Here is a 230,686-nt window from a genome sequence, read left to right as displayed (position 1 = left end):
GCAGTTCGATCCAGTTCTCGTGATTGAACCCGTGGGTTGTGGTGCCTTTGCGCTGCGGGCCGCAGCCTACGTGGAGGAAGGTCTGAGTCGTCGTTGGGTCGGTCATGGCAGTAGCGTTGGGTTGAGGCATTCTTGTGTGTTGCAGAAAGGTCAAGGTGGCGGCAAATTCTCCCACGGGAATGTGCGCTTTTCTAGAATTTTCCGAAACGTATTTGAAACCAGGCCAGGCTCTTCGACGATGAATCTTCTTACCATAGGGAAGTGGGTGCACGAAACGACAACGGGCCTGCAGAGGCAGGCCCGTTGTCTGGAACGGCGATGAATGCAGTGTGCGGTTTAGGGCTTGAGTGAGGCCATGTCGATCACGAAGCGGTATTTCACATCGCTTTTTAGCATCCGTTCATACGCTTCGTTGATTTTTTGCATGGGGATCAGTTCGATATCCGACGTAATGCCATGCTTGCTGCAGAAGTCGAGCATGTCCTGAGTTTCAGCGATACCACCGATCAGGGAGCCTGCAAGACGGCGTCGTTTAAAGATCAGATTGAATACCTGGGGGGACGGGTGATCGTGCTCGGGCGCGCCAACCAGTGTCATCGTGCCATCACGCCGCAGCAGGTTAAGAAACGGATTCAGATCGTGTTGTGCCGCGACGGTGTTCAGAATGAAATCAAAACTGTTCGTCTGCGCCTGCATCTCATCGGCGTTTTTTGATATCACCACCTCATGCGCCCCCAGGCGTTTTGCGTCTTCGATTTTCGATGGCGATGTAGTGAACAGTACGACATGGGCCCCCATCGCTCGTGCGAGCTTGACACCCATGTGTCCGAGGCCGCCGAGCCCGACGATCCCCACTTTCTTTCCTGGCCCGGCCCCCCATTGCCGCAGGGGCGAGTAAGTCGTGATGCCCGCGCACAGTAGCGGCGCGACCCCAGCGGGCTCGAGATTTTCCGGTACCCGGAGCACGAACGATTCATCGACGACGAGATCCGTGGAGTAGCCTCCGAACGTGACGTCACCGCTTTCGCGGTCCACGCCGTTATAGGTGGCAACGAAACCGGTTTCGCAATACTGTTCGAGGCCTTCAGCACAGCTCGCACACGTGCGGCACGAATCGACCATGCAGCCCACGCCAACTCGGTCACCTACCTTGTAACGCGTGACAGCCGGGCCCACCGCAGTGACTTTTCCGACGATTTCATGGCCTGGCACGACGGGATAGAGCGAATTGTGCCATTCGTTACGAATCTGATGCAGGTCGGAATGACAGACGCCGCAAAAGAGGACATCCATTTGCACGTCATGGTCGCGTAGCGGGCGGCGCTGAATCTCGAACGGGGCGAGCGGTGACTGGGCATGCTGGGCGGCATACGCATAAGTGGTGTTCATGATGGCTCCGGCTGATAAGTAGGGAGAAACCAGGACGCAAGCCTAGCCTGGCGCGTGATGCGAGATCAACGTGATAACGGCAGGAATAATAGCGGACCGTCATGGTGAAGCTCCGGGGCAATGCGAATGTAGCGGTAAAGCGCCCGATTTCATCCTGAGTGGCTGGCCTGTTTGCAGCTTGTTCGAGGCGCTCGGAGTACTTTGGACGCGAGCGGCCATTGTCCGGCAAGCCCCTTACACCGAGCCTGCAGAGTGATGAAACGCACGGCGTAAAATTGCGCTCCCCGGCAGACGTCGGCGGCAGATGCTGGAAAAGCAGGTTTAGCCTGGTTTCAAACGACGTGACGAAGTGATCTGACTCAGGAAAACGCTATGAAAGCAGCCATTGTTCACGATTTTGACGCACCGCCGCGTTACGGCGATTTTGCCGATCCCATTGCCGCGGCAGACGAAACACTGGTGCAGGTGCGCGCAGCCGCGCTAAGCCAGCTCGTGCGAGCCCAGGCGGCGGGCAAGCATTACAGCAGCAGCAAGACTGTGTCGTGGGTTCCAGGTGTGGATGGCGTAGGACATTTACCGGATGGCCGCCGCGTGTATTTTGCTTTTCCGCGCAGCCCCTATGGGGCGATGGCGCAAACCACGGTGGTGCAGCGGCGTTACTGCGTTGCGCTGCCCGATGGCCTGGACGATGTCAGGGCTGCGGCACTCGGTAATCCAGGGATGTCGTCGTGGGCCGCGCTGACGCACCGCGCGCATTTTCAGCCGGGCGAGAACGTGCTGATTAATGGTGCGACAGGTGTCTCGGGGCGGCTGGCGGTACAGATTGCGCGCTATCTTGGCGCGGGCAAGGTGCTTGCGACTGGGCGGAATGCGCAAAGTGTGGAGGGTCTCAAGGCGCTCGGCGCTGATGTACTGATTCCGCTGGATGTGCCTGCTGGGTATCTGGCTGAAACGTTCCGGCACGCGATCCGCGAACATCGGGTGAATGTGATTCTCGACTATCTTTGGGGGCCGTCGGCGGAAAGCCTGATTCACGCGGTATCGGTGCATGGCGCCGGTGAGGCGGAGCCGCGCATTCGCTTTGTGCAGATTGGTTCGATCAGCGGCCAGAGCATTGCTTTTCCTGCTGCTGCATTACGCAGTTCCGGGCTAGAGATGATGGGGAGCGGCCTTGGCAGCGTGTCGAATCTTGATTTGCTGGGGTCGATTGCGAGCCTGCTGAAGGCCGCAGCAACTGGCGCGCTGTCGATTGAGACGGAAACTGCACCGCTGGCGGAGGTGGCAGCGGTGTGGCAAGGGGCTGCGGTTGGGCGGCTGGTGCTGACGATGTAAATCGGCGAAGTCGGGCTTGGGAGTGACAAAACCCATGGCCGAATGCGGTTGCGAATGCGAATGCGAATGCGAATGCGGTTGCGTACGGTTGCATGCGGTTCGAATGATTTTCGAGGGAGACTTTAGGCCGTACCCGACTGTGTGGAATCGATCATCCGTTGTCACGCTCCTGGCTTGGGTGACTGAAGCCGCCCTGTTATTTACCGAAAGTCATATTCAATCCCGCAAATATCTGCCATTTCGGCACATTGCCAGAATGCGCGACTGAATACTGTGGTTCGATGAACGCGTTATAAATCGTCGAACCAGACTTCCACGCCTTGCCGCCGCCTAGCCCAACCGGAATGTAATAGCTGCCGTGCTGAAGATCGAAAGTCCAGATACCGGTTGAACGGATGTACCAGCCCTCCGGCAAATTGAAGATGCCGAACGGTTCGGCTGTCAGTGACTGGACTGCGGGTCTGCTACTTTGACCCGCGAAGGAGTGTTGCCACTGGACGAGCGCGCCAAGCAAACGTGCCTTGTTTGCGTTGACGGCAACAGCTGCGAAGCCGGCCTGCCATTTGCCCGTTCCCAGGCTCGGATCGGTGGCGGTCGGCATCGTTATCAGTGGGCCAACGCCTATCTGCGTTTCACCTTGCGACAAAAGAAAAATATCGAAGAGGTTGATATCGCCGAGCCCCGTGTTGTACCCGCCATCAGGGGCAGGCCTTGTGCTAATGGGTGCTGTCAGCCGGAAGATTTGTGGAACCGGAATTAAACCGTTCGGACCCACCGGAATGGTGGGTCGCAGAAGGAAATCGTTGGTATGCGCCTGCGCTCCAAACAGGCTCGGTGCAAAGTAATTCTGAACGTTGAACGACGCCGCCAGATTTAACGGGTTATTGCTCTTGTTGGCGTCATCCGCTGAAGTCTGTGCACATGCCTGTTCATTAACAAGCAGCAATAGCATGAGGCAAGCTGCATAACTGCTTCGGTTGAATTTAATCATCTGCATGCTTTTCTGATCACGCTTACAGGCACGCGAGATCCTGGCCTGGCAGGTCACCTACGAAAAGGTCACCTACGAAAGGCGAGGAACCTCGGTGACGTTATTTTCGACTACTTCACTCTCGTGATCGGTGCCGGAAACCATTGACCTTGTTGAACCTCGTCTTTCGGAACATAGGTACGGAAGTTCAATGAGAAGCCCTTTCCGTCAGGCGTAGGCAACCAGTTGCTTTGCGGTACGTTCTGCGGCCGCACTGGCGCAAGCCAGATACTCGTGCTGCCATCCGGATTCGCCTTCAGATGCGATACGTTATTCAGGTTGTACCGATGCAGGGCATTGGGCACCACGCGATAATCCGGCGCGCTATACAGCGTCACAGACCAGAATCCATTGACATGCAGATCCGGCTTCTCGCCTTTGGGAAACCGGATCTCGTAGGTCTTGCTACCGTCGAGGGGCTGGTTGTCGCTATCGTTGAGACCGACAAAATAGATCGCCTCACTGATGACATTGGCCCACAGTCCGCCATAGTTGACGATGTCGCGCGCCACGTAGTCATTGCCGAACTTGCCGGCGACGTAAGTGACCGACGGTAATGCCCCCGCAAATCCAGCGTCGGGAGAAGTAGAATTTTCTCGTTAAGAGGGAGTTCTGCAGATGAAGAAGTCGAGATTCACGGACAGCCAGATACTGGAAGCGCTGAAGCGCGCGGAGGCTGGACTGGCGGTACCGGAGCTGCGCCGGGAACTGTGCATCAGTTCGGCCACGTTTTATAAATGGCGCTCGAAGTACGGCGGCATGGACGCGTCGATGATGTCGCGCATGCAGGAGCTGGAGGTGGAGAATGCCCGGCTTCGCAAGATGTACATCAAGGAGAAGCTCAAGGCGGAGATTGCCTCGGAAGCACTGCAAAAAAGTTCTGAAGACGCCGAACAAGAAGCGCTGCGGTGTGCCAAGACAGCGGTTGCAGCGAAGCGACTGCCCCGGCAAACGCCACGCCGTCCCAGAAAGCCATGAGCGGGGCAATGGGTCATCTTGGATATTGGGGGCGTATGGACTCAGGCGGCGCTTAGGTTTAAAGTAGTCTCAGGTATTACCTTTTGCTACGGAGGCCGTTTCATGGTTACGGCAACATCCATCAAGCTTGATGATGAACTGAAAGGGCGGGTCCAGCACTTGGCTGAGTCTCGCCGACGTACCGCGCATTGGATCATGCGTGAAGCCATTGAGCAGTATGTCGAGCGCGAGGAAAAGCGCGAGGCGTTAAACCGGGACACGCTCAAGGCGTGGGATGAATTTCAGGCGACTGGCTTGCACGCGACCGCAGAGGAAGTAGATAAGTGGCTCACGAGCTGGGGAACTGAAAACGAACTGCCCTCGCCTGAATGCCACAAGTAATCTTTGCACCGGCGGCTATCCGAGACCTACAGCGACTGCGCGACTTCCTGCGACCGAAGAATCCTGACGCCGAGAGGCGGGCTGGCGAAGCAATTAGACAAGGCGTACAGACCCTCGGGGCTCACCCGCGAATGGGACGTCTCGTCGAAGATCTACCCGAGCAGTATCGGGAGTGGCCCATCGATTTCGGGGACAGTGGTTACGTGGCCCGGTATCGCTTCGATGGCGACGCTGTCACGATCCTGGCTGTCCGGCATCAGAAGGAAGCGGGGTATTGATCATGACCGACGACGAGGCGGCGGCCATTTCGCCGTATTGTCGGCTGGCGCGTTAGCACCCCGATGACCACAGACTTCGTTCTGGATGCACTTTGACGGGACATTCTTGGGACAACCAGATGTGGGATTTACTCTAACTCAACATGAACAGTGAGTTAGTAAAGGATCGATAACTCCTTGATCCTTTTGAAGAATTCTGGTCGGGGTGAGAGGATTCGAACCTCCGGCCTCTACGTCCCGAACGTAGCGCTCTACCAGGCTAAGCTACACCCCGATGTATACTGACGGACTATTTTGGAATTATTTCTAGAGTATTCAGACGTTTGAGTCCAGATTAGGACTGCCTTGCCGTCGAATAAGAACACAAGGATAGCAGGCTTTCTTTATAAATGGAATCTGGGAACACCGAAATGGCCGTTGCCGCCGCCTGTGCTTCCTGCTTCGCGCATTCGAGCGTGTGGTCTAGCGCGCCCGAGCGTGTGATCGCCTCAAAAATAGTGTCGAACCGGTCGGTCCCACCCTGTTCTATGGCTTCGCGGGCGAGTGCCGACTGTTCTGGTGTACCGCGTTCAATGAGATAAATCAGGGGCAATGTGGGTTTGCCTTCGCGCAGATCATCGCCTGCATTTTTGCCCATTGATTCAGCCGTGCCGGTGTAGTCGAGCCAGTCATCCATGATCTGGAACGCAGTGCCGATGCGACGGCCAAATTCCGCGGCGGCGGCTTCGACAGCAGCATCGGTGCCCGCCAGAACCGCGCCTAACTGGGCCGCTGCTTCAAACAGCTTGGCTGTTTTATAACGAATAACTTGCATGTAGCGGGTTTCGTCGACGTCGGCGTCGTGCATGTTCAGCAATTGCAGCACCTCACCTTCCGAAATGACATTGGTCGCTTCGGCCAGAATCTCCATCACACGTATCTTGCCCACGCCAACCATCATCTGGAACGAACGCGAGTACAGAAAATCCCCCACCAGCACGCTGGCGGCATTGCCAAATAATGCATTGGCGGTTTGACGGCCGCGTCGCAGGTCAGATTCATCAACGACATCGTCATGCAACAACGTCGCGGTATGAATAAACTCGACGACCGCGGCCAGTTCATGCCGGTGCCCGGTGGTGTCGCCCAATGCTCCCGCGACGAGCAGCAGCAGTGCCGGACGCAGCCGTTTGCCGCCGGCACTGATGATGTACTCGGAAATCTGGTTGATCAGCATCACCTCGGATGTCAGACGGTGCCGGATGACGCGATTTACCCGCTGCATGTCTTCGGCGACGGGGGCGAGCAGGTCAGTGGCGTTGGAGATGGGGATGGCAGTCGACGGCATGATGGTGAGCTGGGAGAATGCCGCGAATTATAAGGGAATCGCGCTCAATCGTGCCCTAATCATTCCCTACATGCGTCTCATGTTCTTTGTGCGCTATAGCCTGAGTGAATTTGTTCACGGGCTGTCTTGGGACGGCTTGCCGAGAGATTTTGACCGGGCCGCTAACTCTATGTATAATCAAGGGTTTCCGCGCGTGGTGCGTGGGAGAAATGAATCCAGAGTGAGGTTTTCAATGTACGCGGTCATAAAAACCGGTGGCAAGCAGTATAAAGTTGCCGTTGGCGAAAAACTTAAAGTAGAACAGATACCGGCAGACATTGACGCTGAAATCACGCTCGACCAGGTTCTCGCAGTGGGCGAAGGCGAATCGATTAAGTTCGGTACGCCACTGGTCAGTGGGGCTTCCGTCAAGGCTACCGTTGTGTCGCACGGTCGGCATGCCAAAGTGACCATCTTCAAGATGCGTCGCCGGAAGCACTACCAGAAGCATGGCGGCCACCGCCAGAACTATACCGAACTGCGCATCGACGCGATTACCGCGTAAGCGCGCCGGTCAAGGAGTAATCACATGGCACACAAAAAGGCAGGCGGCTCCTCACGGAACGGCCGCGACTCCGAGTCAAAACGTCTCGGCGTGAAAGTTTATGGCGGTCAGGCAATCAATGCTGGCGGCATCATCGTGCGTCAACGCGGCACACGTATGCATCCGGGCGACAACGTCGGTATCGGCAAGGATCACACCTTGTTCGCGCTGACAGACGGTCACGTCAAGTTCACGATCAAAGGCGCTGGCAAGAAGCATCTGGTCAATGTAATCCCGGCAGCAGTCTGAATTTAATCAGGCACGGGCTTTAAAGACCGGAACAAGGGCCCCGCGAAGTTTGCGGGGCTTTTTTATTGTCGTGAGCCGTGTCAGCTAGCCGCTTGGCTAGCTGACAAGGTCGCGTAAAGTGCGACAAAATCAGCACGGCAAAATCACAACCCTGACGGGACGGAGTAACGCATGAAGTTCATTGACGAAGCGAGAATTGAAGTCATCGCCGGTGACGGAGGGGATGGCAGTGCGTCGATGCGCCGCGAAAAATTCGTCCCGTTTGGTGGGCCGGATGGCGGCGATGGCGGGCGCGGCGGTAGTGTGTACGCGCTGGCCGATCGCAATATCAACACGCTGATTGATTACCGTTATGCCAGGAAACATTTGGCGCGGAATGGCGAAAATGGCCGCGGTGCAGATTGTTACGGCAAAGGTGGTGATGACATCACGCTGCGCATGCCGGTCGGTACGATTATTACGGATATGGAAACTGGCGAGCTGATCGCTGATCTCACCGAACATAACCAGTCGGTTCAGATTGCCAAAGGTGGCTCGGGCGGGTTGGGCAACCTGCATTTCAAGTCCAGCACGAATCGCGCGCCACGTCAGAAAACCGAAGGTAAGCCGGGTGAACGCCGAATGGTGCGGCTGGAACTAAAGGTGCTGGCTGATGTGGGATTGCTCGGTATGCCCAATGCCGGAAAATCAACGTTTATTGCATCGGTCTCGAACGCCAAGCCTAAAATTGCCGATTATCCATTCACGACGCTGGCGCCCAATCTTGGGGTGGTTCGGGTCGGGCCGAGCCGGAGTTTTGTGATTGCGGATATTCCCGGGCTGATTGAAGGTGCGGCTGAGGGTGCGGGTCTGGGCCACCAGTTTTTGCGACATCTGCAACGTACTGGCTTGCTGTTGCATATCGTTGATCTGGCACCGTTCGATGACGCGGTCGATCCTGTCGCTGAGGCTAAAGCCATTGTTAATGAGCTGCGCAAGTACGACGAACTGCTTTATGAAAAAGCGCGTTGGCTCGTACTCAACAAGCTCGATATGGTCCCCGAAGACGAGCGCATCGCGCGCGTGGCTTCGTTTCTCGAAGGCTTTGGCTGGGACGGCCCTGTCTTCGAAATTTCGGCTTTGACAGGACAAGGGTGCGAGAGCCTGTGCTATGCGGTGTATGACCATATCGCGGCACATTCTGAGGCCCAGCGTGCGGCAGAAGCCGAAGAATTGGCTTCCGATGTCCGCTTCCGTGAAAAATCGTCAGGTGAGTCAGGCGATACGGCTAGCAAGCCTGGCGAGCCACAAGAATAAACATCGCATCGTAATTCGAGTTACCCGCATGCCTCGTGTTCGTGTCCGGTATGCGTACAACATATTGGGAGAGCGCACATCATGCGGTCCGTCATCGCAGATTCCAAACGGCTGGTTGTCAAAGTCGGGTCGAGCCTTGTTACCAATGACGGGCGAGGGCTCGATCATGCAGCCATTGGCCGCTGGGCCTCGCAGATCGCTGCATTGCGCACTCAGGGTAAAGAGGTTGTGCTGGTCAGTTCCGGGGCGATTGCCGAGGGTATGCAACGTCTTGGCTGGAGCAAGCGGCCGCGTGAAATCGCTGAACTACAGGCGGCAGCCGCAGTTGGGCAAATGGGGCTGGTGCAAGTGTATGAAAGCCGCTTTGCCGAGCATTCAATTCGTACCGCGCAAATCTTGCTAACGCATGCTGATCTGGCGGACCGGGAGCGCTATCTGAATGCGCGCTCGACGCTCCTGACACTGCTGCGCCTGGGTGTCGTGCCGATCATCAACGAGAACGACACGGTGATCACCGATGAGATCAAATTCGGCGATAACGATACGCTCGGTGCGCTGGTGGCGAATCTGATCGAGGGTGACGCGCTGGTCATTCTTACCGATCAGGCGGGTCTTTACACAGCTGATCCGCGTAAGGAGCCTTCGGCACAACTGGTTGAACAAGCTGATGCCGGTGCGCCAGAGCTGGAGGCCATGGCCGGTGGCGCGGGTTCAAGTCTGGGCCGGGGTGGCATGCTCACCAAAATTCTGGCGGCTAAACGCGCGGCACATAGTGGGGCCAATACCGTGATCGCAAGCGGTCGGGAAGCCGATGTCCTGGTTCGGCTGGCTTCGGGCGAAGCCATTGGCACGCAACTCATAGCCCGTACCGCACGAATCGCGGCGCGCAAGCAATGGATGGCGGATCATCTGCAAGTTCGTGGCCATGTGCTGATCGACGATGGTGCGGCTGACAAGCTGAGATCAGACGGCAAAAGTTTATTGCCAATTGGCGTAGTTGAGGTGCAGGGGGCATTTGCACGTGGCGAGGTGATTGCGTGCCTGAATGCAGCGGGAACGGAGGTCGCACGAGGGTTGACCAATTACAGCAGCGCGGAAGCCCGGCTGATTCAGCGTCGCCCTAGCGCCGAAATCGAATCAGTGTTGGGCTACATGCTGGAGCCGGAGCTGATTCATCGGGACAATCTGGTGCTGGTCTGACATTGGGTATTACGCAACGTCGTTCATTGTAAAAAAGCCGCTTCACGTTATTGTCGATAACGTGAAGCGGCTTTTTCAACAATGTTCATTAATGAGATTGACGGAACTCCGGTTTAATGAATCCAGCCGCTTTCGGTGGTTCGTTTGTAACGCATATTGTTGACGATCTGCTTGGCTGTTCCGATCGGCATTTTGCTGGTGCAGAAATAATCCTGATACAGGGCGGCATGATAGGCATTCAGCTCGCTATTTTCGATTCGCCTCCAGTCGTTTGCCACGGTTTGATCCCAGCCGTTGTGATCGGCATCGAGGCCCGCATACAGGCGCCAGCTATAGGTGTCGCAGCGGATCCCTTCGTAGTTCACATTGCGCGCGCCGCCAGGGCTTGTAACCACCACGGTGTAGCGAACCACGCCATCCGTGCCGACGCTAAGCGAGCGGGCATCGAGTGAAAACCGCAGAGGGGTATTTTGCGATACTTCAAATGGCAAGAGGTCGCTGTTTTGCGGTAACGGTGGCAAACCTTCAAGCTTGTTTTCGACCCAGTTACTGGGGCGATCCAGCAAGTAGGTGAATGCGCTGTCGTCCTTGTTGGACGGTGTGTTGGAGCAGCCGGCCAACAGCGCGGCGGAAATAGCCGCCGCAACGAATATAAGCGTTTTTGCTTTCAATATGAGTTCCCTGGAATGCCGGTGCGGTGGCATGTTTGCCGCACCGGCAGATGTGCCCGACGCACCGTGCCCGCCTGAACGTGCGCTAGTCACGCAGGCTGGGCAGGCCAGCCGCCGCGTCTTCGACTGGAGCGCTGCAGTCTGATTTGATCAGCACAGACTGCAGCGAGGTCTCGACATCGGCAGAAACGTCAGTAGTGGTGACCGAGGTTTCTTCTATTTGAGACAGGTGCGCCATCTGCGGAGTTTTGCCAGACTTTTCCGCGCGCGGCGAAGCCCGGCGCAAAAAACGGGATAGCTCCGTCAACGCCAGTTGATAAACGTCCCGCTTGAATTCAATCACGCAATCTAGCGGTACCCAGTATTCATTCCAGCGCCATGCATCGAATTCCGGGTGATCTGTCGCGCGCAAGCAAATATCGCAATCGCGCCCGAGCATTCGAAGCAGGAACCAGATTTGTTTCTGGCCACGGTAGTGGCCGCGTACTTCGCGCTTGATGAACTTGTCCGGCACCTCATAACGCAACCAGTCGCGTGTGCGACCGATCACCTTGATGTGTTCAGGACGCAGCCCGGTTTCTTCGTGTAACTCCCGATACATCGCTTGGACGGGGGTCTCGCCATACTTGATGCCCCCTTGCGGAAACTGCCAGGAATGTTCACGGAGCCGTTTGCCCCAAAACACTTCATTGTGTGCGTTCAAGAGGATGATGCCGACGTTCGGGCGAAAGCCTTCACGATCCAGCATACAACCACCTTCGAATCCTTTAAAATTGCTTTGATTATAAACAGATAACGGACCCGGCGCAGCGGTTCGCCGCAGAATGGCACGATTTGCTCCGGCATGCCGCCTGGCGCTGTCACAGCGGGTTCGCATTCCACCTTGTTTTTGAATCTTTGCGCGGCACAGCTTGTGCCGCCGCTTTTGGAAAATTCTGAATGAAAGCCACCCAGTTTTTTATCGGCACGCTAAAAGAAGCCCCTGCTGACGCCGAAATCGTCAGTCACAAACTCATGGTGCGCGCGGGCATGATTCGCCGCGTTGCGGGCGGCATCTACAATTATTTGCCGGTGGGTTTGCGTTCGATTCGTAAAGTCGAAGCGATTGTCCGCGAAGAAATGACGCGGGCGGGGGCCATCGAGCTGCTGATGCCCGCCGTGCAGCCCGCTGAGTTATGGCAGGAGTCCGGCCGCTGGGAACAATATGGCCCGGAGTTGCTGCGCTTCAAGGATCGCCGCCAAAATGATTTTGTGATTGGGCCGACGCACGAGGAAGTCGTCACGGATATCGCGCGTAACCAGATCAAGAGTTACCGCCAGATGCCGGTTAATTTTTATCAGGTTCAGACGAAGTTCCGCGATGAGATTCGTCCGCGTTTTGGCGTGATGCGCGGCCGTGAATTCATCATGAAAGACGCGTATTCATTCGATAAGGATCTGGCTGGTTTGCAGGCGTCATATCAGAAGATGTACGACGCCTATGTGCGTATTTTTACCCGTTTGGGGCTCGATTTTCGTCCGGTGGCGGCGGATAACGGCTCGATTGGCGGTAGCGGCTCGCATGAGTTCCATGTGATTGCCGATACGGGCGAAGATGCGATCGCGTATTGCCCCACGTCAGATTTCGCCGCGAACGTGGAGGCCGCCGAGGCTTTGCCGCTGTATGCGGAACGCGCGGAGCCCACGGCCGCCATGCAAAAAACGGCCACGCCGGGTAAGGCAAAATGCGATGCCGTGGCCGAACTACTGGCTATTCCGCTTGAGCGCACGATCAAATCCATCGTGCTGGCCACTGACAACGAGGGGGCTGAACCCACTCTCTGGCTTTTGATGCTGCGCGGTGACCACGACCTGAACGAAATCAAGGTGAGCAAGCTGCCTGGCCTCGGCACGTTCCGTTTTGCCACTGAAAACGAAATCATCGAATGGTTTGGCACGCCGCCGGGCTATCTCGGGCCGCTAGGGACGAAAAAACCGGTCAATGTGATCGCCGATCGTACGGTGGCTAACATGAGCGATTTCGTTGTTGGCGCCAACGAAGTGGATTTCCACATGACGGGTGTGAACTGGGGGCGTGATTTACCGGAGCCTGTCGTCGCGGATCTGCGTAACGTCAAAAAGGGCGATCCATCGCCGGATGGCAAAGGCGTGCTTGATATTTGCCGCGGCATCGAAGTGGGCCACGTGTTTCAGCTTGGCAGCAAGTATTCCGAGGCGATGAATGCAACCTATCTCGACGAATCTGGCAAACCGCAGGTCATGATGATGGGGTGCTATGGCATTGGCGTGACACGTATTCTTGGCGCTGCGATCGAACAGAATTTCGATGAGCGCGGCATTATCTGGCCCGAGGCCATTGCGCCATTTGAAGTCGTGTTATGTCCGATGGGGTATGACCGCAGCGATGCCGTTCGTGAACAGACCGACAAGTTGTATGCAGCGCTCATGGCGGCAGGGGTGGATGTGATTCTCGATGATCGCGGTGAGCGCCCAGGCGTAATGTTTGCGGATTGGGAGCTGATCGGCGTGCCGCACCGTGTGGTGATTGGCGATCGTGGGCTGAAGGAGGGCCGGGTTGAATATCAGGGCCGGCGCGAGAGCGAGGCCACGCTGTTGCCGGTTGATGGAGCCGCGCAAGAGGTGGTCGAAAAAATTCGTGCAAGGCTGGCGGGCTAGATGCGTCGCCGGGTCGAATAGGTACAGTTCAAGGTGCAGTTAAGCGTTTTAGTAAAAGAAAAGCGGCCAAGGCCGCTTTTCTTTTTGTGTATCCGGGATTCGTTCTGAAACGGTAACGGTTAGGCTTTACCGCTCAGACGCTGGTTAGCGCACGAATGCCGGGCAGGTTGCGCCAATATCCCTTCGCGTCCATGCCGCAGCCGAATACATAGCGGTTGGGCACCTCGAAGCCACAAAAGTCGGGTCGCAGCGGCTTGTCTTGCGGAATATTTTTTTCGCACAGTACCGCGCTCATAAAACGTTTAGCGCCCATTGCGAGAATCCGGTCCCGGATTGCGGCCATTGTTTCGCCTTCGTCAAGAATGTCATCTAGTACGAGTACGACCCGGTCTTTAACGGATTCGGCGGGCGCCACGCGCCATTGCATGTCGGGGCCGCCCTGAGTGGTATTGCGGTAGCGGGTCAGGTGGATATAGTCGAATTCGAGCGGGAAGTCGAGGTGCGGCAGCAACATGCCGGTGAATACCGCAGCGCCGCCCATCACGGAAAGTACCAGTGGGAAGTCGTTGTGCATCTCGGCGCGAATGGCGGCCGCCATGGTTTCGATGGAGGATTTGACGTCGCGGGCCGACACGATTTCTTCGGACTGGCTAAGTATCTGCAGGGCTTCTTCTCGGTTCATGACGTCTGGCGAGTGGTAACGGGTCGGGTGGGTCGGATATGAAGAGGAGCGCCTGTGGGCGCTCGTCATGGGGGCGGATGTACGGATGTACCAACGGCAGCGAGATTAACGCATGCCGGGCAGCATGCCTTTCATGCCGCGCATCATTTTTTGCATATTGCCGCCTTTGAGTTTTTTCATCATGGTGCGCATCTGGTCATACTGGTTCAGCATGCGGTTGACCTCTTGCACCTGCACGCCCGCGCCCCTGGCAATGCGGCGTTTGCGGGTCGCCTTGATCAGTTCGGGTTTGGCGCGTTCAGCGGGGGTCATTGAATTGATGATGCCTTCCATGCGGCGCATCTGTTTTTCTGCCTGCCCCATATCGGCCCCAGAGGCCGCCTGCTGAAACTGTGCGGGGAGTTTGTCCATCAGGGTGGACAGGCCGCCCATGTTTTTCATCTGCGACAGTTGTGCGCGGAAATCATTGAGATCGAAGTCTCCGCCTTTTTTTACCTTGTCGGCAAGCTTTTGCGCCGCCTGGACATCCACGCCGCGTTGAGCTTCTTCGACCAGTGCAAGGATGTCGCCCATCCCGAGAATACGGTTTGCCATCCGCTCGGGATAGAAGATTTCGAGCCCGTCGAGCTTTTCGGCGACCCCGACGAACTTGATCGGCTTGCCTGTCACGTGACGTACCGACAGCGCGGCACCGCCACGTGAATCGCCATCGAGCTTGGTGAGCACCACGCCCGTAAGCGGCAATGCATCATTGAAGGCCCGGGCGGTATTAACCGCATCCTGGCCGGCCATGGCATCGACGACGAACAGGGTTTCGACCGGATTGAGCGCGTGATGCAGCGCGGTAATTTCCTGCATCATCGCTTCGTCAATGCCGTGGCGGCCAGCGGTATCGACCAGCAAGACATCGTGATAGTGACGCTTCGCCCAGTCCAGGGCGGCGCATGCGATATCGACGGGTTTTTGTCCGGGTTCGGATGGGAAGAAGTCCGCGCCGACTTGAGCGGTGACGGTTTGCAACTGGGCGATGGCGGCGGGCCGGTAGACGTCACACGACACCGTGAGGACTTTCTTTTTATATTTTTCGCGGAGCAGTTTGGCGAGCTTGCCAACCGTTGTGGTTTTGCCCGCGCCCTGTAGCCCAGCCATCAGGATAATGGCGGGCGGCGTGACAGACAGATTGAGTTCGGCCGCCTGGCCTTCGTAGTCGCCGCCAATGATCGCAGTCAGTTCGCGCTGTACGACGCCGACTAGCGCCTGGCCTGGCGACAGGCTGCTGAGGACTTCTTCGCCTAGCGCTTTCTCTTTGACCTTGGCGACAAATTCGCGCACCACGGGCAGCGCGACATCGGCGTCGAGAAGGGCGAGCCGCACTTCTCGCAGCATTTCCTGTGTGTTGGCTTCGGTAAGCCGGGCTTCGCCGCGCAGCGTTTTGACGACGCGCGCCATCCGTTGAGTGAGAGTATCGAGCATGGGGAGCAGTCAGGCAATGCGGCCCGTGCTGTATGCGAAGCAGGGGCATCGCGGGGCAGGGCCTAGTGTAAACTTCGGATATGGATATTGTACTGTATGCCCTCACGGCGCTTCTGTATGGCGGTCTTGCACTATCGGGCTGGTACGCGCACCGGCAGGACGGTGCGCAACTGATGCCCGCCCATGTGCCGTCCCTCCCAAGCCGCTCCGGCAGCGTGCCGGACCTCGGCGTCTCCGGGCGCATCATGCTGCTGGCAGCGCTGCTCACGCATGGCGTGCTGCTGCATGTCACCATCTTTCCGCAAAACGCCATGGTGTTTGGTTTCGCGTTCGCGTTGTCGGCGATGTTCTGGCTTGGCGTTGGCATTTACTGGATCGAGAGCTTTTTCTTTCCGCTCGATGGCTTGCAGTTGCTGCTTTTGCCGCTTGCGTGCGTGGCATCGCTGTTGCCGCTGGCATTCGGTGGCGTGCGTGTGCTGCCTTATTCGGCCGCGCCGCTTTTCAAGCTGCATTTTTTGATTGCCAATGTTGCTTACGGGCTTTTTGCCATTGCTGCGCTGCATGCTATTTTGATGCTGCTCGTAGAACGCCGGCTACACGCAATGCACGGTGGTGCACTACAACTACAAGGCCGCGCAGCAGGCAATGGCTGGCTTTCGGGCTGGCTCGATACGCTGCCGCCTTTGCTTACACTCGAAAAACTGCTGTTTCGTCTGATTGGCGCGGGCTTCGTGCTACTCACGCTGACGCTGCTTTCGGGCATCCTGTTTAACGAACAACTGGCTGGACGAGCGCTCGTGCTGGATCACAAGACAGTGTTCGCACTGCTCTCGTGGCTGATGTTCGGAGCACTGCTGACCGCGCGCAAGGTGTCGGGCTGGCGCGGCCGTGCGGCCTTGCGCTGGGTGCTGGCGTCGTTTGTCGCGCTTTTGCTCGCGTATGTCGGCAGCCGTTTCGTTTTCGAGGTGCTCATGCACCATCCTGTGATCTGAACACATCATGCGACAAATTTTTCTGCTGATTGTGCTGTTTATCGCCGGGCACTGGTTATCTCGCGCGCTGCGGCGCTCCCAGGAGCGTACCTCGTCGCGTACCCGGCCCCATCCGGCAGACGGTGCCAGGCCTGCGGCGGCGAGTTCCCCCGCCTTGCCGAGCCCATGATTCGCTGTGTCGAGTGCGGCGTGCATGCGCCAAAGAGCGATTCGATTGTCGTGGCAGGGAACACATTTTGCTGTTCCGATCACGCGCAACGTTACGCTGCGCGGCCCGCCAGCCACGAGGCGCAATGAGCACAGGTTTCGACGTTGCGCCCGATGGCTGGAGCGCGGCGGCGCGCAGACTGCCGTCACCTCATGCCGACGAGCGCCCGGATGGTGTGGCGCCGACACTGATCGTCATTCACAACATCAGTCTGCCGCCGGATACGTTTGGCGGCGATGCGATCGCCGAGCTTTTCCAGAATCGCCTCGATTGCTCCGCCCATCCGTATTACGACGCCCACTTGCGGGGTGTTCGGGTGTCGGCGCATTTTGTGATTCATCGTAGCGGCGCGCTGGAGCAATTCGTTTCGTGCAACCAGCGCGCCTGGCATGCCGGCTTGTCGAGTTTTTTCGGGCGCGAGCGCTGTAACGATTTTTCGCTGGGGATCGAACTCGAAGGCAGCGACACATTGCCTTTCGAGCCAGCGCAGTATCAGGTGCTGGCAAAACTCGTTCAGGCACTCATGGTGCGTTATCCGGTCAGCGCGATCGCGGGCCATGCGGATATCGCGCCCGGCCGCAAAACCGATCCGGGGCCGCATTTCGAATGGGTTCGCCTTCAGCGCGATGCCGCACTCGCAGACCACTACTTCCCCTATCTTTCTGCTCCCGGGCCGTTTGCCGCCCGCTAAGGTAGCGTTTCGACCTGCATCAAAGTGTTGCTCGCCGCGTGTTTTTGCGTTGGCCTTATGGCGTCCCGTGCGAATAAAAGTCAAGCCAGGGTGGGCAAATAAAATAATTTGAGATAGTGCGGAGTTCCACTATACTTGGTGCCGTCAGTTCAGTTTTTCACTATATGTTGTGTTGATCAGGCGGCGCATGAAAGCGCCGCCTATCTTTTCAGCGCAACCCGCACAAGCTCCGCGGGGCAATACCCGCAGCATCAAGGAAACAGCATGGCAACGGGTCGCGCAGGCATGAAGCACTCCTCCGCCGGTTCATGCGTTCTCGTTTCCAGCTATTGGGCCTCACCGTTTTCCTCCTGTACTTGTTTGCCCGCGTCCGCAGCGACGTGGTGCCCGTTTTAATTCGCCGTTTTTCCGCACATTTTAAAAATCAGGAGCTTTGCACATGCAAACAACCGATAACGCGACGACCCGTTACGAGGGTGCCTCCATGGGCCATGCCACTGGCGTGCAGATGCCAGACGAGTCTTCGGCTTCCCAGGTCACGTTCGCTGATTACAAGGTGATCCGTCGCAATGGCGGTGTGGTGCTGTTCGAGCCGTCGAAAATCGCTATCGCGGTGACCAAGGCCTTTCTCGCAGTCAATGGCGGTCAGGGCGCGGCATCGGCACGTGTGCGCGAACAGGTTGAGCAGTTGACGCAAAGCGTCGTGCGTGCCTTGCTGCGCAGCCGCCCGAATGGCGGCACGTTCCATATTGAAGATATTCAGGATCAGGTTGAACTCGCGTTGATGCGCGGCGGCGAGCATAACGTCGCCCGTGCTTACGTGCTGTACCGCGAAAAACGCAGCCAGGCACGTGGTCATGAGCCGGAGGCAACTGCTGGAGCACCGGGGCTCAATGTCGTGGATGGCGGCGTGACGCGGCCGCTCGATCTGGGCGCGCTGCGCGGCATCATCGAATCCGCTTGTGCGAATCTGGGCGATGCAGTTTCGGCTGAGCCGATCGTCGCTGAGACGGTGAAAAATTTATACGATGGCGTGCCGATGAGTCAGGTTTACGATTCGGCTATTCTCGCGGCGCGCACGATGATCGAAAAAGACCCGGCTTACAGCCAGGCCACGGCCCGTATCCTGTTGCACACCATCCGCCGCGAAATTCTCGAAGAAGAAGTGACCCAAGGTGAAATGGGCGAGCGCTACGCGGAATATTTTCCCCAGTTCATCAAGCGCGGCGTGCAGGCCGAGTTGCTCGACGAAAAGCTGATGCAGTTCGATCTGAAGCGTCTGGGCGCGGCGCTTGACGCGAACCGCGACCTCCAGTTCGGCTACCTCGGCTTGCAAACACTGTATGACCGCTATTTCCTGCATCACGATGGCGCCCGGATCGAGTTGCCGCAGGCGTTCTTCATGCGTGTGGCGATGGGCCTCGCCTTGAGTGAGATCGACCGCGAAGCACGCGCAATCGAGTTTTATAACGTCCTGTCCAGCTTCGATTTCATGAGCTCGACGCCGACGCTGTTCAATGCAGGCACGCGCCGCTCGCAACTGTCGTCGTGCTATCTGACCACCGTGGCCGATGACCTCGACGGTATTTACGAAGCCCTGAAAGAAAACGCCTTGCTGTCGAAATTCGCCGGCGGCTTAGGCAACGACTGGACCCAGGTTCGTGCGCTCGGCTCACATATCAAGGGCACCAACGGCAAGTCACAAGGCGTGGTGCCGTTCCTGAAAGTAGTCAACGACACGGCCGTGGCGGTCAACCAGGGCGGCAAACGCAAGGGCGCGGTGTGCGCGTATCTGGAAACCTGGCATCTTGATATCGAAGAGTTTCTGGAGCTGCGCAAGAACACCGGGGATGACCGTCGCCGCACGCACGACATGAACACGTCGAACTGGATTCCCGACCTTTTCATGAAGCGCGTGATGGAAGGCGGTGACTGGACGCTGTTTTCGCCGTCTACCTGCCCAGACCTGCATGACAAGTTCGGCGCGGATTTCGAAGCCGCTTATACCGCTTACGAAGACAAGGCCGCGCGCGGCGAAATCAAGCTGTTCAAGAAAATTCCTGCGCCGCAACTGTGGCGCAAGATGCTAGGCATGCTGTTCGAAACCGGCCATCCATGGATCACATTTAAAGACCCTTGCAATATCCGCAGCCCGCAGCAGCATGTTGGCGTGGTCCATTCGTCCAATCTTTGCACTGAAATTACGCTGAACACCAGCGACACCGAAATCGCCGTGTGCAACCTCGGTTCGGTCAATCTGGTTGCTCACCTGGCCACCCAGGCCGACGGTACGCTGGCGCTCGATCACGACAAGCTCAAGCGCACCATCCGCGTAGCGATGCGAATGCTCGACAACGTGATCGACATCAATTACTACGCCGTGGCCAAGGCACGTAATTCGAACCTGAAGCATCGTCCGGTGGGCATGGGCATCATGGGCTTCCAGGACTGCCTGCATCTGCTGCGCACGCCCTATGCCTCGCAAGAAGCCGTTGAGTTTGCCGACCGTTCGATGGAAGCGGTGTGCTACTACGCGTACTACGCCTCGACCGAGCTGGCCGAAGAGCGCGGCCGCTATTCGAGCTACCGGGGCTCGCTGTGGGATCGGGGCATCTTGCCGCAAGACACGCTGAAGCTGCTGGCCGATGCGCGGGGCGGTTACGTCGAAGTCGATTCGAGCGAATCGATGGACTGGAGCGGGCTGCGCTCGCGGATTGCCATGCACGGCATGCGTAACTCGAACTGTGTGGCGATTGCCCCCACGGCTACTATTTCCAACATCATCGGCGTGTCGGCCTGTATCGAACCGACGTTCCAGAACCTGTACGTGAAGTCGAACCTGTCGGGCGAATTCACCGTGGTGAACGATTACCTGGTGCGCGACCTGAAGGCGCGTGGCCTGTGGGATGAGGTCATGGTTGCCGACCTGAAGTACTTCGATGGCACGCTGTCACGGATCGACCGTATTCCTGCCGATCTGCGGGCCATTTACGCGACGGCTTTCGAAGTCGATCCGCGCTGGCTGGTCGAGGCGGCTTCGCGCCGGCAGAAGTGGATCGATCAGGCGCAGTCGCTCAATATTTATATGGGCGGCGCATCGGGTAAAAAGCTCGATGAGGTGTACAAGCTCGCATGGTTGCGTGGCCTGAAGACAACCTACTATCTCCGCACGATGGCGGCGACCCATGTGGAGAAATCGACGGTTGCACATGGCGCGCTGAATGCCGTGCCGTCGGGTAACGACGAAGGTTCTGGCGGTGCGGCGGGTGGCTTTGGTGCGCACGGCGGCATGGCAGGAAGCGGTGGCATGGGTGGCATACAGGCGGCGGCTGAAGCGGAGGGGCCGGTGTGCATGATGCGTCCGGGCGATCCCGGTTTCGACGAATGCGAGGCTTGTCAGTAAGCGGGTTTGCCGGAGTCATCAGACTCTTCGCCCAGGTCCGGTGGCCGTGCAATGCGGCCCCGGCCTTCACGACATACCTGCTGAGCCGTGCACGTCAGGGAGTCATCGAAGGACGCCGTGGATGATCCGGACAAGCCTGGCAATACAGATTGCTAGCGTATAAAACTCACACAGTCGCTACACACTTTTGGCGTAACAGCATCCTTCAGTCACACGCGCAGTTCGTAGTTCTTGCGAGTGCGCATACACAATGTATTGAACAAAGTGTTGTATGAAGGTCGCAACGCGAATCGAAAACAGGAACTTTCATTAGCGAAGACTTTTAACGCTCGTGAAAAGATGGTACAAACCGTTCTAAATTGATGGTGGAATTTATGCTCAACTGGGATGACGAGATTACTGCGGCAACACCTTCAGCCAAAGTGCCAGCCGATGTGCTGCACAGCGCTGAAGCAATGCGGCCCGCTCATCAGGCTCCCTCGGCTCAGGACGTTTTTTCGAACGATATCGCTGTTGCGCCACATGCGCTGGCTGCGGTTAGTGAAGCACGGGTCAACGTCGCCGACAAACGCATCATCAATGGCCAGACTGACGTCAATCAGCTGGTGCCATTCAAATACAAATGGGCGTGGGAAAAATATCTGGCGGGCTGCGCCAATCACTGGATGCCCCAGGAAATCAATATGTCCCGCGACATCGCGCTCTGGAAAGACCCGAACGGTCTGACCGAAGATGAGCGCCGCGTCGTCAAGCGCAACCTGGGTTTCTTCGTGACGGCTGATTCGCTGGCGGCGAACAACATTGTGCTGGGCACTTACCGCCACATCACCGCGCCCGAGTGCCGCCAGTTCCTGCTGCGTCAGGCATTCGAAGAAGCTATTCACACGCACGCGTATCAATATATTGTCGAATCGCTGGGGCTGGATGAAGGCGAGATTTTCAACGCCTACCATGAAGTTGACTCAATCCGCGCGAAAGACGAATTCCTGATTCCGTTCATCCATACGCTGACCGATCCCTCTTTCAAGACTGGCACGCTTGATGCAGACCAGAAGCTGCTTAAATCGCTGATCGTCTTCGCCTGTGTGATGGAAGGCTTGTTCTTCTACGTCGGTTTTACACAAATCCTGGCGCTGGGCCGCCAGAACAAGATGACCGGTGCGGCTGAGCAGTACCAGTACATCTTGCGTGACGAATCGATGCACTGCAATTTCGGCATCGACCTGATCAACCAGATCAAATTGGAAAATCCGCATCTCTGGACGGCTGAGTTCCGTGCGGAAATTCGTGAAATATTCAAACACGCAGTGGATCTCGAATATCGCTACGCCGAAGATACGATGCCGCGCGGGGTGCTCGGCCTGAACGCGTCGATGTTCAAAAGCTACTTGCGCTTCATTTGCAATCGCCGTTGTCAGCAGATCGGCCTCGATCCCCTGTTTCCCAACGAAGAAAACCCGTTTCCGTGGATGAGCGAAATGATTGACCTGAAGAAGGAGCGCAACTTCTTCGAAACGCGCGTCATTGAATATCAGACCGGTGGTGCCCTGAGCTGGGAATAGCCTGGACGGGGTGCCCGTTGATGTTACCGAAAGGGATGCCGGTGTGTACCGGCATACAGATGAGAAACAGGACCGCCTGATGTAAAGCGTGCCCGGTGCCGTGATGGCCCGCCCACCTGACAGGCATTTGCGAGCCCTTAGCCGAATGGGCCAGCTTCCCCTGGAAAAGCCGCGATAGATATGACGGCTTGATCAAGCGATTGTCGGCGCTGCAATGCAGCGCTGGCTGGATTTGGCGCGCGGTGCCTGGTTGCACGGTGCGCCTTGCCGTATTCATTAGCGTAAGCGCGCTGTATCTGCGTGCGCCGATGAATAGCCCGCTTCGTAGTACGCGCCTTGAGAAGGCGTCTGCGAGAAGCGGGTTTTGACGAAGGGTGTAGTTGAACTGACTCTCATCTGAAACCTGAAGGAGCAAATGATGGCACTTGCCAAGAAAAAACCTGCCGCCAAAAAGGCAGCAGTAAAAAAGGTTGCTGTAAAGAAGGCTGCGCCAGCGAAGAAAGTCGCGGCGAAGAACGTCGCCGTGAAGAAGGTTGCAGCAAAGAAAGTCGCGGTGAAAAAAGTCGCTGCCAAAAAAGCGGTACCTGCGAAGAAAGTAGCGGCGAAGAAAGTCGCCGTGAAGAAGGTCGCAGTTAAAAAAGCGGCTCCGGCGAAGAAAGCCGTGGTGAAAAAGGTTGCTGCAAAGAAAGTCGCCGTGAAGAAGGTCGCCGTGAAGAAAGTCGCAGCCAAAAAAGCGGCTCCGGCGAAGAAGGCTGCGGTGAAAAAAGTTGCAGCGAAAAAAGTCGCGGTGAAAAAGGTCGCTGCCAAAAAAGCTGCGCCAGCCAAGAAAGTCGCTGCTAAAAAAGCGCCTGCCAAGAAAGTCGCTGCCAAAAAAGCCGTTGCCAAAAAAGCTGCGCCAGCGAAGAAGGCTGTAGCGAAGAAGGCTGTCGCTCCAGCGAAGAAAGCAGCGGCTCCGGCAAAGAAGGCTGCTCCGGCAAAGAAAGCCGCACCGGCGAAAAAGGCTGCAGCACCTGCAAAGAAGGCCGTAGCAAAGAAAGCCGCGCCTGCAGTTGCAGCGCCTGCTACCTCGGGCGTGTCTGCATCGACGGTAAAGACGACGTTGAATCCGGCTGCTGCATGGCCGTTTCCGACGGGCAGCAGGCCGTAAGCGTTGACGCATGGCTTGGGCGGCAAGTCCTGGACAGCCGCCCCGACCGGGCCAATCGGCTCAGTCACCCTCCCGCCACGGGCTTGGCCTGCGGCGGGATTTTTTTTACGCAGGTTTGGCGCGGATGAATCCCGCCTGGCTACCCGCATCTAGGGCGATATCTTTTCCAGCTCAAGGCCCTTCGTGCGCGGTCCCATCAAGCCAATCGCCAGCATCACGATCACCATCGCCCCGGCGATGAACACGAAAACACCGGAAGTGCCGAAGTGCTTCAGTACCGAAGCGATCAGAAACGCCGTGAAAATCGCTGAAAACCGGCTCCATGAATAAACGAAGCCCACCGCCCGGGCACGAATACGAGTTGGAAAGAGTTCAGCCTGATACGCGTGGAAGCTGTACGACATGATGTTGCTTGCCAGCGTGAGACATACGCCCAGGCTCACCAGCATCACCGCGCTGGCGACCTGGCTGAACCAGAGCCCGCAGACGATATTCACGGCTGCCATCATCACGATGAGTGTTTTACGCTCGAAGCGGTCGCCGATAAAAAGCCCCAGTATCGGACCGAGCGGTGCGGCAAGCGCGATCACGCTTGAGTACATCAGGCTCGTGGTGATCGTAATGCCTTGTTTGACGAGCAGCGTTGGCACCCAGTTGGCAAAGCCGTAGAAGCCGACTGTCTGGAAGATATTGAAGATTGTCATCATCACCGTGCGGCCCCGGTAGGGCGGTACCCACATATCGCGGAAGCTGCCGCGCGGTGCGACGGGGGTGGGTGGGGCCGGCGGTGGCAGCTCGCGTCCGCATTGGCGTTTGTATTCGCGGCTTACCTTGGCTTCAAGCTGGCTCATGACATGCTCGGCTTCCGCGAGGCGCCCTTGTTGCGCGAGCCAGCGCGGGCTTTCCGGCAAGGCACGCCGGATCCACCAGACAAAGAGCGCACCGTGCGCCCCTAGCAAGACCACCCAGCGCCAGCCGTCGAGGCCAAGGAGCGTGCGTGGCACCAGCAAATAAGACAGAAAGGCCACCACGGGCACGGCCATAAAGCCCACGGCTTGCTCGCAGGCGAAGGCGCGGCCGCGAATTTGCCTGGGCACTAGTTCGGAGATATAAGTGCCGATCGTCACGAGTTCGACGCCAATGCCAATGCCGGCAATGAAACGCCAGAAGTTAAGGCCGTTAGCCGTGTGCTGGAAGGCCATCACGACATTGGCTGCGACATACCAGAGCAGTGACCAGGTAAAGACGGTGCGCCGTCCGAACCTGTCGGCGAGAAAGCCACACGCCATCGTGCCAATGAAGAGCCCCGCAAACAACGCGGCGATAAAGCTGGCGATACCCGTCGTTCCAAAGAGGCCGGACGTGGTGGATGTCAACAGACCGCTCTTTACGATGCCGGGCGCGATGTAGCCGGTATAAAGCAGGTCGTACAGCTCGAAGAAAAACCCCAGGCTCAGCAGAATCACCAGGTTCCAGATGCTCCGCGTCGGAGGTAGCCGGTCGAGCCGTGCTGAGATCATCCCGGCATCGCTGGCGTTGGTCGTTGATCCACTGGGCGCAACATCCGCGTTTGCCGGAGGCTGGGGGTCATCGGTGACGGCGTGGCTGGATGGCTTCATGGCGAATTCCTGGGGGGCGGGCGAAGCATGCCGGCGCTAGCCAGGCTGCGCCATCGCACAAGAAAAAAGCGCATGCATCAGATGATGCATGCGCCTTGTTGCCTGCACGATGCCCGGCTGGCGAGTGAGCGGCTAACGGTAACGGGCGAGAGCGGTTGACTAGTGCGTCACGCGAGTCACGCCACCGCTGGAGAGCAGGCGGACACGCTCGCCGGCGCGGAACACTTCGCCTGTTGCGGTTTGCGTGATGGCGCGAATATCGCCGTTATCCAGACGCACGGTGATTTCCAGCCCATTGCGCGTGGCCATGCTGTTCTCAAGGGCATTGCCTGCGACCGCGCCCGCGAGCCCACCGACGATCCCCGTCACAATTGAGCCCCGCCCACCGCCGATGGCGCTGCCTGCGACTGCGCCCAGTGCGCCGCCGCCCAGCACTCCCAGCCCACTGGACTGGCCATTGTTCGAACTGATTTTCACGCCGCGCACGCTCTCGACGGTGCCCATCCGGACGGTTTCTTCACGCATGGCTTGCGATGCCGTATAGACATCGGCAGAGCTGCTGTTCGTGGCACATCCCGACATGACGAGTGAGCCGCCAATCAGGACGGCTGCGATGAGGCGAGTTGATATTTTCATTTCATGTACTCCAGATAAGCGTTTTCAAGCTGCATCGGATGACGGCAGGTCGTAACCGAAGGCCTGCCTGAACCGTTCGTTGATCCCGGTGCGCGAAGGCGCGTAGTTTTGCGGCCCCTGATGCTCGATTTTCAGTGCGCCCATCAGGCTGGCGAGACGTCCGGTAGTCGCCCAGCCGAGCTTGTTCTCGATTCCGTACAACAGGCCGCCACGAAAAGCATCGCCGCAACCGGTTGGATCAAGCACCTGCTGGGCTGTCACCGGCGGAATGTCTTCGATGCCGCCCGCATGATGAATTTGAGCGCCATGCTCACCGAGTGTGATGATCAGCGCATCGACTTTGCTGGCGATTTCTTCGATCGACCAGCCGGTTTTGTTGCTGACCAGTTTGGCTTCGTAATCGTTGACCGCGACGTAAGTGGCAAGTTCAATCATGCGGCGCAGCGTTGCACCGTCGAAGAGCGGCAGCCCCTGGCCTGGATCGAAGATGAAGGGCACGCCTGCAGCCGCGAATTGCTCGGAGTGCTGGACCATGCCGTCATAACCGTCAGGCGCGACGATACCCAGTGTGATGCCCTCTGCTTCATCGGCCCGGTTCAGATGCGATTGCATCATTGCGCCAGGGTGGAATGCGGTGATCTGGTTATTTTCGAGATCGGTGGTAATCATCGCTTGTGCCGAATATGTTTCAGGCAGCACGCGAACGTACGTTTGCGCGAGACCAAGGTCGTCGAGCCGCTCAAGGTAACGGGCGGCATCCACTGCGCCGAGCGTCGCCATGATGCGGGCATCGCCACCCAGCAGATGGAGTGCGTAACCGATATTGCCTGCGCATCCACCGAATTCGCGGCGCATCGTCGGTACGAGAAAACTCACGTTCAGGATATGGACCTGTTCCGGCAGAATATGCTCCCGAAAACGGCCTTCGAAAGTCATGATGTTGTCGTAGGCGAGCGAGCCGCAAATGAGCGTAGCCAAGGCAAGGGTTCCTGTAAGTATGAAAGGCGGGTACTGACGCCTCCAGACGGGGAGTCTGGCAGGCGGTCGTGCTGGTTTGTCACGTCGGGTGGCTAATGGGCAAGGCAATATAGGCAGTGGACCCGCGGGCCAGCGGACGACGGACCGGGCTTATTTCAGTGCGTTGAGCGCGGCGTCGTAATTCGGCTCGTTTTTGATCTCGCTGACGAGTTCCGCGTGTATCACCTTGTCGTTTTCGTCGATGACCACTACGGCGCGTGCCGTGAGGCCTGCTAGCGGACCGCTGGTGACCTCTACGCCGTAGGCCTGGGCGAAGTCGCGGCCACGGAAGGTTGAGGCTGTGACCACGTTTTTCAGGCCTTCAGTCGTGCAAAACCGTGAAGCGGCAAAAGGCAGATCGCCTGAAATCACGATGACGATGGTATTCGTCAGCTTGCTGGCGGCCTCGTTGAACTTGCGCGTCGAGGTGGCACAAGTCGGGGTGTCCAGGCTTGGAACGATGTTGAGCACCTTGCGCTTGCCCGCGAAATCAGAGAGCGAAAGCGGCTTCAGATCCTGGCCGACCAGCGAAAAGGCAGGCGCGTTCTGGCCGTTTGACGGGAAGCTGCCTGCGATTTCGATTGGGCTACCACCCAGCGTAACTTGACTCATGTTGTGCTCCTGACGGAAAGCGCGCCTGCCTGGGGCCGGCGTGCAAGGGCGCGTTACGGATAAAAAATCTGTACGCGGAAATTGGCGGCGATCGCGTTGCCCGTATCGAGATGCACGATCATCGTTTGAGTGACATGGGGCGACAAGCCTGCTGCGACCGGCGTGCCGGGGCTCACATAGTCTTGTGGCCAGAGTATGCGGCGCAGCGCGACGTTGTTGTGTTCGTCCAGCAAGGTGAGTTCAACGGCGGGATAGGCCAGGGTGAGATCGCTGCGGTTGCGCAGCGGCATGCGCAACTCAAGCCGGTGCGGACCGTCGATCTGGCGCAAATCGGAGGGCTCGATGAGCAGGCCGTCGATATCGCGCGGTGGGCTAACGGTACAGCCGAGTTGCGCACAGGCTTGGGCAAACAGCTTTTGTGCTGGCGGCCAGTAAGACATCACGGCTTCACGCTGCCACCACGTCAGTTGCAGTAGCAGGGTGGCGAGTAGTACCAGCGTGAGCAGTATGCCGATGATTCTCCAGCCCATGTGGTGTGGCGCCCGTTTGCGGGGTTCACGCGTGACGGTAAAGTGTTCTTCGGCATAGGAGAGCGGCGAGAGGGGGGCGACTTCGGCCACGCTTTGGCCAAGGTAGGGCTCTCCGGGTTCTTTGGGTTCTTTAAGCTCTTTAGGCTCTTCGGTCTTTTTAGACTCTGCTGGTTTTTCAGGCTTGGCGCTTGTTGAGGGCTGCCTGCTCTGTGCTTCGTCAGGAACAGGTACCGCAACGCTGACTGGCGGTGGTTCTGCCAGAGGCCCAGTGCTGGTTTCATGCGTTGTTTCGGTCAAATCTGAACCGGGTTCCGGAGCGGAGGGAGCGGCGGCTTCAACCGGATGGGACGGTGGTTCTGCCAGAGGCCCAGTGCTGGTTTCATGCGTTGTTTCGGCCAAACCTGGACCGGGTTCCGGAGCGGAGGGAGCGGCGGCTTCAACCGGAGGGGGCGGCGGCTCTGCTGAGACTACGTGCTGGCTGGTCGTGTAATCGGAATCTGACAGCGTCTGAAGCGATGTATCGCCTGGCAGCATCGCAATGCCCGGGATCAGCGGCTGTGTGAGTGGAATCAGGGATGGATCGCCGCGCAGCGCCGGAGGGATTTCCGCATGGGCTTGTGGCGCCCAGGGGTTCCAGCCGCTCTCGCTGAAATCCGGTACAGAAGGCGCTACGGAAGCAGGATCAGCCAGTCCGGCTGTGAGTTCGACGACGGTTTCAGCTGCAACGGGTGTGGCGGTGCTGAGATCGTTGATGTCGGTGATTTCGAACAGGCTGCCCGAGGCATCGAAGGCTTCCTGACAGTGTCCGCAGCGGACCAGCCCGCGGCGCACCGCGAGTTGGGCGGGCTGAAGGCGGAAGACGGTTTCGCAGAAAGGGCAGCGTGTCGCCAGAATCATGTTGAGCGCGAAAGCCCGCAGGCTGGAGAGGTTTGAATGATATGCCGCATTCTAAAGGCTTTCGCGTCGCGTTCCGGTTAGGCATACCCAACCTTCATGTTCGCGCCAGACGGCCATGTCGAGCCATTGGTTATAGACCTGCGCGACGTCCTGGGCTTGCCGCGCGAGAATGCCTGAGAGCGCGATCCGCCCGCCGGGCCTGACTTTCGATGCCAGCATGGAGGCCATGAGCTTAAGCGGGTTCGACAGGATGTTCGCCACGACGATATCGAATTCGCCCGGGGGGCAGTCGTCCGGCAAGCCGTAAGTGACCTCGGCATGGTTGCGTTCGCTATTGCTGCGTGCCGAGGCAACCGCTTGCGGATCAATATCAATGCCCGTCACGGGATGGGCGCCGCATTTTTTCGCCAGAATGGCGAGGATGCCCGAGCCACAACCGTAATCGAGCACCGATTGCCCCGCTTTGACCGACTGTTCAAGCCACTCCATGCAAAGCCGGGTGGTCGGGTGGCTACCTGTGCCAAAGGCAAGGCCTGGATCGAGTTCCAGCACCAGCGCATCAGGTGCGGGGGCCTCGTGCCAGGACGGTACTACCCAGATGCGTTGCCCGATCGGAATCGGCTCGAACTGTGATTGCGTCAGACGCACCCAGTCCTGTTCTTCCACGTCGCGCAAGGTGAAGGGCGGAGCCGGATCGAGCCCCAGCGTATTGGCCGCAGCGGTGAGCAGCACGGCCGGATCATGTTCCTCGGCTAGCAGCGCGATGACCCGCGAGTGCTGCCACGCGGCATGTTCAGGAACCAGGCCGGGCTCGCCGAAGAGCGGCTGTTCATCGGGCGTGTCGGCATCGGCATCTTCGACTGAAACCGACAGCGCGCCCAGATCGAGTAGCGCGTCGGACAAGCCTTCCGCATGTTCGCGCGCCAGCGTGACGAGCAGTTCCCGGTAACTCATCGCTTAAGCCTCTTCTGGCGCGGCTTGCAGCTTGGCTGCGAGCCTGTTTTCGAGATAATGGATGCTCGTGCCGCCTTCGACGAAGTTGGCGTCGAGCATGAGCTCGCGGTGCAGCGGAATATTGGTCAGAATGCCTTCCACAACCATTTCCGAGAGCGCGATGCGCATGCGCTTGATGGCCTGCTCGCGGGTGGCGCCATAGGCGATCAGCTTGCCAATCATCGAGTCGTAATTAGGCGGAACGAAATACCCGTTATACGCGTGCGAATCGACCCGGATACCAGGGCCGCCAGGCATATGCCATGACGTCAGGCGGCCTGGAGAGGGGATGAATTTGAACGGATCTTCAGCATTGATGCGGCATTCGATGGCGTGGCCTTTGAACACGATGTCGCGCTGGCGGAAGGCGAGCTTTTCGCCAGCCGCGATGCGGATCTGTTCCTGCACGATATCAATGCCCGTGATGAGTTCTGTCACCGGGTGTTCAACCTGAACGCGCGTGTTCATTTCGATGAAATAGAACTCGTTGTTCTCGTAGAGAAACTCGAATGTCCCCGCGCCCAGATAGCCCATTTTTTTGCAGGCGTCGGCGCAGCGGTCGCCAATGCGGTCGATCAGGCGGCGCGCGATGCCCGGCGCCGGTGCTTCCTCGATCACTTTCTGGTGACGGCGTTGCATCGAGCAATCGCGCTCGCCAAGCCAGACCGCGTTCTTGAACGAATCGGCCAGCACCTGGATTTCGATGTGCCGCGGGTTTTCCAGGAATTTCTCCATGTACACCTGCGGATTGCCGAAGGCGCGGCCCGCTTCTTCGCGCGTCATGTTGACGGCGTTGACGAGCGCGGCTTCGGTATGCACCACGCGCATACCACGCCCGCCGCCGCCGCCCGCTGCCTTGATGATGACCGGATAGCCGATGGAGCGAGCAATCTTCACGATCTCTTTAGGATCTTCGGGCAGCGCGCCTTCCGAACCTGGCACGCAGGGCACACCGGTTTTGATCATGGTCTGCTTGGCCGAGACCTTGTCACCCATCAGGCGAATCGTCTCGGGGCGCGGGCCGATGAAGACGAAGCCCGATTGTTCGACGCGCTCAGCGAAATCGGCGTTTTCCGACAAAAAGCCATAGCCTGGGTGAATCGCTTCGGCGTCGGTGACTTCGGCTGCGCTGATGAGCGCAGGCATATTCAGATAGCTCAGGTTCGACGGCGCGGGGCCGATACAGACCGCTTCGTCGGCCAGCCGCACGTATTTGGCTTCCTTGTCCGCTTCGGAGTAAACGACAACGGTCTTGACGCCCAGCTCACGGCAGGCGCGCTGAATGCGGAGCGCGATTTCACCGCGATTGGCAATGAGGATTTTTTCAAACATAACGAATTTTCGACTCATCAATGGGCAGCCAGCAGCGGATATTCAAGCCGGAACTGCCTCAGAGGATCGGTTGCGCGCCTCTTGAAATGAAGCGGCACGCGGAGAGACACATGCCCCATGCGTCAGGCGGATGCGACGTACTAGCCGACGACAAACAGCGGCTGGCCATATTCAACCGCCTGGCCGTTTTCGACGAGGATCTCCTTGACGACACCGGACTGGTCCGACTCGATTTCGTTCAGCAGCTTCATGGCTTCGATGATGCAGATGGTCTGGCCTTCCTTGACCGTATCGCCTATCTGGACAAACGGGTCTGCGCCTGGCGAAGGCGCGCGATAGAACGTGCCGACCATCGGCGAAGTCACGACATGCCCTTGCGGCACGGCTTCGGCCGGTGTTGCTGGCGCCGGTGCGGCATTGGCACTGGCATCGCCCATGCCGCTAGCAGTGGGCATGGGCGCGGACATTTGCGGTGCGTAGGAGGTGGATGGCTGCACATAAACAGGCGGTGCATTCTTGACGATACGAACCTTGCCTTCGCCTTCAGTCACTTCAAGTTCTGAAATGCCGGATTCGGAAACGAGGTCGATCAGGGTTTTGAGCTTGCGTAGATCCATAGAACATCCCCTTCTTTCAATGCGTGGTGTGCTGACGAGGTTTCGCGCCAGCACCAGATAAACGAGTGACGTGTAACCGGCTTAGCTACCTGAGCTGGGCAGGCTAGCTGACCGAGGCGCCGCCATCGGCCCTGAGCTGGTCGAGCGCGAATTCCAGCGCGTACAGATAACCCTTCCAGCCAAGGCCGCAAATCACGCCTTCGGCCTGGTCGGATAAATACGAGTGATGGCGAAACGGTTCACGACGATGAACGTTCGACAAATGGACTTCGACAAATGGAATGCCGACGCCCGCGAGCGCATCCCGGAGGGCTACGCTGGTGTGCGTGTAAGCGGCGGGGTTAATCAGGATGAAACGGGTGGTGTCGTGGCGGGCGGCCTGAATGCGATCGACTAACGCGCCTTCATGGTTGCTCTGGAACGTGGCGAGATCGGCCCCGGCATCGTGTGCGCGGTCTGACAGGGCTTGGTCGATTTGCGCTAGCGTCACATGACCATAGACCTCGGGTTCCCGGGTGCCGAGAAGATTGAGATTGGGTCCGTGCAGTACCAGCAAACGCGTCATGGTTGCTTCTGTTTCCGTGGAATTGGGCGCACTTTAGCGCTGTTTAGAGAAATTTGTCTAGTTTTACAGCGGGCTCCGTGGAGCTCGGCCCGCCGCATCGGGCGCACAAACTTCTAGCAATATTGAATAAGTTGCGTCCAATTTATACCGTTCCGAACCTAACTTGGCTTGATGTTGTGACAAAAAACAATATTGTGCTACCAGGGCGGCTATAGCGCATCGAGTGTCTGACGTAGCTCTTTTTGCTGAATTTGCCCCAGTTTTGTTGAACGAATGGTTCCGTTGGCGTCGATTACCACCGTAAATGGCAGGCCGCCCGCTTCGTTGCCAAATGCGCGTGCCAGTTCAGCGCCGCCAAAGCCGGTCACGTATACCGGGTAATCGACCCGGACTTTTTGCAGGAAGGCTTTCACGTTTTGCGCGGAATCCACGCCAAGACCGATGAACTGAATGCCTTTTTTCGCGTATTCGTGGTGAAGCTCGACGAGTTCAGGCATTTCCTCGACGCAGGGGCTGCACCACGACGCCCAGAAATTGACGACCACCGGATGTCCTTTGAACGGGCTGAGCGACTGGCTGACGCCGTCGGGGCTGGTCACGGTGGCGGCCCAGAGCTGCTCGGCGGCGCTTTGCTGTGCGGCTGTGGTTGATGCCTGGTGCGGGTTGTCGTTATTGAGCAAGACGTGGCTGGCGTAGCCGCCTGCGAGCATGGCGAGAGCGGCGACGGCTATGGCAGCCAGAATCCGTTTGGTTTTCATGTGAGCGTTACGGTGGTTACTGGGTGAGCGGGTGGGGCGCCGTGCGCGCCGGCGCCGGGGTGTCTTCGTTGAGCAGGGCCTGCACCACACGGGCATCGGCCCGCGCCTGGCGGCCATGAGCGCTAGCCCGGACTGCGCCGCGCAAATCGTCGGTGGCGTACAGCGCGAGATGGAGGCCGGCCGGTTCGGCGTCGCGCGCCGCATCGGCTGGCCTCCAGAGAAAACTCAAGGTTTCGACGTAACCGCGCCCCGCGAAATGACGGGTTTCCGTCACGTCGTACAGGATCTTGGCATTAAGCAGATAAAGAGCGACTTCCTTGCTGTTGTCGCAAAACGTCTGCAGATGGATGTCGGAATGCTCGCTCGCGGTGCCGCTTAGCACCGCGCCTGTCAGATAAGGATTGAATGGGGCCAGACGTTGCATCCAGTCGAGCGCGATCTTGCGCAGCCAGCGTAGCCGCGCAGGTTGGCTATCGCTCTGGAACAGCGCCTGATATTCGCGGATTTCTGCTTCGATCTGGTCGTTGTCGGGAAGCCATTCGCCGGCCAGCCGCGCGGCCCCGGTTACCTGCCGCGCGGCTTTGCGTTTGGCTGTGGCGTAATCGAGACCGTCTTCGGCGATCATCCGGGCGGCGGCGAGCGCGATTTCTTCGCGTACTCGCTGGGGATCGAAATAGGATTTGCGCACCATCGGGCAATCATACTCGATCGTCCATGGCGCTCCGTTCGATGCCGCTCCGTCCGCGCGTCCGATACTACCGCGTGAGCATGGCCGGGCTTGTCCTGGCTTGTCCTGCATCGCGGTTGTACCGCTGGTTGCGCCGACCCCGTCGGTTACAATATCCGTCTTTGCGCAACAGCCGCCCGCGCGCGCGTTATCCCGCGCGGTTTCTGGTTCCGCAGTTCCTGTCACTTTCGTCACAAACTGCCCGCGTGGCATTCCAGACTTATGCATATCCACATCCTCGGCATCTGCGGCACGTTCATGGGCGGGCTGGCCGTCCTCGCCCGGGGGGCCGGTCACACGGTCACCGGTTGCGATGCAGAGGTGTATCCCCCGATGAGTACCCAGCTTGAGGCGCAAGGAATCCGTCTGATCGAGGGGTATGGCGCGGAACAGCTCGAGCTCAAGCCGGACCTGTTCGTTGTGGGCAATGTGGTGTCACGGGGCAACCCGCTGATGGAAGCCATTCTGGATCGCGGTCTGCCTTACACGTCAGGTCCACAATGGCTCGGTGAGCACGTGCTGAACGGCAAATGGGTGCTGGCCGTGGCGGGCACGCATGGCAAGACCACCACCAGCTCGATGCTGGCGTGGTTGCTGGAAGACGCGGGGCTCAATCCCAGTTTTCTGATTGGCGGCGTGCCGCTGAATTTCGGCGTGTCGGCGCGGCTGACCGATTCCTCTTTCTTCGTGATCGAGGCTGACGAATACGACACGGCTTTCTTTGACAAGCGTTCCAAGTTTGTCCATTACCGGCCACGCACGGTGGTGCTGAACAATCTCGAATTCGATCACGCGGATATTTTTGCGGATCTGGCGGCTATCGAAACCCAGTTTCATCATCTGGTGCGCACGGTGCCGGGTATCGGACGCATTGTGAGTAATGGCCAGGCGTTGGCACTGGAGCGAGTGCTGGGGCGCGGCTGCTGGAGCGAAGTGGAGCGTTTTGGCGTGGCGGGCGGCTGGCAGGCTTTACCAGCCCAGGATGGCGTGCCGGTTGATGAACGTTTCGCGGTGTACTGGCACAGCCTGCGCGCGGGCGAGGTCGAATGGCAGGTGCAAGGCGAACATAACCGCATGAATGCGCTGGCCGCGCTGGCCGCTGCCCGTCATGCCGGTGTGCCGCCAGCCACGGCCGCGCAGTCGCTGGCGTGCTTTCGCAATGTCAAGCGCCGCATGGAAGTGCGCGGCAGCGTCGATGGTGTGACGGTTTATGACGATTTCGCCCATCATCCTAGTGCCATTGCCACGACGATTGCCGGGCTGCGCACGCGGGTGGGCCACGAGCGCACGCGCATTCTCGCGGTGCTGGAGCCGCGCTCCAACACCATGAAGCTCGGCGTCATGAAGGCCCAGTTGCCTGAGAGCCTGGCCGATGCCGATCAGGTTTTCGGTTACGGCGCGCCATCCGGGCGTGACGCGCTTGGCTGGGATCTCGCGCAAGCGCTGGCGCCACTGGGCGACAAGGCGCAGGCCTTTAGCGATCTCGAGACGCTGGTCAAGGCGGTGGCCGCGGCAGCACAGCCTGGCGACCAGATTCTCGTGATGAGCAATGGCGCGTTTGGCGGCGTACACCAGAAACTGCTCGATGCCCTGTCTAGCCGATGCATCGGGCGTGCGCGAGGCGTCGCATGATTCTTTACCTGCATGGCTTTCGTTCGTCGCCTGAATCATTCAAGGCGCGACTGCTGGCCGGGCGCATGGCGGAGCGGGGCCGCTCTGATGAATGGTGCTGTCCGGCGCTGCCGGTCTCGCCGTTAGACGCGATCGCGCTGGCCGAAAAACAGGTCGCGGCAGCGCGGCCTGAGCGCGTGAGCGTGATTGGCAGTTCGCTGGGCGGCTACTTTGCCACTCATCTGGCGCAAAAGCATGGCTGGCCAGCGGTGCTGCTCAACCCCGCCGTCTTGCCGCAACGCGATCTCAGCGCTTATCTGGGCGAGCAGCCGTTATGGCATGGTGGCGGCAGCATCGTCGTCCTGCCACATCATCTGGATGAACTGCGCTCGCTTGAGGTCGCTGCCGTGACCCATCCTGAGCGCTACTTTCTTCTTGCCGCCCAAGGCGACGAAGTGCTGGATTACCGCGAGATGCTCGCGCGCTATCCCGGCGCATCGACCCGGTTGCTGGAAGGCAGCGATCACACCATCAGCGAATTCGAACAGTACGTTGATGAGGTGCTCGCTTTTTGTGATGCCGCTCATCCGGTTTCTGGTTCGAGGCTTGCAGGCCTGACGAAGCCCTCACGTCACGACTAATCCCTTATTGACCGATTCTTAATCCCTTAATCCTTTATCCCTATTAACCACCATCACGACCAGCCGGGCATCGCATTGACGGTTCGATGCGGTCGCGGTTGAGCGTCCGAATGAGAGTATTTGAGTGAACGTTTTTTTCGAGGAATCGGGTAGTTTCAAGGCAGGTAGCGTTCTGTCGCGTCAGGGTGATGCCTTCCAGGTCGAGTTGCCAGGCGGGCGTCGCGCCAAGGTGCGGGCAAAAGACGTGCTGATCGAATTCGACAAGCCCTCCGCTGCGGAACTGATAGAGCAGGCCGACGCGCTGGCGCAGGGGATTGACCTCGATTTTCTGTGGGAATGCGCGCCCGACGAAGAGTTTCCGTTTGCCACGCTGGGCGCTGATTATTTTGGTGCAACGTTTGGGGCGGTAGAGCGCGCTGCGCTGATTTTGCGCCTGCATGGTGCGCCGGTGTATTTTCGCCGCAAGGGGCGCGGCCAGTATCAGCGCGCGCCGCATGAACAGTTGCAGATGGCGCTGGCAGCGCTCGACCGTAAGCGTCAGCAGGCGCTGGTTCAGGCGCAGTACGAAACGCAACTGAAGGCCGGCGAGTTGCCCGAGGCACTGGCTGGCAAAGCGCTGGGACTACTCACCAGGCCCGATAAAAACACGATCGAATACAAGGCGCTCGAAGCCGCCGCCGCGGCGCGCGGCATGTCCATGGCGCGGCTGATGCTGGAATGTGGCGGGATCGCTTCGCCACGCGCGTTGCATGAGGCACGCTTTTTGTCGGAGCAGTTCCCACATGGCACGGCGTTTCCGCCGGTAAGCGTGGGGGCGCTGCCCGACGATCTGCCCGAGGCCGGGGTTGAAGCCTTTTCAATTGATGACATCACGACCACTGAAATCGACGATGCCTTTTCGATCGAACATCTAAACGATGGCCGTGTGCGCATTGGCGTGCATATCGCCGCGCCCGCGCTGGGCATTGAGCGCGGCGACGCGGTTGACGAGATTGCCCGCGCCCGGCTGTCGACCGTTTATATGCCTGGCGACAAGATCACGATGCTGCCCGACGCCGTGGTGGAGGTTTTCACGCTCGCCGAAGGCGGCTTGCGTCCGGCGCTGTCGCTGTATGTGATCGTGAACCGGGAAACCCAGGAGATCGTCGCCAGCGAAACGCGCGTGGAGCGTATTTTCGTCAAGCACAACTTGCGCCTCAACACGCTCGATGAACAGGTGACAGAAGAAACCCTCGCCGCAGGCACCGGCGAGTATCCGCACAAGGACGATATCGCCGTGTTGTGGCCGTTTGCCCAGGCGCTTTTCGAAAAACGCCAGCAGGCACGGGCAGGCTATGGTCTGCGGCGCGAAGTGCAGCGCAATACGGACTTTAATTTCTACGTCGAAGGCGAGCATGTGACGATTACGCCACGGCGGCGCGGCTCACCGCTCGATACCATCGTCGCTGAGCTGGCGATTCTGGCGAATTCCTCATGGGGTGCGCTGTTGCACGATCACGGCGTGCCGGGCATTTACCGTTCGCAGCGGGCTTTTGGTACGCCGGGCGGGCCAAAGCGCACGCGCATGCAGACCAGCGCCGCGCCGCACGAAGGCTTGGGCGTCGAACAATACGCATGGAGCACCTCGCCGCTGCGCCGTTACGTCGATCTGGTGAATCAGTGGCAGTTGCTTGCGTGTGTGCGCCATGGCGTGACGGCCAAGCTCGTCGCCCCGTTCAAGCCCCGGGACGCGGATCTTTTCGCGGTGGTGCAAGGCTTTGACGACACCTATTCGGCGTATGCCGACTATCAGCGCCGCATGGAGTATTTCTGGTGCTTGCGCTGGCTCAAACAGGAAAACAGGAAGCAGGTTGTCGCGGCGGTGGTGAAAGATGATCTCGTGCGCCTCGAAGAAATCCCGCTGTTGCTGCATGTGCCGGGCCTCGGCGTGCATGCGCGTGGCACGCGCGTGCTGCTGGAGGTGATGGCGCTCGACGAGCTGACGGTGGAGGCTTCGGTGCGCCTGCTCAACGTGATTGCCGCGCCGGTTGCCGCCACCGGTGCCGATGCCGCTGGCGGGCAAGATGGCGCTGACGCAGGGATGGACGACGGGGACGACGAAGGTGGTGCAGGCGAGTTGGATAACGCTGACGAATCCGCTGTAAGCGAAGCCGAAGGCGAGGCCGAAGCGCAAACCGGAGAAGAGGCGTGGGCCGCGGACGAAGATGTCGCCACCACTAGCGCTACGACCACTAGCGCTACCGCTACCGCCACACCTTCCCAGCTGGATGCCGACGACGCTGATGCCCCCGTCACGGAGCCTGAAGCATGAACCCGACAACATCCGCGCATTTCGCTCGTTACGCGGTGTTCGGTAACCCCGTCGAACACAGCCAATCGCCGCGCATCCATACGCTTTTTGCGCAGCAAACGGGCGAACCGCTTGAGTACGGCCGGCTGTGCCCGTCCGTAGAGGCTTTCGAGCAGGCGGTGCAGGCCTTTTTCGCGGAAGATGGGCATGGGGCAAATGTCACCGTGCCGTTCAAGCTGCGCGCTTGCGCGCTCGCTGACCAGCTCTCGGCGCGGGCCACAGCGGCGGGCGCGGTCAATACGCTGCGCCGCGATGCTGATGGCATTTATGGCGACAACACGGATGGCGTGGGCCTGGTGCGCGATATCGAGCGCAATCACGGCGTGTCGCTGGCTGGGCGGCGGATCTTGCTGCTGGGCGCGGGCGGTGCGGCGCGCGGCGTGATGCTGCCGTTGCTCGAATGCAAGCCCGCGCAACTCACGATTGCGAACCGCACCGCCGCAACGGCGCAAGCGCTGGCGCGCCAGTTTGCCGCAGCAGCGAGCGCCGCCGGATGTGCATTGCTGGGCGATGGTCCGCAAGGCGTGGGGCGCGAGGTCTACGACGTGATCATCAATGCAACGGCAGGCAGCCTCGAAGGTGCCGTGCCTGAATGCGACGACCGTGTGTTCGGCTCAGGTACGTTTGCCTACGACATGATGTATGGCGCCCAGCCGACCGTCTTCATGCAGCACGCGCGGGCGTTTGGCGCGCGTGCACAAGATGGTCTGGGCATGCTGGTCGAACAGGCTGCCGAAGCCTTTTTCGTCTGGCGCGGCAAGCGGCCCGATAGCGCACCCGTGCTGCAACTACTGCGCGATGAAATGCAGGGGGCCGCTCACCCTGGCCAGGGCGGCTAACCGGCCATCGCCTTGCCGGCCCTGCCACACATCACGCCGATTCCCAGATCAAGAGCGCGACCATGACCGCTACCCGACGCAAGCATCGCCAGCCAGCGCTCATGCGCTGGATTTTGTATGTCGGCGCAGTGCTCGCCAGCGCCTGGCTGGCGACTCAGGCGTATTACTTCGCCCAGATTGGCGTGTGGAACTATGTGAATCCGTCATCTACCGCGTTTATGCGCTCAGACGCATGGCGCCTGGCCGCCGACCATCCGGGCCTGGCGCTGCAGCACACATGGGTGCCGTACGAGCAAATTTCGCGCAATCTGAAACGCGCGATCATCGCTTCCGAAGATGCCAATTTCGCCAGTAACAACGGCTACGAAACCGATGCCATCCTGTCCGCCTGGGAAAAAAACAAGACGCGCGGCAAGATTGTTGCTGGCGGCTCGACCATTACCCAGCAACTGGCGCGAAACCTGTTTTTGTCCCGTGAAAAAAGCTATATCCGCAAAGGGCAGGAACTCATCATCACGTGGATGCTCGAGACGCTGCTGGACAAGGAGCGGATCTTCGAGATCTATCTGAATTCCGTCGAATGGGGCAATGGCGTATATGGCGCGCAAGCCGCGGCGCGCTACTACTACAAGAGTTCGGCGGCACAGCTGAGTGGCTGGCAGGCCGCGCGCCTGGCGGTGATACTGCCCCGGCCGAAATATTTCGATGCGAATCGCAACTCCCCCTGGCTGGCTTCGCGCACGCGGGTGATTGCGCGTCGCATGGGGGCTGCCGAGTTGCCGCAGTCGCCCTGAGTGTCCGGCGCGGCGCGTGGCCACGTCTGGATTAAACGCGGCGACGTGTAAACTACGCGCCTCATTCGTTATTCATTATTCGTTATCCGTCCCCGCCGTTACCGGCTCGCTGCGAGTTTTCTCATGCCCTCTTTTATCCAGACGTTGCGCCAGTCCTGGCAGCAGACGAATTCCCTGTTGTGCGTGGGTCTCGACCCTGATCCGGCTAAATTCCCGGGGGCGCTCGCTCATCGCGCCGATGCCATTTTTGAGTTTTGCCGCGAGATTGTCGATGCAACCGCGCCTTACGCCTCGTCGTTTAAACCACAAATCGCGTATTTCGCGGCGCATCGGGCGGAAGACCAGCTCGAACAGCTGATCGCGCATATCCATCTGCGGCATCCAGGATTGCCGGTGATTCTCGACGCCAAGCGCGGCGATATTGGCAGTACCGCTGAACAATATGCACGCGAAGCCTTTGAACGCTATCGCGCCGACGCCGTGACGGTGAATCCGTACATGGGTTTTGATTCGATCGAGCCGTATCTCGCGCATCCGGGTAAAGGCGTGATCGTGCTCTGCCGGACCTCGAACCCAGGCGGCTCAGACCTGCAGTTTCTCGATGTCGCGGGCCGGCCGCTGTACCAGGCCGTGGCGCAACTGGCGGCTGAAAAATGGAATGCTAGCGGCGAACTGGGGTTGGTGGTGGGGGCGACTTTCCCGCAGGAAATTGAAATCGTGCGCCGCATGGTCGGTGAAATGCCGCTGCTGATTCCAGGCATTGGCGCGCAGGGAGGCGATGTGGAAGCCACCGTGCGGGCCGGACGTTCGGCATTGGGAGCGGGAATGCTGATTAATTCGTCGCGGGCGATTATTTACGCGAGCAAAGGCGATGATTTTGCCGAGGCTGCGGCTCAGGCTGCACAAAAAACCCGCGACCAGATCAATGTTTATCGTTGACGACGGCTCAAGGTTGAGCCATCAGTGTCCCTCTGATCCAGCAGCCTGAGCAGCCCATGTAACGCGTGCAAGGCGGCCTGGTGCCGGACCTGCTGCCGGTCGCCTTTGAAGTGCCGGGTTTCGACCTGTGTGTGCGTGCCATTACTCCAGCCAAACGCAACCGTTCCAACGGGCTTTGTTTCTGTGCCGCCACCTGGCCCCGCGATGCCCGTTACTGACAGCGTGACCTGCGCCTGACTATGACATAGCGCGCCTTCAGCCATGGCTCGTGCGACGGGTTCGCTGACCGCACCGTGAGTGTCGATCAGGCTGACGGGTACGCCGAGCATCTCGTTTTTGGCCTGATTCGAATAGGTCACGAAGCCCCGCTCAAACCAGCCACTGCTGCCCGCGATCCCGGTGATCGCGCTGGCGATCATGCCACCGGTGCAGGACTCCGCGGTGGCAAGCAGCGTCCGGGTTTCATGAAGACGCTCGCCGACGCGTTGCGCGAGTTGATGCAGCAGGGTATCAGCGGACATGGAAGGCTCTGGCAAGTCGCGGCGTGACAAGAAGAAAGAAAAGACGCTCGACGCTCAGGCGGCTGAACCCCGGGTGCATCCTGGGAAACTCAGGCCCACATGCGCCACAGCGCAAGTACCAGCAGCGTGAGGAAGGCCGCCACCAGATCATCGAACATGATGCCAAACCCCCCCTTGAGTTTGCGATCGAAGTAGCGGATTGGCTGTGGCTTTACTGCGTCGAAGAAACGAAATACGAGGAACGCTCCGAGCTGGCCGCTAAACGTGACCGGGGACACCATCAGCAGCACCAGCCAGAACGCGACGATTTCATCCCAGACCACCGGCGAGGGATCATCGACGCCGAGCTTGCGCGCGGTAAAGCCACACAGATAAATACCCGCAACGAAGCCTGCCGCAATCAGCACGCCCCATTCGACGACGGTCAGATAGTGGCTGAACACGACGAATGAAACCCAGCCAAACAACGTGCCAAACGTGCCTGGGGCAAAGGGCGCAAGGCCGCTGCCGAAGCCCAGCGAAACCAGGTGCAGCGGATGCGACAGCATGAAACGCGCCGTCGCGCGGCGCTTGGGCGGGACAGGAGCGGATGAGGGCGCGCTGGCGTGGGTAGAGTCGAGCGAAGGGTCAGTCTGCATGGAAATGGTCGAAGCCTTGCAAGTTCAGCGTGAGCGGTGTGCCCGTGGCATCGGTCCAGCGGACCTTGGCCTGCGCCGTAATTTTGGGAGCGCGTATTGTACCGATCGTATTGGCGTTATTGGCCGGATTGGCTGCTTCATCGGGAGCGATGGCATGGATCGTGCCGATCCGGGTGAGCGGCACGCCGATTTGCTGGGCGAGGGTATCGAGCGTGGCACGTGCCGTGACGGGGGCGGTAAAGCACAGTTCGTAATCGTCGCCGCCCGCGAGCGTCGCCTGGCGTTGCAGCGCGAGCGGCAAACGGCGCAATGCAGCCGAGCGGGGCACGGCATCGACATCAACGGTGGCGCTCAGGTTCGAGCGTGCCAGGATGTGCCGCAGATCGCCCGCGAGCCCATCCGATACATCCAGGGCTGCATGAGCGAGCCCGCGCAATGCGAGGCCGAGTTCGATGCGCGGCTCGGGCCGCTCAAGCGCGCGGCGAAACGTTGCCGCATCGTCGGGCGCAATCTGCCACTCGCCACGTAGCACGGCCAAGCCTGCGCGAGCATCGCCGAGCGTGCCCGAGACCCAGAGATCGTCCCCCGCCGCTGCGCTGTCGCGGCGCAGCGCCTGCTGCCGCGGCACACTGCCGAACACGGTGAGGCAAAGGTTCAGCGGCCCCGCCGTGGTATCGCCGCCGATCAGTTCGCAACCAAAGCGCTCCGCCAGCTCGAACAAGCCATTGCTGAAGGCTTCGAGCCAGCTGGCGCGAGCTTCGGGCAGCGCCAGCGCCAGGGTGAAAGCGAGCGGCCGGGCACCCATCGCGGCCAGATCCGACAGGTTGACGGCGAGCGCTTTGTGTCCCAGCGCGTGCGGCTCGACATCGGCAAGAAAATGCCGCCCTTCAACGAGCATGTCGGTTGAAATGGCGAACGTTTCACCTTTGGGCGGCGCGAGTAACGCGCAATCGTCGCCGATGCCTAGCGTCGCGTGACGGGAGGCTTGGGGGCGGCGGGCAAAAAAACGCTCGATGAGCGAGAACTCGGAAAGCATGGCAGGGGGATGTGGAGAGAGGAAGACGGGCGCAGGGCGGGTGGGCAATGCCGTTGTCTTGTCAGGTCATGGCCGGCATTGGCGAAATTTGAACGGCGCTTGACATGCTTTGATGTGTTTTAACGTGATCCAGCATGGCAGACGCCGATGCTGTCTGATGCTGTTTCGGTACTGTCCGGGCGCTATTCTGGTCACAGCAGTCGCACCTTGATCGGACAAATAGGGCGAGGGATTGCGGCTACAATGGGACCGAACATCTATTCTAATCCGCACTCCCAAGCCCGCCTTATGTCGAATTCGAATTCCTCCAATCCTGTCCACACCAAACTCCGCGAAGCTGCGCTCGATTATCACGAGTTTCCCACTCCCGGGAAAATCGCTATCGCACCGACCAAGCAGATGATTAACCAGCGCGATCTGGCGCTGGCGTATTCACCGGGCGTGGCGTTTGCTTGCGAAGCGATCGTCGAGAATCCGCTGAACGCTGCCCGGTTTACAGCGCGCAGCAATCTGGTCGGTGTGGTGACCAATGGCACGGCGGTGCTCGGGCTGGGCAATATCGGGCCGCTGGCGTCGAAACCCGTGATGGAAGGCAAGGCTGTGCTGTTCAAGAAGTTCGCCGGCATCGACGTGTTCGATATCGAACTCAACGAATCCGATCCGCACAAGCTGGTCGAGGTCATTGCCGCACTTGAGCCCACCTTTGGCGGCATCAATCTGGAAGACATCAAGGCGCCGGACTGCTTCATCGTCGAGCGCGAATGCCGCAAGCGCATGAAGATTCCGGTGTTCCACGATGACCAGCACGGCACGGCGATTGTCGTCGCGGCGGCGGTCACCAATGGCCTGAAAGTGGTGAACAAGGATATCCGCCAGGTGAAGCTGGTTGCGTCTGGTGCGGGCGCTGCGGCGCTGGCGTGCCTCGACTTGCTGGTCGATCTTGGCTTGCCGCTCGAAAACATTCTGGTGACTGATCTGGCGGGCGTGGTGTATCAGGGCCGCACGGAACTGATGGACCCGGACAAGGACCGTTTTGCCCGCCCGACCGAGGCTCGCACGCTGATGGAGGCGATCGAAGGGGCGGATATTTTCCTCGGCCTGTCCGCCGGCGGCGTGCTGAAACCGGAGATGGTCAAGCAGATGGCGGAGCGGCCGCTGATTCTCGCGCTCGCCAATCCCACCCCCGAGATCCTGCCTGAGCTAGCGCTGGCGGTGCGTCCGGATGCGGTGCTGGCCACGGGCCGCACCGATTATCCGAATCAGGTCAACAACGTGTTGTGCTTTCCGTTCATCTTCCGGGGCGCGCTGGATGCGGGCGCGACGACCGTGACACGTGAGATGGAAATTGCCGCTGTGAATGCAATTGCCGAACTGGCGCGCCAGGAGCAAAGCGACATCGTGGCGACGGCGTATGGCATTCAGGATTTATCGTTTGGCCCTGAGTACCTGATTCCGAAGCCCTTCGATCCGCGCCTGATCGTGAAAATCGCGCCTGCGGTGGCCAAGGCCGCAATGGATTCCGGCGTGGCGACCCGTCCGATCGAAGACATGGAAGCCTACGAACAGCATTTGCAGCAGTTCGTGTATCACAGCGGTACGACGATGAAGCCGATTTTCCAGCTTGCACGCAGCGCGGAAGCGGACAAAAAACGTATTGTTTTTGCCGAGGGCGAAGAAGAGCGCGTGCTGCGCGCGGTCCAGATCGTGGTTGACGAAAAACTGGCCAAACCCATTCTGATCGGCCGTCCAGCCGTGATCGAGCAGCGTATCGCGCGTTATGGCCTGCGTTTGACGGCGGGCCAGGATTACAGCGTGGTCGATACCGATCATGACGAACGCTATCGTGATTTCTGGCAGACCTATCACAAACTGATGGCGCGCAAGGGCATCAGCCAGCAGATGGCAAAGCTCGAAATGCGCCGCCGAACCACGCTGATTGGCTCGATGCTGGTCAGAAAAGGCGAAGCGGACGGGATGATTTGCGGCACGATCAGCACCACGCATCGTCATCTGCACTTTATCGATCAAGTGATTGGCAAGCGCGAAGGCTGCAGCGTGTATGCCGCGATGAACGCGCTCGTGTTGCCCGGACGGCAGATTTTCCTGGTTGATACCCACGTGAACGCGGATCCGACACCGGAAGAGCTCGCTGAAATCACGATCATGGCTGCGGAAGAAGTGCGACGTTTTGGCATCGAGCCGAAGATCGCCCTGGTTTCGCATTCGAATTTCGGCACGAGCCACGCGCCCTCCGCGCAAAAAATGCGCGATGTGCTGACGCTGCTGCAAGAGCGTGCACCAGACTTGCAGGTGGACGGCGAAATGCATGGCGACGTGGCGCTCGATGCCAACCTGCGCCGCGAGGTGCTGCCCGAATCGACCCTTGAAGGTGACGCCAACCTGCTTGTGCTGCCCAACATCGACGCCGCGAATATTTCCTACAACCTGCTCAAGACGGCGGCGGGCAACAATATTGCGATTGGCCCGATGCTGCTGGGCGCAGCCAAGCCCGTGCATGTGCTGACCGCTTCGGCAACGGTGCGGCGCATTGTCAACATGACGGCACTGCTGGTGGCGGATGTCGCGGCCACACGCGGTAAGTAACACCCTGACGCGGAGCAAAAAAAAGCGTACCCACGGTGGGTACGCTTGGGGCAAACAGGGGAGTGTTGCCCCCAAAAGGCTGAATGACGCAGCCTCGCATGAAAGTGGATCGGGACCGATGAGAGACGGTAACTCCCATGCTCAGACTTGCGCCATCGAGATTATTTTATCTCAATTGGGATAAAATAATCTGTCATAAATTGTCAAGATTTGGCTGGGTAGTAGAGATGCGGTACCGGGGGAGCCATTTGTGCGGCAGGCCGAGATTGATTCTGTGGGCCATTAGCGATACCCTTACGCTTTTCATGGTCGTCAAATTCGTGATCCGACAAGCGGGAAGCCAGATTCATGACACGCACTGGGTTTCGTCATGGCGTAATGATTGTTGCCTTCGCCATGAGCAGTGCTGGCAGTGGCTACATTGACAGCGCATACGCGCGAGATACCGGTTTTTCGGAGCAGGTTCAAGATACGGTTACAACGGCGCAATTGCCGCGTGCGGCAGTTAAAACGCTCCGGCTGATTGAAGCAGGCGGGCCTTATCCGTATGAGAAGGACGGCATCATATTCGGTAACCGCGAGCGGCTGCTACCGCAACGCCAGCGTGGCTTTTATCACGAGTACACCGTAGCTGCGCGGCGCGCCCGTAACCGGGGTGCAAAGCGTATTGTCTGCGGTGGTCCGTTACGGCAAACCAGCAACTGTTACTACTCCGACGACCACTACGCGAGTTTTAAACGTATTGCTGGATGACATCGGGATGAACGGTATGAGCGATAACATCTACGAGCACAACTCCGGAGTCGCGGCAGACTTTTTCGCGGCTGGCGACGGCAATCTGTTCCGGCGCGTCATGCAGATGCAGATGCGCGGCGCCAGTCATGATGAGGAAGTCCAGAACGAAGCCAGCGCTGTGCTTTCATCGAACGAGGGCCCCATGAGTCTTTTCAAGACCGTACGACCAAACATCGTACAGTCGATACGTGCATTTCGCGTGCAGGACCTGGCTGACGAAGCTCATCGGCTTGGCCAGCATTTTCTTTATGCGCATTGCGCTAATGCCCAAACCAAGCTGGAAGTGCTTGAAACAATTGCGACATCTTTTCTGTTTCCGAAGCATTTCGGCAAAAATTATGATGCGCTGTACGACTGCTTGACAGATCTGGTGCAAAAGGCGGGAACGCAACCGGGTTTTGTCATCGTGCTTGATGCGTTGCCGGTCGCGCAAAAGTTCGACAAGGAAGCGCGTGAAACCCTGCTCGATGTGTTCCGTGAGGCCGCTGAGTTCTGGGCCGAACGCAAGATTGCATTCAGGGTGTTTTACTCATTTGCCTGAGCCTGTCGGCTCGTTGGCCTGCTTATTAGCTTGCTCATTAGCTTGAGATGATGAACAAAGGGCTCGCCAGTTGATTCAACTGGCGAGCCCTTTGTTCTTGGTCGTGCAATCAAGGCATGAGCGAGAGGGCGTCACACCTTTGGCGGCCTATGCCGCACAATCACCAGCCGCCCCAACGGGCCGCCAGCGCAGAGAGTACGGCTATGCCGGCGGTTTCAGTGCGCAGCACACGTGGGCCGAGGCCTACCGCGCTGAAGTTATGTTCGGTGGCGGCGGCTTCTTCCGCTGCTGAGAACCCGCCCTCCGGCCCAACCAGGACGATGATCCTGCCGTGCGGTGCTGTAGTGGGCAGCGCGGCGAAGCTGATGCTGGCGCGTGGCGACAGCAATAGCCGCAACTCTCCTTCGGCGGGCTGCTTGGGCAGCGCGCCCAGCCAGGTGGCGATTTCCCGAACCGGTGCGACTTCAGGCAACCGGTTGCGGCCGCACTGCTCGCATGACGCGCGCACAATTCCTTGCCAGTGTCCATGACGGCGCTGCGCACGTTCTCCAGACAGGCGCACTACGCTGCGCGTCGTGGTGAGCGGAACGAAGGTGGAAACGCCCAGTTCGACCGCTTTCTCGATTAGCCAGTCCATCTTGTCGCCCCCGGCAATCCCTTGAGCTAGCGTCAACTGATAGGGCAGTTCGACTTCGATGTCACGGAAATCATTGATCTTGACGCTTGCTGAGCGGCGTTCGACCTCGATGAGTTCCGCGCTGTATTCGCCACCCTCGCCATTGAAAAGCACGATGGAATCGCCAGCTTGCAGCCGCAGGACCTGGATGTGACGCGTGACGTCATCGGGAAGCTGTATTAGGTCGCCGGGCTGAAAGGGAGTGCCGACGAAGAAACGGGGCATCAAAAAAATACTCATTGGCTCAAGAAATGTGGCGAGCGAGCGCCCAACGGTAACCATCCAGATCTTCGATCTGGGCAAACCGGTCGCCCCAGAATTGATCCTGTGGCTCGCTCAGTGGTTTTGCGCCAGCAGTTAGCGCACGTTCATACACTGCGTCGACATCGTCGACATACAGATAAAACGACTGCGGTGCGATTGCATCCGCGCTTTTTGGGGTTTTCGCTATCGAGCCGAATGCGCCTTCGGGCGCGAACATGACGATCAGCGAATCCTGGTAGGTCATTTCGACATGCATGACGACTCCGTTATCCTGAACGCTATCGCGTACAACAAAGCCAAACGCGGCTTCGAAAAAAGCGATGGCGATGCGCGCATCACGCACGGTCAGGTATGGGGTCAGCCAGGGAACGCCAGCTGGACGGGGAGCGGCCATGGAATTTCTCCGGATTGTTCTAGCACGAGGAATCAGAACAGGGGGCTGCGCCCAGGCGGCCACCTTAATGGACAACCAGCGTGTGATTGTGCCAAAGTGTTACGGCGTTAGCTTTAAGAATTAACTTAAGTTTGAGAGACTAGGTCTAGGCTTTGGCCTAGATTGAATAGGATTTGAGCGAGATCCAGGTATCCGTCTAAATAACGACAAACAAGAAACGGAATTCCTCATATCAATGAACCGAAGAAATTTTCTTGCCCAAACCACCGCGAGTGCCTTGTGGGCGGCAAGTGCCGCACTGACCGGATGTGCCACCACTACGACGGATTTTGCCTCGCGCTTTCCTCATGCCGGTGCCACGCCGGTTCCTGCGCTTAAGCCGGGTGGCGGCGTGGCTATTGTTGCACCTGCTTCAACGGAGCCCAGCAAGATTGATGAAGCCGCGCGTTGGCTGAGCGCACGCGGTTTCGTTCCGCGGGTAATGCCTGCTTGCCGTGACACCCGGCCCGCGCCCTTCGATTTTCTGGCGGGCACGGATGCCGCGCGGCTTGCCGATGTGCACGCTGCATTTGCGGCCCCCGAGATCAATGCCGTGTGGTGTTTGCGCGGTGGTTTTGGCTCGGGCAGGCTGCTCGACAAAATTGATTACGCGTTACTGCGTGCCAACCCCAAGCCTTTTATCGGTTATAGCGATATCACCGCCATGCATGCAGCGATTCAGCGGCACGCGGGGTTTGTCACATTTCACGGGCCGATGCTGTCATCGGATCTGCTGGTTCCCAAGCTTGCGCCGACCGAAGCGGATGTCTTCAACATGATTGAAGGGCGTGTGACGCCGGGGATGTGGTTTGCACCGCCGCCTGAGTTCGCCTTGGCGGCGCTGGCGCCGGGCGTGGCGAGCGGACGCCTGGTAGGCGGCAATCTTTCGCTGCAAGTGAGTCTGCTTGGCACGCCCTATGAAATAGATACAAACGGCGCGATTCTTTTTATCGAGGATGTCGATGAAACACCGGCGCGGATCGACCGCATGCTCAATCACCTGAGGCTGGCCGGCAAGCTGGCTTCCGTGAAAGGCGTGCTGGGAGGGAATTTTTCCGGGTTGGGGGAGCATCCCGAGGACAAGGTAGACCCGACGATGATTTATCCGGTGCTGAGCGCAACGTTTGCACCGCTTGGCATCCCGGTGCTTGCCGGCTGGCCCGCAGGCCATTGCGATCCGAACTTGACACTACCGCTTGGTGCTCAGGTCCAGCTTGATACCACGCGTCGCGCATTGCAGCTTGAACAGGCCGTCGTGATTTGAGCGGATGCATTTGACTGATTTGACGCGGCACATGAGACGCGTTGTCCGGGCGAGCAGGAAGCCTGCGCCATCGTATTGGCATCTGCCTGGTCTTTCTCGCGGTTGTTCATGATCGTGTTGCCGCGCTTCTTCGCGCGTTGTTTACCGCGCCAGATAGCGTCCTGGTGCTTACCTTGATGGCCTTGTCGCCCACGGAAACGCGCCCCTGATCTGCTAGAATAGCGCGCTTTGCAGCCGTTTCCGCTTAAGGCTCTGCCCGTTTCGCGTCTCTTCTGGCGCCGCATCGTGCGTCGGGGTGGCGGGTCGCAGTGCTTTCCGGATTTCGCCCGCATTCTCATGCTTTTGAACTCGTTCTCCGGACTTCAAATGACGACCCCGTCTTCTACCCAGATCCCCGCTTCTACTTCCCTGATGGCCAACGCAATTCGCGTGCTGGCCATGGATGCCGTGCAACAGGCCAATTCCGGTCACCCCGGCATGCCGATGGGCATGGCTGAAATTGGCGTGGCATTGTGGTCGCGGCATCTGCGGCACAACCCCGCTAATCCGCATTGGGTCGACCGCGATCGTTTCGTGCTGTCCAACGGCCATGGCTCGATGCTGCTCTATGCATTGCTGCATCTGACAGGATATAACCTGCCACTCGAAGAGCTGAAAAACTTCCGCCAGTTGCATTCAAAAACACCCGGACATCCGGAATACGGCATCACCCCCGGCGTTGAAACCACCACCGGCCCCCTGGGCCAGGGGCTGGCCAATGCCGTAGGCATGGCACTCGCCGAAGCGCTGCTCGCGGCTGAGTTCAACCAGGCAGATGCCAAAATCGTCGATCACCATACGTATGTGTTTGTCGGCGATGGTTGCCTGATGGAAGGCATTTCGCATGAAGCGTGTTCGTTTGCCGGCACGCTGAAGCTGAACAAGCTGATTGCGTTCTATGACGACAACGGCATTTCGATTGATGGCGAAGTCGTGAACTGGTTCCACGACGACACGCCGAAACGTTTTGAAGCCTACGGCTGGAATGTGATTCGCGCGGTGAATGGTCATGACGTCGACGCTGTCGATGCCGCGATTGCGCAGGCCAAACAGTCGGAGCGGCCCACGCTGATCTGCTGCAAGACCGTGATCGGCGAAGGCGCGCCGACCAAGGCGGGCAGCCACGATGTGCACGGCGCGCCGCTGGGTGAGAAGGAAATTGCCGCAACGCGTGCGGCGCTCGGCTGGACTTGGGGTCCATTCGTGATTCCCGAAACGGTTTATGCGGCCTGGGATGCCAGGGCCGCAGGCGAGCAGAACGAAGCGCAATGGAACAAGGCCTTTGCGCAATACAAGGCGAAGTATCCGCAGCAAGCGGCTGAGTTCGAGCGTCGCAGCGCGGGCAAACTGCCTGCTGATTGGGCCCGGCAGGCGCAGGCACTCATCGCCTCCGCCAATGAACGCGCCGAAACCATCGCCACACGCAAGGCATCGCAACAAACCATCGAAGGCCTGGCGGCCGTGCTGCCCGAGTTGTTGGGCGGCTCGGCTGACCTGACGGGCTCCAATCTCACGAACTGGAAGGCTTCGAAGTCCGTACATGCGGCTCCGGACGGCGCGAGCGGCATCCAGTGGGGCAATTACATCCATTACGGCGTGCGCGAGTTCGGCATGAGCGCCGCGCTCAACGGCATCGCGTTGCATGGCGGCTACAAGGCGTTCGGCGGCACGTTCCTGACATTCTCCGATTACAGCCGCAATGCGTTGCGGGTGGCTGCGCTGATGAAAGCGCCTGCCATTTTTGTGTTTACGCACGATTCGATTGGCCTGGGCGAAGACGGCCCCACGCACCAGCCGGTCGAACACGTTTCCAGCTTGCGCCTGATTCCGCATCTGGATGTCTGGCGTCCGGCGGATACGGTTGAAACCGCGGTGGCATGGACCCAGTCGGTCGAGCGCCATGGCCCGTCGTGCCTGATTTTCAGCCGTCAAAATCTGGCGTTTTCGGCTCGCTCCGAGGCGCAGATTGCGAACATCGCCAGGGGCGGCTATGTGCTGCGTGACTGGAACGACGAGATCGTCGCACGCAAGATCATTCTGATCGCCACGGGGTCCGAGGTCGAACTGGCGCTCAACGCGGTTGAAGCGCTTGCCCGTGAAGGCATTGCGGCGCGCGTGGTGTCGATGCCCTCCACCACGGTCTATGACCGGCAAGATGCCGAATACCGCGAACGCGTGCTACCCAAAGGGGTGCGCCGGGTTGCCATCGAAGCCGGCGTGACCGATTTCTGGCGCAAGTACGTGGGTCTCGAAGGCGGCGTAGTCGGGCTCGACACGTTTGGCGAATCGGCTCCGGCTGGCGTGCTGTTCAAGTATTTCGGCTTTACCGTCGAGCACGTCGTTGCCGCGGCCAAGGCTGCGCTGGACTAACTCATGCTGTGCCCTGCCGGGGCGCAGCGGCTGCCTGTCTGCATCCAGTCAAGGCAAAAGCGAAAGCATTTTTTTAGCCATCAGGAGATAAACCATGACGATTCGTGTCGCAATCAACGGCTACGGCCGGATTGGCCGCAACATACTGCGTGCCCTGTACGAAAACGGTAAAAAGCACGATATCGAGATCGTTGCGATCAATGATCTGGGCGATGCGAAAACCAACGCTCATCTGACGCAATACGACACTGCGCACGGCAAGTTTCCCGGCGAAGTGTCGGTGGATGGCGATTACCTTGTGGTGGATGGCGACAAGATCCGCGTGCTGGCAATGCGTAATCCGGCTGAGCTGCCTTGGGCCGAGTTGCGCGTTGATGTCGTGATGGAGTGCACAGGCTTTTTCACCACGAAAGAAAAAGCGGGCGCGCATATCAAGGCGGGAGCGAAAAAGGTCATCATTTCGGCGCCAGGCGGCAAGGATGTCGATGCGACGATCGTCTATGGCGTGAACCATCACACGCTTAAAAGCACACACACGGTGATCTCGAACGCCTCATGCACGACCAACTGTCTCGCGCCGCTGGTCAAGCCGCTCAACGACAAAATCGGTCTGGAAAACGGTCTGATGACCACCATTCACGCGTACACCAACGATCAGGTGTTGACCGATGTCTATCACGAAGATTTACGCCGGGCCCGTTCGGCCACGCATAGCCAGATTCCGACCAAAACGGGTGCCGCTTCCGCCGTCGGCCTGGTGCTGCCTGAGCTGAATGGCAAGCTGGATGGCTACGCGATTCGCGTGCCGACGATCAATGTTTCGATTGTCGACCTGTCGTTCATCGCCAAACGCGATACGACCGTGGACGAAGTCAACGCGATCATGAAGGACGCGTCAGAAGGGGCCTTGAAGGGCATTCTGGGTTACAACACCGCGCCGCTGGTTTCGATCGATTTCAACCATAACCCGGCTTCGTCGACGTTCGATGCTACGCTGACCAAAGTGTCGGGCCGTCTCGTGAAGGTGTCGAGCTGGTACGACAACGAATGGGGTTTCTCGAACCGCATGCTGGATACGGCTGTCGCGCTGGCTCATGCGGCTTGACGCTGTTTGATACTGTTTGAGGCGGCATCCCCGAACCCGATGTAGCGCCGGGTGCCGCAAGAAGCCAAAGAAAATTCCCGCTTGGGGCAGGTCATGCCAGGCGGGAATTTTTTGTTTGATGCGCGCTGTGTTTGCTTCGGTTTTTTATGTGTTCATGTGTTTACTTGCGGTGCGGGCAGTTTTCTTTCGTGCAGGCGCCGTAGAGCGCAAGCGCATGCTCCTGGAGTTTGAAGCCGCGCTCCTTGGCGATGGCCTGTTGGCGGGTTTCGATTTCGATGTCGAAAAATTCTTCGACACGGCCGCAATCGAGGCACACCAGGTGATCATGGTGCGACCCTTCGTTGAGTTCGAAAACCGCCTTCCCGGATTCGAAGTTGCTGCGTGACAGCAAACCCGCTTGTTCGAACTGTGTCAGCACGCGGTAAACCGTGGCGAGACCGATATCGAGCTCTTCATGCAGCAAGTTGCGATAGACGTCTTCGGCAGTCAGATGGCGTACCGGAGAGTGTTGAAAGATTTCCAGAATCTTGAGGCGGGGTAGGGTCGCTTTGAGGCCGATATTCTTGAGATCGGTTGGATTGGTCATGACAAGAGATCCCTAGAGTACAATTCAGGGCTCTAATAGTAATGGCTTTTGGCGGGTCCTGGCCATCATTGTCCATTGGCCAGGCTTTTGGGCAGAACTTCGACAAAACTCGCGCGGCTTGTTCGCAGGCCCGCACGGTGAGTGACATGATTCCAAAATTTCGATCGGTTTGCTGGGGGCGTAGTGCCCTGATTGCGGTGGTTGTTGCCTTGGCCGGCTGCGGAAGCTATGACAGCATCACGCAGCGCATCGCCCAAAGCATTACGCCTTATCGAATTACCGTGGTTCAAGGTAACTTCGTCTCAAGAGAGGCCGTCGCGCAAATGCAGGTCGGCATGACGCGTGCGCAAGTGCGCCAGGTGCTGGGCACGCCGCTCCTGACCGATATGTTCCATGCGGATCGCTGGGACTACGTCTTCTATTTCAAGCGTGGCTCGACCTCGATCGTGCAGCAACGTGACTTCGTCGTGAATTTCTCCGGCGATCTCGTGACTGGCTGGAGCGGGGGCGAAGATCTGCCATCCAATCTCGAATTGCTTGCTGAAATCGATGGTGACCGGCGCGGCAAGAAAGCGGCAGCGGTCAAAACGGTGGCCAATCCTCCGGCCATGCCCGAACCCACGGTGCCTGATGTTGCCCGCTCTCCTGCGGACGAAGCCGCGGATGCCGCCAACGTGCCCGATACCGATGCCAACGCCCAGGCGGCTCAGGCTGCCAACCGTCTCACGAGCGCGGCGCCAGCCCCAACACGCGATTCCCGGCCGGCGGTGCGCTCCAGTACGCCAACGTTGAGCGGTGGCGTACCTCAAGGGGCGACAGCGCCAGGTGCACCGCAGTTGCAATTCCATCGTCCGCCGCCGCCTAACGTCAAGGGTGTGCCATCTGATCCCGTGGGGCCAACTGGCGGTCTTCAGGGCGCGCCCGCTGAACCTGTGGGGCCGACTGGCGACTGATCCATACCGATACCGGGTTATTTTTAGTGCAATGACGGGCCGTATGGCCCGTCGTTTTTTCTAGTGGCTGATAGCGGCAGCGCTATAACCTCGTCTCTTTTTTGCGTGATCCTCATGAAAATCGCCATTACAGGCGCCTCTGGCCGAATGGGCCGGATGCTCATCGAAACCGTTCTCAACGATAGCAGCGTGACACTCTCGGGTGCGCTTGAACGGAGTGGTTCGCCCCAGCTTGGGCAAGATGCCGGGGCCTTGCTCGGCCGGCACACCGGGGTGCTGCTGAGCGACGATATCGAGCGGGTTTGCGCGCAGTCGGATTGCCTGATCGACTTCACGCGCCCCGAGGCCACGTTGCTGTATGTACAGGCCGCGGTGCGCCATGGCGTGAAACTCGTCATCGGTACAACCGGTTTCGATGACGCACAAAAAGCCCAGTTACACGCGGCTGCTGAACAAACCGGCATTGTCTTCGCGCCGAACATGAGTGTGGGCGTCAATGTCACCCTGAAACTACTCGATTTCGCCGCGCGCCAGTTTGCCCAGGGCTATGACATCGAAATCATCGAGGCCCATCACCGGCACAAGGTCGATGCGCCCTCGGGCACCGCGCTGAAGATGGGCGAGGTCGTGGCCGAGGCGCTCGGACGCAATCTTGCCGAATGCGCGGTGTATGGCCGCGAAGGCGTGACGGGCGAGCGCGATCCTTCGACCATCGGTTTTTCCACGATTCGCGGGGGCGATATCGTTGGCGATCACACGGTGCTTTTTGCCGGCACAGGCGAGCGCATCGAGATCACGCACAAATCGTCGAGCCGTCTGTCGTATGCGCAAGGCGCACTGCGCGCAGCCCGGTTTTTGGCGCATCGTGCGAGCGGCATGTTCGATATGCAAGACGTGCTGGGCTTACGTTAAAGACTCGTTCCGGGGTTTTCGTTTTTTTCGTTTTTTCCGCTTTTTCCGTTTGTCGTTGGTTCAATACGGAGGGCTTCGATGGCAAGCACAGGTGTCATCCATTATCTGCAAACCGGCGATGCCGTCACACACGGCGTGGCTTATGTCCTGCTTGCCATGTCGGTGGCGAGCTGGTGTTTTCTCCTGGTCAAGGGCTGGATGCTAGGCCATGCGAAGCGTCAGTCAGCACAGGCTGTCGCGTTGTTCTGGCAGGCTGCGAACCTCTCCGAGGGCATCGCCGCGTTACGCCAGGCTGACCGCGAACGGGTCTTTCTGCCGCTGGCGCAAGCCGCGCTCGATACCACTGAAGCCGTGCCTGATGGCGTGTTGCTGGCGCGGGTCGAGCGTAACGAAAGAGTGCTGCGTGCGTTGCGTCAGGCGCTCAGCGCCTCGCAACGGCGGCTGGAGTTTGGCCAGGTGCTGCTCGCGTCGGTGGGGAGTACCGCGCCCTTCGTCGGCTTGCTGGGCACTGTCTGGGGCATTTATCACGCGCTCGGCAGCATTGCTGCGAGCGGCCAGGCGATGATCGAAAACGTTGCGGGGCCGGTGGGTGAGGCGCTGATCATGACCGCCTTTGGCCTGGTCGTGGCGATTCCAGCCGTGCTTGCATACAACGTGCTCGGGCGGCTTGCCCGGCAACTGGGCGAGGAGCTGGATGCCTTTGCCCATGATCTGCATGTGTACGTCTGCGCCCAGCCGGACTGAAGTACCGCAACCCTGAAGCGCTGCATAGCGGAGGACAACATGGCCTTTGGCGGATTCGAGAAAAAACCGGCCCAGGCGCCGATGGCAGAGATCAACATGACGCCGCTGATCGACGTGATGCTGGTGCTGCTGGTGATTTTTATCATCACCGCACCGCTTTTCACGCACGCGATCCGGCTGGAGTTGCCCCGGGTGGCCGCGGCGCCCGCACCGCAAACGCCTCGCATGATTACCCTGTCGCTTGATGCCGCTAACCGGATTTACTGGGATGGCACGGCTATCACGGCGGAGCAGATGCGTACCGATTTTGCCGCGGCGGCTCGCAGCGACCCTCCCCCTGAGATTCAGCTACGCGCTGAACGCTCGACCCGCTATGAAGTGATTGCCCAGGTGATGGGCGCGGCGCAGCAAGCGGGGCTTGCGCGGATCGGTTTTGTGACCGATCCGTCCGCGGCCGGCAACGCGCATTAGCCCACTGCATTGGGCGGCGCATGGCTTTTGTCACACGCCGTTGATCCAGGATTTTTCAGGGCGCTTTGCCGCCACCGGCACGGCGCTTGCCGCTTTTCCCAGCCGCTGTTCACGCACGTGAGGGTATGCCAGCGGGCGCGGCCGACCGGTATAATCCGCGTTTTCCCTCCGCAGCGGTCCTTTAGGGGATGGCTTCCTGTCTAGCAGCGCACCCCGTCCGGTGCGAGCGCACCGAACCCAGCGATTCATCACATCATGCAAGAAAAATACGTTCCCTCCGACGTCGAAGCCGCAGTGCAAGGGCAATGGCGTGCCAGTGACGCCTACAAGACCACAGAAACCTCCAGCAAGCCCAAGTTCTTCTGCGTGTCGATGCTGCCGTATCCGTCGGGCAAGCTGCACATGGGGCACGTGCGCAACTACACGATCAACGATGTGATGTACCGCTATCTGCGCATGAACGGCTACAACACGCTGATGCCGATGGGCTGGGACGCTTTCGGCATGCCCGCCGAAAACGCCGCGATGGCCAATGGCGTGCCGCCAGCCAGGTGGACTTACGACAACATCGCGTACATGAAGGCCCAGATGCAGTCGATGGGGCTGGCCATTGACTGGTCACGTGAAATCGCCACTTGCAATCCGTCGTATTACAAGTGGAACCAGTGGTTCTTTCTGAAGATGCTCGAAAAAGGCATCGCTTACAAAAAAACCGGCACGGTGAACTGGGACCCCGTCGACCAGACTGTGCTCGCCAACGAACAGGTGATCGACGGACGCGGCTGGCGTTCCGGCGCGCTGATCGAAAAGCGCGAAATCCCGATGTATTACCTGCGTATCACGCAGTACGCCGATGAGCTGCTCAATGACCTCGAGGGTCTGGGCTGGCCTGAGCGCGTCAAGATCATGCAGCAGAACTGGATCGGCAAGAGCTTCGGCGTGAACTTCGGTTTTCCGTATGAGATCGACGGCGAAAAAAAGCTGTTGCGTGTGTTCACCACGCGTGTCGATACGATCATGGGCGTCACGTTTTGCGCGATTGCCGCCGAGCATCCGCTGGCCACGCGCCTCGCGCGGGAGCAGCCCGCGCTCGCGGCGTTTATCGAAGAATGCAAGCGTGGCGGCGTGGCTGAGGCCGATGTCGCCACGATGGAAAAAAAGGGCATGGCGACCGGCTTCTCTGTCACGCATCCGCTGACCCAGGAGCCGGTTGAAGTCTGGATCGGCAACTATGTGTTGATGAGTTATGGCGAGGGTGCGGTGATGGGCGTGCCCGCGCACGATGAACGCGATTTCGCTTTCGTCAGAAAGTACGGCTTGCCGGTGAAGCAGGTCGTGGCACGCGAAGGGGCGACGTTTTCCGCTGATGCCTGGCAGGAGTGGTACGGCGACAAAAACGGTGTGTGCATCAATAGCGGCAAGTACGATGGCATGACGTTCGACGCCGCCGTCGAGGCGATCAGCGCTGATCTGAAGGCGCTGGGCGTGGGCGAGCGTCAGGTCACCTGGCGGTTGCGCGATTGGGGTATTTCGCGCCAGCGCTACTGGGGCACACCGATTCCCATCATTCATTGCCCGAGTTGTGGCGATGTTCCCGTGCCAGAAAAAGATCTGCCCGTGGTGCTGCCGGAAGATCTCGTGCCGGATGGCACCGGCAATCCGCTGGCGAAATCCGCGGCCTTCATCAATTGCACCTGCCCAGCGTGCGGCGCGGCGGCCAGGCGCGAAACCGACACGATGGATACGTTCGTCGATTCATCGTGGTACTTCTCGCGCTATGCCGCACCGGATGCCTCGTCCATGGTCGATGCCCGCACCGATTACTGGATGCCGATGGATCAGTACATCGGCGGTATTGAACACGCGATTCTGCACCTGCTGTACTCGCGTTTCTGGACCAAGGTGATGCGCGACATGGGGCTGGTCAGCTTCGGCGAACCCGCGAAAAACCTGTTGACGCAAGGCATGGTGCTGAACGAAACCTGCTACCGCGAAAACGACGCGGGCAAGAAAACCTGGTACAACCCACTCGATGTCACGCTCACGCATGATGACAAGGGCCGTCCGGTCGGCGCGACGCTCAATGCCGACGGCCAGCCGGTCGTTTTGGGCGGCATCGAGAAAATGTCGAAATCGAAGAACAACGGCGTCGATCCGCAGTTGCTGATCGACCAGTACGGCGCGGATACCGCGCGTCTCTTTACGATGTTCGCCGCGCCGCCTGAGCAGCAACTCGAATGGTCGGGCGCCGGCGTGGAAGGCGCGAGCCGCTTCTTGCGCCGCGTCTGGGCGTTTGGTTACACGCATCAAGCGGCATTGCGCGCCGTGGGCGGTTTTGCCGCGGCAACGGCGAGCGCTAGCGACAAGACCTTGCGCCGCGACATTCACGCGGTGCTCAGGCAGGCGGATTTCGATTATCAGCGCCTGCAGTACAACACGGTCGTGTCGGCGACGATGAAGATGCTCAATGCACTCGAAAGCGCGAAAGACGCGCAGCCCGCCGTGCTGCGCGAGACCTACGGCATTTTGCTGCGCGTGCTGTATCCGGTGGTGCCCCATATGACCTGTGAGTTGTGGCAGGCGCTGGGTTACGCCGAGGCCCTGGGCCCACTGCTCGACGCGCCCTGGCCGAAGGTTGACGCCGCCGCGCTGGAGCAGGCTGAGATCGAGCTGGTACTGCAAGTCAATGGCCGCGTGCGCGGCGCGCTGACGATGGCGAAAGACGCTTCGCGCGAAGCCATCGAACAGGCGGCGCTGGCGCACGAGATGTACGTGAAGTTCAGTGAAGGCCGGACAGCGAAGAAGATCATCATCGTGCCGGGCCGTCTCGTGAATGTGGTGGTTTAACCGTGGCATCCACGACGGACCAGGAGACAAAGTGACTCGCAGATCGTTTTTGACGCTTGCCGGTAGTGCGCTGTTGCTGACGGCGTGTGGTTTTACCTTGCGCGGCCAGCAGGACTACGTGTTCAAGCGGCTGGCGATTACCGGTGCGGCACCCTCCGTGGTAGCGCGTTTGACGCGGATCGTGGAGGGCGGCAGCGACACCGTCGTCGTCACGGTGCCGGCGAATGCCGACGCCGTGCTGCGCGTGGCCGAATCGCGTGGCAATAGCGTGCTGACGCTGAATTCGCTCGGCGTGGTTGAGGAGTATCAACTGAACTACACGCTCAACTACACGCTGTTTGGCCCGGATGGCAGGGTGCTGATTCAGCCGAGCTCAATCGCGCTGAACCGTGCGATTACCTACAACGATCAATACACGCAGGCGAAAAGCGCGGAAACCGAAATTCTCTTTTCTGACATGCAAAACGATGCGGTTGACCAGTTGATCCGGCGTCTGGCGGTAGTGCGTTCGTTGCATCCCGCAGCGGGTGAGGAAGTGCCTTCGGCTGCACCTCGCGCGCCGTTGCCGCCGCCACCGCTGTGAAGGGGGCTTAAGCGCGATGAATGCGACGAGGAAGGCTCGGCCCATGAAGGCAAGGCATCATGCAATTACGCGCTGACGCGCTCGACGCGCATCTGGCGAAAGGGCTCGCGGGGCTCTACGTCGTTTACGGCGACGAACATTTGCTGGCGCAGGAAGCCTGCGATCGCATTCGCATGGCGGCACGCACGGCGGGGTTTACCGAGCGCACGGTCTTTACGGTTGAACGAGGTTTCGACTGGAGTTCGCTGCTGGGTGCGAGCCAGTCGATGTCGCTCTTTGGCGAGCGGCAACTGGTCGATCTGCGGATACCGTCGGGCAAGCCCGGCAAGGACGGCGCAGAAGCGTTGAAGACCCTTGCCGCCGCAGCGAATCCCGATGTGCTGATGCTTGTGACGCTGCCCCGGCTGGATGCGGCAACGCAAAAGTCGCTCTGGTTTTCCGCCCTGGCCGCAGCGGGTGTCGCGCTGAAGATTGATCCGGTCGAGCGGGCTCAACTGCCGAACTGGATTGGCCAGCGCATGGCGCAGCAGAACCAGCGCATGGCGCCTGGTGACGACGGACGGCGCTCGCTGCAATTTATTGCGGAGCGCGTCGAAGGCAATTTGCTGGCCGCGCACCAGGAAATCCAGAAACTGGGTCTGCTCTATCCCGCTGGCGTGCTGACGTTTGCCCAGATTCACGATGCGGTGCTCAACGTGGCGCGCTACGACGTGTTCAAGCTCAATGAGGCGATGCTGGCGGGCGATGTCGGCCGTCTTGCACGCATGCTGGATGGCCTGAAGGGCGAAGGCGAGGCGGCGGTGCTGGTGCTGTGGGCGGTGGTGGAAGAACTGCGGATGCTGTTGCGGGTCAAGCGTGGGGTGACGGCGGGCAAGCCGCTGGCCGTGTTGCTGCGTGAAAACCGGGTATGGGGGCCGCGCGAGCGGCTGGTGGGGCCCGCATTGGCGCGTGTCACGGAAGCCTCGCTAGAACAGGGGCTGGCATTCGCAGCACGGCTGGACCGGCAAGTGAAGGGGCTATCGGGCGCCATGCCGGGCTTGGGTCTGCTGCGCCACGCGTTGCCGCCTGACCCCTGGAGCGGGCTGTTCGAACTGGCGATGACCGTGGCCGCGCCTGGGAAGGGTGCTTCGCCTCTCAACCCGCGTCATCCCGTGCACGCATGATTCATTCGCTTTCTACGCCAGGACGGGCCAGCTAGCGCGTCCTGGCTCTTTGCCTTGCCGCTCGCCATTGCGGCGTCACGGCGCCACGGCGCCACGGCGCGCTCCAACCCGACATACAATCGCTAGTTCACCCGGAGCCAATCACAGGCTCCGGCGCGCACGACAGACCCTCCCCACCTGGCCGTTGCAGACATCTATTCCGTGACGGCACGAGAATCGCCATGAATATCGACGAGTACATGACTGATCTGGGCCGCCGCGCCCGTCGCGCTTCGCGTGCGATGGCGCGTGCCTCAACGGCCACAAAAAATGCCGCGCTCGAAGCCGTGGCGCATGCCATCGAACGCGATGCCGCGCCGCTCAAGGCTGCGAATGCCCGCGATGTTGCCCAGGCCCGCGACAAAGGCCTCGACGCCGCCTTTATCGACCGCCTCACGCTGTCAGACAAAGCGTTGCAAACGATGGTCGAAGGCTTGCGCCAGGTCGCGGCGCTGCCTGACCCCAGCGGAGAAATCAGCAATCTGAAATATCGGCCTAGCGGTATTCAGGTCGGTCAGATGCGCGTGCCGCTTGGCGTGATTGGGATCATTTACGAATCACGTCCCAATGTCACGGTCGATGCCGCCGCGCTCTGCCTGAAGTCGGGCAATGCGGCCATTTTGCGTGGCGGTTCGGAGGCGCTCGAATGCAATACCGCGCTGGCCCGGCTGATCGCCGAAGGGCTCGCGGCCGCCGGTTTGCCACAAGATGCGGTTCAGGTGGTGGGCACCGCCGATCGTGCCGCGGTCGGCCGGCTCATCACGATGACGGAATACATCGACGTGATCGTGCCGCGCGGCGGCAAGAGCCTGATCGCCCGGCTGATCGAGGAAGCGCGGGTGCCGATGATCAAACATCTCGATGGCGTGTGTCATGTGTATGTCGATGACCGCGCCGATCTCACCAAGGCCCTGAGTGTGTGCGATAACGCCAAAACCCACCGTTACGGCACCTGCAACACGATGGAAACCTTGCTGGTGGCGCAGCCCATTGCACGCGAAGTGTTGCCGCTGCTGGGGCGCATCTATCGTGAGAAAGCGGTCGAGTTGCGTGTGGATGCAGCCTCGCGCGAGGTGCTGCAGGCCGCGGGTATCGCTCCGCTGACGGAGGCCACCGAGGCCGACTGGCACACCGAATATCTCGCACCGGTACTTGCCATCAAGGTCGTCGATGGCCTGGATGCAGCGATCGAACATATCAACACCTACGGCTCCGCCCACACCGACGCCATCGTCACCGAAGATCACGACCGGGCCATGCGCTTTTTGCGCGAAGTGGATTCGGCCAGCGTGATGGTCAATGCCTCCACGCGTTTTGCCGATGGTTTCGAATACGGTTTGGGTGCGGAAATCGGCATCTCTAACGACAAGCTTCATGCACGCGGCCCGGTTGGGCTGGAAGGCTTGACCTCGCTGAAATACGTCGTGCTGGGGCACGGCGAGGCGCGCCAGTAATGTTGCGGCTCGCTGCCCGTTGCGCCGAATCGCGTTGAAGCGGTGCTGCTTGCTACTTGCTGCTTATGGCTCATTTGCATCGCTCATCAGTGGCGATGCTTCAATCAGGAATCTCAAGGATCACGCCGATGCTCTGGGTAAAAACTATTCATATCGTTTTGATCACCGGCTGGTTCGCCGGCCTGTTCTACTTGCCGCGCATCTTCGTCAATCTGGCGCTGGAGACGCATCCCGCCGCCATCGCGCGTTTGCTGGTGATGGCACGCAAGCTGTACAAGTTCATGACGCTTCTGGCCGTGCCCGCATTGTTATGCGGCTTCTGGCTATGGTTGGGCGTGGGCATCGGACGCGGGCAAGGCTGGATTCACGCGAAGCTCGGCGTGGTGATCTTGCTGGTGCTCTATCACGTGATTTGCGGCAGGTTGCTGGTGCGGTTCGAGCGTCATGAAAACCGCTTTCCAGCCGTGTTTTACCGCTATTTCAATGAGCTGCCGGTGTTCGCCATGCTGGCGGCCGTGGCGCTGGTTGTGCTCAAGCCGTTTTAAGCGGTGGCCGCGTCGTGCGGCGCGGGGGGATCGTCGATCCGCCGCCGCCGTAACACGTCCCTGGTCTGCGCCAGTTTATCGAGCTGCTCTGGCCTGAGGCGCAGCGCCACACCTACCGCCAGGATATCGCCGATCGCCAGATGCGAAACACGCGAGGTCATGGGCGAAAAGATATCCGCATCTTCATCCACGTTTGCAAAGAGCCCGACCGTCGCCAGCCGCGCGAGTGGCGAATGGCCGTGCGTGATGGCGATGACTTTCGCGCCTGCCGCCAGCGCAGCCTGCGCGGCCTCGATGATGTCGCGTGTGCGTCCGGTATTCGAAATGGCGACCACGACATCACCCTTTGCCAGTAACGCAGCGGACATCAGGAATGTGTGTGGATCGGCATAGGCCACGCTGGGCATGCCGAGGCGAAAAAACTTGTGTTGCACGTCAAGCGCGACGATGCCTGAGCCGCCTGCGCCATAGAACTCGATCCGGCGAGCTTGCGCGAGCAGGGTGAGGGCGGCTTCGACACTGGCCGAAGACAGATTGTTGCGGACCTGGATCAGCGCGCCAATGGTGCGGTCGAGCACCTTGGCCGCAACGCCGGGAGCGGGTTCATCGGCGCGGACGTCACGAAAGACGGTGGGGACCTCCGCGACGATCGCCTGGGCCAGGCGAATCTTGAACTCACGAAAGCCGGAAAACCCCAGCGCATGGCAAAAGCGGGCGATAGTCGGCTGGCTCACGCCTGCGCGCGTGGCGAGTTCGGTCATCGACAGATCGAGCACTTCACGCGGGACGTCGGTGAGGTAATCGGCCAGCTTGCGCTCGGAAGGGCGCAACTGGCTGTACATCGTTTTGATCTGGGACAGCAGCATCAGGGAACTCGCTCAATGCCGGGGAATCCATCGACTATAGCGGATTCATCCCGTGCGAGTCGCAAAAATAAGTACAAAAACTACATTTTTTGGCGAAAAGGTATTCCGGGTTGGCATCGTGTTTTGCAAAGTCCTTTTGGAATAAGGATTATTTGGGGGTTGTTGTTTTTGTGTGCTGGATGATTCGGCATTGCGAATAGGTAGTTTTTCTACTAACATCATCCCGCCATACGTTCCATAGTCTCTGCGATACCCCCACGATACCCATCTGGCACAACGCATTCCTGCGTTTGCTGCCAGCGATGAAGGAGCTTCGATGGTTTCCCCGCATCCTCAACTCATCAAGGTCACGCAACGTGTGACCGAACGCAGCCGGCCGACCCGCCAGGCTTATCTGGCTCGCATCGCGCAGGCGCAGGGCAAGTTTCCGGCTCGTGGTGCGCTGTCCTGCGCGAACCTGGCGCATGGTTTCGCGGGTCTTGAGGGCCGCGACAAGCTGGTGATCAAAGCGATCCGCGAACCGAACATCGGCATCGTGTCGTCCTACAACGAGATGCTCTCGGCCCACGCACCCTATAAAAATTATCCTGACCTGATCAAGCAAGCCGCCCGCGAAAATGGTGGCGTGGCGCAGTTTGCCGGTGGCGTTCCCGCGATGTGCGATGGGGTGACGCAAGGTAACGCAGGCATGGAGCTCTCGCTGTTTTCGCGCGATGTGATTGCGATGAGTACTGCCGTGGCGCTGACCCACAACATGTTCGATGCGGCGCTGTGCCTGGGCATTTGCGACAAGATCGTGCCGGGGCTGTTAATCGGCGCGTTGCAGTTTGGCCACCTGCCGACGATCTTCGTGCCCGCTGGCCCGATGTCGAGTGGCCTGTCGAATGATGAAAAAGCGAAGATTCGCCAGCAGTTTGCGACTGGCCAGGTGGGCCGCGATGCCTTGCTTGAAGCCGAAGCCGCTGCCTATCACGGGCAGGGCACCTGTACCTTCTACGGCACGGCCAACAGCAACCAGATGCTGATGGAAGTCATGGGCCTGCATCTGCCCGGCGCAGCTTTTGTGCATCCGCATACGCCGTTGCGTGATGCCTTGACCGCAGCCGCTGCCCGCCGCGTGCTTGATTTGACGGTGGAGCGCGGCCAGTACATGCCCATTGGTCACGTGATCGATGAGAAAGCGATCGTCAACGGCATCGTGGCGTTGCTGGCCACAGGCGGCTCAACCAATCACACGCTGCATCTGGTAGCGATTGCGCGGGCAGCGGGGATCGTGATCGACTGGGATGATTTCGATGCGCTGTCGCAAGCCGTGCCGTTGCTGGCGAAGATTTATCCCAATGGCAAAGCCGACGTGAACCACTATCACGCCGCAGGTGGCATGGCGTTTTTGCTGCGCAACCTGCTTGAAGGCGGTTTCTTGCACGAGGATGTGAACACCGTCGCAGGCAAGGGGCTCGCGCATTACACTCAGGAACCCAAACTGCTCGATGGCGTGCTGACCTGGGTACCTGGCGTCGAGGTCAGTCAGGACCGGAGCGTATTGCGCAGCGTACATGAGCCATTTCAGGCCGATGGCGGCCTGCGCCTGATGCAGGGCAAGCTGGGCCGGGGGGTCATCAAGGTGTCATCGGTCGCGCCGCAGCATCGCGTGGTGAAAGCCCCCGCGATCGTCTTTGATTCGCAGGAGGCGGTGCAGGCCGCTTTCGATAATGATCAGTTACAAGGTGATTTCGTGGCCGTGGTGCGCTTTCAGGGCGCGCGCGCCAACGGGATGCCTGAGCTGCATCGCCTGACGCCGCTACTGGGTGTGCTGCAAGACCAGGGCCATCATGTGGCGCTGGTGACCGATGGCCGGATGTCCGGCGCCTCCGGCAAAGTCCCGGCGGTGATCCACGTTTCGCCCGAAGTGCTCTTGCAAGGACCGCTGGGCAAGGTGCAAAGCGGCGACATGATCGTGATCGACGCTGAAGCCGGTGTGCTCGATGTGGAGATCGACGCGGCGGTGTGGGCGGCCCGCCCCGTGGCACAACCCGAGCATCAGGCGGATAACGAGGCCGGTTTTGGCCGCGAACTCTTTGGCGTGTTTCGTGCCGCGGCCGCGCCTGCGGAGCTGGGGGCTTCGGTCTTCGGGCCGATGGGCTACGCTCGTGCGGCTCATGACACAGACCATGCCTGATCTTCACGTAACCCTGACACAGCAACAAGGAGCCTGATTATGACGACGAAACAGGTAAGCGATATCGTGCGCCTCGGCCCGGTGATTCCGGTACTCGCGTTTGATTCTGCGGAGCAGGGCGAAAACGTTTCGCGCGCGCTCTACGCGGGCGGGGTCAAGGTGCTGGAAATCACGTTGCGCACCGAGGCAGGCCTGAAAGCGATCGAGCGCGCCAGCCAGTTGGCGCCCGACATCGTGGTGGGCGTGGGTACCCTCATCCAGCCACGGCAATGCGCGTTGGCGAAGAAGGCCGGCGCGCAGTTTGGCGTATCGCCGGGTTTGACGAAGGAGATGCATCAGGCGGCCCTTGACGCAGGCTTGCCCTTGCTGCCCGGTGTGATGACGCCCACTGACATCATCACAGCGCTGGAGTTGGGTTATGAAATCGTCAAGTTCTTTCCCGCTCAGCCCGCTGGAGGTGTGCCGATGTTGCAGGCGTTTCATGGACCGTTTCCCGCACTGAAATTCTGTCCGACGGGGGGCATTACCGCCGAGCTTGCACCGCATTTTCTCTCACTGCCGAATGTGGTTTGCGTGGGGGGATCATGGCTTACGCCGAAAGCGATGGTTGCCGCGGAGAATTGGGACGAAATTACGCGCTTGGCGCGAGCGGCTACTGAATTGGCTGCGCCTGGACATTAACGCTGACGGATATTTTTTAGTTTTCTGATTTTTCTGGATTTGATTGCCTCGTTGTACGGGTTGTCGCGTGAATCGCGGTGGCTCGGGCAACGAGGTTTTTTATTGGCCGTGCGGGGGGTGATTTAAGAGGAAGTTGTTATTGAAGTGTTGTTTGTTTGAGTGGCTTATGCTTTTTGATTATCTCTATAATTTTCATGGCCTGATTTAAGTGAAATCCCTGATTGATCGTGCTCACCTGAAAAATAGAAATTAAAGCCTTCTGTAAATGCGGCATTTTGCTTGCCACATAATTCTATGGGTGGCGTATGAAATATATGAAGTGGGGGGCGGCGTTTGCTGTTGTTGCCGTGGTTTCGGTATTTGTTGTGTGGAAATTTCTCAAAAATGATGAGGATATTTCTCAAATGTCAAAAGCCGAAATAAAGCCGGCAGGAAGCCTGGCTATTCCTGTCGCCGCATCGGCGGCGAATAAAGACCCGGATCATTTTATTACTCAGGACGATGTGCCATTTCCACCGGTAATGGATCATCGTGGTTTGCTGGTCGATGGCCAGTATTTCAAGCCCCGTCCTGATGTGGCGAGTTACATTGAAAAAGAATATCCGGATATTCCAACCCGGAAAGCCATGCTGCAATTTGCTGCGGCGTTTGAGGCGAGTATTGCATTAGGTGGAACAGAGGATGGGGCGAAAAAGGCTGCTATATCGGAGCTGGATGCACTTGAATGTGTTTTAAAAAAAATACCCGATCTTAAGGAAAATGGAAGATTAATAAAGGAGTTGGAGGCGAGGATGCTTAATTCACCAGAAAAATTTATGGCTTATGGTCGTGCTCTAGATAATTCTGGAGGGTTGGTTTACAGGGATAGAAAGGAGTCGACATGCGTGCTATGAAATATGTCTATTTTTGGAAGTTTGCAGTATTTTTTTGTGCTATTTTTGTATTTGGTAATTCAGTATTTGCGAGCGGAAAAATATCTTGTGAAAAGAAGCTTGTTATTGCTTATGCGAATGGAATTATGAATACTCAATCTGATAGAGTTCGCGGAAAAAGTGCTTTAAGCAGTATGATTGGTTTGTCTAATAAAGGAGCTCCCGTAGAATACGTATTGTCCGAAAACCCCACAGAAGGATTTTTAAGTGACTTGGCGCGAGTGCTAAAGCAGAAGACAACGGAAATCCCCGGCCTGAGCTGGGATTTGCTGGTGCGTTATATATTGCAAACAAATCCATCGGTTCCGCCAGCCATTGCCAAATCAATCGATGCAATAATTGATGCAATCAGAAAAGAAAAAACCGCTGCTCTGAAAAAGCAATTCGAAGCTGAAAACAATTACATAGATAAAAACGTAAGCCAGCACGTCGCCATGTACAAAAAACTGATCATGGACGAAGGCAAATCCGTGCTGATCGTCGGCCACTCGCAGGGCAACCTCTACGCCAACGCTGGCCACAAGCAGTTCTATGCGCAAACGCATCTGAAAAACCGCAGCCTCGGTGTCGTAGGCGTGGCATCCCCGGCCAACTACGTCGCGGGTGGCGGCGAATACATCACCTCCACCAGCGACATGGTCATCAGCATGCTGCGGCTGTTCGTCAGCCCATACACGCTGCCGGGCAACATCGACTTGCCGTTCAAGGTGACTGAGCCGATGGGCCACAGCTTCGTGGGCGTCTACGTCGATCCGGAATCCCATTCCTACACCTCGATCAAAAAGATGACGCAAACCGGCCTGGACCGGCTAGGCCATCCGAACAAGGCGGGTGCGATCCTCGCCCGCTACCGGGCGGTGTCATGGAAGATGGCGGCCCTGCAGCCGGGCATGGAGGCCTCGTGCAACAGCCAGGTGGCAGATGGCATCTGGCCGCTGTCCTGGGTCAACACGGCGCGGACGTTCTACCTGAAAGCGCCTTACGACGCGGCGAAATCGTATGTGTTCGTCGATGCAGAGGGGCGGAGCATCGATCAGGCGGGGCTGGACCCCTATCTTCCAGAGGGGATGAGTGGCTGGCTGGCCCTCCAGAACAGCGGCGCTTTCGACCGGAGCTTGACGTGGATTGGCCCAGCCGAGCTTTACAAGGAAGGACTTTGCAGTGTCAGCGAGGGCCCGCCCGACACCAGCAAGTTCAGTTTGCTGGATTACTTCAACTCGCCGGACAAGGAGGCGTTGGCCGCTGGGGGTATCACGCTGAGCGGGTTGCCGACGACCTTGCCGTTTGTCTCGTTGCGTGCGGATGTCTGTACCAAAGAGGCGATCACGATGTAGTGGTTTCTGCCAGCGCCACAGCCGAAAGCGATGGTCATGGCGCTGGCTAGTCCAGTCGCAAGTTGTTATTAAAGTGTTATTTGTTTGAGTAACTTATGTTTTTTGATTATCTCTATAATTTTTACGGCCTGATTTAAGTGGAATCCCTGATTGATCGTGCTCGCCTGAAAAATAGAAATTAAAGCCTTCTGTAAATGCGGCATTTTGCTTGCCACATAATTTTATGGGTGGCGTATGAAATATATGAAGTGGGGGGCGGCGTTTGCTGTTGTTGCCGTGGTTTCGGTATTTGTTGTGTGGAAATTTCTCAAAAACGATGAGGATATTTCTCAAATATCAAGGGCTGAAATAAAGCTGGCAGGAAGCCTGGCTATTCCTGTCGCCGCATCGGCGGCGAATAAAGACCCGGATCATTTTATTACTCAGGACGATGTGCCATTTCCACCGGTAATGGATCATCGTGGTTTGCTGGTCGATGGCCAGTATTTCAAGCCCCGTCCTGATGTGGCGAGTTACATTGAAAAAGAATATCCGGATATTCCAACCCGGAAAGCCATGCTGCAATTTGCTGCGGCGTTTGAGGCGAGTATTGCATTAGGTGGAACAGAGGATGGGGCGAAAAAGGCTGCTATTGCAGAATACGATGCACTTAACTGTGTTTATGGAAAAATTAAGGAAATAAAGAAGCGTGATCCCTTGGTTAAGGAGCTTGAGGCAAGAATGCTTGATTCGCCAGAAAAACTTATGGCTTATGGTAATTCTCTCGATAATTCTGCGGGGCTGTTTTATACAATCAAAAAGGAGTCATCATGTGCCTTATAAGAAATTTACGATTATTTATAACAATATTGATTTTTATTGGGGCTGAATTTTTTTGTGGGCCAGTGTTTTCGGCTGTTGGTGGGGATTGTAAGAAAAAATTGGTAATTTCATATGCAAATGGAATTATGAATAATAGATCGGATCGGCTTAATGGTCAGAATTCTTTGATGGCGATGATCGGGGAAAGTTATAACGAATCTCCGGTGGAATATACATTATCAGAAAACCCCACAGAAGGATTTTTAAGTGACTTGGCTCGAGTGCTAAAGCAGAAGACGACGGAAATCCCCGGCCTGAGCTGGGATTTGCTGGTGCGTTATATATTGCAAACAAATCCATCGGTTCCGCCAGCCATTGCCAAATCAATCGATGCAATAATTGATGCGATCAGAAAAGAAAAAACCGCTGCTCTGAAAAAGCAATTCGAAGCTGAAAACAATTACATAGATAAAAATGTAAGCCAGCACGTCGCCATGTACAAAAAACTGATCATGGACGAAGGCAAATCCGTGCTGATCGTCGGCCACTCGCAGGGCAACCTCTACGCCAACGCTGGCCACAAGCAGTTCTATGCGCAAACGCATCTGAAAAACCGCAGCCTCGGTGTCGTAGGCGTGGCATCTCCGGCCAACTACGTCGCGGGTGGCGGCGAATACATCACCTCCACCACCGATATGGTCATCAGCATGCTGCGGCTGTTCGTCAGCCCATACACGCTGCCGGGCAACATCGACCTGCCGTTCAAGGTGACTGAGCCGATGGGCCACAGCTTCGTGGGCGTCTACGTCGATCCGGAATCCCATTCCTACACCTCCATCAAAAAGATGACGCAAACCGGCCTGGACCGGCTAGGCCATCCGAACAAGGCGGGTGCGATCCTCGCCCGCTACCGGGCGGTGTCATGGAAGATGGCGGCCCTGCAGCCGGGCATGGAGGCCTCGTGCAACAGCCAGGTGGCAGATGGCATCTGGCCGCTGTCCTGGGTCAACACGGCGCGGACGTTCTACCTGAAAGCGCCTTACGACGCGGCGAAATCGTATGTGTTCGTCGATGCAGAGGGGCGGAGCATCGATCAGGCGGGGCTGGACCCCTATCTTCCAGAGGGGATGAGTGGCTGGCTGGCCCTCCAGAACAGTGGCGCTTTCGACCGGAGCTTGACGTGGATTGGCCCAGCCGGGCTTTACAAGGAAGGGCTTTGCAGTGTCAGCGAGGGCTCGCCCGACACCAGCAAGTTCAGCCTGCTGGATTACTTCAACTCGCCGGACAAGGAGGCGTTGGCCGCTGGGGGAATCACGTTGAGCTGGTTGCCGACGACTTTGCCGTTTGTCTCGTTGCGTGCGGATGTCTGTACCAAAAAGGCGATCACGATGTAGTGGTTTCTGCCAGCGCCACAGCCGAAAGCGATGGTCATGGCGCTGGCTAGTCCAGTTGCAAGTTGTTATTGAAGTGTTATTTGTTTGAGTGACTTATGTTTTTTGCTTATCTCTATAATTTTTACGGCCTGATTTAAGTGGAATCCCTGATTGATCGTGCTCGCCTGAAAAATAGAAATTAAAGCCTTCTGTAAATGCGGCATTTTGCTTGCCACATAATTTTATGGGTGGCGTATGAAATATATGAGGTGGGGGGCGGCGTTTGCTGTTGTTGCCGTAGTTTCGGTATTTGTTGTGTGGAAATTTCTCAAAAATGATGAGGATATTTCTCAAATGTCAAAAGCTGAAATAAAGCCGGCAGGAAGCCAGGCTATTCCTGTCGCCGCATCGGCGGCGAATAAAGACCCGGATCATTTTATTACTCAGGACGATGTGCCATTTCCACCGGTAATGGATCATCGTGGTTTGCTGGTCGATGGCCAGTATTTCAAGCCCCGTCCTGATGTGGCGAGTTACATTGAAAAAGAATATCCGGATATTCCAACCCGGAAAGCCATGCTGCAGTTTGCTGCGGCGTTTGAGGCGAGTATTGCGCTGGGCGGGACGGAGGATGGGGCGACAAAAGCAGCAATATCTGAAATAGATGCTCTCGATTGTGTTGTAGAGAGAATTTCAGATGTGAAAAGACGTCGTGCTTTAGTTAAAGAGCTTGAGGCGAGAATGCTTAATTCACCGGAGCGAATGATTGCTTATGGAAATATGTTGGATAATTCTGGGGGATTGGTTCATATGAAGAGGAAGGAGTCGTCATGTGTGTCATGAGGAATGTGAAAATAATTGCTATTGTTATAGTGTTGATGTTTTTTAAAAATTCTGCATTCGCAAATGAGAATAATTGTAAAAAGAAGATTGTTATTTCATATGCTACTGGAATTATGAATAACATATCGAATAGGGTTGAGGGGCGGGAGGCATTAATTGCGATGATTGGTCCGTATTATAATGGTGCTCCAGTTGAGTATATGTTGTCCGACAACCCCACAGAAGGCTTCTTAAAAGATCTGGTCCGTGTATTAAAACAAAAGCTGGCAGAAGATCCTGGGCTGAGCTGGGATTTGTTTGTGCGCTATTTATTAAAAACAGACTCCGCGATTTCGCCGGCAGTTGCCCAGTCGATTGAAGACGAAATTGAAAGAATCAGAAAAGAAAAAACCGGCGTTTTGAAGCAGCAATTCGAAGCCGAAAACAACTACATAGATAAAAGCGTAAACAAACACGTCGCCCTGTACAAAAAACTGGTCATGAACGAAGGCAAATCCGTGCTGATCGTCGGCCACTCGCAGGGCAACCTCTACGCCAACGCTGGCCACAAGCAGTTCTATGCGCAAACGCATCTGAAAAACCGCAGCCTCGGCGTCGTAGGCGTGGCATCTCCGGCCAACTACGTCGCGGGTGGCGGCGAATACATCACCTCCACCACCGATATGGTCATCAGCATGCTGCGGCTGTTCGTCAGCCCGAAGACTCTGCCGGGAAACATTGACCTGCCGTTCAAGGTAACCCAGCCGATGGGCCACAGCTTCGTGGGCGTCTACGTCGATCCGGAATCCCATTCCTACACCTCGATCAAAAAGATGACGCAAACCGGCCTGGACCGGCTAGGCCATCCGAACAAGGCGGGTGCGATCCTCGCCCGCTACCGGGCGGTGTCATGGAAGATGGCGGCCCTGCAGCCGGGCATGGAGGCCTCGTGCAACAGCCAGGTGGCAGATGGCATCTGGCCGCTGTCCTGGGTCAACACGGCGCGGACGTTCTACCTGAAAGCACCTTACGACGCGGCGAAATCGTATGTGTTCGTCGATGCAGAGGGGCGGAGCATCGATCAGGCGGCGCTGGACCCCTATCTTCCAGAGGGGATGAGTGGCTGGCTGGCCCTCCAGAACAGCGGCGCTTTCGACCGGAGCTTGACGTGGATTGGCCCAGCCGGGCTCTACAAGGAAGGACTTTGCAGTGTCAGCGAGGGCCCGCCCGACACCAGCAAGTTCAGTTTGCTGGATTACTTCAACTCGCCGGACAAGGAGGCGTTGGCCGCTGGGGGAATCACGCTGAACTGGTTGCCGACGACCTTGCCGTTTGTCTCGTTGCGTGCGGATGTCTGTACCAAAAAGGCGATCACGATGTAGTGGTAAAAGGTTTCCGGCCTGCGCCATCGTGGCAAAAACCATGGGGCCAGGCTAGGCCAATCTCGCTTGCCGGGACAGAAACAGAAAAATCAAAGCAGCAAAATGATCCCCCCTGAGCCTTCCAACTCTCCACCTCAAAGTTCAATAAAAACAAACGGTTCCACGCTCGCCAATAACAAGATAGTAATGAAGAGGCAGTAGAATCCAGCGTTTGTCCGGGGCGGGATGGGTTAACCGGTTTGCGGGAGACCGCTCGTATCCCCCTGAATGCTCCGGTGCAAAAAGCCAGCCAGTCAAAGAAGAACAGAAGAACAGAAGAACACGAGCGCATTTCCCCTATTCGCAAGCTAACGACATAGCGCAGCGACACCGCTGCAGGGAGACAACACATGGAGACGGTTCACGGCGACATGCTGCTGATTTACGCGGTAATCGCAGTTGCTGCGCTGATCTTGATGATTACGCGCTACAAGGTGTATCCGTTTCTGGTTCTGATCATCGTGTCGCTGCTGTTGGGTCTGGCGGTCGGTATGCCGATGAATACCATCGTCAAATCGTTCGAAACCGGCAATGGCAATACGCTGGGCCATATCGCCATTGTTGTGGGGCTGGGGACGATGCTCGGCAAGATGATGGCCGAATCGGGCGGGGCCGAACGTATTGCGACGTCACTTATCGGCTGGTTTGGCGAGAAGCATATTCACTGGGCGATGATGTGCGTGGCGATCATCGTGGGCTTGCCGGTGTTCTTCGAAGTGGGCTTCGTGCTGCTGATTCCGATTGCGTTCAACGTCGCGCGGCGCACCGGCAAATCACTGTTGCTCATCGGCTTGCCGATGGTGGCTGGGTTGTCCGTGGTGCATGGCCTGATCCCGCCGCATCCCGCTGCGCTGCTGGCGGTCCAGGCCTATCACGCCGATATTGGCAAAACCATTGCGTATGGCCTGGTCGTGGGGGTGCCGACGGCGATTGTCGCGGGGCCGCTCTTTGCCTTGCTGATGTACCGCCACATCCGTTTGCCAGAGAACAATCCGCTGGCGGCGCAGTTCATCGCCCCAGAAGCCAGCGCTGACAACCCTTCGCGCGCATTGCCGGGTTTCGGCGTGACGCTTTTCACGATCCTGTTGCCTGTGCTGCTGATGCTGTTAGGCAGTTGGGCTGACCTGCTGTTCGCGCCGCATACCCTGGCCAATGATTTGCTGCATTTCATGGGCACGTCCGATGTCGCGCTGCTGGTCGCCGTGCTGGTGAGCTTCTGGACTTTTGGCGCCCGGCGAGGGTTTAACCGCGAGCAGATTCAGAAGTTTTGCGCTGACTGTCTGGCGCCGATTGCCGGTATCACGTTGATTGTCGGGGCGGGCGGCGGTTTTGGCCGTGTGTTGATGGATAGCGGTATTTCGCAGCAGATCGTTCAGACGGCGACTTCGGCGCATGTTTCACCGCTCATGCTGGGCTGGTTCGTGGCGGCGTTGATCCGGCTGGCGACAGGCTCGGCGACGGTGGCCATGACCACGGCATGCGGCATCGTCGCGCCGATCGCTGCGGCGGGCGCGGTTCAGGTCAAACCGGAACTGCTGGTGCTGGCGACCGGCTGCGGCTCGCTGATTTTCTCGCACGTCAACGATGGCGGCTTCTGGCTGATCAAGGAGTATTTCGGCATGACGGTGGGGCAGACGTTCAAGACGTGGTCGCTGTGCGAAACCATTATTTCGGTGCTGGGCCTCGCGTTGACGTTCGCGCTGGCAGCGGTGCTGTGAGGAGAAGGGGACGGCTGATGATTCTGATCGTGATGGGAGTCTCGGGGGCGGGCAAGACGCTGATTGGCGAATTGCTGGCGCAACAGTTGCATTGCAGCTTTACCGATGGCGATGCGTTTCATAGCGCGGCCAACAAGGCGAAGATGCATCACGGCATTCCGCTGACGGACGAAGACCGCTGGCCGTGGCTCGACGCGATTCGCGCGGCGATCAAGGAAAAACAAGGGGCGGGCGAGACGGCGGTGTTCACCTGCTCAGCGCTCAAGCGGGCTTACCGCGAGCGCTTGCGCGGCGGCGATAACGATGTCTGTTTTATTTATTTGCAGGGAACGCAGGCGTTGCTGCACGAGCGTTTGCAGACGCGCACCGGACATTTCTTTGATCCCTCGCTGCTGCAAAGCCAGCTCGATACGCTCGAAGTGCCGGGGGCAGAGGAGGCGATTACGGTGAATATTGCAGGTACGCCGCACGAGATCGTGCGCGAGGCACTGACGCAGCTTCAAGCGCGTGGTGAATACGCGGCATAACGAGATGTAGCGGGTTGCGCCCCGGTTCGGGCGCAACCCGCCGTGCCCTGCCTTGTATTTGTCTTTGTCTTAGGCGATCCGTTGGGCCAGTTCAGCCGCCATGCCGGTGTACGAGCCTGGCGTCATCGCCAGCAGACGGGCCTTGGCTTCTTCGGGAATTTCCAGTCCTGCGATAAACGTATGCAGTGCCTCGCGCGTAATTCCTTTGCCGCGCGTCAGTTCCTTCAACTGCTCATACGGGTTTTCGATGCCATAGCGCCGCATCACGGTTTGTACCGGCTCGGCGAGCACTTCCCAGCAGCGTTCCAGATCGTCGTTGAGCCGCGCCGCATTGACTTCCAGCTTGTCGAGCCCGCGCATCAGCGCGTCATAAGCCAGCAGCGAATAGCCCAGCGCCACACCCATATTGCGCAACACCGTCGAATCCGTCAGGTCGCGCTGCCAGCGCGAGAGCGGCAGTTTGTCGGCCAGATGGCGCAGCGTGGCGTTCGCCAGCCCGAGGTTGCCTTCGGAGTTCTCGAAATCAATCGGATTGACCTTGTGCGGCATGGTCGATGAACCAATTTCACCGGCTTTAGTTTTCTGCGTGAAATAACCCAGCGAAATGTAGCCCCAGATGTCGCGGTCGAGATCGAGCAGGATCGTATTCGCCCGTGAGATCGCATCGAACAGCTCGGCCATGTAATCGTGCGGTTCGATCTGGATGGTGTACGGATTGAACGTGAGTTTCAGCCGGGTTTCCACGACCTCGCGGGAAAATGCTTCCCAGTCGAACTCCGGATAGGCCGACAAATGCGCGTTGAAATTGCCGACCGCGCCATTCATCTTGCCTAGCAGCTCGACCCGGGCGATGCGCTCGATGGCGCGTTCAAGGCGCGCGGCGACATTGGCGATTTCCTTGCCGAGCGTGGTGGGGCTGGCGGGCTGGCCGTGCGTGCGTGACAGCAACGGCTGCTGCGCATGCGTGTGGGCGAGGGCCACGAGGCGCTGCCGCACCGCGCGCAACGCAGGCAGGATCACGTGCTCGCGGGCACCGGCCAGCATCATGCCGTGCGAGGTGTTGTTGATGTCTTCCGAGGTGCAGGCGAAGTGGATGAACTCGCTGGCGCGTTCTAACTCAGCCTGGCCTTTCACCGATTCTTTCAGCCAGTATTCGACGGCTTTCACATCGTGATTCGTGACGCGTTCGATCTCCTTGATGCGCGCCGCGTCGTGCGCGGTGAAGCGCTCAGCCAGTTGCAGCAGGAACTGTTCGGCCTGGTCCGAAAAGCGTGGCACTTCGGCAAAGCCCGCACGCGAGAGCGCGATCAGCCAGTGAATCTCGACCGTCACCCGTTGCCGCATAAACGCAGCCTCTGAGAGCCATTCCCGCAAGGCCTCGGTTTTGGTGGCGTAACGGCCATCGAGCGGGGATAACGCGGTCAGCGCGAACAGGGTATCGGGATGGGTATCGGACATAGTGGCAGTGCAGCAAGAGGAGGACAGGAGACGCGGAAAACCAGAACAAGACCGCATGAAGGCGCGGATTTTACCATCGCGCCGTCGCAGGCCGCAGGCGGTGGGGTAGGGGTAGGAATGCTCGTGAGGGGCCGGGGACGGTTAATTCATCCGGATAATTCAACCGGATGACTCATCCGGTTGAATTAACGGCGCGCCAGCAGCCGATCCCATGCCCCGTTAGAATGCGGGCCTATCTTTCTTTTGCCACTGTCGTTGGAGCCGTATGGAACTGAAATGGCTCGAAGACTTCGTTTCGCTTGCGGAAACCCGCAGTTTCAGCCGCTCGGCCGAGTTGCGTCATGTTACGCAGCCCGCGTTCTCGCGCCGGATTCAGGCGCTCGAAGCCTGGCTGGGCACGGAGCTGATTGACCGCTCGGTGTATCCGACGCGTCTGACGCCCGCCGGACGCGTGTTCTACGAGCAGGCGCTGGCGATGCTGTCGCAGTTTCACGAGGCGCGCGCGCTGCTGCGCGGTCATACGGCGACGCCTGCTGCCACCATCGAATTCGCTGTGCCGCACACGTTGTCGCTGACGTATTTTCCGCGCTGGCTGCAACGCGTCGAAGCGCAGATGGGCCCGGTGCATACGCGCTTGCGTGCGCTCAATGTGCACGATGCGGTGCTGTCGCTGGTGGAGGGCGGCTGCGATCTGGTGATGGGGTATCACCATCCGAGCCATCCCGTGGCGCTCGATCCAGCGCGCTACGCCATGCTGACGCTGGGGCTCGAACCGATCAGCCCGTTTTCCGCGCCGAACCGCGCGGGCCATCCGCGCCATAAGCTGCCGGGCTTGCCCGAGGCCCCGGTTCCCTATCTGTCCTACACGCCGAACGCCTATCTGGGGCGCATGACCGAGGTCATTATCGCCAACGCGCCTGGGCGGCTGGCGCTCGACCGCGTCTACGAAACCGATATGGCCGAAGGCCTCAAGGCGATGGCGATGGCCGGTCACGGCATCGCCTTTTTGCCCCATAGCGCGGCCGAGGAAGCGGTGGCTGAAGGCCGTTTGCTGCGCCTGGACCGGGCTGCGCGTGGGGTGAGCGAAGGCCTGTACACGCTGACGATGGAAATTCGCCTGTACCGCGACCTGCTTCCGGGCCATGGTGACGAGTCGCGCCAAGCGCTGGTGCAGCAATTATGGGATGTCGTGAGCCAGGAACTGGCTTCTGGCAGCAGCGCGACACCGTCGTCAAAAGATAAGTAATGGATCAATCAGGACGCATTATGCGCAAAATGCATAATCGAATAATCAAACGGCATTGGATTTTGCCTGGACGTTTTTCGACAATGTCGCCATTCCTGCTTTTCTGTTTTTTTATTGTCCCGCCCTTCGTTTGACCTCTCGCCGGAGTTTTTTTCATGTCTGCATCAACGCCACACACGCAGTCCGCATCCGCGCTGCAATCTATTCCGTCGTATCTGAACAGCGATGCGCTGGGCCCCTGGGGTAACTATCTGCGCCAGGTGGACCGTGTCGCACCCTATCTCGGCTCGCTGTCACGCTGGCTTGAAACGCTCAAGCGGCCCAAGCGGATTCTGATCGTCGATGTGCCTATCGAGCTCGATAACGGCACGGTGGCGCATTTCGAAGGCTATCGCGTCCAGCACAACGTCTCGCGCGGTCCGGGCAAGGGCGGTGTGCGGTATCACCAGGATGTGACGCTGTCGGAAGTGATGGCGCTGTCGGCGTGGATGTCGGTCAAGAACGCCGCGGTCAACGTGCCTTACGGCGGTGCGAAGGGCGGGATCCGGGTTGATCCGCGCACACTGTCGCGTGGCGAACTGGAGCGTATTACGCGCCGCTATACCAGCGAGATCGGCATCATCATCGGGCCCAACACCGATATCCCTGCACCGGACGTGAACACGAACGAGCAGATCATGGCGTGGATGATGGACACGTACTCGATGAACCAGGGCCAGACAGCAACCGGCGTGGTGACGGGCAAGCCGATCGCGCTGGGCGGCTCGCTGGGCCGTCGTGAGGCGACGGGGCGTGGCGTGTTCGTGGTGGGTTGCGAAGCCGCGCGACGGATTGGCTTCGACATCGAAGGCGCGCGTATCGCGGTGCAGGGCTTTGGCAATGTCGGCGGGATTGCCGCGCGGCTATACCAGGAAGCGGGAGCGAAGGTTGTCGCGGTGCAGGATCACACCGGCACGATATTCCGTGAGTCTGGCATCGACGCGGTGGCGCTGGCTGATCACGTGGCGCAAACAGGTGGCGTGGGCGGCTTCACAGGCGCCGAGCCGATCAAGAACGAAGAGTTCTGGACGGTCGAATCCGACATCCTGATTCCCGCCGCGCTGGAAAATCAGATCACTGAACACAACGCGCCGAAGATCAAGACGAAGATCGTGGTGGAAGGCGCCAATGGCCCGACCACGACCGCTGCCGATGACATCCTGCACGACAAGGGCATCCTCGTGATTCCTGATGTGGTGGCCAATGCCGGTGGTGTCACGGTGTCGTATTTCGAATGGGTGCAGGATTTCTCGAGCTTCTTCTGGACTGAAGATGAGATCAACCAGCGTCTGGAACGCGTGATGCGCGAGGCTTTTGCGGCGGTTTGGCAAGTGTCGAGCGAGCAGAATGTTTCGGTGCGCACGGCGGCGTTTATTGTCGCGTGCAAGCGGATCTTGCAGGCGCGCGAAATGCGGGGTCTCTACCCTTAAGCTTCGGCGCTAAATTAGCGACAGGTAGTACAGGTAGCAAGTTAAACGGGCGGCATCCTGACGGATGCCGCCCGTTTTTGCCTGTATGCCTGCGCTCAGGGAGAAGGAGACTTTGTTGTGTCCGCCGCGTATATAGGAAGCGCCGCGCAATGGATATACAGGCTGACCATACTTTCGCCAAAATTACTTTGATATAAACTGGCGGCGATTCTTGCCAAGGAGATCACCAGATGAAAGTTAAAAAAGCGGTATTGCTGTTGACTACACTCGGTTTTTTCACAATGGGGATACAACAGGCGCAAGCGCAGGAAACCGGCACGCTCAAGAAAATCAAGGATACGGGTGTGATTTCGCTGGGTCACCGTGAATCATCGATTCCATTTTCGTATTACGACGAGAAACAAAACGTGGTGGGTTATTCGCAAGAGTTTGCGATGAAGGTTGTGGATGCCGTCAAGCAAAAACTGAATATGCCCAATCTGAAAGTCAAACTGACTCCCATTACTTCGCAAAACCGTATTCCACTGGTGCAAAACGGCACGGTCGATCTCGAATGCGGCTCGACCACCAATAACCCCGAACGGCAACAACAGGCGGCTTTTTCGAACACGATTTTCGTGATCGGCACGCGCCTGATGACCAAAAAAGATTCGGGTATCAAGGACTGGGCCGACCTGAAAGGCAAAACCGTTGTGACGACGGCGGGCACCACGTCCGAGCGCCTGCTGCGCAAGATGAACCAGGACAAGGGTATGGGCATGAGCATCATCAGCGCCAAGGATCACGGGGAATCATTCCTCACGCTGTCCACGGGCCGGGCGGTGGCGTTCATGATGGACGATGCGCTGCTGGCAGGCGAGCGGGCCAAGTCGAACAAGCCGGGCGATTTCATCATCGTGGGCGAGCCCCAGTCGCATGAAGCGTATGGCTGCATGATGCGCAAGGGCGACCCTGACTTCAAAAAGGTGGTGGACGACGCTATTGCGAAAGTCGAAACCTCGGGTGAAGCATCAAAAATCTACAAAAAATGGTTTGAATCGCCTATTCCGCCCAAGGGTCTCAATCTGAATTTCCCGGAAAGCGATGACATAAAGGCGCTGTATAAAAATCCGAATGACAAGGCGATTGATTAATTGCTGAACCAAAATGGCCGTGATTAACCAGCCCAGCTTTGCCGGTGCATGTGATCAACACGGTGAACAGGGTTAATCCGGCGTTAAGTGAAACGGGAGGGGCATCACGCTTCTTCCGTTTCTTTTTGCTGGAGTCTTCGCCATGTCATATCACTGGAACTGGGGCATTTTTCTAAGTCCGGTTTCCACCGGCGAGCCGACGACGTATCTCGGCTGGCTGATGTCCGGTTTTTGGGTAACGATTACCGTGTCGCTCTCGGCATGGGTTATTGCATTGATTGTCGGATCGTTTTTCGGTGTATTGCGCACGCTACCCAACAAGTGGCTCGCCGGAATCGGAACGCTTTATGTCGCGGTTTTTCGCAATATTCCGCTAATCGTCCAGTTTTTTATCTGGTATCTCGTGATACCCGAACTTTTACCTGTATCCGCGGGCAACTGGTTCAAGCAGTTGCCACCCAGCGCCCAGTTCTTCTCGTCGTCCATCATTTGTCTGGGGTTGTTTACCGCTGCGCGCGTCTGCGAGCAGGTGCGCTCAGGCATCAATGCGCTGCCCCGTGGCCAGCGCGCTGCCGGTCTGGCGATGGGTTTCACGCAATGGCAAACGTATCGCTATGTGCTGTTGCCCGTGGCGTACCGGATCATCGTGCCGCCGCTGACCTCCGAGTTTCTGAATATCTTCAAGAATTCGGCGGTGGCCTCGACGATCGGTTTGCTCGATCTCTCCGCGCAAGCGCGGCAACTCGTCGATTACACCGCGCAAACTTATGAATCGTTTATCGCGGTGACGCTGGCTTATGTGCTGATCAACCTCGTCGTGATGCAACTGATGCGCTGGGTCGAACACAAGAGCCGGCTGCCCGGCTATATCGGAGGCAAGTGATGCATCATTTCGACTGGAGTGGTATTCCGGGCGCACTGCCAACGCTTTGGACCGGCGCGGTTGTCACCTTCAAGATCACGTTGCTGGCGATTGTCGTGGGCATTGTCTGGGGCACTGTGCTGGCCATTTTCCGTCTGTCGCCGTTCAAGCCGCTGGCATGGTTCGCGCAAATCTACGTGACGGTGTTTCGTTCGATTCCACTGGTGATGGTGTTGCTGTGGTTTTTTCTGATCGTGCCGCAAGTGCTGCAAAACGTGCTGGACCTGTCGCCCAATCTCGACATCCGGCTCGCCTCCGCGATGATCGCGTTCTCGATGTTCGAGGCGGCGTATTACTCGGAAATCATTCGCGCAGGGATTCAGGCGGTGCCGCGCGGGCAGGTCCACGCCGCCTCCGCGCTGGGCATGAACTACGCGCAGGCAATGCGTCTCGTGGTGCTGCCGCAGGCGTTTCGCGCGATGGTGCCGTTGTTGCTGACCCAGGCGATCGTGCTGTTTCAGGATACGTCGCTGGTCTACGTGATTAGCCTGGCGGATTTTTTCCGCACGGCCACCAATATTGGCGACCGCGATGGCACTCATGTGGAAATGATTCTGTTCGCGGGCGCATGCTATTTCGTGGTGTGCGTGATTGCGTCGGGCCTTGTCAAAGCTCTTCAGAAAAAGGTCGCAAGATGATCTCTCTAAAAAACGTTTCAAAATGGTATGGCCCGTTCCAGGTGCTGACCGATTGCACGACCGAAGTCAAAAAGGGTGAAGTCGTCGTGGTGTGCGGCCCGTCGGGCTCGGGCAAGTCGACGCTGATCAAGACAGTGAATGGTCTTGAGCCGTTCCAGAAAGGCGAAATCGTGATCGACGGCCAGTCAGTCGGCGATAAAAAAACCAATCTGTCGAAGTTGCGGGCGCGGGTCGGCATGGTGTTTCAGCACTTTGAACTGTTCCCGCATTTGTCGATCACCGAAAATTTGACGCTGGCGCAAATCAAGGTGTTGGGCCGCTCGAAAGAAGAAGCCGTGGCCAAGGGCATGAAGCTGCTGGATCGCGTGGGTTTGCGGGCGCAGGCCGACAAGTATCCCGGACAGTTGTCGGGGGGCCAGCAGCAGCGGGTGGCGATTGCCCGTGCGCTGTCGATGGATCCGATTGCGATGCTGTTCGACGAACCCACGTCGGCGCTCGATCCGGAGATGATCAACGAAGTGCTCGATGTAATGGTCGAGCTGGCGCACGAAGGCATGACCATGATGTGCGTCACGCACGAAATGGGCTTTGCGAAGAAGGTCGCGCATCGCGTGGTGTTCATGGATCGCGGCTTGATCGTCGAGGACGTGGCGAAAGAAGAATTCTTCGCTAATCCGAAGTCCGATCGTGCCAAGGAGTTTCTGGCGAAAATCCTGCATTAGGTTTTGGCCTTTTAGCCTTTTAGCCTTTTAGGCAGCATCTGGAGCGAGAAAAGCCGCTAGCGCCTGTCAGGCGCTAGCGGCTTTTTACTGGCTGGAGAGGAGTTCGGCCGAGCCGTTCAGGGTTCGATCGCCGCGATGCTATTGCAGGCGCTGGCCACCGTGGCTGACGCGGTAGGGTCCAGTGCCGGGTTGCGGGCTTTTTCGAGCACAGCGGGCGGCACCGGAATATTGACCTGGGCGATGACTTCGCCGTGCTGGAACATCAACAGGTCGCCAGGCGCGAAGGCGCTCCAGACCTCGTCATCGGTGAGCGGCTGGGTGGCGATGACCGCGACGCGGTCTTCGGGCGTGGTGTACTTGGCGAAATCAATCGAGACGTCGGTGTCCACCAGATGCGCGGTGGAAAACGGCCAGCGGCGCACCAGATAGTGCAGGTGGGTCGAGCAATGCGCGAACAGCGCCTGGCCGTTGGACAGCAGAAAATTGAACACACCAAACTGGGTGATTTCACGCGTGAGGGTTTCGAGCGTGGCGAAGAGGGCCTCGAGCGGTGGCTGCTGCATGCCGGGAAAGGCTGCGCGCAGCCCCTCTAGCAGCGCGCAAAACGCGCGTTCGCTATCGGTATTACCCACTGGCTGATACACGCCGGTGAGCGCGGGCTGGTAGTTTTGCAAATCGCCGTTGTGGGCGAAGATCCAGTGACGGCCCCATAGCTCACGCATGAACGGATGGCTGTTTTCGAGCCGGATGTGTCCTTGCGTGGCCTTGCGGATATGGGCGATGGTGTTTTTCGACTTGATCGGATAGCGCTTGACCATCTCTGCGATGGGCGAGGTGGCCGAGGGCTGATGATCAACGAAAAGGCGGCATGCCTTGTCCTCGAAGAAGGCGATGCCCCAGCCGTCGGCATGATGATCGGTGACGCCGCCACGTGCGGCGAAGCCAGTGAATGAGAACGTGACGTCCGTTGGCGCGGCGCAGTTCATTCCGAGAAGTTGGCACATGATGCAAAAAAACGTGAGGCTGGGGGTGGCGCGGGTGGCCGGGATGCGCGTGCGATGAGTTGTGACGAGCCGCTACAATGCTGGTCTGGCAAGCATACACTGGGCATTGCGCGGCACGCAGCAAATTGAGTGCCAGGCCTGTTGCCCCGTTGCAGTTTATCCACGCGGCCCCGGGCCAGTCAGGTTTGCCCGCCTCTTCGTTTTTCGTTTTCGTCTGCTTTCGTCTGCTTTCGTCTGCTTGTCCCGGCCCCGGCCTGTTATTGCGCTTGATTCAGCTTGATTCATTTCATCGTTTCCCCGCCTGCTGGCGCATCGTCTTTCCTCTCCCTGCCATGACCCTTGCCCATCCAGCTTTGAATACCCTGACATTCACCCGTCCTGACGACTGGCATCTCCACGTGCGCGATGGTGCGATGCTTGCTGCTGTGTTGCCGCATACGGCGCGCCAGTTTGGCCGCGCGATCATCATGCCGAACCTGAAGCCGCCGGTGACCATCACTGCCGAGGCCGTGGCCTACCGCGAGCGGATTCTGGCGGCGCTGCCGCCGGGCGTGCGCTTTGAGCCGCTGATGACGCTGTATCTGACCGACAACACGCCCGCCGATGAGATTCACCGCGCTCGCGCCAGCGGTGTCGTGCATGGCGTGAAGCTCTATCCCGCAGGCGCGACGACCAATTCGGATGCGGGCGTGACGGATCTGATGAAGTGCGCGAAGACGCTCGAAGCGATGCAGGAAACGGGTATGCCGTTACTGGTGCACGGCGAAGTGACTGATAGCGCGATCGACCTGTTTGATCGGGAGAAGGTGTTTATCGAACGTGTGATGGAGCCGCTGCGGCGCGCGTTTCCGGCGCTGAAAATCGTGTTCGAACACATCACGACGAAAGATGCCGCCCATTACGTGCGCGATGCCGCCGCGGCGCCTGGTCTGCTTGGCGCGACGATCACCGCGCATCATCTGCTGTACAACCGCAATGCGATGTTCCAGGGTGGTATTCGTCCGCATTATTACTGCCTGCCGGTGCTTAAACGCGAGACGCATCGCCTGGCGCTGGTCGAGGCCGCGACCTCGGGCAATCCGCGTTTTTTCCTCGGCACCGATAGTGCGCCGCATGCCAAAGGTCTGAAGCAGCAGGCCTGCGGTTGTGCGGGCTGCTATACGGCGCTGCATGCGCTTGAACTCTATGCCGAAGCCTTCGATCAGGCCGGTGCGCTGGAGCGCCTTGAAGGCTTCGCCAGTTTCTTCGGTGCGGATTTTTACGGTTTGCCGCGCAGCACCGAGCAGGTCACGTTGCACCGTGAGCCATGGATCTTGCCGGAAGAGTTCGTGGCCGGGGAGGTCGCGGTGGTGCCACTGCGTGGCGGCGAAGCGATCGGCTGGCGCTTGCGCTAGGGGCGGCGTTGAGGGTGGACGAGTTTATGCAGCGAGTGTCGCCGGTGTTCGACGCGCTCGACTGGTCGAAGCCATGGTTCGCCCCGCTGGCGTTACGTGGCGAGCGCTGGCAGCAGGCGGCGCGGGCGGGTGAGCGCGCCTGGCTGGCGGCGCTGAATGCCGACGCCGATCTTGTCGGCCAGCGCACGGGATACGGGCGTCCTCTGGCGTTTATCGCGCAGCATGAGCTGCCCGCGCAGATGTCTTATGAGGCACATATCGCGGCTACCGGATGCGTGCCGACGCGTCATAACCTGCATGATTTTTTCAACGCGCTGGTCTGGTTTCAGTTCCCGCAGATCAAGGCGGTGCTGAACGCGCGCCAGGCAGAGGCCATCGACGCTCAAGGCATCGGCCCGACGCGTGGCAGCAAGCGCGATGCGCTGACGCTCTTCGACGAAAACGCGGCGCTGTTCGTCTGTAGCGATCCGGCGTTGGGCCAGGCGTTACGCGCGTTCGACTGGCCCACCTTGCTGCTCGCCTGCCGTGCATCCTGGGGGCAGCGCTGCGAAGTGCGCTGCTTCGGCCATGCCTTGCTGGAAAAACTGGTGTCGCCGTATAAGGCTTGCACAGCGCATGCATGGGTTGTCGCTGCGCCTGCGGCGTATTTTTCCTGGCCACTGCGGCAACGCGAGGCCTGGCTGGACGAGACCGTGAGCCAGGCGCTGAAGGCATTGCCCGAACTCAGCAGCCGCTTGTTCGCGCCTCTGCCGGTGCTGGGTATTCCCGGCTGGTGGCCCGATAACGAAAATCCCGCGTTTTATGACGACCTCGCCGTGTTCCGTCGGGGACGCCATCGGGATGTCGCAGGCAGCGATGTTAGAATCGCCCGCAGCAAAGCAGGTCAGGCAGTCGCGGCTGCGCTGGTTTCGGCTGGCGCGGGCGAGGAAAGTCCGGACTCCACAGGGCAGGGTGATGGCTAACAGCCATCCGTGGCGACACGCGGAACAGGGCAACAGAAAGCAAACCGCCGATGGCCTGGCGCAAGCCAGGATCAGGTAAGGGTGAAACGGTGCGGTAAGAGCGCACCGCGGCTGCGGCAACGTAGTCCGGCACGGTAACCTCCACCCGGAGCAATTCCAAGTAGGCAGGCGCGCATCTTCGAGATGCAGGATGGGGCCCCCATCTCGTCTGCGGGTAGGAAGCTTGAGCGCGTCAGTAATGGCGCGCCTAGAGGAATGGCTGCCACGTGCATCGTGCGTTCGCGCGCGGTGCATGCACAGAATCCGGCTTATCGGCCTGCTTTGCCTCCTCATGGAAATGCCGGCGTCACATGTGTGACGCCGGCATTTTTTTATTCGCCAAAATTGAAATGGGCCAAAGGCCAAAGGCGGCGCGCCCGTGCCTGGCTTAAGTGCGATGAGCACTCAAATCGTCCAGAAACATGACGGAAAGCCGATTGTGCTTCGCCTCAACACCCAGGTTGGCGCTGTTTCCGTTGGTTCATGCTTTTAACCAGGCGTGCGGGCTTCGAAGCCGGACGATACTCATGGCCTCCTTCAGGAACTCGTCTGCTTCAATGTCTGTTCTGATACCGAGCATGACGGACGCAAATGTCCCATCTTTGTAAACCATTACAGCGTGTGCCTTCGGCATCCGGCCACTTTTGAATTCATTCAGGAGCTTTCGATAGGCATCCAGAGAAGCGCTTGATGAGAGCAGTTTTTCGTCAGGATGCCACGCGTCAATGTTGCCGCCCCACCACCGGATATCGGATCCTTTGATGTGCGCAACCACCGTGCGCTGGTTTGCCCCGGTTCGACCTGCGCGCTCAAGCGCCACGCCTAATGATTCGGCAACGTGCAGACCTCGCTTCATTTCAGCTGCGCCTTGAGCATCGGACTTGCGCGGCAAGGAGGCCGTCCAGTTCACGGGTGATCATGGGGGCCAGGTTGAAAAGCGGTGTGACGATCATGACTGGTGAGGAGATGAGCGGGTTGTGCCGTACCCGCTCAGGAATGAATGCCCGGCCGAAGCGGCCTTGTTTTAAAGCGCAACGATATCGAACGAATGCGTCAGCTCAGCGGTTTTGGCCAGCATGATTGACGCCGAGCAGTATTTGTCATGCGAGAGGTTGATCGCTCGTTCGACTGTTGCCGGATTCAGGTTCTTGCCGGTTACCGTGAAGTGGAAATGGATTTTCGTGAAGACCTTGGGATCTTCGCTGGCCCGTTCGGCCTTGAGGGTCACCGTGCAGTCGGCAATCTCCTGGCGGCTCTTTTTCAGGATCATCACGACGTCATAGGCCGTGCAGCCTCCCGTGCCAAGCAAGACCATTTCCATGGGGCGCGGCGCGAGATTGCGGCCGCCGCCTTCCGGCGCTCCGTCCATCGATACCAGATGTCCGCTGCCTGTCTCAGCGATGAACGCCATTCCGTCTTGCCCCATCCAGCTTACTTTGCATTCCATATTTGACTCCAGCCTGCCCGGCTTAAATTCGAGACGGCATTGTAGCCCGCCGATGACGGTCTTGCTCTGGGTCCAACTCAAGCCCTGATTGGCCTGATCGTGCCGCGATAATGTCAATGATTAATGCATAAGGCATAGGATAAATTAGGCATCTTGTTCTAGCTGTAATGCGAAGATAAATAATATGAATAATGTAGTGTGCTGATTTAAAAAGAAAATTTAAATATAAAAAAGCAGTTAAATATTTCGTGAGACAGGTTTTGATTATGCTCTGCAAACATTCTTGCGTTAAAACAGGTCGCTTCATATAATCAAAAATATTGATTGCCGCAGCGTGGCATTCACCTCATGTCTCCTCCACCTCCTCCATGGGTGGATTAAACCCGAACAGATGTTCGGGTTTTTTTTCGTCCGGGCATCGTCGCGTCATCGAAACCCTCAGCGGCTTATTGACTGCCCCTGTTCTGGAGGTTTAATCGGGACCAGCGGCTGGGGCTTGATCGGAACGTAAATCACCGCGCCTGACACTGGCGCCACTTCCCTGAACAGCGTGTGATAGTCGAGGCCCTCTCCGAGTTCAAGACTGTCGAGGCCTAACCGGTTGATCCGGTAAGGCGTGAGATACGAAATGATGGCGCGGCCCTGTGAATCGGTACGGGTCGAGAGCTGGCCATCGACACTGGCATCGGGGTAGCCCGGGGCATCGACGATGGCGATGGTGTCGCCAAGGTTTTGCCCGAACACCACGCCGTTTTTGTAGCCGACGACGCTTCCGGAGACGCCCAGACTCACCTTGCGATATCCCTTGCCTTGCCCGTATCCCGCATCCATGCGTGCGGCATCGGCCTGATAGGAAGCGCTTGCGTTGCCTTCGGTTCCGGCTGCTTTCGATTGCTGCTGGTTCAACGTGTAATTCAGCCGGTAGTCGCGCAGCGCCGAACCGGAGAACTGGTTGCCCCACGTTAGCGCGCCGTCGTCGTCGCGGGTGACGGTTGCCGCGTAACGCATGGTCTGGTTAGGCTTCTTGAGGGCCAGCGGGATCGACAGGTTGACCTGAAACGAGACGCTGTTTGTGCCTGCCCTGCGCTTTAATCCGACTTGCGTATCGACATCGAACCGGTCACCGTACCAGGTGCCGCCTAGCTGGAACGACTGCATCCGGGCCTGTTTGCCACCAAAGCTGTTGTCGCTCAGCGTGGCGTACACGTTGCCGGTATCGCCGACGTTTTGCTGCATATCCAGACGGATACGCGTGCGTGGGCTGGGGTCGGCCACCCACGATTGAATGTCGCCGCCGTCAAACAGGCCATCGGAATCTTCTCCAAACAGGTCGCGGTAGGTATCGATATCGACGCGCCGTTGCAGCACGTCTTCGAGCGAGCGGAAATGGCCGCCCACATAGCGGCGAAAGTCGAGGTTGATCCCGGTTCCGGTTGAGGCGAACGATTTGGCGTAACGCACGCGAATGCGGTTGCCGTTAGGCGTATCGGTCAGCATCGCGGCTTTCACGTTGGAGCGGGTGACGTCGAGCGAGAGCGCGCCTGCCGCCGCCAGGTCCCAGCCTACGCCCGCTGCCAGGCTGCGATAGCCGCGCGCGTTGAGCACACCGGCGAAAGTGCTGATCCGGTAGGGCAAGCCCATGCCCACGGTGGCTTGCACAAATTCGGGCTGGGTAAAGTCGGGGCGCAGGGAGGTGCGGCGATAGCGGCCGAAGTTGATCGCGTATTTCACCACCTTGTTATGCACGAGCAGCGGCATGGCGATGTACGGAACGATCGACGTGTGTTCCGTGCCGTCGGCTTCGCGCACGGTGACGTTGAGGTCGCCGCTGCTCGATGGTGGCCGGACATCGTAGAGCGCGAACGTACCTGGCGCGACGACCGCGTGATAGAACAGCAGGCCGTGCTGGCGCACGGAAACTTCGGCCGTGCTTTTCGCAATCCCGCGCACTACCGGGGTGAATGCCGCGAGGTAATCGGGCAGCAGGTTGTCTTCCGACATCAGCTGGACTCCCGCAAATGGCATGCTGTCGAACAGCAGGCTGTCGGTGCTGCCCTCGCCGATGAGCAGCTTGCTGCGCCACGGCACGATGTCGCGTTGCAAATAAGTCGCTATGCGTTCCCAGGAGGGTTTGCCGGTGGTTTCGCGCGAGTAGGTGTGATTCGTGCGAAAGCGCCATGGGCCCAGGTTTGCTCCGAGGTCGAAAGCGCCGTAAAGCGTTGCATGACGTTGAGCATCGGAGAAATTGTTACCGGTGTTTTGCGCGCCATTGAGCTGGTAATCGAAGCGCACGGCCGGAATGCCGTAGGCCAGGCGCCACGCGGGCACGTTCCCCCGCGAGCGGCTCATCAATGATGAATCGACCCGCACGGTGAGCTGCTGGCGCAGCTTGTCATAGTGCAACTGTGCGGCGTCTTCATCGTCATCGTCGTCGTCATCATCATCGGCTGGCTTGACGGTTTGCTCCTTAGGCAAGCGCTGGGGAATCATGCAGTAAGGGTTTTGAGTGTCGTCTTCCTGGACAAAACGGGTGATGGGCGTGACGCCCCATGACAGCCAGTCGGCGATCTCCGCGCAAGGGTGGCCGTGCTCATTGATCCGCAGCCACGAATAACCATGCCAGTGTCCGTTGACATAGACCGCAACCTTGATGGTCGGGTCCGCTGCCGCCCCCGGATCGGTGTCCTCGGCAGGAGCGGGATCGTCGCTGTCGCTGGCTTCACCTGAAAGCGCACGCTGGATCGCTAGCTCAATGATGTTGTCTGGGACGGCGTGATTCGAGTCGGCATTGGCTTCGGCTTCAACGTCGGCCTCGGCATCGTCAGCTACATCGGCCTTAGCCCGTGCCTGACCCTGTGAGGGGGACGAGGCGCCAGCTTCGGCGATATCCCAATTTTGAGCGGTACTCGCTTCGCGCTTACCGTAATCGGTCAACGCGCGCTGGACAGCTACGTTGAATTCGGCATCGCCATCCTCGGACGAGGGGGGCGATTCGCCGGCGTAACTCACGACGGGTGCAAGCAGCAACATGCTCCAGACGGAGTAGATCGAACCTTTACGAACCAAAACTTCTACGCTCACGACAAACAGGAACAGGGGGCTTATGCCCCCTGTTCCTGCAACACAAAAAACTTGAAACAGAAACTACATCTGCTGCTTAACCACGCAGAGCAGCTGCATCACCTTGAGCGGCGCTCAGGTCATCCATTTTCTGACGCAGCCGATCCTGCTTTTCCGACAGTTTCGATTGAGCTTTCTGGACCTTGCGTGAATCACCGCGAGCTTGTGCTTCGCGCAGTTTTTCTTCTGCTTGACGTACGTCGTTTTGTGCCTTGGCTACGTCACGTTGTTTGTCTTGGACTTTGCGGTTTGCGCGTTCTGCCTGACCTGCGTTCGTGCAATTGGCCTTGACTTGTGCCAGTGCGCCTTCGAGCGAAGCAACGCGGTTGGTGTTGCCGAACTGCTTGGCTGCCTGGATTTGCGCCTGGATGGCGTTAGCGCGTGTCGCGCAGTCTTGTGTACCGCCAGCGAATGCGCTGGTTGCGCTCAACAGAACAAACGGAACGATTGCGGCGAATAGAGTTTTTTTCATGTTAGATACCTTTCTTTGCTGGTTGCAAGCGGATCTGTGTTCCGCTCAGTCATTACTATGACGATTTTGTTTTCCGGCCACCATCGAACATATTCGAGAGTGAAGCCTGATGATTCGAATGTCCATCGTACTCAATGATCTCGCTGCTCGTTGCCGGCGCCGCATGAGGCGCTAGCAACTTCACGACGCGCGCGCTTTGCGCGACGATGGCTGCTTGTGCGGGCGTGCCCCGCAGGGCCTGCATTTCGAGTACCAGACAGGCCTGGTCGAGGTCCGCATCGGCCAGTGTGCAACTGACGACACCACGAATGCGATGGGATAGATCAGCGACGTCGCGCCATGCGCCGGCCGCGACGGCTTTGCTTAACGCGGCGCTGTCGTCTTGCAGGCTCTCAGCTAAACCAGGGGTCGCAAAGGGCTGCGGAACGGATGCGGCGGATACATTGTCTTGCCAATGCCCGCCCACCCGTCCTGGAAACCAGTGCGCGAGCACATGACTGATCTGTGCCAGATCAAGTGGCTTCACGAGAACATCGTCCATTCCAGCCGCCAGGCACGAGTCACGCGCTTCGGAAAGCGCATTCGCGGTGTAGCCGATTATCGGGCAGCGGGTTTTGCCCTGGGCCGCCTCGTCGGCACGGATGCGTTGCGTCAGCTCGACCCCTGAGGTGCCGGGCATGTTGCAATCGGTCATGACCAGATCGACGCCTTCGGCGATCCGCTGCAGGGCGTCTTGCGCGTTGCTGGCTGCAATAGGGTGATAGCCAAGCCAGCCAAGCTGGTCGGACAGAATGCGCAAATTGACCGGATGATCATCCACCGCGAGGATGCGCAGCGGGGCGCTGGCGAAAATCAGTTGCGTGTGAGCCTGGGCCTCGCCGCTGGCGGCTGGACACGGCACGCTAACGGTGACCTCGGTGCCGTGTCCGGGCTCGCTGGTGAGCGTGATCTGGCCATCCATCAGCAACACCAGGCGTTTGACGATGCCGAGCCCCAATCCAGTGCCGATATGGGCCGCGGGCGATGAGGCCTGGTGAAAAGGCTCGAAGATCAGGGGTAGCTCAGCGGCGGCGATGCCCGGGCCCGTGTCGCTGATCGTGATGACCAGCACCGCGGGCTGAGTGCTGTCCTCAGGATGGGGCGCAAGCTGGACGTCAAGCGTGACACTGCCCTGACTGGTGAACTTGATTGCGTTTGACAGCAGATTGGCCACGATTTGCCGCAACCGTGTGGGATCGAGCCATGCCCATTCCGGGACTTCCGGCGCCATGCTGTGCCGCAAATGCAAGCCCTTTGCCTGCGCGGCCTGCGTGAAGAGCGTAGTGGTATCGGCCAGCAGCGCATGCAGGTTAATCGCACGGGGCGCGAGCGTGAGCTCGCCCGCTTCGATCTTGCTCAAATCGAGCAGGCCACCCACCAGATCCAGAAGACTGCGCGCGGAGGCTTCGGCCAGCGCTAGCGGCTGGGCATCTGCAATGCCCGCGCGGGCGCGCCGGTGCGCCATTTCCAGCAGACCGATCACCGCGTTCATGGGCGTGCGGATTTCGTGGCTCATGACAGCCAGAAAATCGGTTTTCTCCGCGCTGGCACGTTCGGCGACGTCGCGCGCGATACGCAGTTCGCTCTCGAGCTGTTTGCGGCGGCGAATCTGGTATTGCAGCAAGCTATTCCAGCCGATGATCAGCGCCAGGGCGCAGAACACCCACGGCAGCCAGCGAAACACCGAGCGGCGCAAGCTGTCCCAGGTGCCCGTGGGGTAGTTGATATTGACCAGCCATTTCGAGGCGAGCATCGCGCGCTCGGAGGGCGCCATGGCGAGCAGCGATTTGTTCAGGATGCCGAGCAATTCAGGCATCCCGGTGCTGACGCCAAAGCGGGCTTGATCAGGGCCATCGAGTGCCGTGGCGGCGATGTGCAGACGGCCATCGAAATAACGTTCAATGGCGTAACTGGCGCTGGCCATGCTGAGCAGCGCGGCATCCGCATGGTCGCGGGCGACGAGATCGAGCGCATCGGTTGCCGTGCGTATCGGGATCAGCTTGATATCGGGGTAGAGCGTGCGGATCAGGTCGGTCATGCCATGCCCATGCATCAGCGCCAGCCGTTTGCCGCGAAGGCTACCGAGCCCTCTGATCGAGGTTGCGGCAGGCTGCGTGACGATGGCCCACGCCATCGGCTGGACTGCCGTGGTGAACGACATAAAAGTATGGCGGGCGGCAGTGGGAATCAGCGTCGTCACGAGATCGGTACGACGTGCGCGCAGGTCGTTTTCGACCTCGTTCACCGTATCGCGCGGGACCACTTCAAAGCGCAGCCCGATGCGGCGGCTGATCAGTTTGAGCAGGTCGGCGTACATGCCGACGAACTCGCCGGACGAATCAATGAAGGTATACGGCGCATTGGCGGCATCGATTCCGACGCGCACTACCGGATGGGTTTCGATCCAGCGGCGCTCGGCATCGGTCAGCGGCAGCTTGCCGTTTTCCATGTCCTGCGCCGCGCCTGCAGCCCAGCGGCGCAGGAGGCTGAGGCGCATCCATTGCGGAATCACATCGAGCCCGGCATCCAGCACGCGCGCCAGCGCCGGGCGGTCGCGGTTGACGACCAGCGCAAAGCGGACTTCGGCGGGTTCCGTGCGTGCCACGCGCAGGTTCAGAAAGACCCCTTGTTCGATGTAATAGGTCGCGGCGACCAGATCGCCCACGTAGTAATCGGCGTGGCCCAGCGAAACGGCTTCGAGCGCCTTGTAGAGCGATGGCACATGCGTGAGCGAGGGGTGTTGCGGCGAAAGGAGCTGAGTGCCCTGCTGCACGCCACGGCCTTCCAGCGCGCCATAGCTGGTGGGGGCAGGCCCCGCGCGGCGCACTACGGCCAGCGGTGCGCGCAGATAGGTCGCGCTGGCGAGCGTGCTGCTCTCGGCCGGAGCCAACGGCCCCAGCAGGCTGAGGATGTCGATCTCATGCGAGCTCAAGGCCGCGAACGCTTCAGCGCGGTTGGCAAACCAGCGAACCTGCACCTGGGTTTGAAGTGCATTGCCCAGCAAGAGCAAGTATTCGGCGGTAATGCCTTCGACGGTTTCATTGCCTGAACGGAACTGGAACGGCGCGTAGTCCTCGCCCCACATGCCGACGATCAGCGGGCCATGACGTTGCAACCAGGCGGCATCGCCGGGTGTGAGACTGGTTGGAAAGCGGGTGGTGGCGCCTTGGCCCGCGGGATGCAGCAAGCCGGCGCTAGCCTGCGCCGGGCTAAGGGGCAGGAGCAGTAGATGAAGGCAGATCAGGCAAGCCCGGATGAGGGCCGTGGCCGATGCGCGGGGAGCAATGCGGGGGGCGATGTGGGCGATAGGTGCGATAGGTTCGACTGAACGGAACGCCTGGCGCCCGCTAGACAATACCGGTTTCATACGCGTAGCAGATCAGGTCGGCATTGTTCGTGATCCCGAGTTTTTGCATCGCGTGTTGTTTATGGGTGGCAACCGTGCTTTTGGCCCGGTTGAGATTGCCCGCGATTTCATCGAGTGTCTGGCCCTGAGCGAAAAGACGCACGACGTCCATCTCGCGCTGGCTCAGCGAAGAAGTCATGCTGTCGCCATGGGCCGATGGCTGTGCGGCCAGCCAGCCGCGCACGCTAGGGGAGCAGTAGGGCAACGCATGGCCGGCTTCGATGGCACGCAAGGCGGAGAGGATTTCGCCGCGCTCGTCGTTCTTGCTGACGATGCCGTGCACGCCGAGTTTGACCAGCTGGTTGCAGAGCGCGGGGTTGGACAGCATCGTGAACACCACCAGCCGGAGCTGGGGAAATTGCCGCAGCACACGCTCGATCAGGGCGAGGCCATCCCCGCTGGGCACGCCCTGGGTCATGGAGTAATCAGTCACGGCAATATCGCAATTTTGCGTACGCAGGGCATCCAGCAATTGCTCACCGGTCCGGACCTTGAACACGATCTGATAAATGCGTGCTTCCGTAAGCGTTGATTCGAGCGCATCCATGATTACGGGATGGTCGTCGGCCAAGCCGATCCGCTTCATGTTTTGTCCTGAAATAAAAGGGAGCGTTTGATTCTAACGGAGAGCGGTTGTCCAGTTCCGTCGAAAATTCGTAGAAAAGACAGGGAAAGGACGGAGATGTCGGTAAATTTGTAGGAGATGCGCGCAAATTTGCGATGGCGCCGGGGCGGGCAGACGCCGGCCCGAATGCAGGAGGAAGGGGGGCGCAATAACTTGTTCCGGAGGGTGTCAAGTGTCCGGCCGCGCAAATTTTGCCATCGGACAAAAAATTCCTTTATAATTCAGGGCTTTTCGCCGCATATGCCCGCGGGGGGAAGAACAGGGAGAGCCTGCACGGCGCCTCGACGCGCCAAAAGCTAAGCAGGACAAGACTGGGCAAAGCAATTTTATTGGATCGATCATGAAGACGTTTTCCGCAAAAGCCCATGAGGTGACGCGCGAATGGTACGTGATTGACGCGACGGACAAGGTCCTCGGGCGTGTCGCCAGCGAAGTGGCACACCGTCTTCGCGGCAAGCACAAGCCAGAGTTCACTCCGCACGTCGACACCGGTGATTTCATCATCGTTATCAACGCCGGCAAGCTGAGGGTCACGGGCAACAAGGCCACAGACAAGAAGTACTACCGCCACTCGGGCTATCCGGGCGGCATTTACGAAACGACATTCGGCAAGATGCAGGAACGCTTCCCGGGCCGCGCGCTCGAGAAAGCGGTCAAGGGCATGCTGCCGAAGGGCCCGCTCGGTTACGCGATGATCAAGAAGCTGAAGGTCTACGCTGAAGCAACGCATCCGCATTCGGCGCAACAGCCGAAAGCGCTCGAGATCTAAGGGGAGCCCATATGATCGGTAACTGGAATTACGGCACGGGCCGCCGCAAGAGCGCGGTCGCTCGGGTTTTCATCAAGGCTGGCAAGGGCGATATCGTTGTCAACGGCAAGCCTATCGCTGACTATTTTTCACGCGAAACTTCGCTGATGATCGTGCGCCAGCCGCTCGAACTCACGAATCACGCGGCTACGTTCGACATCAAGGTCAACGTGTCGGGTGGCGGCGAAACAGGTCAGGCAGGTGCTGTGCGCCACGGCATCACCCGCGCGCTGATGGACTACGATGCAACGCTGAAGCCGGCTCTGTCACACGCTGGTTTCGTGACGCGTGATGCACGTGAAGTGGAACGCAAGAAAGTGGGTTTCCACAAGGCACGCCGCCGCAAGCAATTCTCGAAGCGTTAAGCGTTCGGGGTTTGCGAGGTTTGTCCTGGTTTGCGATGTTTGTATTGCGCAGGCCATGCCACACCAAAAAGCCGTCAGTGTTTTTGCGCTGGCGGCTTTTTTCGTGGGCGCTACGGGCTGGCGAACGCCGGGAGGCTCAATGCCGCAGGAAGCCGCAGCCACGCGGATTTATCCTGTCGCAACTATAAATAGGGCAGATAGCATCCGACGATCTCGGCTCATGCCGGCAGGATGAACAGCGCGAAGGTTTTGATTTCTGGCATGTTTTTTCCCTGGCTCATCCCGGCGCGACATTGCACCTGGCCGATGAGCGCTTATCTGCTTATCCAGCCATCTGGCACCTAAAAGTCATTGAATTTATTGCTTTCAGCACGATTTTGGGATCAGCCCTACAATGGCGCACATAGGCTTTTTTGGAGATTTGGAATGAACGCTGTCGCTGATATCCCCGTGTCCCCTGCATCCCCCGTGACCGGCATGCCCACGCCCATCGTGTTTACCGATGCCGCCGCGGAGAAGGTCAAGCAACTGATCGACGAAGAAGACAATCCCAATCTGAAGCTGCGTGTGTTTGTCCAGGGCGGTGGCTGCTCGGGCTTCCAGTATGGTTTCACCTTCGACGAAGAAACGAACGAAGACGATACCGTGATGGAAAAGATTGGCGTGCAATTGCTGATCGATTCGATGAGCTATCAGTATCTGGTGGGCGCGGAGATTGACTATAAAGATGACCTCAATGGCGCGCAGTTCGTGATTAAAAATCCGAATGCGACAAGCAACTGCAGTTGCGGTTCGTCGTTCTCGGTGTGAGGGTGACGCGGTTGGCGGCAAGGCACAAGACGCACGAAATTTGAAATGAACGGCCCGGGGCGCAGTTGACTGCGCCCCGGGCCGTTTTTTTGCGTGGATGACAGGGGCGATGGCATCGTTGATGCCGAATTTATTTTGATTAATTGATTTTTATATTAAATCTGGGTGGGAAGAGACGTTGCGCAAACGAGTTTATTTCCCTGAAAACGTCCCTTCCTCAACGCGTCCTGGCGCCGTCCTAACGCGGATAAATCGCCCCCAGCACGCGCTCACCCGCCGCGCCCGTCACAGATGGAAGATTTCCCGGCGCGCGGGCCAGGCAGCGCTGTGCCAGCCACGCGAACGCCATCGGCTCAACCTGCTGCGGCGGTACACCCAGCGCCTCGGTGGTCAGCACCGGCACGCCACTCGCCCCGCTTTCTTCCAGTGCAGTTTGCAAGGCCTTTAGCAGCACAGGATTGCGCGCGCCCCCACCACAGACATAAACCGCCCGGCTCTCCGGCGCGTGGCGTTCGATCTCCCGCGCCACGGTCACAGCGGTGAGCGCGGTCAGCGTTGCCTGGACATCCTCCGGGCTGATACCCGGATGCGATGCGAGCCGCGCATCGAGCCAGGCGGGACTAAACAGGTCGCGCCCGGTGCTTTTAGGCGGCTGCTGGGCGAAAAACGGCTCTTCCAGCAGGGCATGCAAGAGCGGCCGGTGGGTTTGTCCACGGGCGGCGAACTGGCCGTTTTCATCGAAGGGCCGGCCCAGGTGGCGCTGCGCCCAGGCATCGAGGAAGACATTGCCGGGCCCACAGTCGAAGCCGCGCACATGCCCTTGCGCACCGAGAATCGTGATGTTGCTGATGCCGCCCAGGTTGCACACCACCCGGGTTTCGTTGGAGACGCCGAAGATCGTTGCGTGAAATGCCGGAACCAGCGGCGCGCCCTGGCCGCCTGCGGCGAGATCGCGGCTGCGGAAATCGGCGACGACATCGATCTGCGTCATTTCCGCCAGCAACGCCGGGTTGTTGATCTGCCGCGTATAGCCCTTATCGGGGCGATGGCGCACGGTCTGGCCATGGACGCCGATGGCGCGTACATCGGCGGCTGACAGGCCGCTGCCGCGCAGCAACTCGTGGCAGCAGACCATGTAACGCGTGGCAAGTGCATTGGCTGCCAGCGCTTCGCGTTCGATTTCGTTGTCGCCGGGTTGCTGCAGCGCGAAGAGCGCCTCGCGCAAGCCTGCCGAAAACCCCTCGAACGCTTCTCCCCGCACCACCGGTGGCTTGTCCGGGAAGAACTCGACGGCGATGCCATCGACGCCATCCATGCTGGTGCCCGACATCAAGCCAAAATACACGTTGCTTGCACTTGCGGTATTGCGTGTCACGGTGAGATCCCTGTTTTCGGTCGATGCGCGATTATCAGCGGAACTGCGCGTCAGCGTAAGGCCTAACCCGGGCCGATGAGGTGAGCGCGGGCCGCATTGGGCATGGTTCGGCTGCAAGCCACGCACTTATCTATGGGACAATCTTTTCTTTTTGCGATCCAATCCAGCATGAGCTTCGAGCCGACCTCTACGTCCACCCCCCAGGCGTCCACGCCTCAGGCCAGCCCCCTTCTTCCGCTCACCGATGAGGTCCGCCACGCGTTGGCCGTCACCCGGCGTGGCGCGGACGAACTGCTGGTAGAAGACGAATTCGCACAAAAACTCGCCAGAAGCGCGGCCTCGGGCACGCCGTTGCGCATCAAGCTTGGCCTTGATCCGACCGCACCGGATATCCATCTCGGCCACACCGTGGTGCTCAACAAGATGCGCCAGTTGCAAGACCTCGGTCATACGGTGATTTTTCTGATTGGCGACTTTACCTCCCTGATTGGCGATCCCTCAGGCCGCAATGCCACGCGTCCGCCGCTCACGCGTGAGCAGATCGAAACGAATGCGAAAACCTATTTCGATCAGGCCGCCCTGGTGCTGGACCGCGATAAAACGGAGATTCGTTACAACAGTGAATGGTCGCTGCCGTTGGGCGCCGACGGCCTGATCAAGCTTGCTTCGCGCTACACCGTGGCACGCATTCTTGAACGTGAAGATTTCACCCGGCGCTTTCAGGGTGGCGTGCCGATCTCGATTCACGAGTTTCTCTATCCACTGATGCAAGGTTACGATTCGGTCGCGCTGAATGCCGATCTCGAACTCGGTGGCACCGACCAGAAATTCAACCTGCTGGTGGGCCGCGAACTGCAAAAGCAGTACGGTCAGGCGCAGCAGTGCATCCTGACGATGCCCTTGCTCGAAGGGCTCGATGGCGTCGAGAAAATGTCGAAGTCGAAACACAATTACATCGGCATCAGCGAAAAGCCGGCCGATATGTTCGGCAAGCTGATGAGCATCTCTGACGTGCTGATGTGGCGTTACTTCGAGTTGCTGTCGTTCCGCTCGCTGGAGCAGATTGAGGGCTTTCGCCGCGAGGCCGAAACAGGCCGCAATCCGCGTGACTTCAAGGTGATGCTGGCGCAAGAAATCGTGACGCGGTTTCATTCGGCGGCGGAGGCGCAACGGGCGCTGGACGACTTCAACCATCGCGCCAAAGGCGGAGTGCCGGACGAGATCGCCGCGGTGACGCTCAGCGGTGCACCGCTGGCGCTTGGGCAGTTGCTCAAGCAAGCGGGGCTGGTGCCCTCCACCAGCGAGGCGCTGCGGAATATCGAGCAGGGCGGGGTGAAGGTGGATGGCGCGGTGGTGTCCGATAAAGGCCTGAAGCTCGACGCGGGCGAATACGTGGTGCAGGTCGGCAAGCGCCGCTTTGCCCGCATTACGCTGAACTGAGCAGCCACATGATCGCGCTGCTACAGCGGGTGCGCCATGCCGAGGTGCGCGTGGGCGAGCGGGTCACCGGGGCGATTGGCCGGGGGTTGCTGGTGTTTCTCTGTGCCGAGCGCGAGGACACTGATGCAGCTGTCGAGCGTTTGCTTGCGCGTCTGCTGGGCTACCGGGTGTTTAGCGATGCGGCGGACAAGATGAACCTGTCTGTGCAGAATCTGGATGGCGCGGGGCAGGCGGGCGGTTTGCTGCTGGTGCCGCAGTTCACGCTGGCGGCGGATACTCGCAGCGGCACGCGTCCCAGCTTTACGCCTGCGGCGCCTCCGGACGAAGGCCGCCGCCTGTTCGATGCTTTCGTCGCGGCGGCGCGGATGAAGCATCCGCTGGTTGAAACCGGCGAGTTCGGCGCGGATATGCAAGTGTCGCTGCTCAACGATGGTCCGGTGACGTTCTGGTTGCAAACGCAGGCCTGATGCGCGGGTTCTTGCCGTTTTTTCATTTTTTCGTTCTTGAGCGTTTCTTCTTATGGCCACCCAGATTCTTTTTATCCGCCACGGCGAAACCGCGTGGAACCGCATCAAGCGCATCCAGGGCCATATGGATATTCCGCTCGCTGAAAGCGGAATCGACCAGGCGAGGCGTCTGGCGCAACGGCTGGCGGCAGAAGTAAAAGAAGGGGCGCGGCTGGATGCGGTTTATTCGAGTGACCTGCTGCGCGCCCAGCAAACCGCGCAGCCCATCGGCGCCGCGCTCGGTTTGCCGCTGCAGTTGAGCGAAGGCTTGCGCGAGCGTTCATACGGCGCGTTTCAGGGATACGACAGTGCGCAGATCGCCGAGCGCTTTCCCAATGAATACGCTCATTGGCAAAGCCGCGATGCCGGTTTCGCGCCCCCCCAGGGCGAGTCGCAGCGCGCGTTTTATCATCGCGTGCTGCAGGCCCTTGCGCCGCTGGTCGCCGCGCATCCGGGCGGGCGCATTGCCTGTGTCACGCATGGCGGGGTGCTGGATTGCGTGTACCGGCTAGCGCAGCGTTTGTCACTCGATGCGCCACGCAACTATGCCTTGCTGAACACCAGCCTTAACGTGGTGGACGTGGTGGATCTCGAAGGCGAGGTGGCAACGGTGGTGTCGTGGGCGGATGTGGCGCATCTGGCGGATCTGGCCGAAGGCAGCCAGGACGATACGCTCAAGGACGTGCTGCGGCAGGCGCCGGAGGCGGGGCGCTAGGCGTTTGATGTCTCCATCATTTCGTTGCGCCTTGCCTTTCTACCCTAAACGACTTGATTTAATAACGGGCGAACCTAAAACGTACGCGTCATGGACATGTACATGGGGGTGGTAAATGGCAACGGCAACAGAGCGGATCGTGGTTCAGGTGACGGCGGTTCAGAAGCAGGAGATTACGAGTACCGCAAAGCGGCTCGGGCTTAACGTGAGCGAGTTGATGCGTCAGGCGGCGCAGGGCTTCATGCCGCACGAGGACGAACAGGATTTGTACGCGCTGATCGCGCGCGTGAATGCCTCCACGAACGAAGCGAACAATGCACTAGACGACATGCTTGCCTTCGTCGCGGAGTCGAACAAGCGAATTGCAGCGATGATGGCAAGCACTAATGGGCGTCACAGACAAGGTGTGGGACGCGCTCACGACCGTTATCAAGATGAATGACAAGGTGGTATCGCTGGCTGGCACGGTCAAGGATCAGCAGGCGAAGATTGAGGGTTTGACGGAGCGGGTGATTCGGCTCGAAGCGACGTTGGAACTCATGATTCGCACAGGCGGCGAAGCAAAAAAACTACCGCGTTAATCGACACCATGCCGACGAAGCCCCTCGCTGAACGGATCTTGGGCGCTGAAGCACGGGCGCCGAAGTGGCCTCAGCAATAACGTACCGGAGAAGCAGCATGACTCACGCTTCAAAATGCACAAAAGAACTGACTGGAGAACTCTTCAGGCGAAGCGGCGATGCCGTGGCTGTTAAGCGTATTGGTGACCAATTTGGATTTGAGGGGTACAACGCGCGCAAGGGACATTGTCATAAAAACGTCGAACAGTGGGTAAAAGAACATCCACTCGATCAGCCGGTGCATGGTTGGCTGGTTAACCAAAGCCAGTTGGAAGAACACGGCTTCGTTGCTTTTTACGCACACTCGCTGATCCGAGCAGCAGATAACGGTTTGGTAGACGTGACGCTAGGCGCAAGTGACTTCGACTATCGATTCCTGCCCGATGAGCGTCCGGACAATGAGTTCATGGAGCTAACGAAATTGCCTATGCCGTTGCAACACATAGACAATCAAGCCCGCTTTGATGCATACAATGCCAGCTGTCAATACCAACACCAGCTGGGGCACCCTTCAGCGAGTTCAACAACCTTGTGAAACCGCCTTTCAGGGCGTACCGCTACTCCACAGGTCGGGCACGGGGTTTGCCCCATCCGCGGCCGGTGCGGCAAGGCCGAAGTGGCGGTACGTCAGCAAGGTGGCGATGCGGCCGCGCGGCGTGCGTTGCAAGAAGCCTTGCTGGATCAGATAGGGCTCAAGCACATCTTCGATCGTGTCGCGCTCTTCGCCGATCGCGGCGGCCAGATTGTCCACCCCGACCGGCCCGCCATCGAACTTGTGCAGGATCGCTTCGAGCAGCTTGCGGTCCATCAGGTCAAAGCCTACAGCGTCGACATCGAGCATCTTGAGGGCGGCATCGGCCACCTGCGCCGTGATCTTGCCATCGGCTTTGACTTCCGCGAAATCCCGCACCCGGCGCAAGAGCCGGTTGGCAATACGAGGTGTACCGCGCGAGCGTTTGGCGATTTCGAAGGCGCCATCCGGGTGAATGTGCGCGTTGAGCAACGACGCCGAGCGGATGACGATGCGCGTGAGTTCTTCGGCGCTATAAAACTCAAGACGCGCCACGATACCGAAGCGGTCGCGTAGCGGATTGGTCAGCATCCCGGCGCGGGTGGTGGCCCCCACTAGCGTGAAGGGTTGCAGATCGAGCTTGACGCTACGTGCAGCGGGCCCTTCGCCGATCATGATGTCGATTTGGTAATCCTCCAGCGCGGGATACAGGATTTCTTCGACGACCGGCGAGAGCCGATGAATTTCGTCGATGAAAAGGACATCGTTGGCTTCGAGATTGGTGAGCAGCGCGGCCAGGTCGCCTGCGCGCTCCAGCACGGGGCCGGAGGTCTGGCGCAGATTGACCCCCATTTCGCGCGCGATGATATGGGCCAGCGTGGTTTTGCCCAGCCCAGGCGGGCCGAACAGCAGCACGTGATCGAGCGACTCCGAACGCCGCCGTGCGGCTTCGATAAAAATTTCCAGTTGGCCGCGCACTTTTTCCTGGCCGACATATTCGTCGAGCTGGCGCGGGCGCAAGGCGCGCTCGAACGCTTCTTCGTTGGGCGACACGGGCGTGGCCGCGATGATGCGTTCAGCGGAGAGTTTATCGGTTTCGATCATGGGCGCATTGTACTCGTGCGAAATAGGGTTTCCCGGCGCTGGCTCAGACGGTTCCTGGGGCTTTCCTAGGCTTTGGATAGCGCCTTGAGCGCCAGTTTGATGCCGTCCGATACCCCGGTTCCGGCGGGAACGTTTTTCACTGCGGCGAGCGCTTCTTTCTCGGAGTAACCCAGGGCCAGCAACGCGTTCAGGATATCGGTGGTGTGCGCCGGAGCGCTCACGCTGCCCGCTGCTGCACCCAGATCCGCGCCGAGCTTGCCTTTGAGTTCGAGCAGCAGCCGCTCCGCTGTTTTCTTGCCGATACCCGGCACGCGGGTCAGACGCGCGGCGTCTTGCAGCGTCACTGTTTGCGCCAGTTCGTGCACGCTCATGCCCGAGAGCACCGCTAGCGCCATGCGTGCGCCGATGCCGCTGATCTTCAGCAACTCGCGGAAGGTCGCGCGCTCGGGCGCGCTGCCAAAACCGTAGAGCAGATGGGCATCCTCGCGCACGATCATTTGCGTCAGCAGCGTGACTTTCTCGCCGGTTGCGGGGAGGTTGTAGAAGGTGCTCATGGGCACGTCGATTTCATAGCCCAGCCCGTTGCAGTCGATGAGCAGGTGCGGCGGATTTTTTTCCAGCAAGATGCCGGCAATACGACCAATCATGGCGCTTCAACCGTGGTGAAGGTGGGATTAAGGATAAACGTGTGCGTGTGCCTGTGCCTGTGCTTGCGCCTTGTCGTGTGAGATACGGCGCGCGGATTCTGGATTGCCCTGTGCCTATTGTGCGGTGGGTGCCGTCTCAGGCCCGAACGCATAGCCGCTCACGGTCCGGCCGCCGCAGACCTAGCCAATCAAGCGGCCACGGCGCACGCGCAGCCCTTTTTTGGCCAGCGCTGGAGCGATGCCGCCCAGCGTGCTGAGTGTGCTGCCACCGTGGGCGTGGCAGATCGCCATGCCGAGCGCGTCGGCGGCATCGGTACCGGGCGTGCCCGACAGGCACAGCAGACGCGCCACCATTTGCTGCATTTGCTCTTTGCTGGCGCGGCCATAGCCTACCACCGCCTGTTTGAGCTGAAGTGCGGTGTATTCGGCTACCGGCACGCCATGAGCCACCAGCGCGCAGATCGCCGCGCCCCGTGCCTGGCCCAGCAGCAGCGTCGATTGCGGATTGACGTTGACGAAGACTTTTTCGATGGCGGACTGATCGGGGGCATGCTGGCGGGCTAGCGTTGCAATGCCGTCGAAGATCGTACCGAGCCGCGATGGCAAATCAGCGTCGGCGGTCTTGATGACGCCGCTGGTGACATAGGTGAGCTGCTGGCCGGTTTGGTCGATGATGCCAAAGCCTGTCACACGCAAACCGGGGTCGATGCCGAGAATTCTCATGAGGGGTGAGGCGAACAGGAATGGCTGTGATGCTACAACGAAAGGCCGGCGCGAAGGGGCTGCACGATGTGCCCGGATTCGCCTGCAGGCCGGCGCATGATCTGAGCGGTACAGGGCAAAAGCCCGCTGGGTAAGCCAGCGGGCCCAAAGACACGCATGAGACACGCATGAGGCATGGGCCCGCCTCAGGCCGCTGCCCAGTGGTGAGTTAATGGCGAAAGTGACGCACGCCGGTGAGCACCATGGCGATATTGTGTTCGTCTGCGGCGGCGATGACCTCGTCGTCGCGCATTGAGCCGCCTGGGTGAATCACGCAGCTCGCACCCGCGGCGACCACGACATCGAGGCCGTCACGAAACGGGAAAAAAGCGTCCGAGGCCACCGCTGAGCCCGTCAGCGACAAACCGGCGTTTTGCGCCTTGATGCAGGCGATCCGCGCCGAATCGATGCGGCTCATCTGGCCGGCCCCGACGCCGAGCGTCATGCCGTTGCCGCAAAACACAATCGCATTCGACTTGACGAATTTGGCCACGCGCCAAGCGAACAGCAGGTTGTCCATTTCGCCGGGAGTGGGATGGCGCCTGGTGACGACGCGCAGCTCGTGCGGCTGCACGTTCCTCGCATCGGGCGATTGCACCAGCAGCCCGCCGCCGACACGTTTCAGGTCGAACGTGTTGTGCGCCGCGCCGAGCGGGATTTCGAGCACACGCACGTTCTGTTTGGCGCTGAACACCTGGAGCGCGGCAGCGCTGAACGATGGCGCGATCAGCACTTCGACGAACTGTCTGGCCACCGCTTGCGCCGTGGCTTCGTCGACTTCACGGTTAAACGCGATGATGCCGCCGAAAGCCGAGGTGGGATCCGTCTGCAACGCTTTCGCGTAAGCGTCTGCGGCAGATTCGCCGAGCGCCACGCCACACGGATTAGCGTGCTTGATGATGACGCAGGCGGGCGCCTCGAAGGTTTTCACGCATTCCCAGGCGGCATCGGAGTCAGCGATGTTGTTGTACGACAGCGCCTTGCCCTGCAACTGGCGATAGTTGGCCAGCGCGCCTTCGGGCACGCTCAGGTCGCGGTAAAACGCCGCGCTTTGATGCGGGTTCTCGCCATAGCGCAGGTCTTGCACCTTGTCGAAGGCGAGGTTGAGCGTCGCAGGGTAGGGCTGGCGCGAGGCGTGCTGCAACTCGTCGGTCAGGCTGCTCAGGTAGTTCGTGATCGCGCCGTCGTACTGCGCGGTGTGCGCGAATACCTTGGTTGCCAGGCGGAAGTTGCTTGCGTAGCTCAGGGTATTGCCGTTGGCGCGCATCTCGTCGAGCACAGTAGCGTAATCCGCCGGGTCCACCACCACGGTGACATCGCGGTGATTCTTGGCCGCCGAGCGCAGCATCGTCGGGCCGCCGATGTCGATGTTTTCGATGGCGTCTTCGAGCGAGCAGGTGGTTTGCGCCACCGTCTGCACGAATGGATACAGGTTCACGACCAGCAAGTCGATGGTGGGAATGTCATGCTGTTCGAGCGCCGCCATGTGCGCGGGTAGATCGCGCCGCGCCAGAATGCCGCCGTGCACTTTGGGATGCAGGGTCTTGACTCGCCCATCGAGCATTTCCGGAAAGCCGGTGTAATCGGCAACTTCGGTGACGGGCAAGCCCGCTTCGGCTAGCAGTTTGGCAGTGCCGCCGGTGGACAGCAGCCTGACGCCAAGCGCCGAAAGCGCGCGGGCGAAATCGACGATGCCGGATTTATCGGAAACGGAGATGAGCGCTTGCTGGATCATGATCTGAAAGAAAACCGGTGAAGGACAGGGACGGGAGAACGAAAAACAAAAAAACGAAAGCCGTACTCACAGCGGAGTGACCGCGGTCGCAGCGGCAAGCCAGGCAAGCAGCGCTAAATACCGCTGACTATCGCTGACTATCGCTGACTACCGCTCACTATCGCCAATCGCTGTTGCTACAACAGGCCGTGCTGTTGCAGTTTCTTGCGCAGCGTGTTGCGATTGATGCCGAGGTATTCGGCGGCGAGCGACTGGTTGCCGCCCGCTTGCTCGAGTACGACTTCGAGCATGGGTTTTTCGACGCAGGCGATGACCATGTCATAGACATCGTGCGGATTTGAGCCGTCGAGATCCTGAAAATAAACGTCGAGGCTATCGCGGACAGATTGTTCGATGATGTGCTTGCTCATGCTGCCAGGTGGTCGGTGTGGGCTGGTTCGCGCTCGGGCTGTGCGGTTTCGCCGGTGTCGCCGGTGTCGCTTTCGTCGAGATACGTCAGGCGCTCGGAGAGGGCCTTTTGTGCTTCGAAGAACGCGTTGACGGCGAGCAGTTGCGCGCGAGTGGTGTCCAGTGTGTTCATGTGATGGCGGAACACGCTGGCACCAGAAAGGCCGCGAGTGTACCAGCCGATGTGCTTGCGTGCGGTGCGTACCCCGGTAAATTCGCCATAGAACGCGTAATGATCTTCGAGATGCTCGTTCATCACTTGCTGAATTTCGTCGATGAGCGGTGGCAGCAGCAGCTCGCCGGTTTGCAGAAAATGGGCGATCTCACGAAAGAGCCAGGGGCGGCCCTGGGCGGCACGGCCAATCATGATGGCGTCGGCGCCGGTGGCGGCGAGCACGGCATGGGCCTTGTGCGGCGAGATGATGTCGCCATTGGCGACCACCGGAATGCGCACGGCGGCCTTGACGGCGGCGATGGTGTCGTATTCGGCGTCGCCGCGATACAGATCGGCGCGGGTGCGGCCATGCACGGTCAGCATGGCGATGCCGGATTGTTCGGCGAGGCGGGCGATGGCGAGCGCATTGCGATGCTCGCGGTCCCAGCCGGTGCGGATCTTGAGTGTGACCGGCACCGCATCCGTGCCGCGCCCAACCGCATCGACCACCGCGCTGACAATGCGCTGCACCAGCGGCTCGTTTTGCAGCAGCGCCGAGCCCGCGGCCACGTTGCAGACCTTTTTGGCCGGACAGCCCATATTGATGTCGATGACCTGCGCACCGTTGGCGACGTTGTAGCGCGCGGCGTCGGCCATCATCTGCGGGTCGGCTCCGGCGATCTGCACCGCGATGGGTTCGACTTCACCCATGTGATTGGCGCGGCGCATGGTTTTTTCGCTTTTCCACAATTGCGCATTCGACGCGACCATTTCCGAGACCGCATAGCCCGCGCCCAACCGTTTGCACAGTTGGCGAAAAGGCCTGTCGGTGACACCCGCCATCGGGGCCACGAACAGGTTATTGGGCAATGTGTGAGAACCAAGGGTGAACATGGGACGGAAAAGGGTCAGTGCCGGGCCAGTGCCGTAAGCCTCCACGGCGAGATGCGGGGGTACGCGCAGAATGGAGGCACAAGAAATAAGAGAAAAGAGAAGCGCGTATTTTACCGTCAATCGCAGCCTATCCATTTCAAATGGGCTGGGCGGATGGAATGAAATTTCCGCTGAAGCACCGTGCGTGTGCTCCAGGCGGGTATCAGGCAAGGCGCTGTTGCCTCACTCAGATCAGCGGCGCTGGCCGAACATCATCTGCCGCGCGAGCGCTGCCTTGAGTGGCGGTGCCAGGTCGAGCGCGCTGAGCGCCAGACCGCGCACGGCGCCGAACGCGGGCGCATCCACCGTAAACAGACGCGCCAGGGCGTCGGTCGCGCGAATCGTTAGGCGCCGGTCGCGTGCACGGCGCTGGGCGAACAGGGCGAGCGCGAGTGGCGTCGCGCCATGCTGCGCCAGGGCGTCGGCTAGAGCGTAGGCATCGCGCAGCCCGAGATTGAGCCCTTGACCTGCCACCGGATGCAGCGTTTGCGCGGCATTGCCAATGGCGGCGATGCGGCCCTGAACGGGGGTTTCGAGCGCACTCAGGCCCAGCGGAAATGCCGCGCGTGACTGGATGCGGGTGAAGCGGCCCATGTAGCCGCCGAAGGCGCGGCCCAGTTCGGCGAGGAAGGCTCCATCGGGCAGTGCCGCGCGGTGCGCGGCTTGCTCCGGTGTGCAGCACCAGACCAGGGCGAAATCGGCCTCGCCTGCGCCGCCCAGCGGCAGCAGCGCAAGTGGGCCTTCGGCGGTGAAGCGCTCCCAGGCGACATGGGCTCGCGGTTGCGCCACGCTGACGATGCCGACCAGCGCGGTTTGTGCATAGTCGCGCCGTACCTCGGGGCGTGTGCGGCGAGGGCTTTGAGCATCGAACAGGCCGCCTTCGGCATTGACCAGAATGCGGGTGCTTAAGTCGTGCGCGGGCCCCGTATCGGTCTCTTTCATTGTGGGGCTGAGCGTCAGATGGACTGCATCGGGCGTGGCTTCGGGCGCGTGCGCGGAGGTCGACTGAAACCACTGCACAGGCGTGCCGCTGACCGTTTGCGCCAGCGCCTGGACAATTGAGCCATAACGCAGCACATAGCCCAGCGCGGGCAGGCCGTGTTCGGTGTGGTCGATCAGTGTGCGGCCGAAATGGCCGCGTTGCGAAACGTGGATGCGGTTGATCGCCGTGGCGTCGGCGGGCCAGCACAGGGTTTCGAGCAGGGTCCGGCTGCCGTGCGAGATCGCAATCGCGCGCGGGTCGCCTTGGGCGCTGGCGGGATCGCGCGCGTCCACCAGTGCCACGGACAGTGCACGGGTCGCGCTGCGACGCGTGAGCCATGCCGCGAGTGCCAGGCCAACCGGGCCCGCGCCGACGATGGTGACGTCGAATTGACATGGGGTGGTTTGGGCGGTGGCAGTGGGTGTGGCCGTGGGTGTGGCCGTGGCGCGGGCTGGAACGGAAGGCGGCGTAGACAAGGGCGATGAGGTCATGAGTGAGTGGGGGAATCAGCCCGCCGCATTGCCAGCGGTCGCGTGCGGGGGACGGGCGTCCGGAACGTGCTGGGCGCTTCGGGCGTCTTGCATGAGCGCTTCGATGGCATCGGCCTCGACGGGCACATCGCGCGTGAGCAGCTCGCATCCGGTGGCGGTGACGATCACGTCGTCTTCGATGCGGATGCCGATGTTCCAGTATTGCGGCGGTATGTCGTCGGCGGCGGGGATGTAGAGGCCGGGTTCGATCGTGAGCGCCATGGATTCAGCCAGCGTGCGGGCGCGCGGGGCGGCGCTGGCCGTGTTTGTGGCGTTCGTGGCATTCGTGACATTCGTGGTGTGCGTAGCGTTGGCCGTGTCCGTGACAGCCGCGGTTTGCGCAGTTTGCAGCGTTCTGGCTGCATCAGTCAGATCGCCCTTGCCAGCCTCGCGTTCGAAATAATCGCCGCAATCGTGCACATCCATGCCGATCCAGTGGCTCGTGCGATGCATGTAAAAGCGCAGATAGGCGCGTTCGGCGATGACGTCGGCGGCGCTGGCGTACCGCTCGCGGCTGAGGATGCCGGTATCCAGCAACCCCTGCGCCAGCACCTGAAGCGCCGCCTGATGCGGCGCCTCGAAACTGGCGCCCGCGCGCGTGGCCGCGATGGCCGCCTGCTGCGCGGCCAGCACGATGTCGTAAAGCTCGCGCTGCGCCGGAGAAAACCGGCCATTGGCCGGGAACGTGCGGGTGATATCGGCGGCGTAGCCGTCGAGTTCGCAGGCCGCGTCGATCAGGATCAGGTCACCGTCCTGGATCACGGTATCGCCCGCCGGATAGTGCAGCACGCAAGCGTTGGCTCCGGCCGCGACAATCGAGCCATACGCGGGTGCCTGGGCCCCCTGCTGGCGGAAGGTGTAGAGCAATTCGGCTTCGAGCGCATATTCCCGCAGGCCAGGGCGGCAAGCCGCCATCGCGCGGCGATGGGCCAGTGCCGAAATCTGCCCGGCACGACGCATCAGCGCGCATTCGTGCGCATCCTTGTGCAGCCGCATTTCGTCGAGCAGTGGCAGCAGGTCGTACGCCGCCGTGGGCGCGGTGACCCCGCTGCGACCCCGTGCGCGCACCGCATCGAGCCAGCCGCGCACGGCGGTATCGAGTTCGGCCGAGGTGCCTAGCGCGTAATACAGCGCGGGCTGGTTCGAGAGCCGTTGCGGCAAGTAGGTATCGCGCTCGTCGAAGGCGAAGGCCGCATCGACGCCCAGCACCGCGGGCGCGCGTTCCGGGCCGCAGCGCAGGCCTTCCCAGGTTTCGCGCTGGGCGTTGCGTTCGCGGCAAAAGAGCAAGCAGGCTGGCGCGCCAGGTGCGGCGCTGGCGTCGAGCACGAGCAGGGCTTCAGGCTCGCTGAAGCCTGTCAGGTAATAAAAATAGCTGTCATGCCGGTAGGGATAGTCGATGTCGCGGTTGCGCCGTACTTCGGCTGCGGTCGGAATCAGGGCGATGCCGCCGCCCTGGGCGCGTAACGCCGCCAGCACGCGGGCACGACGCTGGCGGTAGAGATCGAGGGCGGCCACGGGTGGCAGGGAGGAGGGCAAGGGCGGCTGGGTCATCGACGGATTGTAGCGTTGTCGCCGGTGAGCGCATGTCGTTGGCCCCGTTGCCGGCTGCGCGGCGGGCCGTTATTGTCCGTTATCGCGTCCTGCAAACGCTTTGGCCTGCCTGACCCGAAGCCCTGGCCATCCGGCTGCTGGACGTTGGGCCCGTGTGCCAGCGATACTGCCGTACGGCCATCGCGCCCATCCCACGTATACTTCCCATCTTTCGCCGAAATACCTTCGCGCAAATTCTTCCAGATAATCCAGACCATCCAGACCATCCAGGAAAAGAGGCAGATGTGATGAAACTCATCGGTTCGCTAGGGAGCCCGTATGTGCGCAAGGTACGGATCGTGCTCGCGGAAAAAAAGATCGACTACCAACTGGTGCTCGAAAACGTCTGGGCCGCTGAAACCGCGATCCACACGTCCAACCCGCTGGGCAAGGTGCCCTGCCTCGTGATGGAAGATGGCGAGGCGGTGTTTGATTCACGCGTGATCTGCGAGTACGCCGACACGCTGTCGCCGGTGGCGCGGCTGATTCCGGCATCGGGCCGGGAGCGGGTCGAAGTGCGCTGCTGGGAGGCGCTGGCCGACGGCATGATGGATGCGGCCGTGCTGATCCGGCTGGAGAGCACGCAACGCCCGGCCGAGCATCGTAGCGCGGCATGGGTGGCGCGCCAGCAGCAGAAGATCGACGGCGGGCTGGCGGCGATGGCGCAGGGCTTGGGGAGCAAGCTGTGGTGCTGCGGCAACCGCTACACGCTCGCGGATATCGCGGTGGGCTGTGCGCTGGGCTATCTGGATTTTCGCCAGCCGGAGCTGAACTGGCGTGAAGCGTGGCCCGTGCTGGCGCGGCATGCCGAGAAGCTGGCGCAGCGGCCCTCGTTTGCGGATACGGTGCCGGTGAATTAACGCTCTTGATGGGGCCGGTGGCGCTCAGGCTGGATGGGATGGCGTGAGGGCGAGGGTAACCAGCGCGGCGAACGCGGTGAACGCGGGCTCTGGTTTTCAGAGGCCCGCGTTTTTTGTTTGCCTGGCGTGCGGCCTGGGCTGCCATGCAGGCAGAGGGGTGTTGCGGATGGTTTAAAACGGCCGTTTGCAGATGAAATATCTTGAGGATTTTGGAACGACTGGGCCGGAACATGTGACTTAGAGCGGGATGGATTTTCTCCATCGGGATAGGTGTTATTTTAAATAACTAATGGAAATTATTATGTCCGGCAATCATATTTCTGGTTTCATGCCAAAAGTAACTGGTTCGACTCCGTCCAATACGAATCCCCCAGACCAGGTAGGTGGAAATGCTGATGGACCCCGAGAACCTCGTGCATCAGAACAGGGTTCAAATTTAGCTCCGCCAGCTACACCTAATTACCTTGATGCCGATACTTCTGATTCTACAAAAAGAATCAGGGAGGAGGGTCCAGATATTGACCCGGCTAAAAAAAGAATCAGGGAGCAGGGTTCAGATATTGCCCCGCCAGTGGACGTGTCGAAGGAGATTAACGCGGGCGGTAATGCGTATTTCGAAGTTTTATATACGAAGTATATGGACTTTTTAGTAAGGGTGGCGGGGATGTCTGAAAATCAGGGAGAGATATTTGACTCAAAAATGATAATAGGTGGTATTGAGACGGATAAAACCATATCCGAAATTATGGCTGATTGGACGCCTGAATTAAGGTTGCGATTTATGGATAAAATGAACTCTTTGCTTGAAAGTAGAGGCTGATTTCAGGAAAATATGAACTGGTTTGACGGTTAATTTATGATGTATTTTAAAAATTAACCGTTTGAATCAGGTGTCAATTATTGTGTGATGTGATTGCCCGATATTTTTATTGTTGTGTCAAAACATGTAGCAAACGTTCGATTTGCCCTGCATGGCAAAAATATTCAACCTTCATCCGCCTGCGCCAGCCCGATTCATTGCGTTAAAAATAATCGCGGCTGGCATTGCTTTCGAACCAATAAAAAATAAAATCCAACTTTCACGCGCCCTCATCGTTCTTTCAGCGCGCCGTCACACAGGCCTCCAGCCCTTGCGCTGCAAACGAATCCGCGCGCGCCAGCGGCCACCATTTCTCATACAGCGTGTAACGGTAATTGCCCCGCAGCAGATCGCCCGGCTCCAGATACTTGAGCAGCTCCGACATCAGCCGCACCTCATGCGACGACACGCGCCGCACGATGTGATGCGCCCGCAACTCCGAGGGATGCCGCAGCCCCGCTGCCTGAATGAGTTCCTGCAGCGCATGCAAGGTGTTGTGATGAAAGCTGAAGACGCGCTCCGACTTGTCCGGCACATCCAGCGCCTGCTGGCGCACCGTGTCCTGGGTGGCGACGCCGGTTGGGCAGCGGCCGGTATGGCAGGTCTGCGCCTGAATGCAGCCCACCGCGAACATAAAGCCGCGCGCGGCATTGACCCAGTCCGCACCGATCGCCAGTGTCTTGGCGATATCGAACGCGGTAATCATCTTGCCGCTCGCACCGATGCGGATCTGCTCGCGCAAGCCGATGCCGGTCAGCGTGTTGTGCACCAGCAGCAAGCCTTCCTGTAGCGGGACGCCGACGTGATCGGTGAACTCCAGCGGCGCGGCGCCCGTGCCGCCTTCCGCGCCGTCGACGACGATGAAGTCGGGCCGGATACCGGTTTCCAGCATGGCTTTGGCGATGCCGAAGAACTCCCAGGGATGGCCGATGCACAGCTTGAAGCCGGTGGGTTTGCCACCCGATAGCTGACGCAGCCGCTCGACGAATTCGAGCAGCCCGCGCGGCGTCGAAAACTCGGAATGCGTGGCCGGCGAAATACAATCGCGGCCCATCGGCACGCCACGGGTTTCAGCGATTTCGGCGGTGATCTTGGCGGCGGGCAACACGCCGCCATGACCGGGTTTCGCACCTTGCGAGAGCTTGATCTCGATCATCTTGACCTGCGGCTCGCTGGCTTGCCGGGCGAACTTCTCGGGGTTGAAGGTGCCATCATCGTTGCGGCAGCCGAAGTAGCCCGAAGCGATTTCCCAGATGATGTCGCCGCCATGTTTGCGGTGATATTTCGACATCGAGCCTTCGCCGGTGTCGTGGGCGAAGTTGCCTTTTTTCGCGCCGAGGTTGAGCGCCATGATGGCGTTCGCGGACAGCGAGCCGAAGCTCATCGCGGAGACGTTGAAGTTCGACAGCGAATACGGCTGGGCACGCTCCACGCCCACGGTGAGGCGGAAGTCGTGGTTCTCGAGCTGGGTGGGGGCGAGCGAATGGCTGATCCACTCGTGGGCCACGGCTTTCACGTCGAGTTCGGTACCGTAGGGGCGGCTATCCACTTCGTTTTTCGCGCGTTGGTAGACGATGGTGCGCTGCGCCCGCGAGAACGGTTTTTCATCGGTGTCGTCCTCGACGAAATACTGGCGAATCTCGGGGCGGATGAACTCGAAGAGGAAGCGTAGATGGCCCCACAGCGGGTAATTGCGCAAGATCGCGTGGCGCTTTTGCCGGAGATCGAACACGCCGAGCACGACGAGGGCGAGCGGCACGCTGAGCCAGAACCACGAGAGGCGGTGCGCGGTGGCCTGCACGGCGCAAAAGACCAGCAACAGCACAGCGCACCAAAGGGCGAGATAGCGGCGAGAAAACATTGAAGACTCCAGTGAGGTCAACGCATCGGGTCAGGTCAGATGGGCGGATCAGGTCAAGCTATCAAGCCATCAAGCAGCCGGGCGCGGCGTCAGCAACGCGGCTTGTTGCGGCGCTCGGGTGAGGGGGGCAGCGCTATCCGCCGCTTCGATGATGCCGCCGCCGAGGCACACGTCGCCGTCGTACAGCACCGCCGATTGTCCGGGCGTCACGGCCCATTGCGCGTCACGGAAGTTCAGCGCGAAGTGTCCGCCTGGAGGCTGCGAGGTGCCGAGGGCGCTGAAGGTGCAGGTGGCGTCGGCCTGGCGATAGCGGGTCTTGGCCGCGCAGGCGAGCGCGGCGGCGGGCGCTACGCCCGCGACCCAGCTTGGGTTGCCGGCCTGCAGTGTGTGGCTGAGCAGCCAGGGATGGTCATGGCCTTGCACGACGTAGAGCGTGTTCGAGGCGAGATCTTTGGCGGCGACGAACCAGGGCTCGCCGCTGCCATCCTTGCTGCCGCCAAGACCGATGCCTTTGCGTTGGCCGAAGGTATAGAAGGCCAGCCCGATATGTTCGCCTACCACTTTGCCATCCGGCGTTTTCATCGGGCCGGGCTGGGTGGGCAGATAACGGTTGAGAAACTCACGAAAAGGCCGCTCGCCGATAAAGCAGATACCGGTCGAATCTTTTTTCCTTGCATTGGGCAGGCCGATTTGCGCGGCGATTTCGCGCACCTGGGTTTTCGGCATCTCGCCGAGCGGAAACAGGGTTTTCGCTAGTTGCGTCTGGTTCAGCCGGTGCAGGAAATACGATTGATCTTTCGTGTGATCGAGCGCCTTGAGCAGCTCGAAGCGGCCTTCGGGGGTTTCGCGCACGCGCGCGTAGTGGCCTGTGGCGATGGTCTGCGCGCCCAGCGCGAGGGCGTGATCGAGGAACGCCTTGAACTTGATTTCAGCGTTGCACAGCACGTCCGGGTTGGGCGTGCGGCCCGCTGAATATTCACGCAGGAATTCGGCGAAGACGCGGTCTTTGTATTCGGCGGCGAAATTGACGGCTTCGAGATCAATGCCGATCAGGTCCGCCACCGACACCACGTCGATCCAGTCCTGACGCGCCGAGCAGTATTCGCTGTCGTCGTCGTCTTCCCAGTTTTTCATGAACAGGCCGACGACCTCGTAGCCCTGTTGTTTGAGCAGCCAGGCGGTGACCGACGAATCGACGCCGCCCGACATGCCCACTACGACTTTTTGCTGGCTCATGAGTTGTCCGTTGTGCGGCTTGGGCTGTGCTTGCCGTGTGCTTCGTGTGCCTTGGGGGCGAGGGCGTGAGTGTGTACCAGATCGAGGGGAAAGCGCTGTCCGGCGAGATAGTCGTCGAAGCAGCGCATGACCAGCGGCGTGCGATGCCGTGGTGCGCAGGCGCGTAACTCGTCGGCGCTGAGCCATAGCGTGCGCACGATATCGGCGTCGAGCGTGCTGCCTGCTCGTGGCGCGTCACAGGTGCCGCAGTAGGCAAAGCGCAGATAGGTGATGCCGGCTGGCTGGGCGGGCTGGTCGACGTGCGTCATGTAGACACCCACCAGCGCGGTAGGGGTGAAGGGTTGAGTGGTTTCTTCGAGGGTTTCGCGCTGGACCGCTTCGAGGAGGGTTTCGCCGGGTTCCAGGTGGCCTGCGGGCTGGTTCAGTCGTAATCCGTCAGCGGTGTGTTCTTCGACGACGAGAAAACGCCCATGATGTTCGATGATGGCGGCGACCGTGACATGTGCCGCCCAAGTTTGAGGTTTCATGGAGGCGCATTTTACCGTCTATGCGGTTTAAGCGTGACGAACCGGTGTCTCCACGAAGCGCTGGCCGCGGGTGGCGCGGGCCTTCCTGGAGAGGCGCGGCAAACGGCAAACGGCAAACAGCAAAATCAACGCGACAAGAGATGACGAGCCGTGATGGCCCCGTCATCCCTTGTCGCATTTCATGCCTGGTGTTGGCGTTTAACGCATGTTGGCGTATTCCGCCGCAGCCTTGAGTTCAGCGCTTGCTTCATCCAGCAGGGCTTTGGCCCGTTCAGCATGGTCGCCAAGCTGATTCCGGTTGGCCACCTGGGCCTGGCTGGTTTCATCGTAGGCGCGGCGGATCGAAACCTGCGCCTGCGCCAGCAGCGGATGAAGCTGCCAACTGATGTCCTGCTCAGGCGGTGGCACGCCCTGGGCGGCACAGCCGCCCAGGGCCGCGGCCACCAGGCCCGTGCCGGCCAGTCTGACAGCGTTGAGGCCCAGCTTGCGCAGGGGGTTAGTAGCGGCCATTAGCGTACTCCGCAGCCGCTTTCAGTTCAGCGCTTGCCTCATCCAGCAGGCGCTTGGCCCGGTCAGCGTGGTCGCCGAGGCGATTGTAGTTGGCTTCCTGGGCCCGGCTGATCTGGCCGAACGCCTGACGAATCGAGGCTTGTGCAGCAGCGAGTTCCGGGTGACGGGCGTAACTCACGTCTTCTACGGGCTGGGCAGACGCGCTAGCAATGCCAGCGGTGAGATAAACGATGGGCAACAGTGCGGCCAGACGGTGGAATTTCATTTTTCGTTTCCATACAAGGGGTTGTGTTTTCGGACGAGCCTGCCGGGTGTTCCGCAGGCGGGCGGCTTACCGACTTTTCCGGATTGATCAGGATCAGGCAAAACGCTTGTCCTCCCAACGGGTTGCCGAAGCGTTCCGTTGACGTTGCTATATAACATTTTTGAGATGACGACGCACCCTTGTCAGAAAAGCCGGTAACGCATGCCAAAGCTTGGCGGAACAGTTGTCGGCCTGCGGCGAGCCGCCTGGCTTCGCCTATGCGTTTTGATTGGCCCATCATCCTGGGGGCATGCTGGTTTCGCCAGTAAAGGCGAAATGAATGGCACACGTGCCACGTGCGCCACGCGTGCTCCACGGGAATGCCCGCGCTACCGGTGCGGGGGCCGCTTCGGTTACAGTGGCGCGGTTGCCGTTGCGCCTCGGTTTTGGGTGTACCTCGGGGCGTGGCTGCCGTCACTGTTGTTCCAGCAGGAAGGCCGAGGAGGATTCAACGATGCATATCGGAGTGCCAGCCGAGACCCGCGCGCACGAAACCCGGGTTGCCGCCACGCCCGAAACCGTGCGCAAATATGTGGCGCAAGGCCACACGGTAAGTGTGGAGCGCGGCGCGGGGGCGGCAGCCAGCTATCCCGACGACGCCTATGCCGCAGCGGGCGCGCAACTGACCGACGCCACCACGGCGTGGGCCACCGAACTCATTCTCAAAGTCCAGGCCCCAGGCGCCGCCGAATTACCGCTGCTCAAAGCGGGTGCGGTGCTGGTGGGCATGCTCGATCCTTTTAATACGACCCAAGCCGCAGCGCTCGCGGCCACCGGCGTCACCGCGTTCGCACTCGAAGCCGCGCCCCGCACGACGCGGGCGCAAAGCCTCGACGTGCTTTCGTCGCAGGCGAATATCGCGGGTTACAAGGCCGTGCTAGTTGCGGCGGACCTGTACGGACGCTTCATGCCGATGCTGATGACAGCGGCCGGCACGGTCAAGGCGGCGCGCGTGCTGGTGCTGGGCGCGGGCGTGGCGGGTTTGCAGGCGATTGCCACGGCCAAGCGCCTGGGCGCCGTGGTTGAAGCCTCCGATGTGCGCCCGGCCGTGAAAGAGCAGATCGAATCGCTCGGAGCGAAGTTTCTCGAGGTGCCCTACGAGACCGACGAAGAACGCGAGGCTGCGCAAGGCACAGGCGGCTACGCCCGGCCGATGCCAGCAGGCTGGCTGCAACGCCAGGCCGCGCTGGTACATGCGCGCGCGCTGGAGGCCGATATCGTGATTACGACCGCGCTGATTCCAGGGCGCGCCGCGCCGACGCTGATTGCCGCCGAAACCGTGCAGGCGATGAAACCTGGCTCGATCATCGTCGATCTGGCCGCCGGGCGTGGTGCGCCGGTGGCGGGCGCGGATCGCGCGGGCGGTAACTGCCCGCTCACCGAAGCCGATCAGATCGTGACGCGGCACGGCGTGCAACTGGTGGGCTACACCAACCTGGCATCGCGCGTAGCGGCGGATGCCTCGGCGCTCTACGCGCGCAACCTGTTTGATTTCGTCCGGCTGATTGTCACGGAGCAAGGCACATTCAAGCTCGATCTCGAAGACGATATCGTCGCGGCCACGCTGCTGGCCCGCGCGGGCGCACTGGCGCGCTAGACCTGGCGAACCCGGCACGGGGTTCACCTTCAGCATTCAGCATTCAGCATCCACAGGAGGCTTCACGATGGAACTCATCAGCCACACGGTGATGAACCTGATTATTTTTGTGCTGGCGATCTACGTCGGCTACCACGTCGTCTGGAACGTCACCCCCGCGTTGCACACGCCGCTGATGGCGGTGACCAATGCGATTTCAGCGATTGTGATCGTCGGCGCGATGCTCGCGGCAAGCCTGACCGTGGGCGATAGCGGCAAGGTCTTTGGCACGCTGGCGGTGGCGCTGGCGGCGGTCAACGTGTTTGGCGGTTTTCTGGTGACGCGCCGCATGCTGGCGATGTTCCGCAAGAAGTCCCCCAGCGCCAAACCTTCAGCGCCCGCGCTCGCTGCCGATTCCGCTACGGTCACGGAGAACACGCCATGAGCATGAACGTGGTTACGTTGCTGTATCTGGTGGCGTCGGTGTGTTTCATTCAGGCGCTCAAGGGGCTGTCGAATCCGAACAGCGCGCGTCGCGGCAACCTGTTCGGCATGGCAGGCATGGCGCTGGCGATTGTCACGACGCTCGCGCTCATCATGAGGCAGGCCACGTTCCTCGGCGCCAACCTGACGCTCGGGCTGAGCCTGGTGCTGGCGGCGCTGGTGGTGGGAGGGGCGGTAGGCGCGGTGATCGCCGCGCGCGTCGAGATGACGAAGATGCCCGAACTCGTCGCGGCGATGCATTCGCTGATTGGCCTCGCTGCCGTGTGCATTGCTTACGCGGTGGTATCGGAGCCTGCCGCGTTCGGGCTGGGCGCGGCCGATGGCACGGCGCCGGGCTTTCTGCCCTACGGCAACCGGGTCGAGTTAGTGATCGGCACGTTTGTGGGCGCGATTACGTTCTCGGGGTCGGTGATCGCCTTTGGCAAGCTGTCGGGCAAGTATCGGTTCCGGCTGTTTCAGGGCGCGCCGGTGGTCTACGCCGGCCAGCATCTGCTGAACCTGGTGCTGGCGCTGGCAATGCTCGGCTTTGGCGTGGTGTTCTTGTTCACCCAGGCGTGGTTGCCATTCATCGTGATGACGCTGATCGCGTTCGCGCTCGGTGTGCTCATCATCATCCCGATTGGCGGCGCGGACATGCCGGTAGTGGTGTCGATGCTGAACTCGTATTCAGGCTGGGCGGCGGCGGGGATTGGCTTTTCGCTGAACAATCCGATGCTGATTATCGCGGGCTCGCTGGTGGGCTCGTCGGGAGCGATCCTCTCGTACATCATGTGCCGCGCGATGAACCGCTCGTTTTTCAATGTGTTGCTGGGCGGCTTCGGCGCGCAGCCGGGCGTGGCGGCGAGTGGCGCGCGCGAGCAGCGGCCCGTTAAATCAGGTTCGGCCGATGATGCGGCGTTTATGCTGGGCAACGCGGAATCGGTGGTGATCGTGCCGGGCTATGGCCTCGCGGTGGCGCGCGCGCAGCACGCGTTAAAGGAGCTGAGCACCAAGCTGGCGGCGAAGGGCATCGACGTGCGCTATGCGATTCATCCGGTGGCCGGGCGGATGCCGGGGCACATGAACGTGTTGCTGGCTGAAGCTGAGGTGCCGTATGAGCAGGTCTATGAAATGGACGACATCAACAGCGCGTTCGGCGAGACAGATGTGGTGCTGGTGCTGGGGGCCAACGACGTGGTGAACCCAGCCGCGAAAAACGACCCGTCATCACCGATTGCCGGGATGCCGATTATCGAGGCGTACAAGGCGCGCACGGTGATCGTCAACAAACGCTCGATGGCGGCCGGGTATGCCGGGCTGGATAACGACTTGTTCTATCTGGACAAAACGATGATGGTCTTTGGCGATGCGAAGAAGGTCATCGAGGACATGGTGAAAGCGCTTGAGTAAGGCGCTTGAATCGAAAACGCATGAGTCGAAAATGTATGAGTCAAACGTTTGAATCGAAAACGCATGAATCGAGCGGCCGGACATGAAGGACATGACGCGCGGCAGGCCTTGCACTGCTGCGCGTCATGTGTGACGGGATGTGCGCCTCAGTTTTTGAGCGCTTGCGCGATGGCGTTGAACATGAGCGATGTTTCAAGCGGCTCGGCATTGAATGAAGGTTCGGCCTTATCCCATGTTGACCATTGAACCATGACCAGATTTTCTTTTTGATTGACCGCGATGATCTGGCCAAATATGCCTAGCGCCCACAGAGCCTCGCGGGTATCGGCGCCTCCTTTGGGTTCAACCATCCCCGCATTGGCCGGAACGCTGTTATTCCACCATTGATAGCCGTAAATGCCTTCAGGATGGGCCACTGAAACCGAATTTTTAGCGGTATTCCACTGCGATGCTTCCTTGATCCAGCCGTCTGGCAATATCGTTTGTCCATTGCGTAAAGTGCCATTGCGCAAGACAAACAAGCCAAAACGTCCCCAGTCTTCCAAAGTCGCATTAAAACCATGCCCGCCCATATCGTGTTTGCCGAGTTCATACGAATGCCAAACGCCATCGCTGGCCATACCGAATGGAATCCAGATTTTCTGTTCAAGATAATGGGCGATGGGCATTCCGGTGGCCTGCTCCAGAATATCGCCTAGCAGCCATGCGCCTCCGGTTGTATAGGACCAGATTTCACCGGGTTTGACATCGGCCCGGCGGCTGACGCCATAGACCAGTTTTGCGACACAGTGATAAGTATCCGCGTTGGCTTCGCATTGCGTTAAGCGGGAAAAATCGGAGGCGGGATTTGTATAATCTTCATTCCAGTTAACCCCTGACGTATGTTGCAACAGCTGTTTTAACGTGACGTCCTCCCAGGCTGTGCCCTTGAGATCGGGTTTATACACCGTCAGTTTGTCATCCAGCGATTTAATCTTTCCATCCTTGATGGCCGCGCCGAGCAAGGTTGAAACAATCGATTTGCCGACGGAACGGGAGGTCCATAAGGTATTTTTAGTATTGCCGCCGCCATAATATTCATAGGCGATTTTCCCATTTTTTATAACGAGAAGCCCTGTGACATTTTCCCGCTTGATATAGTCGGCAAGATGATAATTCTGGCCATTCACGCTATAACTGGCGTTGGCCAGATTTTTTTCAGCATGGGGCAAGGGAAATGCCGCGCCATGCTTGAAAATATCGCCGGGATAAGCACGATAATCATTTCTGAAGCCGATTAATCGCTCTGCTTTATTCCAGGTCAGCATGTTTTTGACATCCGGCAGATTTTTATCAACGGGCGTCGGGCAGGTTTCCAGGCCGGCAATGCCGCAGATATTCCCTGTATTTTTGGCATTGACGTTGACAGCGAGTAAGGCGAAAACAGATAAAACCAGAAGCCTGGTTTTGTAATTGATCATTTTGTTGAAACTCCCGTATAAAAAGCGAAGCACGTTTTTGAAGGCGGATTTGTATTGAGATTATTGCGGCCATGAGGGTTTTTAGCCGCCGCGACATGATAAACGTGTTCGTTTATTTTCGGGTATCTCATAATTTGATGCGTTTTAATTCGGCCGCGAGTTATCGCATGACGAAGAAAGCGCAAAACAGGAGGTAAACGAAAGTGGGCCGCATCCGTTAGGCGCGGCCCACTTTTTTCAACTGCCGGTGACGCGGTGACGCGGTGACGCGGTGACGTTAGGCAGGCCGTTGCCGCACGCTGCCCGCGATCAAATCGAAGCGGAACAGACGGCATTCGAGCGCGCCATTGAAGAGCGGTGTTTTGGTCGATTCACGCAGACGCAGCAGGCCAGGAAGCTTGCGGTCCGATGTCAGGATAAACGCGTGCCAGCCCGTAAAACGCTGCTTGAGCGAGTCGCCCAGCAACTGAAAAAACTCGGCATCGGGCGCTTCTTCATGCACCCGCTGAAAGTTCTCCGCACCGCGGCTTTCACGTCCTGCCTGGCTCTCGCGCAGCTCGCCGCGCGCATTGCGCCCCCGTACCTCGATGCGCTCGCCATACGGCGGATTGGCCACCAGGATGCCGGGGGTTGAAGTGGGCGGTGTCATGCCACGCGCGTCAACCTGCTTGAGCGGAATCACAGGCAAGCCCGCACGGGCGAAATTGGCGCGTGCCTTGTCGAGCATGTCGCCGGAAATATCGCTGCCAAAAATCTGCAGATCGGCCTGCGAAACACGCGCTGCGCGTTTTGTTTCGAGGGCGGCGTTTTTCAGCGATTTCCACGCGGGCGCGTCGTATTGCTTGAGTTTTTCGAAACCGAAATTCCGTTCCGCCCCCGGCGCGATCCCCAGCGCGACCTGGGCGGCTTCCGCGAGGAAGGTGCCGCTGCCGCACATCGGGTCATACAGCGGCGTGCCGGCCTGCCAGCCGGTCAGACGCAGGATGCCGGCCGCGAGGTTCTCGCGCAGCGGCGCCGCGCCTTTGTCGAGGCGCCAGCCGCGCTTGAAGAGCGGGTCGCCTGAGGTGTCGAGATAGAGCGTGCATTCGGTCGCCGTGAGGAAGGCGAAGACGCGGACATCAGGCGTGCTGGTGTCGATGCTGGGCCGCGCGCCGCTGACGTCGCGCAGCCGGTCGCAGATCGCGTCCTTGATGCGCAGCGTGGTGAATTCGAGGCTGCGCAACGGCGATTTGATCGCGGTGACATCGACACGCAAGGTTTCGCGTGCGGAAAACCATTGCTCCCAGCGCTGTTCGAGCGCGAAGGCGTAGATGTCCTGTTCGCTGCGATAGGGGCGTTGCGCGATTTTCAGCAGCACCCGGCTGGCAATGCGCGAATGCAGGTTGGCCGCCATCCCTGCTGCCCAGCCGCCGCGAAAATGCACCCCACCGGGCACTTGCGCGCCAGGCGTAAAGGGGGCGCCGGACAAATACCGCGCGGCGATTTCGCCGAGCTCGGCGGCGAGCGTCGCTTCAAGGCCGCGCGGGCAGGGAATAAAAAAATCGAAGGACATGAGCGAGGCCGGGGCATGGAGAGAGGAAGAAAGGGCGCCATTGTACGCGGCTCGCCGGAGTGTCCTAGCTGCCTTCGCGGTTGCGCCGCACGGGCCAGACGAGATCCAGCGGATGCTGGAATATCCGGCGCCAGACTGCACCGCGCAGCGAGCGCACGTAGGCGCGCCGCAAATCGCGCGAGCGCACCGCCATATAAAAGGCGAGCGCGAAGCTCACCGCGACGTTAAGGATCGCCATGCTGCCGATGCCGGCCGCCGCCCACCAGAGTTCGGGCTGATGCAGCGCGCTTTTGCCCAGCACGCCCAGCGCGATGCCGACCGAGCCGGAACTAAGCGTGACGTGGCGCACTTCGAAGGTAAAGGCGAAGGCCGTGAGGATCGCGGGTACGAGGCCGAGCATCAGGCCGAGGCTGATATTGCCCGCCACCCCGGCGATATTCGAGCGGCAAAATTGTGCGAGGCGGGCGGCGCCCGCAGCCCCGAGCGTCAGGCGCAGCCGCCGGTTATAGGCGAGCGCATCGCCGACCCGATGCAGCACGAACCAGTTGTCGGCCCAGCCCGCCAGCAGGCTCGACGACCACAGCAGCACGCCGGTGAGCGCGGCATACAGCGGCGTGGGGCCCAGCAGTGAGAACGAATGCAAGGTCGCGTGGGCTTTTTCCGGCGAGATCAGATCGCTTTGAAACATCCCGTGCCACAGCAGTTGCACACCGAGACACACCGGAAACACCAGCAACACATTGCCGAGAATGGCCGCCGCCTGGGTGCGGATCAGCGCGATCACCGATGACACGAAACTCTCGACGCCCTCCGGCGTGCCCGCGCCATCGAGCTCACGCGCGAGAGTCGGGGCGGTCATCGCGGGCTGCTTGGTGGCGAGCGAGAAATGCAGAAAGTGCATCAGCAGGAAACTGGCGGCGTAGTTGATGCCCGCCAGCAGCCCTTCGATCATCGATTGCAGGTGCGCGCCAGTAATGGCGAATTTCACGCACACGGTGACCACCGTGACGAGGCCGCCTCCGGCCGCCATGCGCAGCATCTTCAGATATTCGGCGCGATCGCGGGCGATGTAGTGCTCACCGGTATCGGCGCTGTATTCAACCACCTTGCGCGCCAGCAGCGAGAAATTGCTGCGCAGCAGGTGCGCCACGCTCTGGCTGGCGTAATTCGCGCGGATCAGCTCAGCGGTGAGGCGGGCGTGTGCGTGCAGATCGTCGGCCGCCATCCAGGTGTCCAGCAAGTGTTCCGCGCGCTGAATGCGCATGCGCATGCGTTCCACCTGAAACACGATGTCGACGCTCACGCCGTTTTGATACAGATGCGAAAACACGTTATCGATGGCAACCCGGCACTGGTCCAGCAACACGCGCAGATAGTTCACCTCGTGCAGCAGCCGCCCCGGTTCCGCGCCTTCCGCGACGGCCTCATGCGCGGCTTCGACGGCCAGCATCGCGCGCGTGAGGCGGTAAAACGGCTGCTTCTCGGGCGGGGTATGCGCCTCGGCGTTGCTTAAACGGCTGCGCACGATGTGCGACAAGCCGGTCGAGCTGATCTGGCAGGTGAGATTGTGTAGCGCGGCCAGCAAGTCGAACGCGAAACCGCTGGCTTTGCCCGGCTCATCGCCGGGCGCGTGGTAGTCGAACAGGTCGCGGATACGCGCGAGCAAATCGGCGGGTAGTGCGGCGATCCATTCGGCATCCTGCTCAGAGGTGAACATCAGCGTGAAGATCGCCGTGAGGTCACGCCGGTTGGGCGCAGGCGGGATCAGTGCGGACTGGAAGCGCTCGGAGAGCGCGCCGAAAAACCCTGAATGAACCGGCATGCCTGAATCGCACAACAGCGAGAGGCTATCGCTTTCGCGCAGCAGGGCACGCAGAATGCCCGCGACGTTGGCCTGCCACGCCGGATTGCGCTCCAGCACATGCAGCAGATAGCGCACGCGCGTGTGAGCGGGGATCGGCCGCGAGGCGTTAGCGTCCGATTCCGGGGTATCGGTCTGGAGTGCGCCGCCGCGATGCAGCCAGTGAGCGAGTTCGACGAGCCATTCACTGCGTTCCGCGTAAGGGGCATTTTTATCGGCGATGGCCAGCAGGGCATCGAGTTGATGGCTGCTGTTGCGCGACGCCCGCCATTTTTTGATGAAAGTCGTGAGGTAACGAAACATGTACACCTGAAGTGGTTGAGGAGGCGAGTCTGGCGTGTGCCAACAATTAGCCGCTCCTGCCAGGGACAGCGTCAGGGGCGCTTGAGCCCGATATGGACGGCGCGCCCGTCGCAGCGGACGCAGGGCAGGGCAGACGCAGGGCGGCAGGGGTGGGTTTGGCTGGCGGGGGGCGCCTACCTGACGGGCCTGGTGCCGCCGCCAGCATCCGGATGCCGCTGGCGATCTGGGCTGCGATGCGCTGAAGTGCGCGCCGGTGGCCATCGGCGAGGGCTTCATAGCCGCTCTTGACGGGCTCATTCTCGATGCTGCGGCAGGTCAGCACGGCCAGGCCTGGGTTGTCCACGGCCCGCACGCTCCATACCGCGTCGATCAAGGCATGCGAGCCGGGCCAGGATTCGAAGCGTTGCACCGTGAAGTTCACGCGATACAGCGGCACGCCCGAAGGGCGCGGCGTGCCCGAGACGTCGAAAGTGTCCAGTTGCTGCGTCAGGCTGGAGGAGAGCGCACGGCGGATTTCAGCGTCAGGCAGCGAGATCCAGCGCTCCTGTTCGAGCACTCGCACCTTGAGCGGATCGTTCTGGATCACGAACTGGTTACGTGCCACCTGGGATGGCACTTCGACGCGCGGCACTTCGATCAGCAGCGCGGGGGTACTGGCCAGGCGTGAGGGGCTGGCGGAATCGCTGCCCCCCAGCGTATAGAAGTTGCTGGAGGGCGAGGCGCACGCCGTGAGCAGCGCCGCGCTCGCAACGAGGCTGGCGCACGCAGCGGTTCGGGCCAGCGGGCGCCGCCGGAGATGAGAAAGCCGGGCAAGCGTCATGGTTTATCTCCTGGTTTGCCGCGCAAGAGCGACTCGGGATGGCGTTCCAGATAATCCGACAGTGCATTCAGCGATTGCAGCGTGCGGGTCAGTTCCTGGAGCGCCTGGTGAACATCGGATTGCAACGGTGAGCCTTGCTGCAACGTCGCTTCAGCCGAACTGAAAGTTTGTTTGGCCGACGCCAGGGTGTCGTGTACCTGGGGCACGACTTCGGTATCGAGCCGCTTGAAGAGCTGGTTGGCATTTTTCAGCGAGCTATTCAGGTTCTCGCCGATCTGGTCGAACGGTATCTTGTCGAGCTTGCGGGCGATATCCGCCACTTGCAGTTGCAACTCGTCGAGCGTGTTGGGAATGGTGGGGAGCTCAAGCGGATCGAGATTGACGTTGATCGTAGCGGGCGGCGCTTTCGGGAAAATATCCACCGCGACGTATAACTGGCTCGTGATCAGGTTGCCTGTGCGCAACTGGCCACGCAGCCCGTGCTTGACGAGACGCTGCAGAAAGTTTTCGCCCACGATGCCATCGGGATGCGGTACGGCATCGCGGAAACGCTTGCCGAGACGGTTCGGATAGATATTCATCGTGACCGGCATCATGAAGCTGCGAGTCTTGGGGTTGTATTCGATGCCAATGGCGCTGACCTGACCTAGCACGATGCCGCGGAAATCGACCGGTGCGCCCACCGCCAGCCCGCGCAGTGACTGGTTGAAATTCATCACGACGCGCAGCGGTGGCCCGTCGGGGTCGCGCATGGCTTCGGTTTCGTCGGGGCTCAGGCGGAACGTCATGTTGTTCGGCGCCTGCTTGCCCGCGGCTTGACCGGGCGGCGACTGAAACGACAGGCCTCCTACGATCACGGTTGCCAACGATTGCGTATTCAGTGTGAAGCCGCCTGAATCGAGCCGCAGGTCGACGCCGCTGGCATGCCACCAGCGGGTGTTGGTGCCGACGTACTGATCGTAGGGCGCCGCCACGAAGACTTGCATCGTCACACCGGTGCCATCCTTGTCGAGCGAGAAGCCAACCACCTGGCCTACTTGCAGGCGGCGGTAGAGGATTGGCGAGCCGATGTCGATCGAGCCCAGCGAATCGCCGCGTAGCGTGTACTGGTGGCCTTTTTGGTCGCCAGTGATGGGCGGTGGCGTCTCGAGCCCGGCGAAGGTTTTTTGTTTCTCATCGGAGCGGCCCGCATCGACGCCAATGTACGCGCCAGATAGCAGCGTGCCGAGCCCCGACACGCCACTCGCGCCAATGCGCGGACGCACCACCCAAAAGCGCGTGCCCTTGACAGCAAAAGACGAGGCCTCCTTGGTGAGCTGCACTTCGACTTGCACTTTCGAGCGGTTTTTCGACAGCGTGATGGTTTTGACCGCGCCGATGTTGACGTCCTTGTATTTCACCTGGGTTTTGCCGGGTTCGAGCCCTTCGGCGCTGCTGAAACTGATCGTGATAGTCGGACCCTTGTCGTACACCGATCTGACCACGAGCGCGATCCCGATCAGCGCGGCGACCAGCGGAATCACCCAGACCAGCGAAGGCAGCCAGCTGCGCCGTGGCGCGACGATGTCCGGATTGGGTAAATCGGGCCCGGCGGGCGGAGGGGGGACGGCAGGCTTGGGTGTCGGCGCTTGCGGATTAGTCATGATGGGAACCCTCTGCGTTCTGATTGTCGTGATCGTGCTGGTTGCTGTGGTTCACGGGGGGCTCTTCGCCGTTTTTTGTACGGCCGGGTTCGCGGGTTAGAACGTTATCCCAGATGAGACGGGGGTCGAACTGCATGGAGGCGATCATCGTCAGAACCACTACCGAGCCGAACGCAATCGCGCCCGGCCCCGCCGTGATCTCGGCGAGCGATTTGAAGCGTACCAGGGCCACGGTGAGCGTGACGACAAAGATATCGAGCATCGACCAGCGGCCGATGCGCTCGACGGCGCGATAGAGCGTGGTGCGTTCCATCTGGCGCCAGCGTGAGCGGCGCTGCGCGGTGTACGTCAGCAGCACTAGCACGGAGAGCTTGAGCATGGGCACGAGGATGCTGGCAACAAAGACGATCACGGCCAGTGGCCAGTCGCCGGAGGTCCAGAAGTAGACGACGCCGCTCATGATCGTGTCGTCTTCTTCGCCGACCAGCGAGGCGGTATGCATGATCGGCAGCAGGTTGGCCGGAATGTAGAGCAGCACCGCGGCGATCAGAAGCGCCCAAGTTCGCGTCAGGCTATCCGGATTGCGCGAATGCAGCGCCGCGCCGCAACGCGAGCAGGACGGGTGCGGATGCTGCGATGCGGCGCTGTGCCGGGCCGCTTCGACCTGGCCGCAGGCGTGGCAGGCAATCAGGCCGGCGCATCGGGCTGTGAGGTAGCTCATCGGGCGCTCATCCTTGACGAGGAGGCAAGACAGGCGCCTCAGCAAGGACGGGAGCGCTAGCTTCGCTGTTGCCGTTGGCGCGGTCACGGGGCGCGCGGCCAGCGGCGAGGTCATCGGCGAGATCCCACAAGGTGCGCGGATCGAAGGTCACGACGGCGACGAAGATTAACGTGAGCGCACCAAACGCGAACAGCGAGGCTTCCGGAATCACGCGCGCGAGGCTGGCCATCTTGATCATCGTGACCAGCACCCCAAGCATGAAGACTTCGATCATGCCCCATGGCCGCACGAACTGGATGGCGCGCAGTACGCCATTCAAACCGTGCGGCACGTAACCGGAACGCAGCGGCAGCAAGACATAAAGTAGCGCGACTAGCTCGATGAGGGGAAACAGTACCGTTGAGCAAAACACCATCACGGCGACGATCTGCATGTCCTCATCCCAGAGCGCCAGCATTGCGCCGAACAGGCTCGACTGGGAGCGGATGCCCCTGGTTTCGAGCTCGACGATGGGAAACGACAGGGCAATCAGAAACGTGATGAGCGCTGCGAGGGTCATCGCGGTGATGTTGTCGAGCCGGGTTGAGGCGCTGTGATAGAGCGTGGCGCCACAACGCGAACAGCGTGCCATTTCGCGGTCGTTAAGCCGGGGCTTGCGAAAGAGGGCATCGCACTCGTGGCATGCAATCAGGTTGTCATGTTCCATGCGGGCTTGAAGGTAAAGCGGGACGAAGAAGATACGGCGATATTCAGAACGGCAATATCCGCAGCGGCGGGAAAGACTGTGGCAAAAACTCGCGCAATAGTATCAAAGGCGTTCCGCCTCCTGGTGGTCGCGCGGAGGAGCGCCATGCGCTCAAGACGCCCATCCATGGCTGCCTGGCGAGTTGGCCCAGGGGGCGCCCGGCCAGCAACCGGCCCGGAACGGCTGCTTTCGGGTGGGCCGCGTGTCTGGCGGCTGCAGATTGTTTCGTGCCTGGATGACTTGCCGAAATGATCCGGCTTTGAGTTAGCATGGCGGCCTTGAGTTGCACTCGAGCACTCAAACACTCGAAGAATTTTTGCTTCATGCGGTGTGCATATAAATTTCGAGTGCTGGCTGCACGTTCATTTATTGGCTCATTCTGACTGGGTTCGATATTCATCATGGCAGATCAAGCTTCGTTCTCATCGGGTGCGGCGCGCGCATCCTACACCCGGCCTGCGATCGCGCTGCACTGGCTGATCGCGTTGCTGATTGTCTGCGGTTTTGCCCTTGGCTGGGTGATGACGGACATTCCCGGTTTTACACCCACCAAGCTGCGTTATTTCTCCTGGCATAAATGGATTGGCGTGACGATCTTCGCGCTGGCCGTGGTGCGTGTTATCTGGCGCGCCACGCATGCCGCGCCGCCGTTGCCCGCCGCCACGCCGCCGTGGCAGCGCGCGGCCGCCCATCTGGCGCATCTCGCGCTGTACCTGCTGATGCTGGTGATTCCGCTGTCCGGCTACTTATATAGTTCGGCGGCCAATGTGCCGGTGGTGTATCTCGGGCTCGTGCCGCTGCCACGCCTGATCGCGCCCGATGCCGAACTCAAGGTGCTGCTCAAGACCGTTCACGTTGTACTCAATTACAGCTTGCTGGTGCTGGTCGTGATGCATGTCGCGGCAGCGCTCAAGCATCAGTGGATCGACCGCGATGGCCTGCTGTCGCGCATGATTCCTTTCCTCAAATAGTCCGTCATCCATTAATCCGGTAAGCCAAAGGGGGCAACCATGAAAGCTTCGTTTTACCGCTACATGCTGGCGGCATTTGCTGCGGCTTCGCTTACGTTTTCTGGCAGTGCCGTAGCCCAGGTCGATCTGGCCAAAAGCAGCGTGAGCGCTATTTCGAAACAGATGAACGTGCCGATCGAAGGCAAGTTCAAGAAATTCAGCGCCCAGATCGTGTTCGATCCAGCCAAACCCACCGCAGGCAGCGCGCAGTTGACGGTCAACGTCGACAGCTATGACCTCGGCGACGAAAGCTATAACGAGCAGGTGCGTGGCAAGGACTGGTTCGATGCCAAAGGGTTTCCTGTGGCGACGTTTGTCTCAAGCGCGATTGCGCCTGCGGGTGGCAACCAGTACAAGGTCACAGGCAAGCTGACGCTCAAGGGCAAGACTCAAACCGTCGTGGTGCCCGTGACGGTGACGCAGCAAGGTGCATCGCAGGTGTTCGCCGGGGCGTTGCCGGTCAAGCGTTTGCAGTTCGATATCGGCACGGGTGAATGGAAAGACACCTCGGTGGTCGCTGATGAAGTCGTGATCAAGTTTCATCTCGTTGCAGCGCGCAAATAAACGCGTATCCAGCGTACCTATGCTCGCCACGCGCCGCGTAGTGAGCTTTTTTCCACAAGGAGAATGACGTGAAAAAATCTCTGATGCTTGCCGTGGGGGCATTGGCGGGATCGTTGTCGCTGGGCGCACTGGCGGCCGATACTTATCAGCTTGACCCGACGCATACCTATCCGAGCTTCGAAACCGATCACTTCGGCGGGTTATCGATCTGGCGCGGCAAGTTCACCAAAAGCAGTGGCACGGTCACGCTTGATCGCGCGGCGAAAACCGGGACGGTCGAGGTCACGATTGATCCCGCCTCAGTTCAGACCGGCAACGCGAAGCTCGATGAAAAACTGGGCAGTGCCGAATTTTTCGACGTAGCGAAGTTTCCGACAGCGATTTACAAAGGCACGCAGATTCGCTTCGAAGGCGACAAGCCGGTCGAGGTGGTGGGCAGCCTCACCATGCACGGCGTGACCAAGCCGCTGAACCTGAAGATCGAATCATTCAAGTGCATGCAGCATCCGCTGTACAAGCGCGAGGCGTGTGGCGTAGAGGCTAGCGCGCAGTTCAACCGCGCTGATTATGGCCTCGATTACGGCCGCAAATATGGCTTCCATATGGAAACGAAACTGCATATCCAGGCCGAAGGCATCAAGCAGTAAGGCATTAAGGATGTAAAGGTTGGGGCCGCGCCGGAGGGTTTATGCACTCCGGCGCGGCACGACCGCCGGGCCAGCCCTTGCAACGCGGCAGGCAGCAGATGGAAAGCCACAACCACAAGCAGCTACAAAACAAGGCAGTCAAGTCCAGACCTTTTCGTTACGCCGTTCGATTTCTCACTAGAAACCTTAACTGGACGGCGTTAGGCATCGTAGGCATTTTATTGATCAGTGTCGAATTCTTTTTCTGATACTTTCAGTAACTTCGTCCCATTGTGTGTCCCCCTTGTGGTTCATTTCAGTTTTAGTGTCACCGCTATCCTTGAAATAGTTATCTCTTACGTTATTTATATTTATAGGGTTGAACGTTTTGCTTTTGTCATCCCAAAGGATATTTCCAGCGTGGAGGTTCTGGAAATAATATATATTTACTATTCAGGTTAATCGTCAAGAAATCGTGGTGGCTGCCTGGCTCAAGAAACTGTTTCGATATTAAGTTTTATGGCTATTAAATATATATATGCCTATCCAGGTTTTTAATTAAACCTTTCTCCATCAGAGATCTCTTTGACCCGCGCCATTATCTCCACTCTGCCAGTCCATGCTATTCAGGCAGGTGGTATGGCAGAACAAGAGAATCGTGCTCTCGTCCAGCAAAGGCTGACATGCGTTGACTGACCTCCTTGTCCAGGGTGTGTCGATAGGTCGGCATCTGATACTGGAGTAGCGATCATGCGCCGGCGCGCAGCGCGATGAGCGCGGGGACGGATCCAGATTACAGATCCAGCAAGGCAGGTGCAGAATAGGGGAGGCTAAACCAGGAGACCCAGAAGACCCAGAAGACCCAGAAGACCCAGAAGACCCAGGAGACGGGACAGATAAAATAAATCTGTCATCCTTACCGCACTGGAGCGACTGACTTGAGTTGATCTGCCGCAATCGCAAACCTCTCCAAAAAACACCATCACAACGACAAGCCACCTGCGAGGAGAAATCTGAATGAATGTGAATGTCCCGCCAGCCGCACCCGCTTCGCCAGTAATACCGTCAGCCCCTCCTCTCGACCCTCTGATCCCGCCACGCGCCAGTTCCTGGCGCGTGGTGACAGCGGCATCGATTGGCAATGCGCTCGAATGGTTCGATCTGGTTATCTATGGTTTTTTCGCGCTGATCATTTCGAAGCTGTTTTTCCCGGCAGGCAACGAAACCGTTTCCTTGTTACTGACGCTGGGTACGTTCGGCGTTTCGTTTTTCATGCGTCCCTTGGGGGCCATCGTGCTGGGTGCCTATGCCGATCGTGCCGGACGGCGCGCGGCGCTGACGCTGTCGATCCTGTTGATGATGGTCGGCACGCTGATTATCGCGGTGCTGCCGACCTATCAAACAATCGGTCTCGCCGCGCCGGTGATTCTCGTGCTGGCGCGGCTGATGCAGGGTTTTTCGGCAGGCGGCGAATTTGGCAGCGCGACGGCTTTTCTGGCGGAGCATGTGCCGGGGCGACGGGGATTTTTTGCCAGTTGGCAGGTGGCAAGCCAGGGTTTGACCACGCTGCTGGCCGCAGGTTTTGGCGCGGTGCTGAGCAGCCAGCTCACACCTGAGCAGATGGCCTCGTGGGGCTGGCGTGTGCCCTTTTTCTTCGGCTTGCTGATCGGCCCCGTAGCCTGGTATATCCGCACTCAACTTGATGAGACGCCCGAGTTTCTCGCCGCTGAAACGACAACGACGCCTTTGCGCGATACCTTCACCAGCCAGAAGCTGCGGTTGCTGATTGGGATTGGCGTGGTGGTGCTGGGGACGGTGTCGACCTACCTCGTGCTCTTCATGCCGACCTACGGTGTGAAGCAACTTGGGCTCTCGCCTTCGGTGTCGTTTGCCGCGATTGCGCTGACCGGGGTGATCCAGATGCTGTTCTCACCGCTAGTGGGGTACGGCTCGGATCGTTATGGCCCGACGCGCATCATGCTGGTGCCTGCGCTGTTGTTGCTGGTGCTGGTCTATCCGGTGTTCGTGTATCTGGTCGCGCATCCCACGGTGGGCACGCTGATCGTCGTGCAGATTGTTTTTGGCTTTCTGATGACCGGTTATTTTGCGGCGCTGCCAGGCTTGCTGTCGCAGATCTTCCCGGTGCAGATTCGCACGACGGGGATGTCGCTGGCCTATAACATCGCCGTGACGATTTTTGGCGGATTCGGGCCGTTCATCATCGCGTGGCTGATCCGCGTAACCGAGATGCGCGTCGCGCCGAGCTTTTATCTGATGTTCGCTGCTGTCATTAGCCTGATCGCGCTGGTTGCTGCGCGGCGCAAGCTGGGCTTTCGTTAGGAAAGCGTTGGCCGTGTCGCCGAGGGCACGCAAACAGACGCTGCCGGCAGCAAGCAGCAAGCAGGTAAACGTCAAAGGCCGGGGTTCAGTTCATTTAACTGAACCCCGGCCTTTTTTCTGTGCGCTAGCTGCTGCGTACCGGCTCTAATACATCGACATCGAATATGGCTAGCGTCTGGTGATGCTTAAACCTGAGCGCCCGCATTCGGGTCGTTCGGGTCATGATTTTCTTTCTTTTCCTTGATGAGGTCTTCGCGCTTGATGCCGAACCACATCGCCAGCGCCGCGGCGACGAACACCGACGAGTAAATGCCGAACAGGATGCCCACCGTCAGCGCCAGCGCGAAGTAATGCAGTGTCGGGCCGCCGAAAAGGAACATCGACAACACCATCATCTGCGTACAGCCGTGCGTGATGATCGTGCGTGACATGGTGCTGGTGATCGCGTGGTTGATCACTTCGATCACGGTCATCTTGCGTTCGCGGCGGAAGGTTTCGCGGATCCGGTCGAAAATCACGACCGATTCGTTCACGGAATAACCCAGCACCGCCAGCACCGCGGCGAGCACGGAGAGCGAAAATTCCCACTGGAAAAAAGCGAAGAAGCCAAGAATGATGATGACGTCGTGCAGGTTGGCGATGATGCCGGCCACCGCGTATTTCCATTCGAAGCGAAATGACAGGTAGATCACGATGCCGATCACCACGCAGGCTAGCGCCATCAGGCCGTCGGTGGCGAGTTCCTTGCCCACCTGGGGCCCGACGAATTCAACGCGCTGCAGTTGCGCCGCCTGGTTTTGCGTTTTCAGCGCGCTCATCACCTGCTCGCTTTGCTGTGCGGAGGTGAGGCCGGATTTGAGCGGCAGGCGGATCAGCACATCACGCGAGGTGCCGAAATTCTGCACCTGGGCATCGGCGTAGCCGAGCTGGCCCAGCGTATTGCGCAGGGGCTCCAGCGGCACGGCTTGCGGATACTGCACTTCAACGACCGTGCCACCGGTGAATTCGACAGAAAGATGCAGGCCGCGATGCAGCAGAAAAAACACAGCAGTGACAAACGTCAGCAGCGAGATCGCGTTGAACAGCAACGCGCGCTGCATCAACGGCAGGTCTTTACGAATGCGGAAAAATTCCATGATTCAGTCTCCGGGGTTCAGCGGGGCGAACCCGGTTTGCCGGGCGTGCTGCCCGGATCGCGGCGGCGCACCACGGGCTTGCCGCTGCGCGTGCCTGCTTGAGTGTTTGCCCGGGCGGGCGTGGCGCTGGGGCTTGCTTCGCGCTCCAGCAGCGCGGAGGCGCTGCCCGGTGTCTCAGTGGCTTTCCAGACTTGACCAATCGCCAGTGTTTTGAGCTTTTTCTTGCCGCCGTACCAGAGGTTCACGAGCCCGCGCGAGAAAAACACGGCGGAAAACATCGACGTCAGAATGCCGATGCAATGCACCACCGCGAAGCCGCGCACGGGGCCGGAGCCGAATGCGAGCAGGGCGAGGCCAGCGATCAGCGTGGTCACGTTCGAATCGAGAATGGTCGCCCAGGCATGGGCATAGCCGTTCTGGATGGCCAGTTGCGGTGGCGCACCGGCGCGCAGTTCTTCGCGCACGCGCTCATTGATCAGCACGTTGGCATCGATCGCCATGCCGAGCGCGAGCGCGATAGCGGCGATACCGGGCAGCGTCAGCGTGGCCTGCAACATCGACAGCACCGCGACCAGCAGCAACAGGTTCACCGACAGCCCGATCATCGAGATCAGGCCAAACAGCATGTAGTACGCGATCATGAACACGGCGATGGCCACGAAACCGTACACCACGGAATCGAAGCCCTTGCGAATGTTGTCCGCGCCGAGGCTCGGGCCGATGGTGCGCTCTTCGATGATGTCCATCGGTGCGGCGAGCGAACCGGCGCGTAGCAGCAGCGCGAGATCGGCGGCGGCCTGTGGCGAGGGCTGTCCGGTGATCTGGAAGCGGTCGCCAAGCTCGGACTGGATCGTGGCCACGGTCAGCACTTCGCCCTTGCCTTTTTCGAACAGCACCATCGCCATCGGCTTGCCGATGTTGTCGCGCGAGACGCTGCGGATGGCGCGGCCGCCCGCTGAATCGAGCCGGATGTTGACCGATGGCCGTTGATGCTCGTCAAAGCCCGCCGAGGCGTCGATGATGCGGTCGCCCGTAAAGATGATCTGCTTGCGCAACAGCACGGGCGTCTGGTTGCCCTGGGTGAAGAGCTCGTCGCCCGGCGGCACCGGGTCGTTCGGGTTCGGATGGGTGTTGAGCGGGTCCGCCAGGCGCGCTTCGAGCGTGGCCGTGCGGCCGATGATGTCTTTGGCCTTGGCCGTGTCCTGCACGCCGGGCAGCTCCACCACGATGCGGTCTGCGCCTTGCTGCTGGATCACGGGTTCGGCCACGCCGAGCTCGTTTACGCGGTTATGCAAGGTGGTGATGTTTTGCTTGAGCGCGGCGTCCTGCACCGCTTTTTGCACGGTGGGGGTGAACTTGCCGATGATCTGGAAGCCGCCGCTGGCAGCAGGCTGCGTCTCCCACGTGAGTTCGTTGATGCCGCTGGCGAGCGCTTTGCGAGCGGCTTCGGCTGCATCGGCATCGCTGAAATTGACGACGACGGTTTGACCCACACGGTTGACGCCGCCGTCGCGGATATTTTTGTCGCGCAGCAGGGTGCGGGCGTCAGAGGCGTCGGAATCGAGTTTCTTGTTGAGCGCGCCTGCCATGTCGACTTGCAGCAGGAAGTGCACGCCGCCACGCAAGTCGAGCCCGAGATACATCGGTAATGCATGCAGCGCGCTTAGCCAGGCGGGTGAGGCGCTTTGCAGGTTCAGGGCAACGATGTACTGGGGATCAGCCGGATCGGTGTTTAGTGCTTTTTGCAGCACGTCTTTGGCATGCAGTTGCGTGTCGGGATCAGCCAGGCGCACGCGGATGGTGGCGTTGCCCGACGCATTGTCGAGAGCGATGGCATCCGGCTTGATCTGGCTTGCCGCGAGCGCGGTTTCGACCTGCGTGAGCGTGGCCGCATCGAGTTTGATCGTGGCTTTGCCGCTCGACACCTGCACAGCCGGTGCTTCGCCGAAGAAATTAGGCAGCGTGAACACGAGGCCGATGACTAACGCCATCAGCATCACGGCATATTTCCAGAGGGGGTAACGATTCATGAAGAGGGTCCAACGGGAAGGTTGGCTAGGGAAAGCGATGTGTCCGGCGCCGGGCGGCTAGCCATGCAGCAGGCGAGACGCCCGCCATGGCAAGGGCAAAACAGCCGCTGCGGCAGCCATGGCCGCCGCGCCGGACAGCGGGGGGTGTTACAGGGACTTGATCGTGCCTTTCGGGAGAATCGTGGTGACAGCACCCTTTTGCACGGTGATTTCAGTGCCTTCGGTGATTTCGATGCTGACATACGCTTCGCCAACCTTGGTCACCTTGCCTAGCATGCCGCCGTTCGTCACGACTTCATCGCCTTTGGCCATGGCGGCAAGCATGTTGCGATGTTCTTTCTGGCGCTTCATCTGGGGGCGAATCATGATGAAGTACAAAATCGCAAACATGGCGATAAAAGGCAAAAAGCTCATCAGGCTTGATTCGACACCGCCTGCTGCTGCGCCTTGTGCGTAGGCATTTGAAATGAACGACACGTTGGTCTCTCCGTTTATTGACGATCAAAAAAATTTAGCCGGTCATTCTACCACCGGCGTTTTCTGCGACGGCTGCCAAAAATGGGCTTTGCGATCAAGCGTTTAAAAGCGCCATCACACATATTTTCTGAGTAGCACCGCAAAAACGAAAGCAGATTGTAAAGCGTGAGTGTCTCGCCTGGTGTGTCGCGCGCCTCGAATGGCGCTGCATTTGCCTCGCATTTGTCTTGCGTTTGCCTCGCATTCGCACCGTGCGTGGCACCGCCTGAAGCTTTGCGAGGCGCGCCGGGAGATCACGCTGGCTAATCGATGCCGCGCGAGCGGTCGGTATGAAAGCGCTGACGGAATGCCTCGAACTGGTGGGTTTCGATAGCCTCGCGCACTTGTGCCATCAGTTCGAGGTAATAGTGCAGGTTGTGGATCGTATTGAGTTGCGCGCCCAGAATTTCTCCTACCCGGTGCAGATGATGCAGATAGCCGCGCGTGAAGTTGCGGCAGGTATAGCAGCCACATTGTTCATCGAGCGGACGCAGCGAGTGCTTGTGCGCGGCGTTGCGAATCTTGATATCGCCAAAGCGGGTGAACAGCCAGCCATTGCGCGCATTGCGCGTGGGCATCACGCAGTCGAACATGTCGATGCCTGCCGCCACGCCCGCCACCAGGTCTTCCGGGGTGCCGACGCCCATCAGGTAATGCGGTTTGTGCGCGGGCAGCTTCGGGCCGATGTAATTGAGTACCCGCATCATGTCTTCCTTGGGCTCGCCGACCGACAGCCCGCCAATCGCCAGCCCGTGAAAATCCATCTGCGCCAGCCCCGCTAGCGATTCGTCGCGCAAATCCTCGAACATGCCTCCCTGAACAATGCCAAACAGCGCATTGGGGTTGCCCAACTGCTGGAACTGGTCGATGGAGCGCGCCGCCCAGCGCATCGACATGCGCATCGAGGCTGCCGCCTCATCGTGCGATGTCGGAATGTTGTGGGTGGCGTAGGGGGTGCATTCATCGAACTGCATCACGATGTCCGAATTCAGCACCTTCTGGATCTGCATCGAAATTTCAGGCGACAAAAAGAGTTTGTCGCCATTGATAGGCGAAGCGAAGGTCACGCCTTCCTCGGTGATTTTGCGTAGCTCGCCTAGCGAAAATACCTGGAAGCCGCCTGAATCCGTCAGGATCGGACGCTTCCAGCCCATGAAGCCATGCAGGCCGCCATGAGCGGCGATGGTGTCGAGACCGGGGCGCAGCCATAAATGGAAGGTGTTGCCGAGGATGATTTGCGCGTGGATTTCTTCGAGCTCGCGCGGCTGGATCGCCTTGACCGTGCCGTAGGTGCCGACGGGCATGAAGATGGGGGTTTCGACTACGCCGTGGTTGAGCGTCAGCCGTCCGCGCCGGGCCTGGCCATCGGTGGTGAGTAGCTGGAAATGCAGGCCATCCGGGGTGGGCGGGTGCTCAGGGGCTGGGGCGGGAATAAAAGCATCGGTCATCGAAGAGATCCTGTGCCACCGGAAAACAGTCCGGCGCAAATGTTGAAATTGAAAAATTGTTGAGGGGGCGTGGCGAGGTTGAACCAGACGGCGGGGGCAACCAATATGCCAGACCGTCAGGCGCCTTCGGCACGGGTCAGCAGCATGGCATCGCCGTAGCTGAAAAAGCGGTAACGCCCGGCAATGGCATGCCGGTAGGCCGCACGAATCGGCTCGACGCCCGCAAACGCGGACACCAGCATGAGCAAGGTCGATTTCGGCAAATGGAAGTTGGTGACCAGCCGGTCCACCACACGGAAGCGATAGCCTGGCGTGATGAAAATAGTGGTCTCGGCGCTTGTGGCGGCGAGGGGGTGACCTGCAGCTTCGGCATCGCGGGCGGCCGCTTCGAGCGCTCGCATCGCCGTGGTGCCGACTGCGATCACGCGCTTGCCGCGCGCGCGCGTGGCCGCGATCTGGTCGACGAGCGCAGCGGGCAACTGGTACCACTCGCTGTGCATGGTGTGTTCCGCCAGGTTTTCGGTGCGAACGGGCTGGAAGGTTCCGGCGCCGACATGCAGCGTGAGCGTGGCGCGCTTCACCCCGCGTGCGTCCAGCTGATCGAGCAGGGCCGAATCGAAATGCAGGCCCGCCGTGGGCGCGGCGACGGCGCCGGGATTTTGCGCGAAGACCGTCTGATAGCGGGTTTCATCGACGGCGTTAGGGTCGTGCGCGATATAGGGCGGTAGTGGCAGGCGGCCGTACTGTTCGATCAGGGGCAGGCAGGCACGCGGGAAATGCAGCGTGTAAAACGGCTCGACCCGTTCTCCTACCGTCACGTTGAAGGCATCGGCCAGGCGCAGCGTGCTGCCAGGCGCCGGGCTTTTGCTGGCGCGAATTTGCACGAGCGCAGTGCATTCGCCGGTGAGCCGCTCGACCAGCACCTCGATTTTGCCGCCGCTGGCTTTCTGGCCGAGCAGGCGCGCCTTGAGCACTTTGGTGTCGTTGAATACCAGCAGGTCGCCGGGTTCGAGGCAGTGAGGCAAATCGGCAAAACGGCGGTCGATGAGCCGGGTGGTCTGGCCCTTGTCCTTGTCTTCGTGGGCGACTTCCAGCAGACGGCTCGCGCTGCGTTCGGGCAGGGCTGTTTGCGCGATGAGCTCAGGGGGCAGCGCGAAATCGAAATCAGAAAGCGTGAGCATGCGAAAAGGCTGCCAGGTGCAGCAAGCAAGAATTGGAGAGGAAAACCCAGGCTGGACAGGGGGAGGACGGCGAGCGGCTATGATGGCGGGGCGCTGTAGCGGCCTTGCCAGCCGTATGCGGGCAGATTGCGCCTTTCCCTGAAACAAGCCGACATTGTACTTGCGAAGCTTCTCATGCCTTTGCCTGATTCCCCTCATTTGCCAACCGATGCGCCAACCGATGCGCCAACCGATGCGCCAACCGATGCGCCAACCGATGCGCCAACCGATGCGCCAACCGAAAACTCCGGTCAGCCTGGCGCGGGCGCAACAATAAAAAAGGCGAAAGCCGTCAAAGAAGCGAAGGCGGCAAAAAAGCCCCCATCAGCCCCGCTCAAAACCGCGGACAAACTCGCGCGGCTAGGCCTCACGCGCGATATCGACCTCGTGCTGCACCTGCCCATGCGTTACGAGGACGAAACGACACTCATCCCGCTCGCCGAGCTGCTTCCTGGTGAGCTCGCGCAAACCGAAGGCGTGGTTTTCGACAACGAAATCACGTATCGCCCTCGTCGCCAGTTGCTGGTGAAACTGCGTGATGCTCGCAGTGGCGAGGGCAAAGACGGCATCGGTGGCGAACTGATACTGCGCTTTCTTAATTTTTACGGCTCCCAGGTTACGCAGATGGCGCCGGGCACCCGCTTGCGCGTACGCGGCGACGTGCGTGGCGGCTTCTTTGGCATCGAGATGGTGCATCCGGCTGTGCGAGTCATCGATGAAGACACCCCCCTGCCACAAGCGTTGACGCCGGTGTACCCCGCCACGGCGGGCGTGTCCCAGGCGTATTTGCGCCGTGCCATCGACAACGCGCTGGCGCGTACCGCGCTGCCTGAGCTGCTGCCGCCTGCGGTGACGCAGACGTATCTGGCGCCGCTCGGCTTGCCGCCGCTGCTCGAGGCGGTGCATACGTTGCATCACCCCAGCGCTGATCAGGACGATACGGCGCTGATCGACGGTACGCATCCGGCGTGGTCGCGGATCAAGTTCGAAGAGTTGCTGGCGCAGCAGATGTCGCTCAAGCGCGCCCACGATGCGCGCCGCCTGCGCGCGGCGCCCGCGATGCCACGCTGTGCGGCGGATGATGCGGCGTCGCTGGTGGGGCGTCTGGCGCGGGCGTTGCCGTTTGCGTTGACCGCCGCGCAAGCGCGGGTGCGCGATGAGATCGCCTATGACCTGACGTTGGCGCATCCGATGCAGCGTCTGTTGCAAGGAGACGTGGGCAGTGGCAAAACCGTGGTGGCCGCGCTCGCCGCCGCGCAGGCGATCGACGCGGGGTATCAGGCGGCCTTGATGGCGCCGACCGAAATCCTGGCCGAGCAGCACGCGCGCAAGCTGCGCGGCTGGCTGGAGCCGCTGGGTATCGGAGTGGCCTGGCTGGCGGGCAGTCTGAAAGCGCGCGACAAGCGCGCCGCGCTGGAAGCCGCGGCCCTGGGCACGGCTCAACTGGTGATTGGCACGCACGCCATGATTCAGGAGAGCGTCGAATTCGCGCGTCTGGGGCTGGTGATTGTCGATGAGCAGCACCGCTTCGGCGTCGAACAGCGGCTGGCGTTGCGCGCCAAGGCGCACCATGCGGCGGCTGGCGCGCAGGATTTTCAGCCGCATCAACTGATGATGTCGGCCACGCCGATTCCGCGCACGTTGGCCATGACTTATTACGCCGATCTCGATATTTCGACGATTGACGAGTTGCCGCCGGGCCGCACGCCGGTCGTGACCAAGCTGATTGCCGACGCGCGCCGCGACGAGGTGATTGGCCGGGTGCGAGAGGCCGCGCTCACGGGCCGTCAGGTCTACTGGGTATGTCCGCTCATCGAGGAAAGCGAGACGCTGCAGTTGCAAACCGCCGTCGAAACCTGTGAAACACTGCGCGCGGCCTTGCCCGAACTGAACGTTGGTCTGGTGCATGGCCGCTTGGCAAACGCTGAAAAAGCCGCGGTGATGGACGCTTTCACGCGCAACGAAGTGCAGTTGCTGGTGGCGACGACGGTCATCGAAGTCGGGGTGGATGTGCCCAATGCCTCGCTGATGGTCATCGAGCATGCCGAGCGCTTTGGGCTGGCCCAGTTGCATCAGTTGCGTGGCCGCGTGGGGCGCGGCAGCGCGGCCTCGGCGTGTGTGCTGCTCTACAGCGGGCCGTTGTCGCAGGCTGCCCGGGCACGGCTGAAAACGATGCGTGAAACTACCGATGGTTTCGAGATCGCCCGCCGTGACCTTGAAATTCGTGGCCCCGGCGAGTTTCTCGGCGCGCGTCAGTCGGGCGAGGCGATGTTGCGCTTCGCCAGTCTTGAACAGGACGGCTGGCTGATCGAGCCTGCCCGCGAGGCCGCGGCCCATTTGCTCGAAGCGTGGCCCGAGGTGGCAGCACAGCATCTGGCGCGCTGGCTCGGCGTGCGCGAACAGTATCTGAAAGCCTAGCGAATTATTTATGAGATAAACGGAAGCCCCGGTGGGCAATGGGTTGGCGAAGTTCTGGCATGGGTGTATAACAGAAACCTATCGAATTCATAAACTGATTGATCCCCCTATGACGCTAACTGAACTGAAATACATTGTCGCGGTGGCGCGCGAACGGCATTTTGGTCGCGCTGCGGAAGCCTGCTTTGTTAGCCAGCCGACGTTATCGGTGGCCATCAAGAAGCTTGAAGATGAACTCAACGTGCAGATTTTCGAGCGCGGCACGAGTGAAGTGAGCGTGACGCCGCTCGGCGAGCAGATTGTCACGCAAGCCCAGCGTGTGCTGGAGCAGACGCTGGCCATCAAGGAAATAGCCAAACAGGGTAAAGACCCGTTAATGGGGCCATTGCGCCTCGGCGTGATCTACACGATTGGGCCGTATCTGTTGCCGACGCTGGTCAAGCAGATGATTCAGCGCGTGCCGCAAATGCCGCTGATGCTGCAGGAAAATTACACACTGAAGCTGATCGAACTCCTCAAGCAAGGCGAGATCGACGTGGCCATCATGGCGCTGCCTTTTCCTGAGACAGGGCTGATGCAGCGCCCGCTTTACGATGAGCCTTTCGTGGTGGCGCTGCCTGCCGGCCACGCCTGGGAAACGCGCGCGAAGATCGACCCCGACGAGCTTAAGCACGAAACGATGCTCTTGCTGGGCAGTGGGCATTGCTTCCGAGATCACGTTCTGGGCGTTTGCCCCGAGCTGATGCGCTTTTCGCAAAATGCCGATGGCATTCAGAAAACGTTTGAAGGCTCATCGCTCGAAACCATCCGCCATATGGTTGCCAGCGGCGTGGGGATTACCGTGTTGCCGCGCATGTCGGTTCAGGAGGTCAAGCCGCAGGCGGCGGGCGTGGACGCTGGCTTGCTGAGCTATGTGCCGTTTGACCAGCCCGTGCCCATTCGACGCGTGGTGCTGGCCTGGCGCAAGAGCTTCACGCGGATGCCGGCTATTGAAGCGATTTGCGAGGCCATTGCCGCTTGTGATCTGCAAGGCGTGCAAAAGCTCGATATGCCTGCGGCGCTGAGCTAGCGCGAGATGTCGTGGTGCGGGCGCCAGACTGCATCTAAAGAGGCGCGTAGTCTGGTTTGTTCCGGTTCCGGTATGAGCAGCACAAACTTCTTTGTCTAATCCCTTTGTTTAAACCTATTGCATAGATTTAATTAATCAAATCATATTAATCAATAGTTTTGTTATAGTTGCCTCCATGAGTTGTCCGCTTCGTTGTCCGCTTCGTTACCGGCTACGTTGCCCACCTGGAGGACGCCATGCGGCGGCAGGCGCGATTGGCCGCTACGTTGATCGGGAAGAGGCGATGACTATATAGTCAGCCGGGCGTGCTGTTCCTGCTGTTTGATGCGGGTTCAGCGTGACGCAGGATGAAGGCGGAGGTAAGCATCATGACCGCGAGAAAACGGGACGAAGGTTGCGCGGGTTCAGCCGGTGGCGGCTGCAACTATTGTCACGGCGTGCGGTTAAAACAAATGCTGGGGCTGGCGCTTGTCGTGAGTGGTTATGGCGTGTTCGCCCTTGACCCCGCACGCGTGCTCGGCGCTTTCTGAGCTTTCCTCTGCATTCAGGTGGCGGGAGCGGGCGCCGCACTGCACAAAAGCCGCTAAACTGTCGGGCGTCCAGCAGGACACATCGGGACCACATTGGAGCGCTCACCGGGTGCATGTACCGTGAGAGCATCCCAGCCAGTTCGTATCACTCTTCAAAGGAGTCGTCATGGCCAAAAAAAGTGAAGCCGTACAGCACGTCAATATCGGTATCAGTGACAAGGACCGCAAGAAAATCGCAGAAGGCCTGTCGCGCCTTCTTGCCGACACCTACACGCTCTATCTGAAGACGCACAACTTTCACTGGAATGTGAAAGGGCCCATGTTTAATACGCTGCACTTGATGTTCGAGACGCAATACACCGAACTGGCCGCTGCGGTTGATCTGATCGCCGAGCGCATTCGCGCACTGGGTGTGGCGGCGCCTGGCAGCTACAAGGAATTTGCGCGGTTATCGTCGATTCCGGAAGCCGATGGCGTGCCCGCAGCCGAAGACATGATTCGGCAGTTGGTAGAGGGTCAGGAAGCCGTGGTGCGGACCGCGCGCCAGATTTTCCCTGTGGTCGATTCCGCCCATGATGAGCCGACTGCTGACCTGCTTACGCAGCGCATGCAAACGCATGAAAAAACCGCATGGATGCTGCGTTCGATGCTGGCCTGAGCCGCGCACTAGGCAAACAGACCAATTCATGCCCGCCAGTTTTTGGCGGGCATTTTTTATGCCGTAGTGTTTGTGCGAGTTCTTCCTGGAACGGTTGAGGGTGATACCGCGCATGATTCAATGAATGTTTGCCGGCGGTGGCACGGCTCGACGCGGCAGCGTTTGCCCTGTGTATGTTCCCGCTAATCTTTTAAAATGGCGCCACCCTTTTTCTGACTCTTCGGGTTTAGCCATGTTCGCTCGACTTCCGCTTTACTTGCGTCTTGTTCGCATGGACAAGCCGATTGGCAGCCTGCTGCTGCTTTGGCCAACGCTCAACGCACTATGGATTGCATCGGACGGCCGCCCCGCATGGTCGCTGCTGGTGATTTTCGTACTGGGTACGGTGCTCATGCGTTCAGCCGGGTGCGCGATCAATGATTATGCCGACCGCGATTTCGACCGTCACGTCAAGCGTACCGCAAACCGTCCTTTGGCCTCAGGCCAGATCAAGGCATGGGAGGCCGTTACCGTGGCGCTGGTGCTGGCGCTCATTTCATTTCTGCTGATCTGGCCGCTCAATGGGTTCACGAAGATGCTGTCGGTTGCGGCTTTGTTCGTGGCGGGATCGTATCCGTTCACCAAGCGCTTTCTGGCGATTCCCCAAGCCTGGCTTGGTATTGCCTTTGGCTTTGGCATTCCGATGGCGTTTGCGGCTGTGCAAAACCATGTGCCGCCCTATGCGTGGGTGATGCTGCTGGCGAATGTATTCTGGGCCGTGGCCTATGACACCGAATACGCGATGGTCGACCGCGATGACGACATCAAGATTGGCATCCGTACTTCGGCATTGACGTTCGGCCGTCACGATGTGCTGGCCGTGATGCTGTGCTATGCCGCGACGCTGGGTATTTACGCGGGGCTTGGCGTGGTGCTGCGCTTTACCTGGCCGTACTGGCTGGGCTGGATGGCGGCGCTGGGATGCGCCGCCTATCACTACACCTTGATTTGCCATCGGGAGCGGATGGCATGCTTCGCCGCGTTTCGTCACAACAACTGGCTAGGCGGTGCGCTCTTTGCCGGTATCGCTGGGCATTACGCATTGATGGCCTGCTGAGAGTGTTGCCGGCACTCACGGTGGCTTGTCGCCGCAGGCGTGGCTGCCGCCACTGCCACTGCCACCACGCGCGCTTACTGCTGGCCGAACTCTTCGCCCATTGCTTTTGCCCGCGCATCGGCGGCCAGTGCGCCGCGCACGATAGCGTCCCTGACGCCTTGTGCGTCGAATGCATCGAGCGCGGCTGCGGTGGTGCCGCCTTTTGACGTCACGCGCTCGCGCAAGACACTGGCCGGTTCATCGGATTGCGCCGCCAGTTGTGCGGCACCGGTGAATGTCGCCACCGCCAGCGCACGTCCCTGAGCCTCATCGAGGCCCAACTGGCGTGCCGCCTCCTGCAACGCTTCGATAAAGTAAAAGACATAGGCTGGGCCGCTGCCGGAAATGGCGGTGACCGCGTCGATCTTCGCTTCATCCTCCACCCACACCGTTTGTCCGACTGCCCCGAGCACTTGCGTGGCCAACGTGCGTCCTGCCTCATCGACCCCGGCGGTAGCTGCGAGCCCCGTGATACCCATGCCGATCAGCGCGGGTGTGTTGGGCATGGTGCGCACGACGCGCGCATGGCCGTTCAGCCAGCGCGACAGGTCATCGGCGCGAATGCCTGCGACGATGCTGATCACCAGTTGCGCTGCGTCCAGATGCGAGGCGAGCGCTGCCGCTACGTTTTTCACGATTTGTGGCTTGACCGCCAGCACGATGGCATCGAATGAGGCCAGCGCCGCGCTGGCCTCGGCGGCAGTCTCGATGCCGAATTGCTCCGCGCAGCGCTGGCGGGCATCTGCGTTAGGGTCGATGGCATACACACTGGCAGGCGCCACGCCGCGTTTGAGTAGCCCGCCGATGAGTGCCGCAGCCATGTTGCCGCTGCCAATAAAAGCAATTTTCATGAGAGCTCCGGAAGGGTCAGTGAGAGTGATGACGTGTGCCAAAGATTGCTGTGCCGATGCGCACGAGTGTGGCGCCTTCGAGTACGGCCGCTTCGAGATCGGCCGACATGCCCATCGACAACGTATCAAGTGCGAGCCCGTCTGCGCGCAGATGCTCAAACAGCTCGCACAACTGGCGGTGGGGCAGGCGTTGGGCGCTGAGGGTGTCTGCCGCTTCGGGAATGGCCATCAGGCCGCGCAGACGTAGCCTGGGCAGCGCGGCGACCTGATGCGCGAGTGCCGCGGCTCCGGCTGGCGTGACACCGCTTTTCGAGGCTTCGCCGCTCACGTTGACTTGCAGGCACACGTCGAGTGGTGCAAGCGCTGCCGGGCGTTGTTCGGACAGGCGCTGCGCTGTTTTCAGGCGGTCGACGGAATGCACCCAGTCAAAATGTTCTGCAACAAGGCGGGTTTTGTTCGATTGCAGGGGCCCGATGAAATGCCATTTGAGCGAGGCGCGCAGATCGGCTAAAGCCTCGATCTTGAGTAGCGCTTCTTGCACGTAGTTTTCGCCGAAGGCGTGCTGGCCCGCCTCATGAGCGGCGCGAACAGCATCGGCGGGAAAGGTCTTGGAGACGGCGAGCAGACTGACCGAGCCTGGCGCGCGTCCAGCGAGCTGGGTGGCCTGAACGATCCGTTGCTGGACAGCATCGAGGTTGTGAACGAGATTGGACATGAAGCAAAAGAAGGACGGCAAAAGCAATGCAAACGATTATACGGACGCCATCGTGTGTCGCCACCTGGCCGAATGGCCGAGGTGACGCGGTTAGTGGGACAGCATATGCTCAACGAGTTCGATCCAGTGAACCACAGGGGTGGACGTCCCGCTTTGCAAATGAGCGATGCAGCCGACGTTAGCCGAGAGGATGAGTTGCGCGTCTTTGGCTTCCAGCTGTTCCAGCTTTTGGTCGCGCAGTGCGTAGGCCAAAGTGGGCTGGGTCAGTGTGTAGGTACCGGCTGAGCCGCAGCAGAGATGACTATCCGCTGGCAGGCGGACCTCAAGGCCTAATGCGCCCAGCAATTGTTCGACCTTGCCGCCAAGGCGCTGCCCGTGTTGCAGCGTGCAGGGCGGATGAAACGCCACGGTGTGGATCGCGGGCACAGCGTGTACCGGGCTGGGTTTGCTACAGGAGGCGATGAGACGGACGAGGGCATCTTCGTGGCTGGACAGTACTTCAGCGATATCGTGCGTCAAGCTGGCGATGCGCTTTGCCTTGGCGGCATAGACGAGGTCGGCGCGCAGCAGGTGGGCGTATTCCTTGGCCGTGACGCCGCAGCCAGAGGCATTGATCACGATCGCTTCGACACCCTGTTCGACATAGGGCCACCAGGCGTCGATGTTGGCACGGATGTCATCGAGCGCTTCGTTGTGGTAGCCCAGATGCAAGCGGATCGCGCCGCAGCATCCGGCTTGCGGTGCGACCAGGGTTTCGATCCCGAGCGCGTCCAGCACGCGCGCCGTGGCGATGTTGACGTTGGGCATCATCGACGGCTGGACGCAGCCCGCCAGCATCAGCATCTTGCGTGCATGTTGGGCGGTGGGCCATGCCAGGGCACGCTGGCGCACGGGCACCTTGTCGCGCAAGGCCCGGGGCAGCAATGGGCGAATGTGCTGGGCAAAGCGCATTAATGGGGTAAAGAGTGCGCTATTGGGTACGAGGCTTGCCAGCATGCGGTGCAACAGGCGTTGACGGAGCGGCCGGGTGATTTTTTCGGCAGCCATCTTGCGTCCGATGTCGAGCAGCCGCCCGTACTGCACGCCAGAAGGACAAGTGGTTTCACAACTGCGGCAGCTTAAGCAGCGATCCAGATGCATCTGCGTGCTGCGTGAAACACTGGCGCCCTCAACCATTTGCTTGATGAGATAGATGCGCCCACGCGGCCCGTCGAGCTCATCGCCGAGTAGCTGATAGGTTGGGCAGGTTGCAGTGCAAAAACCGCAGTGCACGCATTTGCGCAAAATGGCATCGGCTTCGATGCCATCGGGCGTATTACGAATGAAGTCCGCGAGACGGGTTTGCATCACGTATTCAGAAGTCGGGATAAAGGCGGCCGCGATTGAAGATACGCGCCGGGTCGAATGCCGCTTTCAGGCCTCGATGGATTTTCATCAGTGGCGCCGAAAGCGGTGTAAATACGCCAGCTCCGCGGTCATAGGCCGGGCCGCAGCGAAACAGGGTGGCATGGCCGCCAGCCTGTTTCGCACTGATGCGGACGGTCTGGGCATCGGTATCGGTGATCCACCAGCGCTGACTGCCGCCCCATTCCATCAATTGTGCGCCAGGCAACTGCAGGGGCTCGGTCACCGAGGGCAGCGCCAGCCTCCATAGAGCCTCGTTAGATCCGACAACGGCAAAAAATGGATCGGTGTGCTCACGCAAACCGGCCCAGAAACGCCCGGCTTCCACCGCATCGACGACTTCGCCGCCCAGCATGGTGCGAGCGGTTTTTACAGCGGCTTCCGCGCCGCTAAGACGCAGCGCCAGGGTGCCGTCGCGCCAGGCGCTAGCGCTGACCGGTAGTGGCCGGCCGCCCCATTCGTTGAGCTTGCGCACCGCATCGGTGCCGTTCATGTCGAATTTCAGCGTAGCTTCCGCTTTCGGCTGAGGCAGTACTTTGAGCGAGAGCGACATCATGAGCGCCAGGGTGCCCAGTGAACCGGCGAGCAGACGCGAGACGTCATAACCGGCAACGTTCTTTACGACCTGGCCGCCGAACTGCAACACCTCGCCCCGGCCATTCATCAGGGTCACGCCCAGCACGAAGTCACGCGCAGCACCTGCTGTCTGGCGGCGCGGCCCGGCGAGTCCTGCTGCAATGCAGCCGCCTAGTGTGGTTTGCGTGCCAAAGTGAGGGGGTTCGAACGCAAGCATCTGGCCATGTTCGGCGAGCGCGGCTTCGATCTCGCCAAGCCGCGTGCCGCAGCGCGCCGTGATGACGAGCTCGGCCGGATCGTAGGCCAGAATGCCGTGATAAACGGTGGTATCGAGAATTTCGCCTTCGAGCGTCTCGCCGTACCAGTCTTTTGTGCCACCGCCGCGAAAGCGTAGCGTGCGTCCTTCGAGGCTGGCCGCCCGGATCTGTTCGGTCCAAACGGCGACGATCTCGTCCTCTTGCATGGTGCCTTGTATCGTTGGTCTATCGGTCGATTGTATCGGGCAGTACTGCACAGGTAACTCAGCGCAGACCCGCAGTTCCTTGTGCTCCAGTACGGACGGCTCCCGATTCGCCCGCGAAAGCCGCAGGGTAGTCAAAACCTTGGCAAGTCAGGGTGTGGCAGCAAGCCGCCACGCACATGCATCCTGCCGTACTCCGCGCAGCGCGCCCGTGTTGGGATGCCCTTGTCGGGGTTGAGCAGGCCCGGTGGATCGAAGGCGCGCTTTACGGCATGAAACGCGTCGCATTCTTGCGGCGAAAACTGCACACACATCGAATTGATTTTTTCGATGCCCACGCCGTGTTCGCCCGTAATGGTTCCGCCCAGTTCGACACAACATTCGAGGATGCCAGCGCCGAATGCTTCTGCACGGCGCCATTCGTCGGGATCGTTGCCGTTAAAGAGAATCAGCGGATGCATGTTGCCATCGCCCGCATGGAACACGTTGATACAACGCAAGCCGTGCTGGGCGCCCATCATTTCGATGCGGGCGAGCAGGGGGCCGATGCTGCGGCGGGGCACCGTGCCATCCATGCAGTAGTAATCGGGCGAGAGTCGTCCTGCTGCCGGAAATGCATTTTTTCGTCCGGACCAAAAACGTAGCCGCTCGCTTTCCGAACGCGAAATCTGGATGCGGGTGGCGCCGAATTCGCGCAGTACCGCGCTCATGCGGATGATTTCGTCGGCGACTTCTTCCACCGTGCCATCTGCTTCGCACAGCAGGATGGCGGCCGCATCGAGATCGTAGCCGGCATGGACGAACTTCTCGACAGCGTGCGTGGCTGGTCGGTCCATCATCTCAAGCCCCGCCGGGATCAGGCCCGCGGCGATGATGCCGGCCACGGCGTCGCCCCCCTGGATCACATCGCTAAAGCTGGCCATGATGACCTGGGCGGTTTGTGGCCGCGGGATCAGTTTGACGGTGACTTCGGTCACGATGGCAAACATGCCTTCACTGCCGATCAGTACGGCCAGAAGATCTAGCCCTGGTGCATCGGGAGCGAGCGAACCGAACTCGACGATATCGCCATCCATGGTGATGGCGCGCACCCGCAGCACGTTATGCACCGTGAGGCCGTATTTCAGGCAATGCACGCCGCCCGAGTTCTCAGCGACATTGCCGCCGATGGTGCAGGCGATTTGCGATGAGGGGTCGGGCGCGTAGTAAAGCCCATAAGGCGCGGCGGCTTCCGAGATAGCGAGATTGCGCACGCCTGGTTGAAGCGTCGCGGTGCGCGCGTAAGAATCGACTTCGATGATTTTGCGCAGGCGCGAGAGCGACACCACGATGCCATGCTGGATGGGCATCGCGCCGCCTGACAAGCCGGTACCCGCACCACGCGGCACGATGGGCACGTCCAGCCGCCGGCAAATTTGCACGATGCGCTGGACTTGCGATTCGGTTTCCGGCAACGCTACGGCAAGCGGCAAGCACCGATAGGCGGCGAGGCCATCGCAATCGTAAGCGGCCGTGTCTTCTTCGCGGTATAGCAGGCAATGGTTGGGCAATACAGCCATCAGCGCCTGTACCACTTCGCGCTGGCGCTGTGCCAATGCCAGTGCCGTATCTGACGGCTCGGCGGGGGCATTCATTCGGGTCTCCTCCTGCTCTGGGGGGGGGCGCGGATCAAGCCGCGCTCACTGGCCCGCTAGTTGTGCTCTGTGATGCGCTCAACCCATCCACGAAAAAATCTTGCCGGGGTTCATCAGATTGTGGGGATCGAGCGCGTGTTTGATCGAACGCATGGTTGCTACGGCGGCCATGCCGTGTTCTTCCAGCAGAAAATCCATCTTGTGCAAACCGATGCCATGTTCGCCCGTGCAGGTGCCGTCCATCTGGATGGCCCGTTGCACGATGCGCTGGTTCAGACGTTCGGCTTCGACACGCTCTTCGGGAATGTCCGGGTCGATCAGGATGGCGACGTGGAAATTGCCATCGCCCACATGGCCGACGATCGGGCAAGGCAGGGCCGAGGCTTGCAGGTCGGCTTCGGTTTCGGCCACGCATTGCGCGAGCTGGGAAATCGGCACGCAGACATCGGTGGTCACCGCACGACATCCCGGTTTGAGTTGCAGCATGGCGAAAAAGGCACTGTGGCGAGCGTTCCACAGGCGGCTGCGATCTTCTGGGCGAGTGGCCCATTCGAACCCCGCGCCAGCGTTTTGCGCGGCGATTTCTTGCGTGAGTTCAGCCTGTTCCTGCACGCCGGCGTGGGTGCCGTGAAATTCGAAGAACAGCGTGGGTGCTTCGCGCAACGTCAGGTTTGAATGGCGATTGATCGCGCGGATCGCAAGTGCATCGACGAATTCGACTCGTGCGATGGGCACGCCAATCTGGATGGTTTCGATCACGGCGCGCACGGCATCGTGCATGGTGGGGAAACTGCAGACTGCCGCGGAGATGGCCTCGGGTTGCGGATAAAGCCGCACGGTGATCTCGGTGATGATGCCCAGGGTGCCTTCCGAGCCGACGAACAGCCGGGTCAGGTCGTAGCCCGCCGAGGATTTGCGGGCGCGGGTGCCGGTTTTGATGAGCGTGCCGTCGGCGAGTACCGCGGCGAGGCCGAGAACGTTTTCGCGCATGGTTCCGTAGCGCACGGCGTTAGTGCCGGAGGCTCGCGTGGCGGTCATGCCGCCGATGCTGGCATCCGCACCGGGATCAATCGGGAAGAAGAGCCCGGTATCGCGTAGTGCTTCATTGAGCTGCTTGCGTGAAATGCCCGGCTCGACGGTGACCGTGAGGTCTTCGGCATTGACCGACAGCACCCGGTTCATTTCGGACAGGTCAATGGAGACGCCGCCTTGCACCGCCAGCAACTGGCCTTCGAGTGACGAGCCGTTGCCATACGCGATGATTGGCACGGCATACTGGCCGCAGAGTTTGACAAGGGTTTGCACTTCGGCGGCAGTGCGGGCAAACACAACGGCGTCTGGCAGTTGCGGCTCAAAAGGGGATTCGTCGCGGCCATGATGAGCGCGGACTGCCGGTGCGACAGAAACACGATCGCCGAAGACGGACTGGAGCACTGTGAGGAGTTCAGCAGGGAAAGGACGACGCACGGAGGCGAGCGGCGCGGGGTGAGTCACACAGGTCTCCTGAGAGGGGCTAAACGAGGGGCTAAACGTGCGGACTATTTTACGCTGATCGCTTGGGACGAAGCGGTGCGGCGCGCGCACAAACCTATAATGGGGGCGGCTTCGCCAGATATGCGAGCTGTTATCCGCTGAGATCCGCTGATTGTGCGGTGGCAGTGGACGCTGCTGATAACCATCGATAACTGGCGCAAATGGAAGCGCTACCGTTTATCTGCATCGACTCGCGCAATGAATAACCCACCACGCAAAACCCGCCATGCAACGGAGACCTCATGAGCAACCGCTTGAGCAAGATCGCAACACGAACCGGTGACGATGGCACGACTGGCCTGGGCGACGGTGGCCGCGTGCGCAAGGATACGGTACGGATTACGGCGATGGGTGACGTTGATGAACTGAACTCGCATATTGGGGTGCTCGTGTGTGAAACGATGCCGGACGATGTGCGTGTCGCGCTCATGGCGATCCAGCACGATCTGTTTGATCTGGGCGGCGAACTTTGCATTCCGGGCCATACGATGCTGGGTTTGCCGCATCTGGCCCGAATTGAGGGCTGGCTGGCTGATTACAACGCAACGTTGCCTCCATTGAAAGAATTTGTTTTGCCGGGTGGCTCACGGGCTGCGGCCCTGGCGCATGTTTGCCGCACGGTGTGCCGTCGGGCGGAACGCTCGATTGTGGCGCTTGGACATGCCGAAACACTGAATGCTACGCCGCGTCAGTATGTGAACCGGCTGTCGGATCTGCTGTTTGTCCTCGCACGTGTATTAAACCGGGCGAGTGGTGGCAGTGACGTGTTGTGGCAGCATGAGCGTCCGGCAAAATAAGCCGATTGCAAAGACGTATTAGCCCACGGCGAGCGTAACGGGCTTGCCGATCCGGCTGAGCATTTCGACGAGGGTGTCGATGGTGAATTTCGTGGTTTTTTTGTTCACGACGTCCGACACGCGCGGACGGGACACCATCAGGATGACGGCCGCCTCGGACTGTTTCAGATGATGCTGTTCGATCCAGCTTGAGAGTTCGGTCATCAGTTGTTCTTTCAGAAGCCGGGTGTCGTTGATCTGTTTTTGCGATGCGGCATGCAGCCGGGCGGCTTCTTCGGCGGGGAAGCCGAGTTCGAGGAACAGATTGGCACCGGGGGGGTGACGTGACGGATTTGAGTGTCGATGGTCATGGTTATTCCTTTCTGTCGTTGAGGATTGCGCGATAACGCGCTTCGGCAATGGCTTTATCCTGGTTGCTGGTGGTTCGGGTTTTTTCTGGAAGCAATGCAGGACATACACGGCTTCCACAAACTTTGCGACGTACATGACACGGAAGATGCCGTGGGTTTCACGCACCCGGATTTCCCGAGTGCCTGGTCCAACTACATCAAAGGGCTTCCAGTCGTCGGGATCCAGACCTGCCTGAATTTTGCTTAACTGAAAGCCTGCCTGGCGCCGTGGTTCGTCGGGAAACGCGAGTAGGTCGTTGTAACTTGAGCCTAGCCAGCGTATTTCTTTTTCCCGTTCCATAAGTACTCCGCATGTATAAAATAGTATACGTCTCATCGAAAAAGGTCAAGCTTCCTGTTTCGGCCTTGAGCGATCCTGGTGTGAGCGGGGATGCGCGTCATGCACTCAAGGTACCGGGCGCTTGCGGAGTGCGCTATTCGGCTGCCTGGCTATGAATCAGGCGCAGCAAAAGTGAAGCGCCCCCAATGCCGGAACGGATGTCCGGCATTGGGGGCGCTTTTTTGCCGATGCCGCGCTGCCTGAGATTCAGGCAGCGCGGCAATACAGGGCGGAGAGGGCGGCGGCGCTTAGTTACCGCCGGCAGCGCCGAGGCGCCGGGCTTTGACTGCTTGCGCCAGGTCTTCCAGAACCTTGACGCTTTCGTCCCAGGCAATACAGGCATCGGTAATGCTTTGGCCATAGGTGAGCGGGCTGCCTTCCTGCAGATCCTGGCGGCCTTCGATCAGATGGGATTCGATCATGACGCCGATGATCCGTGTGTCGCCGGCTGCGATCTGGCGGCCAAGATCCGCGCAAACCGGAATCTGGTTCTGGTGTTTTTTTGAACTGTTGGCGTGGCTGGCATCGACCATCAGACGCGCGGCGAGACCGGCCTTGCTGATGTCCGCGCAAGCAGAAGCCACGCTCTCGGCATCGTAATTCGGTGTTTTGCCGCCGCGCAGGATGATATGGCAGTCTTCATTGCCTGCTGTTGAAACGATGGCCGAATGTCCACCCTTCGTCACGGAAAGAAAATGGTGTGGCTGTGATGCGGCCTTGATGGCATCAATGGCAATTTTTACGTTGCCGTCGGTTCCGTTCTTGAAGCCAACGGGGCACGAAAGCCCTGAAGCCAGCTCACGGTGGACTTGCGATTCGGTGGTGCGCGCACCAATGGCACCCCATGAAACCAGATCAGCGATGTATTGCGGGCTGATCATGTCGAGATATTCGGTGCCCGCGGGCAGGCCCAGTTCGTTGATGCGCAGCAGCAACTCGCGTGCGATGCGCAGCCCGTCGTTGATCTTGAAGCTGTTATCGAGATGGGGGTCGTTAATCAGGCCTTTCCAGCCTACTGTTGTGCGCGGTTTTTCGAAATACACCCGCATCACGATCTCTAACTCGCCCGCGAAGCGCTTGCGCTGTTCGACGAGCCGCCTGGCGTATTCGAGCGCCGCTTTGGTATCGTGAATCGAGCAGGGTCCAATGATGACGATCAACCGGTCTTCCATGCCGTGCAAGATACGATGCATTGCTTCACGTGAATGGAAAATCAGGTTCGAGATGGCCTCGTTGCAGGCGAATTCGCGGATCAGATGGGCCGGCGGCGTGAGTTCTTTGAGTTCTCGAATACGGACATCGTCGGTGTTATGCGGGGGCATGGTGTTCTCCTGGAGAGAGGTTGCGCGGTTCGCTCGGGCTCGGACAGCAGCAGGGCTCAAGCAGATACCATTCAAATCACGGTGAGTCGGAAAGCGGTTGGACGAAAAAAAACCGCCAGACATCGCTGGCGGTTTTTCGGGAATATGAGGTGTCTGATACGTGCTAACACCCCTCTCGATCCGCCAGCGGCAAGAGGTGCCAGAAAAAATAAAAATAAAACTTGGCGGACATGATGGCGGGTAAAAGACGGAGCAGTGAGTAAAAAAAGCTAGCTGGCTTTATAACCTGAGCAGGCTTGTTGTGCAAGCCTGCTCCCATAAATATGCGGAATATCCGCATAAATTATTATTTTCTAGCTGAAAATACGCAAAATGGCAGGGTTCAGACGGTGCCGCCGACCGTCATTTTGTCGATGCGCAAGGTGGGCTGGCCGACTCCGACAGGCACGCTCTGACCTTCTTTGCCGCATACCCCGACGCCGCTATCGAGCGCCATGTCGTTGCCAATCATGCTGACGTACTTGAGCGATTCAGGCCCGCTGCCGATCAATGTGGCGCCTTTGACCGGGTAGGTGATCTGGCCGTTTTCGATCATGTAAGCCTCGGACGCCGAGAACACGAACTTGCCGTTGGTGATGTCGACCTGACCGCCACCGAAATTCACCGCATACAAGCCGTTTTTGACGGAAGCGAGGATTTCACGGGGGTCTTTATCGCCGTTGAGCATGTACGTGTTGGTCATGCGTGGCATGGGCAGTGCGGCATAGGATTCGCGGCGCGCGTTGCCGGTGACGGGCATTTTCATCAGCCGGGCGTTGAGCGTGTCCTGCATGTAACCCTTCAGAATGCCGTCTTCGATCAACGTGGTGCATTGCGTTGGATTGCCCTCATCGTCGATATTGAGCGAGCCGCGCCGGTTTGGCAGTGTGCCGTCATCCACGACCGTGACACCTTTGGCTGCTACGCGTTCGCCAAGTTGCCCGGCAAAGGCCGATGACCCTTTGCGATTGAAGTCACCCTCGAGACCGTGGCCGATCGCTTCGTGCAGCAGCACGCCAGGCCAGCCCGGGCCCAGCACGACCGTCATTGCACCGGCTGGCGCGGGACGGGCCTCGAGATTGACCAGCGCGGCATGCACCGCATCGTCGACGTAGCGTGACAGCACGGTATCGGTGAAATAGCCATAGTCGAAACGCCCGCCGCCACCGCCGCTGCCGATTTCACGGCGGCCATTGTGCTCGGCGATCACTGTGACCGAGACGCGCACCAGCGGCCGGATATCGGCCGCAAGCGCGCCATCGCTACGCGCTACCAGCACCACGTCGTATTCGCCCGCGAGACCTGCCATCACCTGCGTAATACGTGGGTCGCGGCCGCGCGCCATCTGTTCGATACGCTCAAGCAGCTTGACCTTGGCGGTGGCATCGAGCGAATGCAGCGGGTCCGAGGGCAAATACAGCTCGCGTCCGGCAATCCCTTTAAGCGCCGACGCGACTTTCACCTTGTGTCTGCCACCGCCCGCCTGGGCAATCGAGCGGGTGGCGAGCGCCGCCTGGTGGATCGCTTCAGGCGACAGATCGTCCGAATAGGCAAAGGCCGTCCGGTCACCCGAGACGGCGCGCACCCCTACGCCCTGGTCGATGCTGAAGCTGCCTGATTTGACGATGCCTTCTTCCAGGCTCCAGGCTTCGCTGCGGGTGGCCTGAAAGTACAGGTCCGCGTAATCGACCCGGTGCGTGAAGATGTCGGCGAGCGTGCGCAGGAGCAGTGCTTCGTCGAGACCATAGGGCGTGAGCAGCACGTCCTTGGCGGTGGCGAGATTTTGGAGGCCGGGTTCGATGAGGTTCATGCGAAGTATGTGTGGAATGTGTGGAGTCGATTCAGAAGAGGATGTGGGTGCGGCGCATCCGGCTTTCAATGTTGGGAATGAATGTAACCCGATGGCTGTAAGCGGCTCAGGTTAGCACCCGGTGGCGCCATGCGGGCAGGCTTTCGCGGACTTCGTCCTGGCGCGCGAGGTCAAGCTCGCCACAGACGACGCCCGGGCCTTCGTCCTGGAGCGCGAGAATCTCGCCCCATGGGTCCACCAGCATGCTGTGGCCCCAGGTGCGGCGGCCATTGTCGTGTTTTCCACCTTGCGCTGCCGCCAGTACATAGCACTGGTTTTCGATAGCCCGGGCACGCAGCAGGATTTCCCAGTGCGCGCGGCCAGTGGTATGCGTGAACGCCGCAGGCACCACGATCAGCGCACAGTCGCCCATGCGCCGGTACAGTTCGGGAAAGCGCAGATCGTAGCAGACCGACAGGCCGACGCGGCCGAAAGGCGCGTCGAAAGTACGGACGTCGTGGCCAGGCGCAATGGTGCGGGCTTCATCGAAGGATTCTTCGCCTTTTTCGAAGCTGAAAAGGTGAATCTTGTCGTAGCGAGCGGCTTCATTGCCCTGAGGGTCGAATACCAGCGTGCTGTTAAGTACGTGCATAACATCAGACGCGCAAAGCGGCAGGGTGCCACCGATCAGCCACACCTTGTAGCGCCGGGCTGCTTCAGCAAGAAAGCGCTGGATCGGGCCCTCGCGCCAGGTTTCGCGCAGCGTGAACTTGTCGGTTTCGTGCTGGCCCATGAAGCAGAAATATTCAGGCAGCAGCACCAGTTGCGCGCCGGAGGCCGCCGCTTCGGCGATCAGGCGTTCGGCATCGGCCAGATTGCGTTCGACGTCGGGCGTGCTCACCATTTGCAATGCGGCAATGCGCCAGACCGTTTGGACGGCTGCCGGGGAAGCCAATGAGGCGGACGAAGGAGGGGTTGCGCGTGGATCGCTCATGGAGGTTTCGCAAGACTCGGGGCGGGAGCGTGTGAGGTGGCTGCCTGCGGGGTGCCTGGAGGGGTGCCTGTTCGTGCCGCGCGATGCGCCCCTTAATGCGTCTCAACCGTAGCAGCCGGAACGGGGTTCATCTTACCGTGATCGTTGTGGACTCGCTCGATATGCGGCTTCGACCACGAGCCGGTAATGGCGTAGTTTTGGGCGAACGCCACCGAAATCGAGCGTGTCAGCGCCAGATCGGCGACCAGGACGCCGAGACCAAGCAGCGGATTGATCACGGTGGCGGCAATCACGGCCGCGCCCGCGCTAATGGTGGGCACGATATGCACCTGCAGATCCTGGGTTTCGTGAGCCAGATCGACCGACCCCCGCAGGTCCGCGTGAGCCGGTGCGGTCACCATTTCAAAATCAGTGGTGCGGCCGACGCCATTGCGAATCGTGCTAGTGCCCGAGAAGTGCTCGAAGGGCAAACCCTCACCGATCACATCACGGAAACTGCGGGTGCTGATAAAGCGCGCGAGGCTTTGCAGGCTTAGCACGCCGAGCAGCTTTGCCACGCCGGGATCGACCTTGAGAATTTCGCCGTGACGCAAATCGAGCGCCAGGCTGCCACTGAGCGAGGGATAGTCGATGGCGGTGGGTTCGCCGCGCCAGCCGACCTTGCCCGACAGCGAGCCCTCTCCCGCCTTGATGACGTCGGGCAGCCCCGCCTGGTTCAGCAGCGAGCCCGCATCCTTGATCTCGAGCTTGAAATCGAACACCGAGCGCCGCGGTGTGTCCTCGTCGATTTGCGTGCCGAAGCGGCGGACAGTGCGCCAGTTGCCCGTCGCACTTAGACGGGCCGCCGGGTTGAGGATTTCGAGCGAATCCAGACGCCAGATGGGCACGCCCTCTTCTTCGGCATTGTGCGCATCCACCCGTAACTGTCCAACCGGGCGCTCCCGCACGATGAGTTCGTTGACCACCAGATCAATCGACGGCATGTTTTGCGCCGATGCGGTGATCGCCTGGCCTAACAGGTCGTTTTCGCTGGCGGAGGGAATCACGACCCGGGCGAGGCGTGCCTGGAGTTTGCCGGGTGAGTGCCGGCTCGCGTCAGGCAGCCAGGCGACGTGGCCCGATACCTGGTTTGAGGCGATATTGGCTTGCCATTTGTTGTCGAAATGGGATGCGCCCACCACCACGCTTTCCCAATGGCGCTTGAGCAGCGTCAGCGTGCCGATGTGCACCGCGAACTGATTGGGCAAAAAGGGCGCGAGCGTGTCGTGGCTCAGGTTCAGCGTGGATGGGGACGAGGCCGCAGTGGTTGTCGTTGTTGTTGTCGTTGCCGTCGCAGCGCGGTGAGCCGGATGAGCCGCCGGACGAAGTTCGGCGGCCAGGGCGCGCCAGGCATCGGCGTTGAAGGTGTCGATATCGGCGGCGGCCTTCACGCCGGTGGCGGGCAACTCGGCGGGCCGGTTGAGCCCCAGCGCGCCACTGACGACCGCGAGCGGCTGCTGGGCGGTGCGGCGCAGCAGATAGGAGGCGGCGAGCGGGCCAAAGGTGAGATCGGCACGATGGAGGCGCGTATCGTTGTCCGCGGTGGCGGGCTGGAAGGTGAAGCGCAGCGGCATGGGCGTGCCGGGCGGCTTGTTGAAGGGCGCGGGAAAATCGAGTCCGAGGCCGGTGAGATCAGAATGGGCGTTCACCGTGGGCAAAGCGCCATGGGCTCCGCTGATGCGAACGCGGTACGGCGCGTTACCGCTCATGTGTTTGAGCAACTGGCGGGCGGGGCGGTACAGATCGAGGTGGCGCATGGCGTCAAGCGCCACTTGTCCCGAGATATCGAGCGCGTAGGCGCCGTTTTCCTGTAACTGGCCGCTGGCGTGCACGTTGCCGCCCATGAAGCGGCCCGCGAGCCGTTCGGCTTGCGCGCTGTGCTGGGTGAAATGGAGTGTGCCCACTAGTTGCGACAGGGGCGGCACGCCCTGCAACGCCAGCTGGTTGTGCTGAAACGCCAGCGAGCCTTTTACCCCGAGTTGCGGGTTGGGGGTGCGCGGCAAACTGAGCTTGAGCGCCAGCAGGGCTGGACCGTCGGCGCGCAGCTTGCCGGCGAGGTGTTTTGTCATGCCTCCCAGCGCGCTCTGGTCGACATAGTCGAGCATGTCCGCGAGCGGGCCCAGTGCCTCACCCGTGACGATGAAGTTCGACGTCAGCGATCCGAGATCGTCGATTTTGCCCTTGACCTGCCTGAGGGCGACGCGTTTGTAGTGGGCCTGTTCGACATCGAGCTGCAGCAGGTTTTGCTTTAGCGTAAAGGTGCCGTCGATCCCCTCGAGCGCGGGCCACACATTCGGCGTGCCGTCTTTTGTTTTATGGAGCGGATAGGGCGACGGATCGAACTTGCCTCCGCGAAATGGCGCGACGATCTGAAAGATGCCTGCATGGGGGTCGTGCGAATACGGGAATTTGTCCAGATTGCCGTGCACTTCGATGGTCGCGCCCTGCGAGGTGCCTGCTAGCAACCCATGCCCGAGATGCTGGCGCAGGTGTTCGCTGATGCTCGTCGGCAAATAACGCGCAATGCTCGCCACACGGATGCGCTCGAAATGGGCCTGCAAATCGAGCGTGCCTCGTCCGTGGCCGGGGTTGCGATAGTTCGCACTCAGGGTTGCGGCCGTGTCGGCGTTGGCCACGCTGAAGCTCGGCACGTTGACCGTGAACGCATTGCCGGGTGAGCCTGTATCGTGGGCTTCGATGCGCCAGCTGCCATGGCCGTGCATGCGGTCGAATTTCAGGCGTGGGTCATCGAAGAGCCCTGGTAGCGTGACGGCTACATTGGCGGTATCGAGCTTGAGCGTGCCGCCGGTTTCATCGGCGTCGATGATGCCCCAGAGGTTTTCAAAACCCGGCAGCCCGGCGCGCGGGTGATTGAGCGCGGTAAGCCCGGGCGGTGGCTCCTGGGCGGAGAAGCTAATGCCTTGCAGGTCGGCTTTGAGCCGGTAATGGAGGAGGGGTTCGATATCACCAGGGTGCGGTTCGCGGGCAGCCTGGCTGGATTCGGGACGCTCGCGCTCGGCCGACATCGTGTAATGGGCGACCAGCCCACGCGGATCGAAACGCACGAGCTGGCTCAGCAAGTGCTGCGGCAGCGGCAGTGCGCGGCTGAATTCAGCGAGGATGCCGAGATCGACGCGGTCCCCCGTAGCGCTCAGCAACAGACCGTGCTGCTCCGTGGCGGCGCGATAGCGGCCGGTGAAGGTCGTCAGCGCCAGGGTGCGGGTGAGCGGGGTGCCATCCTCTAGCGGCGGCTGGCCGAGTTCAGCGCGCAGATGGCGCAGTTGCAAGGTGTAATCATGCGGCTGGGCGTAAAGACTCCAGCCAAAGCGCGCGGCGGGCACGCTCAGGCGCGGCTGGGTGGGGCGCACGCGCAACGCGATGTCGGCGCCGCTCAGCTTGCCGCTGGCAGCGGTGATACGGCCGTCGGCGAAGTCGAACCAGATGGTGTTGTCGATGCGCCCAGCGAAAATGGCGATGGGAATTTTGACGCGCTGTGCCAGGGCTCTCAGATCGACGGGGCCCGTGGCGACATAGGATTCACCGCGCCAGTTGCCGGGTTTGCCTGTCGCCGCGAGGCGCGTGTGGTGAAAGCGCGTGCGAAAGTCGAGCGGGCCATGCAGTAACGTGCCATCGGCAGGGGCCTGAAGCGCCAGCCGGTGCTCTGTGCCGTCATTCAGGATGGCGAGGCGGATGTTTTGCAGCGCGAGTTCGGGGGCCGGGTGGAGGGCATCGCGCCAGCGCAGCGTACCGCCGCGCAGCACAATGGCCTGTTGCTGCAGCAGCCAGGTCGTTAAGGTGTCGTTGCCGGTATGGGCGCTGGCGATGGGGATGCCTGCTACCGTGAGCGCGCCATCGCCAGCCCGTGAGATCAGCATATCCGGCTGCTCGACGATCAGGCTGGAGAGTCGTGGCGTCATGTGCCAAAACGAGGACCATGACAGCGCGGCGCTGGCGTGCGGCACGCGCAGCGCGATTTCGCCGCGGGCATCGCGGATTGTCAGTTGGGTGATGTCGATGCCCGGCTGGAAGCCGCTCCAGCGCGGCGCGAGCCGGCCAATGGAGACCTGGGCGTGGAGCTTGCCAGAGACGGCGGCTTCGATGCGCGGACGCAGCGTATCAATATAGGGCAGGACGGCATAGCGCAGCCCCAGGAACAGCCCGCCGGCAATGAAATAGAGCAATACCGCGAAGCCCAGCACGACCCGTAGCGTATGGCGTAGCACCACATGCTCGCCCTGGTTTGCGCGCCGCTTGTTCTGGACGGGAGGCGGGTCGGCAGAGGGGGTTCGCTCGGGCATGCGGCAGCGGGAGTGCGTATGGTAGTTTTGCGGTTTAGCGGTGGAATGTAACACAAGGGCCTACGGCAACCGATGCGCGCCCAGCCTTGTGCCACGTCCGGCGCAAGGCCTGGGCGCGATGCTTTTCCCGGGCCCGCGCACACGCCTTTCTTATTCCTTTCGAGCCGATTTTCAATGACTGACGCCCCCCTTCTTTGTGCCCGCTATTCACAGTACGCGATGCGTGCCATGGCGGCGCGTTCCGGGCTTGCCGCGCAGGTTGCCACGCTGGCGGCGGCGCCGCTCACACGGGAGCGGCTCGAAGCCCGCTTCGACGCGTTATGCGACGCGCTGCGTGGCGCCGGGGTCGCTCCAGCGGCGGCTCCCGCGCCTGAAGACGTCCTGAAAAAAGCTTTGCGCCAGTGGCGTACCGAAGTGTTTTGCGCGGTAATGGAGCGCGATCTGGCGCAGACCGCCGACGTCGCGGAAGTGACCGGAACCATGACCGATCTGGCCGAAATCGCTATCCAGCGTGCGCTGGCGGTGCTGTCCACCGAACTCGAAGCACTTTATGGCGAGCCGCGCAATCCGCAGGGGGAACGGCTGGCGCTGGGCGTGGTCGGCATGGGCAAGCTGGGCGGGCGCGAACTGAATGTCTCGTCCGATATTGATCTGATCTTCGTCTATGAAGACGATGGCGAAACCACCGGTGGCCAGCGCGCCGCGCTGTCGGTGCAGGAGTTTTTCACCCGTCTGGGCAAGCGTCTGATCGGCGCGCTGGCCGAGGTTAGCGCCGAGGGCTATGTGTTTCGCGTGGACATGCGGTTGCGGCCCAATGGCGATGCTGGCCCGCTGGTGTGCAGCCTCGGCATGCTCGAGGAATATTTTTATGTCCAGGGCCGCGAGTGGGAGCGCTACGCGTGGATCAAGGGCCGTCTGGTCTCGGAGGCCAGCAGCGATGCCGCGCAGCGCCTCGCGCAGCAACTCGGGGCGATCGTCACGCCGTTTGTCTATCGGCGCTACCTCGATTTCAGCGTGATCGACGCGATTCGCGCGCTGCATGTGCAGATTCGCCAGGAGGCGCAGCGCCGCGCCTTGATGCGTCCGGACAAGGCTGACGACATCAAGCTGGGCCGCGGCGGCATCCGCGAGATCGAATTTAGCGCGCAGGCGTTTCAGTTGATCCGGGGCGGCCAGGATGCCGGTTTCCGTCTCCGGCCAACCCTTGCTGTGTTGCAGCATGCCGTTGCGCAAGGGCTGATTGCGCCTGCCGCATGCGAGGCGCTTTCGGCGGCTTATCGCTTCTTGCGTCGGCTCGAACATCGTTTGCAATACCGCAATGACGCGCAAACCCATGCGATGCCCGTCGATGCAGAAGAGCGTGCCTGTCTCGCCCGGGTGATGGGATTCGACAGCTATCCGGCGCTGATGGTGCAACTGGAGCAGCACCGGGAGCAGGTCGAACAGCAGTTCGACCAGATTTTTGCCGACAAGGTAAATGGCCGCAATGGCTGTGGCGTGTCCGACGACAGCCCCGCCGCATGGATCTGGAGCAGCGCGCTTGCCGACGATAGCGCTGACGAGGCGCTCAATGCCTGTCTGCGCGAGCTGGGCATCGAGCCGCCCGGGGCGCTATTGGCACGTCTGCGCGGGGTCTGGCAGTCGGCCCGTTATACCGGGCTGGCGGAGCGCAGCCGCCAGCGTTTTGACTGTGTCGCGCAACGCGCGCTGGAAGCGGTTCGCACGCTGGAGCCGCCCGAGCGGCGAGGCGACGTGGTGGCCCGTTGCTTTGACCTGCTCGAAGCGGTCAGCCGGCGCGGCGCGTATCTGGCGTTGCTGACGGAATATCCCGTGGCGCTGCACCGGGTGCTGGCCTTGCTTGGCGCTTCGCGCTGGGCGGCGGGCTATCTGATCCGCCATCCGCAATTGCTCGACGAGCTGCTCGATGACGAAGCCATCGCCAGCCCCTTCGACTGGAGCGAATTCAAACGTGCGCTGCGCCAGCGTCTCTCCACGGCCGATGGGGTGGAGCAGCAGATGGACCTGCTGCGGCACGCGCATCAGGCCGAGGTGTTTCGCATCCTGCTGCTCGACCTGGCCGGCAAGCTGAGCGTGGAGCATGTCAGCGACCGGCTCTCCGAACTCGCCGATGCCGTGCTCGACGTAGCGCTCGAAGCGGTTTGGCGGCAGTTTGCGAAACGCCATCGGGACGTGCCGTGTTTCGCTGTCATTGCTTACGGCAAGCTGGGCGGCAAGGAGCTGGGCTATGCCTCGGATCTCGATCTGATCTTTCTGTACGACGACACCGACGATGCCGCCGCCGAGGTCTACGCGATGTTCGCGCGCCGACTGATTACGTGGCTCACCACGGCGACGGCGGCGGGAACCCTGTTCGACGTCGATCTGCGCCTGCGGCCCAATGGCGAATCAGGCTTGCTCGTGACCGATCTCGATGCGTTTCGCCGCTATCAGTTGCGCGAAGGCGATGCCGCGAACACGGCGTGGGTCTGGGAGCACCAGGCGCTATCACGGGCGCGCTATTGCGCAGGTGATGCACAGATTGGCGCGAAATTCGAAGCGATCCGGGAGCAGGTGCTGACCATGCCGCGCGACGCCAGCGCGCTGGCACGGGACATCGTCGAGATGCGTGCCAAGGTCGCAGCCGGGCATCCCAACCGGACGGCGCTGTTCGATCTGAAGCACGATCGTGGCGGCATGGTGGATATCGAATTCACCGTGCAGTACTGGGTGTTGCTGCATGCCGCGCACGATGCGGAGCTGATCCCCAATACCGGCAATATCAACCTGTTGCGCAAGGCCGCTCGCTTCGGGTTGATGAGCGAGGAGGAAGCCGAGGAGGTCGGCGCGGCGTACCGGAGCTATCGCCGCTTGCAACACAAGCTGCGGCTGGATGGCATGGAGGTCGCGCGGGTCAGCCCGGAGCAGGTCGAAGCCGGGCGCACGGCGGTGTTGCGCCTGTGGCAGCGGGTATTTGGCTAGTGCCTGAATGGGCCGGGTGGCAGGATGGAGCCTGACAGGCGTCTGCGGTGGCGTGCCTGGTTTGCACGCTAAGGCAACTCGCTGGGGCAACTCGCTGGGGCAACTCGTCGGGGCAATTTGTCGGGGCAATTTGCTCAAGCCGCCAGCATCTCTTTCGCGTGCTTGCGGGTCGTCGCCGTGATGGCCAGGCCGCCGAGCATGCGCGCGATTTCTTCGACCCGGCTCGCGCGATCGAGCGCTGTCACGGTGCTGAGCGTTCCGTGTGTATCGTCGGAGGCCTTGGCCACCTGAAAGTGATGGTCGCCACGCGCCGCGACCTGCGGTAAATGGGTGACGCACAGTACTTGCCGTTCACGCCCCAACTGATGCAGCAGCCGCCCCACGACCTCGGCGACGCCACCACCGATGCCGCTATCGACTTCATCGAAAATCAGTGTGGGTGTCAGGCTGGCGGCGCTGGCGATGACCGCTAGCGCCAGGCTGATACGCGCCAGTTCGCCGCCTGAGGCCACTTTGGCGAGTGGCCGCAACGGCACGCCCGCGTGACCGGCCACACGAAACTCGATTTGCTCCAGCCCATGCGCACCGCCCTCCGGCAAGGGTACGAGCGCGATCTCAAAGCACCCTCCCACCAGCGAAAGATCCTGCATTCCGGCTGTGACCGCGGCGCCGAGAGCCACGGCAGCTTGCGCACGGGCTTGCGACAAGGTCCGGCCCAACGCGAAATAAGCCTGATGCGCTGCGGTTTCGAGTGCGCGCAGATGATCGAGATCGGTGGCCGCATCGAGCGCAGCGAGTTGTGCCTGACGCGCCACGTGTTCTTCAGGCAGCGCCTGCGGCTGCAACCTGAACTTGCGCGCCGCCGAATGCAAGGCGTCGAGGCGTTGTTCGACGCGCGCCAACTGCTGGGGATCGAGTTCGAGCCGCTGCGCGTAATGACTGAGCGAGTAGGCCGCTTCTTGCAACTGGATTTCGGCGGGATCGAGCGCGGCGAGCGCATCGTCTAACGCGGGATCGATTTCGGCGAGATCGCGCAGCTTTGAGATCAGCGCTGTGAGCTGCGTGAGCAGCGCCGTGTCTGATTCCGCCAGCACCGCCAGCGCGCTCTGGACACCGTCGATCAGGCTGGCTGAATGCGAAAGCCGCCGGTGCTCGTGGTTGACCTCTTCCCATTCGCCGGGCTGGGGTGCGAGCCGGTCGAGTTCCGCCAGTTGCCAGGCGAGCCGTTCGCGTTCGAGTTGCAGTTCCCGTTCGCGGCTTAAGCCCTGTTCGACGGCCTGGACGGCGGCGCGCCAGTCGCGCCACGCGCATGTGACGCTAGCCGCCATGGCTGTCAGGCCCGCATGGGTGTCGAACAGTTCGCGTTGTGCCTCGGGGCGCAGCAACAGCTGGTGCGCGTGCTGTCCATGAATATCCACCAGCATCTCGCCTAGCGTGCGCAGTTGCGCCAGCGTTGCCGCGGTGCCGTTGATAAACGCCCGTGAGCGGCCATTGGCATCGACCACCCGGCGCAGCATCACGCTGCGGGCGGGGGCATGGGCCGTGCCGCCGGCCTCAGCCTCAGCCTCAGCCGCGCGCGATGCGGGCACATTGAGGGCGAGCTCGTCGAGCCATTGTTCGGCCGCGGCATGAGTGTCGAACTCGGCGCTGATGTCGGCCCGGCTTTGCCCGGTACGCACGACGCTGGCATCCGCCCGCGCGCCGAGCGTGAGCGCCAGCGCGTCAATCAGGATGGATTTGCCTGCGCCTGTTTCTCCGGAAAAAACCGAAAAGCCGCTGTCGAATTCGAGATCGAGCGCGGCGACGATGACGAAGTCGCGTATCGAGAGGTGACGAAGCATGGGACGTGAGTTCGGTTAAGGGCCTAAAACTAAAACCACCGCGGCAGCTACGATTCGTCGTGGGAGGGGTGCTCGTTCCAGTGCAGTTTTTTGCGCAGCGTCGCGTAATAGCTGTAGCCGACAGGATGCAGGAACGGCACGGTATGGTGTGAACGGCGGACTTCGATGATGTCGTTGAGTTCAAGAGCGGTGAACGACTGCATGTCGAAATTCACGTTGACGTCGCGCCCCGCGATGATCTGGATGCTGATGCTGGAGTTATCGGGCAGCACGATCGGGCGGTTCGACAGCGCATGCGGCGCAATGGGCACCAGCACGAGCCCCTGAAGCTGCGGATGCAGGATCGGCCCGGCCGACGACAGCGCATAGGCCGTCGAGCCCGTGGGTGTGGCGACGATCAGGCCATCCGAGCGCTGGTTGTACATGAAGCGCTGATCGACTAAAACGCGCAATTCGGCCATGCCGGAAAAGCCACTGCGGTTGACGACGACATCATTGAAGGCGAGCGCCTGATAGATCTTGTGGCCGTCGCGCATGATGCGCGCTTCGAGCAGCATGCGCTCTTCGCGCTCGAAGCTGCCGTTGAGCATTTGCGGCACGATTTCGCGCATGTCCGACACCGGGATGTCGGTGATGAAACCGAGGCGGCCATGATTGATGCCGATCAGCGGGGTTTTGTAGGGGGCGAGCTGCCGGCCGATGCCGAGCATGGTGCCGTCACCGCCCAGTACGACCGCGACATCGGCACGCGCGCCGATCTCGGCGGGCAGTAGCGCGGGATAGCCGGACGCGCCGATTTCGTGTGCGGTTTCGGCTTCGAACACGACGTCGAAGCCGCGCCGCGCGATGCAGGCGGCGAGCGCCATCAAGGGCTCGCCAATGCCTGGTGTGTTGCTGCGCCCGATGAGCGCCACGGTTTTGAACTGGCTGGAAAATTGCATCCCGGCATTACACCATAGGTAGGGTATGAAAAGAACTGCGCCTGGAGCCTGGCCTAGCTGACGCTGAACGCAAGGCCTAAGAGCTTGCGGGGATTATCGTTAGAATGGGGCCGTTTCGACGACCGGCGGCGGGTTCGGGCCTGACTCGGGCGCCGCTGACCTGGGCCACCGAGTTGCAGGGGCTTCGCCAGCGGATCAATCAAGTGTGTCCCCGCACAAGCCGCATTGCCATTGAAGTGACCTTTTTCGCCATGCTAGATCCTCGTGCACAAACGCTGCTGAAAACCCTGATTGAACGTTATATCGCCGAAGGCCAGCCGGTGGGCTCGCGCACGCTGTCGCGCTTTTCCGGCCTTGAGCTGAGCCCCGCGACGATCCGCAACGTGATGTCCGACCTGGAGGAGCTGGGGCTTGTCACCAGCCCTCATACCTCCGCCGGACGTATTCCGACGCCGCGTGGCTATCGGCTGTTTGTCGATACGATGCTGACCGTCGAATCCACCGTTGACGAAGCAGCGCTGACGCGCACGGTCACCACCACCTTGCAAGCCGGTGAGCCACAGAAAGTGGTTGCCGCGGCGGCGAGCGTGCTGTCCAGCCTCACGCAGTTTGCGGGTGTGGTGCTGACACCGCGCCGCAGCCACGTATTCAGGCAGATCGAGTTCATGCGCTTGTCCGACAAACGCATCTTGCTCATCATCGTGACGCCCGAAGGCGACGTGCAAAACCGCATCATGGCGACCCAGCGCGATTTTTCGCCGTCGCAGCTGACCGAAGCCTCGAACTACATCAATGCTCATTTTGGTGGTTTGTCATTTGACGAAGTGCGGCGGCGCTTGCGCGAAGAAATCGACGCATTGCGCGGCGACATGACGGCCCTGATGCATGCCGCTGTCACGGCCAGCACGGACGAAGCCGATACCGGCGAAACCGTGCTGATCTCGGGCGAACGCAATTTGCTCGAGGTCGCGGATTTGTCGTCCGACATGGCCCGTTTGCGCAAGCTGTTCGATATTTTCGACCAGAAAACCAGCCTCCTGCAGTTGCTTGATGTATCGAGCCACGCCCAGGGGGTGCAGATTTACATCGGTGGTGAATCGACGCTGGTGCCACTCGAAGAAATGAGCGTGGTCACCGCGCCTTACGAAGTGAACGGCAAGATCGTCGGCACACTTGGTGTGATCGGGCCTACCCGGATGGCGTACAACCGGGTGATTCCGATTGTCGACATCACGGCGCGACTGCTTTCGCTCGCGCTCAACCAGAAGTAACGCCGATGTGGCCGCCGTTGCAGCCCGGTGGCTGGTGTCCGGTATCGATGATGCGCGAACGCGTGCGCCGCGCCAACTGGCCGAATGGCCAACCGGTTTGCTAACCAGATGGTCAGATGATCAGGTGGCCGGAACACCGGCCATCGCTATAATGGCCGTCACCTGATTTCATGGCCCGCTGATTGCGGCTCCCATTGCTTATGCGTTTCGACCTAGAGCGCCCGTCGCGGCCTACCTCCTCCCATCGTGTGGCCGTGCTACTGATCAATCTCGGCACCCCCGATGCGCCCACGCCACGCGCCGTGCGCCGCTATCTCGCGCAATTTCTGTCCGATCCGCGTGTGGTTGAAATTCCCGCTGTGCTTTGGCAATTCATTTTGCGTTTGCTGATCTTGCCGCTACGCGGCCGCGCCTCGGCAAAAAAGTACGCGCTGGTCTGGCTGCCCGAAGGCTCGCCGTTGCGCGTGCATACCGAGAAACAGGCCGAAGGCCTGCGCCATCTGCTGCAAATCAATGGCTATGCCGTGCCGGTCGATTATGCGATGCGTTACGGCTCCCCTGGCATCCCCGCGATGCTGAACCAGCTTAAGCTGGCCGGTGTCGAGCACGTGTTGCTGATGCCGCTTTATCCGCAATATTCATCGTCCACCACCGCGACGGCTTTTGATGCGGCGTTTGCGGCCTTGCGGCGGATGCGCAACCAGCCTGAAATCCGGACCGTGCGGCACTTTTCCGACCATCCCGCCTATATCGCGGCGCTCGCTACCCAGGTGCAAAACTACTGGCAGGTTCACGGGCGGCCAGATTTCGCGGCGGGCGACAAACTCGTGCTGAGCTTTCATGGCGTGCCCAAGCGCACGCTCGATTTAGGCGATCCCTACCATAACCAGTGCCAGCAAACGGGCGCGCTCCTGATCCAGGCGCTGGGTTTGGGCACCGTGGAATGCCGGGTGACATTCCAGTCGCGTTTTGGCCGCGCTGAGTGGCTCCAGCCCTATACCGCGCCCACGCTGAAGGAGCTGGGCACAGCGGGAGTGGGCCGGGTTGATGTGTTTTGTCCGGGCTTCACGGCTGACTGCCTTGAAACGATCGAAGAAATCGGCATGGAAGTTAGCGAGGTGTTCAGGCAAGCGGGTGGCAAGGTGTTTCACCGCATTCCGTGTCTGAATTCCTCGCCTGCATGGATTGCCGCACTGGGCGAGATCGTCGCGCAAAACCTGCAAGGCTGGCCGGTTCATGCTGCGCCCGCGCCCGTGCCCGGACAATAATCGTGTATTTCGCGGGTATTCCGCGTGTATTCCAATGACACACTTCACGCCGCATTTGATGTTGCATCTGACACCCATGTCATTTTTGATCTCGCCATGAATTTCCCCATTTCGGCCGAACCGGACGCACGTTTGCGCATTGACAAATGGCTTTGGGCCGCGCGTTTTTTTAAAACCCGCTCGCTGGCTGCCGACGCTGTCGCAAAAGGCCGGGTCCGGCTTGACGGCGCGCCCGTCAAACCGGCGCGCGAGGTGCGAGTGGGCGATTTGCTCGAAATCGAAATTGACCGGATAGCGCGCCAGGTGACGGTTCAGGGCATCTGCAACGTGCGCGGCCCCGCGTGTGTCGCGCAAACGCTTTATGCCGAAACCGCGGCAAGCCAGGCGCAGCGGCAGCACGAACTGGAGCGGCGCAAGACCTTCCGTGAGCCTGCGGCGACACTGCAAGGACGTCCCACCAAACGTGACCGGCGCACTATCGACAAACTTGCGGATGAGCGCTGAACAGGGGCTTCATGGCGGCGAGGGCGCTGCCGTATTCGGTCGTGGTTTCGCTGACCGCACCGGACAGGCAAATGGTCGTTGTCCCCGCAACGAGCACCAGGGCGACCAGCGAGATGGCAAAGGTCAGTTTCATGGCGCTTTCCTGAGGATTCGAGGCTTACTTCGGAGTCTGCCTAATTAAGGCTTAAGGCGGAATGGGGATGATGCCAGACTTGATTGTGCTGAATGCTGGTTAAGTTTAGGTGAGCCGTGCGATGGGCTCAATCTGAATTTGCACGCGGCTTGACCTGGGTTGTGATCCTGGCGTTCACCGGACATTTTCCGTTGCAGCGCCGGGCTTTCGCTGCACGTGTGCCTTGTACTGCAACGGGCGAAAAAATTGGCAGTAAATCTTGAATTCGTCGTTTTAAGCACTATTTGCCCTCATAGCTCGTCATTAATGATTGTGCGGTATTGGTTACAAGATCCCGTCCGGTTTGCGCACTTTTCGTGCCGCCGCCCTTTGCTTTCACTTTTCTAACGATTGCGACAATATGGAAAACAAGCAAGAGAATCCCTCAAGCCAGCATGTCACCCCCCCTGCCGAACGCTCTCCCGAAACCAGCGCTGCTGGCGCTACCGGCAGCGCCACTCAGGAAGACGTTTCGATCGAGGCTTCATTGGCCGAGGCGCAGGCAAAAATTGCCGAACTGCAAGAAGGTTTCCTGCGCGCCAAGGCTGAAACCGACAATGCGAGGCGCCGCGCCCAGGAAGACATCACCAAGGCACACAAGTTTGCTATCGAGAGCTTCGCTGAGCATTTGTTGCCGGTGATCGACAGCCTTGAGGCTGCCGTTGCGCATTCGTCAGACGATCTGGAAAAAGTACGTGAAGGCGTCGAGCTGACATTGCGCCAGTTGATCGGTGCACTTGAAAAAGGCCGTGTCGTTGCGCTCAACCCCGTGGGCGAGAAATTCGATCCGCATCGTCATCAGGCCATTTCGATGGTGCCCGCCGAGCAGGAACCCAATACAGTCGTTTCCGTGCTGCAAAAGGGTTACGTGATTGCTGACCGCGTTTTGCGCCCGGCGCTCGTTACCGTGGCACAGCCGAAGTAAGGCGGCGTTTCCCGTCGCCATGGCTATTTCCGCTCCCGCTCCCGCTCCCGCCCCTGCTTCTGCCCCTGTCCCCGTTGACGCTACGGCGTTCGCCGCGTTCGGCATGCAGGAGCTGACAGCGCAAACGTTTGATTCCGCGCTCGAAGCCGCAGGCGAGGAGCTCGCGGTCGTGTTTTTCTGGGGTCTCGACTGTTTCAACTGCGAGATCGCCAAGAAGGCGATGCTGGCGCAACCCGAGGCTATCCGGGCGCTAGGGCTCAAATGGTTTCACAGCAATGTGTATGAGCACCGCGATTTGAGCCGGCGCTTCATGCTGCATGGCGTGCCTACCTGGTTTTTCTTTCATCGCGGCCGACGGTTGGGCCGGGCGACGGGTTGGCACGGGCTGGCGCAGTTCGAAGCGGCGGTCGCCGCGGCTCGGGGAAAAATTAATGCCGGGCATAAATAATTGCGACAAGTGTTTCAAAAAGCCTTGAAAACGACATGAACGCACTTATGTTGAGTGCAGGTAAAAATTGAAGACGGAATGTTTTGCCACTCATTGTGAGGGTGACGCAAGGCAGTTCCGGCAGTGATCAAATTCAGGAGATTTATAAATGGGCAAAATCATCGGTATTGACCTTGGCACCACAAACTCGTGCGTTGCCATCATGGAAGGCAATCAGGTCAAGGTTATTGAGAATCTCGAAGGCGCTCGCACGACGCCTTCGGTTATTGCTTATATGGACGACAACGAAATTCTCGTTGGCGCGCCGGCCAAGCGTCAGTCCGTGACCAATCCAAAAAACACGCTGTTTGCGATCAAGCGTTTGATCGGCCGTCGTTTTGAAGAAAAAGAAGTGCAAAAAGACATCGGCCTGATGCCTTACAAAATTATCAAGGCGGATAACGGCGACGCATGGGTTGATGTTCGTGAGCAAAAGCTGGCGCCACCGCAAATCTCGGCGGAAGTGCTGCGCAAAATGAAGAAAACCGCTGAAGATTACCTCGGCGAGCCGGTCACCGAAGCCGTGATTACGGTTCCTGCGTACTTCAACGACAGCCAGCGCCAGGCCACCAAGGACGCAGGTCGTATCGCGGGCCTGGAAGTCAAGCGCATCATCAACGAGCCGACCGCCGCGGCACTCGCGTTCGGTCTCGACAAGGTTGAAAAGGGCGATCGCAAGATTGCGGTGTATGACCTGGGCGGTGGCACGTTCGACGTCTCGATCATCGAAATCGCCGATGTCGATGGCGAAATGCAGTTTGAGGTGCTGTCCACCAATGGCGATACGTTCCTGGGTGGCGAAGATTTCGACCAGCGCATCATTGATTACATCATTGGCGAATTCAAGAAAGAGCAGGGCGTGGATTTGTCGAAGGACGTGCTTGCACTGCAACGTCTGAAAGAATCGGCGGAAAAAGCCAAGATCGAGCTCTCATCGGGCCAGCAGACCGAAATCAACTTGCCGTACATCACGGCGGATGCATCGGGTCCGAAGCACTTGAACCTGAAGATCACACGCGCCAAGCTGGAAGCGCTGGTGGAAGACTTGATCAACCGCACCATTGAGCCATGCCGCACGGCCATTACCGATGCAGGCGTCAAGGTCAGCGAGATCGACGACGTGATCCTGGTCGGTGGCATGACGCGGATGCCGAAGGTGCTGGAAAAGGTGAAGGAGTTCTTCGGCAAGGATCCGCGCCGTGACGTGAATCCGGACGAAGCGGTGGCAGTGGGCGCGGCCATTCAGGGCCAGGTGCTGTCGGGCGACCGCAAGGACGTGTTGCTGCTCGACGTGACGCCGTTGTCATTGGGGATCGAAACGCTTGGTGGCGTGATGACCAAGATGATCACCAAGAACACGACCATCCCGACCAAGCACGCTCAGGTGTATTCGACTGCGGACGATAACCAGGGTGCGGTCACGATCAAGGTGTATCAGGGTGAACGCGAAATGGCGGCACGCAACAAGCTGCTCGGCGAGTTCAACCTTGAAGGTATTCCGCCAGCACCGCGCGGTACGCCGCAAATTGAAGTGACCTTCGATATCGACGCCAATGGCATTTTGCATGTGGGCGCGAAAGACAAGGCCACGGGCAAGGAAAACCGCATCACGATCAAGGCGAACTCCGGTCTGTCAGAAGCCGAGATCGAGCAGATGGTGAAAGACGCCGAGGCTAACGCCGAAGAAGATCGCAAGCTGCGTGAACTGGCGGATTCCCGTAATCAGGGCGATGCCCTGGTTCACAGCACGAAGAAGGCGTTGGCCGAATACGGCGACAAGCTCGAAGCAGGCGAGAAGGAAAAAATCGAAGCGGCGTTGAAAGACCTCGAAGAAGTGCTGAAGAGCGGGTCGGGCGACAAGGCTGAAATCGAAGCCAAAATCGAAACCTTGGCCACGGCATCGCAAAAGATGGGCGAAAAGATGTATGCCGACATGCAGGCCGCCCAGGGTGCCGCGGGTGCAGCCAGTGCCGCCGGTAGCGCTTCAGCCGGTGGCGCGGGCCAGGCGCAGGACGATGTGGTCGATGCCGACTTCAAGGAAGTAAAGAAAGACTAAAGCCAGATGCAGTTTCATTGCAAAGCCGCGCACAGTCTTGTGCGCGGTCTGGCTAGATGCTCTGTCATCCAGCTGGATGGATGAGCGGTTGACACGCCTGGCGAGCCCTTCGGGTTCTCCGGGCCTGTTTGTTTTATGACTAGGCGGGTCGCAAGACTCCATCACCAGCATTCAAGAGGAGCCGCCGTGCTATCGCGCGGTGGCGTTGAACCGATATGGCGAAACGGGATTACTACGAAGTTCTGGGCGTTGCAAAGAACGCGAGCGACGACGAGATCAAGAAGGCTTATCGCAAGCTTGCGATGAAGTACCACCCCGACCGTAATCCGGACAACAAGGATGCGGAAGAGCATTTCAAAGAGGCGAAAGAAGCCTACGAAATGCTCTCGGATGGGCAAAAGCGCGCGGCGTATGACCAGTACGGTCATGCGGGCGTGGATCCCAACATGGCGGGTGCGGGCGGGCAAGGTTTTGGCGGCTTTGCCGATGCTTTCGGCGATATTTTCGGCGATATTTTCGGTCAGGCGGCCGGCGGTGGCGCGCGCGGTGGCCGTAGCGGTCCGCAGGTGTATCGCGGCGCGGATTTGCGCTACAGCATGGAAATCACGCTGGAGCAGGCTGCGCATGGCTATGACACGCAAATTCGCGTGCCGGGCTGGGTCTCGTGCGAGATTTGCCATGGCTCGGGCGCCAAGGCGGGCACCAAGGCGGAAACCTGTCCGACGTGTAATGGCGCAGGCGCGGTGCGCATGTCGCAGGGCTTTTTCAGCATTCAGCAGACCTGTCCCAAATGCCATGGCACGGGCAGCTATATTCCCGAGCCGTGCCCGAACTGCCATGGCGCGGGCAAGGTGAAAGAGACCAAAACGCTGGAAGTCAAAATCCCGGCGGGTATCGACGACGGCATGCGCATCCGCTCTGCAGGCAATGGCGAGCCGGGACTCAATGGCGGCCCGTCGGGTGACCTCTATGTCGAAATTCATATCAAGGCGCATTCGGTGTTCGAGCGTGACGGCGACGATTTGCATTGCCAGATGCCGATCCCCTTCACCACGGCCGCGTTGGGTGGCGAAATCGACGTGCCGACGCTGGCTGGCCGCGCCAGTTTCGTGGTGCCGGAAGGCACCCAGTCGGGCAAGACGTTCCGTTTGCGGGGCAAGGGTATCAAGGGCTTGCGTTCGAGCATCGCAGGCGATCTGTATGTTCATGTGCAGGTCGAAACGCCCGTCAAACTCACCGAGACCCAGCGCGATTTGCTCAAGCAATTCGAAAAATCGCTGACGGAAGGCGGTGCGCGCCATAGTCCGCAAAGCAAGGGTTGGTTCGACCGGGTGAAGAGTTTTTTCGATTAACCGGTAGGCGAAGCAGGCGGAATGGATGACGGTGGATGAGCGTGGCGCGGATGCGGATGCAGATACGGTATTCGCGTTGCTCGATGATTGCGAGGCGAGCGCAACGCAGCCATTGAGCCGTCTGTACACGGGGTTTGTGCATGAGCGGGTGTGCGCTGATGGGGTGCAACTCGACGCTGTGTGCGAGGCGCTCCTTGCCGATACCCGCCGTGGCTTGCACGCCGTGGTGCTGGCCGATTATGAATGGGGCCGTCAGCTTCAATTAACGCAGCGTGGGAATGCCACGCTGCGTTTTTTATTGTTTGAACGCTGTGACAGGTTAGGGCGGGAGGCTGTCGATGCCTGGCTGGCGCAGCGCGATGGCGTCACGCTGACACCTTCGGTGGCGGGCATTGCCGGGCTGCGTGCCAGCGTGACGCCCACGCAATTTGACGCGGCGATTCACTCGATCCACGCGGCTTTGAGTGCGGGCGATTCGTATCAGGTGAATTACACCTTCCGCCTCGCGTTCGACGTGTTTGGCACGCCTTGCGCGCTGTACCGGCGTCTGCGGGCGCGGCAGCCGGTGCGTTATGGCGCGCTGGTTGCACTGCCGGGCGATCAATGGGTGCTGTCGTGTTCGCCCGAACTGTTCATCGAGAAACACGCGGCCACGATACGGGCGCGCCCGATGAAAGGTACCGCGCCGCGTTCATCTGAGCCGCTAGCGGACCAGCGTGCCGCCGATTTTCTGGCGCACGACCCCAAAAATCGCGCCGAAAACGTGATGATCGTCGACTTGTTGCGTAATGACCTGGCGCGCGTCGCCGAGACCGGATCGGTGAAAGTGGCTGAGCTGTTTTCGATAGAGGCTTATGCCTCGGTGTGGCAGATGACTTCGACGGTCGAAGCGACCTTGCGCGCCACGGCTTCTTTTGCCGCGGTGTTACGCGCGCTTTTTCCGTGTGGCTCGATTACCGGCGCGCCGAAGCATCGCACCCTGCAACTGATCGACGCGCTGGAAACGACACCGCGCGGGCTCTACACCGGTACGCTCGGCTGGCTCGACGCGCCATCGGGCGCATCCGGGGGGCCGCGTGCGGGGACTTTTGCCTGTCGGTCGCCATTCGCACCTTGGCGCTGGGCGCGCCTGCGTCCAATGGTCTGCGCCCTGGAACCATGGGCGTGGGGGCGGGCATCGTGCTCGATAGCATCGCCGCCGACGAATACCAGGAGTGTCAATTGAAGGCTTCTTTTCTGACGGATGCCGACCCAGGTTTGGCGCTATTCGAGACGATGTACGCGACCCGCGAAGCGGGCGTGCGGCATGAGGCACGCCATCTCGCGCGTCTGGCGGGCAGTGCGGCATGGCTGAATTTTCCCTTCGATGAGGCTCAGGTGCGAGCGTGTCTGGACGCTACGCTTGCCCGCTTGCCGGAGCGCACGCCGCATCGTGTGCGGTTGGCGCTGGGCCGGCACGGGGCGCCTGAATGTGTGGCCGCACCGCTCGTGCCGTTGGCGGAGCTCACCGTGGGTGTGCTGTTCGCTCCGGATCATGGCTTTGCGTCCATGCAGGCCGCCGATGCGTTGTTGCGGCACAAGACGACGCGCCGAGCCGCCTACGATGACGCCTGGCGCATGGCCGAAACACACGGCGCCTTCGACATGCTGTTTTTCAATGAACGCGGCGAACTGACTGAAGGTGGGCGCTCGAATGTCTTCGTGCAACAGGGGGGCCGCTGGTGGACGCCGCCGCTTGCATCGGGCGTATTGCCGGGTGTGATGCGCGGTGTCTTGCTGGAAGATGCAACGCTGGATGCGCGGGAGCGTGTACTGACGCGTGACGATGTGTTGCATGCCGAGGCGCTGATGCTGTGCAACGCATTACGGGGTGCGTTGCCGGCATGTCTGGACGTCTCTCATGATCGATCAAATGAATCCGGTTTCGCCCATTCATAGATTTTTGGCGACAACCCCGCCATTTTTGATCATGACGTGTTCCGGTTCCCGACAGGCACGCGCGCAGACAGATCAAAACGGCTAACGCGCGGGCCGAACGTCATCACCATTCCCATACTTCCCATACGGGTTCAGATGCTTAAAACGTATGTTCGGGGCCGGGAAAAACGCCTTCCTTGACTTCACGCACGTAAGCCTCGATCGCGGCAAAAATATCGGCACGTCCCTGCATGAAGTCTTTCACGAAGCGTGGCCGCTTGCCCGGATAAATGCCCAGCATGTCGTGCAGCACCAGCACCTGGCCTGAGCAGTTGATGCCTGCGCCAATGCCGATAGTCGGGATGCGCAACTGCTGCGTGAGTTCGGCAGCGAGCAGCGTCGGGATGGCTTCGATCACCACCAGTTGCGCCCCCGCCGTTTCCAGCGCGAGCGCATCGCGCAGCAACTGGGCCGCGCCGGTTTCGGTCTTGCCTTGCACCTTGAAGCCGCCAAACGCATGCACCGATTGGGGTGTGAGCCCAATGTGCGCACACACTGGCACCGCCCGCTCGACGAGAAAGCGCACCGTATCCGCCAGCCATTCACCGCCTTCGAGCTTCACCATCTGCGCGCCCGCACGCATCAGTTCAACGGCGTTGGCAAAGGCCTCGGCGGGCGTGCCAAAGGTGCCGAATGGCATGTCCGCGACGATTAGCGCGGCGGGCCTGGCGCGTGCGACACAGGCCGTGTGATAGGCCACATCGGCTAGCGAGACCGGTAGCGTCGTGCTGTGGCCTTGCAACACATTGCCCAGCGAATCGCCGATCAGCAAAACGTCAACCGCCGCGCGATCGAGCAGCCCGGCGAAACTGGCGTCGTAACAGGTGAGCATGGCAATTTTTTCGCCTGCGTCGTGCATTACCTGGAGCTTCGGCACGGTAACGGCATGGCGGCTGGTGTCCTGCAAGTAACTCATGAATCAATCCGTGGAAAGAGAAAAAGCGGGATGCGGGGTGCGAGTGCTCACCTGCGTGAGCCCATCAATTACAGCGACGTACCCTTGACGAAGAACTCCTTGCGCCCGCGCATGGTTTCTATGCGCTCGGCGAGCAGTGCCAGGTCGGTGTCGGATTCGAGCGGATTCAGATGTTCGGCATTGACCGTCAAAACGGGGGTGTGATCGTAGTGATAGAAAAACGTGTTGTACGCCTCGCACAGGGCGCGCAGGTAGGCATCCGTGATTTGCAGTTCCAGCGCCCGTGCGCGCTTCTGGATGCGCGCGAACAGTACCTCGGGACTTGCCTGCAGATACACCACCAGATCAGGTGCTGGCGCTGGGGTCTCGATGCGGGTGGCGAGCGTGCGGTACAGCTGCCATTCGTCTTCGGTGAGCGTCAGACGGGCGAAGAGGCCGTTTTTTTGCGTCATGAAATCGGTGATCAACGGCTTGTCCGCGACGCAGGCCGCAGCGATGTCTTGCACCTGCTGCGCTCGCTGCAGGGCGAAATGCAATTGCACCGGCAGCGCGTAGCGCGCGGTATCGCGGTAAAAGCGCTCAAGAAACGGATTGTCTTCCGGGCGCTCGAACACGGTACGCATCGACCAGCGTTCGGCCAGCCGCTGCGCCAGCGAGGTCTTGCCGACACCAATTGGCCCTTCAATCGAGATATAGCGAAACGGAGGAGACGAAGACGGTGCGGTAACGGTCAGCGGTGGGGGGCTCATGAGCAGCTTTTTTCCCGGATAGGGGCGGATGGGCCCGTTTGTATGCTGGGCGTTGTGGGGCACTGGCAGGGTGGCGCGATCCGTTCGATGCGCTGGGTGGCGACGGCATCGAGCAGCGTTTGTGCGCGTCCGCGTTGCGGAATCGTGAGCGTTGCATCGATTTCAACCAGAGGCGCAAGCGCAAACGCGCGTTCGGCCAGACGGGGATGCGGCACGATCAGATCGGGTTCGTCGATGCAATGCTCGCCGTACAGCAGAATGTCGAGATCCAGCGTGCGAGGGGCATTGCGAAATGGCCGTTCCCGGCCAAAGTGATGTTCGATCTTGTGGCAGAGCGCCAGCAGGTGACGCACGGGCATGGCGGTTTCGAGCTTCACCACGCAGTTGAAGAAATCACCGCCACGGGCATCAACTGGCGCGGTGCGGTACAGGCTTGATTTGGCGAGTATGGTCAGCACGTGCTGCTGGGCAAGACACACTACTGCATCTTTCAGGGTCTGGCGCGCATCACCGAGATTCGCGCCGAGGCCGAGATAGGCAACCGTCATGGCATTACTTCCTGCAACTGGGGCGTTTGACGGCGGCAAGCCGCAAACCGTGTCAATCCTCGTGTGCACCGCCGTGGCCTGAATCCTGGCCGCTAGAGGAGCTGGTTTCCATCGTTTCGCTGGTTCTTCGGTTTCGGGCGTTGCTGCTGCGCCGCGACCTCTGCCGCCGGCGCGGCGCCTTGTCTCTTCCGCCCTGCGCTAACAGGGTTTCGCGTGCGCTGGCATCGCCGTTGATAAAGTCGGTCCACCATTGGCCGGTCGCTTCTTCGAGTTCGCCGGATTCGCAGCGTAACAGGAGGAAATCATACCCCGCTCTAAATCTTGGGTGTTCCAGCAGCTTTAAGGCACTGCGGCCCGAGCGTTTTTCGAGGCGTTGCTGTAAGCCCCATATTTCGCGCATGTCAGCCGAGAAGCGTTTATGGATCGCCAGTTTTTCGGTTTGCATGTCTAGCACATCATCCATCGCGCGATGTAGCGCTGGCACGGAGTGCTCGCCTTCGGCCTCGTATTGCTGCCAGCGTTGCTGCACGTCATGCCAGAGCAGCGTGGCGAAGAGAAACCCCGGCGATACCGTCTTGCCCGCACGCACTCGCTGGTCGGTGCTGGTGAGGGCCAGCGAAATAAATTTTTCGCCATGCGGCTGCTCCAGCACGACATCGAGCAACGGCAGCAGGCCGTGATGCAGGCCTTCCTTGCGCAGACGTTTCAGGCACGCCAGCGCATGGCCCGAGAGCAGCAGCTTGAGTATCTCGTCGAAGAGGCGCGCGGCGGGCACGTTGTTGATCAGATCGGCCATCTCGCTGATCGGCGCGCGCGTGCTGTCTTCAATCTCGAAGCCCAGCTTGGCCGCGAAGCGCACCACGCGCAGCATGCGCACCGGGTCCTCGCGGTAGCGTGTGGCCGGGTCGCCGATCATGCGCAAGAGCCGCGAGCGCATATCCGCCATACCGTTGTGGTAATCGAGCACAGTCTGCGTGGCGGGGTCGTAATACATCGCGTTGATCGTGAAGTCGCGCCGCGTGGCGTCTTCGTGCTGCTCGCCCCAGACGTTGTCGCGCAACACCCGGCCGCTGGCATCGACTGCATGTGTGCGGCGGTCCAGTTCGTCACGCTTGAGGCGTCGTGGCGGGGCGGCATCGGCGGCAGGTGGGTCGACCAGTGCGCGGAACGTCGAGGTTTCGATGATGTCCTGACCGAACTGCACGTGCACGATCTGGAAGCGTCGTCCGATGATGCGCGCACGGCGAAAAAGCTTTTGCACCTGATCGGGGGTGGCGTCGGTCGCCACATCGAAATCTTTCGGGGCAATGCCCAGCAGCAGATCGCGCACCGCGCCGCCCACGATGAAGGCCCGGTGCCCGGCTTGCTGCAGCCCGTCGGTTACGCGGATCGCATTGCGTGAAATGAGTGCGGGATCGATGCCATGAATTTCTGCCGTGATGATGGCGGGCCGGTTCGGGTCCCGGCTGTTTTTACTGTTCGCGCGTCCAGGTTTGCGCCGGGCTGGGGTGGCGCTCGTGGTGCCTGCCGGGCTGGCAGTGTGGCGGGTGTGCGCACTGGAAGTGGCTTCGGTGGGAGCGCTCGTCTGGCCGAACAGCTTGCGGATGAGTTTTTTGATCACGTGGGTTGGAAGAGTTCGAGGATGCGCCAGCCGTGTGCCTGCGCGTGAGCGCGAAGCGTTGCGTCCGGATTGGTCGCAACCGGGTCGGTGACTTTGGCGAGCAGGGGGATGTCGTTGTGTGAATCGCTATAGAAATAGCTGCGCGGAAAATCGGACCAGGTTTTGCCCAGCGAGGCAAGCCACGCCTCGGTGCGGATGATCTTGCCTTCCCGATAGCTTGGAATGCCGGCAGGACGGCCTGTATAGGCCGAATGGGGTGTGCCATCGACGGTTTCGGCTTCGCAGGCGATGAGCTGATCCATGCCAAAAGCGGTAGCAATCGGCGTGGTGACGAAGACATTGGTAGCGGTGACCATGCAACACAGGTCGCCCGCTTCGCGGTGCTGGCGCACGAGATCGAGCGCGGCGGGCCGCAGCACGGGCTGAATCACTTCCTGCATGTACTGGGCATGCCATTGGGCGAGCTGGTCACGTGAATAACGCGCGAGCGGCGTCAGCACAGTGGTCAGATAAGCCTGGATGTCGAGCTGGCCAGCCTGGTAATCGGCGTAAAAACGGTCGTTGTCGCGGGTGAAGCGTTCGCTGTCGACGAGACCGTGGCGGACCATGAAGCGGCCCCATTCGTGGTCGCTGTCAGTGGGGATCAGCGTGTGATCGAGGTCAAAGAGTGCAAGGTTAGTCATGGGGGCGCATTTTACTTGAAGCGGGTGAACCTGCGCTGGCCGTTGTGGCGAGCCCGGACGCGGCCTCGGGCGTGGCCAGCATCGTGCGTAGCAAGGGCAGGGTGACCGCGCGTTTTTGCTCGAGCGAGAAACGGTCGAGCGCGTCGAGCAGCGTCATCAGGCTGGGCATGTCGCGGCGGAAATGCGTGAGCAGATAAGCGGGCACGCCATCGTCGAGCGCGATACCCCGTTCATGCGCTGCGCGTTTGAGCACGGCAGCCTTGCTTTCGTCTGGCAATGGCGCGAGATGGAACACGAGGCCCCAGCCGAGCCGCGTGCGCAGGTCTTCACGCACGGCTAGCGCGAGTGGGGCGGCATTGCCTGCGGCGACGAGCGCACTGGCTGGATGGGTACGGACTTCGTTGAACAGGTTGAAAAGCGCGATTTGCTGGGCACTGGAGAGGCCATCGCAATCGTCGGCGGCATAGAGCGCGACACGCGCATCGAAGCTAAATGCCGAGAGACTGCTTTGAGGGCTGATGAAACGCGCGTGCCCGGGCGCGGCTTCATGCACCAGGGCCTGCAACAAATGCGTGCGGCCACTGCCGCTTTCACCCCACACATAGAACGTGCGGTCGGCAACGGGCCCCGCCGCGAGCGCGCCCTCCAGCGTGCGCAGGCGCGTGACCAGTTCCGGGTTGTTGCCGGTGAAAAAATTATCGAAAGTCGATGGCGGCGGAGTGCCGAGATCGAGCGTGAGCTGTCGAAGCACGATACCTGCCAGGTAGTTAAGTCGTGAAGGGGTCAAGAATACCGGGTTTGCTGCGGCAGTCAGTTTTTGTACAACGTGCTTTCCAGATAACTCTGGCGCAATTCGCGCAGCGCCACGGTGAGGATGGCGCTGGCCGGCAGCGCGATCAGCACGCCGAAAAAACCAAAGAGCTGGCCAAACGCAAGCAGCGCGAAGATCACGGCGAGCGGATGCAAACCGATGCGCTCGCCAACCAGACGCGGCGTCAGGAAAAAGCTTTCGAGAATTTGCCCGAAGCCGTACACCACGGCGACCGCGCCAAAGCCATACCAGTTGCCGAACTGTAGTAGCGCGGCGAGCAGCGCGAGCCCGAGGCCTGTCGCATAGCCAATGTAGGGAATAAACACCGCAAGCCCGGTGAAAATCCCCATGGGCAGGGCGATCTCGAACCCGGCGAGCGTCAGCGCAAGGGCGTAATACACCGCGAGCACCGCCATCACCAGCAACTGGCCGCGCAGGTATTGCGACAGCATTTGATCCATGTCGCGGGCCAGCTGCAGGGTTTTGTCGAGCCAGCGGCGCGGAATAAACCCCTGGGCGCGGGTGAGCATCCGGTTCCAGTCGTACAGCAGATAAAACAGCACGAGCGGTACCAGTACGAGATTGCCGATGAGCGTCATCATCACGTTGCCGCTGGTGCGAATCGAGGTCCAGGCGTAGGTGGCGATGGTCTGGGCGCTGCCTTCCATCTGCCCCATCACAAGATCGCGCAGGCTGGCGAAATCAAGTGAATTGGCCAGACCCATATAAGCCAGCTTGGGTTGCAGCCAGTCGCTGACATGGGTGAGCAGCGCAGGGACTTGCTGCTTGAGCTGCGGGCCTTCTTTCTGGATGACGGCGAGCACGAGCAACACCAGCATGGTCATGAGCAGGGTGAAGAGCAGCATCATCAGGAGTGCCGCAATACTGCGCGGCACGCGCCGGCGCACCATCCATGCCACGCCTGGCTGGAGGATATAGGCCAGGATGGCCCCGAGCAGGAAGGGAGTCAGCACGGGGCTGAGCAGCCACAACAGAAAGCCGATAGCGAGTGCGATAGCCAGCCAGATAAACGCGCGCCGCTGGTACGGCATCAGAACGGAATTATTCGGCTGCAAGGTATTCCCCTTGTTATGGTCTGAGTGGGCGAATCTGGGTGAGCGCTGATTGTGTAAATTACCGGGTTGTGGCTGGAGACCCGGCATCGGGTAAAATCGCATTTTACCGACCTTCCTGTGCGCTCCCCCTCATGAATCAACCAAAATCCGCTTCAGACGCCCAAGGTCTGTCGTATCGTGACGCTGGCGTCGATATCGACGCGGGCGATGCTCTTGTCGATGCGATCAAGCCATTTGCCAAAAAAACGTTGCGCGATGGCGTGCTAGGGGGCATTGGCGGGTTTGGCGCGCTGTTCGAGGTGCCGAAAAAATACCGCGAGCCGGTGCTGGTGTCCGGCACCGACGGGGTGGGCACCAAGTTGCGGCTGGCGTTTCAGCTCAACCGGCACGATACCGTGGGTCAGGATCTGGTGGCGATGAGTGTCAACGATATCCTGGTCCAGGGCGCCGAGCCGCTATTTTTCCTTGATTACTTCGCTTGCGGCAAGCTCGATGTTGGTACGGCGGCTACCGTCGTCAAAGGCATTGCGCAAGGCTGTGAGCTCGCGGGCTGTGCGCTGATCGGCGGCGAGACCGCCGAAATGCCGGGCATGTATCCGGACGGCGAATATGACCTCGCAGGCTTCGCGGTGGGCGCGGTCGAAAAAAGCAGGATCATCAACGGCAGCATGATTGCGCCGGGCGATGTGGTGCTGGGTCTCGCCTCGAGCGGCATTCATTCGAATGGTTTTTCGCTGGTGCGCAAGATCATCGAACGGGCGCAACCTGATCTCAACGCTGATTTCGATGGCCGCTCGCTGGCCGATGCGCTGATGGCGCCCACGCATATTTATGTCAAGCCGCTGCTTGCGCTGATGCAGCACATGAGCGTCAAGGGCATGGCGCACATCACGGGCGGCGGGCTGGTCGAAAACATTCCACGGGTGTTGCAAGAGGGGCTGACCGCTGAGCTCGATCATCGGGCGTGGCCTTTGCCGCCGCTCTTTGCGTGGCTGCAGCAGCATGGCGGCGTGGCCGATGCCGAGATGCACCGGGTGTTTAACTGCGGTATCGGCATGGCGGTGATCGTGTCGGCCGCCGATGCCGCTAGCGCGACGGGCTTGTTGTCTGCCGCAGGCGAGCAGGTTTGGCAGATCGGCGTGGTGCGCGAGCGCGGAGCGGGCGAGGCGCAAACCGTGGTGGTCTGAGCGGTTAAAGAGTTCAAGCCACGGACTACGGAGTCCAGAAGTTCAGTTACCGAAACCGGCGCTTTATGCGCCGGTTTTTTTATGGCTTCGAGCCCAGGACCAAACGGTTAACCGAGGATCCGGCGAGGATACGGCCCAGCGCCTGCACCGTGAGCGCGGTGGCGCGATCGTCGCAACAGTCGATGATTTCGCGCTCCGGTATGGAGCGCAGCCACGTGAGCTGGCGCTTGCATAACTGGCGCGTGGCAAAAATGCTTTTGTCGCGCATCGTGGCGAAATCCGTGATGCCATCCAGGTATTCCCAGGCTTGGCGGTAGCCCACGCAGCGGATCGACGGCAGGCCAGGATGCAGGTCGCCGCGCGCGCGCAAGCGCTCCACCTCCTCGATGAAACCGCCGGCCAGCATCGCGTCGAAGCGCCGTTCGATCCGCGCATGCAACACGCTGCGCTCGGAAGGCTCCAGCGCCAGCGGCACAAAGCGCCAGGGCAGTGCCTCAGTGGGAGCCGGGGCGGCTAGCAAGGCGGACATCGGCTGGCCGCTTAGCATGAAGACTTCGAGAGCACGCTGGATACGCTGCGCGTCGTTGGGCGCGAGGCGTGCGGCGGTGACCGGGTCAAGCGCGGCGAGCCTGGCGTGCAGCGCAGGCCAGCCCTCGCGGGCGGCATCGGCATCGAGTGCGGCACGGAGGTCGGGTGCGGCGGGGGGCAGGTCATTGAGCCCGTGCGTGAGCGCCCGGTAGTACAGCATCGTGCCGCCGACCAGCAGCGGCACCCGGCCTCGCGCGAGGATTTCACCGGTCAGGCGCAACGCGTTCGAGCGGAACTCGGCAGCTGAATAGGCCTTTGCCGGATCAATCATGTCGATCAGATGATGGGGCACCTGGGCGCGCTCTTGCCGTGTGGGCTTGGCGGTGCCGATGTCCATCTCGCGGTAGACCAGTGCCGAATCAATGCTGATGATTTCCACGGGCCAGTGCATGGCGCAGGCCAGCGCCGCCGCGGTTTTGCCGGAGGCGGTAGGGCCGAGCAGGCAGGCAACGGGAGGCAGCGGGCGCGAGGTCATCAAGGGCGTGGGGAGGGCGTGGGGCAATATGTTGCGTTGCGTTGCGTCTTGCCTTGCCCCGGGTTTCAGGTGATTCAGCGCTATTGGCCGCGCATGAACAGGCGATCGAGATCGGACAACGTGAGCTGATACCAGGTCGGACGCCCGTGATTGCACTGGTCGGCGCGCTCGGTGGTTTCCATCTGGCGCAGTAGCGCGTTCATTTCGTCGAGCGTCAGACGCCGGTTTGCCCGCACCGCGTGATGGCACGCCAGCGTGCCCAGCAGTTCGTGCTGATGTTCGGTGAGGACGCGTGAGCCGCCGTATGCGTGCAGATCCGCCAGGACCGCGCGGGCTAGCGCCTGCAAGTCGGCGTCCTTGAGTAAGGCCGGGACTGCGCGGATCGCCAGGCTTGTCGGCGACAAGACCGCCAGGTCGAAACCCAGCACGTCGAGCGCCGCGCGTTCTTCTTCTACGGTACCGATTTCGACCGGGTTGGCCGACATCGTCAGCGGTATCAGCAAGGGTTGGACGGCGAGCGTCCGGTCAGCCAGCGCGTGCTTGAACTGCTCGTACAGAATGCGTTCGTGTGCGGCATGCATATCGACGATCACCAGCCCCTGGGCATTTTGCGCAAGGACATAGACGCCGTGAATCTGTCCCAGCGCGAAGCCGAGCGGCTGCTCGTTGTCTGCTGCCGTTAGGGCATCGTGGGCTTCGAGCGTTGCTGTTGTGGCCGAGGTTGTCGGCGAGCTTGCGTCAGCGGCGCTGTCACGCCGGCCAAACAGCGTGTCGTAAAGCGCCAGCGGCTGGGCTACGGGCAGCGCGCCCTGGGTCATGCGCGCCTGGCGCTGCCAGGTGTTGCCGGAGGCGCCCGATGAACCTGGGCCGCCCCGCGCGCGCTCCGTGCCTCCCGCGCTCTTGACTAGCCACGGCAGCGTGGTGGCCGATAGCGGGGCGTTGAATGCCGCGCTCCGGGCGGCATCGGCCGAGGCGTTGGGCGGTGCGCTGAAACCCGACGGCGCTTCGAGATGCGCCGCGTGTCCGCCCGCCGTGGTCTCGGGCGAAGCACCCGCATGCCGCGCCAGCGCCCGCTGTACCGCGTGAAACACGAACTGGTGAACAGAGCGTGAATCACGGAAACGGACTTCCGTTTTCGACGGATGCACATTGACGTCGACGGCTTCGGGGGGCAAATCGAGAAACAGCACATAGGACGGGTAACGCTCACCATGCAGCACGTCTTCGTAGGCGGCGCGGGCGGCGTGGGTCAGCAGCTTGTCGCGGACAAAGCGTCCGTTGACATAAAAATATTGCTGGTCCGCCCGGCCCCGGCTGGCTGTCGGTAGCCCGGCGCAGCCATAAACGGCGAGCGGCCCGGCGCTTTCGTCGAAGGGCAGGTGAGCCGTGGCGAAGGTCTCACCGAGGATCTTCGCAATCCGGGTGGCGGGATCGCTGGCATTCCAGTGTTCGACGGCGCGCCCGTTATGCAGGACCGAGATCGCCACCTCAGGGCATGCCAGCGCCGCGCGGCGAATCACTTCAAGACAATGGCCCAGTTCGGTTTGTTCGCTTTTCAGAAACTTGCGCCGCGCCGGCGTATTGAAATAGAGCTCGCGGACTTCAATCGTTGTGCCCTGGCTACCCGCCGCGGGGCTCAGCACACCGGTTTGCGCATCAATACGCGTGGCGTGCGCGGCCTGGGGCGTGCGGCTGGTGATCTGCACTTCGGCCACCGAGGCGATTGACGCCAGCGCTTCACCGCGAAACCCCAGCGTTGCCACCGCTTCGAGTTCCGCCAGCGAGCGGATCTTGCTGGTGGCATGGCGCATCAGCGCAAGCGGGAGTTCGTTTTCTGCAATGCCGTGGCCGTCGTCGGTGATCGAGATGCGTTTGACGCCGCCTGCATCCAGCACGATGCGCAAGCTGGTCGCGCCCGCATCGAGCGCATTTTCCAGCAGTTCCTTGACCACCGAGGCGGGCCGCTCGACCACCTCGCCGGCTGCGATCTGGCTGATTAACTGATCAGGGAGCGGCTGGATGGAGCGTATGGGCAGGGGCGTGGCAGCGGCGGGTGTCTGGGGCGCTGGCGTGGCGGTATCGGGGAGATCGGTGGATTCGGACATGGCGAAATTATAGCGATTCGCTTTGCCTGTCTGGACGCGTGCGGCGCAAATGACGTTATTCGCCCCGCACGCAAAGAAGGAACGGTTGGCAGCGCAAATACTTTCGGTATCATGACGCGGCCGGTTTTTTGCGGGTTTCAGGCTCGCGCGGCGGTCGTGCATTGACCGGCCCCTGTTTCCTTTCCTCAAGCCTAAAAAGGACGCTCCTTGGACACGCTTTTGCAGTTCGCCAACCTTGTCTTGCACATTGATAAATCTCTCGGTGTATTTATCCAGCAGTACGGCGCCTGGGTGTATGTGGTGCTGTTCCTGATTGTGTTTTGTGAAACCGGGCTGGTGGTCTTCCCGTTCTTGCCGGGGGATTCGCTGCTGTTTATTGGCGGAGCGTTTTGCGCGACCGGCGATATGGACCCGGGTTTGCTGATGTTGCTGCTGGTCATTGCCGCCGTGACGGGCAATACCGTCAATTACATGGTGGGCAAGGCCGTAGGGCCCAAGGTGTTTAACACTCATATTCCGTTCATTGAACGTTTTCTTGACCGCGCCGCATTACAGAAAACGCACCAGTTCTATGAGAAGCATGGCGGCAAGACGATCGTTCTCGCCCGGTTCATTCCCGTGGTGCGCACGTTTGCACCGTTTGTCGCAGGTGCCTCGCAAATGAGCGTGCGCCGCTTCCAGTTCTTTAATCTCGCGGGCGGCTTGTTCTGGGTATTGCTGCTCGTGCTGCTGGGCTACTTCTTCGGCAATATTCCGTTTATTCGCCAGTATCTGAATGTGATCGTGCTAGTCGGTATCGGCGCGGCGGTTGTGCCGCTGGTCCTCGGGGCGCTGTGGAAGATGCTGCGCAAACGTCAGGCCCCCCAGAGCCGCCAGGACATCCAGTGAACGGGTAACGCTCATGCGCTTCCTGCACACGGCTGACTGGCAGATCGGCACGCAATTCGGCGGGTTTTCGGCAGAAGAGGCCGTGCATCTCACCGAAGCCCGTTTCGATACTGTGCGCGAAATCGCCAGGCTGGCGACGCAACGCCAGGTCGATGCCGTCCTTGTCGCGGGGGATGTGTTCGATCAGCAAACGGTCAGCAATACCGTGATCCGCAAGCTGTTTGGCGCGCTGGACGCCTTCGCGGGCCCGTGGTTTTTTCTGCCGGGTAATCATGACGCTGCGCTGACCGAATCCGTCTGGAAGCGTGCCCAGCGGCTCAACTGTATTCCGCCGCAAGCCCGTGTCGTGCTGGAGCCTGGCGTGATCCTGGTGGATGCGCTGGCGTTGGCGCTGGTGTGCGCGCCGCTGACGCAACGTAATACCTATGACGACACCACGTCGTTCTTCGATCACGCCGAGTCCCCGCCCGGTTATTTTCGCGTGGGGCTGGCGCATGGCAGCGTGACGGGCGTGCTGCCCGCGTCGATTGATTCCGCCAACCCCATTGCCGCCGATCGGGCCGCGCGCGCGAGGCTCGACTATCTGGCGCTGGGTGACTGGCACGGCGTCAAGATGATCGACGCACGCACCTGGTATTCCGGCACGCCTGAACCCGACCGCTTTCGCAATAACCAGCCAGGTTGTGTCCTCGATGTCACGCTGCGCGCGCCAGGCGAGCCAGCCAAAGTCGAACCATTTCGGGTTGGGCAATACACATGGCACGACAGGAGCGCCACGCTAACGGTGGCCTCCGATCTCGATGAGCTGAAAAAGACGCTCGCCAGCCTGACGCGCCGGGATGTCCTGAAGCTGCGAATCGACGGCGCTGCAACTTTGACGGAAGCCGAGGCGTTGCAGCACTTGCTGGAAGCCACCGGGGCACAGGTGCGCGCCTTGCGTGCCGATAGCCACGCGCTTCAGGTGTTGCCCACGGCTGACGAGTTGTCGACGCTCGGTGCGCAAGGCGGTTATCTGGCCGCCGTGGTCAGCCGCTTGCGCTCGCTCCAGGACGACCCGCTCGCCAGCCGCACCGCCACCGATGCGCTCATGCTGCTGGCGCAGTTTCAGCGTGATGCAAGGGCGGCGGGATGAGCCTGGTTCTGCGCAAAATCAGCATCCGCGAATTTAAACAGTTCGATGGCGAGTTCATCGTTGATTCGCTTCAGCCTGGTTTGAACCTGTTCACAGGGCAAAACGAAGCGGGCAAAAGCACGTTTGCCGATGCTATCCGCACGTGTTTTCTTGAGCGCTATAAAAGCAAAACGCTCGATATCTTGCCGCACGACCGGCCTTACGCAGCGCCTCGCATCGACATCGAATTTGCCATCGAGGGCCAGACGATGGCCTTGAGCAAACAGTTCGTGAAGACCCCGCGTTGCGAATTACGCATGGGTGCGCTGACGCTAAGTGGCGACGAAGCCGAAGAGCGTTTGGCCGAAATACTTGGCTTTGGCCGGCAAAAGCGCGGGGCACTGGGCTCGGAACACGCGGGTATTCCGGGCCTGTTATGGGTGAGACAGGGCGATGCCGACAAGATTGGCGAAAGCTCAGGGCATGCGGCGGGCTATCTGCGCGAAGCCGTCGCCCAGCTTTCGGGCAGCCATCTGTCGAGAGGCGAAGACACGCTGATCGCCGCCGTGGAGGCGGAACTCTTCAAGCTCGTCACCGAAAAGCGGAGGCAGCCCGCGAACCAGTTGCTGGAGGCGAACAACGCGCTGGCCGAACTGGAAGCGCAGCGCGAGACGCTGGCGAGCCAATGGCGCGATTTCGAAGCCCAACTGGCGATGCTCACAAGCCAGCAAGCGGCTTACGATGAAACCGAACGCAAGAAGCCGTGGGACGCGCTGGAAGCGCAGGCTAACGAGGCCCAGGCGCGCGCCGATGCCGCTGCACAGTTGCAGGCCAAACTTGGACAGGCCGAGCAGGCCTGGAAACATGCCGAACTCGAACTCAGCGTTTTGCTGCAAAAAGAAAATGGAGCGGCTCAGAGCGAGAGCACGCTTGCGCGGCTCAAGCAGCAGTTGCATGAGGCCATGGCAACGCTGGAAGAGGCTGATCGGGCGTATCAGCAGACGAGCGCGGCACTACTCCAGGCAAGCGCTAGCCAGCAGGCCGCCAGCCAGGCGCTGGAGCGGGCGAACCTCGCCGCCAATGCCGCCGAGCTGCGCAACAACATTGCGCTGCACCAGGCCGAGACACAGCGGCTGGCCGCTGCGATGGCCCAGGCTGAAACCGCGAATGCCAATGTGCTGGCCACCGAACGCGAACTGGCCCGGGTCGAAATCGATTCAGACAAGCTCAAACGTTTGAAGGGTGTTGTCGATGACTTGTGGCAGTTGCGGGCGAAAAAGGACGCGGCGCAGGCGCGCATCGAATACCGTCTGAGTCAGGCCGTTGCGATGAACGGCGTTGAGCTGAACGGCAGCGGCAGCCTGGCGCTCGACAGTGAAAAACACTTTGCTTTACCTGGCTTGGGCGAGGTGATATTCAAACCCGGCAACGCTAGCCTGCCAGAAGTTTTTGCCGCGCTGGAAGCGCGCGAAGCCGAGCAGCGCCAGTTATTGCAGGCGCTGTCGATCAACACCTACGCCGATGGCGAAGCCCGCGACGAAGCGATGAAGCGGTTGCGCGCGCAACGGGCGGCGCAAAAGGAATTGTTGACCTCGTATGCGCCGGAGGGTCTCGAAGACCTGCGCATGCGACAAGCCCAGGCCATCACGGGGGTACAAGAGGCCCAACGAAGGCTTGAAGCGCTACCCGATACCACTGGCGCGCTTGATGGCGGCACGGCCAAACACGCCGCGGAAACGGCACTGGCACGGCTCAATGAGATTCGTCTGGCCCAGACGGCGGCGGCTGAGAAGCGCTCATCAGGCAGAGCGACAGCGGAGTCGCTCAGGGAGACGCTCACTACCCATGAAGCGCGTCTGGCCGATCCGGCTTTTATCGCCGAACGTGCCGCCACGTTGAGCGCGATACTCGAAAAACAGGCCGTACTAAGCGCATTGGAGCAACAGATCAGGACGGTCCGCGCGGAAGCCGAGGCGGCCCGCGCCGACGATTGGCTGGCAGAGGCGCAGCGCTTGCGCAAGTCGATAGCGCTGGCGCGCGAAGAGCACCAGGAGCGCGCTCATCATCTGATCAAGTTGCGCGTCCGGCTGGAAACCGTTGGGGCTTCCGGGCTGGGAGAACAACTCGCCGTGGCCGAGGCGAGCCTCGAACAGGCCATGCGCCGCAAGCAGGAACTTCAGGCGAAGGCGGATGCGCTGAGTTTGCTCGAGCGCTTGCTGAACGAGGAGCGCGCCGCTTCGGTGCGAGCGTTGCATGCCCCGCTGATGCAACGTCTTGAGCACTATTTGAGGTTTGTTTTTCCACAGGCGCGCTTGTCGCTGAGCGACGATCTGGGGCCTGTCGCGCTAACCCGCGATGAACGCAGCCACAGGCTAGAGGCATTGAGTGGCGGAACCCGTGAACAGATCGGTGTGCTGGCCCGCCTGGCTTATGCCGACATGCTGGGCGACTCGGGGCGGCCAACGCTTTTGCTGTTCGACGACATCACGGTGAACTCGGATAACACGCGGCTGGCCGGAATCAAACGCGCGATTCTGGATGCCGCTAACCGGCACCAGATTTTGCTGATGACGCATGAAGCGCTTTAACCGGCAAATTCATGAGGATCGCAAGGCGAAAGAACAGACGCTGGCAAAAAAACTGGCCAACGAAAGCGGCGGCAAGTACACCGAGCAGGACATCGAAAACCAGATGGCGCGGATGGACCTGACGGTGAATGGCCAGACTGAGCCGGGAGGTGTTCGGGTGGCCACCGGCGCCCAGCCGCAGGATGGAACCGGGTGGCAGTCCTATGGCGTGAACAAGGCTGGGCAGCAGGTCTGGGCCCAGAGCCTGGGGCCGGGCGATCCTGATGTGCAGGCGTATATCGCTAAAGGCGCACAGGGTAGCGGGCTGTCATACCAGCCAACGACCACTGGCTCGAATCCGGGCTTGATCCGCGCCCCGGACTTTGTGAACTTCCAGGTCGATTACTTTGTGGGCAGTGCGTGGGGGACGTTTACGCGGGATGGGAATGCGTTCTTTGGTTATGGCGTGAATATGGGTATTCCCAATGCTGTTGGTGCTGGGGTCGGAATTTCTGCTGGGTATCTTAATACTGGCCATGTGAAGCCAGGTCAGACAAACGACTTTGCGGGGGGATATGCCGGAGGCGGATCAGCGTTATACAGCGGCTTTGGCGGTGGCGTCATGGTGTCACCGGGCAATGGCACTGCAACAGTTATTGGTATTGGTAGTGGTGTGAATGTTGGAAAAACTAACAACCCTGCATCTGTTGGTTGGGGTTTCTCGAAAGATCAGGGAAAAACAGGAGTCAGGTGGTAACTATGGGACCTTCGATAACGACAGTACCCAAGACACGTATACAGAAGATCCTCTGGTGGTGCTGCTTCGCCGCGATGATGGGTTTCATCGTGTACGTGCTTATTAAAAACATCTTCTTTAGCTAATGCAGGCCACGGTACCCCCAGCGCAAAGGCTGGGGGTACCGTTCATTTGCCTTTGCGCCTGGCACGCCGTTGCAGCATGTCCACAGCTTCAGCCGGGTTCATGTAGTGGCCCGCGATGCGGTAGTCATGATCAGGCGAGATAGAGATGCATCCGCCGCGATGATCGGCGCAGAACAAAACCTGCTGCCCAGGCATAAAGCCCAGCCGTTCGAGCAGATCATCGGCGATCTGCATCCATGGAAAGGCGGCCCGTTTGCCGTGTTCTCCCGTGTGGCGCGCAGCAGGTGCCTGCTCAAGCGCAACAGAAAGACAGGTGACGTGTTCCTTGCGTGTACGACGTGGTTTAAGATCGGCATCAGCCATGGCGAGCTCCTGTGTTGAGCTGGTTGTGGTCAGCGGGCGGTGAGTGTTAGCGCACTCATCGCCCGCGCTTCGTTTACGTCAGGAAAACTGCCCTACTGCCGGGTCTGGGCCAGCACGGTATCGAGCATTTGTGAGACGAACTGCTGCCGGGCCTTGGGCAAATGCTCAATCGCCTCGATCTGCTGGCGCAGGCGTGAGGTCGGCCCGCGCCTGCCTGCCCGCCGTGCCACCTGGGTGCCCATCAGTTCATCCATTGAAAGGGTGAGCAACTGCGCCAGGGCTGGCAGCATGGAAGCAGGCAGGCGGGCACGGGCGACCTCGTAATGGGCCAGCGTCTGCTGCGGGATGCCCAACTGTTCAGCCAGTTGCTGCTGCGTCAGGCCATGCTCTTTCCTGGCCTGTGCGATGCGGGAGCCCAGCGCCCTAAAAAATTCTTCGTCTCTGGCATTCATGGCATGGGTGAGTAGTGGAAACCGAGCCATGAAGATACCCCTGAGTTGATGTAACGCACTTGACTCTACTCATTTTATGAGTAGTATGCAACTGAGTTATTTTTACTCAAAACCTCTTGACAGGTTTCTAGCCGAAGGATGATTTATGCCGCGAATCCCGGAAGCGGAGCTGGAGCGCCTAAAGCGCGAGGTCTCGCTGCTGCGCCTTGTTGAGTCGCAGGGTCACACGCTGAAGAAGCGCGGCCGCGACTGGGTCATGCGCTGCGTGTTCCATGAAGAGGACACGCCGAGCCTGTCGGTGTCGGAGGCGAAGAACGTGTACCACTGCTTCGGCTGTGGCGCGTCGGGCACGGTGCTGGACTGGGTCATGCGTACGCAGGGGGTATCGCTGCCGCATGCGGTGCAGTTACTGCGTAACGATGCGCCGCTGGCTGCGGCCGACAAGGTTGGGGTCAAGCTGAGTTTTACGCGCCCCCTGGCTTCCCTGGCGGCGGATGCCGATGAACAGGTTCTGCTGGGCCAGGTGGCGGATACGTATCACGAGAGTCTGAAGCAGAGTCCGGAGGCGCAGGCGTATCTGGCGCAGCGCGGCCTGGTGCATGGCGAGGTAGTCGGCACGTTCCGCCTGGGGTATGCCAACAAGAGCCTGACATACCGCCTGCCACCGGGGTATTCGAAGGAAGGCCGTGAGGTACGCGCGAAGCTGCAGCGCGTCGGGGTGTACCGCGAGTCAGGCCATGAACACCTGAACGGGTGTCTGGTGGTGCCGGTGATGGATCTTGAGACCGGTGCCGTCAGGCAGATGTACGGCAGGCGGATCGCGCCGGGACACAAGATCCCGGCGGGCCAGCCGAAGCATCTGTACCTGTCGCTGCCGCTGGGTGGGGTGTGGAATGAGGCGGCGCTGGTGGCCAGCCGCGAGGTAATCGTATGCGAGGCGCTCATCGATGCGCTGACGTTCTGGTGTGCGGGGTATCGCAATGTGATTGCCGCATATGGAGTGAATGGATTTACGCAGGACCACTGGAACGCACTGAAACGGCACGGTACTGGGCAGGTGTGGATCGCATACGACCGGGACGATGCGGGCAACGCTGCGGCGGAGAAGCTTGCGACTGAACTGCATGAGGCTGGGATCGGAACGTGGCGCGTGCTGTTCCCGAAGGGGATGGACGCGAACGACTACGCAAGGAAAGTAGCTCCTGCGACCAGCGGAAGTCCCTGTGGGACGGAGAAGAGCCTTGGGGTGCTGTTGCAGCAGGCGGAATGGACTGGCAAGGGCAAACGCTCCGGTGTAACGGCGCAGGTTGAACCGGTGCCGGTTGATGACGTGAAGGACGTTAAACCGCCCTCTTCCCTGGCCGCTGTTGCTACGGCTGAGGCTGCGGTGACGCCAGTCACGGCGATGGCGGCTAAAGAGGAGGTGCAGCCCGCGCCAGCGGACGATCTCGACGTAAAGCAGACGGAAGGCGGCGAACTGCTGTTCACATTGGGGGAACGGGTGTGGCGCATCCGCGGCTGGCAGAAGAACCTCGGGCCGGAACAGATGCGGGTGAATGCGCAGGTACGGCGCGGCGATGCGTACCACGTCGATACGCTCGACATGTACAGCGCGAAGGCCCGCGCGGTGTATCTGAAAACAGCGGCCATCGAACTCGGTACACAGGAAGACACCCTGAAGCGCGACCTTGGGCGAATCCTGCTGAAGCTGGAGACGCTACAGGACGAGGCGATCCGGGCGACGCTTGCGCCAAAGGAAAGCGGCGTGCAGATGGACGCGCTGGAACACGCAGCGGCACTGGACTGGCTCAGGGCGCCGGAGCTGATCGCACGACTCGAAGCCGACATGGCGCGCTGCGGCGTGGTGGGCGAAGGCGCGAACCTGCTGGCGGGGTATCTGGCAGCGGTCTCCAGAAAACTCGATGCGCCCCTGGCGGTACTGATCCAGAGTTCGAGCGCGGCGGGCAAGTCCTCCCTGATGGATGCGGTGCTGGACCTGATGCCGCAGGAGGAACGCATCCAGTACAGCGCGATGACGGGACAGAGCCTGTTCTACCTGGGCGAGACGGATTTGCAGCACCGGATTCTGGCGATTGCCGAGGAGGAAGGCGTGAGGCAGGCCGCGTATGCACTGAAGCTGCTGCAGTCGGATGGCGAGCTGACGATAGCGAGCACGGGCAAGGACGAGGCGACGGGCAACCTGGTAACCAGGCAGTACACGGTGAAGGGTCCGGTGATGCTGATGCTCACGACGACGGCGATTGATGTGGATGAGGAGCTGCTGAACCGGTGCCTGGTGCTGACGATCAACGAGAGCCGCGAGCAGACGCGCGAGATTCACGCACGGCAGCGGGTGAAGCAGACGCTGGAGGGCTTGCTCGCGGAGACGGACCGGCAGCACATTGTTGGGCTGCACCGCAATGCGCAAAGGCTGCTGAAGAATGTGCACGTGGTGAATCCGTTTGCGGAGCAGCTGACGTTCATGGATGACAGGACGCGGATGCGGCGTGATCACATGAAATACCTGACGCTGATCCGCTCGATTGCCCTGCTGCACCAGTACCAGCGGCCGCATCAGACGGTGACGCACCGGGGCGAGGCGTTGACGTACATCGAGGTGACGAAGGACGATATCGCGCTGGCCAACCGGATTGCCCATGAGGTGCTGGGCAGGACGCTCGATGAGCTGCCGCCGCAGACACGGCGGCTGCTGAAGATGGTGTACACGATGGTGGGCGAGCTTGGCGAGCGTGATCATGTGAAGCGGCGTGAGGTGCGCTTTACGCGGCGCGACATCAGGGAGTACACGCGCTGGAGTGACAACCAGTTAAAGGTGCACTGCATGCGGCTGGTGGAGCTGGAATACCTGCTGGTGCGCGGCGGCAGCCGTGGTCACCTGCTGCAATACGAACTGATGTACGACGGCGCGAACGATGACGAGCCGAGGCTGGCGGGGCTGATTGAGGTCGAAGAGCTTGATTTACTCGACAACGACGGACGCAAGCTGGAACAGAAGGCAAGCAAGTTGCCCCCAGGTTGCCCCCATGATGGGCCCAGGTTGGACCTGGAGAACTCGCCTCAAAACCATATGGATAAAGGCGTAGAGGGTTCGCAAGTTGGAGTCGGTGAAAACGCACTGTTCCGGGAAAAAACTTCTTCTCCAGCCCGCGTTGTTGATACCCGCATTGTTGAGTCCCCGATGAACGGAGAGGCATAGCGATGCACAAGAAGACAACCCCGCGCGCCCCGCTGCCCGTGATTGGCCCGGTAGATGATCCCCAAAGCCTGTACCACCAGATGCGCCCGTTCCTCGAATGGATGCGCGTGCGCAACTACAGCGAAGGCACGGTGGAACACCGCGAGATACACCTGCGCGGGTTCATTGCGTGGTGCGACGAGCGCGGCGTCACACGCCCGCAGGAAGTGACCCGCCCGATCCTGGAGCGCTACCAGCGCTACCTGTTCCTGTACCGCAAGAAGGATGGCCAGGCACTCTCGGGGCGCAGCCAGCACATGCGGCTGGTGCCGGTGAAGCTGTGGTTCCGGTGGCTGGTGCGGCAGAACCGGATTCTCTCGAACCCGGCAGCGGACATCGACATGCCGAGGATGGAGAAGCGGCTGCCGAAGCACATCCTGAGTGAGGAGGAAGCCGAGCGGATCCTGAATGTGCCGGATGTGACGAGCAGCATCGGTATCCGGGACCGGGCCATTCTCGAGACGTTCTACAGCACGGGGGTCCGGCGTGCCGAGCTGGTGGGCCTGCATGTGCATGACGTGGACATGGATCGTGGCACGGTGATGGTGCGCCAGGGCAAGGGCGCGCGGGACCGGCTGATTCCGATAGGAGACAGGGCGCTGGCGTGGATCAGGAAGTACCTCGATGAGGTCAGGCCGCAACTGTCGCTGGCTGACGATGAGGGGGTGCTGTTCCTGGCGCTGACGGGCGATTCGATCGGCCTGCGCAGCATGGGGCAACTGGTGTCGGACTACATCAAGTGTTCAGGGGTGAACAAGAGTGGCTCGTGTCACCTGTTCCGGCACACGATGGCCACGCTGATGCTGGAGAACGGGGCCGATGTGAGGTTCGTGCAGGTGATGCTGGGGCATGCGCAGTTGACGAGCACGCAGGTGTATACGCAGGTGGCGATCCGGGCGCTCAAGGAGATTCATACGGCTACGCACCCGGCACGGCTGGAGCGGGTGGAGCAGCGTGCAGAAATAGAAGAGCTGAAGCCGGGGCGGCTCCTGCAGCGCGTGTATGGCAAGACAGAAGCCCAATAGAATCCACCGGGGCCTACGCCCCGCTGACCCCTGGAATAGAAAAGTGCCGGGCCGGAACGGCCCGGATCGGAGAGGAAAGGGTTCGTGCGGTGCCTACGCACCGTGAATGTCCTGGAATTAAAAAGTGTGGGCCGGGGCGGCCCAGCCGGGTAACGAATGGATTCGTGCGGGGCATGCGCCCCGACAGTGTCCTGGAATGAGAAAGTGCGGCCTGCGGCCGGAGGCCAACGAGGGGGGCCGGGGGTAAATAGCCTGCCGTGCCCCTGCGGGTCCCGTCAGTCTATTTAACATAACGCGAAAGGCAATTATCAACGTTTGCCGGGCCGCCACGGCACGAATCCATCCGGGTGTGGCGGCCCGGCAAACGTTGATAATTCGCGTTATGTCACTGGCCCCCGGCCCCCCGGATCGGGCGCTGCGCGCATGAGTAAAGTCAGGGGCCGCGAAGCGGCCATGAGTGGAACTGGGCCCCGCCCGGCCCTGCCCGTCCGCCCCCACGGGGCTCCCTGTCCTGCCGCTGCTGCGCAGCGGAAATCAAATTCCAACGTCAAAACCAGAAACGCACTGCATGCGCTGCAAGCCACACTGACGGCTTGCACCGCATTGCCCAGCGTGGCACACCCTCCTCCGTCAAGGCTTCCCTTCGGCGCGCTTCGCGCGGCCCTGACGGGTTCTAGCGTGGCGGTGTGCAGGCGCCAGGCCAGAACCCTGGGCCAGGGCATGGCTCTTCGCATGTCTCTTCTTTAGCCCGCCATGGGGCGGTGGCCAGCTCCTGGCGTGTGAGGCTGGCGACGGCCATGTTCCGCCTGGTTTGCCGTCGCCCTGCGGACGCCGCCAAACCAGGCGGCTCCAGTGACTTCGACATGCTAACGAGCGCTCCCCAAAAATGACGCCTCTGGCAAACTCGCTTCTTTAGCGCAAAACCGCGTCGGGGCAAAAAAATGCTGGCAACGGACAGCGTCGGGCAAAAACGTGTTGCAAGTGACTGTTGCGTCAGGGAAAAAACCTTACCGGCAACGGCGGGCGTGTCGGGGTGCCGTGTCCGGATAAATGGCAAGACCTTGGCGTTAAGCGGCACGCGCTGGAAGATCTTAAGAGCCGGGTTTAGCAAGGTGGATTCTGGACGCGCTTTAGCCTGAAGCGTCTGTTCAGGTGCGTCCAGAATGAGCGAAATGCCGTTGCGAAACATTCCGGTTCCGCCAGGTTACGCCAGCTCCCAGGGAAGGTCACGACGACCATGAACCGGCTTGAGTGTGCCGGTATTTCTCAGGGCTTGAGCCGCCCATCGAATGTCGTATTGCCACGTGTAAAGTAAGCCACCCGAACGTTTTAGTTCTGCCTCGTAGTTTTCCCAGATAAATCTTGCGACATCCTTGGGCTAGCCTTTCCCGCTGGAAGCCCGACGGGCTTGCACGACCCAGGTCTTCATATCTTCCCGTGTTGCCATGTGAGCCTCTATTCGAAATTTTTAACTGGAGGGTTGAATGGGGTGGCCTGTATTTAAGATAGCCGGATCCATGAAGCGGGACAAAGCCATCAAGGTGGCCGGAGAAGAATAATAAACGTGGCATCAATAAAATTAAGATGGCTTAGCACTCCGGCTTAATCATCCAGGGGTAAACATATCGGCAAAATATCCAAAGCAGGATTGATTTAATACCTTTTGGATATTGTTCGTAAATTCTGTTCGCGGCACAATCAAAAGTTCGCGGCATGAAAATAACGGGAGCTGTCTTCACGCGCTGTCTTCATGCGCTGTATTCACGTTTTCTCATCGTCATTGGCAACACCCGCTAAAGCAGCTTGTCAGGCAAGAGGCCTTGCTTTGATAAACGGTTTAAGCATGGCTGGTGCGGGGCGGACAAGCGTGGGCACACTCAGGCAAACAAGGCCAGGCAAGCCCATCGGGCTGAAAAGCCTGGCGTGAGATGTATTGCCAGCCGCGATGATGTCTCTGTTTTTCTAGTTTAAATATCCCGAGGAATCCTGTATGAAAAAGTATGAAAGCCGTCACGTCATGATCGTGGCCGCCGCGCTTGCGCTCGGTTTGAGCGCCTGTGCCACGGAGTCGTCACGATCATTGCCCGTGCCCGTGGTCAACAGTGCGCAGATACCGTTTGCTGGCAAACCCACGCCTATCGCGGTAGGAAAGTTCGATAACCGTTCAAGCTACATGCGCGGTATTTTTTCCGATGGCATTGACCGTCTAGGCGGCCAGGCCAAGACCATTCTGATTACCCGCTTGCAGCAAAGCCATCGTTTCAATGTGCTGGACCGTGACAATCTGGACGAGATCAAGCAGGAAGCCGGGTTCATGAAAAAGGCCCAGGCGGTAAAAGGCGCGAATTTCGTCGTGACTGGCGACGTCACCGAATTCGGCCGCAAAGAGGTCGGCGATCATCAACTGTTCGGCATCCTTGGGCGCGGTAAAGAGCAGGTTGCGTACGCCAAGGTAAATCTCAATATTGTCGATACCACAACCTCCGAGGTGGTGCTATCAAGCCAGGGCGCAGGCGAATACAGCCTGTCGAACCGTGAGGTCATCGGTTTTGGCGGTACGGCTAGCTACGATTCGACGCTCAATGGCAAGGTGCTCGATCTGGCAATTCAGGAAGCAGTCAATCATCTCGTCGAGCAGGTCGATGCAGGCGCGCTTAAAGCCGCGAAGTGATGTCGTCAAAGTGATGCCGCTTCATACGCTACAAGCCATCTCAATCGTTTAATAATCCAGAACTAACATGAAGACCAGAATTCCGAGGAAACACGTCCGGCTGCCGTTTGCCGCAGTGGGCGTTTTGCTGGCCGGCTTGACCGGTTGCGCCACCCGGCCCCCGCCACCGCTCTATCAATGGGACGGTTATCAACCCCAAGTCTACGAATACTTCAAGGCACAAACGGGGTCGGTGGAACAAATCGACGCGCTGGAACAGGCGCTGCAAAAAATACGTGCCAAGGGCAATCGGCCACCGCCAGGCTTTGAGGCTCATCTTGGGCTGCTGTATGCGAGCGTCGGCAACGATACGAAGGCCATGCAGGCGTTTGAAGCTGAAAAAGAGTCATTTCCGGAATCATCGGCCTATATGAACTTCCTCATGAAGAAGTCCCGGCAACCCTGAGAGCGTAACCATGTTCAAATTTATTTCACTGAAATTTCTGTCCGCTGTTTCCGTGCTGACGTTGCTTGCTGCGTGCGCTGGGCCAAGTCCGGCCCAGCGCCCCGATTACACGGCCTTCAAGAAAAGCCAGCCGCGCTCGATTCTCGTGCTGCCGCCGGTGAACGACACCTCGGATGTGAATGCGACGTATGGTGTGTTGTCGCAAGTCACGCGGCCACTGGCGGAATCCGGGTACTACGTGATTCCGGTGGCGCCCATGGAGGAGACCTTCAGGCATAACGGCCTCACGGCGCCGGTGGACATTCAGGCGGTTGCGCCCGCGAAACTGCGCGATATCTTTGGCGCGGATGCGGCGTTGTATATCACGGTGACGGAATACGGCCCAGTCTATCGGGTACTCGATAGCACGACGGTTGTCGCGGCGTCAGCCAAGCTCGTCGAGCTTAAAACCGGGGATGTCCTGTGGCAGGGAACGGGGCGCGCAAGCAGCTCGGAGAGCGGCAGAAATGGAGTCAATATGAGTGGCAGTCCGTTGGGCCTGGCCGTTATGCTGGCGCAGGCGGCAATCAGACAGGTGGTGAATACGCTGTCCGATGATGGCTTTGAGGTGGCGGGTTTGACGAGTCAGCGCCTGTTGTCGGCAGGGCCGCCGAATGGGTTGTTATATGGTCCGCGCTCACCGAAGTATGGGACGGATTAAAGGCTGAAAAGAAGTTGTTGAGCGGCTGTTAAGCGGTTGTTGAGCGGCCGGGAAAAGCTGGGAAAAGCAGGGAAAAGTTGTGGAAGGTTGTGAATGTTGAGGTCGTGCACGTGCTGAGCGTGCACGACTTTTTTTATGTCCATGGGTTGAGTGGCTGAAAGGGCAGGCCGGATATCGTTTTCGCTCCGCCGATGCCCTGCCCCGGGAAATCCCTCCCCTATAATTCCCATTAAATGGGAATAAATTTTTCCAAATTCGAGAATGTTCTGGCATTCTGGGTGCTCGATGGTTTGTGGGTGACGTGATCGTGGAACAAGGTGTGACAGGGGCTGAACGGGTACTGCTGGTGCTGGCTGCGCTTGCCAGCCATGGCAAGGCGATGCCGGTCAAAGAGTTGCAGGCCGTGACAGGCCTTGCGCAAAGCACGCTGTACCGGCAGATCGCGTTGCTCAAGCGCTGGGGTTTCGTCGCTGAAAACGCCGGACATTACGCGCCGGGTCCGATCAGCTTGCAACTCGCGCTGGGGTTTGATTTGAATTCGCTACTCGTCGAAGCGAGCCGCAGCGAAATGCAGCAACTTGCACGCGTATCACAGGAAAGCATTGGGCTGGTGGTCGCGGTCAAGGATCGAGTGATGTGCCTGGAAATGGTCGATAGCCAGCATTCGCTGCGCTGCTCGTTCGAGAAGGGCAGGGCCGTGCCGCTCAAGGCGGGCGCTTCGGCGAAATCACTACTGGCGTTTATGCCCGACAAGGCGCGCGCCGAGGTGCTTAACAGTGTGTTTGACAACGATTCCGCCGGCCGCACGGCGATCGAAACAGAACTCCAGCAGATTCGAGCCCAGGGCTATGCCGTCAGCGACAGCGAGGTCGACCCAGGGGTGTGGGGCGTCAGCGCTCCGATTTTTCATCGCAGTGGACGTGGCGCTGGCAGCAGCGCGTCGATCACGCTGATGGCGCCATCCACACGCGCTGCCGGCCGCGAAAACCTGTTTATAGACGGGACGCTACGTACAGCCCGCGCCATTTCCGAGCACATGCAAGCCGATTGACCGAGTGAAGCTTTTCAATTTCAGCGTTCGAAACGGATTTCGAATTCTGGATTTCGAATTAGCGACACGCATTGATAGAACCACAAGGAGCCTACCCCATGAAACTGCAACGACTCTTGTCCTGCGTTTGTGTCACGTTTGCGGTGACGTTTGCCGGATTCTCCGGCGCGGCGACGGCACAAACGCCGGATGTACTGAACGTCGCTACCGACGCCACTTTCCCGCCGATGGAGTACACGGAGAACGGCGTGCGCACCGGCTTCGATATCGACCTCATGAATGCGCTGGCGAAGGCGATGGGCAAGCGTGTGCAATGGACCGACATCGACTTTAAAGGGTTGATTCCAGGCTTGATCGCACATCGTTTCGACGCTGCAATCTCTGGTATTTACATTACGGATGAGCGCGCGAAAGTCGTCGATTTCACCGATTCGTATTACGCCAGTGGTCTGGTGGCGCTGGTGAAAAACGATTCGCCGATCAAAACGGTGGCTGATCTGAACGGCAAGAAAGTCTCGGTTCAGGTGGGTACGAAGTCGGTGCACTTCCTGCGCGATAACTTCCCGCAGATCAAGCGAGTCGAAGTCGAAAAAAACCAGGAAATGTTCGATCTGGTGGCAATTGGCCGTGCCGATGCGGTCGTGACAGGCAAACCAGCTGCGTATCAATTCGTAAAAACGCGCAGCGGCTTTCGCGTGCTCGACAAGCCGTTGACGACCGAAGCCTATGGCATTGCCGTGCGTAAAAGCGAGCCGCAATTGAAGGGGGCATTCAACACGGCGCTCGCCAAAATCAAGGCTGACGGCACCTATGCGGCGATCGTCAAGAAGTGGTTCGGTGCGAGCGCGCAATAAAGGGCTGGGTAAACAAAATGGAACTTGATTTCTCACCGGTGATGGCCGGTTGGCCAGACATCATGCATGGCACGCTGGTGACGGTCGAGGTGACCGCCGCATCGCTCGTGCTCAGTTGCCTGCTAGGCCTGTTGATCGGCGTTGGCCGGCTGGCGCCGCAGCGGCGCATCGTGTACGGCTTGTGTACGGCTTACCTGACGTTTTTCCGCGGTACGCCATTGCTTGTGCAGCTTTTCCTGCTGTTCTTTGGGCTGCCGCAATTCGGCATTCTGCTGCCAGCGTTTGTGTGCGGCGTGCTGGGGCTCGGTTTGTACTCTGCGGCTTACGTTTCGGAAATCGTGCGCGGAGCGATTCAGTCTGTCGACCGAGGGCAGATGGAAGCCGCGCGTTCGATCGGCATGTCGTCAGGACAAGCGATGCGCGCGATCATTTTGCCGCAGGCAATCGTGCGCATGATTCCGCCGCTAGGCAACGAATTCATCGCGTTGATCAAGAACTCGGCGCTGGTATCGCTGCTGACAATTCACGATCTGATGCATGAAGGCCAGAAGATTATTAGCGTGTCGTATCGTTCGCTCGAAGTGTATCTGGTCATCGCGCTGGTGTATCTGGTGCTGACGCAGGCGACCAATTACGCGCTGCAACGTATCGAGCGCCGCTTGCGTGCAGGAGGGATGGTGCAATGAATACCTTGAATACGGTGGATACCTTGAATGCCGCGCAAGCTGCGGCCAAAGTCAGTGAGCCTATCGTCAGCATTCGCGGGCTGACCAAATCGTTTGGTCCGCATACGGTGCTCAACGGTATCGATTTCGACATTCAGCCACAGCAAGTCGTGGTGGTGATCGGGCCGAGCGGCTCCGGCAAGAGTACCTTCCTGCGCTGCTGCAATGGGCTGGAGGAAGCCGAAGGCGGCACGATCGATATTTGCGGGCATCGGCTCGTCGATCAGGGCAAGATGCTTAAGGAGCGTTCGCTGAATGCGCTGCGCACCGAAGTCGGTATGGTGTTTCAGTCGTTCAACCTGTTTCCGCATTTGTCGGTGCTGCATAACATCACAGTAGGCCCACGCATGTTGCGCGGCGCCGACAAGGCGCAAGCCGAAGCGACGGCAATCGCGCTGCTGGAAAAAGTTGGGCTCGCGCACAAGGCTCATGTCATGCCCGCGAGCCTGTCGGGCGGTCAGAAGCAACGGGTTGCCATTGCGCGTGCACTAGCGATGCAGCCGCGCGTGATGCTGTTCGACGAGCCGACGTCCGCGCTTGATCCCGAACTGGTTGGCGAAGTGCTGCAAGTGATGAAACTGCTTGCGAGCGAAGGCATGACGATGGTCGTCGTCACGCACGAAATGGGGTTTGCGAAGGAAGTGGCCGACGTGGTGGTCGTCATGGACGGCGGCGTGATTGTGGAAGCGGGGCCACCGGCACAGATTTTTTCTGCACCTTCGCAGCCGCGCACGCAGGCATTCCTGCAGGCGGTGTTGTCACGGGCATGAGAGTTCCATTCGATGACAAGGTGTGGGCCGGCCGTTCGGACAACGGCGAGCCCGGTGACACCCGGCGTGTTTTCAATCAGGTGATGCGTTTCGCTAGCGCTGGGCACGTCGAGCGTGATGCCCCGGTGATCGTCGGCTTCGGCTCCGACGAAGGGGTGCGCCGCAATCAAGGCCGGATCGGTGCCGCGCATGGGCCTGCGGAATTGCGCCGTGTGCTGGCGGGCTTGCCTGCGAAAACATCGATGGCGGCACTCGCCGATGCGGGTGACGTGGTGTGCGATGACGGCGACCTCGAAGGTGCGCAGGCGGAACTGGCCCAAGTGGTTAGTGATGTGCTGGCGAGCGGTGGACGGCCGCTGGTGTTCGGTGGCGGTCACGAAGTCGCGTGGGGGACGTATAGCGGCCTGCGGCTGCATCAACAGCATGAAGCTGACGTTGGCCACGCCGTCACGCCACTCAGATTGCGCAAGTTACTGATCATCAACTTCGATGCCCACTTCGATCTGCGCCAGACGCGGCCCGCTAATTCGGGGACGCCGTTTGATCAGATCGCTCTGGACTGCGCGGATCGGGGTGAGCCTTTTAATTACGTGTGCTTTGGCATCAGTGATTTGAGCAATACGGCTTCGCTGTTTGCGCATGCCCGGCGGCTTGGCGTGCATTACGTCCTCGACGTCGAGATGCAGGAAACGCAACTGTCGCAGCGCCTGCATGAGCTGCAGCAGCTACTGGATGCAGCAGATGATGTTTATCTGACGATCGATCTCGATGTGTTACCGGCTGGCACGGCGCCGGGTGTGTCGGCACCCGCTGCGCTAGGCGTGCCACTCTCGGTGGTCGAAGCGATGGTGTTGCGCGTGCGGGAGTCGGGCAAGCTGCGCGTGGCGGATATCGCGGAGTACAACCCGACGCTCGATCAGGACAAGCGTACGGCGAGAGCCGCTGCGCGGCTGGCTTATCGGTTGCTTTAATCGGTGCTTTAACTGGGAGGAGCGTGCGGCCGCGCGGGGTTGTCTGCGGCCCGTTAGCTCCGCACGCCTGATTTGTTTTGGGAAGTGAAATGAAGAGACTGGTGGTGTTGGCTGGTTTTCTGTTTGCTGGCATTCTGGTTGCCATAACAGCTATATTTATTGTCGGCACGCTTGACAACAACCCGGGATGCGGATTGGACTGCCCCAGTCCTGATTTGAATATTGCTTTGTATTTCGGCCTTGTAATTATTTTGGCATTCCCGCTTCTGGGCTATATTTTCACACGTGGAAATCACTTAACGATGCGCCGCATTTGTGCGTCGATGATAACTCTGACTCTGGCCGCACTTTTTGCTATTGCATGTTTTTATGTTTTTAAGTTGCATTCGAAATATATGGCGGCTGAATTTGCAAGGCCTGTTCGCCCGGATTTCGAATTCATGTATATGGCTATTGCTACAAGAGAAATTCAGGCATATTCGGAGGCTAATGGGGGCGCAGGTGCTAAGCGTGTGATACCTCAATGGCAGCGGTGCGTGATTGATGGGGCATGGTGTGATAGAAAAATAAAGATGGCTCGTATGAGATGTAAAGTGGGTATCGTTGATGTGAGTGAATTAGACTGGAACGCGTTTTCTCTGGTGCCCAGAGAGAATTTACCCGGTGCTGTACCAATGAAATCCATGAATTTATGTGACGAAAATAATAAAAGTGATTTTAATTAAAAATATTTATGCCATATAGCGTATGTGTTTTTTGTTGAGATTATTTCTGCTTCCAGAATATGGGGCGTGGTTAAAGTGAACCGGACTTTACCTCTCAGAAGTATTCCACTGTAAAGTTAGCAGCAAAATTGCAGGCCCAGTTCAATCAGAACTGGGCCTGTTTGCCATCATCTGAACCTCTGCAAGCACTTGTCACCGGTGCCCCGGAATGGTGGAGCACCGGGTCGGGCAGCGCGGTGGGTGGAGCCAGAGTCCACCCATCCCGCCACAGCCGCCTCCTGCTAAACGACTACCGGAGGCGGCTGTTGTGTCTAATGTGCCGGGTAAGGCACATTCGGTACAAGTGCCACTTGACCGAATGACGGTGCTAACGCGAGGAACCGATAGCTGTTACTACTTCCACTGCGAAGCAAGCTGCCACTGCGATGCCAGGTTTTGACCGTTGTTCTGGTTAGAACCATAGTTAGAACCGTTGTTGTTGCGGCCATAGCCTTGGTTATAACTGTTGTTGTTGCGGCCATAGTTCTGGTCATAGCCGTTGTTGTTACGGCCATAGCCTTGGTTATAACCGTTGTTGTTGCGGCCATAGTTCTGGTCATAGCCGTTGTTGTTGCGGCCATAGCCTTGGTCATAACCGTTGTTGTTGCGGCCATAGTTCTGGTTATAACCGTTGTTGTTACGGCCATAGCCCTGGTTATAGCCTTGGTCATAGCCGTTGTTGCCAGCCTGCTCCTGTGCCCTCAGAGCAGCTTGAGCCTGGCTGACGTCATTGCGAGCCTTATAGTTGGCCGCATCGCCTTCGCGGAAGAGCTTGGCGTATTTCTGTTCGATCTGTTTTTTCTCCTTTTGGGCGGCGTACTGGAGCCTGTAATAGGTTTGATCGTCGTAAGCGTCCTTCATTGCGCGGTCATAACGCTCGTTGACTGCGCGATGTTCATCGGCCGATTTCTGACGAAGCTGTTGCAAGTCGCGTTCGGTCTGCTGCATTTTGGCGATTGCGGCCTGCAGAGCAGCGGCAGAGTCGGCTGGCTTCACTGGTGTGACCGGTGTGACAGGCGTCGTCGTCTTGCTAGCGCTTAGTAGCTTGCGATAGTCGCCCTGAGCCTGAATGGATTCACGATTGGCCTGCTCATAGGCTGCTTGGGCCTTAGAGATGGTTTCAGAGTCTTTACCAAGATGCACAGCCTCTAGCAATGCATTGTAGGCTGCAAGTTCTTTCTTGCCTGCCTGATACATTGCTTTATTTGCGTTCGCCAATGACTCGTTCGCGTTCGCGGGTGTGACAGGCTCAACCGGCTTCACAGGCGTAACAGGTTCAACCGGCTTCACAGGTGTAACAGGCGTCGTCTGCTTGCTAGCGTTGAGTACCTTGAGATAGTTGTCCTGAGCCTGAGTAGATTCACGACGGGCCTGATCAAAAGCTGCTTGGGCCTTAGCGATGGTTTCAGGGTCTTTATTAAGATTCGCAGCCTCTAACAATGCATTTCTGGCTGCAAGTTCTTTCTCGCCTGCCTGACGCCATGCTTTATTTGCGTTCTTAACTGCCTCGCTCGCGTTCGCAGGTGTGTCAGGTATGACAGGTGTGACAGGTATGACCGGCGTGACAGGCGTCGTCTGCTTGCTAGCGTTGAGTACCTTGAGATAGTTGTCCTGAGCCTGAGTAGATTCACGACGGGCCTGATCAAAAGCTGCTTGGGCCTTAGCGATGGTTTCAGGGTCTTTATTAAGATTCGCAGCCTCTAACAATGCATTTCTGGCTGCAAGTTCTTTCTCGCCTGCCTGACGCCATGCTTTATTTGCGTTCTTCACTGCCTCGCTTGCGTTCGCAGGTGTGTCAGGTACGACAGGCGTGACCGGTATGACAGGCGTGACAGTCGTTGTCTGCTTGCCATTTAGTACATTGGAATAGTTGTCTTTAGCCTTATCGGATTCAAGACGGGCCTGCTCATAGGCGGCTTCGGCCTTAGAGATGGTTTCAGGGTCTTTATGAAGATTCACAGCCTCGTACCATGAATTTTTGGCTGAAAGTTCCTTCTCACCTGCCTGACGCCGTGCTTTATTTGCGTTCTCCAATGCCTCGTTTGCAGGTGCGACAGTCGTCTGCTTGCTAGCGTTTAGCATATTGGAATAGTTGTCCTGAGCCTGCATGGCTTCACGACTGGCCTGCTCATAGGCTGCTCTGGCCTTAGCGATGGTTTCAGGGTTTTTATTACGTACAGCCTCGAACCATGCATCTTGAGCTGCACGTTCTTTCTGACTTGCCTGAATCTTTGCTTTATTTGCGTCCACCAATGCCTCGTTCACAGGTGTGACAGGATCCGGCGTTATATTTCCATTGGCGACCTTATTTGCGTAAGTGTCTGTTATGTGATCGGCCTTTACCGAGCCTCCTATCTTGGGGCTACTTGCGGAATGTAATACAACGTTTTTAGCCGTGGTATCTCCATCAAGCTGCAACTGATTTCCGATATAAGAAACATCGTTGGCTTGGGTTACTGTTCCTTTGTTTTGGCTCAGTTTGCCCGATACCATTACGCCGACGCTATCCTTCGAGATGAGATCGGCTTGCTGCACGAAATCACTGTCTACAGTCACATTGATAGAGTTATCGGCGTTGATATTGGCCCCGGCAGCCTGCGTTACGTTCTTGCCGTGAATGCTGACCGTTTTGCCGGTGATACCTGCATTCAGCGCCACGTTGCCGCGCTCGCTTCCCAGTGTTAACCGATCGATGTTCAGTGCGTTATCGACGGTCAGGTTGCCCTTTTCAATGGACACGTCCAGCTTGTTCGCCCCATTCGCCACCGCCTGAACGAAACCTGCGTCGATCAAGCCGTCACCGTTGGTGGGCTTGTTTTTGCCGCCCACATTGAAGCCCTGCTGGGACGAGGATCTGACGTCTGTCCTAGTTGTTGTCTTGATAGTCGGCAGCTTGTCGGCTCCGTCCGTCAGGACACTGCCGGCTGTGATCTGGAGCATGTCTGTCGTGAGCTGTGCCTTGCCCAGCTTCACATCACCCGTTGCATCCAGGTCGATCGTGCTTTTGCTATAACGAGCGTTTTTCGATGGCGCGTTGAGTTCGGCACCGTCGAGAACATTGATCGAAGCGCCATTAGCCTTGATGCTGAGGGGCCGCATGGAGGTCGTCTTGTCGATGGTCGTGAGCTTGCCGCCGATATCGACGGAGCCGTTTCCGGCGCTGGCCAGCTCGATTCCGCTGCCATCGTCAGAAAAGCGGCGAATGCTCGTGGCTTCAAGGGTACCGCTGTTGTTGATGGCGCTGCGCGTGAGCGTATCCATGGCCCATGCCGTCAGCTTGATGCCGCCGTTCGCGGTGCCGATAAAGCCGCCGTTTTTCACGAGGGCATTGACGCTGCCCTGGTTGAGCTTGATCGCAACGCCGTTGTTCATCTGCAAGGTCATGTCGCCTGCGGAAGCGAGGAGCGCATTCTCTCCTGCCTGAATGCGACCGCCCGCGGCGTTGTTGACTTCGCCGGCGCCGATCAGCGCGACGGAGCCGGTGGCGTTGATGTCACCCTGGTTGATGACAGCACCCTTACCATCGCCGGTAAAGTGCAGCTTGCCTGCCTTGAAGTCGTCGTCGGAGATGTTCAGTGAGGAGGCGACGAGGCTGCCGACGTTGATCTTCGAGCCCGCGCCAGCGAGCACGCCATTAGGATTGACGATGAAGACATTGCCGGTGGCGTTCAATGACCCGAGGATGGAGGTGGGGTCATTCGAGTGAACACGGTTGAGGACGGCGTCAGCGCGGTTTTTCTGATCGAAATTGAGCGTTTCGTTTTTCGACACGTCCATGTTGTTCCAGTCGACGATCATCCCGTGGCTGTTCTGGTGAACGGTGGTGGTCGCTCCATTTTTTTCGATGCTACCCGCGCCGAAATTGATGGTGCCCTGGCCAACGGCGTGTGCTTGAGACACAGCGGCCATGGAGAGTGCCAAGGCGAGTGGCTTGAGAATAAGAGTTTTTTTCATACTGTTCTGAGTTCCAGAAAATTAGGCCCATAATCAGGCCGGTTTGGAGTATCCAGAATTGTCAAGGCAAGCGAAAATAAGACTATTCTTAAACAGTGAAAGGTATTGGAAATTTTTACAAGGTAATGACAATTGGTGTTGTTATTAAGTCTACGAAAGAAAAAAGACGAAATGGCGGGCGTTGAAAAGTCGATAAAGCGTTAAGAAAGTCAGAGGTAAATAACGTACTGTCTGAGGGAACTAGCGCGCTTGAATTGCTGTCTCGAACCCCAAGCGGGTTGAGGGTTGCAGCACTGTCGGGGGCCGGGAAAATGGATCGGCACCATGCGTCCATTCTGGTTCGGACAGTATTTTAAAATGGCGTTGTTGAGGGGTTATGGGTTTTTAACCGTATTTTCGTAAAAATCCATGGAAAGCAATGCGACTATTATTCGCAGGATTAGGTTGGCATCAGAGTATTATTTTTATTTTTTGAAAAGTGTTTTTTGATTAAGCGGTAAAAAATTACATTTAATCGACACATTTTTAAATGGTTATGGTTTGTTTCAGTCATTCCGTTTGATTGTCGCTAATGCAGAACTGCAGTTCACTTTCATGAAGCAGCGGCTTTTTTTACAACTGGTGGCGAATCAGGAACTCGAACCCCGGACCTGCGGATTATGGTTCGGCGAATCACGCGGTAAGTTGCTGAAAAAGCTGAGAGATGCACTATACGTGCACTGGTGAAGCTCTCCACGAGGGTATTCAGCAGCAGGGATGCTCCCCTCGTTATGTGTTGACAATAGCTACACGCTGCCCTAATGTGTATATCTGTTGTATATACGTTAGGAGAAAACCATGCGTGATGCTTCCATCAACTTGCGTGCGCTGCCCGAGCAGCGCGACTTGATCGACCATGCCGCCAGCCTGCTGGGCAAGAATCGCTCGGACTTCATGCTGGAAGCGGCGTGTGAACGCGCGAAAGCGATTGTGCTGGATCAGGTCTTTTTCAGCCTGGACGAGAGCCGATTCCGGCAGTTCACTGCAATGCTCGATGCGTCACAAGACGCCAATCCGGGTCTTGATCGGCTGATGGCGATTAAGGCCCCGTGGAGCACAGACAAGGCATGAACATGCAGCTTTCGGCACCGCAGTCGCTTGCCGCGACGCATCGACTCGATGGGTTCAATTGCGGCGAGCCATCGCTGGACGATTGGTTGAAGCGGCGCGCATTGACCAACCACCTGAACGGGGCAAGCCGCACCTTCGTCGTGACTGATCCTGAACAGTGCGTACTGGGGTACTACGCTTTAGCAGTGGGGGCCATCGCGCACCAGGAAGCCACGAGCGCCATCAGGCGCAATATGCCCGATCCGGTGCCGGTGATGGTGCTTGCCAGGCTCGCTGTAGATGCTCGTGCCCAAGGCATCAAACTCGGCGCGGCGTTGCTTCAAGATGCGGTAGGTCGGGTGCAGACCGTTGCCGAGAATGCTGGTGTGCGGGCGCTGCTCGTCCATGCGTTGAACGATCGCGCAAAGCAGTTCTATGAGCACTATGGCTTTCGAGAGTCGCCAGTGCACCCGATGACGTTGATGCTCCCCATGAAATCACGTTAGCTCTTACGGTAACCGCGCCCAAGGGGGTATTAAGTCTTCTCGTCGCTAGCATGCACATTCCATTTGACGGTTTGTGCCAGCCGCTATCATCGGTCCTGCAAGGAAAGAGACGCTTTGTCATTGAAAGCTCCGTCACGGACGGGCCGCAACCATCAGACCAAAATCTCGAAGACATACTCGCGCCCAATGCGCTTGAGAAGCTACGAACGACCGGCAAGCTCGGACGGGCACCGTGGGCGGCGTCTTTAACAGACGGCGAAATAGATTTTTGCAGAGAGGCACTCGATACGCACTACTGTCAAGAGCTTTTTGTGTGTTGCCGAGAAAAGATTTTGGGAGCTGCGGCAGCGCGTTTTGCGGAACAGATGCTTTTTTGCGGAACAAAAAGAAAAAGGCCCACATCGCTGTGAGCCTTTTAAATACTGGTGGCGAATCAGGGACTCGAACCCCGGACCTGCGGATTATGATTCCGTCGCTCTAACCAACTGAGCTAATTCGCCGAAAGAAGAGGATTATGGGGATGGGAACGAGCGCTGTCAACCCCCCACCCACCCACCATCAATCTGGCAACTCAAAGCAAGCCAGACCTGCCATCGTCGCCAACCTCAATCCTGCTCATAAATATTGTTGTCTTTTGTTTCCTTGACGAACAACATGCCGATCACGAACGTCGCCAGCGCAATCACGATCGGATACCACAACCCCGAGTAAATATTGCCCTGCATGGCCACAATGGCGAATGCCGTCGCGGGTAGAAAACCGCCGAACCAGCCATTGCCAATGTGATAAGGCAGCGACATCGACGTATACCGGATGCGGGTCGGGAACATTTCGACCAGCATCGCCGCAATCGGCCCATAAACCATCGTCACGTAAATCACGAGGATCGTCAGAATCACCACGCTCATCGGCCAGTTAATCTGTGAAGAATCGGCCTTCAGCGGATAACCGGCCGTCTTCAGCGCTGAACTTAGCGTGCTATCAAAAGCTTTACTCTTGTCTTTGGCATCGGCAGCTTTGCCATCGAAGGTGTCGACCGTAGCATCGCCTATCTTGATTTGCGCCACCGTGCCTGCGGGTGCCGCTACGTTTTCGTAGTTCAACCCGGCTTTCGATAACGCACTTTTAGCGATATCGCATGAGCTCGTGAATTTCGACGTGCCCACGGGATTGAACTGGAACGAGCATTCATCCGGATTGGCGATCACTACGATCGGAGCTCGCTGCGTCGCGGTTTCAAGTGCTGGATTGGCGTAATGGGTCAGCGCCTTGAAGAGCGGGAAGTACGTCAGCGCGGCGATCAGGCAGCCGGCCATGATGATGGGTTTGCGTCCGATCCGGTCTGACAGCGACCCAAAAAACAGAAAGAACGGTGTGCCGATCAGCAATGCCAGCGCGATCAGGATGTTGGCGCTGGTGCCGTCCACTTTCAGGGTTTGCGTCAGGAAGAACAGGGCATAGAACTGTCCGGTGTACCACACCACGGCCTGTCCGGCGGTGAGCCCGACGAGTGCCAGGATCACGATCTTCAGGTTTTTCCATTGACCAAAAGCTTCGGTCAATGGCGCTTTGGACGTTTTGCCTTCGGCTTTGATGCGCATGAACGCCGGTGATTCATGCAGTTGCAGGCGGATCCACACCGAGACCCCAAGCAGAATAATCGACGCGACGAACGGAATGCGCCAGCCCCATGCGGCAAATGCTTCTTCGCCGATAGTCGTGCGGATGCCGAGGATCACCAGTAGCGATAAAAAGAGTCCAAGCGTCGCGGTGGTCTGGATCCAGGCGGTATAAAAGCCACGCCGGTTGGCGGGTGAATGTTCGGCGACGTAGGTTGCGGCACCGCCATATTCGCCACCTAGCGCCAGGCCCTGTAGCAAACGCATCAAGATAAAGATGATCGGTGATGCAATGCCAATCGCGGCATATCCAGGCAAGAAGCCGACAATAAACGTCGAGACCCCCATGATGACGATGGTCACGAGGAACGTGTACTTGCGTCCCACCATGTCACCGACGCGACCAAAAACAATCGCGCCGAACGGCCGCACGGCAAAACCCGCTGCAAATCCTAGCAAAGTGAAAATAAAGCCTGCTGTGGGATTCACCCCGGAGAAAAAGCTCTTGCTGATAAACGCGGCTAGCGAGCCCGCCAGGTAAAAGTCATACCACTCGAAAACAGTGCCGAGCGATGACGCGAAGATGACCTTCTTTTCTTCTTTCGTCATCGGCGCATGTGAAATTTGCTCGCCAACGGTAGCCATGGTTGTCTCCATTATTGATATAGATCGGCGGTACGTCTTTTCTGACATTCCGTCAGCCGATTATTGGAGCGAAAACTTACGGCCTACTGACGTGATATCTCAAAATAATGAGGAATTTAAATTTTTCATGATTTCATTAACTTGCAAGAAATGGGTGCTATTTTCTATCTAAATTCATTAAATTTGATCGATTTGTGCCTTTCTGATGGTGCGAATACTGGCTGGGTTAGGGTAAGTCCCGGGCCGCTTCGGCGAGTGGCAGGCTGACGCGTACCAAGGTGCCAACGGGGCCGGGGGCGGGCTGATACACGTGATCTTCAAGCATCAGCGTGCCGCTATGCATGACGGCGATCTCGCGCACGATGGCCAGTCCCAGCCCGCTGCCGTCGCCTTCGCGCCCCAGAATCCGGTAGAACCGTTCAATGACATGCGCTCGTTCGCTGGATGGAATACCGGGCCCGGTATCTTCTATTTCGAGGTAAATGTCGCGGCTCGACGAGGTTAATCCGGGGCGGACCCGTACCGTGATACGCCCGCCAGGCGGGGTATAGCGGATCGCGTTATCGAGCAAATTGGCGAGCATCTCGCGCAACATCAGGGCGTTGCCGTTGATGGCGAGGGGCGTGTCGGGCCCTTCGTAGCCGAGATCCATGGTTTTGGCGAGCGCGGTGGGCACCCATTCGCGCACGACCTGGCGAGCGAGCGCGGTGACTTCAATTCGCGTAAGGGCGGGGCCTGCCATCCGGTTTTCGGCGCGGGCTAGCGCGAGCAGTTGTGTGACGAGGCGTGTGGCTTGCCCGGAGCTGGTGGCGATCTGCTCCAGCGAGCGATGGACTTCCGGTGGTGCTTCCTGCCGTAGTGCGAGTTCGGCTTGGGTGCGTAGTCCAGCGAGGGGGGTCTTCATCTGATGTGCGGCATCGGCGATAAAACGTTTTTGCAAGGCGATGTTTTGCTCCAGACGCACGAGGAGCCCGTTGAACGAGGTCACAAGCGGCTCGATTTCGGCGGGGGCGCGGAGCGCTTCAAGCGGCGAAAGGTCGTCTGGACGCCGGCCCTGGATGTGCGTTTGTAGCGCGTGCAGTGGCGCGAGCCCACGCGAGAGCCCGAACCACACGAGCAGGATGGCTAGCGGCAGAATCACAAACTGCGGCAGGATCACGCCCTTGATGATGTCGTTGGCGAGCTGGCGGCGTTTGTCGAGCGTTTCACCGACCTGAACCAGCACGGGCTGGGTACCGCGAGACGTGTGCGGTAACTCAACGGTCGTGTAGGCGATGCGAATCTCGTTGCCTCGCAACATAGCGTCCCTAAACAGCACGATTCCCGGTGGCGGCCGGTCTTCCTCGTGAGGCAGCGGCATGTCACTTTCGCCGCCGACCAGCTCGCCGCGCAGGCCGAGTACCTGAAAAAATACGCGGTCGACGTTGTCCGAGCGCAAGAAGTCGCGTGTGGAGTCGGGCAGCGACAATTCTGCAACACCATTTACTGGATGGATTTGCCGGGCGAGTACATAGGCATCGGTTTCGAGTGCGCGATCGAAGGGGCCGTTAGCAATCGATTTGGCAACGAGGTAGGTGACAGCGATGCTCATCGGCCACAAAAGCAGGAGCGGCGCGAGCATCCAGTCGAGGATTTCGCCGAACAGCGAGCGTGGCCGGGTTGGGGCGTGGCCTGTGTGGTGGGTGTTGTTGATGCCGTCGTCGGGGGGCGCGAACGGGTTGGCGTAGCGGGCGTCGCGTGTTTCGTCTTCGTCCGCCACGCTCGCGGTGGCGCGTTTTGCGCGGACGGACATGAGGGCTCCGGTGGCTTATTTGTAGTAGTGGCTGGCGGGCATGGGGGCGACTTCGCTGGCGAGGGCTGCCGCAGGTACAGGCATACCGGCGTTCGGCGCGCTTGTGCCGGGTGTCGGGACGGTTTTCTCAAGGCAATAGCCCAGGCCGCGCACGGTGATGATCCGGATGCCGCTCGGTTCGATCTTGCGCCGCAGGCGGTGGACGTAGACTTCTATCGCGTTATTGCTGACTTCTTCGCCCCATTCGCAGAGGTGATCGACGAGCTGTTCTTTGGAGACGAGGCGCCCGATGCGCTGCAACAGCACTTCAAGCAAGCCGAGTTCGCGCGCGGAGAGCTCGACGACCTGATCGTTGATGCAGGCCACCCGGCCTACCTGGTCGAACGTCAGGGCGCCGTGCCGCACCACCGTTGGGCCGCCGCCTGCTCCGCGCCGGGTCAGCGCCCGCACGCGAGCTTCCAGTTCGTTGAGCGCAAAGGGTTTGGCCATGTAATCGTCCGCCCCGAGATCAAGCCCTTTAACCCGTTCGTCGACGCTGTCGGCGGCGCTCAGGATCAATACCGGCACGCTCGAATTGCGTGCGCGCAGGCGTCGCAGCACGTCGAGTCCGGACAGGCGCGGCAAGCCGAGATCGAGAATCAGCAGATCGAATATTTGCATGGAGAGTGCGGTATCGGCTTCGATCCCGGTCTTCACGTGATCAACGGCATAGGCTGACTGGCGGAGTGATCGAATGAGACCGTCCGCGAGTATGCTGTCGTCTTCGGCAATGAGAATTCGCATGGGGTGTCCCGCCTGGCGTGGCCGACGTTCGCTGACTTCGCTGACAAGCGGCGTGCGGCAGTCTCCGGAAATTTTTGTGGGTGGTGCTGGGCAGACAGATTGATTGGTGCGAGTGACACGCATCAATAAATCTGTCTTGCTAAAACTACTGTTTTTTTATACAGTACCTGAATTCGGCGTGGCGCTTGCCTGTGGTGGGCAATCGCAGCTGTTTCAGACGCTGTTCATCATAGCAAAGGACAATTCATGGAAGAAAACAAGAAGGGCCCGGCTGGACTTACGGCTGAAAAGAGCAAGGCGTTGGCAGCCGCGCTGGCACAGATCGAGAAACAGTTCGGCAAAGGGTCGGTGATGCGGCTTGGCGCGGGTGAGGCCGTTGAAGACATCCAGGTTGTCTCAACAGGGTCGCTGGGTCTCGATATTGCGCTGGGTGTGGGTGGCTTGCCGCGCGGGCGCGTGGTTGAAATCTACGGGCCTGAATCGTCGGGTAAAACCACGCTTACGCTCCAGGTCGTCGCCGAAATGCAAAAGCTGGGGGGGACAGCGGCATTTATTGACGCGGAGCATGCACTCGACATCCAGTACGCGGGCAAGCTGGGCGTAAACGTGAATGATTTGCTGGTCTCTCAGCCGGACACGGGTGAACAGGCGCTTGAAATTGCGGATGCGCTGGTGCGTTCGGGTTCCATTGACATGATCGTGATCGATTCGGTGGCGGCGCTGGTGCCCAAGGCCGAAATCGAAGGCGAAATGGGCGATTCGCTGCCGGGTCTGCAGGCGCGTCTGATGTCGCAAGCGTTGCGCAAACTGACGGGTACGATCAAACGGACCAACTGTCTCGTGATTTTCATCAACCAGATCCGGATGAAAATTGGCGTCATGTTTGGCAACCCAGAAACCACGACGGGTGGTAACGCGCTGAAGTTTTACGCATCGGTGCGTCTGGATATTCGCCGTATTGGTTCGATCAAGAAAAACGACGAAGTGATCGGTAACGAAACTCGCGTGAAGGTCGTCAAAAACAAGGTCGCGCCGCCGTTCCGCGAAGCGATTTTCGACATCCTGTACGGCGAAGGCATTTCCCGCCAGGGCGAAGTGATTGATCTGGGCGTGCAGGCCAAGATTGTTGACAAGGCGGGGGCTTGGTATAGCTACAGCGGCGAGCGGATTGGCCAGGGCAAGGACAACGCGCGCGAATTTTTGCGCGAAAACCCGGAGATCGCACGCGAGATCGAAAACCGTATCCGTGAATCGCTGGGCGTCAATGCGATGGCTGATGCAGTCGTGGTCAGCGCTGAAGTCGCGGGTCAAGAAGAGTGATGTCTACGTCATGCGCAAGTTACCGCCTGGACCATCTGCTTTAGCTTCACCTGTTTCCGGTAATCAGTGTGAGGAGGATGGTCTGGTGAGTAAGAAGCGTGAGGTTACCTGTACGAACAGGCCGCAAGCAGACCTGGTTGAGCGCACTGGCCCGTTGGATTTTCCCGATCCCGATCCTTTTGAATTATTTCAATCATTTGAATCATCCGCGTCATCCACCGCACATGATGACGCGGGTGGCGTAGCGGCCACAGCAAAGCCAGAAACAACCACAACCTATACCCGTTCGCGCGATACACGTCATATGCGTACCAAGGCGGGGAAAAGTGCCGTAACAGAGAGCTCACCTCAGCCCCGCTCGTTGAAAGCGCGGGCGTTGGGTCATTTATCCCGTCGTGAATATAGTCGTGCTGAGTTATCGCGCAAGCTGGCACCGTTTGCCGATGAGACATCCTGCCTCGATACGTTACTCGATACCCTTGAGCGCGAAGGCTGGTTATCCGATTCCCGTTTTGTCGAGAGCCTGGTTCATCGGCGCGCTTCGCGTCTGGGAGCAGCGCGTATCGCCGGCGAACTGAAGCGGCATGCAGTCGATCCGTCCTTGATCGAAGCCATGAATACCCAGTTGCGTGGCACAGAACTGAGCCGTGCGCAGGCAGTCTGGAACAAAAAATACGGTCAGCTTCCCACGACACCGGCCGAGCGTGCCCGGCAAATACGTTTTCTTGTTGCTCGTGGTTTTTCGCAAGCCATTGTTGGAAAAATCCTCAAGGGCGTGGATGACGAATGGGAAGAGGGTTAATCGGGCTGGGCTGATCTGGGTAGGCCTGGATTGATTTGACATGGCGGCTTGACACCGGCCTGGCGCCGGCTTCATCAATAGCCTCAAATACCCAGTATGCTAAAATTCGCGCGTTTTCCTCAATTCCGGCGTCTTTCAGCCCCTTCCATCACATGTCGTTTCCTTTGCACGTATCCCACCCATTGCGCCAGAGGCGCGTAATTCGAGCGGGTGCATACGAGCGCAAAGAGGGGCTGCAGGACAAAAATGCCAATCCGGCGTTTGCGGGCCATCTTTCTGTTACATCCCCCTTTTCGGATTCACACATGACGCCGTTCAAGCCGATGCGTGATGGATCAGGGTTTGTTTTTCGCGTTTCAGACGCTGCGTTTGGCCTCACGGTTGATTTACGTTTTTTGAGCATTTTTTCGCAGCCTTTCTCTTTTCCTTGTCCTATTCTCCGTTCAATGTGTGCCGCTACCGGGGCAACAGGCAGAGCGGCAAGACAGATAGCGCGCCAGAATGCAGCCGTTGGACGCAAACATCACAAAAATCCTCTTGCCGGTAACGGCACAAACCTGCTGCGCGTCATACCAGCAGGTGGAAACGAAGTTCAATCCAACTCTCAGACTGAAGGGAATCACGCATGAAGATTCACGAGTACCAGGGTAAGGAAATCCTGCGGAAATTCGGTGTCGCGGTACCGCGCGGCACACCGGTGTTCTCGGTGGATGATGCGGTCAAGGCCGCGGAAGAGCTTGGTGGCCCGGTATGGGTGGTCAAGGCTCAGATCCATGCGGGTGGTCGTGGCAAGGGCGGCGGTGTGAAGGTCGCCAAGTCGCTGGAGCAGGTTCGTGAATTCTCGAACCAGATCCTCGGCATGCAGCTTGTTACGCACCAGACCGGCCCTGAAGGCCAGAAGGTCAAGCGCCTGCTGATCGAAGAAGGCGCGGACATCAAGAAAGAACTGTATGTCGGCCTCGTGATTGATCGCGTGTCGCAAAAAGTTGTCGTGATGGCATCGAGCGAAGGCGGCATGGACGTCGAAGAAGTCGCGGAAAAAACGCCTGAGCTGATTCACAAGATCGCCGTTGATCCGGCAAAGGGCTTGCAAGACGCGGAAGCAGACAGCCTGGCAAAGAAGATCGGTGTACCGGATGCTTCCGTGCCGCAAGCGCGGGCGATTCTGCAAGGCTTGTACAAGGCTTTCTGGGAAACCGATGCATCGTTGGCCGAAATCAATCCGTTGATTCTGACGGGCGACGGCAAGGTGATTGCACTTGATGCCAAATTTAATTTTGATTCAAACGCGTTGTTCCGCCATCCAGAAATCGTCGCTTACCGTGATCTGGACGAAGAAGATCCCGCTGAAGTCGAAGCATCAAAATTTGATCTCGCGTACATCTCGCTTGACGGCAATATTGGCTGTCTCGTAAACGGTGCGGGCTTGGCGATGGCGACGATGGACACCATCAAGCTGTTCGGCGGCGAACCGGCCAACTTCCTCGATGTGGGCGGCGGCGCGACGACCGAGAAGGTGACCGAAGCCTTCAAGATCATGTTGAAAAACCCGAACTTGACAGCAATTCTGGTCAATATTTTCGGCGGCATCATGCGCTGCGATGTGATCGCAGAAGGCGTGATTGCAGCGTCGAAAGCGGTCTCGTTAAAGGTGCCGCTCGTGGTTCGCATGAAGGGCACGAACGAGGACCTCGGCAAGAAGATGCTGGCCGAATCCGGCTTGCCGATCATTGCTGCAGATAGCATGGAAGAAGCTGCGCAAAAGGTCGTTGCAGCGGCCCAGGGCAAGTAAGGGCTAAAAACCTGGTAAACCTGGTCTGGCCTGTTAGCTGGGTCAGCCAGGCAAGCCACCAAGCCAGGTCATCACGGAATACGAATGGCGGAGCACCCGTTTATGCCGGTGCTAAAGCGGTAAAGCTATAAAGCGATAGCGCACAGGATCCAGGGCGCGACAAGCGCGATGGCGATCAACGGCTGCACGGTGCGAGCCGCCAAACGAACAAAGGTCAATACATGTCGATTCTGATTAACAAAGACACCAAGGTCATCACGCAAGGCATTACCGGCAAGACCGGGCAATTCCACACGCGCGCTTGCCGTGAATATGCAAACGGTCGTGAAGCTTACGTTGCGGGTGTGAACCCGAAGCGGGCGGGAGAAGATTTCGAAGGCATTCCGATCTATGGCAGCGTGAAAGAAGCCAAATCCGAAACAGGCGCAACGGTTTCGGTTATCTATGTGCCGCCAGCAGGCGCGGCGGCGGCAATCTGGGAAGCAGTCGAGGCGGATCTCGATCTGGCGATCTGCATCACCGAAGGTATTCCGGTGCGCGACATGATCGAGATTAAAGACCGGATGCGTCGGGAAAACCGCAAGACATTGCTGCTGGGGCCGAACTGCCCAGGTACGATTACCCCGGATGAACTGAAGATCGGTATCATGCCTGGCCACATCCATAAGAAAGGGCGCATCGGCGTCGTTTCACGTTCGGGCACGCTGACCTACGAAGCCGTGGGGCAACTGACGGCGCTGGGGTTGGGTCAATCGTCGGCCGTGGGTATTGGTGGCGATCCGATCAATGGTCTGAAGCACATCGATGTGATGAAGATGTTCAATGACGATCCGGATACAGATGCGGTCATCATGATCGGAGAAATTGGCGGCCCAGACGAAGCCAATGCAGCGTACTGGATCAAGGACCACATGAAAAAGCCGGTGGTTGGCTTTATCGCGGGTGTGACGGCTCCCCCAGGCAAGCGTATGGGTCACGCGGGTGCGTTGATCTCGGGCGGTGCGGATACGGCGCAAGCCAAACTTGAAATTATGGATGCATGCGGTATCAAGGTCACGAAGAATCCATCCGAGATGGCCCGGTTGCTGAAGTCGATGCTGTAAGAAAATAGTGTCTGCGAGTTAGTGTGATTTTTGATATGCTTACGAAGTGCTTTCGTAAGTGGCTGTTTTAAAAAGCGAGGGAGCTATGGCTCCCTCGCTTTTTATTGGCCTCGATTCCGGTTTTACTCACCATTTTTCTAATTCCAATCGTCCATGCTCGAGTTCTTGACAACGCTCCACTGGGGCGCAGTTTTTCAGATCATCGTGATCGATATCCTGCTGGGTGGCGATAACGCGGTTGTTATTGCGCTGGCGTGCCGTAATTTGCCACCAGAACAGCGTGTGCGAGGGGTGTTGTGGGGAACGGCTGGCGCGATCCTGCTGCGTGTTGCGCTGATTGCCTTCGCGGTGGTGCTGCTTGACGTGCCGTTCCTGAAACTCGCTGGAGGGGTGCTGCTGTTATGGATCGGTGTGCGGTTGATGGCGCCAGCTCATGAGGCGCATGCCAACGTTAAACCTGCCGACAAGCTGATGGCGGCGATCAAGACCATTGTCGTTGCCGATGCCGTGATGAGTCTCGATAATGTGATTGCCATCGCGGGCGCTGCCGAGGCGGCTGATCCTGCGCACCGGCTGGGGCTTGTGATTTTCGGTCTGCTGGTGAGCATTCCACTCATCGTTTGGGGCAGCCAGCTCGTGCTGAAAATGCTCGACCGTTTCCCGATAGTCATCACACTCGGCGCTGCGTTGCTAGGCTGGATTGCCGGGGGGTTAATCATCAACGATCCCGCGGGCGACCGCTGGCCATTGCTTGACGCACCCGCCGCTGAATACGGTATGTGCATTGCCGGTGCGTTGTTCGTGGTGGCGCTAGGGTATGCGCTCAAACGGCGCAATGCGCGCCGCGCGACAAATAGCATACCGCCTGCCGCATCTTAAGCACTCAGGCTTATGCTATCCGGCTGACTGGGCTGGGCGGGCACGCCGGGCTACGATCAAAGCGCTTGTTCCGATTCACGGACGAGCGCTTTTTTCGTTTCAGGAGTGTGTCGATGGCTTCTCATGTTTGCGCTATATCCTTGCTGCTCTCACCGTTCCCACCGCTAGCAGCGTTCCCGCCGTTATTGCCCTTGCCGCGATGTCCGCCACTCTGGGAGCGCGACAATCCCCGTGCACGACGGCCTGTGCAACGAGCCGTTCAAGTGTGCCGTGCCTTGGGTTTTACGCTGATCGAACTGATGATCGTGCTGGCTATTGTCGGTGTGATTGCGGCGTATGCCATTCCCGCGTACCAGGATTATCTGGCTCGTAGCCGAGTGGGAGAGGGCTTGTCGCTGGCGGCTTCGGCACGGTTGGCGGTTGCCGAAAATGCGGCAAGCGGCAATGCTTTTGGTGGCGGTTACACGTCACCGCCCGCCACGCGGAATGTCGAATCGATTCAAATCGACGATAGCAATGGACAGATCACCGTGACCTATTCCACACGAGTCGCACCTGCCGGAGTTAATACGCTGGTGTTTGTGCCATCAGTACCCGATAACCCAAGCGCTCCGACGGCACGCGTTGCCTTGAATAGCGGAGTGGTTCAGGCAGGATCGCTCACCTGGGAATGTTTCGCTGCGGGCAAGACTAAATCGTCGTTGCCCGCGCCGGGTGCCGGGCCGTCTCCGGCAGAAGCCTCGACGCTAGCCGGCAAACTTGCGCCACCAGAATGCCGTGCATGATTCGAGGCTTGATCCGGGGCTCGATAAGCGCTCGATAGGTGCCTGAGGAGGGAAGCAAGGGCGGTGAGATATTTCGTCAGATCCGGCGCACAACGAAAGGTTTTTTTTGTATAGTGCGCCGGTCCCTGACATCCCCGGTTCCACATGCCTACCCCCTTTGCACGTTACCTCTCGCTTGTCTTGCTGGCATTGGCGTTGACTGTTCCCTATACGATCGTTGGCCATACCTATCCGATTCCCACGTTTTACGCTGAGTTCACCGCGCTAGCGCTGTATCTGCTGACGGGAGCTGCCGTTGCGTTGCTCGCCGGCACTGCACGGCCACGCATGACGTTTGCCGCACCCGTCGTTGCGCTTGTGCCGCTGGTATTTGCCTTGCTGATCGTCACGCAATCGTTTGTCTTGCCCACAGCTCGTGCTTCGATGAATTGGTTGGGTGCGGGTTGCCTGCTCGTGGCATGGATGGCGACTCAGGCGGGCTATACCTTAGCCCGGGCAAAGCTGGCTGAAACCGCCTTGCGCTGGGCAGCAGTGGCGCTGATGCTGGGCGGTCTGTTCGCCGTGTTTTGCCAGGTTATTCAGCTTTTTCACCTTGAATCCAAGGTCACGCCGTTTGTCGTTGCATACAACGTTTTTGTTGGGCGGCGACCGTTTGGCAATATGGCGCAGGCCAATCACCTCGCCACCTGTATCGCGTTTGCGATGGCCGGAGCGCTGCTCTTCGTGCAAACCCGACGTTTGAACCTGCTCGTCTGGGGAGCATTATCGATTGTCTATGCACTGGGGCTTGCGCTGACCGTTTCACGCGGACCGTGGTTGCAGATGGCGGTGATTGTCATCGCCGGGTTCTGGATGGCATGGCTGGAACAGCGGCGCCAGCCTGGGACATTGCATCGCTATCGTGAATGGCTCATACCGGTTGCACTGGCAGTGCTGTTTTTCGCGGTGAATGCGGCTGTGCGCTGGGCCAATGTCAGATATCAACTCGATCTCGGGCAATCAGCCGCTGACCGGTTTAAGGACGCAGGCCAGATTGCGCCGCGCATTGCGCTGTGGAAGTACGGCTGGACGATGTTTTACACGCATCCCTTGCTCGGCGTGGGCTGGGGCGAATTTCCGCGTTATCAGCTGGAACTCGTGAAAACGCTGGGTGGGGTCGAGATTGCCAATAACGCGCATGACATCTTTATCGATTTGCTGGCCAAGACGGGCCTGATTGGACTGGCGATTGTCCTGCTTGGCCTTGGTGCGTGGCTAGTTCGTGTGCTGCGGGCGCCGCACACGGCTGCGCGCGTGTTTGGTTTGGCGCTGATTGGCGTGCTGGTGATGCATGCGCTCGTGGAGTATCCGCAGCAGTATTTGTTTTTCCTGCTTCCTGCAATGTTTATTTTTGGTTTGCTGGAGACGCGGCCGTTGCGTCTGGTTTCGGGCCGCGCCGTGGGTGGCGTGTATGGGTTGGTCGTGCTGACCGGACTTGTCGCCTTGTACCCCATCTACCGTGATTACACGCGAGCCGAGGTGTTGTATTACGGGGCGCATCCGGTTGAACAGTATCGTGCTGAGCCATCGTTTTTGTTCGGAGCGTGGGGTAATTACGGCATGGCGACACTGCTGCCGATGACGCCCGCGAGCCTGCCGCATAAGCTGTCGATGCATAAGAATGCGCTTGCGTTGTTGCCTGGCGAGACTGTTTTGCGCCGTTATGCGGTGCTTCAGGCGCTGAATGGCGATAGCGCGGCGGCACTCGACAGTGTTGAGCGCCTGAAGATTTTTGCCGAAGAGTTACGTGATTGGCCGGTGCAGCTTGAACGTCTGTATGCATTGTGTGATGAGCACAAGACATTGGCGGACTTTAAGGCGGAACTCGTGAAGAAATATGGGGTGCCGCTCAAGGCCAGGCAGTTGGGAGAGGACGATGAGGATGAATGAGGCTAACTTTCTGGCTGGCGTTTTTGTTAATGATTTTTAGCTTGCACCGAGGTGCCGGTGGTGGACAGGACCATGCCGTGTTTATCTCGTTCATCACGTTCAAACGAATTGCTCGCCGGATCAAACGCGAACGTCTCCACCCCCAGCGACGACTGTGCCCATGTCAGCCTCCCGAGCGGGTCATACGCATAGCGGCTCGCGCCACGCCGCATGTCGTGCCGGCCATGCACGAAGTACGTGCGGCCATCGCATGCCGTGTGCGAGGCCAGGTTACCGCGCGCGTCCCACGTGAACTGTTCTTCAGCACCATCAGGGTAGGCGTGGTGGGTGATGTTTTTGGCCGCATCGCGGAAGAACCATTCTCCGGTTTGGTCCGGATACACGACCCGGTACGGGTAGCCATCGATGTCGTAGTACTGCTGCGTGGTGTAGCCCAGCGCATCGGTCACAAACGTCAGGTGCAGCCGAAATTGATCGCCGTACTTCGCCATGAAAACACCCCAAAGGGAGATCGGTATCCAACTTTTGGGGTGCAATTCAATAACGACTCTTTTCTTTACTCCTGATTTTCATCAGGAAGTTTCCTGATTTCATTAATAATAATATCAAAATCATCTAAAAGAAATTTTTTAAATTCTTTCAGCCAGACCTCACACCC

General features: G+C 59.6%; 203 protein-coding genes, 2 tRNA genes, 1 other RNA gene and 7 pseudogenes (2 of these 213 running past the window's edge). 116 read left to right on the top strand and 97 right to left on the bottom strand.

Annotated features, from left to right (window positions below):
• Nucleotides 1-106 carry the beginning of a class I SAM-dependent methyltransferase gene (locus GH657_RS13685; protein WP_153101421.1) on the bottom strand. 518 nt of this gene lie to the left of the window's left edge, so only the first 106 of its 624 coding nucleotides appear in the window; it begins with the start codon at nt 104-106; its stop codon lies beyond the left edge, outside the window.
• A gap of 230 nt (nt 107-336) precedes the next feature.
• Nucleotides 337-1,389 carry an NAD(P)-dependent alcohol dehydrogenase gene (locus tag GH657_RS13680; protein ID WP_153101420.1) on the bottom strand — a complete coding sequence of 351 codons (1,053 nt, stop codon included), beginning with the start codon at nt 1,387-1,389 and terminating at the stop codon, nt 337-339.
• Between the two features lie 372 nt (nt 1,390-1,761).
• On the opposite strand from GH657_RS13680, the gene GH657_RS13675 reads away from it, so the two are divergent.
• Nucleotides 1,762-2,721 carry a quinone oxidoreductase family protein gene (locus tag GH657_RS13675; RefSeq protein ID WP_153101419.1) on the top strand — a complete coding sequence of 320 codons (960 nt, stop codon included), beginning with the start codon at nt 1,762-1,764 and terminating at the stop codon, nt 2,719-2,721.
• A 196-nt stretch (nt 2,722-2,917) separates the two neighbouring features.
• Here the strand turns inward: GH657_RS13675 and GH657_RS13670 are convergent, their stop codons facing one another.
• On the bottom strand, nt 2,918-3,718 hold the full coding sequence (locus GH657_RS13670; protein WP_246174077.1) for a hypothetical protein: 801 nt from the start codon (nt 3,716-3,718) through the stop codon (nt 2,918-2,920).
• A gap of 104 nt (nt 3,719-3,822) precedes the next feature.
• Nucleotides 3,823-4,263, bottom strand: a complete 441-nt coding sequence (locus GH657_RS13665; RefSeq protein ID WP_153101417.1) for a DUF1214 domain-containing protein — start codon at nt 4,261-4,263, stop codon at nt 3,823-3,825.
• 106 nt (nt 4,264-4,369) lie between these two features.
• On the opposite strand from GH657_RS13665, the pseudogene GH657_RS13660 reads away from it, so the two are divergent.
• The 3 genes and pseudogenes from GH657_RS13660 to GH657_RS13650 all read left to right on the top strand — a co-directional run.
• Nucleotides 4,370-4,627: pseudogene (locus GH657_RS13660) on the top strand (transposase); the annotation flags it as partial.
• A gap of 204 nt (nt 4,628-4,831) precedes the next feature.
• Entirely contained in the window at nt 4,832-5,110 is a 279-nt protein-coding gene (locus GH657_RS13655) for a CopG family ribbon-helix-helix protein (protein ID WP_153101416.1), read from the top strand.
• Nucleotides 5,098-5,388, top strand: coding sequence for a type II toxin-antitoxin system RelE/ParE family toxin (locus tag GH657_RS13650; RefSeq protein ID WP_153101415.1), 291 nt, complete (start codon nt 5,098-5,100; stop codon nt 5,386-5,388). The genes GH657_RS13655 and GH657_RS13650 overlap by 13 nt, the downstream gene beginning before the upstream one ends.
• 197 nt (nt 5,389-5,585) lie before the next feature.
• Here the strand turns inward: GH657_RS13650 and GH657_RS13645 are convergent.
• A tRNA-Pro gene (locus tag GH657_RS13645) sits at nt 5,586-5,662 on the bottom strand.
• A gap of 60 nt (nt 5,663-5,722) precedes the next feature.
• A complete protein-coding gene (locus tag GH657_RS13640; protein ID WP_153101414.1) occupies nt 5,723-6,715 on the bottom strand; it encodes a polyprenyl synthetase family protein in 993 nt (330 codons plus the stop codon).
• Nucleotides 6,716-6,947: 232 nt separating this feature from the next.
• On the opposite strand from GH657_RS13640, the gene rplU reads away from it, so the two are divergent.
• The 4 genes from rplU to proB all read left to right on the top strand — a co-directional run bounded on the left by rplU (nt 6,948) and on the right by proB (nt 10,043).
• Nucleotides 6,948-7,259 (top strand): 50S ribosomal protein L21, encoded by a 312-nt coding sequence (gene rplU, locus GH657_RS13635; RefSeq protein ID WP_096718280.1) that lies wholly within the window; start codon nt 6,948-6,950, stop codon nt 7,257-7,259.
• A gap of 24 nt (nt 7,260-7,283) precedes the next feature.
• Nucleotides 7,284-7,547, top strand: coding sequence for a 50S ribosomal protein L27 (gene rpmA / locus GH657_RS13630; protein ID WP_153101413.1), 264 nt, complete (start codon nt 7,284-7,286; stop codon nt 7,545-7,547).
• Nucleotides 7,548-7,718: 171 nt separating this feature from the next.
• On the top strand, nt 7,719-8,843 hold the full coding sequence (obgE, locus tag GH657_RS13625; protein WP_153101412.1) for a GTPase ObgE: 1,125 nt from the start codon (nt 7,719-7,721) through the stop codon (nt 8,841-8,843).
• Nucleotides 8,844-8,924: 81 nt separating this feature from the next.
• A complete protein-coding gene (proB, locus tag GH657_RS13620; protein WP_153101411.1) occupies nt 8,925-10,043 on the top strand; it encodes a glutamate 5-kinase in 1,119 nt (372 codons plus the stop codon).
• Between the two features lie 113 nt (nt 10,044-10,156).
• Here proB and GH657_RS13615 read toward each other — a convergent pair whose 3' ends face one another.
• Both GH657_RS13615 and GH657_RS13610 read right to left on the bottom strand, forming a co-directional pair.
• Nucleotides 10,157-10,747: a CNP1-like family protein gene (locus GH657_RS13615; protein WP_153101410.1), complete on the bottom strand. Its 591-nt coding sequence runs from the start codon at nt 10,745-10,747 to the stop codon at nt 10,157-10,159.
• A 52-nt stretch (nt 10,748-10,799) separates the two neighbouring features.
• Nucleotides 10,800-11,462 (bottom strand): RNA pyrophosphohydrolase, encoded by a 663-nt coding sequence (locus tag GH657_RS13610; RefSeq protein WP_153101409.1) that lies wholly within the window; start codon nt 11,460-11,462, stop codon nt 10,800-10,802.
• Nucleotides 11,463-11,653: 191 nt separating this feature from the next.
• Here GH657_RS13610 and GH657_RS13600 point away from each other — a divergent pair, with 191 nt between their 5' ends.
• Nucleotides 11,654-13,390: a proline--tRNA ligase gene (locus GH657_RS13600; RefSeq protein WP_153101407.1), complete on the top strand. Its 1,737-nt coding sequence runs from the start codon at nt 11,654-11,656 to the stop codon at nt 13,388-13,390.
• Between the two features lie 133 nt (nt 13,391-13,523).
• Here the strand turns inward: GH657_RS13600 and GH657_RS13595 are convergent, their stop codons facing one another.
• Nucleotides 13,524-14,072: a hypoxanthine-guanine phosphoribosyltransferase gene (locus tag GH657_RS13595; protein WP_153101406.1), complete on the bottom strand. Its 549-nt coding sequence runs from the start codon at nt 14,070-14,072 to the stop codon at nt 13,524-13,526.
• 105 nt (nt 14,073-14,177) lie between these two features.
• The gene (ffh, locus tag GH657_RS13590) at nt 14,178-15,545 is read right to left on the bottom strand and encodes a signal recognition particle protein (protein WP_153101405.1); all 1,368 of its coding nucleotides are present in this window, start codon (nt 15,543-15,545) and stop codon (nt 14,178-14,180) included.
• An 80-nt stretch (nt 15,546-15,625) separates the two neighbouring features.
• Between ffh and GH657_RS13585 the strand changes: the two genes are divergently transcribed.
• The 7 genes and pseudogenes from GH657_RS13585 to GH657_RS13560 all read left to right on the top strand — a co-directional run bounded on the left by GH657_RS13585 (nt 15,626) and on the right by GH657_RS13560 (nt 23,548).
• Nucleotides 15,626-16,537, top strand: a complete 912-nt coding sequence (locus tag GH657_RS13585; RefSeq protein WP_153101404.1) for a cytochrome C assembly family protein — start codon at nt 15,626-15,628, stop codon at nt 16,535-16,537.
• Between the two features lie 7 nt (nt 16,538-16,544).
• Nucleotides 16,545-16,834, top strand: a pseudogene (locus GH657_RS13580) (PP0621 family protein).
• Nucleotides 16,831-17,436, top strand: coding sequence for a 1,6-anhydro-N-acetylmuramyl-L-alanine amidase AmpD (gene ampD / locus GH657_RS13575; RefSeq protein WP_153101403.1), 606 nt, complete (start codon nt 16,831-16,833; stop codon nt 17,434-17,436). Before GH657_RS13580 ends, ampD begins: the two are co-directional and overlap by 4 nt.
• A gap of 439 nt (nt 17,437-17,875) precedes the next feature.
• Entirely contained in the window at nt 17,876-20,839 is a 2,964-nt protein-coding gene (locus tag GH657_RS13570) for a ribonucleoside-diphosphate reductase subunit alpha (RefSeq protein WP_153101402.1), read from the top strand.
• 374 nt (nt 20,840-21,213) lie between these two features.
• Nucleotides 21,214-22,401, top strand: coding sequence for a ribonucleotide-diphosphate reductase subunit beta (locus GH657_RS13565; protein ID WP_153101401.1), 1,188 nt, complete (start codon nt 21,214-21,216; stop codon nt 22,399-22,401).
• Between the two features lie 103 nt (nt 22,402-22,504).
• Nucleotides 22,505-22,785, top strand: a pseudogene (locus GH657_RS18475) (hypothetical protein).
• Nucleotides 22,786-22,819: 34 nt separating this feature from the next.
• Complete coding sequence (locus GH657_RS13560; protein ID WP_153101758.1) at nt 22,820-23,548, top strand: histone H1-like DNA-binding protein; 729 nt, start codon at nt 22,820-22,822, stop codon at nt 23,546-23,548.
• Nucleotides 23,549-23,697: 149 nt separating this feature from the next.
• Here GH657_RS13560 and GH657_RS13555 read toward each other — a convergent pair whose 3' ends face one another.
• The 11 genes from GH657_RS13555 to GH657_RS13505 all read right to left on the bottom strand — a co-directional run bounded on the left by GH657_RS13555 (nt 23,698) and on the right by GH657_RS13505 (nt 33,815).
• Complete coding sequence (locus tag GH657_RS13555) at nt 23,698-25,068, bottom strand: MFS transporter (protein ID WP_246174164.1); 1,371 nt, start codon at nt 25,066-25,068, stop codon at nt 23,698-23,700.
• A 258-nt stretch (nt 25,069-25,326) separates the two neighbouring features.
• A complete protein-coding gene (locus GH657_RS13550; RefSeq protein WP_153101399.1) occupies nt 25,327-25,803 on the bottom strand; it encodes an outer membrane lipoprotein in 477 nt (158 codons plus the stop codon).
• Between the two features lie 24 nt (nt 25,804-25,827).
• Nucleotides 25,828-26,781, bottom strand: coding sequence for a carbohydrate kinase family protein (locus GH657_RS13545; protein WP_153101398.1), 954 nt, complete (start codon nt 26,779-26,781; stop codon nt 25,828-25,830).
• Between the two features lie 150 nt (nt 26,782-26,931).
• On the bottom strand, nt 26,932-27,432 hold the full coding sequence (gene tpx, locus GH657_RS13540) for a thiol peroxidase (protein ID WP_153101397.1): 501 nt from the start codon (nt 27,430-27,432) through the stop codon (nt 26,932-26,934).
• Between the two features lie 53 nt (nt 27,433-27,485).
• A complete protein-coding gene (locus GH657_RS13535) occupies nt 27,486-28,859 on the bottom strand; it encodes a zinc-ribbon and DUF3426 domain-containing protein (RefSeq protein WP_153101396.1) in 1,374 nt (457 codons plus the stop codon).
• Nucleotides 28,860-28,910: 51 nt separating this feature from the next.
• Nucleotides 28,911-29,813, bottom strand: coding sequence for a 50S ribosomal protein L11 methyltransferase (prmA, locus tag GH657_RS13530; protein ID WP_153101395.1), 903 nt, complete (start codon nt 29,811-29,813; stop codon nt 28,911-28,913).
• Nucleotides 29,814-29,816: 3 nt separating this feature from the next.
• Nucleotides 29,817-31,184, bottom strand: a complete 1,368-nt coding sequence (gene accC / locus GH657_RS13525) for an acetyl-CoA carboxylase biotin carboxylase subunit (protein WP_153101394.1) — start codon at nt 31,182-31,184, stop codon at nt 29,817-29,819.
• 140 nt (nt 31,185-31,324) lie between these two features.
• Nucleotides 31,325-31,801, bottom strand: a complete 477-nt coding sequence (gene accB / locus GH657_RS13520; RefSeq protein ID WP_153101393.1) for an acetyl-CoA carboxylase biotin carboxyl carrier protein — start codon at nt 31,799-31,801, stop codon at nt 31,325-31,327.
• Nucleotides 31,802-31,904: 103 nt separating this feature from the next.
• Nucleotides 31,905-32,366 carry a type II 3-dehydroquinate dehydratase gene (gene aroQ, locus GH657_RS13515; protein ID WP_153101392.1) on the bottom strand — a complete coding sequence of 154 codons (462 nt, stop codon included), beginning with the start codon at nt 32,364-32,366 and terminating at the stop codon, nt 31,905-31,907.
• Between the two features lie 209 nt (nt 32,367-32,575).
• Nucleotides 32,576-33,124, bottom strand: coding sequence for a TlpA family protein disulfide reductase (locus GH657_RS13510; protein ID WP_153101391.1), 549 nt, complete (start codon nt 33,122-33,124; stop codon nt 32,576-32,578).
• A gap of 16 nt (nt 33,125-33,140) precedes the next feature.
• Entirely contained in the window at nt 33,141-33,815 is a 675-nt protein-coding gene (locus tag GH657_RS13505) for a UDP-N-acetylmuramate--alanine ligase (RefSeq protein ID WP_153101757.1), read from the bottom strand.
• Nucleotides 33,816-34,073: 258 nt separating this feature from the next.
• Here GH657_RS13505 and mpl point away from each other — a divergent pair, with 258 nt between their 5' ends.
• From mpl to pyrF, 6 genes are all read left to right on the top strand, one after another.
• On the top strand, nt 34,074-35,483 hold the full coding sequence (gene mpl / locus GH657_RS13500) for a UDP-N-acetylmuramate:L-alanyl-gamma-D-glutamyl-meso-diaminopimelate ligase (protein ID WP_153101390.1): 1,410 nt from the start codon (nt 34,074-34,076) through the stop codon (nt 35,481-35,483).
• On the top strand, nt 35,480-36,103 hold the full coding sequence (locus GH657_RS13495) for a YqiA/YcfP family alpha/beta fold hydrolase (RefSeq protein WP_153101389.1): 624 nt from the start codon (nt 35,480-35,482) through the stop codon (nt 36,101-36,103). The genes mpl and GH657_RS13495 overlap by 4 nt, the downstream gene beginning before the upstream one ends.
• A 124-nt stretch (nt 36,104-36,227) precedes the next feature.
• On the top strand, nt 36,228-38,414 hold the full coding sequence (locus tag GH657_RS13490; protein WP_153101388.1) for a ribonuclease catalytic domain-containing protein: 2,187 nt from the start codon (nt 36,228-36,230) through the stop codon (nt 38,412-38,414).
• Nucleotides 38,411-39,292, top strand: coding sequence for a shikimate dehydrogenase (aroE, locus tag GH657_RS13485; RefSeq protein WP_153101387.1), 882 nt, complete (start codon nt 38,411-38,413; stop codon nt 39,290-39,292). The genes GH657_RS13490 and aroE overlap by 4 nt, the downstream gene beginning before the upstream one ends.
• A gap of 62 nt (nt 39,293-39,354) precedes the next feature.
• A complete protein-coding gene (gene mtgA, locus GH657_RS13480) occupies nt 39,355-40,086 on the top strand; it encodes a monofunctional biosynthetic peptidoglycan transglycosylase (protein ID WP_153101386.1) in 732 nt (243 codons plus the stop codon).
• Between the two features lie 123 nt (nt 40,087-40,209).
• Complete coding sequence (pyrF, locus tag GH657_RS13475; protein WP_153101385.1) at nt 40,210-41,025, top strand: orotidine-5'-phosphate decarboxylase; 816 nt, start codon at nt 40,210-40,212, stop codon at nt 41,023-41,025.
• Here pyrF and GH657_RS13470 read toward each other — a convergent pair.
• The 3 genes from GH657_RS13470 to thiL all read right to left on the bottom strand — a co-directional run bounded on the left by GH657_RS13470 (nt 41,016) and on the right by thiL (nt 43,220).
• Entirely contained in the window at nt 41,016-41,546 is a 531-nt protein-coding gene (locus GH657_RS13470; protein WP_153101384.1) for a CinA family protein, read from the bottom strand. The two genes, pyrF and GH657_RS13470, sit on opposite strands and share 10 nt — an antisense overlap.
• A gap of 89 nt (nt 41,547-41,635) precedes the next feature.
• Entirely contained in the window at nt 41,636-42,184 is a 549-nt protein-coding gene (locus GH657_RS13465) for a phosphatidylglycerophosphatase A family protein (RefSeq protein WP_174769952.1), read from the bottom strand.
• Entirely contained in the window at nt 42,174-43,220 is a 1,047-nt protein-coding gene (gene thiL, locus GH657_RS13460; protein WP_153101383.1) for a thiamine-phosphate kinase, read from the bottom strand. The genes GH657_RS13465 and thiL overlap by 11 nt, the downstream gene beginning before the upstream one ends.
• Nucleotides 43,221-43,463: 243 nt before the next feature.
• On the opposite strand from thiL, the gene GH657_RS13455 reads away from it, so the two are divergent.
• The 3 genes from GH657_RS13455 (at nt 43,464) to GH657_RS13445 (ending at nt 47,160) form a co-directional block, all read left to right on the top strand.
• On the top strand, nt 43,464-45,824 hold the full coding sequence (locus tag GH657_RS13455) for an NADP-dependent malic enzyme (protein ID WP_153101382.1): 2,361 nt from the start codon (nt 43,464-43,466) through the stop codon (nt 45,822-45,824).
• Nucleotides 45,825-46,172: 348 nt separating this feature from the next.
• The gene (locus GH657_RS13450; protein ID WP_153101381.1) at nt 46,173-46,577 is read left to right on the top strand and encodes a ribonuclease domain-containing protein; all 405 of its coding nucleotides are present in this window, start codon (nt 46,173-46,175) and stop codon (nt 46,575-46,577) included.
• A 16-nt stretch (nt 46,578-46,593) separates the two neighbouring features.
• Nucleotides 46,594-47,160, top strand: a complete 567-nt coding sequence (locus tag GH657_RS13445; RefSeq protein WP_153101380.1) for a barstar family protein — start codon at nt 46,594-46,596, stop codon at nt 47,158-47,160.
• Between the two features lie 160 nt (nt 47,161-47,320).
• Here GH657_RS13445 and GH657_RS13440 read toward each other — a convergent pair whose 3' ends face one another.
• Nucleotides 47,321-48,061 (bottom strand): 16S rRNA (uracil(1498)-N(3))-methyltransferase, encoded by a 741-nt coding sequence (locus GH657_RS13440; protein WP_153101379.1) that lies wholly within the window; start codon nt 48,059-48,061, stop codon nt 47,321-47,323.
• 19 nt (nt 48,062-48,080) lie between these two features.
• The gene (locus tag GH657_RS13435; RefSeq protein WP_153101378.1) at nt 48,081-48,494 is read right to left on the bottom strand and encodes a VOC family protein; all 414 of its coding nucleotides are present in this window, start codon (nt 48,492-48,494) and stop codon (nt 48,081-48,083) included.
• A gap of 235 nt (nt 48,495-48,729) precedes the next feature.
• Between GH657_RS13435 and GH657_RS13430 the strand changes: the two genes are divergently transcribed.
• From GH657_RS13430 to gap, 3 genes are all read left to right on the top strand, one after another.
• Complete coding sequence (locus GH657_RS13430; protein WP_153101377.1) at nt 48,730-49,797, top strand: S66 peptidase family protein; 1,068 nt, start codon at nt 48,730-48,732, stop codon at nt 49,795-49,797.
• A 366-nt stretch (nt 49,798-50,163) separates the two neighbouring features.
• On the top strand, nt 50,164-52,206 hold the full coding sequence (tkt, locus tag GH657_RS13425) for a transketolase (protein ID WP_153101376.1): 2,043 nt from the start codon (nt 50,164-50,166) through the stop codon (nt 52,204-52,206).
• Nucleotides 52,207-52,300: 94 nt separating this feature from the next.
• Complete coding sequence (gap, locus tag GH657_RS13420; RefSeq protein WP_153101375.1) at nt 52,301-53,311, top strand: type I glyceraldehyde-3-phosphate dehydrogenase; 1,011 nt, start codon at nt 52,301-52,303, stop codon at nt 53,309-53,311.
• Between the two features lie 160 nt (nt 53,312-53,471).
• On the opposite strand, the gene fur is transcribed toward gap, so the two are convergent.
• Nucleotides 53,472-53,897 carry a ferric iron uptake transcriptional regulator gene (gene fur, locus GH657_RS13415; protein ID WP_153101374.1) on the bottom strand — a complete coding sequence of 142 codons (426 nt, stop codon included), beginning with the start codon at nt 53,895-53,897 and terminating at the stop codon, nt 53,472-53,474.
• Between the two features lie 146 nt (nt 53,898-54,043).
• Here fur and GH657_RS13410 point away from each other — a divergent pair, with 146 nt between their 5' ends.
• The 9 genes from GH657_RS13410 (at nt 54,044) to GH657_RS13370 (ending at nt 63,608) form a co-directional block, all read left to right on the top strand.
• A complete protein-coding gene (locus tag GH657_RS13410; RefSeq protein WP_153101373.1) occupies nt 54,044-54,850 on the top strand; it encodes an outer membrane protein assembly factor BamE in 807 nt (268 codons plus the stop codon).
• Between the two features lie 114 nt (nt 54,851-54,964).
• Nucleotides 54,965-55,762 carry a 4-hydroxy-tetrahydrodipicolinate reductase gene (dapB, locus tag GH657_RS13405; protein ID WP_174769950.1) on the top strand — a complete coding sequence of 266 codons (798 nt, stop codon included), beginning with the start codon at nt 54,965-54,967 and terminating at the stop codon, nt 55,760-55,762.
• 78 nt (nt 55,763-55,840) lie between these two features.
• Nucleotides 55,841-56,506: a MotA/TolQ/ExbB proton channel family protein gene (locus GH657_RS13400; RefSeq protein ID WP_153101371.1), complete on the top strand. Its 666-nt coding sequence runs from the start codon at nt 55,841-55,843 to the stop codon at nt 56,504-56,506.
• Nucleotides 56,507-56,545: 39 nt separating this feature from the next.
• On the top strand, nt 56,546-56,977 hold the full coding sequence (locus tag GH657_RS13395) for an ExbD/TolR family protein (RefSeq protein WP_153101370.1): 432 nt from the start codon (nt 56,546-56,548) through the stop codon (nt 56,975-56,977).
• A 255-nt stretch (nt 56,978-57,232) separates the two neighbouring features.
• Nucleotides 57,233-59,824: a leucine--tRNA ligase gene (leuS, locus tag GH657_RS13390; protein WP_153101369.1), complete on the top strand. Its 2,592-nt coding sequence runs from the start codon at nt 57,233-57,235 to the stop codon at nt 59,822-59,824.
• 31 nt (nt 59,825-59,855) lie between these two features.
• Nucleotides 59,856-60,407, top strand: coding sequence for an LPS-assembly lipoprotein LptE (locus tag GH657_RS13385; protein WP_153101368.1), 552 nt, complete (start codon nt 59,856-59,858; stop codon nt 60,405-60,407).
• 59 nt (nt 60,408-60,466) lie between these two features.
• Complete coding sequence (gene holA, locus GH657_RS13380) at nt 60,467-61,570, top strand: DNA polymerase III subunit delta (protein WP_153101367.1); 1,104 nt, start codon at nt 60,467-60,469, stop codon at nt 61,568-61,570.
• A 221-nt stretch (nt 61,571-61,791) separates the two neighbouring features.
• Entirely contained in the window at nt 61,792-63,063 is a 1,272-nt protein-coding gene (locus tag GH657_RS13375) for a glutamate-5-semialdehyde dehydrogenase (protein WP_153101366.1), read from the top strand.
• Between the two features lie 128 nt (nt 63,064-63,191).
• Nucleotides 63,192-63,608 (top strand): CopD family protein, encoded by a 417-nt coding sequence (locus tag GH657_RS13370; protein WP_153101365.1) that lies wholly within the window; start codon nt 63,192-63,194, stop codon nt 63,606-63,608.
• Here the strand turns inward: GH657_RS13370 and GH657_RS13365 are convergent.
• On the bottom strand, nt 63,605-64,474 hold the full coding sequence (locus GH657_RS13365) for a MurR/RpiR family transcriptional regulator (RefSeq protein WP_153101364.1): 870 nt from the start codon (nt 64,472-64,474) through the stop codon (nt 63,605-63,607). The genes GH657_RS13370 and GH657_RS13365 overlap by 4 nt on opposite strands.
• 316 nt (nt 64,475-64,790) lie before the next feature.
• Here GH657_RS13365 and edd point away from each other — a divergent pair, with 316 nt between their 5' ends.
• The 10 genes from edd to GH657_RS13315 all read left to right on the top strand — a co-directional run bounded on the left by edd (nt 64,791) and on the right by GH657_RS13315 (nt 76,262).
• Nucleotides 64,791-66,653: a phosphogluconate dehydratase gene (edd, locus tag GH657_RS13360; protein WP_153101363.1), complete on the top strand. Its 1,863-nt coding sequence runs from the start codon at nt 64,791-64,793 to the stop codon at nt 66,651-66,653.
• Nucleotides 66,654-66,692: 39 nt separating this feature from the next.
• Nucleotides 66,693-67,334, top strand: a complete 642-nt coding sequence (eda, locus tag GH657_RS13355; protein ID WP_153101362.1) for a bifunctional 4-hydroxy-2-oxoglutarate aldolase/2-dehydro-3-deoxy-phosphogluconate aldolase — start codon at nt 66,693-66,695, stop codon at nt 67,332-67,334.
• Nucleotides 67,335-67,639: 305 nt separating this feature from the next.
• Complete coding sequence (locus tag GH657_RS13350) at nt 67,640-68,227, top strand: hypothetical protein (protein ID WP_153101361.1); 588 nt, start codon at nt 67,640-67,642, stop codon at nt 68,225-68,227.
• Nucleotides 68,215-69,600, top strand: a complete 1,386-nt coding sequence (locus GH657_RS13345; RefSeq protein WP_153101360.1) for a hypothetical protein — start codon at nt 68,215-68,217, stop codon at nt 69,598-69,600. Before GH657_RS13350 ends, GH657_RS13345 begins: the two co-directional genes overlap by 13 nt.
• Before the next feature lie 234 nt (nt 69,601-69,834).
• On the top strand, nt 69,835-70,422 hold the full coding sequence (locus GH657_RS13340) for a hypothetical protein (RefSeq protein WP_153101359.1): 588 nt from the start codon (nt 69,835-69,837) through the stop codon (nt 70,420-70,422).
• A 164-nt stretch (nt 70,423-70,586) separates the two neighbouring features.
• Complete coding sequence (locus GH657_RS13335) at nt 70,587-71,795, top strand: hypothetical protein (RefSeq protein ID WP_153101358.1); 1,209 nt, start codon at nt 70,587-70,589, stop codon at nt 71,793-71,795.
• A gap of 234 nt (nt 71,796-72,029) precedes the next feature.
• On the top strand, nt 72,030-72,617 hold the full coding sequence (locus GH657_RS13330) for a hypothetical protein (RefSeq protein WP_153101357.1): 588 nt from the start codon (nt 72,030-72,032) through the stop codon (nt 72,615-72,617).
• A gap of 161 nt (nt 72,618-72,778) precedes the next feature.
• Nucleotides 72,779-73,978, top strand: a complete 1,200-nt coding sequence (locus tag GH657_RS13325) for a hypothetical protein (RefSeq protein ID WP_153101356.1) — start codon at nt 72,779-72,781, stop codon at nt 73,976-73,978.
• Between the two features lie 389 nt (nt 73,979-74,367).
• Nucleotides 74,368-75,735, top strand: a complete 1,368-nt coding sequence (locus GH657_RS13320) for a GntT/GntP/DsdX family permease (protein ID WP_153101355.1) — start codon at nt 74,368-74,370, stop codon at nt 75,733-75,735.
• A 17-nt stretch (nt 75,736-75,752) separates the two neighbouring features.
• Complete coding sequence (locus tag GH657_RS13315; protein WP_153101354.1) at nt 75,753-76,262, top strand: gluconokinase; 510 nt, start codon at nt 75,753-75,755, stop codon at nt 76,260-76,262.
• A gap of 69 nt (nt 76,263-76,331) precedes the next feature.
• On the opposite strand, the gene purB is transcribed toward GH657_RS13315, so the two are convergent.
• Nucleotides 76,332-77,720, bottom strand: coding sequence for an adenylosuccinate lyase (purB, locus tag GH657_RS13310; protein ID WP_153101353.1), 1,389 nt, complete (start codon nt 77,718-77,720; stop codon nt 76,332-76,334).
• A 265-nt stretch (nt 77,721-77,985) separates the two neighbouring features.
• On the opposite strand from purB, the gene GH657_RS13305 reads away from it, so the two are divergent.
• The 6 genes from GH657_RS13305 (at nt 77,986) to GH657_RS13280 (ending at nt 83,850) form a co-directional block, all read left to right on the top strand.
• The gene (locus GH657_RS13305) at nt 77,986-78,966 is read left to right on the top strand and encodes a LysR family transcriptional regulator (protein ID WP_153101352.1); all 981 of its coding nucleotides are present in this window, start codon (nt 77,986-77,988) and stop codon (nt 78,964-78,966) included.
• A gap of 155 nt (nt 78,967-79,121) precedes the next feature.
• Nucleotides 79,122-80,435 carry a Glu/Leu/Phe/Val family dehydrogenase gene (locus GH657_RS13300; protein ID WP_153101351.1) on the top strand — a complete coding sequence of 438 codons (1,314 nt, stop codon included), beginning with the start codon at nt 79,122-79,124 and terminating at the stop codon, nt 80,433-80,435.
• Between the two features lie 230 nt (nt 80,436-80,665).
• A complete protein-coding gene (locus GH657_RS13295) occupies nt 80,666-81,568 on the top strand; it encodes a glutamate/aspartate ABC transporter substrate-binding protein (RefSeq protein ID WP_153101350.1) in 903 nt (300 codons plus the stop codon).
• Nucleotides 81,569-81,710: 142 nt separating this feature from the next.
• A complete protein-coding gene (locus GH657_RS13290) occupies nt 81,711-82,451 on the top strand; it encodes an amino acid ABC transporter permease (protein WP_153101349.1) in 741 nt (246 codons plus the stop codon).
• Entirely contained in the window at nt 82,451-83,128 is a 678-nt protein-coding gene (gltK, locus tag GH657_RS13285; protein ID WP_153101348.1) for a glutamate/aspartate ABC transporter permease GltK, read from the top strand. The genes GH657_RS13290 and gltK overlap by 1 nt, the downstream gene beginning before the upstream one ends.
• A complete protein-coding gene (locus tag GH657_RS13280) occupies nt 83,125-83,850 on the top strand; it encodes an amino acid ABC transporter ATP-binding protein (RefSeq protein WP_153101347.1) in 726 nt (241 codons plus the stop codon). The genes gltK and GH657_RS13280 overlap by 4 nt, the downstream gene beginning before the upstream one ends.
• 116 nt (nt 83,851-83,966) lie before the next feature.
• On the opposite strand, the gene GH657_RS13275 is transcribed toward GH657_RS13280, so the two are convergent.
• Nucleotides 83,967-84,854: a class II glutamine amidotransferase gene (locus tag GH657_RS13275; protein WP_153101346.1), complete on the bottom strand. Its 888-nt coding sequence runs from the start codon at nt 84,852-84,854 to the stop codon at nt 83,967-83,969.
• Nucleotides 84,855-85,186: 332 nt separating this feature from the next.
• Between GH657_RS13275 and pyrC the strand changes: the two genes are divergently transcribed.
• Nucleotides 85,187-86,248, top strand: a complete 1,062-nt coding sequence (gene pyrC / locus GH657_RS13270) for a dihydroorotase (protein WP_153101345.1) — start codon at nt 85,187-85,189, stop codon at nt 86,246-86,248.
• Nucleotides 86,249-86,340: 92 nt separating this feature from the next.
• Here pyrC and GH657_RS18420 read toward each other — a convergent pair whose 3' ends face one another.
• Nucleotides 86,341-86,472: a hypothetical protein gene (locus tag GH657_RS18420; protein ID WP_281349391.1), complete on the bottom strand. Its 132-nt coding sequence runs from the start codon at nt 86,470-86,472 to the stop codon at nt 86,341-86,343.
• 15 nt (nt 86,473-86,487) lie between these two features.
• On the opposite strand from GH657_RS18420, the pseudogene GH657_RS13265 reads away from it, so the two are divergent.
• A pseudogene (locus GH657_RS13265) lies at nt 86,488-87,021 on the top strand (DUF3025 domain-containing protein); the annotation flags it as partial.
• Nucleotides 87,022-87,123: 102 nt separating this feature from the next.
• An RNA gene (gene rnpB / locus GH657_RS13260) (RNase P RNA component class A) lies at nt 87,124-87,537 on the top strand.
• A gap of 193 nt (nt 87,538-87,730) precedes the next feature.
• On the opposite strand, the gene GH657_RS13255 is transcribed toward rnpB, so the two are convergent.
• The 6 genes from GH657_RS13255 to GH657_RS13230 form a co-directional block, all read right to left on the bottom strand.
• Nucleotides 87,731-88,159, bottom strand: a complete 429-nt coding sequence (locus tag GH657_RS13255; RefSeq protein WP_153101344.1) for a hypothetical protein — start codon at nt 88,157-88,159, stop codon at nt 87,731-87,733.
• Between the two features lie 114 nt (nt 88,160-88,273).
• Nucleotides 88,274-88,696 carry an OsmC family protein gene (locus tag GH657_RS13250; RefSeq protein WP_153101343.1) on the bottom strand — a complete coding sequence of 141 codons (423 nt, stop codon included), beginning with the start codon at nt 88,694-88,696 and terminating at the stop codon, nt 88,274-88,276.
• A gap of 438 nt (nt 88,697-89,134) precedes the next feature.
• On the bottom strand, nt 89,135-91,762 hold the full coding sequence (locus GH657_RS13245; protein WP_174769949.1) for a fimbria/pilus outer membrane usher protein: 2,628 nt from the start codon (nt 91,760-91,762) through the stop codon (nt 89,135-89,137).
• Nucleotides 91,763-91,853: 91 nt separating this feature from the next.
• Nucleotides 91,854-92,288, bottom strand: a complete 435-nt coding sequence (locus tag GH657_RS13240; protein WP_153101341.1) for a DUF1090 domain-containing protein — start codon at nt 92,286-92,288, stop codon at nt 91,854-91,856.
• 55 nt (nt 92,289-92,343) lie between these two features.
• Nucleotides 92,344-95,694 (bottom strand): ATP-binding protein, encoded by a 3,351-nt coding sequence (locus GH657_RS13235; protein ID WP_153101340.1) that lies wholly within the window; start codon nt 95,692-95,694, stop codon nt 92,344-92,346.
• On the bottom strand, nt 95,675-96,319 hold the full coding sequence (locus tag GH657_RS13230; protein WP_153101339.1) for a response regulator: 645 nt from the start codon (nt 96,317-96,319) through the stop codon (nt 95,675-95,677). Before GH657_RS13230 ends, GH657_RS13235 begins: the two co-directional genes overlap by 20 nt.
• 379 nt (nt 96,320-96,698) lie before the next feature.
• Between GH657_RS13230 and rplM the strand changes: the two genes are divergently transcribed.
• From rplM to erpA, 3 genes are all read left to right on the top strand, one after another.
• A complete protein-coding gene (rplM, locus tag GH657_RS13225; RefSeq protein ID WP_007180422.1) occupies nt 96,699-97,127 on the top strand; it encodes a 50S ribosomal protein L13 in 429 nt (142 codons plus the stop codon).
• Nucleotides 97,128-97,138: 11 nt separating this feature from the next.
• Nucleotides 97,139-97,531 (top strand): 30S ribosomal protein S9, encoded by a 393-nt coding sequence (gene rpsI / locus GH657_RS13220; RefSeq protein ID WP_153101338.1) that lies wholly within the window; start codon nt 97,139-97,141, stop codon nt 97,529-97,531.
• 426 nt (nt 97,532-97,957) lie between these two features.
• Nucleotides 97,958-98,341 carry an iron-sulfur cluster insertion protein ErpA gene (erpA, locus tag GH657_RS13215; RefSeq protein WP_153101337.1) on the top strand — a complete coding sequence of 128 codons (384 nt, stop codon included), beginning with the start codon at nt 97,958-97,960 and terminating at the stop codon, nt 98,339-98,341.
• A 238-nt stretch (nt 98,342-98,579) separates the two neighbouring features.
• Here the strand turns inward: erpA and GH657_RS13210 are convergent, their stop codons facing one another.
• Nucleotides 98,580-99,716, bottom strand: a complete 1,137-nt coding sequence (locus GH657_RS13210) for an anhydro-N-acetylmuramic acid kinase (RefSeq protein ID WP_153101336.1) — start codon at nt 99,714-99,716, stop codon at nt 98,580-98,582.
• Nucleotides 99,717-99,848: 132 nt separating this feature from the next.
• On the opposite strand from GH657_RS13210, the gene tyrS reads away from it, so the two are divergent.
• The 6 genes from tyrS to GH657_RS13180 all read left to right on the top strand — a co-directional run bounded on the left by tyrS (nt 99,849) and on the right by GH657_RS13180 (nt 103,532).
• On the top strand, nt 99,849-101,156 hold the full coding sequence (tyrS, locus tag GH657_RS13205) for a tyrosine--tRNA ligase (RefSeq protein ID WP_153101335.1): 1,308 nt from the start codon (nt 99,849-99,851) through the stop codon (nt 101,154-101,156).
• Nucleotides 101,157-101,164: 8 nt separating this feature from the next.
• Nucleotides 101,165-101,623, top strand: coding sequence for a D-aminoacyl-tRNA deacylase (dtd, locus tag GH657_RS13200; protein WP_153101334.1), 459 nt, complete (start codon nt 101,165-101,167; stop codon nt 101,621-101,623).
• A 52-nt stretch (nt 101,624-101,675) separates the two neighbouring features.
• On the top strand, nt 101,676-102,377 hold the full coding sequence (locus tag GH657_RS13195; protein ID WP_153101333.1) for a histidine phosphatase family protein: 702 nt from the start codon (nt 101,676-101,678) through the stop codon (nt 102,375-102,377).
• A 115-nt stretch (nt 102,378-102,492) separates the two neighbouring features.
• Nucleotides 102,493-102,819, top strand: coding sequence for a plasmid mobilization protein (locus GH657_RS13190; RefSeq protein WP_153101332.1), 327 nt, complete (start codon nt 102,493-102,495; stop codon nt 102,817-102,819).
• Complete coding sequence (locus GH657_RS13185) at nt 102,812-102,958, top strand: hypothetical protein (RefSeq protein ID WP_246174075.1); 147 nt, start codon at nt 102,812-102,814, stop codon at nt 102,956-102,958. Before GH657_RS13190 ends, GH657_RS13185 begins: the two co-directional genes overlap by 8 nt.
• Nucleotides 102,959-103,055: 97 nt before the next feature.
• Nucleotides 103,056-103,532 (top strand): hypothetical protein, encoded by a 477-nt coding sequence (locus GH657_RS13180; RefSeq protein ID WP_153101330.1) that lies wholly within the window; start codon nt 103,056-103,058, stop codon nt 103,530-103,532.
• 9 nt (nt 103,533-103,541) lie between these two features.
• On the opposite strand, the gene ruvB is transcribed toward GH657_RS13180, so the two are convergent.
• From ruvB to GH657_RS13140, 8 genes are all read right to left on the bottom strand, one after another.
• Nucleotides 103,542-104,612 (bottom strand): Holliday junction branch migration DNA helicase RuvB, encoded by a 1,071-nt coding sequence (ruvB, locus tag GH657_RS13175; protein ID WP_153101329.1) that lies wholly within the window; start codon nt 104,610-104,612, stop codon nt 103,542-103,544.
• Nucleotides 104,613-104,677: 65 nt separating this feature from the next.
• Nucleotides 104,678-105,259: a Holliday junction branch migration protein RuvA gene (gene ruvA / locus GH657_RS13170; RefSeq protein WP_153101328.1), complete on the bottom strand. Its 582-nt coding sequence runs from the start codon at nt 105,257-105,259 to the stop codon at nt 104,678-104,680.
• Nucleotides 105,260-105,439: 180 nt separating this feature from the next.
• Nucleotides 105,440-105,982, bottom strand: coding sequence for a crossover junction endodeoxyribonuclease RuvC (ruvC, locus tag GH657_RS13165; RefSeq protein WP_153101327.1), 543 nt, complete (start codon nt 105,980-105,982; stop codon nt 105,440-105,442).
• 208 nt (nt 105,983-106,190) lie between these two features.
• Nucleotides 106,191-107,756, bottom strand: coding sequence for a bifunctional phosphoribosylaminoimidazolecarboxamide formyltransferase/IMP cyclohydrolase (gene purH, locus GH657_RS13160; protein ID WP_153101326.1), 1,566 nt, complete (start codon nt 107,754-107,756; stop codon nt 106,191-106,193).
• Nucleotides 107,757-107,932: 176 nt separating this feature from the next.
• Entirely contained in the window at nt 107,933-108,166 is a 234-nt protein-coding gene (locus GH657_RS13155; protein WP_153101325.1) for a Fis family transcriptional regulator, read from the bottom strand.
• Nucleotides 108,163-109,251, bottom strand: coding sequence for a tRNA dihydrouridine synthase DusB (dusB, locus tag GH657_RS13150; RefSeq protein ID WP_153101324.1), 1,089 nt, complete (start codon nt 109,249-109,251; stop codon nt 108,163-108,165). The genes GH657_RS13155 and dusB overlap by 4 nt, the downstream gene beginning before the upstream one ends.
• A gap of 231 nt (nt 109,252-109,482) precedes the next feature.
• Nucleotides 109,483-110,763: a UbiH/UbiF/VisC/COQ6 family ubiquinone biosynthesis hydroxylase gene (locus GH657_RS13145; RefSeq protein ID WP_153101323.1), complete on the bottom strand. Its 1,281-nt coding sequence runs from the start codon at nt 110,761-110,763 to the stop codon at nt 109,483-109,485.
• 15 nt (nt 110,764-110,778) lie between these two features.
• On the bottom strand, nt 110,779-112,353 hold the full coding sequence (locus GH657_RS13140) for an aminopeptidase P N-terminal domain-containing protein (RefSeq protein ID WP_153101322.1): 1,575 nt from the start codon (nt 112,351-112,353) through the stop codon (nt 110,779-110,781).
• Nucleotides 112,354-112,640: 287 nt separating this feature from the next.
• Here GH657_RS13140 and GH657_RS13135 point away from each other — a divergent pair, with 287 nt between their 5' ends.
• Entirely contained in the window at nt 112,641-113,252 is a 612-nt protein-coding gene (locus GH657_RS13135) for a glutathione S-transferase C-terminal domain-containing protein (RefSeq protein WP_153101321.1), read from the top strand.
• Nucleotides 113,253-113,553: 301 nt separating this feature from the next.
• The gene (locus GH657_RS13130) at nt 113,554-114,072 is read left to right on the top strand and encodes a hypothetical protein (RefSeq protein WP_153101320.1); all 519 of its coding nucleotides are present in this window, start codon (nt 113,554-113,556) and stop codon (nt 114,070-114,072) included.
• Nucleotides 114,073-114,352: 280 nt separating this feature from the next.
• Here GH657_RS13130 and GH657_RS13125 read toward each other — a convergent pair whose 3' ends face one another.
• The 5 genes from GH657_RS13125 to GH657_RS13105 form a co-directional block, all read right to left on the bottom strand.
• Nucleotides 114,353-115,972, bottom strand: a complete 1,620-nt coding sequence (locus GH657_RS13125) for an FMN-binding glutamate synthase family protein (protein ID WP_153101319.1) — start codon at nt 115,970-115,972, stop codon at nt 114,353-114,355.
• A gap of 69 nt (nt 115,973-116,041) precedes the next feature.
• Nucleotides 116,042-117,208, bottom strand: coding sequence for a tRNA 2-thiouridine(34) synthase MnmA (gene mnmA, locus GH657_RS13120; RefSeq protein WP_153101318.1), 1,167 nt, complete (start codon nt 117,206-117,208; stop codon nt 116,042-116,044).
• Complete coding sequence (locus GH657_RS13115; protein ID WP_153101317.1) at nt 117,205-117,735, bottom strand: NUDIX hydrolase; 531 nt, start codon at nt 117,733-117,735, stop codon at nt 117,205-117,207. Before GH657_RS13115 ends, mnmA begins: the two co-directional genes overlap by 4 nt.
• Nucleotides 117,736-117,933: 198 nt before the next feature.
• Entirely contained in the window at nt 117,934-118,245 is a 312-nt protein-coding gene (locus GH657_RS13110) for a hypothetical protein (RefSeq protein ID WP_246174073.1), read from the bottom strand.
• The gene (locus tag GH657_RS13105; RefSeq protein WP_153101316.1) at nt 118,232-118,510 is read right to left on the bottom strand and encodes a hypothetical protein; all 279 of its coding nucleotides are present in this window, start codon (nt 118,508-118,510) and stop codon (nt 118,232-118,234) included. Before GH657_RS13105 ends, GH657_RS13110 begins: the two co-directional genes overlap by 14 nt.
• A gap of 493 nt (nt 118,511-119,003) precedes the next feature.
• On the opposite strand from GH657_RS13105, the gene GH657_RS13100 reads away from it, so the two are divergent.
• The 3 genes from GH657_RS13100 (at nt 119,004) to GH657_RS13090 (ending at nt 122,018) form a co-directional block, all read left to right on the top strand.
• Nucleotides 119,004-120,146 (top strand): Re/Si-specific NAD(P)(+) transhydrogenase subunit alpha, encoded by a 1,143-nt coding sequence (locus GH657_RS13100; protein WP_153101315.1) that lies wholly within the window; start codon nt 119,004-119,006, stop codon nt 120,144-120,146.
• A 67-nt stretch (nt 120,147-120,213) separates the two neighbouring features.
• The gene (locus GH657_RS13095; RefSeq protein WP_153101314.1) at nt 120,214-120,570 is read left to right on the top strand and encodes an NAD(P) transhydrogenase subunit alpha part 2; all 357 of its coding nucleotides are present in this window, start codon (nt 120,214-120,216) and stop codon (nt 120,568-120,570) included.
• On the top strand, nt 120,567-122,018 hold the full coding sequence (locus GH657_RS13090; protein WP_153101313.1) for an NAD(P)(+) transhydrogenase (Re/Si-specific) subunit beta: 1,452 nt from the start codon (nt 120,567-120,569) through the stop codon (nt 122,016-122,018). The genes GH657_RS13095 and GH657_RS13090 overlap by 4 nt, the downstream gene beginning before the upstream one ends.
• 146 nt (nt 122,019-122,164) lie before the next feature.
• Here the strand turns inward: GH657_RS13090 and GH657_RS13085 are convergent, their stop codons facing one another.
• From GH657_RS13085 to GH657_RS18135, 8 genes are all read right to left on the bottom strand, one after another.
• On the bottom strand, nt 122,165-123,478 hold the full coding sequence (locus GH657_RS13085; protein WP_153101312.1) for a serine hydrolase domain-containing protein: 1,314 nt from the start codon (nt 123,476-123,478) through the stop codon (nt 122,165-122,167).
• A gap of 277 nt (nt 123,479-123,755) precedes the next feature.
• On the bottom strand, nt 123,756-125,030 hold the full coding sequence (locus GH657_RS13080; RefSeq protein ID WP_153101311.1) for a THUMP domain-containing class I SAM-dependent RNA methyltransferase: 1,275 nt from the start codon (nt 125,028-125,030) through the stop codon (nt 123,756-123,758).
• A 64-nt stretch (nt 125,031-125,094) separates the two neighbouring features.
• Nucleotides 125,095-127,194, bottom strand: coding sequence for a site-specific recombinase (locus GH657_RS13075; protein ID WP_153101310.1), 2,100 nt, complete (start codon nt 127,192-127,194; stop codon nt 125,095-125,097).
• Between the two features lie 46 nt (nt 127,195-127,240).
• Nucleotides 127,241-128,014: a PqiC family protein gene (locus tag GH657_RS13070; protein ID WP_153101309.1), complete on the bottom strand. Its 774-nt coding sequence runs from the start codon at nt 128,012-128,014 to the stop codon at nt 127,241-127,243.
• A complete protein-coding gene (locus tag GH657_RS13065) occupies nt 128,011-129,657 on the bottom strand; it encodes a PqiB family protein (protein WP_153101308.1) in 1,647 nt (548 codons plus the stop codon). Before GH657_RS13065 ends, GH657_RS13070 begins: the two co-directional genes overlap by 4 nt.
• Nucleotides 129,650-130,378 carry a paraquat-inducible protein A gene (locus GH657_RS13060; protein ID WP_153101307.1) on the bottom strand — a complete coding sequence of 243 codons (729 nt, stop codon included), beginning with the start codon at nt 130,376-130,378 and terminating at the stop codon, nt 129,650-129,652. Before GH657_RS13060 ends, GH657_RS13065 begins: the two co-directional genes overlap by 8 nt.
• Before the next feature lie 7 nt (nt 130,379-130,385).
• Complete coding sequence (locus GH657_RS13055; protein ID WP_153101306.1) at nt 130,386-131,084, bottom strand: paraquat-inducible protein A; 699 nt, start codon at nt 131,082-131,084, stop codon at nt 130,386-130,388.
• A 43-nt stretch (nt 131,085-131,127) separates the two neighbouring features.
• Nucleotides 131,128-131,526 carry a hypothetical protein gene (locus GH657_RS18135; protein WP_153101305.1) on the bottom strand — a complete coding sequence of 133 codons (399 nt, stop codon included), beginning with the start codon at nt 131,524-131,526 and terminating at the stop codon, nt 131,128-131,130.
• On the opposite strand from GH657_RS18135, the gene GH657_RS13045 reads away from it, so the two are divergent.
• The 4 genes from GH657_RS13045 (at nt 131,525) to GH657_RS13030 (ending at nt 135,663) form a co-directional block, all read left to right on the top strand.
• On the top strand, nt 131,525-132,094 hold the full coding sequence (locus tag GH657_RS13045; RefSeq protein ID WP_153101304.1) for a cytochrome b: 570 nt from the start codon (nt 131,525-131,527) through the stop codon (nt 132,092-132,094). The genes GH657_RS18135 and GH657_RS13045 overlap by 2 nt on opposite strands.
• Nucleotides 132,095-132,133: 39 nt before the next feature.
• A complete protein-coding gene (locus GH657_RS13040; protein WP_153101303.1) occupies nt 132,134-132,697 on the top strand; it encodes a YceI family protein in 564 nt (187 codons plus the stop codon).
• Nucleotides 132,698-132,777: 80 nt separating this feature from the next.
• Nucleotides 132,778-133,344: a YceI family protein gene (locus GH657_RS13035; RefSeq protein ID WP_153101754.1), complete on the top strand. Its 567-nt coding sequence runs from the start codon at nt 132,778-132,780 to the stop codon at nt 133,342-133,344.
• A 996-nt stretch (nt 133,345-134,340) separates the two neighbouring features.
• The gene (locus tag GH657_RS13030; protein ID WP_153101302.1) at nt 134,341-135,663 is read left to right on the top strand and encodes an MFS transporter; all 1,323 of its coding nucleotides are present in this window, start codon (nt 134,341-134,343) and stop codon (nt 135,661-135,663) included.
• 185 nt (nt 135,664-135,848) lie between these two features.
• On the opposite strand, the gene secF is transcribed toward GH657_RS13030, so the two are convergent.
• The 5 genes from secF to queA all read right to left on the bottom strand — a co-directional run bounded on the left by secF (nt 135,849) and on the right by queA (nt 141,974).
• Nucleotides 135,849-136,799: a protein translocase subunit SecF gene (secF, locus tag GH657_RS13025; RefSeq protein WP_153101301.1), complete on the bottom strand. Its 951-nt coding sequence runs from the start codon at nt 136,797-136,799 to the stop codon at nt 135,849-135,851.
• Nucleotides 136,800-136,816: 17 nt separating this feature from the next.
• On the bottom strand, nt 136,817-138,829 hold the full coding sequence (gene secD / locus GH657_RS13020; RefSeq protein WP_153101300.1) for a protein translocase subunit SecD: 2,013 nt from the start codon (nt 138,827-138,829) through the stop codon (nt 136,817-136,819).
• Nucleotides 138,830-138,976: 147 nt separating this feature from the next.
• Nucleotides 138,977-139,306 (bottom strand): preprotein translocase subunit YajC, encoded by a 330-nt coding sequence (gene yajC, locus GH657_RS13015; protein ID WP_153101299.1) that lies wholly within the window; start codon nt 139,304-139,306, stop codon nt 138,977-138,979.
• Between the two features lie 302 nt (nt 139,307-139,608).
• Nucleotides 139,609-140,793, bottom strand: coding sequence for a tRNA guanosine(34) transglycosylase Tgt (tgt, locus tag GH657_RS13010; RefSeq protein ID WP_153101298.1), 1,185 nt, complete (start codon nt 140,791-140,793; stop codon nt 139,609-139,611).
• Between the two features lie 116 nt (nt 140,794-140,909).
• Nucleotides 140,910-141,974 (bottom strand): tRNA preQ1(34) S-adenosylmethionine ribosyltransferase-isomerase QueA, encoded by a 1,065-nt coding sequence (gene queA, locus GH657_RS13005; RefSeq protein ID WP_153101297.1) that lies wholly within the window; start codon nt 141,972-141,974, stop codon nt 140,910-140,912.
• Between the two features lie 174 nt (nt 141,975-142,148).
• Between queA and recG the strand changes: the two genes are divergently transcribed.
• From recG to ubiA, 5 genes are all read left to right on the top strand, one after another.
• A complete protein-coding gene (gene recG, locus GH657_RS13000; RefSeq protein ID WP_153101296.1) occupies nt 142,149-144,431 on the top strand; it encodes an ATP-dependent DNA helicase RecG in 2,283 nt (760 codons plus the stop codon).
• 109 nt (nt 144,432-144,540) lie between these two features.
• A complete protein-coding gene (locus GH657_RS12995; RefSeq protein ID WP_153101295.1) occupies nt 144,541-145,500 on the top strand; it encodes a hydrogen peroxide-inducible genes activator in 960 nt (319 codons plus the stop codon).
• Between the two features lie 368 nt (nt 145,501-145,868).
• Nucleotides 145,869-146,030 carry a hypothetical protein gene (locus GH657_RS12990; protein ID WP_153101294.1) on the top strand — a complete coding sequence of 54 codons (162 nt, stop codon included), beginning with the start codon at nt 145,869-145,871 and terminating at the stop codon, nt 146,028-146,030.
• 166 nt (nt 146,031-146,196) lie between these two features.
• The gene (locus GH657_RS12985) at nt 146,197-146,688 is read left to right on the top strand and encodes a Dps family protein (protein WP_153101293.1); all 492 of its coding nucleotides are present in this window, start codon (nt 146,197-146,199) and stop codon (nt 146,686-146,688) included.
• Between the two features lie 232 nt (nt 146,689-146,920).
• Nucleotides 146,921-147,784 carry a 4-hydroxybenzoate octaprenyltransferase gene (gene ubiA / locus GH657_RS12980; protein WP_153101292.1) on the top strand — a complete coding sequence of 288 codons (864 nt, stop codon included), beginning with the start codon at nt 146,921-146,923 and terminating at the stop codon, nt 147,782-147,784.
• Between the two features lie 74 nt (nt 147,785-147,858).
• Here the strand turns inward: ubiA and proC are convergent, their stop codons facing one another.
• The 6 genes from proC to GH657_RS12950 all read right to left on the bottom strand — a co-directional run bounded on the left by proC (nt 147,859) and on the right by GH657_RS12950 (nt 154,957).
• Entirely contained in the window at nt 147,859-148,674 is an 816-nt protein-coding gene (gene proC, locus GH657_RS12975) for a pyrroline-5-carboxylate reductase (RefSeq protein WP_153101291.1), read from the bottom strand.
• 16 nt (nt 148,675-148,690) lie between these two features.
• On the bottom strand, nt 148,691-149,389 hold the full coding sequence (locus tag GH657_RS12970; RefSeq protein WP_153101290.1) for a YggS family pyridoxal phosphate-dependent enzyme: 699 nt from the start codon (nt 149,387-149,389) through the stop codon (nt 148,691-148,693).
• A gap of 90 nt (nt 149,390-149,479) precedes the next feature.
• Nucleotides 149,480-150,736 (bottom strand): glycolate oxidase subunit GlcF, encoded by a 1,257-nt coding sequence (gene glcF, locus GH657_RS12965; protein WP_153101289.1) that lies wholly within the window; start codon nt 150,734-150,736, stop codon nt 149,480-149,482.
• Nucleotides 150,737-150,743: 7 nt separating this feature from the next.
• The gene (gene glcE, locus GH657_RS12960; RefSeq protein WP_153101288.1) at nt 150,744-151,832 is read right to left on the bottom strand and encodes a glycolate oxidase subunit GlcE; all 1,089 of its coding nucleotides are present in this window, start codon (nt 151,830-151,832) and stop codon (nt 150,744-150,746) included.
• Nucleotides 151,833-151,963: 131 nt separating this feature from the next.
• Nucleotides 151,964-153,463, bottom strand: coding sequence for an FAD-linked oxidase C-terminal domain-containing protein (locus GH657_RS12955; RefSeq protein WP_153101287.1), 1,500 nt, complete (start codon nt 153,461-153,463; stop codon nt 151,964-151,966).
• Nucleotides 153,464-153,541: 78 nt separating this feature from the next.
• Nucleotides 153,542-154,957, bottom strand: a complete 1,416-nt coding sequence (locus GH657_RS12950; RefSeq protein ID WP_153101286.1) for an FAD-linked oxidase C-terminal domain-containing protein — start codon at nt 154,955-154,957, stop codon at nt 153,542-153,544.
• A 281-nt stretch (nt 154,958-155,238) separates the two neighbouring features.
• Here GH657_RS12950 and GH657_RS12945 point away from each other — a divergent pair, with 281 nt between their 5' ends.
• Complete coding sequence (locus GH657_RS12945) at nt 155,239-155,793, top strand: cob(I)yrinic acid a,c-diamide adenosyltransferase (RefSeq protein WP_153101285.1); 555 nt, start codon at nt 155,239-155,241, stop codon at nt 155,791-155,793.
• Nucleotides 155,794-155,811: 18 nt separating this feature from the next.
• Here the strand turns inward: GH657_RS12945 and GH657_RS12940 are convergent.
• From GH657_RS12940 to GH657_RS12915, 6 genes and pseudogenes are all read right to left on the bottom strand, one after another.
• Nucleotides 155,812-156,143, bottom strand: a pseudogene (locus GH657_RS12940) (helix-turn-helix domain-containing protein).
• Nucleotides 156,144-156,145: 2 nt separating this feature from the next.
• A pseudogene (locus GH657_RS12935) lies at nt 156,146-156,483 on the bottom strand (type II toxin-antitoxin system RelE/ParE family toxin).
• Between the two features lie 287 nt (nt 156,484-156,770).
• Nucleotides 156,771-157,844, bottom strand: a complete 1,074-nt coding sequence (aroG, locus tag GH657_RS12930; RefSeq protein WP_153101284.1) for a 3-deoxy-7-phosphoheptulonate synthase AroG — start codon at nt 157,842-157,844, stop codon at nt 156,771-156,773.
• Nucleotides 157,845-158,226: 382 nt separating this feature from the next.
• Entirely contained in the window at nt 158,227-159,693 is a 1,467-nt protein-coding gene (tldD, locus tag GH657_RS12925; protein ID WP_153101283.1) for a metalloprotease TldD, read from the bottom strand.
• Nucleotides 159,694-159,799: 106 nt separating this feature from the next.
• Nucleotides 159,800-160,666 carry a carbon-nitrogen hydrolase family protein gene (locus tag GH657_RS12920; RefSeq protein WP_153101282.1) on the bottom strand — a complete coding sequence of 289 codons (867 nt, stop codon included), beginning with the start codon at nt 160,664-160,666 and terminating at the stop codon, nt 159,800-159,802.
• Between the two features lie 92 nt (nt 160,667-160,758).
• Nucleotides 160,759-165,003, bottom strand: a complete 4,245-nt coding sequence (locus GH657_RS12915) for a YhdP family protein (RefSeq protein WP_153101281.1) — start codon at nt 165,001-165,003, stop codon at nt 160,759-160,761.
• Between the two features lie 174 nt (nt 165,004-165,177).
• On the opposite strand from GH657_RS12915, the gene glnE reads away from it, so the two are divergent.
• Nucleotides 165,178-167,982 (top strand): bifunctional [glutamate--ammonia ligase]-adenylyl-L-tyrosine phosphorylase/[glutamate--ammonia-ligase] adenylyltransferase, encoded by a 2,805-nt coding sequence (gene glnE / locus GH657_RS12910; protein ID WP_153101280.1) that lies wholly within the window; start codon nt 165,178-165,180, stop codon nt 167,980-167,982.
• A gap of 134 nt (nt 167,983-168,116) precedes the next feature.
• Here the strand turns inward: glnE and recN are convergent, their stop codons facing one another.
• Both recN and GH657_RS12900 read right to left on the bottom strand, forming a co-directional pair.
• Nucleotides 168,117-169,823 (bottom strand): DNA repair protein RecN, encoded by a 1,707-nt coding sequence (gene recN, locus GH657_RS12905; RefSeq protein WP_153101279.1) that lies wholly within the window; start codon nt 169,821-169,823, stop codon nt 168,117-168,119.
• A 47-nt stretch (nt 169,824-169,870) separates the two neighbouring features.
• Nucleotides 169,871-170,764 (bottom strand): NAD kinase, encoded by an 894-nt coding sequence (locus GH657_RS12900; RefSeq protein ID WP_153101278.1) that lies wholly within the window; start codon nt 170,762-170,764, stop codon nt 169,871-169,873.
• A gap of 251 nt (nt 170,765-171,015) precedes the next feature.
• On the opposite strand from GH657_RS12900, the gene hrcA reads away from it, so the two are divergent.
• The 3 genes from hrcA to GH657_RS12885 all read left to right on the top strand — a co-directional run bounded on the left by hrcA (nt 171,016) and on the right by GH657_RS12885 (nt 173,807).
• The gene (gene hrcA / locus GH657_RS12895; protein WP_153101277.1) at nt 171,016-172,035 is read left to right on the top strand and encodes a heat-inducible transcriptional repressor HrcA; all 1,020 of its coding nucleotides are present in this window, start codon (nt 171,016-171,018) and stop codon (nt 172,033-172,035) included.
• A 200-nt stretch (nt 172,036-172,235) separates the two neighbouring features.
• Entirely contained in the window at nt 172,236-173,303 is a 1,068-nt protein-coding gene (hemH, locus tag GH657_RS12890) for a ferrochelatase (protein ID WP_153101276.1), read from the top strand.
• A 96-nt stretch (nt 173,304-173,399) separates the two neighbouring features.
• Nucleotides 173,400-173,807, top strand: a complete 408-nt coding sequence (locus GH657_RS12885) for an RNA-binding S4 domain-containing protein (protein ID WP_153101275.1) — start codon at nt 173,400-173,402, stop codon at nt 173,805-173,807.
• Here the strand turns inward: GH657_RS12885 and GH657_RS18040 are convergent.
• Nucleotides 173,779-173,940 (bottom strand): hypothetical protein, encoded by a 162-nt coding sequence (locus GH657_RS18040; RefSeq protein ID WP_174769948.1) that lies wholly within the window; start codon nt 173,938-173,940, stop codon nt 173,779-173,781. The two genes, GH657_RS12885 and GH657_RS18040, sit on opposite strands and share 29 nt — an antisense overlap.
• 400 nt (nt 173,941-174,340) lie before the next feature.
• Between GH657_RS18040 and grpE the strand changes: the two genes are divergently transcribed.
• From grpE to GH657_RS12860, 5 genes and pseudogenes are all read left to right on the top strand, one after another.
• The gene (gene grpE, locus GH657_RS12880) at nt 174,341-174,904 is read left to right on the top strand and encodes a nucleotide exchange factor GrpE (protein WP_153101274.1); all 564 of its coding nucleotides are present in this window, start codon (nt 174,341-174,343) and stop codon (nt 174,902-174,904) included.
• A 19-nt stretch (nt 174,905-174,923) separates the two neighbouring features.
• Entirely contained in the window at nt 174,924-175,352 is a 429-nt protein-coding gene (locus GH657_RS12875) for a thioredoxin family protein (RefSeq protein ID WP_153101273.1), read from the top strand.
• Nucleotides 175,353-175,500: 148 nt separating this feature from the next.
• A complete protein-coding gene (gene dnaK, locus GH657_RS12870; protein WP_153101272.1) occupies nt 175,501-177,447 on the top strand; it encodes a molecular chaperone DnaK in 1,947 nt (648 codons plus the stop codon).
• 215 nt (nt 177,448-177,662) lie between these two features.
• Nucleotides 177,663-178,799, top strand: a complete 1,137-nt coding sequence (dnaJ, locus tag GH657_RS12865) for a molecular chaperone DnaJ (RefSeq protein ID WP_153101271.1) — start codon at nt 177,663-177,665, stop codon at nt 178,797-178,799.
• 25 nt (nt 178,800-178,824) lie between these two features.
• Nucleotides 178,825-180,737 (top strand): annotated as a pseudogene (locus tag GH657_RS12860) (chorismate-binding protein).
• Nucleotides 180,738-180,876: 139 nt separating this feature from the next.
• Here the strand turns inward: GH657_RS12860 and panB are convergent.
• The 7 genes from panB to GH657_RS12825 form a co-directional block, all read right to left on the bottom strand.
• Nucleotides 180,877-181,692: a 3-methyl-2-oxobutanoate hydroxymethyltransferase gene (gene panB, locus GH657_RS12855; RefSeq protein ID WP_153101270.1), complete on the bottom strand. Its 816-nt coding sequence runs from the start codon at nt 181,690-181,692 to the stop codon at nt 180,877-180,879.
• 68 nt (nt 181,693-181,760) lie between these two features.
• Nucleotides 181,761-182,441 (bottom strand): deoxynucleoside kinase, encoded by a 681-nt coding sequence (locus GH657_RS12850; RefSeq protein WP_153101269.1) that lies wholly within the window; start codon nt 182,439-182,441, stop codon nt 181,761-181,763.
• A complete protein-coding gene (gene folK / locus GH657_RS12845; protein WP_153101268.1) occupies nt 182,438-182,989 on the bottom strand; it encodes a 2-amino-4-hydroxy-6-hydroxymethyldihydropteridine diphosphokinase in 552 nt (183 codons plus the stop codon). The genes GH657_RS12850 and folK overlap by 4 nt, the downstream gene beginning before the upstream one ends.
• 52 nt (nt 182,990-183,041) lie before the next feature.
• Nucleotides 183,042-184,610: a polynucleotide adenylyltransferase PcnB gene (gene pcnB / locus GH657_RS12840; RefSeq protein ID WP_153101267.1), complete on the bottom strand. Its 1,569-nt coding sequence runs from the start codon at nt 184,608-184,610 to the stop codon at nt 183,042-183,044.
• Nucleotides 184,607-185,293 (bottom strand): histidinol-phosphatase, encoded by a 687-nt coding sequence (locus tag GH657_RS12835; protein WP_153101266.1) that lies wholly within the window; start codon nt 185,291-185,293, stop codon nt 184,607-184,609. The genes pcnB and GH657_RS12835 overlap by 4 nt, the downstream gene beginning before the upstream one ends.
• Nucleotides 185,286-186,044 carry a DnaA regulatory inactivator Hda gene (gene hda, locus GH657_RS12830; protein ID WP_153101753.1) on the bottom strand — a complete coding sequence of 253 codons (759 nt, stop codon included), beginning with the start codon at nt 186,042-186,044 and terminating at the stop codon, nt 185,286-185,288. Before hda ends, GH657_RS12835 begins: the two co-directional genes overlap by 8 nt.
• Before the next feature lie 59 nt (nt 186,045-186,103).
• Nucleotides 186,104-187,180 (bottom strand): AI-2E family transporter, encoded by a 1,077-nt coding sequence (locus GH657_RS12825; RefSeq protein ID WP_153101265.1) that lies wholly within the window; start codon nt 187,178-187,180, stop codon nt 186,104-186,106.
• A 131-nt stretch (nt 187,181-187,311) separates the two neighbouring features.
• Between GH657_RS12825 and purM the strand changes: the two genes are divergently transcribed.
• Complete coding sequence (purM, locus tag GH657_RS12820) at nt 187,312-188,367, top strand: phosphoribosylformylglycinamidine cyclo-ligase (protein ID WP_153101264.1); 1,056 nt, start codon at nt 187,312-187,314, stop codon at nt 188,365-188,367.
• Nucleotides 188,368-188,446: 79 nt separating this feature from the next.
• On the opposite strand, the gene miaA is transcribed toward purM, so the two are convergent.
• Together miaA and mutL are read right to left on the bottom strand one after the other, a co-directional pair.
• Entirely contained in the window at nt 188,447-189,430 is a 984-nt protein-coding gene (gene miaA, locus GH657_RS12815) for a tRNA (adenosine(37)-N6)-dimethylallyltransferase MiaA (RefSeq protein ID WP_153101752.1), read from the bottom strand.
• A gap of 80 nt (nt 189,431-189,510) precedes the next feature.
• Nucleotides 189,511-191,535 carry a DNA mismatch repair endonuclease MutL gene (mutL, locus tag GH657_RS12810; protein ID WP_153101263.1) on the bottom strand — a complete coding sequence of 675 codons (2,025 nt, stop codon included), beginning with the start codon at nt 191,533-191,535 and terminating at the stop codon, nt 189,511-189,513.
• Nucleotides 191,536-191,742: 207 nt separating this feature from the next.
• Here mutL and GH657_RS12805 point away from each other — a divergent pair, with 207 nt between their 5' ends.
• Genes GH657_RS12805 through GH657_RS12790 form a run of 4 tightly spaced genes read left to right on the top strand, consistent with a single transcriptional unit; the run spans nt 191,743 to nt 196,858 of the window.
• Nucleotides 191,743-192,423, top strand: a complete 681-nt coding sequence (locus GH657_RS12805) for a VTT domain-containing protein (protein WP_153101262.1) — start codon at nt 191,743-191,745, stop codon at nt 192,421-192,423.
• Nucleotides 192,424-192,436: 13 nt separating this feature from the next.
• Entirely contained in the window at nt 192,437-193,555 is a 1,119-nt protein-coding gene (locus GH657_RS12800) for a metallophosphoesterase family protein (RefSeq protein ID WP_153101261.1), read from the top strand.
• Nucleotides 193,552-196,122 (top strand): AAA family ATPase, encoded by a 2,571-nt coding sequence (locus tag GH657_RS12795; RefSeq protein WP_153101260.1) that lies wholly within the window; start codon nt 193,552-193,554, stop codon nt 196,120-196,122. Before GH657_RS12800 ends, GH657_RS12795 begins: the two co-directional genes overlap by 4 nt.
• Nucleotides 196,109-196,858, top strand: coding sequence for a hypothetical protein (locus GH657_RS12790; protein WP_174769947.1), 750 nt, complete (start codon nt 196,109-196,111; stop codon nt 196,856-196,858). Before GH657_RS12795 ends, GH657_RS12790 begins: the two co-directional genes overlap by 14 nt.
• Before the next feature lie 167 nt (nt 196,859-197,025).
• Here GH657_RS12790 and GH657_RS12785 read toward each other — a convergent pair whose 3' ends face one another.
• Together GH657_RS12785 and GH657_RS12780 are read right to left on the bottom strand one after the other, a co-directional pair.
• Complete coding sequence (locus tag GH657_RS12785; RefSeq protein WP_153101259.1) at nt 197,026-197,346, bottom strand: hypothetical protein; 321 nt, start codon at nt 197,344-197,346, stop codon at nt 197,026-197,028.
• A 92-nt stretch (nt 197,347-197,438) separates the two neighbouring features.
• Nucleotides 197,439-197,828, bottom strand: coding sequence for a helix-turn-helix domain-containing protein (locus GH657_RS12780; protein ID WP_153100230.1), 390 nt, complete (start codon nt 197,826-197,828; stop codon nt 197,439-197,441).
• A 115-nt stretch (nt 197,829-197,943) separates the two neighbouring features.
• On the opposite strand from GH657_RS12780, the gene GH657_RS12775 reads away from it, so the two are divergent.
• The 11 genes from GH657_RS12775 to GH657_RS12725 all read left to right on the top strand — a co-directional run bounded on the left by GH657_RS12775 (nt 197,944) and on the right by GH657_RS12725 (nt 210,991).
• Nucleotides 197,944-201,015: a CHC2 zinc finger domain-containing protein gene (locus GH657_RS12775; protein ID WP_153101258.1), complete on the top strand. Its 3,072-nt coding sequence runs from the start codon at nt 197,944-197,946 to the stop codon at nt 201,013-201,015.
• 2 nt (nt 201,016-201,017) lie between these two features.
• Nucleotides 201,018-202,079 carry a site-specific tyrosine recombinase XerC gene (gene xerC / locus GH657_RS12770; protein ID WP_153101257.1) on the top strand — a complete coding sequence of 354 codons (1,062 nt, stop codon included), beginning with the start codon at nt 201,018-201,020 and terminating at the stop codon, nt 202,077-202,079.
• A gap of 1,990 nt (nt 202,080-204,069) precedes the next feature.
• A complete protein-coding gene (locus GH657_RS12765; RefSeq protein WP_153101256.1) occupies nt 204,070-204,750 on the top strand; it encodes a CsgG/HfaB family protein in 681 nt (226 codons plus the stop codon).
• A gap of 67 nt (nt 204,751-204,817) precedes the next feature.
• Complete coding sequence (locus GH657_RS12760) at nt 204,818-205,195, top strand: DUF4810 domain-containing protein (protein ID WP_153101255.1); 378 nt, start codon at nt 204,818-204,820, stop codon at nt 205,193-205,195.
• Between the two features lie 10 nt (nt 205,196-205,205).
• Complete coding sequence (locus tag GH657_RS12755) at nt 205,206-205,895, top strand: DUF799 domain-containing protein (RefSeq protein ID WP_153101254.1); 690 nt, start codon at nt 205,206-205,208, stop codon at nt 205,893-205,895.
• Nucleotides 205,896-206,196: 301 nt separating this feature from the next.
• Complete coding sequence (locus tag GH657_RS12750) at nt 206,197-206,946, top strand: IclR family transcriptional regulator (protein WP_153101751.1); 750 nt, start codon at nt 206,197-206,199, stop codon at nt 206,944-206,946.
• Between the two features lie 98 nt (nt 206,947-207,044).
• Entirely contained in the window at nt 207,045-207,800 is a 756-nt protein-coding gene (locus GH657_RS12745) for a transporter substrate-binding domain-containing protein (protein ID WP_153101253.1), read from the top strand.
• Between the two features lie 17 nt (nt 207,801-207,817).
• A complete protein-coding gene (locus GH657_RS12740) occupies nt 207,818-208,486 on the top strand; it encodes an amino acid ABC transporter permease (RefSeq protein ID WP_153101252.1) in 669 nt (222 codons plus the stop codon).
• A complete protein-coding gene (locus tag GH657_RS12735) occupies nt 208,483-209,295 on the top strand; it encodes an amino acid ABC transporter ATP-binding protein (protein WP_153101251.1) in 813 nt (270 codons plus the stop codon). The genes GH657_RS12740 and GH657_RS12735 overlap by 4 nt, the downstream gene beginning before the upstream one ends.
• Complete coding sequence (gene hutG / locus GH657_RS12730; RefSeq protein ID WP_153101250.1) at nt 209,292-210,266, top strand: formimidoylglutamase; 975 nt, start codon at nt 209,292-209,294, stop codon at nt 210,264-210,266. The genes GH657_RS12735 and hutG overlap by 4 nt, the downstream gene beginning before the upstream one ends.
• 89 nt (nt 210,267-210,355) lie before the next feature.
• Nucleotides 210,356-210,991, top strand: coding sequence for a hypothetical protein (locus GH657_RS12725; RefSeq protein WP_153101249.1), 636 nt, complete (start codon nt 210,356-210,358; stop codon nt 210,989-210,991).
• Nucleotides 210,992-211,384: 393 nt separating this feature from the next.
• Here the strand turns inward: GH657_RS12725 and GH657_RS12720 are convergent, their stop codons facing one another.
• Complete coding sequence (locus GH657_RS12720) at nt 211,385-214,984, bottom strand: two-partner secretion domain-containing protein (protein ID WP_153101248.1); 3,600 nt, start codon at nt 214,982-214,984, stop codon at nt 211,385-211,387.
• Between the two features lie 837 nt (nt 214,985-215,821).
• On the opposite strand from GH657_RS12720, the gene GH657_RS12715 reads away from it, so the two are divergent.
• Genes GH657_RS12715 through GH657_RS18130 form a run of 3 tightly spaced genes read left to right on the top strand, consistent with a single transcriptional unit; the run spans nt 215,822 to nt 216,989 of the window.
• Nucleotides 215,822-216,094, top strand: coding sequence for a type II toxin-antitoxin system TacA family antitoxin (locus GH657_RS12715; RefSeq protein WP_153101247.1), 273 nt, complete (start codon nt 215,822-215,824; stop codon nt 216,092-216,094).
• The gene (locus GH657_RS12710) at nt 216,091-216,579 is read left to right on the top strand and encodes a GNAT family N-acetyltransferase (RefSeq protein ID WP_153101246.1); all 489 of its coding nucleotides are present in this window, start codon (nt 216,091-216,093) and stop codon (nt 216,577-216,579) included. Before GH657_RS12715 ends, GH657_RS12710 begins: the two co-directional genes overlap by 4 nt.
• Before the next feature lie 50 nt (nt 216,580-216,629).
• Nucleotides 216,630-216,989: a hypothetical protein gene (locus GH657_RS18130; protein ID WP_153101245.1), complete on the top strand. Its 360-nt coding sequence runs from the start codon at nt 216,630-216,632 to the stop codon at nt 216,987-216,989.
• Nucleotides 216,990-217,002: 13 nt separating this feature from the next.
• Here GH657_RS18130 and GH657_RS12700 read toward each other — a convergent pair.
• From GH657_RS12700 to GH657_RS12685, 4 genes are all read right to left on the bottom strand, one after another.
• A tRNA-Met gene (locus tag GH657_RS12700) sits at nt 217,003-217,079 on the bottom strand.
• 105 nt (nt 217,080-217,184) lie between these two features.
• Complete coding sequence (locus GH657_RS12695; RefSeq protein WP_153101244.1) at nt 217,185-218,843, bottom strand: MFS transporter; 1,659 nt, start codon at nt 218,841-218,843, stop codon at nt 217,185-217,187.
• 226 nt (nt 218,844-219,069) lie between these two features.
• The gene (locus tag GH657_RS12690; protein WP_153101243.1) at nt 219,070-220,635 is read right to left on the bottom strand and encodes a sensor histidine kinase; all 1,566 of its coding nucleotides are present in this window, start codon (nt 220,633-220,635) and stop codon (nt 219,070-219,072) included.
• Between the two features lie 15 nt (nt 220,636-220,650).
• The gene (locus GH657_RS12685) at nt 220,651-221,418 is read right to left on the bottom strand and encodes a response regulator (protein WP_153101242.1); all 768 of its coding nucleotides are present in this window, start codon (nt 221,416-221,418) and stop codon (nt 220,651-220,653) included.
• 246 nt (nt 221,419-221,664) lie between these two features.
• On the opposite strand from GH657_RS12685, the gene recA reads away from it, so the two are divergent.
• The 8 genes from recA (at nt 221,665) to GH657_RS12645 (ending at nt 230,028) form a co-directional block, all read left to right on the top strand.
• Nucleotides 221,665-222,738: a recombinase RecA gene (gene recA / locus GH657_RS12680; RefSeq protein ID WP_153101241.1), complete on the top strand. Its 1,074-nt coding sequence runs from the start codon at nt 221,665-221,667 to the stop codon at nt 222,736-222,738.
• Entirely contained in the window at nt 222,695-223,540 is an 846-nt protein-coding gene (gene recX, locus GH657_RS12675) for a recombination regulator RecX (RefSeq protein ID WP_246174070.1), read from the top strand. Before recA ends, recX begins: the two co-directional genes overlap by 44 nt.
• A gap of 305 nt (nt 223,541-223,845) precedes the next feature.
• Nucleotides 223,846-224,169 carry a hypothetical protein gene (locus tag GH657_RS12670; protein ID WP_153101239.1) on the top strand — a complete coding sequence of 108 codons (324 nt, stop codon included), beginning with the start codon at nt 223,846-223,848 and terminating at the stop codon, nt 224,167-224,169.
• Nucleotides 224,166-225,332, top strand: a complete 1,167-nt coding sequence (gene sucC, locus GH657_RS12665; RefSeq protein WP_153101238.1) for an ADP-forming succinate--CoA ligase subunit beta — start codon at nt 224,166-224,168, stop codon at nt 225,330-225,332. The genes GH657_RS12670 and sucC overlap by 4 nt, the downstream gene beginning before the upstream one ends.
• A gap of 221 nt (nt 225,333-225,553) precedes the next feature.
• Nucleotides 225,554-226,435, top strand: coding sequence for a succinate--CoA ligase subunit alpha (gene sucD / locus GH657_RS12660; RefSeq protein ID WP_153101237.1), 882 nt, complete (start codon nt 225,554-225,556; stop codon nt 226,433-226,435).
• A gap of 153 nt (nt 226,436-226,588) precedes the next feature.
• Nucleotides 226,589-227,314, top strand: a complete 726-nt coding sequence (locus tag GH657_RS12655; protein WP_153101236.1) for a TerC family protein — start codon at nt 226,589-226,591, stop codon at nt 227,312-227,314.
• A gap of 245 nt (nt 227,315-227,559) precedes the next feature.
• On the top strand, nt 227,560-228,099 hold the full coding sequence (locus GH657_RS12650; protein WP_281349390.1) for a pilin: 540 nt from the start codon (nt 227,560-227,562) through the stop codon (nt 228,097-228,099).
• Between the two features lie 144 nt (nt 228,100-228,243).
• Entirely contained in the window at nt 228,244-230,028 is a 1,785-nt protein-coding gene (locus tag GH657_RS12645; protein WP_153101234.1) for a PglL family O-oligosaccharyltransferase, read from the top strand.
• A gap of 26 nt (nt 230,029-230,054) precedes the next feature.
• On the opposite strand, the gene GH657_RS12640 is transcribed toward GH657_RS12645, so the two are convergent.
• Together GH657_RS12640 and GH657_RS12635 are read right to left on the bottom strand one after the other, a co-directional pair.
• Nucleotides 230,055-230,519 carry an RHS repeat domain-containing protein gene (locus tag GH657_RS12640; protein ID WP_153101233.1) on the bottom strand — a complete coding sequence of 155 codons (465 nt, stop codon included), beginning with the start codon at nt 230,517-230,519 and terminating at the stop codon, nt 230,055-230,057.
• Nucleotides 230,520-230,584: 65 nt separating this feature from the next.
• Nucleotides 230,585-230,686: the final stretch of a hypothetical protein gene (locus GH657_RS12635; protein ID WP_153101232.1), read on the bottom strand. It continues 327 nt past the right edge of the window; the window shows 102 of its 429 coding nt (coding positions 328-429); its start codon lies beyond the right edge, outside the window; the stop codon is at nt 230,585-230,587.

This window comes from Paraburkholderia hayleyella, from assembly GCF_009455685.1.
Lineage (GTDB): Bacteria > Pseudomonadota > Gammaproteobacteria > Burkholderiales > Burkholderiaceae > Paraburkholderia > Paraburkholderia hayleyella.
The sequence above is the reverse complement of the archived record's forward strand: the minus strand, read 5'-3'. Positions and strand labels throughout refer to the sequence as shown.

Bases quoted from the DNA above. Each gene is read 5' to 3' on its own strand.
- rplM (WP_007180422.1), top strand. From the start codon at position 96,699: ATGAAGACGTTTTCCGCAAAAGCCCATGAGGTGACGCGCGAATGGTAC.
- GH657_RS12875 (WP_153101273.1), top strand. From the start codon at position 174,924: ATGGCTATTTCCGCTCCCGCTCCCGCTCCCGCCCCTGCTTCTGCCCCT.
- pyrC (WP_153101345.1), top strand. From the start codon at position 85,187: ATGACCCTTGCCCATCCAGCTTTGAATACCCTGACATTCACCCGTCCT.
- GH657_RS13350 (WP_153101361.1), top strand. From the start codon at position 67,640: ATGAAATATATGAAGTGGGGGGCGGCGTTTGCTGTTGTTGCCGTGGTT.
- tkt (WP_153101376.1), top strand. From the start codon at position 50,164: ATGACGACCCCGTCTTCTACCCAGATCCCCGCTTCTACTTCCCTGATG.
- rpmA (WP_153101413.1), top strand. From the start codon at position 7,284: ATGGCACACAAAAAGGCAGGCGGCTCCTCACGGAACGGCCGCGACTCC.
- GH657_RS12850 (WP_153101269.1), bottom strand. From the start codon at position 182,441: ATGAGCCCCCCACCGCTGACCGTTACCGCACCGTCTTCGTCTCCTCCG.
- purB (WP_153101353.1), bottom strand. From the start codon at position 77,720: ATGTCCGATACCCATCCCGATACCCTGTTCGCGCTGACCGCGTTATCC.
- GH657_RS12640 (WP_153101233.1), bottom strand. From the start codon at position 230,519: ATGGCGAAGTACGGCGATCAATTTCGGCTGCACCTGACGTTTGTGACC.
- GH657_RS12800 (WP_153101261.1), top strand. From the start codon at position 192,437: ATGCGCTTCCTGCACACGGCTGACTGGCAGATCGGCACGCAATTCGGC.
- GH657_RS12655 (WP_153101236.1), top strand. From the start codon at position 226,589: ATGCTCGAGTTCTTGACAACGCTCCACTGGGGCGCAGTTTTTCAGATC.
- GH657_RS13470 (WP_153101384.1), bottom strand. From the start codon at position 41,546: ATGTCCGCTGATACCCTGCTGCATCAACTCGCGCAACGCGTCGGCGAG.
- GH657_RS13495 (WP_153101389.1), top strand. From the start codon at position 35,480: ATGATTCTTTACCTGCATGGCTTTCGTTCGTCGCCTGAATCATTCAAG.
- aroE (WP_153101387.1), top strand. From the start codon at position 38,411: ATGAACCCGACAACATCCGCGCATTTCGCTCGTTACGCGGTGTTCGGT.
- GH657_RS13305 (WP_153101352.1), top strand. From the start codon at position 77,986: ATGGAACTGAAATGGCTCGAAGACTTCGTTTCGCTTGCGGAAACCCGC.
- GH657_RS13250 (WP_153101343.1), bottom strand. From the start codon at position 88,696: ATGGAATGCAAAGTAAGCTGGATGGGGCAAGACGGAATGGCGTTCATC.
- GH657_RS13670 (WP_246174077.1), bottom strand. From the start codon at position 3,718: ATGCAGATGATTAAATTCAACCGAAGCAGTTATGCAGCTTGCCTCATG.
- GH657_RS12915 (WP_153101281.1), bottom strand. From the start codon at position 165,003: ATGCCCGAGCGAACCCCCTCTGCCGACCCGCCTCCCGTCCAGAACAAG.
- GH657_RS13040 (WP_153101303.1), top strand. From the start codon at position 132,134: ATGAAAGCTTCGTTTTACCGCTACATGCTGGCGGCATTTGCTGCGGCT.
- GH657_RS12765 (WP_153101256.1), top strand. From the start codon at position 204,070: ATGAAAAAGTATGAAAGCCGTCACGTCATGATCGTGGCCGCCGCGCTT.
- GH657_RS13100 (WP_153101315.1), top strand. From the start codon at position 119,004: ATGCATATCGGAGTGCCAGCCGAGACCCGCGCGCACGAAACCCGGGTT.
- GH657_RS12995 (WP_153101295.1), top strand. From the start codon at position 144,541: ATGACGCTAACTGAACTGAAATACATTGTCGCGGTGGCGCGCGAACGG.
- GH657_RS13235 (WP_153101340.1), bottom strand. From the start codon at position 95,694: ATGAAACCGGTATTGTCTAGCGGGCGCCAGGCGTTCCGTTCAGTCGAA.
- leuS (WP_153101369.1), top strand. From the start codon at position 57,233: ATGCAAGAAAAATACGTTCCCTCCGACGTCGAAGCCGCAGTGCAAGGG.
- accB (WP_153101393.1), bottom strand. From the start codon at position 31,801: ATGGATCTACGCAAGCTCAAAACCCTGATCGACCTCGTTTCCGAATCC.
- GH657_RS12945 (WP_153101285.1), top strand. From the start codon at position 155,239: ATGAGCAACCGCTTGAGCAAGATCGCAACACGAACCGGTGACGATGGC.
- mnmA (WP_153101318.1), bottom strand. From the start codon at position 117,208: ATGAGCCAGCAAAAAGTCGTAGTGGGCATGTCGGGCGGCGTCGATTCG.
- miaA (WP_153101752.1), bottom strand. From the start codon at position 189,430: ATGACCTCGCGCCCGCTGCCTCCCGTTGCCTGCCTGCTCGGCCCTACC.
- GH657_RS13135 (WP_153101321.1), top strand. From the start codon at position 112,641: ATGAAACTCATCGGTTCGCTAGGGAGCCCGTATGTGCGCAAGGTACGG.
- recA (WP_153101241.1), top strand. From the start codon at position 221,665: ATGGAAGAAAACAAGAAGGGCCCGGCTGGACTTACGGCTGAAAAGAGC.
- GH657_RS13465 (WP_174769952.1), bottom strand. From the start codon at position 42,184: ATGCAGACTGACCCTTCGCTCGACTCTACCCACGCCAGCGCGCCCTCA.
- GH657_RS13315 (WP_153101354.1), top strand. From the start codon at position 75,753: ATGATTCTGATCGTGATGGGAGTCTCGGGGGCGGGCAAGACGCTGATT.
- GH657_RS13320 (WP_153101355.1), top strand. From the start codon at position 74,368: ATGGAGACGGTTCACGGCGACATGCTGCTGATTTACGCGGTAATCGCA.
- GH657_RS13680 (WP_153101420.1), bottom strand. From the start codon at position 1,389: ATGAACACCACTTATGCGTATGCCGCCCAGCATGCCCAGTCACCGCTC.
- GH657_RS13435 (WP_153101378.1), bottom strand. From the start codon at position 48,494: ATGGCCGCTCCCCGTCCAGCTGGCGTTCCCTGGCTGACCCCATACCTG.
- GH657_RS13185 (WP_246174075.1), top strand. From the start codon at position 102,812: ATGAATGACAAGGTGGTATCGCTGGCTGGCACGGTCAAGGATCAGCAG.
- GH657_RS13065 (WP_153101308.1), bottom strand. From the start codon at position 129,657: ATGACTAATCCGCAAGCGCCGACACCCAAGCCTGCCGTCCCCCCTCCG.
- GH657_RS12695 (WP_153101244.1), bottom strand. From the start codon at position 218,843: ATGGCTACCGTTGGCGAGCAAATTTCACATGCGCCGATGACGAAAGAA.
- GH657_RS12745 (WP_153101253.1), top strand. From the start codon at position 207,045: ATGAAACTGCAACGACTCTTGTCCTGCGTTTGTGTCACGTTTGCGGTG.
- GH657_RS13045 (WP_153101304.1), top strand. From the start codon at position 131,525: ATGGCAGATCAAGCTTCGTTCTCATCGGGTGCGGCGCGCGCATCCTAC.
- GH657_RS13370 (WP_153101365.1), top strand. From the start codon at position 63,192: ATGCTCTGGGTAAAAACTATTCATATCGTTTTGATCACCGGCTGGTTC.
- GH657_RS13115 (WP_153101317.1), bottom strand. From the start codon at position 117,735: ATGAAACCTCAAACTTGGGCGGCACATGTCACGGTCGCCGCCATCATC.
- rpsI (WP_153101338.1), top strand. From the start codon at position 97,139: ATGATCGGTAACTGGAATTACGGCACGGGCCGCCGCAAGAGCGCGGTC.
- GH657_RS13450 (WP_153101381.1), top strand. From the start codon at position 46,173: ATGACACGCACTGGGTTTCGTCATGGCGTAATGATTGTTGCCTTCGCC.
- GH657_RS12690 (WP_153101243.1), bottom strand. From the start codon at position 220,635: ATGTCCGTCCGCGCAAAACGCGCCACCGCGAGCGTGGCGGACGAAGAC.
- tpx (WP_153101397.1), bottom strand. From the start codon at position 27,432: ATGAGTCAAGTTACGCTGGGTGGTAGCCCAATCGAAATCGCAGGCAGC.
- GH657_RS13110 (WP_246174073.1), bottom strand. From the start codon at position 118,245: ATGGCCGCTACTAACCCCCTGCGCAAGCTGGGCCTCAACGCTGTCAGA.
- GH657_RS13240 (WP_153101341.1), bottom strand. From the start codon at position 92,288: ATGAAAAAAACTCTATTCGCCGCAATCGTTCCGTTTGTTCTGTTGAGC.
- GH657_RS13455 (WP_153101382.1), top strand. From the start codon at position 43,464: ATGGGACCGAACATCTATTCTAATCCGCACTCCCAAGCCCGCCTTATG.
- pyrF (WP_153101385.1), top strand. From the start codon at position 40,210: ATGCCCTCTTTTATCCAGACGTTGCGCCAGTCCTGGCAGCAGACGAAT.
- GH657_RS12900 (WP_153101278.1), bottom strand. From the start codon at position 170,764: ATGCAATTTTCCAGCCAGTTCAAAACCGTGGCGCTCATCGGGCGCAGC.
- glnE (WP_153101280.1), top strand. From the start codon at position 165,178: ATGACTGACGCCCCCCTTCTTTGTGCCCGCTATTCACAGTACGCGATG.
- GH657_RS12645 (WP_153101234.1), top strand. From the start codon at position 228,244: ATGCCTACCCCCTTTGCACGTTACCTCTCGCTTGTCTTGCTGGCATTG.
- GH657_RS13600 (WP_153101407.1), top strand. From the start codon at position 11,654: ATGAAAGCCACCCAGTTTTTTATCGGCACGCTAAAAGAAGCCCCTGCT.
- GH657_RS13070 (WP_153101309.1), bottom strand. From the start codon at position 128,014: ATGACGCTTGCCCGGCTTTCTCATCTCCGGCGGCGCCCGCTGGCCCGA.
- tyrS (WP_153101335.1), top strand. From the start codon at position 99,849: ATGGGACAATCTTTTCTTTTTGCGATCCAATCCAGCATGAGCTTCGAG.
- ruvC (WP_153101327.1), bottom strand. From the start codon at position 105,982: ATGAGAATTCTCGGCATCGACCCCGGTTTGCGTGTGACAGGCTTTGGC.
- tldD (WP_153101283.1), bottom strand. From the start codon at position 159,693: ATGAACCTCATCGAACCCGGCCTCCAAAATCTCGCCACCGCCAAGGAC.
- GH657_RS12970 (WP_153101290.1), bottom strand. From the start codon at position 149,389: ATGTCCAATCTCGTTCACAACCTCGATGCTGTCCAGCAACGGATCGTT.
- proC (WP_153101291.1), bottom strand. From the start codon at position 148,674: ATGAAAATTGCTTTTATTGGCAGCGGCAACATGGCTGCGGCACTCATC.
- GH657_RS18135 (WP_153101305.1), bottom strand. From the start codon at position 131,526: ATGATGAATATCGAACCCAGTCAGAATGAGCCAATAAATGAACGTGCA.
- edd (WP_153101363.1), top strand. From the start codon at position 64,791: ATGGTTTCCCCGCATCCTCAACTCATCAAGGTCACGCAACGTGTGACC.
- GH657_RS13095 (WP_153101314.1), top strand. From the start codon at position 120,214: ATGGAACTCATCAGCCACACGGTGATGAACCTGATTATTTTTGTGCTG.
- GH657_RS12685 (WP_153101242.1), bottom strand. From the start codon at position 221,418: ATGCGAATTCTCATTGCCGAAGACGACAGCATACTCGCGGACGGTCTC.
- GH657_RS13440 (WP_153101379.1), bottom strand. From the start codon at position 48,061: ATGCCCCGTTTCTTCGTCGGCACTCCCTTTCAGCCCGGCGACCTAATA.
- aroQ (WP_153101392.1), bottom strand. From the start codon at position 32,366: ATGACGCGTTTGCTGGTACTGCACGGACCCAATCTCAATCTTCTCGGC.
- GH657_RS12885 (WP_153101275.1), top strand. From the start codon at position 173,400: ATGAATTTCCCCATTTCGGCCGAACCGGACGCACGTTTGCGCATTGAC.
- GH657_RS12710 (WP_153101246.1), top strand. From the start codon at position 216,091: ATGAACATGCAGCTTTCGGCACCGCAGTCGCTTGCCGCGACGCATCGA.
- GH657_RS13275 (WP_153101346.1), bottom strand. From the start codon at position 84,854: ATGTGCCAACTTCTCGGAATGAACTGCGCCGCGCCAACGGACGTCACG.
- sucD (WP_153101237.1), top strand. From the start codon at position 225,554: ATGTCGATTCTGATTAACAAAGACACCAAGGTCATCACGCAAGGCATT.
- GH657_RS13325 (WP_153101356.1), top strand. From the start codon at position 72,779: ATGATTGGTCCGTATTATAATGGTGCTCCAGTTGAGTATATGTTGTCC.
- queA (WP_153101297.1), bottom strand. From the start codon at position 141,974: ATGCTCACGCTTTCTGATTTCGATTTCGCGCTGCCCCCTGAGCTCATC.
- dusB (WP_153101324.1), bottom strand. From the start codon at position 109,251: ATGTTCACCCTTGGTTCTCACACATTGCCCAATAACCTGTTCGTGGCC.
- tgt (WP_153101298.1), bottom strand. From the start codon at position 140,793: ATGACCGATGCTTTTATTCCCGCCCCAGCCCCTGAGCACCCGCCCACC.
- GH657_RS13565 (WP_153101401.1), top strand. From the start codon at position 21,214: ATGCTCAACTGGGATGACGAGATTACTGCGGCAACACCTTCAGCCAAA.
- GH657_RS12785 (WP_153101259.1), bottom strand. From the start codon at position 197,346: ATGGCTGATGCCGATCTTAAACCACGTCGTACACGCAAGGAACACGTC.
- accC (WP_153101394.1), bottom strand. From the start codon at position 31,184: ATGTTTGAAAAAATCCTCATTGCCAATCGCGGTGAAATCGCGCTCCGC.
- mutL (WP_153101263.1), bottom strand. From the start codon at position 191,535: ATGTCCGAATCCACCGATCTCCCCGATACCGCCACGCCAGCGCCCCAG.
- recG (WP_153101296.1), top strand. From the start codon at position 142,149: ATGCCTTTGCCTGATTCCCCTCATTTGCCAACCGATGCGCCAACCGAT.
- GH657_RS13145 (WP_153101323.1), bottom strand. From the start codon at position 110,763: ATGACCTCATCGCCCTTGTCTACGCCGCCTTCCGTTCCAGCCCGCGCC.
- GH657_RS13075 (WP_153101310.1), bottom strand. From the start codon at position 127,194: ATGTTTCGTTACCTCACGACTTTCATCAAAAAATGGCGGGCGTCGCGC.
- GH657_RS13650 (WP_153101415.1), top strand. From the start codon at position 5,098: ATGCCACAAGTAATCTTTGCACCGGCGGCTATCCGAGACCTACAGCGA.
- aroG (WP_153101284.1), bottom strand. From the start codon at position 157,844: ATGCCCCCGCATAACACCGACGATGTCCGTATTCGAGAACTCAAAGAA.
- mtgA (WP_153101386.1), top strand. From the start codon at position 39,355: ATGACCGCTACCCGACGCAAGCATCGCCAGCCAGCGCTCATGCGCTGG.
- GH657_RS13085 (WP_153101312.1), bottom strand. From the start codon at position 123,478: ATGATCAATTACAAAACCAGGCTTCTGGTTTTATCTGTTTTCGCCTTA.
- GH657_RS13400 (WP_153101371.1), top strand. From the start codon at position 55,841: ATGGCAAGCACAGGTGTCATCCATTATCTGCAAACCGGCGATGCCGTC.
- GH657_RS13060 (WP_153101307.1), bottom strand. From the start codon at position 130,378: ATGAGCTACCTCACAGCCCGATGCGCCGGCCTGATTGCCTGCCACGCC.
- GH657_RS13550 (WP_153101399.1), bottom strand. From the start codon at position 25,803: ATGAAAATATCAACTCGCCTCATCGCAGCCGTCCTGATTGGCGGCTCA.
- GH657_RS13375 (WP_153101366.1), top strand. From the start codon at position 61,792: ATGAATATCGACGAGTACATGACTGATCTGGGCCGCCGCGCCCGTCGC.
- erpA (WP_153101337.1), top strand. From the start codon at position 97,958: ATGAACGCTGTCGCTGATATCCCCGTGTCCCCTGCATCCCCCGTGACC.
- thiL (WP_153101383.1), bottom strand. From the start codon at position 43,220: ATGCTTTCCGAGTTCTCGCTCATCGAGCGTTTTTTTGCCCGCCGCCCC.
- GH657_RS13125 (WP_153101319.1), bottom strand. From the start codon at position 115,972: ATGTTTTCTCGCCGCTATCTCGCCCTTTGGTGCGCTGTGCTGTTGCTG.
- obgE (WP_153101412.1), top strand. From the start codon at position 7,719: ATGAAGTTCATTGACGAAGCGAGAATTGAAGTCATCGCCGGTGACGGA.
- GH657_RS13090 (WP_153101313.1), top strand. From the start codon at position 120,567: ATGAGCATGAACGTGGTTACGTTGCTGTATCTGGTGGCGTCGGTGTGT.
- GH657_RS18420 (WP_281349391.1), bottom strand. From the start codon at position 86,472: ATGCTGCGCGATAAACGCCAGAGGACGCCCGTATCCCGTGCGCTGGCC.
- GH657_RS13560 (WP_153101758.1), top strand. From the start codon at position 22,820: ATGGCACTTGCCAAGAAAAAACCTGCCGCCAAAAAGGCAGCAGTAAAA.
- GH657_RS12720 (WP_153101248.1), bottom strand. From the start codon at position 214,984: ATGAAAAAAACTCTTATTCTCAAGCCACTCGCCTTGGCACTCTCCATG.
- glcE (WP_153101288.1), bottom strand. From the start codon at position 151,832: ATGCAAGAGGACGAGATCGTCGCCGTTTGGACCGAACAGATCCGGGCG.
- GH657_RS12740 (WP_153101252.1), top strand. From the start codon at position 207,818: ATGGAACTTGATTTCTCACCGGTGATGGCCGGTTGGCCAGACATCATG.
- eda (WP_153101362.1), top strand. From the start codon at position 66,693: ATGACGACGAAACAGGTAAGCGATATCGTGCGCCTCGGCCCGGTGATT.
- ffh (WP_153101405.1), bottom strand. From the start codon at position 15,545: ATGCTCGATACTCTCACTCAACGGATGGCGCGCGTCGTCAAAACGCTG.
- GH657_RS13105 (WP_153101316.1), bottom strand. From the start codon at position 118,510: ATGAAATTCCACCGTCTGGCCGCACTGTTGCCCATCGTTTATCTCACC.
- fur (WP_153101374.1), bottom strand. From the start codon at position 53,897: ATGACCAATCCAACCGATCTCAAGAATATCGGCCTCAAAGCGACCCTA.
- GH657_RS13535 (WP_153101396.1), bottom strand. From the start codon at position 28,859: ATGATTCTGGCGACACGCTGCCCTTTCTGCGAAACCGTCTTCCGCCTT.
- secD (WP_153101300.1), bottom strand. From the start codon at position 138,829: ATGAATCGTTACCCCCTCTGGAAATATGCCGTGATGCTGATGGCGTTA.
- GH657_RS13570 (WP_153101402.1), top strand. From the start codon at position 17,876: ATGCAAACAACCGATAACGCGACGACCCGTTACGAGGGTGCCTCCATG.
- GH657_RS13140 (WP_153101322.1), bottom strand. From the start codon at position 112,353: ATGACCCAGCCGCCCTTGCCCTCCTCCCTGCCACCCGTGGCCGCCCTC.
- GH657_RS13345 (WP_153101360.1), top strand. From the start codon at position 68,215: ATGCGTGCTATGAAATATGTCTATTTTTGGAAGTTTGCAGTATTTTTT.
- GH657_RS13410 (WP_153101373.1), top strand. From the start codon at position 54,044: ATGATTCCAAAATTTCGATCGGTTTGCTGGGGGCGTAGTGCCCTGATT.
- GH657_RS12780 (WP_153100230.1), bottom strand. From the start codon at position 197,828: ATGGCTCGGTTTCCACTACTCACCCATGCCATGAATGCCAGAGACGAA.
- gltK (WP_153101348.1), top strand. From the start codon at position 82,451: ATGCATCATTTCGACTGGAGTGGTATTCCGGGCGCACTGCCAACGCTT.
- GH657_RS12725 (WP_153101249.1), top strand. From the start codon at position 210,356: ATGAAGAGACTGGTGGTGTTGGCTGGTTTTCTGTTTGCTGGCATTCTG.
- sucC (WP_153101238.1), top strand. From the start codon at position 224,166: ATGAAGATTCACGAGTACCAGGGTAAGGAAATCCTGCGGAAATTCGGT.
- holA (WP_153101367.1), top strand. From the start codon at position 60,467: ATGCAATTACGCGCTGACGCGCTCGACGCGCATCTGGCGAAAGGGCTC.
- gap (WP_153101375.1), top strand. From the start codon at position 52,301: ATGACGATTCGTGTCGCAATCAACGGCTACGGCCGGATTGGCCGCAAC.
- GH657_RS13180 (WP_153101330.1), top strand. From the start codon at position 103,056: ATGACTCACGCTTCAAAATGCACAAAAGAACTGACTGGAGAACTCTTC.
- panB (WP_153101270.1), bottom strand. From the start codon at position 181,692: ATGAGTTACTTGCAGGACACCAGCCGCCATGCCGTTACCGTGCCGAAG.
- rplU (WP_096718280.1), top strand. From the start codon at position 6,948: ATGTACGCGGTCATAAAAACCGGTGGCAAGCAGTATAAAGTTGCCGTT.
- GH657_RS13155 (WP_153101325.1), bottom strand. From the start codon at position 108,166: ATGAGCAAGCACATCATCGAACAATCTGTCCGCGATAGCCTCGACGTT.
- ampD (WP_153101403.1), top strand. From the start codon at position 16,831: ATGAGCACAGGTTTCGACGTTGCGCCCGATGGCTGGAGCGCGGCGGCG.
- GH657_RS13430 (WP_153101377.1), top strand. From the start codon at position 48,730: ATGAACCGAAGAAATTTTCTTGCCCAAACCACCGCGAGTGCCTTGTGG.
- GH657_RS13585 (WP_153101404.1), top strand. From the start codon at position 15,626: ATGGATATTGTACTGTATGCCCTCACGGCGCTTCTGTATGGCGGTCTT.
- GH657_RS13615 (WP_153101410.1), bottom strand. From the start codon at position 10,747: ATGCCACCGCACCGGCATTCCAGGGAACTCATATTGAAAGCAAAAACG.
- GH657_RS13595 (WP_153101406.1), bottom strand. From the start codon at position 14,072: ATGAACCGAGAAGAAGCCCTGCAGATACTTAGCCAGTCCGAAGAAATC.
- GH657_RS13300 (WP_153101351.1), top strand. From the start codon at position 79,122: ATGTCTGCATCAACGCCACACACGCAGTCCGCATCCGCGCTGCAATCT.
- GH657_RS12920 (WP_153101282.1), bottom strand. From the start codon at position 160,666: ATGAGCGATCCACGCGCAACCCCTCCTTCGTCCGCCTCATTGGCTTCC.
- GH657_RS13030 (WP_153101302.1), top strand. From the start codon at position 134,341: ATGAATGTGAATGTCCCGCCAGCCGCACCCGCTTCGCCAGTAATACCG.
- GH657_RS13280 (WP_153101347.1), top strand. From the start codon at position 83,125: ATGATCTCTCTAAAAAACGTTTCAAAATGGTATGGCCCGTTCCAGGTG.
- hutG (WP_153101250.1), top strand. From the start codon at position 209,292: ATGAGAGTTCCATTCGATGACAAGGTGTGGGCCGGCCGTTCGGACAAC.
- GH657_RS13295 (WP_153101350.1), top strand. From the start codon at position 80,666: ATGAAAGTTAAAAAAGCGGTATTGCTGTTGACTACACTCGGTTTTTTC.
- secF (WP_153101301.1), bottom strand. From the start codon at position 136,799: ATGGAATTTTTCCGCATTCGTAAAGACCTGCCGTTGATGCAGCGCGCG.
- dnaJ (WP_153101271.1), top strand. From the start codon at position 177,663: ATGGCGAAACGGGATTACTACGAAGTTCTGGGCGTTGCAAAGAACGCG.
- hemH (WP_153101276.1), top strand. From the start codon at position 172,236: ATGCGTTTCGACCTAGAGCGCCCGTCGCGGCCTACCTCCTCCCATCGT.
- ruvB (WP_153101329.1), bottom strand. From the start codon at position 104,612: ATGATCGAAACCGATAAACTCTCCGCTGAACGCATCATCGCGGCCACG.
- GH657_RS13445 (WP_153101380.1), top strand. From the start codon at position 46,594: ATGAGCGATAACATCTACGAGCACAACTCCGGAGTCGCGGCAGACTTT.
- dnaK (WP_153101272.1), top strand. From the start codon at position 175,501: ATGGGCAAAATCATCGGTATTGACCTTGGCACCACAAACTCGTGCGTT.
- GH657_RS13195 (WP_153101333.1), top strand. From the start codon at position 101,676: ATGGCCACCCAGATTCTTTTTATCCGCCACGGCGAAACCGCGTGGAAC.
- GH657_RS13505 (WP_153101757.1), bottom strand. From the start codon at position 33,815: ATGGTGCGCAAATCCTATTTCGATCCCCAGCGAGTACGCGAAGAAATC.
- GH657_RS13640 (WP_153101414.1), bottom strand. From the start codon at position 6,715: ATGCCGTCGACTGCCATCCCCATCTCCAACGCCACTGACCTGCTCGCC.
- GH657_RS13230 (WP_153101339.1), bottom strand. From the start codon at position 96,319: ATGAAGCGGATCGGCTTGGCCGACGACCATCCCGTAATCATGGATGCG.
- GH657_RS13555 (WP_246174164.1), bottom strand. From the start codon at position 25,068: ATGATCTCAGCACGGCTCGACCGGCTACCTCCGACGCGGAGCATCTGG.
- GH657_RS12985 (WP_153101293.1), top strand. From the start codon at position 146,197: ATGGCCAAAAAAAGTGAAGCCGTACAGCACGTCAATATCGGTATCAGT.
- GH657_RS12735 (WP_153101251.1), top strand. From the start codon at position 208,483: ATGAATACCTTGAATACGGTGGATACCTTGAATGCCGCGCAAGCTGCG.
- GH657_RS12790 (WP_174769947.1), top strand. From the start codon at position 196,109: ATGAAGCGCTTTAACCGGCAAATTCATGAGGATCGCAAGGCGAAAGAA.
- purM (WP_153101264.1), top strand. From the start codon at position 187,312: ATGAATCAACCAAAATCCGCTTCAGACGCCCAAGGTCTGTCGTATCGT.
- GH657_RS13510 (WP_153101391.1), bottom strand. From the start codon at position 33,124: ATGAAAACCAAACGGATTCTGGCTGCCATAGCCGTCGCCGCTCTCGCC.
- GH657_RS13395 (WP_153101370.1), top strand. From the start codon at position 56,546: ATGGCCTTTGGCGGATTCGAGAAAAAACCGGCCCAGGCGCCGATGGCA.
- GH657_RS13130 (WP_153101320.1), top strand. From the start codon at position 113,554: ATGTCCGGCAATCATATTTCTGGTTTCATGCCAAAAGTAACTGGTTCG.
- GH657_RS13655 (WP_153101416.1), top strand. From the start codon at position 4,832: ATGGTTACGGCAACATCCATCAAGCTTGATGATGAACTGAAAGGGCGG.
- GH657_RS12795 (WP_153101260.1), top strand. From the start codon at position 193,552: ATGAGCCTGGTTCTGCGCAAAATCAGCATCCGCGAATTTAAACAGTTC.
- ruvA (WP_153101328.1), bottom strand. From the start codon at position 105,259: ATGATTGGTCGTATTGCCGGCATCTTGCTGGAAAAAAATCCGCCGCAC.
- xerC (WP_153101257.1), top strand. From the start codon at position 201,018: ATGCACAAGAAGACAACCCCGCGCGCCCCGCTGCCCGTGATTGGCCCG.
- GH657_RS12760 (WP_153101255.1), top strand. From the start codon at position 204,818: ATGAAGACCAGAATTCCGAGGAAACACGTCCGGCTGCCGTTTGCCGCA.
- ubiA (WP_153101292.1), top strand. From the start codon at position 146,921: ATGTTCGCTCGACTTCCGCTTTACTTGCGTCTTGTTCGCATGGACAAG.
- purH (WP_153101326.1), bottom strand. From the start codon at position 107,756: ATGATCCAGCAAGCGCTCATCTCCGTTTCCGATAAATCCGGCATCGTC.
- GH657_RS12835 (WP_153101266.1), bottom strand. From the start codon at position 185,293: ATGACTAACCTTGCACTCTTTGACCTCGATCACACGCTGATCCCCACT.
- GH657_RS12670 (WP_153101239.1), top strand. From the start codon at position 223,846: ATGACGCCGTTCAAGCCGATGCGTGATGGATCAGGGTTTGTTTTTCGC.
- GH657_RS12755 (WP_153101254.1), top strand. From the start codon at position 205,206: ATGTTCAAATTTATTTCACTGAAATTTCTGTCCGCTGTTTCCGTGCTG.
- prmA (WP_153101395.1), bottom strand. From the start codon at position 29,813: ATGAGTTACCGGGAACTGCTCGTCACGCTGGCGCGCGAACATGCGGAA.
- GH657_RS18130 (WP_153101245.1), top strand. From the start codon at position 216,630: ATGCACATTCCATTTGACGGTTTGTGCCAGCCGCTATCATCGGTCCTG.
- GH657_RS18040 (WP_174769948.1), bottom strand. From the start codon at position 173,940: ATGAAACTGACCTTTGCCATCTCGCTGGTCGCCCTGGTGCTCGTTGCG.
- recN (WP_153101279.1), bottom strand. From the start codon at position 169,823: ATGCTTCGTCACCTCTCGATACGCGACTTCGTCATCGTCGCCGCGCTC.
- GH657_RS13055 (WP_153101306.1), bottom strand. From the start codon at position 131,084: ATGGAACATGACAACCTGATTGCATGCCACGAGTGCGATGCCCTCTTT.
- GH657_RS13610 (WP_153101409.1), bottom strand. From the start codon at position 11,462: ATGCTGGATCGTGAAGGCTTTCGCCCGAACGTCGGCATCATCCTCTTG.
- dapB (WP_174769950.1), top strand. From the start codon at position 54,965: ATGAAAATCGCCATTACAGGCGCCTCTGGCCGAATGGGCCGGATGCTC.
- GH657_RS12775 (WP_153101258.1), top strand. From the start codon at position 197,944: ATGCCGCGAATCCCGGAAGCGGAGCTGGAGCGCCTAAAGCGCGAGGTC.
- GH657_RS13365 (WP_153101364.1), bottom strand. From the start codon at position 64,474: ATGCTGCTGTCCCAGATCAAAACGATGTACAGCCAGTTGCGCCCTTCC.
- glcF (WP_153101289.1), bottom strand. From the start codon at position 150,736: ATGCAAACCCGTCTCGCGGACTTCATTCGTAATACGCCCGATGGCATC.
- GH657_RS13190 (WP_153101332.1), top strand. From the start codon at position 102,493: ATGGCAACGGCAACAGAGCGGATCGTGGTTCAGGTGACGGCGGTTCAG.
- dtd (WP_153101334.1), top strand. From the start codon at position 101,165: ATGATCGCGCTGCTACAGCGGGTGCGCCATGCCGAGGTGCGCGTGGGC.
- GH657_RS12715 (WP_153101247.1), top strand. From the start codon at position 215,822: ATGCGTGATGCTTCCATCAACTTGCGTGCGCTGCCCGAGCAGCGCGAC.
- mpl (WP_153101390.1), top strand. From the start codon at position 34,074: ATGCATATCCACATCCTCGGCATCTGCGGCACGTTCATGGGCGGGCTG.
- GH657_RS12990 (WP_153101294.1), top strand. From the start codon at position 145,869: ATGACCGCGAGAAAACGGGACGAAGGTTGCGCGGGTTCAGCCGGTGGC.
- grpE (WP_153101274.1), top strand. From the start codon at position 174,341: ATGGAAAACAAGCAAGAGAATCCCTCAAGCCAGCATGTCACCCCCCCT.
- GH657_RS13330 (WP_153101357.1), top strand. From the start codon at position 72,030: ATGAAATATATGAGGTGGGGGGCGGCGTTTGCTGTTGTTGCCGTAGTT.
- GH657_RS13675 (WP_153101419.1), top strand. From the start codon at position 1,762: ATGAAAGCAGCCATTGTTCACGATTTTGACGCACCGCCGCGTTACGGC.
- recX (WP_246174070.1), top strand. From the start codon at position 222,695: ATGCAGTCGTGGTCAGCGCTGAAGTCGCGGGTCAAGAAGAGTGATGTC.
- GH657_RS13080 (WP_153101311.1), bottom strand. From the start codon at position 125,030: ATGTCCTTCGATTTTTTTATTCCCTGCCCGCGCGGCCTTGAAGCGACG.
- GH657_RS13290 (WP_153101349.1), top strand. From the start codon at position 81,711: ATGTCATATCACTGGAACTGGGGCATTTTTCTAAGTCCGGTTTCCACC.
- GH657_RS12955 (WP_153101287.1), bottom strand. From the start codon at position 153,463: ATGAATGCCCCCGCCGAGCCGTCAGATACGGCACTGGCATTGGCACAG.
- proB (WP_153101411.1), top strand. From the start codon at position 8,925: ATGCGGTCCGTCATCGCAGATTCCAAACGGCTGGTTGTCAAAGTCGGG.
- hrcA (WP_153101277.1), top strand. From the start codon at position 171,016: ATGCTAGATCCTCGTGCACAAACGCTGCTGAAAACCCTGATTGAACGT.
- folK (WP_153101268.1), bottom strand. From the start codon at position 182,989: ATGACGGTTGCCTATCTCGGCCTCGGCGCGAATCTCGGTGATGCGCGC.
- GH657_RS13340 (WP_153101359.1), top strand. From the start codon at position 69,835: ATGAAATATATGAAGTGGGGGGCGGCGTTTGCTGTTGTTGCCGTGGTT.